Annotated in this window: 213 protein-coding genes, 3 tRNA genes, 2 other RNA genes, 2 pseudogenes and 1 other annotated feature (2 of these 221 cut by a window edge); of the genes and pseudogenes, 119 read left to right on the forward strand and 101 right to left on the reverse strand. The window is 53.6% G+C overall.

Annotation, left to right across the window (positions count from 1 at the left end; translation table 11 throughout):
- Positions 1–1,383: the 3' portion of an aliphatic sulfonate ABC transporter substrate-binding protein gene (locus tag C1N58_RS06175; RefSeq protein ID WP_110267413.1), read on the forward strand. It extends 507 nt beyond the left edge of the window; only the last 1,383 of its 1,890 coding nucleotides appear in the window; the start codon falls outside the window, past its left edge; its stop codon occupies positions 1,381–1,383.
- Positions 1,384–1,477: 94 nt separating this feature from the next.
- A complete protein-coding gene (locus C1N58_RS06180; protein WP_394564702.1) occupies positions 1,478–2,425 on the forward strand; it encodes a sulfonate ABC transporter substrate-binding protein in 948 nt (315 codons plus the stop codon).
- 537 nt (positions 2,426–2,962) lie between these two features.
- Here C1N58_RS06180 and C1N58_RS06185 read toward each other — a convergent pair.
- Entirely contained in the window at positions 2,963–3,958 is a 996-nt protein-coding gene (locus C1N58_RS06185) for a WavE lipopolysaccharide synthesis family protein (RefSeq protein WP_394564703.1), read from the reverse strand.
- 356 nt (positions 3,959–4,314) lie between these two features.
- Between C1N58_RS06185 and C1N58_RS06190 the strand changes: the two genes are divergently transcribed.
- Positions 4,315–4,494, forward strand: coding sequence for a hypothetical protein (locus tag C1N58_RS06190; RefSeq protein WP_394564704.1), 180 nt, complete (start codon positions 4,315–4,317; stop codon positions 4,492–4,494).
- A gap of 455 nt (positions 4,495–4,949) precedes the next feature.
- Here C1N58_RS06190 and C1N58_RS06195 read toward each other — a convergent pair.
- From C1N58_RS06195 to pmrA, 4 genes are all read right to left on the reverse strand, one after another.
- Positions 4,950–5,037 (reverse strand) — tRNA-Ser (locus C1N58_RS06195).
- Positions 5,038–5,234: 197 nt separating this feature from the next.
- Positions 5,235–5,774, reverse strand: coding sequence for a peptide-methionine (S)-S-oxide reductase MsrA (gene msrA, locus C1N58_RS06200; protein WP_006120229.1), 540 nt, complete (start codon positions 5,772–5,774; stop codon positions 5,235–5,237).
- Positions 5,775–6,162: 388 nt separating this feature from the next.
- A complete protein-coding gene (pmrB, locus tag C1N58_RS06205) occupies positions 6,163–7,230 on the reverse strand; it encodes a two-component system sensor histidine kinase PmrB (protein WP_054633629.1) in 1,068 nt (355 codons plus the stop codon).
- Entirely contained in the window at positions 7,227–7,913 is a 687-nt protein-coding gene (gene pmrA, locus C1N58_RS06210; protein ID WP_054633630.1) for a two-component system response regulator PmrA, read from the reverse strand. Before pmrA ends, pmrB begins: the two co-directional genes overlap by 4 nt.
- Before the next feature lie 845 nt (positions 7,914–8,758).
- Between pmrA and otsB the strand changes: the two genes are divergently transcribed.
- The 17 genes from otsB to C1N58_RS06295 all read left to right on the forward strand — a co-directional run bounded on the left by otsB (position 8,759) and on the right by C1N58_RS06295 (position 28,191).
- A complete protein-coding gene (gene otsB, locus C1N58_RS06215) occupies positions 8,759–9,547 on the forward strand; it encodes a trehalose-phosphatase (protein WP_054633632.1) in 789 nt (262 codons plus the stop codon).
- On the forward strand, positions 9,544–10,980 hold the full coding sequence (gene otsA, locus C1N58_RS06220; protein ID WP_054633633.1) for an alpha,alpha-trehalose-phosphate synthase: 1,437 nt from the start codon (positions 9,544–9,546) through the stop codon (positions 10,978–10,980). Before otsB ends, otsA begins: the two co-directional genes overlap by 4 nt.
- 978 nt (positions 10,981–11,958) lie before the next feature.
- Positions 11,959–12,309, forward strand: a complete 351-nt coding sequence (flhD, locus tag C1N58_RS06225; protein WP_006120236.1) for a flagellar transcriptional regulator FlhD — start codon at positions 11,959–11,961, stop codon at positions 12,307–12,309.
- Complete coding sequence (gene flhC, locus C1N58_RS06230; RefSeq protein ID WP_033742000.1) at positions 12,309–12,887, forward strand: flagellar transcriptional regulator FlhC; 579 nt, start codon at positions 12,309–12,311, stop codon at positions 12,885–12,887. Before flhD ends, flhC begins: the two co-directional genes overlap by 1 nt.
- Before the next feature lie 131 nt (positions 12,888–13,018).
- Entirely contained in the window at positions 13,019–13,906 is an 888-nt protein-coding gene (gene motA, locus C1N58_RS06235) for a flagellar motor stator protein MotA (RefSeq protein WP_006120238.1), read from the forward strand.
- Entirely contained in the window at positions 13,903–15,162 is a 1,260-nt protein-coding gene (gene motB, locus C1N58_RS06240) for a flagellar motor protein MotB (RefSeq protein WP_054633635.1), read from the forward strand. The genes motA and motB overlap by 4 nt, the downstream gene beginning before the upstream one ends.
- Positions 15,163–15,173: 11 nt before the next feature.
- On the forward strand, positions 15,174–17,165 hold the full coding sequence (gene cheA / locus C1N58_RS06245) for a chemotaxis protein CheA (RefSeq protein WP_394550807.1): 1,992 nt from the start codon (positions 15,174–15,176) through the stop codon (positions 17,163–17,165).
- 23 nt (positions 17,166–17,188) lie between these two features.
- Complete coding sequence (gene cheW, locus C1N58_RS06250) at positions 17,189–17,686, forward strand: chemotaxis protein CheW (RefSeq protein WP_006120241.1); 498 nt, start codon at positions 17,189–17,191, stop codon at positions 17,684–17,686.
- Positions 17,687–17,941: 255 nt separating this feature from the next.
- On the forward strand, positions 17,942–19,504 hold the full coding sequence (locus C1N58_RS06255) for a methyl-accepting chemotaxis protein (protein ID WP_033741998.1): 1,563 nt from the start codon (positions 17,942–17,944) through the stop codon (positions 19,502–19,504).
- Positions 19,505–19,613: 109 nt separating this feature from the next.
- Positions 19,614–21,290 (forward strand): methyl-accepting chemotaxis protein, encoded by a 1,677-nt coding sequence (locus tag C1N58_RS06260; RefSeq protein ID WP_033742224.1) that lies wholly within the window; start codon positions 19,614–19,616, stop codon positions 21,288–21,290.
- 82 nt (positions 21,291–21,372) lie between these two features.
- Positions 21,373–22,245 carry a protein-glutamate O-methyltransferase CheR gene (cheR, locus tag C1N58_RS06265; RefSeq protein ID WP_006120244.1) on the forward strand — a complete coding sequence of 291 codons (873 nt, stop codon included), beginning with the start codon at positions 21,373–21,375 and terminating at the stop codon, positions 22,243–22,245.
- Positions 22,245–23,294 (forward strand): protein-glutamate methylesterase/protein-glutamine glutaminase, encoded by a 1,050-nt coding sequence (locus C1N58_RS06270; RefSeq protein ID WP_006120245.1) that lies wholly within the window; start codon positions 22,245–22,247, stop codon positions 23,292–23,294. The genes cheR and C1N58_RS06270 overlap by 1 nt, the downstream gene beginning before the upstream one ends.
- A gap of 39 nt (positions 23,295–23,333) precedes the next feature.
- Complete coding sequence (gene cheY, locus C1N58_RS06275; RefSeq protein ID WP_006120246.1) at positions 23,334–23,723, forward strand: chemotaxis response regulator CheY; 390 nt, start codon at positions 23,334–23,336, stop codon at positions 23,721–23,723.
- Positions 23,724–23,732: 9 nt separating this feature from the next.
- On the forward strand, positions 23,733–24,374 hold the full coding sequence (gene cheZ, locus C1N58_RS06280) for a protein phosphatase CheZ (protein ID WP_006120247.1): 642 nt from the start codon (positions 23,733–23,735) through the stop codon (positions 24,372–24,374).
- 190 nt (positions 24,375–24,564) lie between these two features.
- Entirely contained in the window at positions 24,565–25,716 is a 1,152-nt protein-coding gene (gene flhB, locus C1N58_RS06285) for a flagellar biosynthesis protein FlhB (RefSeq protein WP_162285809.1), read from the forward strand.
- Positions 25,709–27,802, forward strand: a complete 2,094-nt coding sequence (gene flhA / locus C1N58_RS06290; protein ID WP_033741997.1) for a flagellar biosynthesis protein FlhA — start codon at positions 25,709–25,711, stop codon at positions 27,800–27,802. Before flhB ends, flhA begins: the two co-directional genes overlap by 8 nt.
- On the forward strand, positions 27,799–28,191 hold the full coding sequence (locus tag C1N58_RS06295; protein ID WP_033741996.1) for a flagellar protein FlhE: 393 nt from the start codon (positions 27,799–27,801) through the stop codon (positions 28,189–28,191). Before flhA ends, C1N58_RS06295 begins: the two co-directional genes overlap by 4 nt.
- A 98-nt stretch (positions 28,192–28,289) precedes the next feature.
- Here C1N58_RS06295 and aqpZ read toward each other — a convergent pair whose 3' ends face one another.
- Both aqpZ and argS read right to left on the reverse strand, forming a co-directional pair.
- Positions 28,290–28,985, reverse strand: a complete 696-nt coding sequence (aqpZ, locus tag C1N58_RS06300) for an aquaporin Z (protein ID WP_394564869.1) — start codon at positions 28,983–28,985, stop codon at positions 28,290–28,292.
- A 322-nt stretch (positions 28,986–29,307) separates the two neighbouring features.
- Positions 29,308–31,038, reverse strand: coding sequence for an arginine--tRNA ligase (gene argS, locus C1N58_RS06305; RefSeq protein WP_006120253.1), 1,731 nt, complete (start codon positions 31,036–31,038; stop codon positions 29,308–29,310).
- Between the two features lie 630 nt (positions 31,039–31,668).
- On the opposite strand from argS, the gene C1N58_RS06310 reads away from it, so the two are divergent.
- A complete protein-coding gene (locus C1N58_RS06310) occupies positions 31,669–32,229 on the forward strand; it encodes a VOC family protein (protein ID WP_006120255.1) in 561 nt (186 codons plus the stop codon).
- Here the strand turns inward: C1N58_RS06310 and C1N58_RS06315 are convergent.
- Positions 32,226–33,368, reverse strand: a complete 1,143-nt coding sequence (locus tag C1N58_RS06315; protein WP_394564705.1) for a MalY/PatB family protein — start codon at positions 33,366–33,368, stop codon at positions 32,226–32,228. The genes C1N58_RS06310 and C1N58_RS06315 overlap by 4 nt on opposite strands.
- A gap of 86 nt (positions 33,369–33,454) precedes the next feature.
- On the opposite strand from C1N58_RS06315, the gene cutC reads away from it, so the two are divergent.
- Both cutC and C1N58_RS06325 read left to right on the forward strand, forming a co-directional pair.
- Complete coding sequence (gene cutC / locus C1N58_RS06320) at positions 33,455–34,207, forward strand: copper homeostasis protein CutC (RefSeq protein WP_033741990.1); 753 nt, start codon at positions 33,455–33,457, stop codon at positions 34,205–34,207.
- A gap of 243 nt (positions 34,208–34,450) precedes the next feature.
- Positions 34,451–35,296, forward strand: coding sequence for a hypothetical protein (locus tag C1N58_RS06325; protein ID WP_394564706.1), 846 nt, complete (start codon positions 34,451–34,453; stop codon positions 35,294–35,296).
- A gap of 3 nt (positions 35,297–35,299) precedes the next feature.
- On the opposite strand, the gene C1N58_RS06330 is transcribed toward C1N58_RS06325, so the two are convergent.
- A complete protein-coding gene (locus tag C1N58_RS06330) occupies positions 35,300–36,397 on the reverse strand; it encodes a glycerol dehydrogenase (protein WP_033741989.1) in 1,098 nt (365 codons plus the stop codon).
- Between the two features lie 146 nt (positions 36,398–36,543).
- On the opposite strand from C1N58_RS06330, the gene C1N58_RS06335 reads away from it, so the two are divergent.
- Positions 36,544–37,167 carry a LysE family translocator gene (locus tag C1N58_RS06335; protein WP_375096348.1) on the forward strand — a complete coding sequence of 208 codons (624 nt, stop codon included), beginning with the start codon at positions 36,544–36,546 and terminating at the stop codon, positions 37,165–37,167.
- Between the two features lie 3 nt (positions 37,168–37,170).
- Here C1N58_RS06335 and cmoB read toward each other — a convergent pair whose 3' ends face one another.
- The 4 genes from cmoB to C1N58_RS06355 form a co-directional block, all read right to left on the reverse strand.
- Positions 37,171–38,139: a tRNA 5-methoxyuridine(34)/uridine 5-oxyacetic acid(34) synthase CmoB gene (gene cmoB, locus C1N58_RS06340; protein WP_394564707.1), complete on the reverse strand. Its 969-nt coding sequence runs from the start codon at positions 38,137–38,139 to the stop codon at positions 37,171–37,173.
- Positions 38,136–38,864 (reverse strand): carboxy-S-adenosyl-L-methionine synthase CmoA, encoded by a 729-nt coding sequence (cmoA, locus tag C1N58_RS06345; RefSeq protein ID WP_006120262.1) that lies wholly within the window; start codon positions 38,862–38,864, stop codon positions 38,136–38,138. The genes cmoB and cmoA overlap by 4 nt, the downstream gene beginning before the upstream one ends.
- Positions 38,865–38,944: 80 nt before the next feature.
- A complete protein-coding gene (locus tag C1N58_RS06350) occupies positions 38,945–39,340 on the reverse strand; it encodes an MAPEG family protein (RefSeq protein ID WP_394564708.1) in 396 nt (131 codons plus the stop codon).
- Positions 39,341–39,392: 52 nt separating this feature from the next.
- Positions 39,393–40,214: a DUF72 domain-containing protein gene (locus C1N58_RS06355; protein WP_006120264.1), complete on the reverse strand. Its 822-nt coding sequence runs from the start codon at positions 40,212–40,214 to the stop codon at positions 39,393–39,395.
- Between the two features lie 220 nt (positions 40,215–40,434).
- Here C1N58_RS06355 and aspS point away from each other — a divergent pair, with 220 nt between their 5' ends.
- The 6 genes from aspS to ruvB all read left to right on the forward strand — a co-directional run bounded on the left by aspS (position 40,435) and on the right by ruvB (position 45,929).
- A complete protein-coding gene (gene aspS / locus C1N58_RS06360; RefSeq protein ID WP_394564709.1) occupies positions 40,435–42,216 on the forward strand; it encodes an aspartate--tRNA ligase in 1,782 nt (593 codons plus the stop codon).
- Positions 42,216–42,647, forward strand: a complete 432-nt coding sequence (gene nudB / locus C1N58_RS06365; protein ID WP_162285805.1) for a dihydroneopterin triphosphate diphosphatase — start codon at positions 42,216–42,218, stop codon at positions 42,645–42,647. The genes aspS and nudB overlap by 1 nt, the downstream gene beginning before the upstream one ends.
- A gap of 250 nt (positions 42,648–42,897) precedes the next feature.
- Positions 42,898–43,641, forward strand: coding sequence for a YebC/PmpR family DNA-binding transcriptional regulator (locus tag C1N58_RS06370; RefSeq protein ID WP_006120268.1), 744 nt, complete (start codon positions 42,898–42,900; stop codon positions 43,639–43,641).
- A gap of 36 nt (positions 43,642–43,677) precedes the next feature.
- Positions 43,678–44,205, forward strand: a complete 528-nt coding sequence (gene ruvC, locus C1N58_RS06375; RefSeq protein WP_033741979.1) for a crossover junction endodeoxyribonuclease RuvC — start codon at positions 43,678–43,680, stop codon at positions 44,203–44,205.
- A 96-nt stretch (positions 44,206–44,301) separates the two neighbouring features.
- Complete coding sequence (gene ruvA, locus C1N58_RS06380; protein WP_006120270.1) at positions 44,302–44,916, forward strand: Holliday junction branch migration protein RuvA; 615 nt, start codon at positions 44,302–44,304, stop codon at positions 44,914–44,916.
- A gap of 8 nt (positions 44,917–44,924) precedes the next feature.
- A complete protein-coding gene (gene ruvB, locus C1N58_RS06385; RefSeq protein ID WP_006120271.1) occupies positions 44,925–45,929 on the forward strand; it encodes a Holliday junction branch migration DNA helicase RuvB in 1,005 nt (334 codons plus the stop codon).
- On the opposite strand, the gene znuB is transcribed toward ruvB, so the two are convergent.
- Positions 45,930–46,715, reverse strand: a complete 786-nt coding sequence (gene znuB / locus C1N58_RS06390) for a zinc ABC transporter permease subunit ZnuB (RefSeq protein ID WP_394564710.1) — start codon at positions 46,713–46,715, stop codon at positions 45,930–45,932. It abuts the gene before it with no gap.
- Positions 46,712–47,467 carry a zinc ABC transporter ATP-binding protein ZnuC gene (gene znuC, locus C1N58_RS06395; RefSeq protein ID WP_033741975.1) on the reverse strand — a complete coding sequence of 252 codons (756 nt, stop codon included), beginning with the start codon at positions 47,465–47,467 and terminating at the stop codon, positions 46,712–46,714. Before znuC ends, znuB begins: the two co-directional genes overlap by 4 nt.
- A gap of 77 nt (positions 47,468–47,544) precedes the next feature.
- Between znuC and znuA the strand changes: the two genes are divergently transcribed.
- From znuA to lpxM, 3 genes are all read left to right on the forward strand, one after another.
- Positions 47,545–48,492: a zinc ABC transporter substrate-binding protein ZnuA gene (gene znuA, locus C1N58_RS06400; protein WP_054633644.1), complete on the forward strand. Its 948-nt coding sequence runs from the start codon at positions 47,545–47,547 to the stop codon at positions 48,490–48,492.
- A gap of 14 nt (positions 48,493–48,506) precedes the next feature.
- The gene (gene mepM / locus C1N58_RS06405; protein WP_033741971.1) at positions 48,507–49,838 is read left to right on the forward strand and encodes a murein DD-endopeptidase MepM; all 1,332 of its coding nucleotides are present in this window, start codon (positions 48,507–48,509) and stop codon (positions 49,836–49,838) included.
- A 113-nt stretch (positions 49,839–49,951) separates the two neighbouring features.
- The gene (gene lpxM / locus C1N58_RS06410; RefSeq protein ID WP_054633645.1) at positions 49,952–50,926 is read left to right on the forward strand and encodes a lauroyl-Kdo(2)-lipid IV(A) myristoyltransferase; all 975 of its coding nucleotides are present in this window, start codon (positions 49,952–49,954) and stop codon (positions 50,924–50,926) included.
- A 28-nt stretch (positions 50,927–50,954) separates the two neighbouring features.
- On the opposite strand, the gene C1N58_RS06415 is transcribed toward lpxM, so the two are convergent.
- Complete coding sequence (locus C1N58_RS06415; RefSeq protein ID WP_054633646.1) at positions 50,955–52,187, reverse strand: MFS transporter; 1,233 nt, start codon at positions 52,185–52,187, stop codon at positions 50,955–50,957.
- 84 nt (positions 52,188–52,271) lie between these two features.
- On the reverse strand, positions 52,272–53,714 hold the full coding sequence (gene pyk, locus C1N58_RS06420; RefSeq protein ID WP_394564711.1) for a pyruvate kinase: 1,443 nt from the start codon (positions 53,712–53,714) through the stop codon (positions 52,272–52,274).
- An 803-nt stretch (positions 53,715–54,517) separates the two neighbouring features.
- Here pyk and zwf point away from each other — a divergent pair.
- Together zwf and C1N58_RS06430 are read left to right on the forward strand one after the other, a co-directional pair.
- The gene (gene zwf / locus C1N58_RS06425; protein WP_006120280.1) at positions 54,518–55,993 is read left to right on the forward strand and encodes a glucose-6-phosphate dehydrogenase; all 1,476 of its coding nucleotides are present in this window, start codon (positions 54,518–54,520) and stop codon (positions 55,991–55,993) included.
- Between the two features lie 189 nt (positions 55,994–56,182).
- Positions 56,183–56,821, forward strand: a complete 639-nt coding sequence (locus C1N58_RS06430; RefSeq protein WP_033741962.1) for a bifunctional 4-hydroxy-2-oxoglutarate aldolase/2-dehydro-3-deoxy-phosphogluconate aldolase — start codon at positions 56,183–56,185, stop codon at positions 56,819–56,821.
- 37 nt (positions 56,822–56,858) lie between these two features.
- Here the strand turns inward: C1N58_RS06430 and purT are convergent, their stop codons facing one another.
- On the reverse strand, positions 56,859–58,037 hold the full coding sequence (gene purT, locus C1N58_RS06435; protein ID WP_394550810.1) for a formate-dependent phosphoribosylglycinamide formyltransferase: 1,179 nt from the start codon (positions 58,035–58,037) through the stop codon (positions 56,859–56,861).
- 172 nt (positions 58,038–58,209) lie between these two features.
- Between purT and C1N58_RS06440 the strand changes: the two genes are divergently transcribed.
- Together C1N58_RS06440 and C1N58_RS06445 are read left to right on the forward strand one after the other, a co-directional pair.
- Complete coding sequence (locus C1N58_RS06440) at positions 58,210–58,854, forward strand: tellurite resistance TerB family protein (protein WP_205951952.1); 645 nt, start codon at positions 58,210–58,212, stop codon at positions 58,852–58,854.
- 117 nt (positions 58,855–58,971) lie between these two features.
- Positions 58,972–61,044, forward strand: a complete 2,073-nt coding sequence (locus C1N58_RS06445; RefSeq protein WP_394550604.1) for a prolyl oligopeptidase family serine peptidase — start codon at positions 58,972–58,974, stop codon at positions 61,042–61,044.
- Here C1N58_RS06445 and exoX read toward each other — a convergent pair.
- Together exoX and C1N58_RS06455 are read right to left on the reverse strand one after the other, a co-directional pair.
- Positions 61,028–61,696: an exodeoxyribonuclease X gene (gene exoX, locus C1N58_RS06450; protein ID WP_394550606.1), complete on the reverse strand. Its 669-nt coding sequence runs from the start codon at positions 61,694–61,696 to the stop codon at positions 61,028–61,030. The two genes, C1N58_RS06445 and exoX, sit on opposite strands and share 17 nt — an antisense overlap.
- Positions 61,696–61,926 carry a DNA polymerase III subunit theta gene (locus C1N58_RS06455; RefSeq protein ID WP_006120290.1) on the reverse strand — a complete coding sequence of 77 codons (231 nt, stop codon included), beginning with the start codon at positions 61,924–61,926 and terminating at the stop codon, positions 61,696–61,698. Before C1N58_RS06455 ends, exoX begins: the two co-directional genes overlap by 1 nt.
- Positions 61,927–62,076: 150 nt before the next feature.
- Between C1N58_RS06455 and copC the strand changes: the two genes are divergently transcribed.
- The 4 genes from copC (at position 62,077) to C1N58_RS06475 (ending at position 64,523) form a co-directional block, all read left to right on the forward strand.
- Complete coding sequence (gene copC, locus C1N58_RS06460) at positions 62,077–62,451, forward strand: copper homeostasis periplasmic binding protein CopC (RefSeq protein WP_394550608.1); 375 nt, start codon at positions 62,077–62,079, stop codon at positions 62,449–62,451.
- A 4-nt stretch (positions 62,452–62,455) separates the two neighbouring features.
- Complete coding sequence (copD, locus tag C1N58_RS06465; RefSeq protein WP_394550610.1) at positions 62,456–63,331, forward strand: copper homeostasis membrane protein CopD; 876 nt, start codon at positions 62,456–62,458, stop codon at positions 63,329–63,331.
- A gap of 28 nt (positions 63,332–63,359) precedes the next feature.
- Positions 63,360–63,707: a YebY family protein gene (locus C1N58_RS06470; protein WP_394550612.1), complete on the forward strand. Its 348-nt coding sequence runs from the start codon at positions 63,360–63,362 to the stop codon at positions 63,705–63,707.
- 357 nt (positions 63,708–64,064) lie between these two features.
- Entirely contained in the window at positions 64,065–64,523 is a 459-nt protein-coding gene (locus C1N58_RS06475) for an MEKHLA domain-containing protein (protein ID WP_054687688.1), read from the forward strand.
- A 56-nt stretch (positions 64,524–64,579) separates the two neighbouring features.
- Here the strand turns inward: C1N58_RS06475 and C1N58_RS06480 are convergent, their stop codons facing one another.
- On the reverse strand, positions 64,580–66,124 hold the full coding sequence (locus C1N58_RS06480) for a methyl-accepting chemotaxis protein (protein WP_033741952.1): 1,545 nt from the start codon (positions 66,122–66,124) through the stop codon (positions 64,580–64,582).
- 548 nt (positions 66,125–66,672) lie between these two features.
- Between C1N58_RS06480 and C1N58_RS06485 the strand changes: the two genes are divergently transcribed.
- Positions 66,673–66,867 (forward strand): hypothetical protein, encoded by a 195-nt coding sequence (locus tag C1N58_RS06485; protein WP_394564712.1) that lies wholly within the window; start codon positions 66,673–66,675, stop codon positions 66,865–66,867.
- Positions 66,868–66,909: 42 nt separating this feature from the next.
- Here the strand turns inward: C1N58_RS06485 and C1N58_RS06490 are convergent, their stop codons facing one another.
- From C1N58_RS06490 to betI, 6 genes are all read right to left on the reverse strand, one after another.
- Complete coding sequence (locus C1N58_RS06490; protein WP_263757919.1) at positions 66,910–68,043, reverse strand: acyltransferase family protein; 1,134 nt, start codon at positions 68,041–68,043, stop codon at positions 66,910–66,912.
- Between the two features lie 309 nt (positions 68,044–68,352).
- Positions 68,353–68,682, reverse strand: a complete 330-nt coding sequence (mdtI, locus tag C1N58_RS06495; protein WP_033741950.1) for a multidrug/spermidine efflux SMR transporter subunit MdtI — start codon at positions 68,680–68,682, stop codon at positions 68,353–68,355.
- Positions 68,669–69,013, reverse strand: a complete 345-nt coding sequence (gene mdtJ, locus C1N58_RS06500) for a multidrug/spermidine efflux SMR transporter subunit MdtJ (protein ID WP_006120299.1) — start codon at positions 69,011–69,013, stop codon at positions 68,669–68,671. Before mdtJ ends, mdtI begins: the two co-directional genes overlap by 14 nt.
- Positions 69,014–69,418: 405 nt before the next feature.
- Complete coding sequence (betA, locus tag C1N58_RS06505) at positions 69,419–71,101, reverse strand: choline dehydrogenase (RefSeq protein ID WP_054633655.1); 1,683 nt, start codon at positions 71,099–71,101, stop codon at positions 69,419–69,421.
- A 23-nt stretch (positions 71,102–71,124) separates the two neighbouring features.
- Positions 71,125–72,597, reverse strand: a complete 1,473-nt coding sequence (gene betB, locus C1N58_RS06510) for a betaine-aldehyde dehydrogenase (RefSeq protein ID WP_394564713.1) — start codon at positions 72,595–72,597, stop codon at positions 71,125–71,127.
- Positions 72,598–72,614: 17 nt separating this feature from the next.
- Positions 72,615–73,208, reverse strand: a complete 594-nt coding sequence (gene betI, locus C1N58_RS06515) for a transcriptional regulator BetI (protein ID WP_006120302.1) — start codon at positions 73,206–73,208, stop codon at positions 72,615–72,617.
- 258 nt (positions 73,209–73,466) lie between these two features.
- Here betI and C1N58_RS06520 point away from each other — a divergent pair, with 258 nt between their 5' ends.
- The 3 genes from C1N58_RS06520 (at position 73,467) to C1N58_RS06530 (ending at position 77,430) form a co-directional block, all read left to right on the forward strand.
- Positions 73,467–75,497 carry a choline transporter gene (locus tag C1N58_RS06520; RefSeq protein WP_054633657.1) on the forward strand — a complete coding sequence of 677 codons (2,031 nt, stop codon included), beginning with the start codon at positions 73,467–73,469 and terminating at the stop codon, positions 75,495–75,497.
- 255 nt (positions 75,498–75,752) lie between these two features.
- On the forward strand, positions 75,753–77,132 hold the full coding sequence (locus C1N58_RS06525) for an MFS transporter (protein WP_054633658.1): 1,380 nt from the start codon (positions 75,753–75,755) through the stop codon (positions 77,130–77,132).
- 79 nt (positions 77,133–77,211) lie between these two features.
- Entirely contained in the window at positions 77,212–77,430 is a 219-nt protein-coding gene (locus tag C1N58_RS06530) for a DUF1272 domain-containing protein (protein ID WP_054633659.1), read from the forward strand.
- A gap of 144 nt (positions 77,431–77,574) precedes the next feature.
- On the opposite strand, the gene rsmF is transcribed toward C1N58_RS06530, so the two are convergent.
- The 3 genes from rsmF to yebS all read right to left on the reverse strand — a co-directional run bounded on the left by rsmF (position 77,575) and on the right by yebS (position 82,936).
- Entirely contained in the window at positions 77,575–79,002 is a 1,428-nt protein-coding gene (gene rsmF / locus C1N58_RS06535) for a 16S rRNA (cytosine(1407)-C(5))-methyltransferase RsmF (protein WP_039343108.1), read from the reverse strand.
- Positions 79,003–79,083: 81 nt separating this feature from the next.
- Complete coding sequence (locus tag C1N58_RS06540; RefSeq protein WP_394564714.1) at positions 79,084–81,723, reverse strand: PqiB family protein; 2,640 nt, start codon at positions 81,721–81,723, stop codon at positions 79,084–79,086.
- Entirely contained in the window at positions 81,692–82,936 is a 1,245-nt protein-coding gene (gene yebS / locus C1N58_RS06545; protein ID WP_033741942.1) for a membrane integrity lipid transport subunit YebS, read from the reverse strand. The genes C1N58_RS06540 and yebS overlap by 32 nt, the downstream gene beginning before the upstream one ends.
- 209 nt (positions 82,937–83,145) lie before the next feature.
- Here yebS and C1N58_RS06550 point away from each other — a divergent pair, with 209 nt between their 5' ends.
- From C1N58_RS06550 to htpX, 4 genes are all read left to right on the forward strand, one after another.
- The gene (locus tag C1N58_RS06550; RefSeq protein WP_033741940.1) at positions 83,146–83,646 is read left to right on the forward strand and encodes a GAF domain-containing protein; all 501 of its coding nucleotides are present in this window, start codon (positions 83,146–83,148) and stop codon (positions 83,644–83,646) included.
- A 96-nt stretch (positions 83,647–83,742) separates the two neighbouring features.
- A complete protein-coding gene (proQ, locus tag C1N58_RS06555) occupies positions 83,743–84,447 on the forward strand; it encodes an RNA chaperone ProQ (RefSeq protein WP_054633662.1) in 705 nt (234 codons plus the stop codon).
- 19 nt (positions 84,448–84,466) lie between these two features.
- On the forward strand, positions 84,467–86,512 hold the full coding sequence (prc, locus tag C1N58_RS06560; protein ID WP_054633663.1) for a carboxy terminal-processing peptidase: 2,046 nt from the start codon (positions 84,467–84,469) through the stop codon (positions 86,510–86,512).
- A gap of 245 nt (positions 86,513–86,757) precedes the next feature.
- Positions 86,758–87,639 (forward strand): protease HtpX, encoded by an 882-nt coding sequence (htpX, locus tag C1N58_RS06565; protein ID WP_394564715.1) that lies wholly within the window; start codon positions 86,758–86,760, stop codon positions 87,637–87,639.
- 37 nt (positions 87,640–87,676) lie between these two features.
- On the opposite strand, the gene C1N58_RS06570 is transcribed toward htpX, so the two are convergent.
- Positions 87,677–89,050, reverse strand: coding sequence for an MFS transporter (locus C1N58_RS06570; protein WP_054633664.1), 1,374 nt, complete (start codon positions 89,048–89,050; stop codon positions 87,677–87,679).
- A gap of 184 nt (positions 89,051–89,234) precedes the next feature.
- Here C1N58_RS06570 and kdgR point away from each other — a divergent pair, with 184 nt between their 5' ends.
- The gene (gene kdgR, locus C1N58_RS06575; RefSeq protein ID WP_394564716.1) at positions 89,235–90,029 is read left to right on the forward strand and encodes a DNA-binding transcriptional regulator KdgR; all 795 of its coding nucleotides are present in this window, start codon (positions 89,235–89,237) and stop codon (positions 90,027–90,029) included.
- Between the two features lie 31 nt (positions 90,030–90,060).
- On the opposite strand, the gene C1N58_RS06580 is transcribed toward kdgR, so the two are convergent.
- Entirely contained in the window at positions 90,061–90,300 is a 240-nt protein-coding gene (locus C1N58_RS06580) for a YobH family protein (RefSeq protein ID WP_033741931.1), read from the reverse strand.
- A gap of 218 nt (positions 90,301–90,518) precedes the next feature.
- On the opposite strand from C1N58_RS06580, the gene C1N58_RS06585 reads away from it, so the two are divergent.
- From C1N58_RS06585 to rlmA, 5 genes and pseudogenes are all read left to right on the forward strand, one after another.
- Positions 90,519–90,791, forward strand: coding sequence for a YebO family protein (locus C1N58_RS06585; protein WP_006119471.1), 273 nt, complete (start codon positions 90,519–90,521; stop codon positions 90,789–90,791).
- A gap of 17 nt (positions 90,792–90,808) precedes the next feature.
- On the forward strand, positions 90,809–91,813 hold the full coding sequence (locus C1N58_RS06590; protein ID WP_394564717.1) for an MBL fold metallo-hydrolase: 1,005 nt from the start codon (positions 90,809–90,811) through the stop codon (positions 91,811–91,813).
- A gap of 529 nt (positions 91,814–92,342) precedes the next feature.
- Positions 92,343–92,461 (forward strand): annotated as a pseudogene (locus tag C1N58_RS06595) (DUF2627 domain-containing protein).
- A 36-nt stretch (positions 92,462–92,497) separates the two neighbouring features.
- Complete coding sequence (gene cspE / locus C1N58_RS06600; protein ID WP_001062678.1) at positions 92,498–92,707, forward strand: transcription antiterminator/RNA stability regulator CspE; 210 nt, start codon at positions 92,498–92,500, stop codon at positions 92,705–92,707.
- 136 nt (positions 92,708–92,843) lie between these two features.
- A complete protein-coding gene (rlmA, locus tag C1N58_RS06605) occupies positions 92,844–93,653 on the forward strand; it encodes a 23S rRNA (guanine(745)-N(1))-methyltransferase (protein ID WP_054633669.1) in 810 nt (269 codons plus the stop codon).
- On the opposite strand, the gene C1N58_RS06610 is transcribed toward rlmA, so the two are convergent.
- The 4 genes from C1N58_RS06610 to manX all read right to left on the reverse strand — a co-directional run bounded on the left by C1N58_RS06610 (position 93,650) and on the right by manX (position 96,858).
- A complete protein-coding gene (locus C1N58_RS06610; RefSeq protein WP_039343081.1) occupies positions 93,650–94,108 on the reverse strand; it encodes a DUF986 family protein in 459 nt (152 codons plus the stop codon). The genes rlmA and C1N58_RS06610 overlap by 4 nt on opposite strands.
- A gap of 73 nt (positions 94,109–94,181) precedes the next feature.
- Complete coding sequence (locus tag C1N58_RS06615) at positions 94,182–95,027, reverse strand: PTS mannose transporter subunit IID (protein ID WP_006119465.1); 846 nt, start codon at positions 95,025–95,027, stop codon at positions 94,182–94,184.
- A gap of 15 nt (positions 95,028–95,042) precedes the next feature.
- Positions 95,043–95,843 (reverse strand): PTS mannose/fructose/sorbose transporter subunit IIC, encoded by an 801-nt coding sequence (locus C1N58_RS06620; RefSeq protein WP_033742216.1) that lies wholly within the window; start codon positions 95,841–95,843, stop codon positions 95,043–95,045.
- Positions 95,844–95,886: 43 nt separating this feature from the next.
- Positions 95,887–96,858 (reverse strand): PTS mannose transporter subunit IIAB, encoded by a 972-nt coding sequence (gene manX / locus C1N58_RS06625; protein WP_394564718.1) that lies wholly within the window; start codon positions 96,856–96,858, stop codon positions 95,887–95,889.
- A gap of 501 nt (positions 96,859–97,359) precedes the next feature.
- Between manX and C1N58_RS06630 the strand changes: the two genes are divergently transcribed.
- Positions 97,360–98,928: a TerC family protein gene (locus C1N58_RS06630; RefSeq protein ID WP_039343074.1), complete on the forward strand. Its 1,569-nt coding sequence runs from the start codon at positions 97,360–97,362 to the stop codon at positions 98,926–98,928.
- A gap of 62 nt (positions 98,929–98,990) precedes the next feature.
- Here C1N58_RS06630 and C1N58_RS06635 read toward each other — a convergent pair whose 3' ends face one another.
- The 4 genes from C1N58_RS06635 to pabB form a co-directional block, all read right to left on the reverse strand.
- Positions 98,991–100,553, reverse strand: a complete 1,563-nt coding sequence (locus C1N58_RS06635) for an EAL domain-containing protein (protein WP_033741915.1) — start codon at positions 100,551–100,553, stop codon at positions 98,991–98,993.
- A gap of 216 nt (positions 100,554–100,769) precedes the next feature.
- Positions 100,770–102,134, reverse strand: coding sequence for an L-serine ammonia-lyase (locus C1N58_RS06640; protein ID WP_033741913.1), 1,365 nt, complete (start codon positions 102,132–102,134; stop codon positions 100,770–100,772).
- A 185-nt stretch (positions 102,135–102,319) separates the two neighbouring features.
- Positions 102,320–102,883 (reverse strand): CoA pyrophosphatase, encoded by a 564-nt coding sequence (locus tag C1N58_RS06645; RefSeq protein ID WP_006119458.1) that lies wholly within the window; start codon positions 102,881–102,883, stop codon positions 102,320–102,322.
- Positions 102,884–104,242, reverse strand: coding sequence for an aminodeoxychorismate synthase component 1 (gene pabB / locus C1N58_RS06650; RefSeq protein ID WP_033741911.1), 1,359 nt, complete (start codon positions 104,240–104,242; stop codon positions 102,884–102,886).
- A gap of 108 nt (positions 104,243–104,350) precedes the next feature.
- Between pabB and C1N58_RS06655 the strand changes: the two genes are divergently transcribed.
- Complete coding sequence (locus tag C1N58_RS06655; RefSeq protein WP_006119456.1) at positions 104,351–104,533, forward strand: YoaH family protein; 183 nt, start codon at positions 104,351–104,353, stop codon at positions 104,531–104,533.
- Positions 104,534–104,549: 16 nt separating this feature from the next.
- On the opposite strand, the gene C1N58_RS06660 is transcribed toward C1N58_RS06655, so the two are convergent.
- Positions 104,550–104,894: a RidA family protein gene (locus C1N58_RS06660; protein WP_006119454.1), complete on the reverse strand. Its 345-nt coding sequence runs from the start codon at positions 104,892–104,894 to the stop codon at positions 104,550–104,552.
- 151 nt (positions 104,895–105,045) lie between these two features.
- On the opposite strand from C1N58_RS06660, the gene C1N58_RS06665 reads away from it, so the two are divergent.
- From C1N58_RS06665 to rnd, 6 genes are all read left to right on the forward strand, one after another.
- Positions 105,046–105,213 carry a hypothetical protein gene (locus C1N58_RS06665; RefSeq protein ID WP_006119453.1) on the forward strand — a complete coding sequence of 56 codons (168 nt, stop codon included), beginning with the start codon at positions 105,046–105,048 and terminating at the stop codon, positions 105,211–105,213.
- A gap of 143 nt (positions 105,214–105,356) precedes the next feature.
- Positions 105,357–107,267, forward strand: a complete 1,911-nt coding sequence (locus tag C1N58_RS06670) for an ATP-dependent DNA helicase (RefSeq protein ID WP_394550640.1) — start codon at positions 105,357–105,359, stop codon at positions 107,265–107,267.
- Positions 107,268–107,311: 44 nt separating this feature from the next.
- Positions 107,312–108,010 carry a tRNA (adenosine(37)-N6)-threonylcarbamoyltransferase complex dimerization subunit type 1 TsaB gene (gene tsaB, locus C1N58_RS06675; RefSeq protein ID WP_006119451.1) on the forward strand — a complete coding sequence of 233 codons (699 nt, stop codon included), beginning with the start codon at positions 107,312–107,314 and terminating at the stop codon, positions 108,008–108,010.
- Between the two features lie 60 nt (positions 108,011–108,070).
- Positions 108,071–108,664 (forward strand): Slp family lipoprotein, encoded by a 594-nt coding sequence (locus tag C1N58_RS06680; RefSeq protein ID WP_394564719.1) that lies wholly within the window; start codon positions 108,071–108,073, stop codon positions 108,662–108,664.
- A gap of 206 nt (positions 108,665–108,870) precedes the next feature.
- Positions 108,871–110,547, forward strand: a complete 1,677-nt coding sequence (fadD, locus tag C1N58_RS06685; protein WP_152999658.1) for a long-chain-fatty-acid--CoA ligase FadD — start codon at positions 108,871–108,873, stop codon at positions 110,545–110,547.
- A 99-nt stretch (positions 110,548–110,646) separates the two neighbouring features.
- Positions 110,647–111,768, forward strand: a complete 1,122-nt coding sequence (rnd, locus tag C1N58_RS06690) for a ribonuclease D (protein ID WP_033741901.1) — start codon at positions 110,647–110,649, stop codon at positions 111,766–111,768.
- 48 nt (positions 111,769–111,816) lie between these two features.
- Here rnd and minE read toward each other — a convergent pair whose 3' ends face one another.
- The 3 genes from minE to minC are packed head-to-tail and all read right to left on the reverse strand — an operon-like array spanning position 111,817 to position 113,634.
- Positions 111,817–112,086 carry a cell division topological specificity factor MinE gene (gene minE / locus C1N58_RS06695; RefSeq protein ID WP_006119446.1) on the reverse strand — a complete coding sequence of 90 codons (270 nt, stop codon included), beginning with the start codon at positions 112,084–112,086 and terminating at the stop codon, positions 111,817–111,819.
- A 3-nt stretch (positions 112,087–112,089) separates the two neighbouring features.
- Complete coding sequence (minD, locus tag C1N58_RS06700) at positions 112,090–112,902, reverse strand: septum site-determining protein MinD (RefSeq protein WP_006119445.1); 813 nt, start codon at positions 112,900–112,902, stop codon at positions 112,090–112,092.
- Between the two features lie 33 nt (positions 112,903–112,935).
- Positions 112,936–113,634, reverse strand: coding sequence for a septum site-determining protein MinC (gene minC, locus C1N58_RS06705; RefSeq protein ID WP_394564720.1), 699 nt, complete (start codon positions 113,632–113,634; stop codon positions 112,936–112,938).
- Between the two features lie 154 nt (positions 113,635–113,788).
- Between minC and C1N58_RS06710 the strand changes: the two genes are divergently transcribed.
- From C1N58_RS06710 to C1N58_RS06720, 3 genes are all read left to right on the forward strand, one after another.
- Positions 113,789–114,064 carry a YcgL domain-containing protein gene (locus C1N58_RS06710; RefSeq protein ID WP_006119443.1) on the forward strand — a complete coding sequence of 92 codons (276 nt, stop codon included), beginning with the start codon at positions 113,789–113,791 and terminating at the stop codon, positions 114,062–114,064.
- Positions 114,065–114,359: 295 nt separating this feature from the next.
- The gene (locus C1N58_RS06715; protein ID WP_394564721.1) at positions 114,360–115,019 is read left to right on the forward strand and encodes a fumarylacetoacetate hydrolase family protein; all 660 of its coding nucleotides are present in this window, start codon (positions 114,360–114,362) and stop codon (positions 115,017–115,019) included.
- Between the two features lie 63 nt (positions 115,020–115,082).
- Complete coding sequence (locus C1N58_RS06720) at positions 115,083–115,529, forward strand: YcgN family cysteine cluster protein (RefSeq protein WP_033741898.1); 447 nt, start codon at positions 115,083–115,085, stop codon at positions 115,527–115,529.
- Between the two features lie 41 nt (positions 115,530–115,570).
- Here C1N58_RS06720 and dsbB read toward each other — a convergent pair whose 3' ends face one another.
- Complete coding sequence (gene dsbB / locus C1N58_RS06725) at positions 115,571–116,101, reverse strand: disulfide bond formation protein DsbB (RefSeq protein WP_039343052.1); 531 nt, start codon at positions 116,099–116,101, stop codon at positions 115,571–115,573.
- A gap of 365 nt (positions 116,102–116,466) precedes the next feature.
- On the opposite strand from dsbB, the gene fadR reads away from it, so the two are divergent.
- Positions 116,467–117,186 (forward strand): fatty acid metabolism transcriptional regulator FadR, encoded by a 720-nt coding sequence (gene fadR / locus C1N58_RS06730; protein ID WP_033741897.1) that lies wholly within the window; start codon positions 116,467–116,469, stop codon positions 117,184–117,186.
- A 39-nt stretch (positions 117,187–117,225) separates the two neighbouring features.
- Here the strand turns inward: fadR and C1N58_RS06735 are convergent, their stop codons facing one another.
- Positions 117,226–118,761 (reverse strand): SpoVR family protein, encoded by a 1,536-nt coding sequence (locus tag C1N58_RS06735; RefSeq protein ID WP_033741895.1) that lies wholly within the window; start codon positions 118,759–118,761, stop codon positions 117,226–117,228.
- 502 nt (positions 118,762–119,263) lie between these two features.
- On the opposite strand from C1N58_RS06735, the gene C1N58_RS06740 reads away from it, so the two are divergent.
- The gene (locus C1N58_RS06740) at positions 119,264–120,565 is read left to right on the forward strand and encodes a D-amino acid dehydrogenase (RefSeq protein WP_324030544.1); all 1,302 of its coding nucleotides are present in this window, start codon (positions 119,264–119,266) and stop codon (positions 120,563–120,565) included.
- Positions 120,566–120,584: 19 nt separating this feature from the next.
- Positions 120,585–121,655: a catabolic alanine racemase DadX gene (dadX, locus tag C1N58_RS06745; RefSeq protein WP_006119432.1), complete on the forward strand. Its 1,071-nt coding sequence runs from the start codon at positions 120,585–120,587 to the stop codon at positions 121,653–121,655.
- On the opposite strand, the gene C1N58_RS06750 is transcribed toward dadX, so the two are convergent.
- The 6 genes from C1N58_RS06750 to yeaG form a co-directional block, all read right to left on the reverse strand.
- Entirely contained in the window at positions 121,648–122,841 is a 1,194-nt protein-coding gene (locus C1N58_RS06750; RefSeq protein WP_394564722.1) for a multidrug effflux MFS transporter, read from the reverse strand. The two genes, dadX and C1N58_RS06750, sit on opposite strands and share 8 nt — an antisense overlap.
- 121 nt (positions 122,842–122,962) lie before the next feature.
- Entirely contained in the window at positions 122,963–124,429 is a 1,467-nt protein-coding gene (gene wbaP / locus C1N58_RS06755) for an undecaprenyl-phosphate galactose phosphotransferase WbaP (protein WP_033741889.1), read from the reverse strand.
- Between the two features lie 379 nt (positions 124,430–124,808).
- Positions 124,809–125,042, reverse strand: coding sequence for a DUF1480 family protein (locus C1N58_RS06760; protein ID WP_033741887.1), 234 nt, complete (start codon positions 125,040–125,042; stop codon positions 124,809–124,811).
- A 77-nt stretch (positions 125,043–125,119) separates the two neighbouring features.
- Positions 125,120–126,847 (reverse strand): potassium/proton antiporter, encoded by a 1,728-nt coding sequence (locus C1N58_RS06765; RefSeq protein ID WP_033741886.1) that lies wholly within the window; start codon positions 126,845–126,847, stop codon positions 125,120–125,122.
- A 248-nt stretch (positions 126,848–127,095) separates the two neighbouring features.
- Positions 127,096–128,370: a YeaH/YhbH family protein gene (locus C1N58_RS06770; RefSeq protein ID WP_006119424.1), complete on the reverse strand. Its 1,275-nt coding sequence runs from the start codon at positions 128,368–128,370 to the stop codon at positions 127,096–127,098.
- 93 nt (positions 128,371–128,463) lie between these two features.
- Positions 128,464–130,398 (reverse strand): protein kinase YeaG, encoded by a 1,935-nt coding sequence (gene yeaG, locus C1N58_RS06775; RefSeq protein WP_006119423.1) that lies wholly within the window; start codon positions 130,396–130,398, stop codon positions 128,464–128,466.
- 422 nt (positions 130,399–130,820) lie between these two features.
- Here yeaG and C1N58_RS06780 point away from each other — a divergent pair, with 422 nt between their 5' ends.
- Both C1N58_RS06780 and C1N58_RS06785 read left to right on the forward strand, forming a co-directional pair.
- Positions 130,821–131,570: a MipA/OmpV family protein gene (locus C1N58_RS06780; protein WP_006119421.1), complete on the forward strand. Its 750-nt coding sequence runs from the start codon at positions 130,821–130,823 to the stop codon at positions 131,568–131,570.
- 73 nt (positions 131,571–131,643) lie between these two features.
- Positions 131,644–132,495 (forward strand): aldo/keto reductase, encoded by an 852-nt coding sequence (locus C1N58_RS06785; protein ID WP_172912566.1) that lies wholly within the window; start codon positions 131,644–131,646, stop codon positions 132,493–132,495.
- A 7-nt stretch (positions 132,496–132,502) separates the two neighbouring features.
- On the opposite strand, the gene C1N58_RS06790 is transcribed toward C1N58_RS06785, so the two are convergent.
- Both C1N58_RS06790 and gapA read right to left on the reverse strand, forming a co-directional pair.
- Entirely contained in the window at positions 132,503–133,378 is an 876-nt protein-coding gene (locus tag C1N58_RS06790) for a D-hexose-6-phosphate mutarotase (RefSeq protein ID WP_039343042.1), read from the reverse strand.
- 72 nt (positions 133,379–133,450) lie between these two features.
- Positions 133,451–134,449 (reverse strand): glyceraldehyde-3-phosphate dehydrogenase, encoded by a 999-nt coding sequence (gapA, locus tag C1N58_RS06795; RefSeq protein WP_006119418.1) that lies wholly within the window; start codon positions 134,447–134,449, stop codon positions 133,451–133,453.
- 340 nt (positions 134,450–134,789) lie between these two features.
- On the opposite strand from gapA, the gene msrB reads away from it, so the two are divergent.
- Together msrB and C1N58_RS06805 are read left to right on the forward strand one after the other, a co-directional pair.
- Positions 134,790–135,200, forward strand: a complete 411-nt coding sequence (gene msrB / locus C1N58_RS06800; RefSeq protein ID WP_006119417.1) for a peptide-methionine (R)-S-oxide reductase MsrB — start codon at positions 134,790–134,792, stop codon at positions 135,198–135,200.
- A gap of 2 nt (positions 135,201–135,202) precedes the next feature.
- Positions 135,203–135,484: a YeaC family protein gene (locus C1N58_RS06805; RefSeq protein ID WP_006119416.1), complete on the forward strand. Its 282-nt coding sequence runs from the start codon at positions 135,203–135,205 to the stop codon at positions 135,482–135,484.
- Positions 135,485–135,568: 84 nt separating this feature from the next.
- Here C1N58_RS06805 and pncA read toward each other — a convergent pair whose 3' ends face one another.
- The 3 genes from pncA to sppA form a co-directional block, all read right to left on the reverse strand.
- The gene (gene pncA, locus C1N58_RS06810) at positions 135,569–136,177 is read right to left on the reverse strand and encodes a bifunctional nicotinamidase/pyrazinamidase (RefSeq protein ID WP_394564723.1); all 609 of its coding nucleotides are present in this window, start codon (positions 136,175–136,177) and stop codon (positions 135,569–135,571) included.
- A gap of 16 nt (positions 136,178–136,193) precedes the next feature.
- Positions 136,194–137,207 (reverse strand): asparaginase, encoded by a 1,014-nt coding sequence (gene ansA / locus C1N58_RS06815; protein WP_033741878.1) that lies wholly within the window; start codon positions 137,205–137,207, stop codon positions 136,194–136,196.
- Positions 137,208–137,292: 85 nt separating this feature from the next.
- Entirely contained in the window at positions 137,293–139,158 is a 1,866-nt protein-coding gene (gene sppA, locus C1N58_RS06820) for a signal peptide peptidase SppA (RefSeq protein WP_039343039.1), read from the reverse strand.
- A 172-nt stretch (positions 139,159–139,330) separates the two neighbouring features.
- Here sppA and C1N58_RS06825 point away from each other — a divergent pair, with 172 nt between their 5' ends.
- The 3 genes from C1N58_RS06825 to C1N58_RS06835 all read left to right on the forward strand — a co-directional run bounded on the left by C1N58_RS06825 (position 139,331) and on the right by C1N58_RS06835 (position 142,346).
- Entirely contained in the window at positions 139,331–139,882 is a 552-nt protein-coding gene (locus C1N58_RS06825; protein ID WP_006119410.1) for an NAD(P)H nitroreductase, read from the forward strand.
- A 257-nt stretch (positions 139,883–140,139) separates the two neighbouring features.
- Positions 140,140–142,056 (forward strand): DNA topoisomerase III, encoded by a 1,917-nt coding sequence (locus C1N58_RS06830; protein ID WP_394564724.1) that lies wholly within the window; start codon positions 140,140–140,142, stop codon positions 142,054–142,056.
- Positions 142,056–142,346 (forward strand): YnjH family protein, encoded by a 291-nt coding sequence (locus tag C1N58_RS06835; RefSeq protein ID WP_394564725.1) that lies wholly within the window; start codon positions 142,056–142,058, stop codon positions 142,344–142,346. Before C1N58_RS06830 ends, C1N58_RS06835 begins: the two co-directional genes overlap by 1 nt.
- 39 nt (positions 142,347–142,385) lie before the next feature.
- Here C1N58_RS06835 and xthA read toward each other — a convergent pair whose 3' ends face one another.
- The 7 genes from xthA to C1N58_RS06870 form a co-directional block, all read right to left on the reverse strand.
- Positions 142,386–143,192, reverse strand: coding sequence for an exodeoxyribonuclease III (xthA, locus tag C1N58_RS06840; RefSeq protein WP_054633684.1), 807 nt, complete (start codon positions 143,190–143,192; stop codon positions 142,386–142,388).
- Between the two features lie 254 nt (positions 143,193–143,446).
- A non-coding RNA gene (locus tag C1N58_RS06845) (RtT sRNA) lies at positions 143,447–143,573 on the reverse strand.
- 41 nt (positions 143,574–143,614) lie between these two features.
- Positions 143,615–143,741, reverse strand: a non-coding RNA gene (locus C1N58_RS06850) — RtT sRNA.
- 41 nt (positions 143,742–143,782) lie between these two features.
- Positions 143,783–143,867, reverse strand: a tRNA-Tyr gene (locus C1N58_RS06855).
- A 35-nt stretch (positions 143,868–143,902) separates the two neighbouring features.
- Positions 143,903–143,987 (reverse strand) — tRNA-Tyr (locus C1N58_RS06860).
- A gap of 144 nt (positions 143,988–144,131) precedes the next feature.
- A complete protein-coding gene (gene purU, locus C1N58_RS06865) occupies positions 144,132–144,980 on the reverse strand; it encodes a formyltetrahydrofolate deformylase (RefSeq protein WP_006119405.1) in 849 nt (282 codons plus the stop codon).
- Between the two features lie 56 nt (positions 144,981–145,036).
- Positions 145,037–145,492: a YchJ family protein gene (locus tag C1N58_RS06870; RefSeq protein ID WP_006119404.1), complete on the reverse strand. Its 456-nt coding sequence runs from the start codon at positions 145,490–145,492 to the stop codon at positions 145,037–145,039.
- 97 nt (positions 145,493–145,589) lie between these two features.
- Here C1N58_RS06870 and rssA point away from each other — a divergent pair, with 97 nt between their 5' ends.
- The 5 genes from rssA to C1N58_RS06895 all read left to right on the forward strand — a co-directional run bounded on the left by rssA (position 145,590) and on the right by C1N58_RS06895 (position 151,102).
- Positions 145,590–146,501, forward strand: coding sequence for a patatin-like phospholipase RssA (gene rssA, locus C1N58_RS06875; protein WP_039343037.1), 912 nt, complete (start codon positions 145,590–145,592; stop codon positions 146,499–146,501).
- A 99-nt stretch (positions 146,502–146,600) separates the two neighbouring features.
- Positions 146,601–147,617 carry a two-component system response regulator RssB gene (rssB, locus tag C1N58_RS06880; RefSeq protein WP_006119402.1) on the forward strand — a complete coding sequence of 339 codons (1,017 nt, stop codon included), beginning with the start codon at positions 146,601–146,603 and terminating at the stop codon, positions 147,615–147,617.
- 195 nt (positions 147,618–147,812) lie between these two features.
- Positions 147,813–148,715 carry a UTP--glucose-1-phosphate uridylyltransferase GalU gene (gene galU, locus C1N58_RS06885; RefSeq protein WP_006119401.1) on the forward strand — a complete coding sequence of 301 codons (903 nt, stop codon included), beginning with the start codon at positions 147,813–147,815 and terminating at the stop codon, positions 148,713–148,715.
- Between the two features lie 24 nt (positions 148,716–148,739).
- Complete coding sequence (locus C1N58_RS06890; RefSeq protein WP_006119399.1) at positions 148,740–150,080, forward strand: UDP-glucose dehydrogenase family protein; 1,341 nt, start codon at positions 148,740–148,742, stop codon at positions 150,078–150,080.
- Between the two features lie 14 nt (positions 150,081–150,094).
- Positions 150,095–151,102, forward strand: coding sequence for an NAD-dependent epimerase (locus C1N58_RS06895; protein WP_054687697.1), 1,008 nt, complete (start codon positions 150,095–150,097; stop codon positions 151,100–151,102).
- A gap of 92 nt (positions 151,103–151,194) precedes the next feature.
- Here C1N58_RS06895 and hns read toward each other — a convergent pair whose 3' ends face one another.
- The gene (hns, locus tag C1N58_RS06900; protein WP_033741865.1) at positions 151,195–151,602 is read right to left on the reverse strand and encodes a histone-like nucleoid-structuring protein H-NS; all 408 of its coding nucleotides are present in this window, start codon (positions 151,600–151,602) and stop codon (positions 151,195–151,197) included.
- A 404-nt stretch (positions 151,603–152,006) separates the two neighbouring features.
- Between hns and tdk the strand changes: the two genes are divergently transcribed.
- Complete coding sequence (gene tdk / locus C1N58_RS06905) at positions 152,007–152,627, forward strand: thymidine kinase (RefSeq protein ID WP_006119396.1); 621 nt, start codon at positions 152,007–152,009, stop codon at positions 152,625–152,627.
- 244 nt (positions 152,628–152,871) lie between these two features.
- Here tdk and adhE read toward each other — a convergent pair whose 3' ends face one another.
- Positions 152,872–155,556, reverse strand: coding sequence for a bifunctional acetaldehyde-CoA/alcohol dehydrogenase (adhE, locus tag C1N58_RS06910; RefSeq protein WP_054633688.1), 2,685 nt, complete (start codon positions 155,554–155,556; stop codon positions 152,872–152,874).
- A 425-nt stretch (positions 155,557–155,981) separates the two neighbouring features.
- Here adhE and C1N58_RS06915 point away from each other — a divergent pair, with 425 nt between their 5' ends.
- The 7 genes from C1N58_RS06915 to oppF all read left to right on the forward strand — a co-directional run bounded on the left by C1N58_RS06915 (position 155,982) and on the right by oppF (position 164,579).
- Positions 155,982–156,629 (forward strand): YchE family NAAT transporter, encoded by a 648-nt coding sequence (locus tag C1N58_RS06915; RefSeq protein WP_006119393.1) that lies wholly within the window; start codon positions 155,982–155,984, stop codon positions 156,627–156,629.
- A 585-nt stretch (positions 156,630–157,214) separates the two neighbouring features.
- Positions 157,215–158,834: an ABC transporter substrate-binding protein gene (locus tag C1N58_RS06920; protein ID WP_039343018.1), complete on the forward strand. Its 1,620-nt coding sequence runs from the start codon at positions 157,215–157,217 to the stop codon at positions 158,832–158,834.
- A 155-nt stretch (positions 158,835–158,989) separates the two neighbouring features.
- A complete protein-coding gene (gene oppA, locus C1N58_RS06925) occupies positions 158,990–160,630 on the forward strand; it encodes an oligopeptide ABC transporter substrate-binding protein OppA (protein WP_058701821.1) in 1,641 nt (546 codons plus the stop codon).
- An 85-nt stretch (positions 160,631–160,715) separates the two neighbouring features.
- Entirely contained in the window at positions 160,716–161,636 is a 921-nt protein-coding gene (gene oppB / locus C1N58_RS06930) for an oligopeptide ABC transporter permease OppB (protein WP_006119378.1), read from the forward strand.
- A 14-nt stretch (positions 161,637–161,650) separates the two neighbouring features.
- Entirely contained in the window at positions 161,651–162,559 is a 909-nt protein-coding gene (oppC, locus tag C1N58_RS06935; RefSeq protein ID WP_006119376.1) for an oligopeptide ABC transporter permease OppC, read from the forward strand.
- An 11-nt stretch (positions 162,560–162,570) separates the two neighbouring features.
- Positions 162,571–163,584 (forward strand): ABC transporter ATP-binding protein, encoded by a 1,014-nt coding sequence (locus C1N58_RS06940; RefSeq protein WP_006119374.1) that lies wholly within the window; start codon positions 162,571–162,573, stop codon positions 163,582–163,584.
- Positions 163,581–164,579 (forward strand): murein tripeptide/oligopeptide ABC transporter ATP binding protein OppF, encoded by a 999-nt coding sequence (gene oppF / locus C1N58_RS06945; protein WP_039343011.1) that lies wholly within the window; start codon positions 163,581–163,583, stop codon positions 164,577–164,579. The genes C1N58_RS06940 and oppF overlap by 4 nt, the downstream gene beginning before the upstream one ends.
- A 47-nt stretch (positions 164,580–164,626) precedes the next feature.
- Here the strand turns inward: oppF and C1N58_RS06950 are convergent, their stop codons facing one another.
- The gene (locus C1N58_RS06950) at positions 164,627–164,950 is read right to left on the reverse strand and encodes an HI1450 family dsDNA-mimic protein (protein WP_006119371.1); all 324 of its coding nucleotides are present in this window, start codon (positions 164,948–164,950) and stop codon (positions 164,627–164,629) included.
- Positions 164,951–164,994: 44 nt separating this feature from the next.
- Entirely contained in the window at positions 164,995–166,455 is a 1,461-nt protein-coding gene (gene cls / locus C1N58_RS06955) for a cardiolipin synthase (RefSeq protein ID WP_033741857.1), read from the reverse strand.
- A 162-nt stretch (positions 166,456–166,617) separates the two neighbouring features.
- Between cls and C1N58_RS06960 the strand changes: the two genes are divergently transcribed.
- Positions 166,618–166,791, forward strand: a complete 174-nt coding sequence (locus tag C1N58_RS06960; RefSeq protein WP_006119368.1) for a YciY family protein — start codon at positions 166,618–166,620, stop codon at positions 166,789–166,791.
- A 29-nt stretch (positions 166,792–166,820) separates the two neighbouring features.
- On the opposite strand, the gene C1N58_RS06965 is transcribed toward C1N58_RS06960, so the two are convergent.
- Together C1N58_RS06965 and C1N58_RS06970 are read right to left on the reverse strand one after the other, a co-directional pair.
- Positions 166,821–166,994, reverse strand: coding sequence for a hypothetical protein (locus tag C1N58_RS06965; RefSeq protein ID WP_006119367.1), 174 nt, complete (start codon positions 166,992–166,994; stop codon positions 166,821–166,823).
- A gap of 40 nt (positions 166,995–167,034) precedes the next feature.
- The gene (locus C1N58_RS06970; protein ID WP_006119366.1) at positions 167,035–167,331 is read right to left on the reverse strand and encodes a YciI family protein; all 297 of its coding nucleotides are present in this window, start codon (positions 167,329–167,331) and stop codon (positions 167,035–167,037) included.
- Positions 167,332–167,528: 197 nt separating this feature from the next.
- Between C1N58_RS06970 and tonB the strand changes: the two genes are divergently transcribed.
- Positions 167,529–168,311, forward strand: a complete 783-nt coding sequence (tonB, locus tag C1N58_RS06975; protein WP_394564726.1) for a TonB system transport protein TonB — start codon at positions 167,529–167,531, stop codon at positions 168,309–168,311.
- A 103-nt stretch (positions 168,312–168,414) separates the two neighbouring features.
- Here the strand turns inward: tonB and yciA are convergent, their stop codons facing one another.
- The 4 genes from yciA to C1N58_RS06995 are packed head-to-tail and all read right to left on the reverse strand — an operon-like array spanning position 168,415 to position 170,668.
- Entirely contained in the window at positions 168,415–168,837 is a 423-nt protein-coding gene (yciA, locus tag C1N58_RS06980; protein WP_033741850.1) for an acyl-CoA thioester hydrolase YciA, read from the reverse strand.
- 56 nt (positions 168,838–168,893) lie between these two features.
- Positions 168,894–169,433 carry a septation protein A gene (locus tag C1N58_RS06985; protein WP_394550664.1) on the reverse strand — a complete coding sequence of 180 codons (540 nt, stop codon included), beginning with the start codon at positions 169,431–169,433 and terminating at the stop codon, positions 168,894–168,896.
- Between the two features lie 56 nt (positions 169,434–169,489).
- Positions 169,490–170,224 (reverse strand): YciC family protein, encoded by a 735-nt coding sequence (locus C1N58_RS06990; RefSeq protein WP_058708082.1) that lies wholly within the window; start codon positions 170,222–170,224, stop codon positions 169,490–169,492.
- Between the two features lie 27 nt (positions 170,225–170,251).
- Positions 170,252–170,668: a YkgJ family cysteine cluster protein gene (locus C1N58_RS06995; protein ID WP_033741845.1), complete on the reverse strand. Its 417-nt coding sequence runs from the start codon at positions 170,666–170,668 to the stop codon at positions 170,252–170,254.
- A 252-nt stretch (positions 170,669–170,920) separates the two neighbouring features.
- Here C1N58_RS06995 and ompW point away from each other — a divergent pair, with 252 nt between their 5' ends.
- Positions 170,921–171,553 carry an outer membrane protein OmpW gene (ompW, locus tag C1N58_RS07000; RefSeq protein WP_033741844.1) on the forward strand — a complete coding sequence of 211 codons (633 nt, stop codon included), beginning with the start codon at positions 170,921–170,923 and terminating at the stop codon, positions 171,551–171,553.
- A gap of 48 nt (positions 171,554–171,601) precedes the next feature.
- Here ompW and C1N58_RS07005 read toward each other — a convergent pair whose 3' ends face one another.
- The 6 genes and pseudogenes from C1N58_RS07005 to C1N58_RS07030 form a co-directional block, all read right to left on the reverse strand.
- A complete protein-coding gene (locus C1N58_RS07005; RefSeq protein WP_006119359.1) occupies positions 171,602–171,916 on the reverse strand; it encodes a BON domain-containing protein in 315 nt (104 codons plus the stop codon).
- Positions 171,917–172,065: 149 nt separating this feature from the next.
- Positions 172,066–172,869, reverse strand: coding sequence for a tryptophan synthase subunit alpha (gene trpA, locus C1N58_RS07010; RefSeq protein WP_033741843.1), 804 nt, complete (start codon positions 172,867–172,869; stop codon positions 172,066–172,068).
- Positions 172,869–174,059, reverse strand: coding sequence for a tryptophan synthase subunit beta (gene trpB, locus C1N58_RS07015; RefSeq protein ID WP_033741842.1), 1,191 nt, complete (start codon positions 174,057–174,059; stop codon positions 172,869–172,871). The genes trpA and trpB overlap by 1 nt, the downstream gene beginning before the upstream one ends.
- A gap of 44 nt (positions 174,060–174,103) precedes the next feature.
- Positions 174,104–175,465, reverse strand: a complete 1,362-nt coding sequence (gene trpCF, locus C1N58_RS07020; protein ID WP_039342988.1) for a bifunctional indole-3-glycerol-phosphate synthase TrpC/phosphoribosylanthranilate isomerase TrpF — start codon at positions 175,463–175,465, stop codon at positions 174,104–174,106.
- A gap of 2 nt (positions 175,466–175,467) precedes the next feature.
- Positions 175,468–177,061, reverse strand: a pseudogene (gene trpD, locus C1N58_RS07025) (bifunctional anthranilate synthase glutamate amidotransferase component TrpG/anthranilate phosphoribosyltransferase TrpD).
- Positions 177,061–178,623: an anthranilate synthase component 1 gene (locus C1N58_RS07030; RefSeq protein ID WP_054633693.1), complete on the reverse strand. Its 1,563-nt coding sequence runs from the start codon at positions 178,621–178,623 to the stop codon at positions 177,061–177,063. The pseudogene trpD and the gene C1N58_RS07030 overlap by 1 nt, the downstream one beginning before the upstream one ends.
- Before the next feature lie 23 nt (positions 178,624–178,646).
- Positions 178,647–178,749: a sequence feature (Trp leader region), on the reverse strand.
- A 154-nt stretch (positions 178,750–178,903) separates the two neighbouring features.
- Between C1N58_RS07030 and C1N58_RS07035 the strand changes: the two genes are divergently transcribed.
- Positions 178,904–179,788: an RNase RNM gene (locus C1N58_RS07035; RefSeq protein ID WP_006119350.1), complete on the forward strand. Its 885-nt coding sequence runs from the start codon at positions 178,904–178,906 to the stop codon at positions 179,786–179,788.
- Positions 179,789–179,800: 12 nt separating this feature from the next.
- On the forward strand, positions 179,801–180,421 hold the full coding sequence (locus C1N58_RS07040; protein WP_039340183.1) for an L-threonylcarbamoyladenylate synthase: 621 nt from the start codon (positions 179,801–179,803) through the stop codon (positions 180,419–180,421).
- Between the two features lie 5 nt (positions 180,422–180,426).
- On the opposite strand, the gene C1N58_RS07045 is transcribed toward C1N58_RS07040, so the two are convergent.
- The gene (locus C1N58_RS07045; RefSeq protein ID WP_006119348.1) at positions 180,427–181,068 is read right to left on the reverse strand and encodes a hypothetical protein; all 642 of its coding nucleotides are present in this window, start codon (positions 181,066–181,068) and stop codon (positions 180,427–180,429) included.
- A gap of 1,079 nt (positions 181,069–182,147) precedes the next feature.
- Between C1N58_RS07045 and rluB the strand changes: the two genes are divergently transcribed.
- Positions 182,148–183,032, forward strand: coding sequence for a 23S rRNA pseudouridine(2605) synthase RluB (rluB, locus tag C1N58_RS07050; protein WP_006119347.1), 885 nt, complete (start codon positions 182,148–182,150; stop codon positions 183,030–183,032).
- Between the two features lie 88 nt (positions 183,033–183,120).
- Here the strand turns inward: rluB and C1N58_RS07055 are convergent, their stop codons facing one another.
- The 3 genes from C1N58_RS07055 to C1N58_RS07065 all read right to left on the reverse strand — a co-directional run bounded on the left by C1N58_RS07055 (position 183,121) and on the right by C1N58_RS07065 (position 186,250).
- Positions 183,121–184,434 carry a CitMHS family transporter gene (locus C1N58_RS07055; RefSeq protein ID WP_039340186.1) on the reverse strand — a complete coding sequence of 438 codons (1,314 nt, stop codon included), beginning with the start codon at positions 184,432–184,434 and terminating at the stop codon, positions 183,121–183,123.
- 464 nt (positions 184,435–184,898) lie between these two features.
- The gene (gene cobO / locus C1N58_RS07060) at positions 184,899–185,489 is read right to left on the reverse strand and encodes a cob(I)yrinic acid a,c-diamide adenosyltransferase (protein ID WP_039340187.1); all 591 of its coding nucleotides are present in this window, start codon (positions 185,487–185,489) and stop codon (positions 184,899–184,901) included.
- Complete coding sequence (locus C1N58_RS07065) at positions 185,489–186,250, reverse strand: YciK family oxidoreductase (RefSeq protein WP_006119341.1); 762 nt, start codon at positions 186,248–186,250, stop codon at positions 185,489–185,491. Before C1N58_RS07065 ends, cobO begins: the two co-directional genes overlap by 1 nt.
- A 173-nt stretch (positions 186,251–186,423) precedes the next feature.
- Here C1N58_RS07065 and sohB point away from each other — a divergent pair, with 173 nt between their 5' ends.
- Positions 186,424–187,470, forward strand: coding sequence for a protease SohB (gene sohB / locus C1N58_RS07070; protein WP_205950396.1), 1,047 nt, complete (start codon positions 186,424–186,426; stop codon positions 187,468–187,470).
- A 28-nt stretch (positions 187,471–187,498) separates the two neighbouring features.
- Here the strand turns inward: sohB and C1N58_RS07075 are convergent, their stop codons facing one another.
- Positions 187,499–187,747, reverse strand: coding sequence for a DUF2498 family protein (locus tag C1N58_RS07075; RefSeq protein ID WP_033741829.1), 249 nt, complete (start codon positions 187,745–187,747; stop codon positions 187,499–187,501).
- A gap of 371 nt (positions 187,748–188,118) precedes the next feature.
- On the opposite strand from C1N58_RS07075, the gene topA reads away from it, so the two are divergent.
- From topA to acnA, 5 genes are all read left to right on the forward strand, one after another.
- Positions 188,119–190,716: a type I DNA topoisomerase gene (topA, locus tag C1N58_RS07080; protein ID WP_185199391.1), complete on the forward strand. Its 2,598-nt coding sequence runs from the start codon at positions 188,119–188,121 to the stop codon at positions 190,714–190,716.
- Between the two features lie 189 nt (positions 190,717–190,905).
- A complete protein-coding gene (gene cysB / locus C1N58_RS07085; RefSeq protein WP_033741825.1) occupies positions 190,906–191,880 on the forward strand; it encodes an HTH-type transcriptional regulator CysB in 975 nt (324 codons plus the stop codon).
- A 495-nt stretch (positions 191,881–192,375) separates the two neighbouring features.
- A complete protein-coding gene (locus C1N58_RS07090; protein ID WP_006119333.1) occupies positions 192,376–192,534 on the forward strand; it encodes a YmiA family putative membrane protein in 159 nt (52 codons plus the stop codon).
- Between the two features lie 3 nt (positions 192,535–192,537).
- Positions 192,538–192,717 (forward strand): hypothetical protein, encoded by a 180-nt coding sequence (locus C1N58_RS07095; RefSeq protein WP_033741823.1) that lies wholly within the window; start codon positions 192,538–192,540, stop codon positions 192,715–192,717.
- Positions 192,718–193,119: 402 nt separating this feature from the next.
- On the forward strand, positions 193,120–195,801 hold the full coding sequence (gene acnA, locus C1N58_RS07100; protein ID WP_283786525.1) for an aconitate hydratase AcnA: 2,682 nt from the start codon (positions 193,120–193,122) through the stop codon (positions 195,799–195,801).
- A gap of 33 nt (positions 195,802–195,834) precedes the next feature.
- Here acnA and ribA read toward each other — a convergent pair whose 3' ends face one another.
- Positions 195,835–196,428: a GTP cyclohydrolase II gene (ribA, locus tag C1N58_RS07105; protein ID WP_006119329.1), complete on the reverse strand. Its 594-nt coding sequence runs from the start codon at positions 196,426–196,428 to the stop codon at positions 195,835–195,837.
- Between the two features lie 229 nt (positions 196,429–196,657).
- Here ribA and pgpB point away from each other — a divergent pair, with 229 nt between their 5' ends.
- From pgpB to yciH, 5 genes are all read left to right on the forward strand, one after another.
- Positions 196,658–197,422, forward strand: coding sequence for a phosphatidylglycerophosphatase B (gene pgpB / locus C1N58_RS07110; protein ID WP_054687706.1), 765 nt, complete (start codon positions 196,658–196,660; stop codon positions 197,420–197,422).
- 128 nt (positions 197,423–197,550) lie between these two features.
- Entirely contained in the window at positions 197,551–197,862 is a 312-nt protein-coding gene (locus C1N58_RS07115; RefSeq protein WP_033741817.1) for a LapA family protein, read from the forward strand.
- A 6-nt stretch (positions 197,863–197,868) separates the two neighbouring features.
- Positions 197,869–199,038, forward strand: coding sequence for a lipopolysaccharide assembly protein LapB (lapB, locus tag C1N58_RS07120; RefSeq protein ID WP_006119326.1), 1,170 nt, complete (start codon positions 197,869–197,871; stop codon positions 199,036–199,038).
- A 206-nt stretch (positions 199,039–199,244) separates the two neighbouring features.
- Positions 199,245–199,958 carry an orotidine-5'-phosphate decarboxylase gene (gene pyrF, locus C1N58_RS07125; protein WP_394550672.1) on the forward strand — a complete coding sequence of 238 codons (714 nt, stop codon included), beginning with the start codon at positions 199,245–199,247 and terminating at the stop codon, positions 199,956–199,958.
- The gene (gene yciH, locus C1N58_RS07130) at positions 199,955–200,278 is read left to right on the forward strand and encodes a stress response translation initiation inhibitor YciH (RefSeq protein WP_054687708.1); all 324 of its coding nucleotides are present in this window, start codon (positions 199,955–199,957) and stop codon (positions 200,276–200,278) included. The genes pyrF and yciH overlap by 4 nt, the downstream gene beginning before the upstream one ends.
- Before the next feature lie 80 nt (positions 200,279–200,358).
- Here the strand turns inward: yciH and osmB are convergent, their stop codons facing one another.
- Positions 200,359–200,574 (reverse strand): osmotically-inducible lipoprotein OsmB, encoded by a 216-nt coding sequence (osmB, locus tag C1N58_RS07135; RefSeq protein WP_006119323.1) that lies wholly within the window; start codon positions 200,572–200,574, stop codon positions 200,359–200,361.
- A gap of 344 nt (positions 200,575–200,918) precedes the next feature.
- Between osmB and araD the strand changes: the two genes are divergently transcribed.
- Together araD and C1N58_RS07145 are read left to right on the forward strand one after the other, a co-directional pair.
- Positions 200,919–201,617, forward strand: coding sequence for an L-ribulose-5-phosphate 4-epimerase (gene araD / locus C1N58_RS07140; protein WP_054687709.1), 699 nt, complete (start codon positions 200,919–200,921; stop codon positions 201,615–201,617).
- A 269-nt stretch (positions 201,618–201,886) separates the two neighbouring features.
- The gene (locus C1N58_RS07145) at positions 201,887–202,753 is read left to right on the forward strand and encodes a crotonase/enoyl-CoA hydratase family protein (protein WP_033741810.1); all 867 of its coding nucleotides are present in this window, start codon (positions 201,887–201,889) and stop codon (positions 202,751–202,753) included.
- A gap of 12 nt (positions 202,754–202,765) precedes the next feature.
- Here C1N58_RS07145 and pdeR read toward each other — a convergent pair whose 3' ends face one another.
- The 5 genes from pdeR to C1N58_RS07170 all read right to left on the reverse strand — a co-directional run bounded on the left by pdeR (position 202,766) and on the right by C1N58_RS07170 (position 211,786).
- Positions 202,766–204,751: a cyclic di-GMP phosphodiesterase gene (pdeR, locus tag C1N58_RS07150; RefSeq protein ID WP_039340199.1), complete on the reverse strand. Its 1,986-nt coding sequence runs from the start codon at positions 204,749–204,751 to the stop codon at positions 202,766–202,768.
- A 156-nt stretch (positions 204,752–204,907) separates the two neighbouring features.
- Positions 204,908–205,198, reverse strand: coding sequence for a YbdD/YjiX family protein (locus C1N58_RS07155; protein ID WP_039340200.1), 291 nt, complete (start codon positions 205,196–205,198; stop codon positions 204,908–204,910).
- On the reverse strand, positions 205,191–207,257 hold the full coding sequence (locus C1N58_RS07160; RefSeq protein ID WP_394564727.1) for a carbon starvation CstA family protein: 2,067 nt from the start codon (positions 207,255–207,257) through the stop codon (positions 205,191–205,193). The genes C1N58_RS07155 and C1N58_RS07160 overlap by 8 nt, the downstream gene beginning before the upstream one ends.
- Before the next feature lie 182 nt (positions 207,258–207,439).
- Positions 207,440–209,371: an exoribonuclease II gene (locus C1N58_RS07165; protein WP_033741804.1), complete on the reverse strand. Its 1,932-nt coding sequence runs from the start codon at positions 209,369–209,371 to the stop codon at positions 207,440–207,442.
- Between the two features lie 111 nt (positions 209,372–209,482).
- Positions 209,483–211,786 (reverse strand): FdhF/YdeP family oxidoreductase, encoded by a 2,304-nt coding sequence (locus C1N58_RS07170; protein ID WP_039341548.1) that lies wholly within the window; start codon positions 211,784–211,786, stop codon positions 209,483–209,485.
- A 251-nt stretch (positions 211,787–212,037) separates the two neighbouring features.
- Here C1N58_RS07170 and C1N58_RS07175 point away from each other — a divergent pair, with 251 nt between their 5' ends.
- From C1N58_RS07175 to C1N58_RS07185, 3 genes are all read left to right on the forward strand, one after another.
- Positions 212,038–213,624 (forward strand): PTS transporter subunit EIIC, encoded by a 1,587-nt coding sequence (locus tag C1N58_RS07175; protein ID WP_394564728.1) that lies wholly within the window; start codon positions 212,038–212,040, stop codon positions 213,622–213,624.
- A 227-nt stretch (positions 213,625–213,851) separates the two neighbouring features.
- Positions 213,852–213,989, forward strand: a complete 138-nt coding sequence (locus tag C1N58_RS07180; protein ID WP_394550677.1) for a hypothetical protein — start codon at positions 213,852–213,854, stop codon at positions 213,987–213,989.
- 253 nt (positions 213,990–214,242) lie between these two features.
- On the forward strand, positions 214,243–215,139 hold the full coding sequence (locus C1N58_RS07185) for a LysR family transcriptional regulator (RefSeq protein WP_033741802.1): 897 nt from the start codon (positions 214,243–214,245) through the stop codon (positions 215,137–215,139).
- Here C1N58_RS07185 and C1N58_RS07190 read toward each other — a convergent pair.
- From C1N58_RS07190 to pspF, 8 genes are all read right to left on the reverse strand, one after another.
- A complete protein-coding gene (locus tag C1N58_RS07190; protein WP_394564870.1) occupies positions 215,136–216,245 on the reverse strand; it encodes a carboxymuconolactone decarboxylase family protein in 1,110 nt (369 codons plus the stop codon). The genes C1N58_RS07185 and C1N58_RS07190 overlap by 4 nt on opposite strands.
- Before the next feature lie 198 nt (positions 216,246–216,443).
- The gene (gene fabI / locus C1N58_RS07195) at positions 216,444–217,232 is read right to left on the reverse strand and encodes an enoyl-ACP reductase FabI (RefSeq protein ID WP_006119311.1); all 789 of its coding nucleotides are present in this window, start codon (positions 217,230–217,232) and stop codon (positions 216,444–216,446) included.
- A 141-nt stretch (positions 217,233–217,373) separates the two neighbouring features.
- Positions 217,374–218,177: a putrescine export ABC transporter ATP-binding protein SapF gene (gene sapF, locus C1N58_RS07200; RefSeq protein WP_039340210.1), complete on the reverse strand. Its 804-nt coding sequence runs from the start codon at positions 218,175–218,177 to the stop codon at positions 217,374–217,376.
- 1 nt (position 218,178) lies between these two features.
- Positions 218,179–219,174: a putrescine export ABC transporter ATP-binding protein SapD gene (sapD, locus tag C1N58_RS07205; RefSeq protein ID WP_006119309.1), complete on the reverse strand. Its 996-nt coding sequence runs from the start codon at positions 219,172–219,174 to the stop codon at positions 218,179–218,181.
- A complete protein-coding gene (gene sapC, locus C1N58_RS07210; RefSeq protein ID WP_164481992.1) occupies positions 219,174–220,064 on the reverse strand; it encodes a putrescine export ABC transporter permease SapC in 891 nt (296 codons plus the stop codon). Before sapC ends, sapD begins: the two co-directional genes overlap by 1 nt.
- Entirely contained in the window at positions 220,051–221,016 is a 966-nt protein-coding gene (sapB, locus tag C1N58_RS07215; protein ID WP_039340214.1) for a putrescine export ABC transporter permease SapB, read from the reverse strand. Before sapB ends, sapC begins: the two co-directional genes overlap by 14 nt.
- Positions 221,017–222,645 (reverse strand): ABC transporter substrate-binding protein SapA, encoded by a 1,629-nt coding sequence (sapA, locus tag C1N58_RS07220; protein WP_394564729.1) that lies wholly within the window; start codon positions 222,643–222,645, stop codon positions 221,017–221,019.
- Between the two features lie 345 nt (positions 222,646–222,990).
- Positions 222,991–224,004, reverse strand: a complete 1,014-nt coding sequence (gene pspF, locus C1N58_RS07225; RefSeq protein ID WP_033741793.1) for a phage shock protein operon transcriptional activator — start codon at positions 224,002–224,004, stop codon at positions 222,991–222,993.
- 163 nt (positions 224,005–224,167) lie between these two features.
- On the opposite strand from pspF, the gene pspA reads away from it, so the two are divergent.
- The 7 genes from pspA to tyrR all read left to right on the forward strand — a co-directional run bounded on the left by pspA (position 224,168) and on the right by tyrR (position 229,981).
- The gene (pspA, locus tag C1N58_RS07230; RefSeq protein WP_006119300.1) at positions 224,168–224,833 is read left to right on the forward strand and encodes a phage shock protein PspA; all 666 of its coding nucleotides are present in this window, start codon (positions 224,168–224,170) and stop codon (positions 224,831–224,833) included.
- Positions 224,834–224,870: 37 nt separating this feature from the next.
- Positions 224,871–225,098, forward strand: coding sequence for an envelope stress response membrane protein PspB (gene pspB, locus C1N58_RS07235; RefSeq protein ID WP_006119299.1), 228 nt, complete (start codon positions 224,871–224,873; stop codon positions 225,096–225,098).
- Entirely contained in the window at positions 225,095–225,445 is a 351-nt protein-coding gene (gene pspC, locus C1N58_RS07240) for an envelope stress response membrane protein PspC (RefSeq protein WP_394564730.1), read from the forward strand. The genes pspB and pspC overlap by 4 nt, the downstream gene beginning before the upstream one ends.
- 54 nt (positions 225,446–225,499) lie before the next feature.
- On the forward strand, positions 225,500–225,748 hold the full coding sequence (pspD, locus tag C1N58_RS07245) for a phage shock protein PspD (protein WP_394550687.1): 249 nt from the start codon (positions 225,500–225,502) through the stop codon (positions 225,746–225,748).
- Positions 225,729–227,126: a YcjX family GTP-binding protein gene (locus C1N58_RS07250; RefSeq protein ID WP_033741790.1), complete on the forward strand. Its 1,398-nt coding sequence runs from the start codon at positions 225,729–225,731 to the stop codon at positions 227,124–227,126. Before pspD ends, C1N58_RS07250 begins: the two co-directional genes overlap by 20 nt.
- Positions 227,123–228,184: a YcjF family protein gene (locus C1N58_RS07255; RefSeq protein ID WP_262959108.1), complete on the forward strand. Its 1,062-nt coding sequence runs from the start codon at positions 227,123–227,125 to the stop codon at positions 228,182–228,184. Before C1N58_RS07250 ends, C1N58_RS07255 begins: the two co-directional genes overlap by 4 nt.
- Positions 228,185–228,409: 225 nt before the next feature.
- A complete protein-coding gene (gene tyrR / locus C1N58_RS07260) occupies positions 228,410–229,981 on the forward strand; it encodes a transcriptional regulator TyrR (RefSeq protein WP_394564731.1) in 1,572 nt (523 codons plus the stop codon).
- 42 nt (positions 229,982–230,023) lie between these two features.
- Here tyrR and tpx read toward each other — a convergent pair whose 3' ends face one another.
- Positions 230,024–230,527, reverse strand: a complete 504-nt coding sequence (gene tpx, locus C1N58_RS07265) for a thiol peroxidase (RefSeq protein WP_006119290.1) — start codon at positions 230,525–230,527, stop codon at positions 230,024–230,026.
- A gap of 152 nt (positions 230,528–230,679) precedes the next feature.
- Here tpx and ycjG point away from each other — a divergent pair, with 152 nt between their 5' ends.
- Positions 230,680–230,686 carry the 5' portion of an L-Ala-D/L-Glu epimerase gene (gene ycjG, locus C1N58_RS07270; protein WP_033741785.1) on the forward strand. The gene runs 977 nt beyond the window's last position, so 7 of the gene's 984 nt are visible here — the first part of the coding sequence; the start codon lies at positions 230,680–230,682; its stop codon lies off the right edge, out of view.

The following is a 230,686-nucleotide window of genomic DNA, read 5'->3' on the forward strand; positions in this document are numbered from 1 at the left end:
GCCAGCGTGGCGCTGCCGCCTCTGCGCGAGCGCCGTGAGGATATACCGGTGCTGGCCGCGTATTTTCTGCAACACTATGCGCGCCGACTGGGCCGACCTCAGCTGCGTCTGAGTGAGGAGGCGATCGCGACGTTAAGCCGGTACGCCTGGCCGGGCAATATTCGGGAGCTGGAAAACACATTACATAATGCTGTTCTGCTCAGCCAGGAAACACTCATTGGCCCCGGGCATCTGCGTCTGGGCCGCGTGACTGAGGCTGCACCGGTGCCTGAACAGGATGTGATTGATCAGTTTATCCGGCAGCAACTGCAGCACAGTGAAACGCCCCTGTATCCCAGAATTATTGAATCCTTAGTGCGGAATGCCTATGCGCTGAGTCAGGGAAATCAGCTCCAGGCGGCAGCGCTGTTGGGGATCAGCCGTCACAGCCTGCGCACCCATCTGGGCCACTGCGGCATCATTAAGCCGCGCCGCAGCAGCGTCATCGCGCCATCGCGTGCTTTGACAGACTCTGTGGTGCAGGAGCGTGAGTTGCGTATTGGTTACCAGAAGTTCGGCAATCTTGGCATTCTCAAAGCCCGTCAGCATCTTGAGCAGCAGCTGGTGGGCCAGAATGTCCGCGTGTTGTGGAGTGAATTTCCTGCGGGGCCACAGTTGCTGCACGCCCTGCGCGATCAGGAAATTGACTTTGGTACGACAGGCGAAGTTCCGCCACTGTTTGCCCAGGCCGATCAGGGCACCATGGTCTATGTGGCCTGGGAACCGCCTGCGCCGCAAAGTGTTGCCCTGATGGTCGCCAGACACAGTGCCATCACGACGATTGCCGATCTCAAAGGCAAGCGCATTGCGGTGAATAAAGGTTCTAACGTCCATTTTTTGCTGCTGCAGATCCTCGATGAAGCAGGACTGACGCTGGACGACGTGCGTATCGTGTATGCCCCACCGAAATACCCGTTAACCGCCAGCGACCTGAATGCGGTCGATGCCTGGATGATGTGGGACCCTTTACTGAGTGAGGCCGAACGTGGCGATCAACTGCGCGTTATTGCCGATGGCGTGGGCCGGGTCAGCAACCATCAGTTCTATCTGGCGGATCGCCAGTTTGCTACGCATTCACCCGATTTACTGCGCCTGTTGATGACCGCGCTGGAGCAGACTGGCCAGTATATCGATGCCCATCCGGCCGAGGCTGCCGGGTTACTGGCAAAGGAGTTGGGCATGTCCGACAGCGCATTACGTCAGGCGCTGGCGCGGCGTAGTCATCGAACTCAGGCGATGAACTTAGCGATTATTCGCGAGCAGCAGAGAATCGCCGATCGTTTCTATGCGCTCGGTCTGTTTCCCCGCGCCATCAACGTCCGGGACAGAGTCTGGCCGCAATGACGTTTTATGACTAAGGACAGAACTTATACGCATTAAGCCCTCAGGCACGGATTTGTTATGTTGCGCTGACAACACCTTCGTTCAGGACAGAAAAATGAGAAAAATAGTGATAAGCGCACTGATTGCGCTCGCTCAACTTGGCACCTTCGTGACAGCACAGGCGGAAGACAAACCCCAAGTCGTGAATATTGGTTTTCAGAAAGCGAATATTTTTGCGCTGCTGAAATACCGTGGCACGCTCGACAGCGAATTTAAAAAGCAGGGCATTGATGTGCGCTGGGTGGAGTTCCCGGCAGGCCCGCAGATGCAGGAAGGGCTTAACGTAGGCAGTATCGATTTGGCGGCCACCGGCGATGCGCCTCCTGTTTTCGCGCAGGCGGCACAGGCCGATCTGGTCTACCTTGGCCACTCGCCGGCCAACCCGCAGACCGAGGCCATTGTGGTGCCGGCCGATTCCACGATCAAAAGTGTCAAGGATCTGAAAGGCAAGCGCGTGGCGCTGAACAAAGGATCGGATGTTAATTATCTGCTGGTGACTGCGCTGGAGCAGGCGGGGCTGACGTATAAAGATATTACGCCGGTTTATCTTCCGCCTGCCGATGCCCGGGCCGCCTTCCAGCGCGGTGCTGTCGACGCCTGGGTTATCTGGGACCCGTATCTGGCCGAAGTCGAAACCACGGCCCATGCGCGCCTGCTGAAAAATGCCGAAGGCTTAGTGCCGCATTACACTTTTTTCCTGGCCAGCCGCAAATTTGCTGATGGTCATCCCGAGACGGCGAAACAGGTGCTGAACGCGCTGAGTCAGCTGAGCACCTGGGCAAACAGTCATCAGGCTGACGCCGCAAAAATCCTTTCCGGCTCCACGGGGTTGCCTGTACCCATCTGGCAGCGCGCGCTGGCCCGCATGCCGTTTGGGGCGGAACGTATGACGCCCAACGTGTTTAACGAACAGCAGGCGCTGGCCGATAAATTTACCCAGATTGGTCTGTTGCCGGTGAAGGTGAATGTTAGCAGCGCGACGTGGGCACGGGATAATAAGTAAGGTATGAAATCACTTCAGAGCAAGTATTTGAACCTGCGAACTTATTACCCTTAATTAACAATCAACTAAAGCATAGAAATAAAGTTGCAGATGTAAAGTAGTTGCTGAACAAAAAAAGTTAATGTTGAAAACAGGCAGGTTCTATTTTTTTTAAAATGAATAGAGAACTGCCTTTTTTCTTAGCTAAAAGTATGTGAGGGGATGAAAATTTCGTAGATGTAAAGGGGGCTAATGACTAAAATACGTGTTAAACATGCTTCCTGCTAACAATGGTTTTGCCATATTACCATAAGAGTCATATGCTTTCATACATTTCTCGATTGGTTAACACTTCAATCCCAATGAATGATATGAAAAAATCATGAGCATTTATATTCAGCTATCCAGATGCAACCCAGCACGCCTTATCGGCCGTTTTGGAAGGCCGCAAAATCACACTTCCAGGCCAGGTTATAAATAACAATATACTCCATAGGGTGCTGCTTATTTACTTAGATTTGGATAAATTTAATAGTCCACCCTTGGGTGGACTATAGGTTATATTTTTGTAAGAATCGATTTGACGAACTTGACTCTGGATTTTAATTTTTTTAATTTCGTGAGTGTCGTTCCAATCAGCCCTATGAAAAAACCATAAATATCAGTTCGTATCCAGCTGTTGTTGTTTTTGCAAAGATTGTAGATTAAGTTATAACGAGATTCGCTTATACACGCAGCTTTGTAGAAGAGTGAGTTATTAAAATATCTGTATTTATCATTGATTAATCTTAAGCTCCTCATGTCTTTTATTATATAATTACTTGTTAGAAAAGAGTAAAAATCTTTGATGTTCCCGTTTTTGTAGTCGTTGTGATATCTAATGCCTATTTTTTTTCCAAAATTTTTTGCAAATTCAATCGTTAAGTATTGTTCAACTGCAAATTTTGATTGAAACTGTTTTTCAAGGTAATTGCTGTTTTTAGCGAATTTATTAAAATTATAGTGCAAGGCATCTGTCCTTTGATATAGAGGGATGTTCCACATTCTCTTTATATCCTCAGCTTCTCCGATCTGGATCCAGTCACCAATGTGATAGGGCATTCGTTCAACAAAAACAGGATCCAGCGTGAATAAATTTGAACATATAACTTTATTTCCGAAAGTGTCAGGTGAAATAGAAGAATACTTATCAATTTCAGAACGATAGAAATTCACGATGTCATTTAAAAAAAACTTTAGATCGCTTCGTAGCTTTACAATTATCTTACCTTTTGCTGCAGTGACTCCTGCTTGACTTGATACGATTAAACGATTCACATTGTTTAGTTTATCATCAAATTTAAGGCCTGGTAATGTACCGGGATCTTTACTCATGATAATTTTGTCAACAATGCTTTTTAAATATGATGTTTTTTCTCCTTCCCATGTTGATATCAAAATTTCACACTGAGGGTTATTTTTTTTTAAATGTAAAATGTTGTCTACTAGTTCAGATTGCTGCTCCCGGGTCTTTAAATGAGATAATGACCCTTGGAAAATGATGCTTAATTCCATCTTATTTTTCTCTTTGGTTTATAATGTAAGCTAGGAATGCTTTTTTGAGTATTCTAACCTTCAGTATTAAATTACTGTTTGTTATTATTTCTTGCTGTAATTAAATTATTTTTTTTATTAAAGTGAAATTAGTTGTTTGATGCTTTTTTTAATTTAAATGCTTATCATTTATAGTTGTTAATAGCTGTTTTTTTTAAGCTTTTTTCTGGATAAGCTAAAAAAATGTTAAGCTGAAAATCAATTTTTTTTTGTAACTGGCTGTAATTGCTGAATTTAATTTATTTTTCTAAGGCTTTACCAAAACAAGCAACACATGATAGTTTCATTTCATTAAGTAATATTGGCAGGAATGGTTAATGATTTTATTTAATTCGGGGTGGGGGTTAAGCGGTTTTTGTGATTTATCGTTTCAATCAGACATGATTGGAAAGGAGTGGCAATATTTTATTTTGACCGAGGGTGTTAAACCAAAAGTGGCTTTTTATCTTCTGGGTATCAAGTTTCAATTTAAAGCAAACGATAAGCAACTGATTTAAATTGAGATTTTTTCTTCTGGCGAAAAACGCCGTCATCTTACATACTATTATGCTTCTTTTACAACGCTTCAGCCTTTGGAGAGCCTCAGAAGACAGGCTAATCAGGGCATTATTCCTGCAATGTCCTACTGTATGTAGCAGTAAGGACTTATTCACTCACTGCGCTCGCCCCGCGCTCATGCAAAACGGCGTTGCCGTTTTGTCGCCCCCCGGGCGGGGGTTCTCATCCCCTCTCAGGAGAACAGACAAAAAAAAGTCCAGAGGTGAGTCTGGACGCTTCTTCAAATCTGGCGGTGAGAGGGGGATTCACTCGCTGCGCTCGCCCTTCGGGTGGCCTGGCGGCCATGCAAAACGGCGGGGCCGTTTTGTCGCCCCCCGGTCGGGGGTTCTCATCCCCCTCTCAGGAGAACAGGCAAAAAAAAGTCCAGAGGTTAGTCTGGACTCTTCTTTGAATGTGGCGGTGAGAGGGGGATTCGAACCCCCGATACGTTGCCGTATACACACTTTCCAGGCGTGCTCCTTCAGCCACTCGGACACCTCACCGTAAATTGTTGCTGACCGCGCTGGGTCAACGGGGCGCTACTATAGGGAGTCGACCTGAAACGGTCAAGCACTATTTTTTTCTTTTTTTCTATTCGCTTAAGCTCTGAACGAATCGCGTTAAGGCTGCGCAAAATCGGGTTTTTTAATCACAAAACGCCCTTTTTTACGCAGTGTAAAGTCCGCTCAGCGGCAGGCGGTTACTGGGCGGTTTTAACCCGACTGGCAAAACTCTTGCGCAGCTTTTGCAGTTTAGGGGGAATCACCGCCATGCAATAGCCGTTTCGCTGGCCGGCACCTTCCCAGTAGTCCTGATGATAACCTTCTGCCGGATACCAGGCCTTTAATGGCTCGATGGTCGTGACAATCGGTTTATCATGATCCTGCTGAGCGCGTGCAATCGCGGCACGGGCTTCAGCTTCCTGCTCGGGTGTTTCGGGGAAAATGGCGGAGCGATACTGAGTGCCGATGTCGTTGCCCTGGCGATTAAGCTGTGTTGGATCATGCGTGGCAAAGCTGATGTCCAGCAAATCGCCATAGCTGACCTTCTCAGGATCAAAGCCAATGCGAATGGCCTCTGCATGACCGGTGGCGCCACTGCAGACCTGCTCATAGGTCGGATTAGGGCGCTCGCCGCCGGTGTAACCGCTTTCGACTGACTCAACGCCAATCACGTCTTTAAAAACCGCTTCTGTACACCAGAAACAGCCGCCTGCGATTACTGCATATTCGATTGCCATAAATGTTACTCCTGTCTGGTCTGAAGGAAAGAGGTGGGGATGACGTCAGGCATTTTCAACATCTCTGAAGACGTCAGCGTAAAGAGAGCCGCGTTAAACGCCGTCTGATGTGGGGCCTTTTTGTCAGACGATGCGTTTAGCGTAGCAGGGAATGGGGCAAGCGGTGGGCACCCTGTCGGGAAGGTTTAAGCAGCGACAGGGAATGTAGCGCTTAATGTTTCCTTAACACAGGGCAGCGATACTGAGGTGGATTCTACAGGAGACGCTATGAAAACCACGACTGTTACCGCCACCTCTTTCGTATCACGCCCATTCAGCGAGTACGTTGCCGTTATTCTTGCCGTCAGCGCTGTCATCAGCTTTCTGGCCTGCTGGTTTGTGAACTGAATCAGTCCACCGCGAAAAGGACCCTGGCCAGGCAACCTGAACGGTCAGGGCGATTTTCCAGCAGAAACTGTCCATGATGTAACTGCACAATCCGACTGACGATACTCAGGCCCAGCCCAATGCCACCATAGCGCGTGTCCATGCGGACAAAGGCTTTGCTTAACTCGCCGCGCCTGCTTTCATCAATGCCGTCACCTTCGTCTTCCACGATCAGCGCCGGGCCTGGTGTGTTTTCAAGCCGCACGGTGATATTACTTTCAGATGGGCTGTAACGGTGGGCGTTTTCCACCAGATTGCGCAGAAGCATTCGTAACAGGATCGCATCGCCTTTCACCCTGAAGCTGTGCTCAACATCAAGGGTTAACGTTTGATGACGCACGGCAAGCATCGCACTCAACTCCGCTTCCATAGGCACAATCACTTCATTGATGAGGGCAACCTGCTGGTAGCTGCCTGAGGTAAACTGCTGGCCGGCACGGGTCAGTTGCAGCAACTGGGCGACATTTCCTGTCATCTGATCCAGACGATGTAATAAAGGTTGCGTATCGACGGCCTGATTTCGTTGTAGCAACTCAAGATGTAAGCGTAAACCTGCCAGCGGCGTTCGCAGCTCATGGGCCACATCGGCCGTAAACAGGCGTTCACGTTCCAGACTGTCTGTCAGACGTGCGACAAGGCGATTCACAGAGTGCGTAACAGCGTCAATCTCCTGCACCGATCCGGAAAAGGTGATAGGTTCCAGGTTTACCTCGCTCCGGTTCTCCAGTTCACGCTGCAACTGATAGAGCGGGCGGGTAATCCAGCGTACCGCCTGATAGCACAGGAGCAGCGTCAGCGTAATCATCACCAGACTGGGCAGGGCAAGACTCATCACGGCTTCGCGGACTTCTTTATGGACATGCCGGTCCATGTTGCGGTTCTGCAGATGCGCCTCAACTAAAAATTGCACCTGTTCCTGACTTTCATGCCAGAGCCAGGCCACGCTGATGAGCTGGAAAAACAGCATAATGAGGCCAATCGTGAGAAGCAGCCGAAAACGCATGGTCGTCCCGGTGCGGTCAGTATTCATGTCTCGGGCATCTCGTTATCGGTTTGGGAGGGGGACAGGGCATAGCCGAAGCCGCGAACCGTTCTGATCATGCTTTTGCCGATCTTGTCACGCAGGTTGTGGATATGCACTTCCAGCGTATTGGTCGAAGGCTCGTTATCAAAATTATAGATATCCTGATACAGCAATTCGCGGTGCACCGGATGGCCCGCTTTGAGCATCAGGCGAGACAGAATCGAAAACTCTTTAGGGGTGAGATCAAGCAAGGCGTGATCCAGATGGATCTGGCGATGTGTCATATCCAGCGACAGGTTGCCCACCTCCACGCGCGTATCCCCCTGGTTAACATGACGTCTGATAAGGGCACGAATCCTTGCCAGCAGTTCATCCAGCGCGAAAGGCTTGATCAGATAGTCATCGGCACCTGCATCCAGCCCGGCGATGCGCTCATCAATCGTGTCACGCGCGGTAAGAATCAATACAGGCTGCATCTGCTTCTGACGGCGAAGACGCTGCAGAAAGTGCAGTCCATCCTCATCCGGCAGGCCGACATCCAGTACGATCAAACTGTAAAGCCCGCTGGCAAGATGAGCTTCCGCGGAACGGACCGTTGAAACCGCATCGCAGACATAGCCCGTGCCTTCCAGCGCCAGAACAAGACCTTGCAGCAGCAGAGCATCGTCTTCAACAATTAATATTTTCATAAGCGCTTAACAGGATACCTCTTTTGTATCAGTACCGATGACCGGACACAGCAATAGCGGGTCGCTCTTGCGCGAACTCACCTTGACAACCTTGTCCGGCAAGCGGATAAGGCAGGCCGTCCCGGTTTCGTCGGCTGTGCCTGCTTTGGGCAAACATGCCGGGATTGTTGCTGACATGACGAATGTTGTCACTCAACTTAGCTCAGCGGAAACGTTAATTAAAGATGAGATAAAGGGGGCTGCAAATCAGCCCCTTTTCGTCTCGCCCGGCATGATGCCTTAACCCGTAATAAGACGTTTTATCAAATGCGAAAGGGCAACATGACGGGCGGACTATTAATATAAAGGCGGAATAATAAAAAATGTTACTTTATCCGGGTTGAATCATTAGTGAATGTCTCCATTATTATTGGCTAATACATTCGCATTAACGCGCAACAATGAAAGTCAGACGGTAATAAGTGAACAGTATGGATAAGAAAGATTAGGAAAACCTTAAACAGGACCATTTATTACATTTTTGTTTCTTTTTTGCGGGCGCAAAATAAGTCGGCGTGAGCAGGCCGGTAATCGCCGTTATTGCCAGCAGCAGAATTAAGCGTGACGGCTGGCACAGGAAATGCATATTTCTGGCAGAATGCAGGATTGCGTCTACACTTTATGGGGCGACAACGACAGTCAGTGAGTTTTTCAGCACTTAACGCGTATGTTTTTGGAGAAAGAGTTACCGAATTGCAGGGTTTTACCGCGCAGTCTCCTTACTTCATTCGGCCTTGCGCCGACCTCTTGCTGAACGCTCTCTGCTGCGATGTCCTGATGATGAACCCGTTTACAGGAGAAGACACGTGACCCAGACGGCAGAAAGTAATGCCTCGTTTCCGTCATTGAGCGGCGGTCTGTATGCCTTCTTTTTTGATGTTGATGGCACGCTGGCAGCGATACAGCCCCAGCCGGATGCCGCTTTCATTCCAGAACAGGTTGTAGCAGAGCTGCAACGCCTCTCTTCTTTATGCCACGGCGCGCTGGCGCTGGTATCAGGTCGTCCTGTTGAGCAACTGGATGCGCTTGCGGCACCGTTGCACGCGCCGGCTGCCGGCGTGCATGGCGCTGAGCGTCGAGACGCGGAGGGCAGGGTACACCGCGTGTCACTGCCCGAAGAGACTGAACGTCAGCTGAAACAGATGCTGGAAGCCGAAATGGCCCACTGGCCAGATACGCAGCTTGAAGCGAAAGGGATGGCGTTTGCCCTCCATTATCGTCGGGCGATGGCACATGAGCAGGACATATTGCACCTTGCGCAGGCCGCCGTCGAACGTTTCTCGGGTCTGACGTTGCAGCCCGGAAAGTGTGTGGTTGAAATTAAACCGACCGGCATTGATAAAGGCGCGGCTGTGCAGGCATTTATGCAGGAAGCCCCGTTCGCGGGACGTATTCCGGTGTTCATCGGTGACGATCTGACCGATGAGAAAGGCTTTGCCGCCGTCAATGCCATGCACGGGATTTCCGTGAAAGTGGGAGAAGGCGAAAGCCAGGCACGTTATCGTTTACATGACGTTACGGATGTCTATGCCTGGCTGGAAAGAACACGATTACAATTAGAGCAAGATAACGTTGGTAAGGAGTTTAGGTTATGAGTCGTTTAGTTGTTGTATCTAACCGTATCGCCATGCCAAATGGGAACAAAACCAGCGCGGGCGGCCTTGCCGTTGGCATCCTGGATGCGCTGAAAAGCACGGGTGGACTGTGGTTTGGCTGGAACGGTGAGATAAGTGAATTTTCGGGTGAGGAAGAAAACCCGGTATCGGTAACGGAGCATGATGGTATTGAATATGCTTCCTTCCCGCTGAGCCAGAACGAGTACGATCTCTATTATTGTCAGTTTTCTAATACCGTTATCTGGCCTGCTTTCCATTACCGTTTAGATCTGGTGCAGTTCCAGCGTGAAGCCTGGGAAGGATACTGCGAAGTTAATGATGCCGTCGCGCAGCGACTGAAACCGCTGATCAAGCCTGACGACATTCTGTGGATTCATGACTACCACTTCCTGCCGTTTGCCGCCGCGCTGCGCCGGGCAGGCATCAACAACCGCATCGGTTTCTTCCTGCATATTCCTTTCCCGACGCCCGAAATTTTCAATGCGCTGCCGCCGCACAGAGAACTGCTGGAAATGTTGTGCGAATACGATCTGTTAGGATTCCAGACGGAATCTGATCGCGTCGCCTTCCTCGACAGTGTGAGCCAGCTGACGCAGTTGCAGAATAAAGGTGACAAAAAACATCGCGCCTATGGCAATACCTTTATGACGGAGGTGTACCCGATAGGGATTGAACCTGACAGCATTAAGGAGATGGCTGAAGGGCCATTGCCACCCAAAATGGCGGCGATGAAGAAGGAGCTGGGCGATGTGCGCAATATCATTGCCTGCGAACGTCTGGATTACTCGAAAGGCTTGCCGGAACGCTTCCTGGCGTATGAAGCGCTGCTGGAAAATTATCCGCAGCATCACGGCAAGATTCGTTACTCGCAGATTGCGCCAACGTCTCGTGGCGATGTGCAGGCCTATCAGGATATTCGTCATCAGTTAGAAACCGAGGCAGGGCGCATCAACGGGAAATACGGCACCCTGGGCTGGACGCCACTCTATTATCTTAACCAGCACTTTGACCGTCGTTTATTGATGAAAATTTTCCGTTTAACGGATGTCGGCTTAGTGACGCCGTTGCGTGACGGGATGAACCTGGTGGCGAAGGAGTACGTGGCGGCGCAGGACCCGGACGATCCGGGTGTGCTGGTACTTTCCCGTTTTGCCGGTGCGGCTAACGAGCTGACGTCCGCGCTCATCGTGAACCCTTATGACCGCGATGAAGTGGCCGCGGCGCTGGATAAAGCGATCACCATGCCCCGTACGGAGCGTATCTCACGTTATAACGATATGATGACGGTGCTGCGTAAAAACGATATTACCGCATGGCGCGAAAACTTCCTGCGTGATCTTGAAAAGATTGCCCCGCGCAGTGCCGATCACGGCATGGCGAATAAGGTCGCAACCTTCCCGAAACTCGCCTGACAGTAGAGCAAGCCAGGGACGGCTTGCTGTGCGTTACATTCCTCACTGTTTGCACACACTGTGCAGCTAATGATTTCTCCCTAACTCAAAAGTGTTCCCCTTCCGGCAGGCTAGCGTCTGAGGGTGAAGTGCTGCAAAAATGCGCACTTAATTCGTCCCGCCACTTTCTTTACCTGGTTAAGCTAAAGTTATCCTGATTCCTGCCGATAGTTAAAATGCATAAAACTCACCTGCCTGCAATTCATTCATATCCTTAATGTAACTCCTTGTTACATCGACTGTCGCTCTCTAAACAGGTCGCTTTCACCCTTTACGAACGATTGTCGGAAAGCGCGTAATCTGGATTGTCGGTCTTTTTCTCCTGTTTTCCCTTCTTTTTGTTTCCTCACCTAACTGACTAATTTGAATACGATTAATTCCTTTACCGGGCAGCATATTCCACTGCCTTTATGGTTTTGATTAGTTCTAAATAGGGTGCAAATTCCTTTCCCAGGGATAAACGGGGATTCTACGCGCCTGACAGAATCTTCCCTGATTTTTGTAGCCAATTAAGTCCAGCTCAGGACAAATCCCTGTAAAAAAAATGCCAAATCGTGCAAAAAGTAGACAGAAGAAATGTGATCATAAAGCGTTACTGAAGAAAATAACCCAAAAAGTGTGATGTGTGTCACACTTTATCTAAAATTTCACCGAACTGTCGTTGTATGTGAGGATCATCCGATATAGATTTGCCTTGTTTTCGGATTAGTCTTAAAAAATGTAAGAAAGCCTCAGGGAAGAAGGTTATTGACTTAAGAATAAGGTGGACTGAAAAAATGACTTCTGACCGGTCAGACAGGGTCGCAAAAAGAAGCAGAACTCAGAACCATTTGCTTTTTATGTTTAATTATTTTGCCATCTTTAGATTTACCAACCAGCAGCTCGATACGCAGAGATGTCATCTGCGGTAAGTTACGTCGCGTCTCTCAGGATGGAAAAATGGGTACATCTGAATTACTAAAACATATTTACGATATCAACTTGTCATATTTACTGCTTGCGCAGCGATTAATTAACCAGGAAAAAGCTTCTGCGATGTTTCGCCTCGGGATTGATGAAAAGATGGCTGATGCATTGTCTGAATTAACCTTACCTGAAATGGTGAAATTAGCTGAGACCAATCAACTTGTGTGTCAGTTTCGTTTTACCGATAGCACCGTTATTAATCGCCTGACGCAGGAATCACGTGTGGATGATTTACAACAAATCCACACCGGGATTCTGTTATCCAGCCGTTTATTACGCAGCGCGTCGAAAGACGCCGCGCCTACTAAAAAGAGGGCGGTATGATGGGTGAGAAAAGTATTGTTCAGGAAGCGCGTGATATTCAGCTCGCTATGGAGCTGATCACACTGGGCGCGCGCTTGCAAATGCTGGAGAGCGAAACGCAGCTGAGTCGTGGTCGCTTAATCAAACTTTATAAAGAGTTGCGTGGCAGTCCGCCACCTAAAGGCATGTTGCCTTTCTCGACTGACTGGTTCATGACCTGGGAACAGAACATTCATGCCTCGATGTTCTGCAATGCCTGGACGTTTCTACTCAAAACCGGTTTGAGCAAAGGGATTGATGCGGTGATTAAAGCCTACCGCCTTTATCTCGAGCAGTGCCCGCAATCGGACGAGGGCCCGCTGTTGGCGCTAACACGCGCCTGGACCCTGGTGCGATTCGTTGAAAGCGGTATGCTGGAATTATCAGATTGTAAATGCTGCAGCGGCAGCTTTATTAATCATGCACATCAGCCTGTTGGCAGCTTTGTCTGCAGCCTGTGCCAGCCACCATCACGTGCCGTAAAAAGACGTAAACTTTCTGCAGATACTGCCGATATCTTTCCACAACTGCTGGATGAACAGGTTAAACACGCCGTTTAAATTTGTTCGCAATGTGGAAGTCATCCAGCAGCGGTTAATCCCGCTGCTTTTTTTTTGCCTCCACACGGTGAACATCTCCGGTTTCTCTGGCTTAACGTCGACCAACACGTTACGGACGTAAGGATTTTTCTGTGCTGATAATTTTAGGTTACATCGTTGTATTAGGTTCCGTGTTGGGCGGATACGCTTTAGTGGGCGGCCATCTTGGCGCGCTTTACCAGCCTGCAGAACTGCTGATGATCGCCGGGGCGGGCGTCGGCGCGTTTCTGGTGGGCAACAACGGTAAATCGATCAAGAAGACCCTCAAAGCTCTGCCGCTCCTGTTCCGCGGCTCGAAATACAACAAAGCGGTGTACATGGATCTCATGGCACTGCTTTACCGGCTGATGGCGAAATCTCGCCAGCAAGGCATGTTATCGCTTGAGCGTGATATTGAAGATCCCGCCCAGAGTGAAATTTTTGCTAATTATCCCCGCATCTTAGCCGATAAACAGTTAGTCGACTTCATCACCGATTATTTACGCCTGATGGTGAGCGGCAACATGAATGCTTTCGAAATCGAAGCATTGATGGATGAAGAGATTGAAACCTATGAACACGAGTGTGAAGTGCCGGCACAAAGTATCGCTGCCGTCGGCGATGGCCTGCCCGCTTTCGGTATCGTTGCGGCGGTAATGGGCGTGGTTCATGCCCTGGCGTCAGCTGACCGTCCAGCCGCCGAGCTGGGCGCACTGGTGGCACATGCCATGGTGGGAACGTTCCTCGGGATTTTACTGGCATACGGTTTTATTTCGCCTCTGGCGTCGGTATTACGTCAGAAGTGTGCTGAAACGACCAAGATGATGCAGTGCGTGAAAGTGACCTTACTTTCCAGCCTGAACGGTTATGCACCGCAGATCGCCGTCGAGTTTGGTCGTAAAACGCTTTATTCAGCTGAGCGTCCATCGTTCAGCGAACTGGAAGAACACGTTCGCAACGCGAAGAACCCGGCTAAACAGACTTCGGATCAGACCTCATGAAACATGGCAATCGCCCAATTGTGCTGATTAGAAAGCGCAAACATAAAAAACATGAAGGAGGACATGGCTCATGGAAAATCGCCTATGCCGACTTTATGACGGCGATGATGGCATTTTTTATGGTGATGTGGCTGCTGTCGATCGCCAGCCCACAACAGCTTATCCAGATAGCAGAGTATTTTCAGACGCCCTTAAAAGTGGCGCTGACGGGTGGACAGAGAAGTAGCGACAGTAGCAGCCCGATCCCAGGCGGAGGAGACGATGCTACGAAGAAAGAAGGTGAAGTCAAAAAGGTTGTGGATATGGATGCGCAGAAACGCAAGCTGGATGAAATTCGCCTCAACCGCCTGCGTGAAAAGCTCGACCAGTTAATCGAAGCTGATCCGCGCCTGAAAGCGCTGCGTCCGCACCTGATTATCAATATGGTGGAAGAAGGGCTGCGTATTCAGATCATCGACAGCCAGAACCGCCCGATGTTCAAGACCGGCAGTGCAGAAGTTGAACCTTATATGCGTGATATTTTGCGCGCGATTGCCCCGATTTTGAATGACATCCCTAACCGTATCAGTATCGCGGGCCATACGGATGACATTCAGTATGCGACCGGTGATAAAGGGTACAGCAACTGGGAATTGTCAGCGGACCGTGCCAATGCGTCACGTCGTGAACTGGTGATTGGTGGGCTGGATGGTGGAAAGATTCTGCGTATCGTCGGCATGGCGGATACCATGAAACTGAAAAATCGCGGCGGCGATGATGCCGTTAACCGTCGTATCAGTTTGCTGGTGTTGAACCATGATACCGAAGCCGCGATTGAGAAAGAGAACGCAGAAAGTGACGCGGTTCAGATTAGCGATCCCTCTGCCTTAGAAAAAGTGACCGCGCCGTCAGCACCCGGCAGTAATGCGGCTGATAAAACATCTTCCAAACCTGCAACTGCCACGTCGGCGGATGCAGTGAAAACAGCGAACTCCGCACCGTCAGCCGCATCGACGAGCGCAGAGAAAGCCGCGACCGCCGCCTCGTCAGCGTCATCGACGAGCGCGGTGAAAACAGCAGCCTCCGCATCGTCAGCCTCACCGGCGGTCGCGGCGAAAACAGCGACCTCCGCGACGTCAACCTCTTCGGTTCGTGCGGTAACAACAATAACGCCTGCACCGTCAGCCCTACCGGCGGATGCAACGAAAACAACCTCCGCACCGCCAGCGTCTTCGGCGGGTGCGGTGAATACAGCAGCCCCCTCACAGCCGAGGTGATTCCCGTGAGCATGGACATCAGCGATTTTTACCAGACGTTTTTTGATGAAGCCGATGAGCTGTTAGCGGATATGGAGCAACACCTGTTGGGACTTGATCCCCAGGAGCCAGACTCTGAACAGCTTAACGCCATCTTCCGCGCCGCCCACTCGATTAAAGGCGGAGCCGGAACCTTTGGTTTTACGGTTTTACAGGAAACAACCCACATCCTGGAAAACATTCTGGATGGTGCTCGTCGCGGCGAGATGCAGCTCAGCACCGACATCATCAATCTGTTTTTGGAAACTAAAGATATTATGCAGGAACAGCTAGATGCTTATAAAACCGCGCAAGAGCCTAACGCGGAAAGCTTCAAGTATATCTGTGAAGCATTACGCCAACTGGCGTTAGAGGCGAAAGGTCAGCCGGTTGAAGCACCGGTTGTGGTTGCGCTTGAAGCACCAGCCAGTCAGGCCGAATCTGCGCCATCTGATGCTGACGGTGTTCACCTGCAGTTGGTGGATCTGAAAGAAAAAGATATCGACCTGATGCTGGAAGAGCTGGGAAATCTCGGCACGCTCAGCAACGTGAAGAAAGGCAGCAGTACGCTTGAGTGTCACATCACTGGCGTAGGTAAAGACGACATTATTGCCGTGCTGTGTTTCGTCATTGATGAAGCGCAGATCCGCTTCCCGGGCGCTGACGCCGCCGCCGCCGTTGCGGAAAGCGTGGATGCTCCTGAAGTGGCAGAAGTGCAGACCGCTACCGTGACCGAATTGCCGGTAGCTGCGGTCAAACGCGAAAGCAAACGCGCTGCCGCACCTGCGAAGAGCAGCGAATCAAGCAGCATCCGTGTTGCGGTTGAGAAGGTCGATCAACTGATTAACCTGGTGGGCGAACTGGTGATTACCCAGTCAATGCTGGCGCAGCGTTCAGGTGAACTGGACCCGGTTGCCCATGGCGAACTGTTGAACAGCATGGGTCAGCTTGAGCGTAACGCACGTGATCTGCAAGAGTCCGTGATGTCAATTCGTATGATGCCTATGGAGTACGTCTTCAGCCGCTTCCCACGTCTGGTGCGTGATTTGGCCAGCAAGCTGGGCAAAGAGGTTGAACTGACGTTACTGGGTAGCTCGACGGAACTCGATAAGAGCCTGATCGAACGTATCATCGATCCGTTAACGCACCTGGTGCGTAACAGTCTTGACCACGGCATCGAAACCCCGGAGAAACGTATTGCGGCAGGTAAGGTTGCCACCGGTAATCTGACGCTGTCAGCGGAACACCAGGGCGGCAACATCTGTATCGAAGTGTCAGATGACGGTGCGGGCCTTAACCGCGAACGTATCCTGGCAAAAGCTCTGTCATCGGGCCTGCCGGTGCATGAAAACATGAGCGATGAAGAAGTCGGCATGTTGATTTTCGCGCCAGGTTTCTCAACGGCAGAGCAGGTCACCGACGTATCTGGCCGCGGTGTGGGCATGGATGTGGTGAAACGTAACATTCAGGAAATGGGTGGCCATGTTGAAATTGCCTCAAAACAAGGCAAAGGCACCACCATCCGTATTCTGCTGCCGCTGACGCTGGCGATTCTGGACGGCATGTCAGTGCGCGTAGCGAACGAAGTCTTTATTCTGCCACTGAATGCGGTGATGGAATCGTTACAGCCGCGTGCTGAAGAGCTGAAACCCCTAGCGGGCGGCGAATGTGTTCTGGAAGTGCGCGGCGAATACCTGCCACTGGTTGAACTGTGGAACGTCTTTGACGTGAAAGAGGCGAAAACCGAAGCGACGCAGGGCATTGTGGTGATTCTGCAGAGCGCGGGCAAGCGTTACGCTTTGCTGGTGGACCAGTTAATCGGTCAGCACCAGGTTGTGGTCAAAAACCTGGAAAGCAACTATCGCAAAGTTCCAGGTATTTCAGCCGCCACCATCCTCGGCGATGGCAGCGTGGCGCTGATTGTGGACGTTTCGGCGTTGCAGTCACTTAACCGTGAAAAACGTGTGGCCGGCGCTGCCGCCTGATTGATAACGAAAGGGTAAATAACATGAGTGGAATGGCAACCGTGACAAAAATTGCTGGCGAAACCGTTGGACAGGAGTTCCTGGTCTTCACGCTGGGTGATGAAGAGTACGGCATCGATATTCTGAAGGTTCAGGAAATTCGTGGTTACGATCAGGTAACCCGCATTGCCAACACGCCTGATTTTATTCGCGGCGTGACAAACCTGCGCGGCGTTATCGTGCCAATCATCGATTTGCGCGTGAAGTTTTCACAGCCAGACGTTGAGTACAACGAAAATACCGTGGTGATCGTGCTGAATCTCGAAAACCGCGTCGTCGGTATCGTGGTTGACGGTGTGTCGGATGTCCTGTCGCTGACACAGGAACAGATCCGTCCTTCACCTGAGTTCGCTGTGACTATGTCAACCGAGTACCTGACAGGTCTGGGTGCACTGGGCGAGCGCATGTTGATTCTGGTCGACATCGAAAAGCTGCTGAGCAGCGAAGAGATGGCGCTGGTCGACAACCTGCGTACCGCGTAATCGTTAAACACGGGCCAGCCAACGCTGGCCCGTGTTGTTATCCTGCACGCCGAACCCGTCATCACCGCGTTTCATTCACCTGTCGACCTTTCAAAAAACACGCTGTCTGTGATCCTGCTCCAGGATTAGCATATTGCTCTGGTTTCAATAATTACAAAAGACATTTGAACCCCTTTTTAAAAGCGAAATGGCTAAAACATCCTGCGTTGCCGCCGATACAGCCCCTGCACGTTACTTATTTAGTCGGGGAAAAAGATGTTAAAACGGATAAAAGTGGTGACCAGTCTGATTACGGTACTGATGCTTTTCGGTGCCCTGCAACTGCTGTCAGGCAGCCTGTTTTGGTCAGCGCTCAATAATGATAAAGCGGCGTTTGCCTTGTCGCAGATTTCAACACGCAACGTGGCGGCCATGACGGATGCCTATATGGCTCTGAACCAGTCACGTACTACGCTCAACCGCGCCATGTTGCGGTTACAAACCAGTCTGGCATCGCAAATGAACGGCGGTCAGCTGGACAGCCTGACGGACAAAGCCATTAGCGAAGCCAATAAAGGTGAGCAGTATCTTGCCGAGTTTAATGCCATTCCGGAAACGCCAGGCGCAGATACCGAAATGCGCGATCAGTTACAAAACCATTTTGCCGCCTATCTGACCGGTCTGCGCGGGATGATCGCCAGCCTGAAAGCCAAAGATCTGGAAGGCATGTTCAAACAGAACATTGAACAGAAGCAGCAGGCCATGCAGGCCACCTATACGGCCTGGCGTCTTAAGCAGAGCGAGCTGTCTTCCCATGGTGCAGAACAAAACCAGCAAGCCTTTACTCAGATGATGTGGTTGCTGGGCATGGTCGGTACTCTGGTGGTCGTGGTGATCATCGGTTGCTGGTTTGGCCTGCGCCAGGTGCTGATTTATCCTCTGCAACGTTTGCTGGTGGATATCCGCACGATTGCCTCGGGTGATCTGACGCAGCCAGTGAAGGTAGAAGGCCGTAATGAGATGAGCCAACTGGCCGCCGGTATCCGTGAGATGCAACAGTCTCTGGTGACTACGGTGGGTGAAGTCCGCAGTGGTTGCGATGCGATCTTTACGGGTGCCAGCGAAATCGCCGCGGGCAATAACGATTTGTCCGCGCGTACGGAAGAGCAGGCGGCCTCGCTTGAGCAGACCGCCGCCAGCATGGAGCAACTGACCGCCACGGTGAAACAAAATGCGGATAATGCGCGTCAGGCTTCACAACTCGCCCATACTGCATCTGAAACCGCCTTGCAGGGTGGCAAGGTTGTGGATGGTGTCGTCAGCACAATGAAAGAAATTGCCGACAGTTCCAGGAAAATCGCTGACATTATCAGTGTGATCGATGGTATTGCTTTCCAGACGAATATCCTGGCGTTGAACGCCGCCGTCGAAGCCGCGCGTGCAGGCGAGCAGGGCCGTGGCTTCGCGGTTGTCGCCGGCGAAGTACGTAGCCTGGCGCAGCGCAGCGCGCAGGCCGCCAAAGAGATTAAAGGGCTGATTGAGGATTCTGTTGCCCGCGTTGACAGTGGTTCGCAGCAGGTCGAGAGCGCGGGCAGCACCATGAATAATATTGTGGGTGCCGTCACCCGCGTGACCGACATTATGGGTGAAATTGCCTCGGCATCGGATGAACAAAGCCGCGGTATCGATCAGGTGGGGCAGGCGGTGACAGAAATGGATCGTGTGACGCAACAGAACGCCTCGCTGGTGGAAGAATCTGCCGCCGCTGCCGCCGCGCTGGAGCAACAGGCGAGCTCGCTGTCCCAGGCCGTTTCCGTCTTCAAAATCTCCCGTACTTAAGCGTTCTGACAGTTTTTACTGCCAGCGTGATGATCAATTCACGCTGTCAGTAAAGTTCCGCCTGCGCGGGCCGATAAACAGAATCGAATTGCTAATGAATGAGGTTTCTATGTTTAGTCGAGTACGCGTTGTCACCGGCCTCCTGTGTGTACTGGGGCTTTTTGCCTTGCTGCAGGTTTTCTCGGGTGGGGTATTTTTCAAAACGGTTACGGAAGATAAAGAAAACTTTGCTTATAACCAGCGTCTTAGCACCTTGCAACGCGCCATGGGAACGTCATGGGTTGCGCTTGTCCAGGCACGTAATACCTTAAACCGTGCGGGCATTCGTTATTTGCAGGATGGGCAGATGGCAGGTTCGGGAGCCACCGTAAAAGAGCTGGTGGCGCTGGCTGACAGTGAGCTGAAACAGGCTGAAAAGGGCTATGAATTATTCAATGCCAACCTGTCAGAGAAAGGAAAAAGTGCGGCTAACGTGCTGACGCTACAGGCCAATTACAAACGATTCCACGATGGTCTGGCGGAACTGATTGTGTTTCTGGGCAACGGCAACTTCAAAGGGTTTGTTGATCAGCCGACACAAAGTTATCAGGACAAATTCCAAAAGGATTATGACGACTGGCTTAACTACAACCTGGTACTGAGCCAGAAAGGCATCGATGCCAATAATGCCGCTTATCAGCGCATGATTATGCTGGTTGCGGGGACGCTGGTCTTTACGCTGCTGGTGATCGTGCTGGTGTGGAATCTTATGCGCAGCCTGCTGATTCGCCCGTTAAAACAGAGCATCGATCATATCCAGCATATCGCACGGGGTGACCTGACGCAGCCTATCGCCATTACCGTACGTAATGAAATTGGCGATTTGCTGACGTCTCTGCAGGAGATGCAACGTGAACTGGTCCGTACGGTCAGCACCGTCCGTGATGGGGCCGATGCGATCTATACCGGCGCCAGCGAAATTGCCGTAGGGAATAACGATCTGTCGTCGCGAACAGAGCAGCAGGCGGCTTCGCTGGAGCAAACCGCTGCCAGCATGGAACAGCTTACTGCGACCGTGAAGCAAAATGCTGAAAACGCCCGTCAGGCGTCGACGCTGGCGCTGAATGCCTCTGAAACCGCACAGCAGGGCGGCAAAGTGGTGGACGGTGTCGTGACCACGATGAAAGAAATTGCGGGCAGTTCCAGAAAAATTGCCGATATCACCAGCGTGATTGATGGTATTGCTTTCCAGACCAATATCCTGGCACTGAATGCGGCCGTGGAAGCGGCACGCGCGGGTGAGCAGGGCCGTGGCTTTGCGGTGGTTGCCGGTGAGGTGCGCAATCTGGCACAGCGCAGTGCACAGGCGGCGAAAGAGATTAAAGGGCTGATTGAGGACTCCGTCAGTCGCGTGAATACCGGTTCAGTCCTGGTTGAAAGCGCAGGCGATACCATGAACGAAATCGTCAGCGCCGTCACGCGCGTCACCGACATCATGGGAGAGATTGCCTCTGCTTCAGACGAACAGAGCCGTGGCATCGACCAGGTTGGCCTGGCCGTGACCGAGATGGATCGCGTGACACAGCAGAACGCCTCGCTGGTTGAAGAGTCGGCCGCCGCCGCTGCGGCACTGGAAGATCAGGCCAGCAACTTAAAACAAGCGGTTTCTGTCTTCAATATTGGTAAAGAAATTGTCACGCAGGCCGTTAACAAGACAACGGCGGCAAAAAGTTTACGTTTAGAAAGTCCGTCAGAGGGCATTCGCCAACCCTCATCACGCAGTGATGAGAACTGGGAAACCTTCTAATTGCCTGGATGGCCCAACCGCTGATGTGCGGTTGGGCATAGCAGCAGACGTTTAACAGGTGTAGTTCAGGCCAGGTGCAAAGATGAAGAAATCGACGTTATTAGATCAACCAGAGGCGACAACGCTGCTCTCACAGATGGTGCAGCGGCTGCCCCTCTCCGATACCCATTTTCGCCGTATCAGCCAGCTCATCTATCAGCGCGCGGGTATCGTGCTGGCCGATCATAAGCGCGAGATGGTTTACAACCGTCTGGTACGTCGTCTGCGCACGCTGAATATTGATGATTTTGGTCGCTACCTGGCCCTGCTGGAGAACGATCCTAACAGTGCTGAGTGGCAGGCGTTTATCAACGCTCTGACCACTAACCTGACCGCTTTTTTCCGCGAGGCGCACCATTTTCCTATCCTGGCGGAACATGCGCGTAAACGTCAGGGCAATTTCAGCGTCTGGAGCACGGCCGCCTCAACGGGCGAAGAACCTTACTCTATCGCGATTACCCTGGCCGAAACGCTGGGAACCGGACCCGGTAAATTCCAGGTCCATGCCAGTGATATCGATACCCAGGTTCTGGAAAAAGCCGTGGCGGGCGTTTACCGCCAGGAAGAATTACGGACGCTGTCGCCTGCACAGCTACAACGTTTCTTTTTACGAGGTACGGGCCCGCATGCTGGCATGGTGCGTGTGCGCCCCGAACTGGCGAATATGGTGAATTTCAGTCAGCTGAATTTGCTGGCCAACGACTGGAACCTGCCGGGTCCGTTCGATGCCATTTTCTGCCGTAACGTAATGATCTATTTCGATAAAGAAACACAAGAAAAAATTCTACGTCGTTTTGTTCCACTGCTTAAGCCTGGCGGCATCCTGTTCGCCGGACACTCAGAAAACTTTAGCCAGATTAGTAAAGAGTTCTGGCTGCGTGGGCAAACCGTTTATGGACTGACGAAGGAAAGATGATGAGCAAAATTACCGTGATGTGCGTAGATGACTCTGCGCTGATGCGGCAACTGATGACAGAAATCATCAACAGTCATCCTGATATGGAAATGGTGGCGACGGCCCCGGATCCATTAGTAGCCCGCGATTTAATTAAACAGTTTAATCCGCAGGTGTTGACGCTGGATGTTGAAATGCCGCGCATGGATGGACTGGATTTTCTTGAAAAACTGATGCGTCTTCGCCCGATGCCGGTCGTGATGGTGTCATCACTAACGGGACAGGGTTCAGAAATCACGCTGCGCGCGCTTGAGCTCGGTGCGGTGGATTTCGTGACCAAACCACAGTTAGGCATTCGTGAAGGTATGCTGGCTTATAGCCAGATGATTGGCGATAAAATTCGCGCAGCTGCCCGGGCACGTCTGCATGTGCGCACCACCATGCCTGCCCCGGTCACGCTGAAAGCCGGTCCGCTGCTGAGTAGTGAAAAGCTGATTGCGATTGGTTCATCGACGGGCGGTACAGAAGCCATTCGCCACGTATTGCAGCCGCTACCGGCCACCAGCCCTGCGCTGCTGATTACGCAACATATGCCACCGGGATTTACCCGTTCGTTTGCCGAGCGGCTAAACAAGCTCTGCCAGATTACGGTGAAAGAGGCCGAAGATGGTGAGCGTATTCTTCCTGGCCATGCTTATATCGCGCCCGGCGCGATGCACATGGAGCTGGGGCGCAGTGGTGCGAACTATGTCGTGAAGCTGAACGACGGTCCGCCAGTTAACCGTCATAAACCGTCAGTCGATGTGTTGTTTAAATCGGTGGCGATCAACGCCGGGCGAAATGCCGTTGGCGTGATCCTGACCGGTATGGGTAACGATGGGGCAGCAGGCATGCTGGAAATGCATCGTGCCGGCGCCTGGACCATCGCGCAAAATGAAGCAAGTTGTGTCGTTTTTGGCATGCCACGCGAGGCGATAGCCAGCGGCGGTGTGAGCGAAGTAGTGGATTTAAGCAACATCAGCCAGCACATGCTGGCGAAAATTAGCGCCGGACAGGCATTGCGTATTTAACAGGCCCGTCCTGCCGGGCGAGATAACACAGGAGTAGATATGGCTGACAAAAATATGCGCTTTTTAGTGGTGGACGACTTCAATACGATGCGTCGTATTGTCCGTAACCTGCTGAAAGAGCTGGGCTTCAATAACGTAGAAGAAGCGGAAGACGGCGTCGATGCGTTAACTAAACTCAAGGCAGGTGGTTTCGATTTCGTTATCTCCGACTGGAACATGCCTAACATGGATGGCCTGCAACTGCTGCAGACCATTCGCGCAGATGCGGCCATGGCCAGTCTGCCTGTGTTGATGGTGACGGCTGAAGCGAAAAAAGAAAACATCATTGCTGCCGCTCAGGCGGGTGCAAGCGGCTATGTCGTTAAGCCGTTTACGGCCGCCACGCTTGAAGAGAAGCTGGGCAAAATTTTTGAAAAACTGGGTATGTAAGGAGATGTGATGAGCGACCTTCCGAAATCAGCTGAGCAAGCCGCGGCACAAGATATCATTTCCCGCATCGGTTCACTGACACGCATGCTGCGTGATAGTTTGCGTGAGCTGGGGCTGGATCAGGCCATTGCAGAAGCTGCTGAAGCCATTCCTGACGCCCGTGATCGTCTGGACTATGTAGTGCAAAAGACCGCTCAGGCGGCCGACCGGGCGCTGAACAGCGTCGAAGCAGCGCAACCGCACCAGGACAAAATGGAAGCGGGAGCGATTGCGCTTAAAGGACGCTGGGATGCATGGTTTGAGAATCCTATTGAACTTGCCGATGCGCGCGAGCTGGTGACGGATACGCGTCAGTATTTAGGGGAAGTGCCTGAGCACACCTCTTTTACTAACAAGCAGTTGCTCGACATCATGATGGCGCAGGATTTCCAGGACCTCACCGGTCAGGTGATCAAACGCATGATGGATGTGATTCAGGAGATCGAGCGCCAGCTGTTGATGGTGCTGCTGGAAAACATGCCAGAAGTGAGCGCCGAAAAACGTCAGGTTGGCACTACGCTGCTTAACGGTCCTCAGGTTAACGCTGCCGCCCCTGGGATTGTTGCGAACCAGGATCAGGTGGATGACCTGCTGGACAGCCTCGGTTTCTAATCACCTGGCTGTCTCGCCATCGCGACGTTGCGATGGTCCCTTCTGAAAAGTGGCCTGCTCACCGCGGGCCACTCCGCTTTTCTCTTTTGCTATCCGTGAAAGAGCATGTGTTTTTCACGTTTTATCCACGCTTTAACCAAACTCAAATTTGGCATTCTATGCTCAGAATTCCTGCCAACCGAGGTTTGTGGTGTCAGAAAACAGTGATGAGGACAAAACAGAATCGCCCACGGCCCACCGACTTGAAAAAGCGCGTGAAGAGGGCCAGATTCCGCGTTCGCGCGAGTTAACCTCACTATTGATGCTGTTGGCAGGCATCATGATTTTATGGGTTGGCGGGACGGCAATGGCCCATCGACTGGCGGCAATGGTGTCAACCGGACTCAGTTTCGACCATGGCATGGTGACCGACGACAAAATTATCATCGCCCACGTCGGTAATCTGATCATGCAGGCCATTGCCGCGCTTCTGCCGCTTCTGGGCGGGCTGGTTCTGGTGGCCATTGCCTCACCGATGCTGCTGGGCGGCGTGGTCATCAGCGGCAAATCCATCAAAGTGGATTTTAGCAAGCTGAACCCGTTGCCAGGCTTCAAACGCATGTTCGCCGCGCAGGCCTGGACGGAGCTGTTTAAAGGCATTCTGAAAACCATTCTGGTGGGCTGCGTGGCAGGCTGGTACATCTGGACGCACTGGCCCGATATGCTTCGGCTGATTGCCGAGTCGCCGACCACAGCCCTGATCCATGGCATGGACATGATCGCTATCTGTTGTGCGCTGGTCATGCTCGGCCTGATCCCCATGGTGGGATACGACGTTTTCTGGCAGCTTTACAGCCACTTTAAAAAATTGCGGATGTCACGTCAGGAAATTCGCGATGAGCACAAGCAGCAGGAAGGTGACCCGCACGTGAAAGGGCGCATTCGTCAGCAGATGCGCGCGGCAGCCCGTCGTCGCATGATGGCCGATGTGCCCAGGGCCGACGTGATCGTTACCAACCCAACACACTATTCGGTTGCGCTGCAATATAACGAGAAGAAAATGAGTGCGCCCAAGGTTATTGCCAAAGGCGCTGGCGAGATCGCCTTACGCATCCGTGAACTGGGCGCAGAACACCGCATTCCGGTTCTGGAAGCACCGCCGCTGGCGCGTGCGTTATACCGTCATACCGAAATCGGACAACACATTCCTGGCGCCCTTTATGCGGCCGTCGCGGAAGTGTTGGCCTGGGTCTGGCAGCTTCGCCGCTGGAAGCGCGAAGGTGGCCTGGTGCCCGTAAAACCTAAAGACCTGCCGGTCCCGGCAGAGATGGACTTTGCAGGAGAGAGCAAAAACGATGGCTAATCTGGCCGCTAAACTACGCCTTCCAGGCAACTTCAAAGACATGCAATGGCAGGTCCTTGCGGGTCCGGTGCTGATCATCATGATTTTGTCGATGATGGTTCTGCCCTTACCGCCGTTTATCCTTGATCTGCTGTTTACCTTTAACATTGCCTTGTCGATTATGGTGCTGCTGGTCGCCATGTTTACCCAGCGCACGCTGGAGTTTGCGGCCTTTCCCACCATTCTGCTGTTTTCGACCCTGCTGCGCCTGTCGCTGAACGTAGCCTCTACGCGTATTATTTTGCTGGAAGGGCATACCGGTGCCGCGGCGGCGGGACGGGTGGTGGAAGCCTTTGGCCACTTCCTGGTTGGCGGAAACTTCGCCATCGGGATCGTGGTGTTTATCATCCTGGTGATCATCAACTTTATGGTTATCACCAAAGGTGCGGGCCGTATCGCCGAAGTGGGTGCGCGCTTTGTGCTTGACGGGATGCCGGGTAAGCAGATGGCTATCGACGCCGACCTGAATGCGGGTCTGATTGGCGAAGATGAAGCGAAGCGTCGTCGCGCCGAAGTGACTCAGGAAGCGGACTTTTACGGTTCGATGGACGGTGCCAGTAAGTTTGTACGCGGGGATGCCATCGCCGGTATTTTGATCATGGTCATCAACGTGATCGGTGGTTTACTGGTGGGGATCGTTCAGCATGGTATGGATGCGGGCCACGCGGCAGAAACCTATACGCTGTTAACCATCGGTGACGGTCTGGTCGCACAGATCCCTGCGCTGGTCATCTCTACCGCGGCGGGTGTTATCGTGACGCGCGTGGCAACCGACCAGGACGTCGGCGAGCAGATGGTCGGGCAACTGTTCAAAGATCCGCGCGTCCTCATGCTGAGTGCCGGCGTAATCGGTTTGCTGGGGCTTGTGCCGGGCATGCCTAACTTTGTGTTCCTGCTGTTTACGGCGGCCTTACTGGGGCTGGCGTGGTGGTTACGTGGCCGCGAGATGCAGCCGAAGAAGAATGTCGAATCGCCGAGCAGCATCGCAAAATCCATGGAAACGCCTGCCTCTGCCGAAGCCTCCTGGACTGATGTGCAGCTTGAAGACACGCTGGGCATGGAAGTGGGTTACCGCCTGATTCCGATGGTCGATCACAACCAGAACGGTGAGTTGCTTGGTCGTATCCGCAGTATCCGTAAAAAAGTGGCGCAGGATGTCGGCTTTCTGCCGCCGGTGGTGCATATCCGTGACAACATGGAATTGCCACCCGCGCGCTACCGCATTTTAATGAAAGGCGTGGAGATCGGCAGCGGTGATGCCTATCCCGGACGCTGGATGGCGATTAACCCCGGCACAGCCGCGGGTACCTTGCCGGGTGAAGCAACCGTCGATCCTGCCTTTGGCCTGGCGGCGGTGTGGATTGACGGTGCGCTCAAAGAGCAGGCCCAGATTCAGGGCTTTACCGTAGTAGAAGCCAGTACCGTTGTGGCGACGCACCTTAATCATCTGATTGGCCAGTACGCCAGTGAGTTGTTTGGCCGTCAGGAAGCGCAGCAACTGCTGGACCGCGTCTCCTCAGAGATGCCGAAACTGACCGAAGATTTAGTGCCTGGCGTGATTACGCTGACAACGCTGCACAAAGTCCTGCAGAACCTGCTGGTTGAGCGCGTTTCGATTCGTGATATGCGCACCATTATTGAAACCCTGGCAGAGCATGCGCCGGTTCAAAGCGATCCGCAGGAACTCACCAGCGTGGTGCGCGTGGCGCTGGGCAGAGCGATTACGCAGCAGTGGTTCCCGGGCACGGGTGAAGTGCAGGTGATTGGCCTGGATGCGACACTGGAGCGCCTGCTGCTGCAGGCCTTGCAGGGCGGTGGCGGACTTGAGCCAGGCCTGGCCGATCGGCTGTTAGCCCAGACGCAGGAGGCCCTGCAACGGCAGGAAATGATGGGCGCGCCGCCTGTCCTGCTGGTCAATCATCCGTTACGCGCCTTACTGGCACGCTTCCTGCGCCGTAACATGCCGCAGCTGGTGGTGCTGTCCAATATGGAATTAAGCGATAACCGTCAGATTCGCATGACCGCAACCATCGGTGGCAAACAATGAGATCGCTAATGCTGTTTTCGCTGCTGCTTCCGCTGTTTGCTCAGGCCGCTGACGGTGCCTGGAGCGCCAGCGCGGCGGGTCCACTGATGGCGAATCGGGGAAGCTGGCAGTCGTCGCAGCCGCTGACCCCGCCAGGTCAGGTCAGTGGGGCGATCACCGTGGTGAACTGGCGTTATCAGTTTACCCAACCGGTGCCTTCCGGTTTACAGGTCCGGCTCTGTGCAGAACAGCGTTGTACCGAACTGGACGGTGCCAGCGGCAGCACACGCGGTCTGGCTGAGGTCGCCGCCGGTGAAACGTTACATATGGTGTTTGGCTTCGCCGGTGGCGGAAGTTTGCCGCCGGGGCTGAAGGTCGTCAGCACAGCGGTGACGGTTAACTACCACTAAGCCTTTTTCGCCCTGTTCATGGCAGACTGACAAGCATCATCAAGAGACTGATGCTGTCGGTCTGCCCGATCACTCCCGATGTCATAACGCGGTTCAGGCTACGCGTCTTTTTGCAGCAGAAAGCGGTAAAGCCATCCCCCCGCAACGCCACCCGCTATCGGTACCAGCCAGAAAACCCACAGCTGCTGTAACGCCCAGCCTCCCTGAAAAACAGCCATCGCGGTACTGCGTGCCGGATTCACCGAGGTATTGGTTACCGGGATACTGATTAAGTGAATGAGCGTTAATGCCAGACCAATCGCAATGGGAGCTAAACCCGCCGGCGCGCGTTTATCCGTCGCACCCTGAATAACCATCAGGAAGAACGCGCTGAGTACGAGTTCAGTGATGACGGCCGCACAGAGGGAATAGCCGCCTGGCGAGTGCGCCGCAAAGCCGTTGGCAGCGAAACCCTTATCTGCCATCGTAAAGTCAGCCTGACCACTGACGATCAGATACAGCACGCCCGCCGCCGCAATACCGCCAGCCATCTGTGCCACGATGTAGGGCAAGATGGTCTTGCTGTCGATGCGGCCACCGGCCCATAAGCCCAGGGTGACGGCGGGATTAAAGTGACCGCCCGAAATGTGGCCTACCGCAAAGGCCATTGTCAGTACGGCGAGGCCAAATGCCAGAGACACGCCCACAAACCCAATCCCGGTTTGGGGAAAATTCGCGGCGAGCAGGGCGCTGCCGCAGCCTCCGAATACCAGCCAGAAGGTGCCGAACAGCTCGGCAAACGCTTTTCTTAACATCAACGTATTCTTCCTTTCTCGTTAACACGTTAAACCTGATAAAACGCGGGCTTATAGTAGAGCGCGGGAATAAGAAAAGAATCTTGTCCCGACAGGACCTTGATATACGCGACATCAGGGTTGCCTGAGCGGGTTTGCACGGCGCGTGCTGCGATCATCTCTGGTGCTGAAATACGAATTAACGCCTTTGTATCGTGGAGTCAGGGAGGGCAATGGCAAAGATGACGCTACACGAAGGAAAATTGTGCGGGTGACGGGCAGAGCGGGAAGGGCGAGGTTGAGGCAGGCGCTGAGAACAGTCAGCTCTCAGCGCCTTAACAGATTACATGCGATCGACCGTTTTGATCCCCAGCGTATCCAGACCCAGTTTCAGGGTTTTTGCGGTCAGTGCCGCAATCTGTAAACGGCTCAGGCGCGTCACGTCGTCCTCTGCGGCCAGAATCGGACAGTGCTCGTAGAAACCGGAGAACAGGCCCGCCAGATCGTACAAATAGGCACACATCACATGCGGTGTGCCATCGCGTGCCACCTGGGTAATGACCTCTTCAAACTGCAGCAAACGCGTTGCCAGCAGGGCTTCACGGTCATCCGTCAGCACGATTTCTGCCTGAATCGCATCGGCGTCGATACCGGCTTTACGGAACACGGACAGCACGCGCGTATAAGCATATTGCATGTAAGGCGCCGTATTGCCCTCAAACGCCAGCATATTATCCCAGTCAAAAATGTAATCAGTGGTGCGGCTTTTTGACAGATCGGCATATTTCACGGCGCTGATGCCGACGACTTCCGCGAGCGTGCTGACTTCCTCTTCCGTCATGTCCGGGTTTTTCTCGCGTACCAGTGTGTACGCGCGTTCATAGGCTTCATCCAGCAAATCTGACAGCTTAATGGTGCCGCCGCTGCGGGTTTTAAACGGACGGCCATCTTTACCCAACATCATACCGAACGCATGATGTTCAAGTGGAACGGACGCAGGCACATAGCCGGCTTTACGGACAATGGTCCACGCCTGCTGTAAATGCTGATGCTGACGTGAGTCGATGTAGTAAATTACGCGGTCCGCATGCAAAGTTTCATAGCGATACCTGGCACAGGCAATATCGGTGGTGGTGTAAAGATAGCCGCCATCCTTTTTCTGGATGATCACGCCCATCGGCTCACCTTCTTTGTTCTGGAATTCTTCCAGGAATACCACGGTGGCGCCTTCACTCTCGACGGCCAGACCTTTGGCTTTCAGATCGGCCACAATTTCCGGCAGCATGTCGTTATAGAGGCTCTCACCCATCACATCATCACGCGTCAGGGTGACGTTCAGACGGTTGTAGATATGCTGGTTTTGCGTCATGGTGATATCAACCAGCTTTTTCCACATCTGACGGCAGTAGTCGTCACCGCCTTGCAACTTCACGACATAGCCGCGCGCACGCTCTGCAAACTCAGGATCTTCATCGTAAGTGCGCTTGGCTTCACGATAAAAACCTTCTAAATCCGCCAGCGCCATCTCCGCGTGGTTTTCATTTTGCTGTTTTTCAAGAAACGCAATCAGCATGCCGAATTGCGTGCCCCAGTCGCCCACATGGTTCGCGCGGATCACGTTGTGACCCAGAAACTCGAGGGTGCGCACCGCGGCGTCGCCAATGATAGTGGAACGCACATGGCCGACGTGCATCTCTTTCGCCACGTTGGGGGCAGAGTAGTCCACGACGATTGTCTGTGGTTCGACCGGGTTCACGCCAAGGCGCGGATGATTCAGCGCCTGCCGGGCATGGTCGGCCAGCCACTGACGATCCAGGAAAATGTTGATAAAGCCCGGCCCCGCGATCTCCACTTTGCTGGCAATGCCAGTGAGGTCCAGATGTTGAATCACGGTTTCAGCTAATTGTCGTGGCGCCTGGCCCAGTTTTTTCGCCACGGCCATGATGCCGTTAGCCTGATAATCACCAAACTGAACTTTAGCCGACTGACGAACCTGAGGTTCACAATCGGAGGGAGCACCAGCCAGCACCATTGCCTGACTGACTTTTGCGGAAAGAAGCGCCTGAATATTCACCGGGTTACCTTACATATGCAGAGAAAAGCACGCTATTTGGGCAGCGGGCTGTCTTCATGATTCTGCCGGGTGCAATGACCACAGGTCCTGGCCCGGCAAAAGGAAAAAATGAGGGAAAAAGTATACGTGAATTGTCAGCGTGAGTCAGTAGCGGGATAAAGGCAGGGAAACAGAGCCGAAGATGTTTCCCGCAGAGATTAGCGACGACGCGCGCGGCGCGCGTTTTTAACACTTTTGTCTGCACGTACCTTCCAGTGGCGCGCAACGGCAAACCCCATCAGTGCAATTAAGATGGCAACTACGATGAGCATCGTCATAAAAACTTTCCTTATAATAGTGTTAATGCAAATTTAATAGAAAGCTATGCAGGCTGCAATCATGCCACTGTTAAGTAAGACTTATCTTATTGTGTTAATGATAACCAAACAAAACAGTAACTTAAGTTACTTTTGTCAACGAAAAGGTGGATCTAACCAGAAGATTAATCTGAATTAAAAGCGTTAATTTTTTGCTTTTCTCGTAAAACGCCCGCCAAATAAGATGAATCTTACCCTTTTGTTCATTACGATAGTTCAGTAACAATGAGTTACGGCATTCCCTGGTCATAAAAAAGTGAGGAGACAGCTTACGGTGAGCATGATATTTCCACCCGAACTGGACGATTTACAGGCCGATTTAGCGGCTTTCGAAGAACGGTTACAAAATTTTTCACAGCGTCTGGGATTAAACCCCACAGACCTCGACGTCGATCATGTGGCCGTGCGGTGTCATCAGAATGCGACGGCCGAACGCTGGCAAAAAGGGTTTTTGCAACTCGGGGAGCAGTTCTCGGCGGCGATGATTAACGGACGACCGGTATGTTTATTTAAGCTGCACCAACCGTTAATGATTGCCGGCTGGGCGATAGACGTCGTTGAGCTGCCCTGGCCGGGTGAAAAACGTTACCGCCACGAGCGCTGGGAACATATTGAGGTGGTATTACGAGGCGAGCCTGAAACACTGGGCATGCGTGCCATGGCGCTGCTGTCCGATCAGGCACTCACACAGCCGGGTATTTCATTCAAAACCAGCTCACCGAAAGGGGAAAACGAGCGTCTGCCGAATCCTACGCTGGCAGTGACCGATGGGGAAACCACGATTAAGTTTCACCCATGGCGACTGGACGAAATTGTGGCCAGTGAACAGCGTTAGCCCCGGGCTTCAACCGCGCGTCTGAGCCGTCTGACGGCTTCTTCCAGCAAGGCGCGGGGACAGCCGAAATTGATCCGTACAAAGCCGTTATCACCAAAGTCGCGCCCCGGCGAGAAGCCAAGCCCGTGTTTTTCAAAGTACAGCGCCGGGCTGGCAACCTGGAGTTCGCGCGCATCGATCCAGCCCAGATAACTGCCTTCCGGAGAGGTCATCTTGAGGCCGGGCAGCGCATTGACTTCGGACACCAGCCAGTCCCGGTTGCCGCGCAGATAATCAAGCTGGGCCTCAAGCCAGTCGTCACATCCCCGCCAGGCGACCTCTGCCGCTACCAGGGCCAGAATATCGACTGAGGGCACAATGCCCTGGCGTACGGCGGTGAATCGCGCCCGTAGTTCAGGATCCGGGATCACAGCGACGGAAGCGCCCAGCCCGGCAATATTGAAGGTTTTGGATGGCGAAAGCAGCGTAATGCTCCGTTGGGCCGCATCATCACTCAGGGAGGCAAAGGGGATATGTTGCAGCCCCGGCGTTAACAGTAAATCGCAATGAATTTCGTCAGAGCAGACGATTAAATCATGGTGCTGCGCAAAGGCCAGCTGCGCTTCAAGTTCTTCCCGGCGGTAAACCGTGCCGCCAGGATTCTGCGGATTGCAAAGCATCAGCAAGGTTTTGTCCTGCATGTGGCCGTCTGCTGCAGTGAGATCCATGACCCAGCGGCCTTCCTGCAACGTCAGAGGCAGATTCAACTGATCACGTTCAGCCAGCTTCGCGGCTGAACGGAAAGGGGGATAAATGGGATGCGGCGCGACGGTACCCTGGTGCGGCGCGGTAAACGCCCGCACGGCCAGATTTAACCCGCAGACTACGCCGGGCAACACGACCACCCATTCCGGTTTAACTTCCCAGTGATAGCGTGATTTACAGCGGGCAATCAGCGCATCGATAAATCCCTGAGGCTTATCGCCATAGCCGAAAACACCATGATCAACGCGGGCTTTAATGGCCTCAATGATGAGGGCAGGCGATCGGAAATCCGTATCCGCTACCCACAACGGCAGAATATCCTGGCCCGCATATTTGTGCCATTTAAGGCTATCACTGTGACGGCGGTCTATCCGTTGGTCAAAATTGAATGTCATAGTTAGTTTTCCACGTAAACTGTTCTAAGGGATAAGCATACCTGACGAATTTGGCGTGAACAGGACGTCATGTAAAGGAGAAGAGAATGACCACACTGGAAATTTGTTGCTATGGGGTGGATTGTGCCTTAACCGCTCAACAGGCGGGGGCCGATCGAATTGAACTCTGTGCGGCACCGCGTGAAGGCGGCCTGACACCTTCTGCTGGCATGCTGGAAGTCGCCCGTCGTGACATTTCTGTTCCGGTGCATCCTATTGTCCGCCCGCGCGGCGGAGATTTTTGCTATTCCAGCCGGGAGTTCGAGGCAATGAAATCGGATGTCGCGCGGATTCGCGAACTGGGCTTTCCGGGCGTAGTGTTAGGGATGCTGGATGAAGATGCCCATATTCATGTGGGGCAGATGCGGCAGATCATGGCGCTGTGCGACGGCATGGCGGTGACCTTCCATCGCGCCTTCGATCTCTGCCACCGGCCAAAACGTTCGCTCGATGTTTTAACCGATTTTGGCGTGAAACGTATCCTCACTTCCGGGCAGCAGCAGAGCGCAGAAAACGGAATTGCATTATTGAGGGAACTTAATGAATACAGCAGCGGTCCTATCATTATGGCAGGTGCTGGCGTTCGTTTAAGTAACCTGCAAAAGTTTCTTGATGCAGATATTCGTGAGGTACACAGCTCGGCAAGCCACCTGGTGGCATCACCGATGCGTTACCGCAAAGCGGGTGTTTCCATGTGTTCCGAAGCCGAAATTGATGAGTTCAGCCGTTACTGCGTCGATGGTGATGTTGTAGAGGCAATGAAAAGTGTCATGCAAATGAATACCGCCCGGGTGGCCTGACTCATAACCAGTTTTGCCGCGCAGCACGCCGATTGATGACGTGATGTTTGCAAGTACCAAACCCCAGCACATTTGCTGGGGTATTTTTTGTCCGGTATTCCGCTATAGTGGATGATGAAACAACGCATTGCGTGCATTCTGTGTCGCCGTTTGCCGTCAACGCGGCTTTGCTTTCCCTGTTCTGTTCCCCGGTTGCGGGTCATCAGCTTAACCCTAATCGACATTGATGTCAGAGGCCCTGCCATGCGATGCATTCTGCTTTCCGCTGTTCTCACCGTGATGGGATGCCATGCGCCCTTAACCTTTGCCGCGTGCAAATCAAACAGTAAAGCGGTCTCTGACAGTAATAACTGGATTCTGTTGGGCGGCAGTGCGAAAGGGGCGGTACGTCAGGTTGTCGCAGGGGAGTTTGGCAAAGACGTCAATTCGCAAAAGCGAGTGCTGGGGCAGTTTGATCCCTGTGGCGACCTGCTGGTGGCGGATATCAGTTATGAAAAAAATGAGCGTAACGTCATTCTGAGCATGGAACAACATCTGGTGCGTGTGCAGGAAGGTTGGGTGGCCGAATATGCGTATCTGGTAAAAGTGCTGAAACAGGGAAAGGAAGTGGTGGTGGATAACCGACAAGGCACCATCAACTGGCACAAGGGAAAAAACGGCAATATTATCAGCGCTTCAGACAAATTCATCAGCATGGGCAAATCGGGATTCACGGACACCACGTACCGCTACGATAAACACTATCGTTTGCTGAAAAGCATTGCGCGCGGAACCGATCCCGTCAGCAACGGGGAATACCGTTACGCGTGGAGTCCGCAGGGCCTCGTCACCCGCACCACCTCTGCCCGGCGAAAAGACACCTATACCTATGACGATAAAGGGCGGGAGCTGCGCCTGAACGGCACGGCATCAACCGACGTCAGCACTCTGCGCACCGTGGATGAATGCCAGTTCTGGGATGACAAGGGCAACTGCACCCTGAGTTACCTGAATGAAACCGAAGTTTTTGAGAAAGGCACGGTGCAGCGTCACCTCAGTGCGGTTTATAAGTATCAGTACTGGGACAAACCCAGTGAGGCGACGGAATAGCCCCTATTTTACCGTTTTACTGAACGCATCCAGGCCCAGCAGCGCATGGGCGATCTGTTCCGGTGCCAGGTTAGGATTGAGGTTTTTCAACGTATCGCCTTCGCTGTTCGCCAGCGCGCCGATTTTTACCAGATCTTCCCAGCTCACCCCGTCCAGATGCATCTCTTTTAACGTGGTCGGCATATTGATCGAACGGTAGAAGCGGATGTAGCGGGCAATTTCTTCATCGGGACGCTGCTCAAGCACCATCTGAGTTAACGTACCGTAGGCCACTTTTTCACCGTGAGTAAGATGGTGGATATCGCCGTCAATTGCGGTGAATCCGTTATGAATCGCGTGCGCACCAGCCAGACCGGCGTTTTCAAAGCCTAAACCGGACAGCAATGTATTGGCTTCCACTACCGCTTCTACCGCTGGCGTGACGCGTTTTTCCGAGACGGCGATATAGGCACTGTAGCCCCACGTCAGCAGCGTCTCTTCACAGGCCCGGGCAATGGCAAGACCGGCAATAGTCGGATCGCCATTGACCATCGATTTCGCATGGCTACGGGCCACCGCCTGGGCTTCCACCCAGGTCGCCAGACCATCGGCGATGCCGGACGCGAACAGGCGGGCGGGCGCGGCGGCGCACACGGCGGTATCAATTAACACCAGATCGGGATTTTTACTGTAGAAACGGTAGCTTTCAAAAACGCCACTGTCGGAATAGATAACAGACAGCGCGCTACAGGGCGCATCGGTTGAGGCAATGGTGGGCACAATCACTACCGGCTGTTTGAGTTCATCGGCCACGGCTTTTACCGTATCCAGCGTTTTGCCGCCACCCAAACCAATCACCACGTTACAGCCCTGCTGCTGCGCATGCTGACTTAACCGGGTAATTTCATTACTGGAGGCTTCGCCATTGAACTGCTGACGGCTGAGGGTAATGCCTGCTTTTTCCAGCGTAGACTGCGCCCGCTCACCAATCAGCCCCCAGACGACATCGTCAGCCACCACGAAAGCGTGATTGCCCAATTCCGTGACATACTCTCCCAGTTCATCGAGCACGCCCGCACCCTGTACATATTTGCGAGGCGAAGAGAAAATAAATTTACTCATGATCGTAGCTCCTGGTTTTTCAATTGAGACCGTTACCGGCCCGCTAATAACGCCACTAAAAAGCGTAGCAGTTAATCACGCCTGGCTGTCTGTACAGCGTGAAAAACGCTTGTTATTGTTAAGCACTTCTAATCAGGAGTACGCCTGTGACGACTTCATTCCTCGCTTTTCTGTTTGCGATCATCATTTTGACCCTGACGCCGGGGTTCGATACGGCATTAATTTTGCGATCGGCGGCGGCACAGGGCTGGCGACGAGCCAGTGCGGCCGCGCTGGGCGTGGCGACGGGCTGTCTGTCGTGGGGCATTGCGGTCGGGCTGGGGCTGGGGGCGCTGCTGCTGGCATCGGAAACGGCGTATAACCTGCTGAAGTGGGCTGGCGCAGCCTATCTGCTCTGTCTGGGCGTCAGGTTACTGTGGCATCCGCGTCGCCAGAATGCAGCGCTGCCCGCCGAAACGCCGTCGCAGCAAACGCATCTGGCCTGCTTTCTGCGTGGGTTACTGGGGAATCTGTTGAATCCTAAAGTGGGCGTTTTCTACGTAACATTTTTACCGCAGTTTATCCCTCAGGGCGGCTCGGTCCCGGTCTGGTGCACCCTGATGGCCCTGACACATATGGTGACTGGATTGATCTGGAGCAGCGTGCTGATTGGCAGCAGTCACTATTTTGCGGCACAGCTCAGGAAGCCACGCGTGTTGACAATCATGGATCGTTTGACGGGCTGCGTCTTTATTGGCTTCGCGGCGAAACTGGCGCTGTCTCGCCGCTGAGCATTACGGCTTGGTGGCGACCAGCACCGCACGCAGCGGTGCGGGATAACCTTCAACGGTTTTGCTGCTGTCCGCAGGATCAAGGAATTCCGCCAGCGATTCGCTGGTCATCCAGTCGGTCCGGCGCTGTTCATCTGTGGTCGTTACGGCAAAGTCCACAATGCGCACATCGATAAAGCCGCATTTCTCCAGCCAGCTTTTCAGCGCCTCGGCGGAGGGGATAAAGTAGACGTTGCGCATCTGAGCATAGCGTTCGCCCGGCACCAGCACCTGATTCACATCGCCTTCAATCACCAGCGTTTCCAGGACCAGTTCGCCGCCGCTCACTAACTGATTTTTCAGCTGCATCAGATGATCCAGCGGCGAACGGCGATGATAAAGCACGCCCATGGAAAACACGGTATCGAACGCCTGAAGTACCGGCAGCTGTTCGATGCCGAGCGGCAGCAGGTGGGCGCGGAGGTCGTCATTTAACAGCTTGCGGACGGCTTCGAACTGGCACAGAAACAGCTGCATGGGATCGATACCGACCACAAGGTGCGCGCCTGCCCCGATCATGCGCCACATATGGTAGCCACTGCCACAGCCCACATCCAGTACAGTGCGTCCGGCTAACGAGGAGATGTGTGGCAGCACGCGATCCCATTTCCAGTCTGAGCGCCATTCCGTATTAATTTCGGTGCCGTAAAGCGAATAGGGGCCTTTGCGCCAGGGCATCAGATTACGCAGCAGTTTCTCAATGCCCTGACGGTGCCGATCGCTGATATCGTCCCGATCGGCGCTGACGCTGTGCAGCAGGTCCAGCCGCTGAGGTTCCAGCTGGGGTAAATATTCCAGCGACTTGTACCAGTCACGGAAGTGCCCGTGCAGATTTTCACGCTGCCACTCGCTGATTTGCGCAGGCAGCACCTCCAGCCATTTTGCCAGGGGACCCACGGCGATTTGCTGATAAAAACGGCCAAAGTCGATCATTTTAATGCCACCAACGAACCAAAATTAAAACACTGAAACCACAGCTCAGCATGAGAAAAACCGGCCTGTTTAAGGCGCGCCTTGTGCGTTTCTACGCTATCGGTGAGCATCACATTTTCCAGCATGCTGCGTTTCTGGCTGATTTCCAGTTCGCTGTAGCCGTTGGCGCGCTTAAAGTCATGATGCATGTTGAACAACAGTTCACCGACGTCACGATCTTCAAAGCTGAACTTCTCAGAGAGCACCAACGCGCCGCCGGGATTCAGCCCCTGCCAGATTTTGGTCAGCAACGTCAGGCGGGCTGGCGGTTCAAGAAACTGCAGGGTGAAATTGAGCACCACCAGTGACGCGTTCTCAATGGCGATATCGCAGATATCCGCTTCGACGACCGTAACCGGCGTATCCGCCCGAAACGCATCGATATGACGGCGGCAGCGCTCCACCATGGCCGGCGAATTATCCACAGCAATAATCTGACAGCCGGGCACGTGAATATTGCGGCGCACCGAGAGCGTGGCAGCGCCTAGTGAACAGCCCAGGTCAAATACCTGGCTGTTGGGCTGGACGAAACGTTCTGCCAGCATGCCAATCATCGAAATGATGTTGGAATAGCCCGGCACTGAGCGCTGAATCATGTCGGGAAACACTTCAGCCACGCGCTCGTCAAACGTCCAGTCGCCCAGTTTTTCAATGGGCGCAGAAAAGAGTTGATCGCGATCAGACATAACGAAAATCCGAAGAGACGGCGGAAAGGGCGCTATTCTGGCAGAAACTGCCGCGGCCTGCACCCTTTACGCCGTTAACATTAACGCAAGCTGAGCAAGAGTGGCCAGGGCAGGTAAATCAGGTTAAAAATTACCATACCGGACAGCGAGAATAACGTCAGCATCATGCCATATTTGCGTTTGCTCATGACATCGTTGCGCAGGCCCTGTGCATGCAACACCCGGCCAATGAAAAACAGGATGCCGGTCAGGTGCACCATCCAGATATTCGCGCCGTTCATCTCCAGCACAATCAGCAATAATAACCCCAGCGGGATCGTTTCAATGGCATTGCCGTGAATCCGGATGGCCATATGTAAATCGTGATGACCGCCATCGCCATAAGCCACATGATGCTGTCGCCGTAAGCGCACAACATCCAGGGTAAATTTCATGATCAGTAAGGCCCCGATCACCACATATAACGCGCTTATCATTATTGATTCCTTATTTTTACTTTTGCCAGAGGTGTGATGCTGCCGGTCGCTATCAGAATAGCGAATCCTGTTGCGGCCAGTCCGGCCCGGGACCGATGCTGGCATCAATTTTTTGCAGTTCAGGCCACAAGGCCTGCACCAGCGGAAAGACCTGGCCCATGTCGGGCGTGTGAATGAAAACCAGCGGTTCACTTTGCGTATGCCATTCAGCCAGTTTCGTCAGCCAGATGCGAAACAGCGGCAGGCTTTCTTCAAGACTATCGCTGCCGACAAAGCGGATCATCGGGCGCGGTCCTGTTAACAGCGCATGCGGCGGGACGCGCGGTTTTTGCTGGCGGGCGTGCAGCGCCGCCGCGCTTTGTGACGTTGAGGCGTGAACCGGACGGCTGTCCAGCACCACACGATTGACGCCGCGCTGGAGCAGGCCACGATTCAGCGCGCGCTCAGCCTCACCTTTCGCGAAAAAAGCGGCATGCCGCACTTCCACGCCATAGGAAAAAGAGGCAGGCAGACTATCCAGAAAACGCCACAGATCGCTGAGTTGGGCGGGAGAAAAGCTGGCAGGCAACTGGAGCCAGTACTGACCGATGCGATCGGCAAGCGGATGCATCAGGCGAAAAAAGTCGGTCAGTAAGTCATCGGTGTTTTGCAGTGCTGCCTGATGGCTGATGGTGCTGGGGAATTTAAAACAGAAGCGAAACTGATCGTGCGTCATATCCCGCCAGCGCAACACGGTTTCGGGATCCGGCAGTGCATACAGCGTGGTATTGCCCTCAACGGTCTGGAAATAACGCGCGTAGTCCGCCAGGGTTTCAATTCCCCAGCGTTTCCAGTGTGCGTGGTGCCATTGCGGCAAACCGATACGAAGTGTCACGCCTGACTCCTGTCGTTGAGTGTGATGGTAATTATCCTGTAAGGCAGTATATTGACGCAACCCGGTGAAAAGGGAACAGGAAATGCCGTGCTTTAGCGTGGCTCCACTTATCCTGTCAGCCTTTTTCCATTATAATAGCGGCCTTTTTTGCGACAGCACCTGATAAGGTTACGCGGCCTGGTGCTGTCTGCTGCAGCGGCGAAGTTAAAAGGATAGTGTTATGCGTACAGAGTATTGTGGACAGCTCAATCTGTCTCATGTGGGTCAGCAAGTTACGCTTTGCGGCTGGGTCAATCGCCGTCGCGATCTGGGAAGCCTGATCTTTATCGATATGCGCGACCGTGAAGGCATCGCCCAGGTGTTTTTCGATGCCGATCATCAAGAGGCGTTCCAGCTGGCATCTGAACTGCGTAACGAATTCTGTATCCAGATCACCGGTACCGTCCGTGCCCGTGACGAAAAGAACCGAAACAGCGACATGGCGACCGGCGACGTGGAAGTGTTCGCCCACGCGCTGACCATCATCAACCGTGCTGACCCTCTTCCGCTGGATTCTAACCAGACCAACAGCGAAGAAGCGCGTCTGACGTATCGCTATCTGGACCTGCGTCGTCCGGAGATGGCGCAGCGTTTGAAAACCCGTGCGAAAATCACCAGCTTTGTGCGTCGCTTTATGGATAACGAAGGCTTTCTTGATATTGAAACGCCGATGCTGACTAAAGCAACGCCAGAAGGCGCGCGCGACTATCTGGTGCCCAGCCGTGTGCACAAAGGGAAGTTCTATGCGCTGCCGCAGTCACCGCAGTTGTTCAAGCAGCTGCTGATGATGTCCGGCTTCGACCGCTATTATCAGATCGTTAAGTGCTTCCGTGATGAAGACCTGCGTGCTGATCGTCAGCCAGAGTTTACCCAGATCGACGTTGAAACCTCCTTCATGACCGCCGAACAGGTGCGTGAGAAGATGGAGCGTCTGATTTGTGAACTGTGGATGGACATCAAAGGGGTGGATCTGGGGGCGTTTCCACAGATGACCTTTGCCGAAGCCATGCATCGCTTTGGTTCGGACAAGCCTGACCTGCGCAACCCGATGGAGCTGGTGGACGTAGGCGATCTGCTGAAAAGCGTCGAATTCCAGGTCTTTGCGGGTCCCGCAAATGACCCGAAAGGCCGCGTAGCTGCGCTGCGCGTGCCCGGCGGTGCGGCGCTGACGCGTAAGCAAATCGACGAATACGGCAAGTTTGTTGAAATCTACGGGGCCAAAGGGCTGGCGTGGATGAAGATTAACGAACGTGCCAACGGCTTCGAGGGCGTGCAGAGTCCGGTGGCCAAGTTCCTCAGTGCCGACATCGTGGAAGCGATACTGAACCGCACGGGCGCACAGGATGGCGACCTGATCTTCTTCGGTGCCGATCGCGCGAAAGTCGTGGCGGATGCGCTGGGTGCGCTGCGCCTGAAAGTCGGCCGCGATTTGCGGATCACCGACGAAAACGCCTGGGCACCGCTGTGGGTAATCGACTTCCCGATGTTTGAGGAAGATGAAGAGGGCGGTCTGGCTGCGATGCACCATCCGTTCACCTCACCGAAAGACATGACCGCAGAGGCGCTGGCCAGCGATCCGGTTCAGGCGGTGGCAAATGCCTACGACATGGTGATTAACGGCTACGAAGTGGGCGGCGGTTCCGTGCGTATTCACAACAGCAAAATGCAGCAGACGGTGTTCAGTATCCTCGGGATCACCGAAGAGGAGCAGCGCCTGAAGTTTGGCTTCCTGCTTGACGCGCTGAAATACGGTACACCACCGCACGCGGGCCTGGCGTTTGGTCTGGATCGTCTGACGATGCTGCTGACCGGCACCGATAACATTCGCGATGTTATCGCATTCCCGAAAACCACCGCCGCCGCGTGCATGATGACCGAAGCACCGAGCGAAGCCAATCCTGCCGCGTTGCTGGATCTGGGCATTCTGGTGGCGCCGAAGAAAGAAAAGTCAGAGAACAAGTAATGGGCAATAAACATCCGGTATCGGTGCTGGTGGTGATTTTTGCGCAAGATACTGGCCGGGTGTTAATGCTGCAGCGACGTGATGATGCCAGCTTCTGGCAGTCGGTCACAGGCAGCCTGGAAGTCGGGGAAACCCCGCGCCAGGCGGCCGAGCGTGAGGTGTCAGAGGAGCTGTCCATCAACATTGCGGACGAAAAGTTAGTGCTGGAAGACTGTCACAAACAGATCGAGTTTGAAATTTTCCCGCACTATCGCCACCGTTACGCACCGGGCATCACGCATAACCGTGAACACTGGTTCAGGCTGGCGTTACCCGCAGAGCGCGACCTGGTGCTTACCGAGCATCTTGCCGCGCGCTGGCTTGAGCCCGCCGCTGCTGCTGCCCTGACCAAGTCCTGGAGTAACCGCCAGGCGATTGAGGAATTTATCTGAATGCCTGCCGTAACGCGTTTTTCAGGCGGCAGTGACGTTAAATTTCGCGAATTCGACGAAGCTCATCCTTCGTTCCCTAAACCGGCGCCGTTAAAATTGAAGAGTCGGGCATCATCGGTATCGCGAAGCCGCGACCGTCAGTGCAGTGCAACCGGAACGTTTATAACGACGTGAGGATGGCAGGCACTGTCGGGAGGCGGATCGTAAGTCAGATAGCCCGTGCGATTGTTAAGATCGGAGAATATGCAAGATGGCTGGACATAGTAAATGGGCGAATACCAAGCACCGCAAGGCTGCTCAGGATGCCAAGCGCGGTAAAATCTTTACCAAAATCATTCGCGAGCTGGTGACCGCCGCGAAACTGGGTGGGGGCGATCCCGGTTCTAACCCACGTTTACGTGCTGCCATGGACAAAGCGCTGTCTAATAACATGACACGCGATACCATGAACCGTGCGATTGCACGCGGTGTGGGCGGCGAAGATGATTCCAACATGGAAACCATCATCTATGAAGGTTACGGTCCGGGGGGATCTGCCATCATGATCGAGTGCCTGAGTGATAACCGAAACCGTACGGTGGGTGAAGTGCGTCATGCGTTCACCAAAACCGGCGGCAACCTGGGAACCGATGGCTCCGTGTCTTACCTGTTCAGCAAAAAAGGCGTGATTTCTTACGCGCCAGGCCAGGATGAAGATGCGGTGATGGAAGCCGCGCTGGAAGCCGGTGCAGAGGACGTGGTGGCGTATGATGATGGCGCTATCGATGTCTTCACCGCCTGGGAAGAGATGGGCACCGTGCGCGATGCGCTGGAAGCCGCCGGTCTGAAAGCGGATACGGCGGAAGTTGCGATGATTCCGTCAACCAAAGCGGAAATGGATGCGGAAACCGCACCGAAACTGCTGCGTCTGATCGATATGCTGGAAGACTGCGACGACGTGCAGGAGGTTTATCACAACGGTGAGATCTCCGATGAGGTGGCGGAAACGCTGTAATGCTGTACCGCTTTCATCGCTGGCTGGAGACGCGTCATGTCTATCATCCTGGGGATTGACCCCGGTTCACGCGTCACCGGTTACGGGGTGATTCGTCAGACCGGCCGCCAGCTCACCTATCTGGGCAGCGGCTGTATCCGCACCAATACGACAGAATTGCCGGCGCGCCTGAAACTGATCTATGCTGGCGTTTGCGAAATTATCACGCAGTTTTCGCCTGATTTTTTCGCCATCGAGCAGGTGTTTATGGCGAAGAACGCCGACTCGGCGCTGAAGCTTGGCCAGGCGCGCGGTGCCGCCATCGTCGCGGCGGTAAACCATGACCTGCCGGTGTTCGAATATGCCGCACGTCAGGTGAAGCAGACGGTTGTCGGAACCGGCGGTGCAGAAAAAAGTCAGGTTCAGCATATGGTCAAATCTTTACTGAAGCTTGCAGCCAGTCCGCAGGCTGATGCCGCCGATGCGCTGGCTATCGCGATTACGCACTGCCATGTTGCACAGAATGCCGCGCGCATGAGTGAGAACACGCTGGTGCTGACCCGCGGCCGGCTGCGGCAGCGCTAACGGCAATCCCCGCAATATGCCCGTCAGGCTGGATATTCATCCAGCCTTTTTTATGGTATAAATTCCGCCACATACGTTGAATAAGGAAGGCATCAGGTGATAGGTCGTTTACGGGGAACCATTCTGGAAAAGCAGCCACCGCTGGTCCTGCTGGAGGCGCATGGCGTTGGTTATGAAGTCCATATGCCAATGACCTGTTTTTATGAACTGCCTGAGCTTAATCACGAAGCGATAATCTTTACGCAATTTGTGGTTCGTGAAGACGCGCAACTGCTGTTCGGCTTTAACAGCAAACAGGAACGTGCCCTGTTTCGTGAACTGATAAAAGTCAACGGCGTTGGGCCGAAACTGGCGCTCGCTATTCTGTCGGGCATGTCCGCTCAGCAGTTTGTCACGGCGGTGGAAAAAGAAGAGATTGCCGCGCTGGTCAAACTGCCGGGTGTGGGCAAGAAAACCGCCGAGCGTCTGGTTGTCGAGATGAAGGATCGCTTTAAAGGGATGCATGGCGATCTGTTTGGCGGTGACTCGGCCTTTACGCTGACCACGCCGGGCCCGGAACCCGAAACCAACGACGCCGAAGCGGAAGCGGTTGCAGCGCTGGTGTCCCTGGGTTATAAACCGCAGGAAGCGAGCCGCATGATCAGCAAAGTGGGTCGCCCTGACGCGGATTGTGAAACATTAATTCGCGAAGCGCTCCGCGCCGCTATTTGAGGTAATTCATGATTGAAGCCGATCGCCTGATCTCCGCCGCCAGCGTTAGCGAAGAAGAGAGCCTCGACCGCGCCATCCGGCCTAAGATGCTGACCGAGTATGTCGGCCAGCCGCAGGTGCGGGAGCAAATGGAAATTTTTATCAAAGCGGCCCAACTGCGTGGCGATGCGCTGGACCATTTGCTGATTTTTGGCCCACCCGGGCTGGGAAAAACCACCCTGGCGAACATTGTGGCTAATGAGATGGGCGTCAATCTGCGCACCACCTCCGGTCCGGTGCTGGAGAAAGCGGGCGATTTGGCGGCGATGCTGACCAACCTTGAGCCGCATGATGTGCTGTTTATTGATGAGATTCACCGCCTGTCACCGGTCGTTGAAGAAGTGCTGTATCCGGCGATGGAAGACTATCAGCTGGATATCATGATTGGCGAAGGTCCGGCAGCGCGATCGATTAAGCTTGATCTGCCGCCGTTTACGCTGATTGGTGCCACTACGCGCGCGGGCTCACTGACGTCGCCCCTGCGCGATCGTTTTGGTATCGTGCAGCGGCTGGAATTCTATCAGGTAAAAGATTTGCAGCATATCGTCGGGCGCAGTGCCGCCTGTCTGGGCCTGGCGCTGAGCGAGGAGGGAGCCCTTGAAATCGCCCGTCGCTCTCGCGGCACGCCGCGTATTGCTAACCGACTGTTACGCCGGGTGCGTGATTTTGCAGAAGTGCGGGCAAACGGTAACTTAAGCGGCGAAGTCTCAGTGACCGCGCTGGACATGCTTAACGTTGACAGCGAAGGTTTCGACTATATGGATCGTAAACTGCTGCTGGCGATTATTGATAAATTCACCGGCGGGCCGGTGGGTCTGGATAACCTTGCGGCGGCGATTGGTGAAGAGCGGGAAACGATTGAAGATGTCATCGAGCCCTTCCTGATTCAGCAGGGCTTTATCCAACGCACACCGCGCGGCCGGATGGCCACGCAGCATGCTTACCGTCATTTCGGTATCACCAAAGAGGCGTAATCACAGCGCCGGTTTGCGCACCATACTGACGATAAACAGTATGGCTGCGCACAGCACCACAGACGGCCCCGCAGGCGTGTCATAGAACGCCGAGAAGGTTAACCCGCCGGTCACTGCCATTACCCCGATCAGCACCGCAATCGCGGCCATCATTTCCGGTGAACGTGCAAAGCGTCGCGCCGTCGCAGCCGGGATAATCAGCAGCGAGGTGATGATAAGCGCCCCGACAAATTTCATCGCCACGCCAATAGTCAGCGCGGTCACCAGCATCAGGATTAACCGGGTGCGTTGAATATTCATGCCATCGACCTGCGCCAGTTCGGGGCTGATGGTCATCGACAGCAACGGGCGCCACTGCCAGGCCATGACCGCTAAAACACAACTTACGCCTGCAGCCATTGCCCCGAGATCGGCAGGGGTGACCGCCAGCAAATCGCCGAACAGGTAGGCCATCAAATCGACCCGCACATTCGACATCAGGCTGACGACCACCAGTCCCAGTGAAAGCGCACTGTGCGCCATAATGCCCAGCAAGGTATCAATGGCCAGATGCGGTCGGCGTTCCAGCCAGACCAGCCCCAGCGCCAGACAAACCGTGACCAGAATCACGGCATAATAAGGATTTACATCCAGCATTAAACCAAACGCAACGCCCAGCAGTGAGGCATGCGCCAGTGTGTCGCCAAAGTAAGACATCTTGCGCCAGACGACAAACGAACCCAGAGGACCGGCGGCCAGCGCCAGCATGACGCCGCCCAGCCAGCCCGGTAGCAATAATTCAATCATAGTGGACCCGGTCCCTTGCGAAGTACGATACGTCCCTTTAAGTCGTGACGATGATTATGGTGATGACGATAGATAGCCAGTTCCTGCGCGCCGCGTGGCCCAAACATGGCAATAAATTCCGGATGCTGAGAGACAGCCTCGGGCGTGCCGGAACAGCAGATATGATGATTGAGGCACAGCACTTCGTCTGTCTTGGCCATGACCAGATGCAAATCATGAGAGACCATCAATACCGCACAGTTCAGCTCATGACGAAGCTGGTTAATCAAATCATAGAGCGCGACCTGACCATTGACGTCCACGCCCTGTGTCGGCTCATCCAGCACCAGCAACTGTGGCTGATTAAGCAGCGCACGCGCAAGCAGGACGCGCTGCATTTCGCCACCGGACAGTTTCTGCAGGGGAGAGGTCAGCAGGTGACCGGCCTGAACGCGTTTGAGCGCAGGCAGAATGTCCTGATGACGTGCGCCACGTGACAAACGCATAAAACGCTCGACGGTAACCGGTAACGTCGGATCGATGTGCAGTTTCTGAGGCACATAACCAATACGCAGGTTCGCACTGCGATGCACCTGACCGGATGAGGGCGCGAGCAGGCCGAGTACCACGCGCACCAGCGTCGATTTACCCGCGCCATTGGGACCCAGCAGCGTCAAAATTTTACCAGGATGAAGCGCCAGGCTCACGCCAGACAGGACGGTGCGTTGAGCAAACTGGATGGAGACATTTTCAAGTGTGACAAGTGATGGCATAAGATTTACAGGTTGCGCAGAATTTCGAATGTTATAATATCACATCCAATCTGTTGATGACGAAGGAATGACGCATTATGTTACATAATAAAAAAGGGGTGGGTTTTACCCTGGCTGCGCTTGCTTTTGCTACCGCCGTTGCTTTGCCCGCTCATGCCAATGTAGTGGCCTCCATTAAGCCTGTTGGCTTCATTGCCTCTGCGATTGCGGACGGGGTAACACCGGTGGAGGTCTTGCTGCCTGATGGCGCATCCGAACATGATTATGCCCTGCGCCCGTCTGATGTAAAACGCTTACAAAACGCGGACTTAGTGGTCTGGGTGGGACCAGAAATGGAAGCGTTTATGACCAAATCAGCCGCCGCCCTGCCAGAAAAAAAGAATCTTGAGATAGTACAAATTCCCGGCGTAAAAACGATGTTGCTGCGGGGCGGTGAAGACGATGATCACGATGACCATGAGGCAGCAGAGCACGATCAGGATGCAGAGCATCATCATCATCACGGTGAGTTTAATATGCACTTGTGGATGTCACCCGAAATCGCGCAAAAAACCGCGGTTGCAATCCATGAAAAATTATTGGAACTTATGCCGCAGGATAAAGCCAAACTTGACGCCAACCTGCAGCATTTTGAGGCAGAATTAGCGGACACAGATAAGCGCATTATCTCACAGCTTGCCCCCGTTAAAGATAAAGGGTATTTCGTTTTTCACGACGCTTACACGTACTTTGAAAAACACTACGGTCTCTCGCCCACCGGGCATTTTACCGTTAACCCAGAAATTCAACCGGGTGCACAGCGCTTACATCAAATTCGAACACAGTTGGTTGAGAAAAAGGCCGTTTGCGTCTTTGCTGAGCCACAATTCAGGCCGGCGGTCATCGATGCTGTTGCCCGTGGAACGCAGGTGCGTAAAGGCACGCTCGATCCACTGGGCACAGACATCAGCTTAGGAAAAGACAGCTATGTGAAATTCCTCTCACAGCTGTCGAGCCAGTATGAGACCTGCCTGAAAGGAGCATAGAGGAATAGTTTAACGTGCAGCAGATAGCCCGCTCTGTCGCCCTCGCATTTAATAATTTGCCGCGCCCCCACCGCGTTATGCTGGGATCGTTAACCGTTGTTACTCTGGCCGTCGCAGTCTGGCGGCCTTATGTTTACCATCCGAATGATGATGTTACGCCCATCGTCAAAGCCATTGAGTTAGACAAAAACGAGTTTCGCACACTGCTTCCTGAAGCCAGTGAACCTATCGATCAAACCACGCCCGAACCAGATGAAGAACTGCCTTCAGACGACGTCGATCAGGATGTCGCCGATACGGCAGGCACGCACGATTACACCGTCTCCTCAGGCGACACGCTCAGCAGCGCACTGAACCAGTATGGCATCGACATGAGCGACATTAATGCGCTGGTGGCCAGCGATAAAGATCTGCGTAATTTGCAGGTCGGTCAGCAGCTCAGCTGGACGCTCAATGATGCCGGCGCATTGGATACCTTTACCTGGGAAATCTCGCGTCGTGAAACCCGCACCTATACGCGCACCGATAAAGGTGGCTTTAGCATGCAGTCGCAGATGCAAAAGGGTGAATGGCGCAACAGTGTGATTCAGGGCGAAGTCCGCGGCAGCTTCGCCGCCAGCGCTATGCGTGCCGGTTTAAGCAGTGCAGAGGCCAGCAGCGTGATCAAAGCCATGCAGTGGCAGATGGATTTTCGTAAGTTACGCGCGGGCGATAAATTTAGCGTGCTGATGTCGCGCGAAATGCTGGAAGGCAAGAGCGCGCAAAGCCAGCTACTGGGTGTGCGTTTGCGCAGCGGCGGTAAAGATTATTACGCGTTCCGGGCCGAAGACGGCAAATATTACGACCGCAGCGGTGCGGGCCTGGCGCGGGGCTTTATGCGTTTCCCCACCGTGAAACAGTACCGTGTCTCGTCGAACTTTAATCCGCGCCGTCTTAATCCGGTGACGGGCCGAATTGCACCACACAAAGGTGTCGATTTCGCGCTGCCGGTTGGTACGCCTGTGCTGGCTGTGGGCGATGGCGAAGTCGTGGTGGCCAAAAACGGCGGTGCCGCCGGTAACTATGTGGCTATCCGTCACGGCCGTCAGTATATGACGCGTTACATGCACCTTAAAAAAGTGCTGGTGAAACCGGGGCAAAAGGTAAAGCGTGGCGATCGTATTGCGCTCTCCGGCAATACCGGCCGTTCAACCGGACCGCATCTGCATTTTGAGATCTGGATAAATAATCAGGCTGTTAATCCCCTGACGGCCAAGCTGCCGCGCATGGAAGGTCTGACGGGCAAAGATCGTTCGCAGTATCTTGCTCAGGTCAAAGGCTGGTTACCGCAGTTGGGGATGAAGTAAATACTTTGATAACGTCGACGGCATGGCCGTCGACTTTTTTATCTCTGGCGCAGGATGATTGCAAATTTACTCGTCGCCACTATCATTAGCCCGTCATTGATTGAGGCGAGTGCATGGAAACCCGTAAAAAAAATAACATTGAATTTATTCCCGTTTTTGAACGTTCTTTTTTAAAGCCAAAATACTGGGGCAGCTGGCTGGCCATTGGCGCGCTGGCGGGTATTGCATTGATGCCGCCTCGCGTGCGCGATCCGCTTCTGGGAGGGCTCGGCAAGTTTGCTGGTAAGCTGGCGAAGGGCGCGCGTCGCCGTGCGCTCATCAATCTCTATTACTGCCTGCCTGAATTAAGCGAATCTCAGCGTGACGCGATCGTCGATCAGATGTTTGCCACCGCACCGCAAGCCATGGCCATGATGGCCGAGCTGGGTATGCGCGATCCGACACAGATCCGACAGCGGGTTGAGTGGCACGGTCGGGAAATCATTGATCAACTGCAGGCCGACAAGCAGAACGTGATTTTTCTGGTGCCGCATGGCTGGGCTGTGGACATTCCGGCCATGCTGCTGGCCTCAGAGGGACAGATGATGGCCGCGATGTTCCATAACCAGAGCGATCCGCTGGTGGACTATGTCTGGAACCGTGTCCGCCGTCGTTTTGGTGGTCGTATGCATGCGCGCAACGATGGCATTAAGCCGTTTATCAGTTCGGTCCGTCAGGGCTACTGGGGCTATTATCTGCCTGACCAGGATCACGGGCCGGAACACAGTGAGTTTGTCGACTTCTTTGCCACTTACAAAGCTACCTTACCCGCCGTTGGCCGGTTGATGAAAGTCTGTCGCGCCCGCGTCGTGCCGCTGTTTCCGGTGTATAACGGAGAAAGGCATAAGCTGGAAATTTACGTTCGTCCGCCGATGGATGACTTACTCGAAGCGGATGACCGTCAACTGGCGCGGCGGATGAATGAAGAGGTAGAAGTGTTTGTGCGTCCGCATCCGGAACAATATACCTGGATACTGAAACTGCTTAAAACCCGAAAAGCGGGTGATGTCGAACCCTACTCGCGAGACGAGCTTTATCCTCGTAAATAAAGAAAGGCCGCATGGCGGCCTTTATAATTTAGACGGGCGTTACTTTGGCGTGACGCCTGCGTTCCCGCAGAAACATCAGCACCAGGCCAAACCACAGGACACCACTGATAAAGTTGATCAGGCTAAACCAGATCACCCCACCGCTAAAATAGAAGTGCTTCGCCAGCTCAATGCCGGCAGCCAGCGTCAAAATGCTGATCATGCCCAGCATGGCCGCGACGCTGCCTTTACCTTCATCGCTGGCATAGAGCGTCAGCCGGTAAAGTCCGGCATTCACCATCCCGCCGCCGAACGCGTACAGGCTTAATCCTGCGGTAATCAACAAATAGCTGTGTGTGTTTATCAGCGTGGCAAATAAAGCAAGGCTTAACCCGAGTAATATGGGCCAGGCGGCAAATTTCACGGGTTGCTCAATCGGCATCCGGCCAACCAGTTTACTCAGGGTCAGGTTACCGGCAATCATTGCCATAAATACCGGCAGCTGGAGCAGGGCGTACTCCATTCGTGAAAGTCCTTCATCACGCATCAGAATGACCGGGGACAGGGCCACCCAGGTCAGAATAGGAATGAAAACCAGTCCGATGGCAAAGGACCCAAACATCACCTGACGATCTTTTATCAGTCGGCCATAATTGCGCGCCAGCACCGGCAGCGCAATGGACTGGTGACGATCGCCGGCGGTTTCAGGCATGACCCGCCAGAGTACGATAAACGCCACGGCGCTGCAGGCGGCAAACAGCCAGAACATACTGCGCCAGCTTCCGACCGTGAGCCAGGCGGCGCCCGCCAGAGGCCCGGCGAGCGGTGCCAGCAGGGCGACATTCGCCATCAGTGCCATAATGCGCACGGCCAGTGCTTCCTCGAACGCTTCCTGAATGGCTGCATAGCCGACCGCACCAATAAAACACAGGCTAATTCCCTGCAGGAAACGCAGACTGACGAACTGCTCAATGTCACTGACCCAGGTGGTCAGAATACAGGCGGCAGCAAAAAACAGAATGCCGGACAGCAGCACGGGCCTGCGGCCATATTTATCGGACAACGGGCCAAGCAGCCATTGTAAAACCACGCCACCCAGCAAATAGGCCGTCAGAGAGGTGGAAACCCACTGATCGCCTACGTCGAATTCGGCGGTGACCAGCAACATGCCGGGTTGGATCATATCGTGAGCAATATAGGTGGCGAACTCATAAAGCACCATCGCCAGCGGAAACAGCATCACGCGTCCGGTCAACTGGCGGATGGGTTGATAACGGGCCATCTGGCCTCCTTATGAAAAAACAAAAAACGCGACTGCAAGGCAGCCGCGTTTAAATGGTAATACAGATGTGTATGAAAAGCGGTATTAATCGACGCGCAGCACCCGGCCGGTGTTAGTCGTGCCGGTTGCCCCCATCACATCCCCTTGCGTGACGACTACTAAATCACCGGAGACGAGGAAGCCTTTGTCACGCAGCAGATTAACGGCGTCATGGGCGGTGGCCACGCCTTCGTTATCGCTGTCGAAAAACACGGGCGTCACGCCGCGATACAGCGCGGTGATATTCAGCGTACGTTCGTGGCGCGACATGGCAAAGATCGGCAAACCTGATGTGATACGTGAGGTCATCAATGGCGTACGACCGGATTCCGTCATGGTAATAATGGCGGTCACGCCCTGCAGGTGGTTCGCCGTGTACATGGCTGACATGGCGATCGCTTCTTCGATATTATCGAACTGCACATCCAGACGGTGTTTAGAGACATTTACGCTTGGGATTTTCTCGGCACCCAGACAGACTTTTGCCATGGCGGCAACGGTCTCCGCCGGATACTGACCGGCAGCAGTTTCGGCTGACAGCATTACCGCATCGGTGCCGTCCAGCACGGCGTTGGCGACGTCCATGACTTCAGCGCGCGTCGGCATAGGATTGGTGATCATTGATTCCATCATCTGTGTCGCGGTGATGATGGTACGGTTCAACTGGCGCGCACGGCGTATAAGGGCTTTCTGAATCCCGACCAGTTCCGGATCGCCAATTTCCACGCCCAGGTCGCCACGGGCAACCATCACCACGTCAGAGGCCAGAATGATGTCATCCATGGCTTCCTGCGAGGCGACCGCTTCGGCACGTTCTACTTTCGCGACCATTAACGCGTCACAGCCCGCATCGCGCGCCAGACGGCGGGCATAGTGCATGTCTTCACCACAACGCGGAAAGGATACCGCCAGATAGTCCACGTTGATTTTGGCGGCCGTGATAATATCGGCTTTGTCTTTCTCCGTCAGGGCTTCAGCCGACAGGCCTCCGCCCAGTTTGTTGATGCCTTTATTGTTAGAAAGTGGGCCACCTACTGTTACTTCGGTAAACACTTTGACGCCCTGAACCTCCAGCACCTTCAGCTGTACGCGACCATCATCCAGCAGCAGGATATCGCCGGGTACCACATCCTTGGGCAGACCTTTATAGTCAATGCCGACGCGTTCTTTATCGCCTTCGCCTTTGCCCAGCGCCGCATCAAGCAGGAACCGGTCGCCCACGTTCAGGAAGACTTTACCTTCTTTAAAGGTGGAGACACGAATTTTAGGGCCTTGCAAATCGCCCAGAATGGCCACATGTCGACCGAGTTTTGCCGCAATCTGACGCACTTTATCGGCACGCATCTGGTGATCTTCGGGCGTACCGTGTGAAAAGTTAAGACGCACAACGTTGGCACCAGCAGCAATGATTTTTTCGAGATTGTTGTCGCGGTCAGTGGCTGGGCCGAGAGTGGTTACGATCTTGGTTCTTCTTAAACGTCGGGACATAGAGATTCCTTTGAATTTTGGAACTGAGCTGAATCGTTACTTTTTAAGGTATTAGCCCGTCAGATACTGATTACCACACAGAGGTATTATTATACATTTGAGTGTGTCAGAACTGTGGCACTGCGCCCGGAAGACGTCCAGTAAAGGCGCTTTTGTCAGATACAATACTGAGACTCACCGAGGAAGTCATCCCCCCTTCGACGCTAGCGCCAGCTTAATTGACCAGACGCAAGTGACGCAGCCATTCTGCGTGTCACAACGCGGCAGGCTGAACAGCCCGTTCATCTGTATCGTAGTTACAGCCGGGCCGCGCTTAACAGACCAGGCTGTTGCGGTCGTTCGTTTGCCGGTGGGGAAGGCATCGTCTGTTGTTTGGCCCACGAAGCCGGTGTAAACAGCGAAAAGCGTAAAGCGGCAAGTGTTGCACCGGCGCATTATCCCGACCGGATAGGGAGTAAATATCTGTTAGAATGGATAAATGCTGAGATGAAAGGCAATGCTGCCGGGGTGACCCTGTAGAATCAGCCGCGGGGCAAGGTCTGATAAGTCGGCTGGCCCTTTTTTTGCCATAATCAGCGTCGCACTGGCTGCAGCCAGACAATTTTTGACACAGAAAAATAAGCGAAAGCGCACGGGGCAACCTACCACAGACGCAAATTACGCGCAGAGTAAGTAGGGTGACGCCGCGGGCTGGTTTACCTGGCCTGGGGAAAAAAGTACATTGTGCTGAAAGTAAATAACAACATGGACCCGGTGCTCAGGATGCATCGCCACCGGGACTATCCTGCAACGAGGAGAGGAAAATGGCGGTAACACAAATAGCCCAGGCATGCGATCTGGTAATTTTCGGCGCCAAAGGCGATCTCGCCCGTCGTAAACTGTTGCCCTCGCTGTATCAGTTAGAGAAAGCGGGTCAGATTCATGAAGAAACCCGGATTATCGGCGTTGGCCGTGCAGAGTGGGATAAAGCTGAATACACCAAAGTGGTGCGTGAGGCGTTAGAAACCTTCATGAAGGAAAAGATTGACGAAGCGCTCTGGGATAAGCTCAGTAACCGTCTCGATTTCTGTAACCTTGATGTTAACGATACCTCGCATTTCCCAAGACTGGGTAAGATGCTGGATCAGAAAAACCGCACCACGATTAACTATTTCGCCATGCCGCCCAGCACCTTCGGGGCCATTTGTCAGGGCCTCGGCATGGCCAAGCTCAATGCGAAACCGGCGCGCGTGGTGATGGAAAAACCGCTCGGCACGTCGCTGGAAACGTCAAAAGAAATCAACGACAGCGTAGGCGAGTATTTCGATGAGAGTCAGGTGTTCCGTATTGACCACTATCTGGGGAAAGAAACGGTTCTGAACCTGCTTGCGCTGCGTTTCGCAAACTCCATCTTCGTGAACAACTGGGATAACCGCACCATCGATCACGTGCAGATTACCGTGGCTGAAGAGGTGGGCATTGAAGGCCGTTGGGGTTACTTCGATAAAGCCGGACAGATGCGCGATATGATCCAGAACCACCTGTTACAGGTGCTGACCATGATTGCAATGTCTCCGCCTTCCGATCTCAGTGCCGACAGCATTCGCGATGAGAAAGTGAAAGTGCTGCGTTCGCTGCGTCCTATCGATCAGACGAACGTCCGTGAGAAAACGGTGCGGGGTCAGTACACCGCCGGCTTTGTGCAGGGCAAAAAAGTCCCCGGCTACCTGGAAGAAGAGGGTGCCAACAAAACCAGCTCTACGGAAACCTTTGTGGCCATTCGCGTCGATATCGACAACTGGCGCTGGGCGGGCGTGCCCTTCTATCTGCGCACCGGTAAGCGTTTGCCGACCAAGTGTTCTGAAGTCGTGGTGTACTTCAAAAACCCGGAGATGAACCTGTTTAAAGACTCTTACTCCGAGTTACCGCAGAACAAACTGACCATCCGTCTGCAGCCGGATGAAGGGGTGGACATTGAGATCCTGAACAAGGTGCCGGGTCTGGATCACAAACACAAACTGCAGACGACCAAGCTGGATCTGAGCTACTCAGAAACCTTTAACCAGTCTCATCTGGCGGATGCGTACGAGCGTTTACTGCTGGAATCGATGCGCGGCATTCAGGCACTGTTCGTGCGCCGTGACGAGGTGGAAGCCGCCTGGACTTACGTTGACTCCATCATCAACGCCTGGGCCGCAGATGGTGATTCCTCCAAACCTTATCAGGCCGGCACCTGGGGACCGGTGGCGTCCGTCGCGATGATCACGCGAGACGGTCGTTCCTGGAATGAATTCGAATAATCCCTTCCCAGCCCGCATAATGCGGGCTTTTTTTTGCACCACCTCTCAAAAATGAACTACTGTTTTAAAAATTTTATTCGTTGATGGACGGTGAAACGGAGAATCCTGTATGGTAGTCGTGCTGTTAACCGGACTGGCGCTGTAAAGGCTTCGGCGCAGTGATCACAATGTTATTTACCAGGGGAAGTGATGAAAAACTGGAAAACGAGTGCAGAACAGATTCTGAAAACCGGACCGGTCGTGCCGGTAATCGTGGTTAACAAGCTGGAACATGCGGTTCCCATGGCTCAGGCGCTGGTCGCCGGCGGCGTCAGGGTGCTGGAAGTGACCTTACGCACGCCCGTGGCGATGGATGCCTTACGCGCCATTATCAAACAGGTGCCAGAGGCTATTGTCGGTGCGGGAACGGTGCTGAACACACAGCAGCTCCAGGAAGTGACGGAAGCGGGCGCACAGTTTGTAATCAGTCCCGGTATCACCGAGTCCTTACTCAAGGCCGCCGTTGAAGGGCCAGTTCCGCTTATTCCCGGCATCAGCACGGTGTCAGAATTAATGACCGGCATGGATTACGGTCTGCGAGAGTTTAAATTTTTCCCGGCCGAAGCCAACGGCGGGGTAAAAGCGCTACAGGCCATCGGTGGGCCTTTCCCTCAGGTGCGTTTCTGTCCGACGGGCGGTATCTCACCAGCGAATTACCGTGATTATCTGGCGCTGAAAAGCGTACTTTGTATCGGCGGCTCCTGGCTGGTGCCGAACGAGGCGCTGGAAGCAGGGGACTGGCAGCGTATTACGCAGCTGGCCAGCGAGGCCGTCGCGGGGGCCCGCTAACGGGCAGACGGTGAGCCCGCAGGCTCACCGCACTCACTTAACCCTGAACGCTGACGGCAGCCGCACTGGCTACCGCGCGCGCAACAGCCTCTTCCGTTGTCTCGGCGCAGGCCAGAGCAACACCTAAACGACGATGACCTTCAATTTCGGGCTTGCCAAACAGGCGCAACTGCAAACCCGCCCCCAGTGCTGCTTCTACATTCGCAAAGCGGACATTCTGGCTGGTTAACTGTGGCAGAATAACGGCTGAAGCAGAAGGGCCGTACTGGCGAATGGCCCCTACAGGCAGCCCCAGGAACGCGCGGACATGCAGGGCGAATTCTGACAGATCCTGCGAGATCAGCGTCACCATGCCGGTGTCGTGCGGACGCGGAGAGACTTCACTGAATACCACTTCGTCGCCGCATACAAACAGCTCCACACCAAATAATCCATAGCCACCCAGTGCGTTGACCACGGTTTCCGCGATATGCTGGGCACGCTGTAGCGCCAGGTCGCTCATCTGCTGCGGCTGCCATGACTCACGGTAATCGCCGTCTTCCTGGCGATGACCGATAGGGGCGCAGAAATGAATGCCGTCAACGGCCCTGATGGTCAGCAGGGTGATTTCAAAATCAAACTTCACCACGCCTTCAACGATAACGCGTCCCGCCCCGGCGCGACCGCCTTGTTGCGCATAATCCCAGGCCTTATCCAGCTGGCTGGCATCGCGAATAAAACTCTGGCCTTTGCCGGATGAACTCATAACGGGTTTGACGATGCAGGGAAAACCAATCCCGGCGGCGGCAGCGACAAAATTTTCTTTGCTGTCGGCAAAGCGGTAGGTTGAAGTGGGCAGTGCCAGCTCCTCTGCGGCCAGACGACGAATGCCTTCGCGGTTCATGGTGAGGCGGGCAGCGCGGGCAGTGGGCACGACGCGCTGACCTTGCTGCTCCAGCTCCAGCAGTTTCTCTGTTGCGATGGCTTCAATCTCAGGCACCACGAAGTCTGGTTTCTCCTGGGCAATAACGGCGGCCAGTGCGTCGCCGTCCAGCATATTTATCACATGGATACGGTGCGCTACATGCATCGCAGGCGCATTGGCGTAGCGGTCAACCGCAATCACTTCCACACCCAGACGCTGACATTCCAGCGCGACTTCTTTGCCCAGTTCTCCTGAGCCTAACAGCATGACGCGCGTGGCAGCAGGGCGTAGCGCAGTTCCGAGAGTCGTCATCATTTCACCTAAGCAGTCAACCAGTCAAAATTCGCGCGCAGTATAAACGAAAACGTTTGCTTTCTCACCTCTTGCGCACATTTCATCTCGTTTGCGCTACTTTTCCTGCTCTGACGTTTCCTGACATCTTTTTGGTAATGATGATGTTTCTGGATGGTAAGGGGAGTAAATAATGAATAACTGGCTGCAACAGATTCAATCAGTACTGGCAAAAAAGAGCGGTGACGGCAAATCCGGCGGCGGGCTGAGTGAGATGCTGGCCCCCGGTGCGCTGGGTGGCCTGGCGGGATTGCTGGTGGCCAGTAAATCATCACGCAAGCTGTTAACTAAATATGGCGGCAAAGCCTTAATCATCGGCGGCGGGGCAGCAGCGGGCGCGGTGTTGTGGAACAAATACAAACAGCGGGTGCGTGAAACCCATCAGGACGAACCGGGTTTTGGTGAGTTACAGACGCCGGTTGATCAGCGCGCAGAACGACTGGTCACGGCCTTAGTGTTTGCCGCCAAAAGCGACGGGCATATTGATGACCGTGAACGTGCGGCGATTGAGCAGAACATTCATCAGGCAGGCTATGGTCAGGATGCGGAGAAACTGATCCAGCAGGCCATGCAGCGGCCGCTGGACCCCGAATGGCTGGCGGCGGATGTTAAAAATGAAGAAGAAGCACTGGAACTCTATTTTCTCAGCTGTGCCGCCATTGATGTTGATCATTTTATGGAGCGCAGCTACCTGTCGGCACTGGGCGACGCGCTAAAAATTCCGCAGGATGTCCGAAAAGGTATCCAGCAGGATATTGATCAGCAGAAGGCCAGTTAACTCATGTCCGGGCCCGTAACAGGGCCCTGAACACGCTCATACTCACTATCCCTGACTTGGCATCTGAAGACATTAGTGCCACCCTTAATGTTGATGATGTTCAGCAGGATGGATGATATGAAAGCACCTGACGCGAAAAAAATACCTTACGAGATGTCGCTGCATGGCGAGACGCGGGTCGATAACTACTACTGGTTGCGCGATGACAAACGCGAAAACAGCGATGTGCTGGACTACCTGCGTGCTGAGAACAACTATGGTCAGAAAATCATGGCGTCACAGGAGCCATTACAAAACCGTATTCTCCACGAGATCATTGACCGACTGCCGCCTCAGGACCATTCCGTTCCCTACGTAAAAAATGGCTACCGCTACCAAAGCCGTTATGAAAGTGGTAATGAATATGCCGCCTATTACCGGCAGCCTGCCAGTTATCAGGAAACTGATGAATGGACGTTGCTGCTGGATGCCAATCAGCGGGCTTCACACAGTGATTTTTATACCATGGGCGCGCTGCATATCAGCCCGGACAATCAGGTCATGGCCCTGGCAGAAGATTTCCTTTCCCGCCGCCAGTACGGCATTCGCTTTCGCAATCTGGAAAACGGGAGCTGGTATCCTGAGGTGCTGAATGATGCCTCTTCCAGCTTTGCCTGGGCGAATGATTCACGCACGCTCTACTATGTGCGCAAGCATCCGCAAACGTTGCTGTCTTACCAGCTCTGGCGGCATGAACTGGGCACGCCACAAAGCGATGACCAGCTGGTTTATGAAGAAAAGGATGATACCTTTCACCTCAGCATTCATAAAACCACCTCAAAACAGTTCATCCTGATCGTACTGGACAGTACCAATACCAGTGAAATTCAGCTGCTGGACGCCGATTTGCCGGACGCCCTCCCACAGGTCTTTCTGCCACGGCGACGCGATCACGACTACAGCCTCGACCACTATGACTTTACGTTTTTTATACGCTCAAACCGTGAAGGCAAAAACTTTGGCCTGTACCGCACGCGTTACCTCGACGAATCGCGTTGGGAAACCGTGATCCCCGCGCGTGACCATGTGGTGATGGAAGACTTTCAGCTCTTCCGTGACTGGCTGGTTGTCGAGGAACGCCAGCGCGGCCTTACCAGCCTGCGGCAAATGAACTGGCACACGGGCGAAACCAGCGGTATCGCATTTGACGATCCTACGTACGTAACCTGGCTGGCTTACAACCCCACGCCACGCACCAGTAAACTGCGCTATGGCTACTCCTCCATGACCACGCCTGCCACGCTGTTCGAACTGGATATGGACACGGGTGAACGCCGTATTTTAAAGCAGAGCAGCGTCAAAGACTTCAATCCGGATGAGTACAAAAGCGAACATCACTGGATTACCGTGACTGACGGCACCGAAGTGCCGGTCTCGCTGGTCTATAACCGCAAGTACTATCAGAAGGGACAGAACCCGATGCTGGTTTACGGTTATGGTGCCTATGGCAGCAGCATGGATGCGGACTTTAGCGTCAGCCGGCTGAGTTTGCTGGATCGCGGTTTTGTCTATGCACTTGTGCATGTGCGTGGCGGCGGTGAGCTGGGGCAACAATGGTATGACGGCGGTCGCCTGCTTAACAAGATGAACAGTTTTACCGATTTTATTGACGTAACCCATGAACTGGTGGCAAGGGGGTTCGGGCACCCGGACCGGCTTTATGCCATGGGCGGCAGTGCGGGCGGACTGCTGATGGGGGCGGTCATCAATCTTGCACCGACGCTGTATCACGGTGTCGTTGCGCAGGTGCCGTTTGTCGATGTGTTAACCACCATGCTTGATGAATCAATTCCGCTGACCACGGGGGAGTATGACGAATGGGGCAACCCAAATGAGGCGAAGTATTACCACGCTATTCGTCAGTACAGCCCGTACGACAATATTGACGCCCGGCCCTGTCCCCATCTGCTGGTTACCACAGGCCTGCACGATTCACAGGTGCAGTACTGGGAACCGGCGAAATGGGTCGCAAAACTGCGTGAACATAAAACGGATGACACACTGCTCCTGCTCTGTACCGATATGGACTCGGGGCACGGGGGCAAGTCAGGGCGTTATAAAGCCTACGAAGGCGTCGCGCTGGAGCTGACCTTTATCATTGCACTGGCCCAGGGGAGTCTGCCCCCGCCTGACCTCAGGGAAGCTGACTGAGATATTTACGCAGCGCCTGTCGCAATGGCGGGCGCAAATCTTTAACGTTCTCCAGCATCCATTTCAGATAACCCGGATCTTTGCGGGCAATGGCGGCCAGCGCCTGGCCGCGATACTTACCAAACGGCAGTACGTCATCGCGCTGAGCGGCAGGCTGAGAGCGCTGGCTCATTTCAGCGGCGCTCCAGCCAGACAGGTCCATAATGCGGATCAACAGGGCCGCCGTAACATAGCAGTCGTAAAGTGCGCGGTGAGCATGTAAATCTGCGGGCGGCGTCACTTCCAGCTTCAGACTGTGCCGCAGCGCCTGATTCCCGTATTTGATACCTGGCCACAGCTGGCGTGCCAGCGTCATGGTGCAGATCCAGTCGCCGGCCATCTCAGGCAACATCCGGCGGTCAAAGCTGGCATTGTGCGCGACATAATATGCACTGCCGTGGTAACGCGTAATGGCATCTTCAATCGGCGGCTTACCCATCACCATCGCTTCAGTGATGCGATGAACGGCCATCGCCTGGCGGCTGATAGGGCGGTCGGGTGAAACCAAATCGCTCATAGGATTGACGATCTGGCCGTCAATCACATCCACGGATGCCACTTCGACAACGCCGCCTTGCAGCCCGCAGGTTTCTGTATCAATGACACGTAACATTATTTCTGTTTAGGCTCGTAGGGCAGGCGGGACAGATTCAGAGAGGCCTGGCGATAGTGCATTAAGCGCTGACGAAACCAGTCGCGCAGGGCTTCGGGTTGTTCACTGGCCACCATTTCAGCCACCACAGGCATGTTATAGCGTTCTTTAAATGCAACGCCTGCCGCCGCCAGATCAACGTTGACTTTGTCTTTCTCTTCCTGCGACAGCAAGGCAAGGTTATGACTCATGATATTCTCCTGATATGCGTGCGCAAAAGTAATGTTTTCCTCCGCCATACGCAAGGTAAAGGATAGCATTGCTGGCCTCGACAGTTAAATTGCAGCGGCGTATTCTTGCGCCACGTTTATGGCCTTACCAGGCGTTAACAGGATGATGTTATGAAGAAAACATTACTTTCGCATGGCGCAATGATCGCGTTTGCGACCTCGACACTGGCTTTTAGTCCGTTGGCGCTGGCGCACGCGCATCTTACGTCCTCTGTCCCCGCCGCAAAAGCCGAAATATCGCCCGCGCCGCAGCAGATAACCCTGAATTTTACGGAAGATGTTGAGCCCGCGTTCAGCGGCGTTAAGGTGGTGGATGCTCAGCATAAAACGATTGCGGGCAAGATCAGCCGCGATAAAGCCCGGCATAACCAGTTACGGGTTAACTTCGCTCAGCCGCTGACTCAGGGCACGTATCAGGTAAACTGGCATGTGCTGTCCGTGGACGGGCATAAAACAAACGGAAATTATACGTTTACCGTGAAGTAATCCTGTGACGACACTGTGGGTGGTGCTGCGGGCACTGCATTTTACGGCGATTATAGTACTGGTCGGCAGCCATTTCTGTACGACGCTGCTGGCGCCCGTTTCGTTACGGGCGGCGCTGATATCGCGCCTGTCACGCCTGATGACAGGCAGTGCAATCCTGGCACTCCTGACTGCGCTGTGTATGCTGGCCGCGCAGACGGCATTGATGAGTGGCGACTGGCACAACCTGGCCGTGCCGGACGTATGGATGGCGGTGCTGTCTACACACTGGGGCGCGGTGTGGCAATGGCAACTCCTCTTTTCGTTGTGCAGCGTAGCCGCTATCCTGATGCGTGACCCGCAGCGGCAGTGGATCGGGTGGCTGACCAGTCTGCTACAGTGTGGTTGTCTGGCGCTCATCGGCCATGCCGCGATGCGGGAGGGGTTAGCTGGCATCGCGCAACAAGGTAATCACGTTGTACATCTGATCGCCGCATCTTTTTGGACGGGTGGCCTGGTGCCGTTACTGGTGTTGATGCAGATGGCTCGGAACATTGCCTTCCGAACCACCGCAATCCGCACGATGATGCGTTTTTCCCGCTACGGGCATCTGGCTGTGGCCCTGACGCTGGTCACCGGACTGGTAAACAGCCTGCTGATTGCAGGCTGGCCGGGTGACTGGTCGCTTAACCGTTATGTTGTACTGTTGCTCTGTAAAGTCGCGCTGGTGGGCCTTATGGTGATGATTGCGCTCTGGAACCGCTACCGATTAGTTCCGCGTTTTCATGTCGCTGGCCTGGGCGCACTGCAGCAGTTTATTCGCATGACTCAGCTGGAAATTGTGCTGGCATGCGGCGTAGTGGGGTTGGTGAGTGTGTTTGCTACGCTGTCGCCAACCTGAAATGACCGACATTCAAGAAAGGAACGTTATGTTGCTGAGAAAAGCGATCCCTGCATTGCTGTTATTCACACTGGCTGGCCAGGCGCTGGCGGCACAAATTATCACCGTCAGCCGCTTCGAAATTGGCAAAGAGAAGTGGCCCTTTAACCGGGAAGAGGTGATGTTAACCTGCGAGAAAGACGGCGCGCTGTTTGCGATTAACCCCAGCACGCTGATGCAGTATCCCCTCAACGACAAAGCGGATGCGCAGTTCAAGGCCGGTCAGGTTAAAGCGCAGCCGATCAGCGTGATTCAGGCCCCGGATAAAGCCCATCCGGATCAGATGATGAGTCTGCAGCCCATCGTCGATCGTGCGCAGGCGCTGTGCGCGAAATAACACGCGATACGGCAGGGTTGTCAGCAAAATTGTTTAGCCGATCACAAACCTGTCGGTTTTTTGCACAGCACCGCTGCACTGGCTGGAAAATCTCCTGTCTTGGCCTACGCTTTACAGGCAAGGCGAAAGCCTGAACGAATGCCAACTTTTAGCGCACGGCTCCTTGAGAGCCCTTTCCCTGGACCGAATACCTGGAATAGTGTTCGGTCTTTTTTTATACCCGACGCGTCTTAATATCCATCCCGGTCGCCAATAAGCCGGAACGCACCAGGCACTGTCATCTTCCCGTCCTTGATCTCCCCGTGTAATCCCGCCACATTAGCGCTTCGCATTCTGATTTTCGTTACGGAGAGAAGCATGTCGTCTGAACAGCAAATCGCCTTACTGAAACGCATTGATGACCGCTACCGGATGCTGACTGGCAACGGATTATACTGTCCTGAGCACATAGCCGATCGTTACCGCTGGCTCCACGAGGATGCGCCGTACAGTATTCTCGCGCATAACCGTGAGGCCGATCCGGTTTTTGTCTATGCCAACCGCTGTGCGCTGGATTGTTTTCACTACAGCCTGGCGGAGATGCTGCAACTGCCCTCACGGCTTAGCGCCGGGCCTGCCGACAGGGCGGAGCGGCAGCGTTTGCTGGACAGCGTGAGGCGCAATGGCATCGCCACAGGTTATAGTGGCCCGCGCGTCAATAAACAGGGTGAGACCTTCACCATCTACGAGGGTGAAGTCTGGCAGTCAGAAGAACACGAAGCGGACTGGGGGCAGGCCGCCTTGTTCTGGCCTCGTCCCCGTCAGTCCAGAAAGTAAAACAACGTTGTGCCACGTCATACCTTACCTGCGATGACGTGGCGCAATGGCGTGCGTTACACGCGGAAGGCTTCTACCATGCCGCGCAGCGCATGGGCCTGCTCGGACAGAGATTGTGAAGCCGAAGACGATTCTTCCACCAGTGCCGCGTTATTCTGCGTTACGCTGTCCATCTGACTCACCGCGACGCTGACCTGTGAAATGCCCTGCATCTGTTCGGCAGAGGCAAGGGAAATTTCATCCATCGCACTCGCGAGGTCGCCCACCATGCTGACAATTTTCAGGATACTTTCACCCGTGCCGTTGGCCACTTTGACGCCGCTTCCCACTTGCTCCACCGCCTGCTCAATCAGAGATTTTATCTCTTTTGCGGCAGTGGCGCTGCGCTGGGCCAGCGTGCGGACTTCGCCTGCCACGACCGCAAACCCGCGTCCCTGTTCACCCGCCCGCGCGGCTTCAACGGCGGCATTCAGCGCAAGAATATTGGTCTGAAAAGCAATGCCTTCTATCACGCCGGTGATATCGCGAATTTTGGCGGCGCTCAGGGAAATATCGTTCATGGTTTCTGACATCCGGTGGACATCACTCTCACCGCTGCGGGCCAGCTCTGCAGTTTCACGCGCCGTTGAGGCCGTAGTTTGAGCACCGGCGGTATTACTTTTTACCGTCGCAGTTAACTGCTCCATGCTGGCCGCCGTTTCCTGCAAGGCAGCAGCCTGCTGTTCAGTACGCGAGGAGAGTTCGGTATTTCCCTGGGCGATTTCCTCTGCCGCCAGGGCAACATTGCCCGACGTTTGTTTAATTTCTGAGACCAGCCCGCGCAGCTTCGCCTGCATACCATCCAGGGACGCAAGCAGGCTGGTGGTGTCATGGCGACGCAGCGAAACGCTGGATGTCAGGTCACCTGCCGCAATTGCAGCGGCCAGCGCCTGCGCCTGGGCGGGCTCACCGCCCAGTTGACGCATCAGCACACGTGTAATCACATAGCCAGTTGCTACCGAGAACAGGACAGAAAGCACGGCTAGCAGCACCAGCGTTACCGACGCCCGGCTGGTGGACTGGCTGTTAACTTCTACGGCGTTACGGCTGCTATACATCAGAATATCGGTGGCTTTATTAAGCGCATCCAGCATATTGCGTTGCAGTGGACGCAGGGTCGTCATGAGATAGCGCGTCGCTTCTGTTTGCTCATTTTTTAGTCCCAATTGCCCGGCCGTCACGAAGGACGCCATCATCGGTGCTTCAAGTTCCCTGATATGATTCAGGGCAGCCTGTTCTTCCGCTGTAGACTGAGTCTGCATCATGGTTTCAAGTGTCTCGCGGTTTTGAATGAACAATGCTTTCTGCGTATTAAGGCGTTGTAACTCTGGCTGCATTTCTTTGTCGTCGGTGAGCAGGGCCAGATTTCGCACGGCTATCGCCAGATCGCGCAGTCCGCCACGCATATCCAGAATAAGTTGGTATTTTCTCATTTTGCTGTTCACGACATCGTCCATGCCCGTTTTGGCATGATGCAGGGAGGTCAGAGAAACGGCAGTACAGAGGATCAAAAGGAGAATGAGCAGGCCGAAACCCGTCGCAAGCCGTGTAGAGATTTTCATAATAAGATTCCTGATAAGGAGCGGTTTCGTTCTCTATCGGCATCAGAGGCATAAATAATTAATGGAAAATGCAAAATTTACATAAATATCGTTAATATTTAATTTCGCACTATTGAAAATGATCTTAATCAATAAATGGTCAGATAAAAGGATTTCATTGCGAAGAAGGGGGTAAATGATGAAAAAACAAAGAATTTATTTATGTATTACATCGGGAAAACATGTGTTTTTGAGGTGATGGATAAATATAAGTGGTGATTCCTCCCTAACCCTGATGCGCCGCACAGCCTGGGCCGAATCCGGACCCGAAAAACGTTAAGCTCAGCACGTTTTTGCGATGCGTAAGGGGGACACGCTTGTCTTTTTGCTGAAGTGTGAGGGGCGATTATCCCGAGCCCGCACAGGGCCGCGACCGTCATGCGTGTCAATGGATCACTGAAAATATGTGAGGCAGGTAACAATATTGACGAAAATTTTAAGTTTATCAGACACTCCCTTACCCTGATTTCTTCACCATAGCGACTCCATTCACAGCATGGGATAGCACAATGCGGAAATCATTAGCAGTGGCCTGGATGTTTTTGATTGTCTCGTTTGGTTCTGCCGCACAAAGCCTGGTACACAGCAGGCACGATCCGACGCATCTCGTCGGACTGAAAACGTACAATAGCCTTGCCGATACGCCGGAATCACCGGATGAGCATGTGAGGGAAAAGCAGCATGATGTAGGCAATGCATTATGATGTGAGGATAAAAATGGCTCGCCCCGGCGAGCCATATTGGTATTACAGGGCAGGTTTGGGAGCCAGCACTTTTTTGCCCAGTCTGATGCCCGGTTTCTCAACATACTGGTACAGTAAAGAGGCCAGGCCATATGTCAGCGGCAGAGATACGGCACAGACAATCAGGAAACGCGTGACATCACTCTGGTAAGCAATATCCGTTTGTTTCAGCAACAGCGCGATAGCCGGAATCACAATCAGCAGATGCAGCAAATACACGGAAAAAGAGACATCGCCCAGCCATGTACTCAGGCGGTTGTTTAACACCTTACGTGGAAGCTGAATGAGCCGCGCCATCAGACTGTTTTCCTGATACTGCCACAGCACCGCCGCCATGCCGATAATCATCAAGGCTTCCATCACCACCTGAAGTTTGATCGCGCCTAACCCGATAAACACACTGACCACCGGGCCAGCAAGGGCAAAGACCACATAGAGCAGGGACTTGCGCCGTACGGCCTCCGCCAGCAGCATGCCCGAAATAAACATATTGAGTTTAATCAGAATCATGGACGGCATTTCAAAGGCTTCGTAATAGTCAGGCAGCAGATAACGGCCGGCACAGCTCAGCGCCATGATGCACAGCAATGCCGGGGCATAACCGAAGCGCATAACCGCCAGCATGATAAAGGGAAACAGCAGATAAAACTGCATTTCCAGCCCGATACTCCAGTCGGGCAGCGTGGTGTTAAAGCCATAGGCGGGCAGGACGCCAAACAGGAAAGAGAAATGCGTCACGACATTCATGAGTGACTGATCGGCATAGCGTGAGGCATCGGTCGCTGTGCCCGAATAAACATGTGCGATCGTGTCGCGCATCTCGCCAAACCAGGGGCCAGAGATGAGCGCGACCGCCAGCAGCAGATAGTAAAGCGGGGCGATGCGAAAAAAACGCCGTAGCCAGAATTTCTTGATGGTTTCCGGGCTTTGCCACGGCTCTTTTTCCTGTCGTTCGACATAGTTTTTTGCCATCAGGTAGCCCGAAAGCAGGATAAACAGATCCACACCAATCCCCGGAGAAGAGAGTAAAGTGATATGGCAATGGATAAGCAAGCTTATGTGTCCCAGCAGTACCCAAAGAGAAGCAATCCCCCGTAACCCTTCCAGTTCCGTGGACCATCCTCGCGTTGCAGACATGGTAAAACCTCGTTAATCAATTATTTATACTGGATCCAAAGGCATCACTAAGCCCTAACAGTCGGATCAAGTCCACCTGCAATGATAAAAGTAAGAGGATTCTGACATTATGATGAATAATCGATCTGCGTGATAATACACACACCTTTGAGTGGCTCAGAAGTGACTGTCGATGACAAAGGTCAACCCCTTTCTCTGACGGGCCTGCCACTGGGGATAAGAGGGACGTATTTTCATAAACAGCAGGGCAGGACGGCATTGCAGACGTACGGGTAAAGGGCGGAAAGGGGACGTCTGCGTCCCCTGTTCTCAGGCCAGTTTCAGCATAACCATGCCCAGCAACAGCAGAGCCAGGCCCGCCCAGCCTTTGCGGTTCAGGCGCTGACCAAAGAGAATGCCGCCTGCAGCAACGGTGGCGACGAGACCAAACCCGCCCCAGAGCGCGTAAGCCACGGAAAGATCGATACCTTTCACGGCCTGCGACAGCGCACTGAATGCCAGCAGCACACAGCCCAACGACGCGATGCCGGGCAGGGGCTTTTTAAAACCGTTGCTGTACTTGAGCATGATATTGGCGGCAATTTCCAGCAGGACAGCCAGTGCCAGCCAGGCAAAATGAATCAGATCAGGCAGGGTCATGATCGGCCTCCTTCTTGCTGCCGGTTTTCATCAGCAGAATGCCGACAATCAAGGTGACCAGACCGCAGATTTTCAGCGGCGATACGGTTTCATCAAACAGATGCACGCTAAACAGCGTGATCAGCATAATGCCGATACCTTCCCAGAGGGCATAAGCGACCCCCAGTGCGATACGTTTGATGGCAAAACTCAGGAAGATATACGAACAGGCAATCATGCCCAGCATAATCAGATAGCCGCTCTGGCTTTGATTCAGGCTGGACCATTTCATGGTCAGGGTACCCATGATTTCCGCAACAATAGCGAGTGCTAATAATCCCCATGCGCGCATGGTTTTTTCTCCACAACTAGCGTCGTAATTAACCCACCGTGATGCCACGGCAGAAAGGAATAAACGAGCGGAAAGGGGACTAAAGCGCGCTGCGCCAGTGCTGATCGAGGGCGTTAACGCTGAGTAATGCGAGGAACGAAAGGGCGGTAAAACGGGGAATGAACATCCTGCTCATAATTTCACAATGCATCCACGTTATTGCTTCTCTTCAGTGGACGGGTAAAGCCTCCGGTAATAAACACCCACACTTTATACCACCACCGGCGTTAAAAGCACAGCGAGATATTGTAAGTTGAATTGACATAAATCAGAGCAATCATGCTTATTATTCTGATTAATGTAGGTGATAAGTGCAGAAAAAAGAAATAAGCCGGACAGTTGTCCGGCTTAAGGTCAGGGAGGCGATCAGGCTGACCGCTCAGGTGCCTTACGCACTGGGGCATCGCCTGCAACATAGTAGTCTGCGGTACTGCGCGGCAGCGGTTGACGACCACGGATGCAGTCGGCGATTTTTTCACCGATCATGATGGTGGTCGCATTCAGGTTGCCCGTAATAATTAAGGGCATTATGGATGCATCGACCACGCGCAAACCTTCCAGTCCATGTACGCGGCCTTCGCCATCAACCACCGCCATCTCGTCATTACCCATCTTACAGGTTCCGCAAGGATGGTAAGCCGTTTCGCCATGGTTACGCACGAATTCATCCAGCTCCTCGTCCGTCTGGCATTCAATGCCCGGGCTGATCTCACGGCCACGGTATTTATCCAGCGCGGGCTGATTGATGATTTCACGTGTGATACGAATCGCATCACGGAACTCATGCCAGTCCTGTTCATGCGACATATAGTTGAACAGAATTGCGGGATGGCGACGCGGATCGCGGGACTTCAGGCGCACATGTCCGCGGCTGGGTGAACGCATTGAGCCCACGTGACACTGAAAACCGTGCGCATCGACCGCATTCGAGCCGTTGTAGTTAATCGCTACCGGCAGGAAGTGGTACTGAATATTCGGCCAGGTAAACTCTTCACGGCTGCGAATAAAGCCACCCGCTTCGAACTGGTTACTGGCACCCACGCCCGTGCCGTTAAACAGCCACTCTGCGCCGATCTTCGGCTGATTCCACCACTTCAGTGCGGGATACAGAGAGACGGGCTCCTTGCATTCATACTGCAGGTACATTTCAAGGTGATCCTGCAGGTTCTCACCTACGCCCGGCAGGTCATGGACGACCGGGATGTCAAACTGCTGTAACAGTTCGGACGATCCCACACCCGATCGCTGTAAAATTTGTGGCGAAGCAATGGCACCCGCACACAGCAGCACTTCGCGTCGCGCATGAACGGTGTGCAGCGTATTACTGTCACCGATCATATATTCCACGCCAATTGCACGCTTGCCTTCAAACAAAATACGGTCAGTGGTGGCATGGGTCACGATTTTCAGGTTCGGACGGCGTTTCGCCTGGTCAAGATAACCGCGCGCGGTGCTGGAACGTCGGCCTTCTGGCGTGACGAAGCGGTCCATAGGCCCAAAGCCTTCCTGCTGATAACCATTCAGGTCATCTGTGCGCGGATAGCCGGCCTGAACGCCTGCCTGAATCATTGCTTCAAACAGCACGTTGTTGCCTTTCTTCGGCGTGGTCACGCTGACCGGACCATCGCCGCCGTGGTAGTCATTGGCACCGGTATCGCGCGTTTCTGACTTGCGATAGTAGGGCAGACAGTCCAGATAGCTCCAGTTTTCCAGGCCGGGCATGCTTGCCCAGTTGTCCAGATCCATCGCGTTACCCCGGATATAACACATGCCGTTGATCAGCGAAGAACCGCCCAGGCCTTTACCCCGACCACACTCCATGCGGCGGTTGTTCATATACGGCTCAGGCTCAGTTTCATACGCCCAGTTATACCGTTTTCCCTGTAAAGGGTACGCCAGGGCCGCGGGCATCTGCGTCCGAAAATCGAAACGATAATCAGGCCCACCCGCTTCCAGCAGCAGAACATTCACGCTACTGTCTTCAGTCAGTCGGGTGGCCAACACATTCCCTGCGGATCCGGCTCCAATGATAATGTAATCAAATTCCATTCGTCGCTCCTCAGGTAAGGGGATTAAAAGACAGACTGAAAGCGCGTCAGCTCAACCTGAACCGACTTCACCTGGGTGTAATTCTGCAACGTCATCAAGCCGTTTTCACGACCGACGCCAGAATGCTTGTAACCGCCGACAGGCATTTCAGCGGCAGATTCACCCCAGGTGTTAATCCAGCAGATGCCCGCTTCAATCTGATGAATGACGCGGTGCGCACGATTCAGATCCCGGGTCACCAGACCCGCGGCCAGACCATATTCGGTATCGTTAGCGCGACGTATCACTTCCTCTTCCGAGATGTAACTCAGGATCGACATCACCGGCCCGAAAATTTCCTCACGGACAATTTTCATGTCGTCGCGGCAGTCGCTGAATACGGTTGGTGCCACCCACGCGCCCTGATCAAACCCGTCACCGGTTAAGCGTTTACCGCCACACAGCAGACGGGCACCTTCTGCAATACCGGACTCAATAAAGCGCATCACGTTGTCACGGTGGCTAAAGCTGACCAGCGGACCAAAGTTCGTCTCGGGATCGCGCAGATCGCCCGCTTTGATACGGGCAACACGTTCTACGATTTTGGCTTCGAACGCAGACTGCAATGCGGCCGGGACAAAAACGCGGGTACCGTTGGTACATACCTGGCCGGAACTGTAGAAGTTAGCCATCATGGCGATGTCGGCGGCCAAATCGAGATCGGCGTCATCAAAGATGATCAGCGGGGATTTGCCGCCCAGCTCCATGGTGACGTCCTTCAGGGTCGATCCTGCCGCATTTGCCATGACTTTTTTGCCGCTGACGACACCGCCGGTAAATGACACTTTATCGATACCCGGATGCTCGGTAAGCAGTTGACCGGTAACCGCGCCGGTACCGGGCAGCACGTTGAAAACGCCGTCCGGCACACCGGCTTCGGTGTAAATCTCAGCCAGTTTCAGGGCCGTCAGCGGTGTGACCTCGCTGGGTTTGAAAATCATGGCATTGCCTGCGGCGAGGGCCGGGGCAGATTTCCACAGGGCAATCTGAATCGGGTAATTCCACGCGCCAATACCGGCGACCACGCCTAAGGGTTCACGGCGGGTATACACAAACGCGGTATCACGCAGAGGAATTTGCTGGCCTTCCAGCGCAGGGATCAGCCCAGCGTAATACTCCAGCACATCGGCACCGGTAACGATGTCGACGCTGGCGGTTTCACTGAACGGCTTACCGGTATCAAGCATTTCCAGTTCAGCCAGCTCATCATTGCGCTCGCGCAGAATATCTACGGCCCGACGCAGAATGCGTGAGCGTTCCATGGCGGTCATGGCTGCCCAGATTTTTTGCCCTTTTCTGGCCGCCGCCACAGCGCGATCGACATCCTCGCGCCCGGCAATCTGGACATCAGCCAGTACTTCGCCGTTGACCGGATTAATCGTCTGGAAGGTTTCTCCAGACGTCGCGGCAACATAAGTACCATTGATGTAGAGGTGTTGTTCGGTGAATCGGGACATAATTTCTCCTGGTTCCGTTACGCGTGTTCGCCGGCTAACTGCTGGCGAATAAATTGAGTGGTCAGTGTCCGTGCTGTCGTCGGGTCAAAGGGCTTGCCGCTTAATGCTGCGCGTAGCCACAGGCCATCAATCATGGCGGCCAGCCCGTGAGCGGCAAGCCTGGCCCTGTCCCTGGGCAACTGGCGGCGGAACTCCACGGCCAGCGATGAAAAAAGACGGCGATGACTGACCCGTTCCAGACGTTGAAGCTGAGGCTGGTGCATACTGCTTGACCAAAAGTCCAGCCAGGCTTTCATCACTGCGCGTTCGACCTGACTTTCGTCGAAGTTTCCCTCAACGATTGCGCGCAGTCGTTCTTCGGCGGGAGCGTTGGCTAACGGCTGCAGGCGACGGGCAACTGCCTCACGTAGTTGCCGGGTGACGTCGCGCATCGTGGCTTCCAGCAATCCGTTCTTGTCCTTGAAATAGTGGCTGATGATGCCGGTTGACACGCCCGCGCGTCGGGCAATCTGAGCAATGGTGGCATCATTAATACCTACGTCATTTATCGTTGCCAGCGTCGCATCGATCAGCTGTCGACGTCGTATTGGCTGCATCCCTACCTTTGGCATTGCGTTCGCTCCCACCCAAAATCAGTCCCCTATTTAATCTTTTTTTGATTGGATATTCAATATAAATAGAAACCTTGTTAGGATGCTGTGTCTTAAAAGTTGAGTAAGTGAAGCGGTAAGTGTGGCAGATTCGTTAGTTTTGACCAGAATGTAACGGCAGGAAACGAAGCGTAAAAAACACTTACCCCTCGGGACACCGGATGTTTTTACCGGTTTGAACTCTTGCAAAATTGATAAGCCAACAACCAGAGGTAAACGATGATGAGTCCACCAGCAAGTGAAAAAGACAGAATCAACCCCGTGGTGTTCTACACCTCCGCAGGATTGATTCTGACCTTTTCACTCATCACTATTTTATTCAGCAGCGAAGCCGCCAACTGGATACTGAGGGCGGTAAACTGGGTGTCCGAAGCGTTTGGCTGGTATTACATGTTGGCCGCCACGCTTTATATCGTGTTCGTGGTATATATCGCCTGTTCCCGTTTTGGCTCAATCAAACTCGGGCCTGAGCAGTCGAAACCGGAATTCAGCATACTGAGCTGGTCGGCAATGCTGTTTGCCGCCGGTATCGGGATAGACCTGATGTTTTTCTCGGTGGCGGAACCGGTTTCGCAGTATATGCAGCCGCCGGAAGGGGCAGGGCAAACGCTTGAAGCGGCCCGTCAGGCGATGGTCTGGACTCTGTTCCACTATGGCTTAACCGGCTGGTCAATGTACGCCCTGATGGGGATTGCCCTTGGCTATTTCAGCTACCGCTACAATCTGCCCTTAACCATCCGTTCCGCCCTGTATCCCATTTTTGGTAAACGTATTAACGGTCCCATCGGCCACAGCGTAGACATTGCCGCGGTAATAGGGACGATCTTTGGTATCGCTACCACGCTGGGAATTGGTGTGGTGCAGTTAAACTATGGGCTGAAGGTCCTGTTCGATATTCCGGAAGGATTAACGGCGCAGACGGCATTGATTATTCTGTCGGTGATCATTGCCACCATTTCCGTGACGTCGGGCGTTGACAAAGGCATTCGTATTTTATCGGAACTGAATGTGGCGCTGGCTCTCGGCCTGATTCTGTTCGTCCTGTTCGCTGGCAATACCGGCTTCCTGCTTAACGCACTGGTGCTCAACGTAGGGGATTACATCAATCGCTTTATGGGCATGACGCTGAATACGTTTGCCTTTGACCGGCCAACAGAGTGGATGAACAGCTGGACCCTGTTTTTCTGGGCCTGGTGGGTGGCCTGGTCGCCGTTCGTGGGCCTGTTTCTGGCACGTATCTCCCGTGGCCGTACCATTCGTGAGTTTGTGCTCGGTACGCTGGTGATTCCTTTTACCTTTACGCTGCTGTGGCTGTCGGTCTTTGGTAACGCGGCCCTGTATGAAATCCTTCATGGCGATGCAGGTTTTGCACAGGAAGTGATGGGCCATGCGGAACGCGGTTTCTACAGTCTTTTGGCGCAGTACCCGGCCTTCAAGCTGAGTGCTTCCGTCGCGACCATTACCGGTATGTTGTTCTATGTGACCTCGGCGGATTCCGGTTCGCTGGTGCTGGGTAATTTCACCTCCAAACTGAAAGACATCAACAGTGATGCGCCGAACTGGCTGCGTATATTCTGGTCGGTCGCCATCGGCGTCCTGACGCTGAGTATGCTGATGACCAACGGCATTACGGCGCTGCAAAATACCACGGTCATCATGGGGCTGCCGTTCAGTTTCGTTATCTTCTTCGTGATGGCAGGGCTGTATAAATCGCTCAAGGTGGAAGATTATCGCCGCGTGAGTGCGACGCGGGATACGGCACCTTATCTGGCACATGCTACTGACCGTCTGACCTGGAAAAAACGGCTGTCGCGCCTGATGAACTATCCTGGCTCGCGCTACACCCTGAAAATGATGGATGACACGATCTTTCCCGCCATGGAGGACGTGGCAAAAGAGCTGGAGCTGCGTGGCGCGCGCGTCACGCTGGACCGCGTGGCCGCCGACGGGGAGCATCCTCTGGGTTATCTGGACCTGCGCGTACAGCTGGGCGAGGAGCAGGATTTCCTCTATCAGGTCTGGCCACAGCAGTATTCCATTCCGGGCTTTACCTACCGCGCGCGCAGCGGGAAATCTACCTATTACCGGCTGGAGACGTTCCTGCTGGAGGGCAGTCAGGGTAATGACCTGATGGATTACAGCAAAGAGCAGGTGATCATCGATATACTCGATCAGTATGAGCGCCACTTGAACTTTATTCATCTGCATCGAGAGGCACCGGGCAGCAACATTACGTTCCCCAGCGCCTGATCCCACAGCCCGTTAGCCGCCAGGTTAACGGGTTTTTTATGGCTGACGGAAAACCCGGCCGCGTAAACATGGTCCACAGCCAGTCAGGTTTTGCCGGAGGCCTACGATACATCCGGGGACAGGGAAATGTGTCATCACTGCCGTCCACGTGACAACGGGAGTTTACTGTCGGAATTGTCCCGACCTAAAGCGGGGCAAATTCAACTATCTTTAAACTTTACAGGACACCAATGACTGTTGTGGACAGGGAGTCGTATGCGAAAAATTCTCAGAACATTTCTGCCGCTTTACACCACCACGTTGTTGATGCTGTTGGGCTCAGGGTTACTCACTACCTACGTGTCACTGCGTCTGGCCCATGATCAGGTTAATGGTGCGCTGATTGGGGCCATCATTGCGGCAAACTATATTGGCCTGGTGATCGGTGGCAAGGTGGGTCACAACCTGATTGCGCGCGTCGGTCATATTCGTGCCTATGTAGCCTGTGCCGGCATTATCACGGCGTCAGTGATCGGACACGGGCTGACAGATTTTATCCCCCTCTGGGTTTTCCTGCGCCTGATCATCGGGCTGTGCATGATGTGCCAGTACATGGTGCTGGAAAGCTGGCTTAACGACCAGGCGGAATCGTCACAGCGTGGGCTAATCTTTGGCTTCTATATGGTGGCGACCTACCTTGGCTTAAGTAGCGGTCAGGTGGTGCTGACCTTACAAAGTGACTTTGGTCTTCAGACGTTGTTAATCGTGGCGCTCTGTTTTGCCCTCTGTCTGGTGCCGATTGCGCTGACGACGCGCACGCATGTTCGCGCGATGTCACCTGCGCCGATGGAACTGGGCTACTTTCTTCGCACCATCCCTAAATTACTCAGCACCACCTTATTAACCGGTATGGTCGTCGGCGCCTTTTATGGCCTGGCGCCGGTGTATGCCAGCAGCAAGGGATTCAGCGATGCGCAGACCGGTATTTTTATGAGTCTGACGATCTTTGCCGGGCTGGTATCGCAGTTTCCTTTAAGCTGGCTGTCCGACCGTTACGATCGTCAGCGGCTGCTGTTTTATATTGCAGCGCTGCTGGCGCTGGCCTGTTTGCCGCTGGTGTTGCTGCCCAGGCTGTCATTTCACTGGGTGCTCGGCATCGCCTTTCTTGCCAGCATGGTGCAGTTTGCCCTCTATCCTTTGCAGGTGGCGCTGGCAAACGATCAGGTGGCGGCGGAGCAGCGCGTTTCACTGACGGCCTGTCTGCTGATGGCGTTTGGTATCGGAGCCAGTATCGGCCCGTTGCTGGTGGGCTCGCTGATGCAGCCTTTCGGCAGTAACATGCTTTATCTGTTCTTCACGGTGTGCACCCTGTTGATTGCTGTGCTGAGCTATGTGAAGAAAGCGCCGCTTCCGTTACCGACTACCGAGGTACCTTTGCCCCACGTGGTGTTACCGGACAGCCTGGCTACCTCGCCTTTAGGCGCGGCGCTTAATCCGGTGCTGGAAGACGAGGCGATTCAGGCGGCGATGGTCACCAGTGATGAGGAGGGCGCAGAGGACGAGGGTGAGAATGAGGACGAAGGCGACGTGACCCAGGCGCGCGACGATGAAAGCCGCAGCAGGGCCACGTCGGGTTCCACATCTCCTGACGGATAAGCGTTACGGGCGATGAAAATCCTCGACACGCTGCATGGGTTTTGCCACGCTGAAAGCCGTTACCGCAAGGGGGAATGTCATGTTAGAACTGCGCCCAAACTGTGAACGTTGTGATATCGATCTGCCTGCGGCATCGCGTGATGCGCGCATCTGTTCGTTCGAATGTACCTTCTGCGCGACCTGCGCTGAGCAGCATCTGCAGGGGCATTGTCCCAACTGCGGGGGAGAATTAGTGCGACGTCCCATCCGGCCCGCCGCCAAATTGCTGACCCATCCGGCGAAAGCGCGCACCGCCTGAGTTATCAGCATGCATCGCGCCAGAATGCACAGGCGCGATGCCTGCCGCTTGTGCAGGTCCGTCCGCGCTGAGCCACGTTTCTGGCGCTGCTATCAGTAAAACAGCGCCGAATATGTGACAGTGTCACTTTCGGGGTGTGACGGCTTAACGGAACAGCCGACCGTCGCGCACCAGTTCGCGCGGATAGCTGTTTTTAATCCGGCTGCCAACCCGTTTTGCCAGCCCCAGCGGCTGAGCCTGATAGGTCACAATCATCTCATCAACGGTGGGCGGGTTTTCAGGGTAGATATCGCGACCGCGAAACCACGCTTCCGCTTCCGCCTCATTCAGTTCCACTGTCTGCGCTGGACGCGGTGACGCCAGCGCGACAACGGCCTCATGTTGCCAGCGATAACCCTTCGCAAAGGTTTCAGCCAGTTTCAGGCCAATCCGCGAGAAACGGACCTGTCCTAACAGCGGGACGATGTCGGCGGGAAACAGCCAAATCTCTTTATCGCGTTGCCACAGTTGCAGGCGCTCATCCCACTGAAGCGCCACCTTCGCGGCCGCCTGAACAATATCGTTTTCCAGTTTGCGGTTTACGGGGGTAAACGGAAGCTTGCCGACTTTGTATGTCGGCGCAGGCAGCCGCTCAACAGAGGCGATTTTGCGTAACCGCGCGACAAAGAAGCCTTCACTGTCAAACAGCTGAGGAAAGACGTGCAGGTAACCTTCGGGCGTGGCTGCCTGTTCTGCGCCTGGAAACAGCGTCGTCAGCGGCGCAACCTCGACGGCTGCGGGGTAGCGCGCCAGCAGCCAGGCCACAACCTGTTGGTTTTCGATCGGATTGAGTGTGCAGGTGGAATACACCAGCGTACCGCCAGGCTTCAGGGCATGAAACGCGCTGTCAATCAGATCGCGTTGGGTCTGGGCGATATCGTGGGTGCTGGCAAGCGACCAGTTTTTCAGCGCATCCGCATCTTTACGTATCACGCCTTCGCCAGAGCAGGGCGCATCCAGCAGGATCGCATCGAACTGTTCCGGCAGCGCAGGCCCAAAGACGCGGGCGTCAAAGTGAGTCAGCGCGGTATTGGTCACGCCACAGCGGGTAATGTTCGCGTGCAGCACTTTTACCCGGCTGGAAGAGAACTCATTAGCAAGGACAATTCCCTGGTTGTGCATTCGGGCAGCAATCTGTGTTGTTTTCGAGCCGGGGGCGGCCGCCATATCCATGACATGCTGCGCATCGGGACAGGCATCAAACAGCGCCGTCACCGGCAGCATCGAGCTGGCTTCCTGAATATAAAACAGGCCACTCAGATGCTCTGCCACGCTACCCAACGGTAAACTTTCATCCTCCCGGCTGATCCAGAAGCCGTCTTCACACCACGGCACCGGCGTAAGCTGCCAGCCGTAGTGAGCCGTTTGGGCCAGAAACGCGCTGACGCTGATTTTTAACGTATTGACTCGCAGGCTGCGGCGTAACGGCTGCTGGCTGATGTCGATAAACTGCTGCAGGCTGGCCTCATCGGGCAGGCTCTGGCGCATAAGGTCAAGGAAATCGGCTGGAAAACGTGAAGCGGCGTCGGACACGGATAAGTTCTCTTTGAGGCAAAGGCGGGAGTGTAACACGCGGAAAGAAAACGGGCAGCCTGGCTGCCCGTTTTGGGAGGATTAAGGTTGGTTCGGGTCAGGAATGGCCGTACCCCAGTTACGCCACTCTTTCGGCGGTTCGTCCTGCAGCAGGAAGTGCTTGTTCGCATTCGCCTGCGGGGCCAGCGGGACCGTCGGTGGCGTAGCAAACTGAATGCCGCCGCGGATAAATTGCTGGAAGGTACCGGTTTTCACCACACCGCCAATCAGCCCAAAGTCCAGGTTATAGCCGGAGGCGAGCCAGAACACCGAGTTATTACGTACCAGATGCTGATATTTCTTACTGATGCGCAGGGCGATTTGCACGCGATCCGCCATATTACCCAACGAGGTGCCGGTCACGGTACCGACTTCGACGCCACGGAACAGGACCGGCGTCCCTAATGACAGAGAACCCGCTTCGGTGGCATCCACATAGATGTTCAGGCCGTTGAGGTAACGCGAGTCGGTGATGGTGCTTTCCTGCAGCTCAAAGGTCCGCGCGCCGCGTCCTTTACCCGGGTCAACGTTAACGTAAGGCTGCAGGATCGTCTCCAGATGATTCACCCCGGCGGCCGAAATCTCGGGCGACACCACGGAGAAACGACTGTCAACGCGCGCGAAGTTCTGCACGTATTCCGGGTAAAGTACGGCTTTGGCCACCACCTGATTATTGTCATCACTCAGCGACAGCGATTCGATCTGACCCACGTTAATGCCCAGATAGCGAATCGGCATGCCCGCAGACAGTTTGCTGGCATCATAGGTGTGCAGGGTAATCTGGCTGCCCACCGCGCGAGCGGCCGTTTCGGACGGATAAAGCACGCGTTTTACGCCTTTATCCACTTTCGCCCCGGTCAGGTTGTCAAAGCTGATCGCGCCTTTTAAAGCCCGGTTCAGCGGGGAGGCCTGCACCGTTAATCCGCTGCCGTTAAGCTGCACGCGTGCGCCGCCTTCCGCCCAGAAGACACTTTCGTTGGTGAGGAGCTTACGGTATTCCGGTTTGATATGAACGGCAATATCAAACGCATCCGCGCGCGGTGTGACTTTCGTGATTTCGCCCACCTGGAACTTGCGGTACAGCACGACAGATCCCGCCTGAACATCCGGCAGACTTTTCGCGGTCAGCATCAGCGTGGTCGACGGACCGTCACCCACAATACCTTCCTCCGCACGTTCCGCATCCGCAAACAGCGGATAGGCGGCTTCTGGCGCGCCGCGCTTGCCGGGATCCAGACGAATACCGCCATCGACCCATTCACGTGCGCTGGCTCCCAGCACCTGCATGCCGTCCAGACCGAATTTCACATCAAGACGACTGTTCACGATGAATTTACTGTCGCTGTGCACCAGTTGCCGGTGGTCAGGATTGATTGCCACAACAAAATTCACCCCATTTTCATCCAGATCGCGCGAGATGACCTGGCCGATTTTCATACCGTATAACATCAGCGGTTGCCCCGCATCGATGCCATAGCTCTCCGGCGCGCTGAGTTTTACGGTGAGCACATTGGGTTGCTGCAGCAGCGTTTTGTCAGGCGCAACCACGGTAAAATGCTGTACGGGTGGACCGTCGCCGGGCACCAGTTCAAAGGTATTGCCGGTCAGCAGACTGCTCAGGCTGGTGTCAGTCAGGCTGAGTTTCGGACTGTGCATTTCAATGCGTGTGCCTTCGCGCATCAGGCCGACCACAGACGGATCAACCGTCATCTCGCCGGTGACTTTGCCGCCGTCCTGCAGATTCAGTTTGGTGAGCGTACCGACTTCCAGACCCTGGTACATCAGCGGCGTTCGGTTAGCCGACAGGTTATCGCCGTTGGGCAGATCGAGGTTAATCAGCACACCGCGCTGGCTGTGAGCCAGATCAGGATAGAGGGTGTAATTCTGGTCGCTCTTTGCGGCTTCCGCGCCTTCGGGCGAGTCAAAGGCAATCGCGCCATTAACCAGCGCCGCCAGGCTTTCCAGCTGCACTTTGGCACCGCTCAGGCTGACATCGGCGTTCAGGCCGGACACGTTCCAGAAACGGCTGTTGGTTTTCACCAGGTTGACGAAGCGACGTTCGATAAGCACGTCAATTGACACGCCGTTGTTTTGACCGTTGATACTGTAGTCGTACACGCGGCCTACCGGAATTTTGCGGTAATAGACCAGTGAGCCGGTATTCAGCGAGCCCAGATCCGGTGCATGAAGGTGGATCATCAGCTCGCCGGTATTAACACGGTATTTCGGTTGCGTATCCAGGGCGGTGAAGGTGTCGCTCTCTTTACCATCGCCCGGCATCATGCCGATGTAGTTACCGCCGACCAGCGCATCAAGGCCGGAAACCCCGGCCAGCGAGGCTTTCGGTGTCACCAGCCAGAATTGCGTATTCTCACGCAGTGCATCACGCATATCACTTTTGATACTGGCTTTGATCTGGATCTTGCGATAGTCGTCGCTCAGGTTGATGCCCTGCACGGTACCGACTTCCACGCCCTGATAGCGCACAGGCGTGCGCCCGGGCACAATCCCATCTGCCGTCTGGAAATTAATGGTGATTGTAGTGCCGCGCTCCTGAAAATTCGTCCATAGCAGCCAGCCCGCAATCAGCATGGCGATAACGGGCAGCAGCCAAAAAGGGGAAATTTTACGCTTATTACGCAGCGTAGCATTAGTCGGTGTAGTCGGCGTTTCCTGTTGCATGTGCATCCCAGAGCAGGCGGCTATCCAGCCACTCAACGGCCATAATGGTCAGGATCACAGCCGCGCCAAAGTAAAACGCGGCAGGTCCCATGGTAAAAGCCAGTAACTGGTCACGATTGACCAGTGACATGGTTAACGAAATGACAAACAGATCCAGCATAGACCAGCGACCGACCCAGGTTACAAAACGCAGGAGACGGATGCGGGTTTTCAGGCCTTGCTCGCAGCGAAAATGAATGCTGAGAAGCAGCGCCAGCATGACCAGAACCTTGGTAAAGGGCACTAAGATACTGGCGATAAAGACGATGGCGGCGACCGGAATATTACCGGATGCCAGGGAAAGAATGCCGGAGAAGATCGTATCTTCCCGCCGCGAGCCATTGAGGTACACCACCGAAATGGGCAGCAGATTGGCCGGGATCAGCAGCACAATGGAAGCGATGAGCGCAGCCCAGGATTTTTGCAGGCTGTGACGGCGACGGAAGTCGAGCGGTGTATGGCAGCGGGGGCAACGGCCTCGTGCGTCGGGAACATCGGTATAATGGCAGTTGAGACAAACCTGCAGATCCTCCCGTCGCGTCACCTGAGGCTGTTGCGGATAAAAGTGTTCCCATAGCTGCTCAATATTGAGATGAATCAGCGTCATCACGCTCAGGACGGTCAGGGCAATGTAAGCCACCAGACCGTAGCCCATTTCGAGATCGGCGTATTCCTGAACTTTAATCGACGCCACCGCGATGCCAATCAGGAAAATGTCCAGCATGACCCACTCTTTCAGCTTCTCCAGCATCAGCAGAACCGGGCGCAGATTCATGCCCAAACGCTGGCCCAGCGCCAGGTAGCCAATGCCAGCCACAAGCGTGACGGGCGCACCGATAGTGCAGAACGCCACCATGGAGGCCGTTAACACGTTGCCCTGCAGCGTCATCTGCACAATGCCTTCCAGCAGGCTGGCGTTAATGCGCATACCCAGCAGCCGGATATCAATCAACGGCATGCTGAAGGCGAACGGCATCAGGACCAGCATGGTGGCCGCCATCGCCAGCAGACGCGTCATCGACCAGTCATAGCCGCTGACAATTTGTGCATTACAACGGGGGCAATGTGCCGACTGATGCGATTTCACATCTGGTAAGGAAAAAAGGGTATCGCATTGCGGACAACGCTGATAACGTGCGTGGGGCAATGTCTCGCTAATCGCGTGAATTTTCATAAAGAGTGCAGGGTTCGCTTATTGTTATCTACGCAAAGGGTTGTTAAGACATTGCTGTGTACCTGTTTCGGGTATCACGCTTCGATCCACAGAATGTTAAGGTTATAGTAACTAACGCTATGATTCACCTTATGGCTATGGATTTTTAGTGCTTATTTTTAACTGGCGGAGTGGTTAGCCGCCCGGATGTCACTGGTAACGGTTGAATAATGAACAAAACTGCCTTTTACGCCGATTTAGATCGCGATATGCGCGCCTTACTGGCGGGAGAAACGGCGTTCCTCGCCGCGATGGGTAACTTTAGCGCGCTGTTGTATGAACGTCTCGAAGGCGTGAACTGGGCAGGCTTCTACCTGCTGACGGAAGCAGACACACTGGTGCTTGGCCCGTTCCAGGGTAAAATTGCCTGTGTGCGCATCCCCGTGGGTAAAGGTGTCTGTGGTACAGCGCTGGCGCAAAATCAGGTCCAGCGTGTAGATGATGTGCATGCGTTTCCGGGGCACATCGCCTGCGATGCGGCCAGTAATGCTGAAATTGTGATTCCTCTGAAAGTAAACGGTCACGTTGTGGGCGTGCTGGATATCGACAGTGTGGAATACAATCGCTTTGATAGTGATGATGAAAAAGGGCTGGTAGCCTTGACTGACGGGCTTTGCGACGTGCTCGCGAACACGGACTTAGAAAAATATTTGCAGCTGACGCGTAGCTAATCGACTGGATTGCATGGCATTTAGCGATGTTGTCATTATAATGTCGCCTGTTCATGCCTGCTCTGGTCGGCAAACCCGTAGTAATCAGGAAATTTCATGGAAAATCAACCTAAGTTGAATAGCAGTAAAGAAGTCATTAGCTTTCTGGCGGAGCGCTTTCCGCACTGCTTTAGCGCTGAAGGTGAAGCGCGTCCGCTCAAAATCGGTATCTTTCAGGATCTGGTCGAGCGCGTTCAGGGCGAAATGAACCTGAGCAAGACACAGTTACGTTCAGCATTACGTCTTTATACCTCCAGCTGGCGCTATCTGTACGGTATTAAAGCGGGTGCGACCCGCGTGGATCTCGACGGCAATCCGTGCGGTGTTCTCGATGAGCAGCACGTTGAGCATGCCCGCAAGCAACTGGAAGACGCGAAAGCGCGTGTTCAGGCGCAACGCGATCAGCAGCGGGCCGCGCGTCGTGAAGCCGGTGAGGGCGAAGAAGGGGCCAGCGCGCCACGTCGTCCACGCAAACCTGCTCCGCGTAAAGCCGCAGAGGGTGACGCCGCGCGTAAGCCGCGTCCGCAGTCTGCTGAGCGTCCTACTGCATCGCAGCATCGCAAACCGGCACCCCGTCCGGAGCTGCAGCAGGCTAAACCCATCACTGATACCTCAACTTTGCAACCCGGCCAGAGTATTAAAGTTAAAGCAGGCAAAAGTGCAATGGACGCAACCGTTCTGGAAGTTTCTAAAGACGGCGTCCGGGTACAGCTCGCTTCCGGCATGGCAATGATTGTGCGCGCAGAACACCTGCAGTTCTGAAACGGAGGCTGACCCCGGCATGAACACCTTGTTAAAAGTTGGATTGATCGCGGGCCTGCTGTTGTCAGGCCCTTCCTTTGCCGCCGAGAACATCACTCGTGCCGATCAAATTCCTCAGTTGCATGAAGATCCCCAGGATCCTACCGTCAGCGAGCGCGTCACCTCACGGTTCACGCGTTCTCACTATCGCCAGTTCGATCTGGACGGGGCGTTTTCCGCCAAAATTTTTGACCGCTACCTCAACATGCTCGACTACAGCCACAACGTGCTGCTGGCGTCGGATGTAGCACAGTTTGCCAGCAAGAAAACACAGCTGGGTGACGAACTGCGTAGCGGTAAGCTGGATATTTTTTACGATCTTTATAATCTGGCCCAGAAACGCCGCTTCGAACGCTATCAGTACGCGCTCACGGTCCTGGCTCGCCCGATGAACTTTACCGGTAATGACACCATCGATATTGACCGTTCCAAAGCGCCCTGGCCGAAAGACCAGAACGAATTAAATGCGCTGTGGGATGCCAAGGTGAAATACGATGAGTTGAGCCTGAAGCTGGCCGGTAAAGACGAAAAAGAAATTCGTGACGTGCTGACCAAACGCTATAACTTCGCCATCCGTCGCCTGGCACAGAGCAACAGCGAAGATGTGTTCCAGCTGGCAATGAATGCATTTGCCCACGAAATCGATCCGCACACCAACTATCTGTCGCCGCGCAATACCGAGCAGTTCAATACTGAAATGAGCCTGTCGCTCGAAGGGATTGGCGCCGTACTGCAGATGGATGACGATTATACCGTGATCAATTCTATGGTCGCGGGTGGCCCGGCGGCGAAAAGTAAAGCCATCACCGTTGGCGATCGTATTGTCGGCGTCGGTGAGCCAGGCAAGCCAATGGAAGATGTGATTGGCTGGCGTCTGGATGATGTCGTCGCCAAAATTAAAGGACCGAAAGGCAGTAAGGTTCGCCTTGAAATCCTGCCTGCCGGTAAAGGTACTAAAACCCGCATTGTGACACTGACGCGTGAGAAAATCCGTCTGGAAGATCGCGCCGTTAAAATGAGTATTCACAATGTGGGCAAGCAGAAAGTCGGCGTACTGGATATTCCGGGCTTCTACGTGGGCCTGACCGATGATGTCAAAGTGCAGTTGCAGAAACTGCAAAAGCAGAATGTCGACAGCATCGTGATTGATCTGCGGACCAACGGCGGTGGCGCACTGACCGAGGCGGTCTCACTGTCTGGCCTGTTTATCCCAAGTGGCCCCGTGGTGCAGGTGCGCGACAATAATGGTCGCATCCGTCAGGACAGCGATAACGACGGCATTGTGTACTATAAAGGGCCGCTGGTGGTGCTGGTTGACCGCTTCAGTGCGTCTGCCTCTGAAATCTTTGCGGCGGCGATGCAGGACTATGGGCGTGCGCTGATTGTTGGCGAGCCGACTTTTGGTAAAGGCACCGTTCAGCAGTATCGCTCGCTGAACCGCATTTACGATCAGATGCTGCGTCCGGAATGGCCTGCGCTGGGATCGGTTCAGTACACGATTCAGAAGTTCTACCGTATTAACGGTGGCAGTACACAGCGTAAAGGCGTCACCCCCGATCTGCTGATGCCTACCGGCGTTGAAGCGGCGGAGACAGGCGAGAAGTTTGAAGATAACGCCTTACCGTGGGACAGCATCACGGCTGCCACCTACGCGAAAACCGGAGATGTGAAAGCGCTGGTGCCGCAGTTGACGAAAGAACATGATGAACGTATCGCGAAAGATCGTGAGTTCCAGTACATCATGAAGGACATTGCCCGCTTTAATGCCATGAAGGACAAGCACAATATCGTGTCGCTCAATCTTGCTCAACGCGAGAAAGAGAACCACGAAGACGATGCGCTGCGTCTGGAACGCATTAATGCGCGCTATCAGGCCGAAGGCAAAAAGCCGCTGAAGAGCCTGGATGACCTGCCTAAGGATTACAAAGAACCCGATCCTTATCTGGATGAAACCGTCAAGATTGCCAACGATCTGGCGCAGCTGGAAAAGACGCTTCCCGACGCGTCCGCAGCGAAAAGCAACTGATACGTTCTGGTTTAATAAAAAGCACCGCACTGCGGTGCTTTTTTTATGATAAGTCCGGCAAGGATGCGTTACGTTAATGTGTTGTACTGCGCGCATTCAGTAGGGTTGCGGTAAAGGTTATGTCATATTGTAAAGTTATGTCTTTTTAGGCACTTAAACGTTAAGGTCGCTTGAAAACCCGCACAATGCTCATAGGATATGTATCCGCGCATGAGCGCATGAACTACTGAGGATGATTAACCGTTATGATGCGTATTGCTCTTTTCCTGCTGACCAACCTGGCAGTGATGTTGGTATTCGGGCTGATTCTCAGCCTGACAGGAATTCAGTCAAGCAGTGTTCAGGGCCTGATGATTATGGCAGGTCTGTTTGGCTTCGGCGGTGCGTTTGTCTCACTGCTGATGTCGAAGTGGATGGCGTTGCGTTCGGTCGGCGGTGAAGTGATTGAACAACCACGCAACGAAACCGAGCGCTGGTTGTTAGAGACCATTAGCCAGCAGGCCCGGCAGGTTGGTATTGCGATGCCGCAGGTCGCGATTTACCACGCGCCTGACATCAACGCCTTTGCAACCGGTGCCCGCCGTAATGCGTCACTGGTGGCTGTATCGACCGGGCTGCTGCAAAACATGAGCCGCGACGAGGCTGAAGCGGTGCTGGCGCACGAAGTCGCGCATATTGCCAACGGCGATATGATCACCATGACCCTGATTCAGGGTGTCGTGAACACCTTTGTGATTTTCGTTTCGCGTATTCTGGCGCAGATTGCGGCAGGCTTCATGTCTGGTAACCGCGATGGGGAAGAAAGCAGCAACGGTAATCCGCTGGTGTACTTTGCCGTTTCTATGGTGCTGGAACTGGTGTTTGGTATCCTTGCCAGCATCATTACCATGTGGTTCTCTCGTCACCGTGAGTTCCATGCGGATGCCGGTTCAGCGAAACTGGTGGGCCGTGAGAAGATGATTGCGGCACTGCAGCGCCTGAAAACCAGCTACGAGCCGCAGGAGCCCAGCAGCATGATGGCGTTTTGTATCAACGGTAAAGGGAAGTCATTCAGCGAGCTGTTTATGTCGCATCCCCCGTTAGATAAACGTATTGAAGCGCTGCGTAGCTGCGAATACCTGAAGTAACCCGGCAAAAAGGCGACTGAGAAGTCGCCTTTTTTTATCACTGTACGCGCGGTGTTTTTATGCGCGACAGACTGAGCAGGGCCGCTGCGGTTGAGAATCCAGCCGCCAGTAACAGCGCCGCATGGGTGCCGTCATTGCCCAGCCAGTTGAACATCAGCGCTACCAGTGCGGCACCGCTGCTCTGACCCAGTAACCGTGCCGTGCCCAGCATACCGCTGGCACCACCGCTGCGTTGACGCGGAGCGGAGGTAATAATGGTGTGGTTATTCGGGGACTGAAACAGGCCAAAGCCCGCCCCGCACAGCATCATGCGCCAGATAATGTCCATGTCGTCTGGCTTCGCAGGTAAGTGAGCCAGCAGAAAAAGCCCGATGGCAAACAGGGCCAGCCCTAATCCCCCGAGTAAGCCCGCATGCACTCGTTCAATTAAACGTCCCGCGACCGGTGAGAGCAGCATGGTGGCCAGCGGCCACGGCGTAAGCAATAAACCGGTTTCGACCTCTGTACGCCCCAGCACGCTTTGCAGGTAGAAGGGCAGTGATACCATCGCCAGCATCTGCGCGCAGAAAGAGCAGACGGAGGTGCACATCGACAGGGCAAAAATAGGGGTGCGCAGCAAATCAACCGGCAGCAACGGCACGGCCATCGTCAGCTGGCGTCGGATAAAAAAGTAGCCCACCACAAGCAGCGTGATAAGTTCTCCTGCGATAAGCCAGATCGATTGTCCCTGGGCAAAGCCACCCAGCGCCGAAATAAGCAGGCCGAAAAAGAGCGCATTCATTACCGCACTGGTGACATCAAACTTCTGTGTTTTGGCCCGTTGCGGGTTATCCGGCAGATAACGTAACGCCAGCCAGAGCGTGACAACGCCCAGTGGCAGGTTGATCAGGAACAACCAGCGCCAGCTGGCAAATGAGAGGATGGCTGCCGCAACCGTGGGGCCGGCCGCCGTCGAGATCGCCACCAGCAGGGCGTTGATCGCGATGCCGCGGCCCAGATAATGTGGGGGATAAATGATACGAATCAGGGCGGTGTTAACGCTCATAATCGCCGCACCCCCCAGGCCCTGAAGCACCCGGCCCAGCGTAAGCAGGGGAAGGGAGGGCGAAAGGGCGCAAAACACCGACGTGATGGCAAACACCACCAGCCCTGCCTGGTACACGCGGCGGTAGCCGACGATATCGCCTAAAAAGGACAACGACAGTAGCGAGGCGACAATGGCAATCTGATAAGCATTAATCACCCAGACTGACTGGGCCGGACTGGCCTGTAGCTCACGTGAGATGGTTGGCAGCGCGACATTGGCAATCGATCCATCCAGTACCGCCATGATAAGGCCGATGGCGATCGTCAGAATAGCCCAGTAGCGTTGGGGTACTGCGAGTCCGCCGTCAGAAGAGGAAAGTGACATAGAGGCTAATATTAAAGAGTGTGAATATCATCATGCTAATCAATTGGCCGCCAAATTGCATCGTACCCACGGAAAAAATATATTTTAGAGATGTTTCAAACCCGGAAGATTGCCGGGATCGGCGCTGTCACTCTATACTGCAACTCTGTTCCAGTTTTTTTGAAACACGTATTCAGGGTGACAAATGGCCGCTGACGAAAAGAATAAACAGCCGGATGCCGTCTCTTCGGTGCAAAAAGTATTCGGGATTTTGCAGGCGTTAAGCGAAGAGCGCGATCACGGTATTACCGAGCTGGCACAACGGCTGATGATGTCCAAAAGTACGGTCTACCGATTCCTGCAAACTATGAAAGCATTGGGTTATGTCGCGCAGGAAGGGGAAAGTGAAAAATATTCGCTGACCTTGAAACTGTTTGAGGTGGGATCCAACGCGTTGCAGCATAGCGATCTTATCCGCAGCGCCGATGTACACATGCGCGAGTTATCGCGTCTGACCAAAGAGACAATCCATCTGGGCGCGCTGGATGATGACAGTGTGGTCTATGTGCATAAAATTGACTCGCTGTATAACCTGCGTATGGCCTCACGTATTGGTCACCGCAATCCACTGCACTCCACCGCACTGGGAAAAGTGTTGTTGGCCTGGCGCAGTCGGGAGGAGGTGAATGCCATTCTGGAGCGCATGACGTTCACTATTAACACCGCCAACACCTTACCGGACGCAGGCGCGTTACGCGAAGCACTGGGTCAGGTCAGGGCACAGGGTTATGGTGAGGATAACGAAGAACAGGAAGTGGGCGTGCGCTGCATCGCCGTGCCCATTTTTGATCGCTTTGGTGTCGCCGTCGCCGGACTGAGCCTGTCCTTTCCCACGCTGCGCTTTTCTGCCGCGAACAAGCAACAGTATGTGACGCTGTTACGTGAAGCGGGCCAACGTCTTTCGTCAGAGCTGGGCTATACCGGCAATGACGTGGGTTAAAAAAAAGCGGGCCAGTTGGCCCGCTCCTCCGTTATCCGTTGTCGACCACTTCGCTACTTTTCTTTAGCAGCGGGCAATCCGTCACGCCCACCACGCCGCTGTCTGTATGCAGATATTGCGCGGTCACCATCCCTCTTGCGGTCAGATAGTTACATTTCAGCCCCAGTCCCGCGGCATTCTTGTTGCTGCCCGCCAGCACGCCGTAACCTGTGAACAGCATAGCCAGCCAGAGGATGCCGATAACGATAATCGCCCGAATGAAGAGTTTCATTGTATCTCCTTATGATACCCACGCAGCGTTCCAGTGACTGCTGCTTAACATGATGTACAGGATTAGCATGCCTCGCTTTCAGGCAGGATGCGATCAGAGATAACTGAAAGCGCAGAAAGCGCTATATCGCTGACGTCACCATTATCTTTTGCGGCGGCGCGGAGTAGAATAGACGGTCGTTCTTTTTTTGTGATTTCATCAGGTATCTTGAGGCAGTTATGAATGAGTTAGCCGCGAATGCGGGACCGGTAATCAGTTACGGCGTTTTTCTGCTGGCGCTGATTGTGGCATTAATGCTGTGGTTTTACGTTAATCGCGCCAGCGTTCGGGCGAACGAACAGGTTGCGTTATTGACGTCATTGTTAGAAGAGCAAAAGAAACAGAATGCACTGCTGCGGCGGATGATTGAGGCGCAGAATGGTGCAGATGAGCCGTCCCCCGAAGCGCCGTCGGAAAACGACGGACTGATTCGTTTAATCCCGGAACGTTAACCCTGCATGGAGGCCGGATGGCCTGGAAAAATCCCTGGTATGACAGCAGTAAACCCCATCACACCGCTGAGGGGTTTCGTAACCCTGAGCCCGACAGCCGCCAGCAAGGTGACCTGCAGCGCTGGCGACGTGAACGCAAAGCCCAGGGATTACCCCATCCGCCTCGTCAGGGCTATGACCAGTTTATTACGCAGTGGTGGCAACCTGCCGATCTGAACGGGGAGGATGACCGTCTCTGGTGGCTGGGCCATGCGGCGCTGCTGATGCGCATAAACCAACACTATATTCTGGTTGATCCCGCGCTGTCCCGGCGGGCTTCCCCTTTGCCGTTTATCGGACCTGAACGTAAAACGCCGTCTCCGCTGGCCATTGACCAGTTACCGCGGCTGGATTACGTCCTGATATCCCATAATCATTACGATCATCTGGATAAGCCTACCATCAAACAGATTGTGCGCCGCTTTCCGGACACTATTTTTCTGGTGCCGCTGGGGCTGGCGGAGTGGTGTAAGCGTCATGGGGTCAAACAGGTGCATGAGCTTGACTGGTGGCAACAGAAAGTGTTTGCGGGAATACAGTTTGATGCGGTCCCTGCGCGCCACTGGAGCATGCGCACCGTTACTAATCGCAACCGAACCCTGTGGTGCGGTTGGGTGATCAGGACCGCTTCGCTGCGGTTTTGGTTTTCCGGTGACAGCGGCTACAGCGACAGTCTTCTGGCGATTGCGCAGCATTATGGCCGCTTTAATCTGGCCGCTTTGCCGATAGGCGCTTATGCTCCGCGCTGGTTTATGGGGGCACAACACATGGATCCCCAGCAGGCGGTGGCGTTGTGGCGCGCGATAGGTCAGCCACTGACCCTTCCCATTCACTGGGGGGTTTTCGAACTGGCGGATGAGTCACTGGATGCGCCCCCGGCTGAACTCCAGCGAGCACTCGCGCAGAGCGGCGAGGGTCAGCAAAATTTTGCGCCCTGGAAAATTGGGGCGAGCCACAGTCTGAGCGATCTCAATCCGACCTAATCCGAAATACGGGGCCCTGTGTTTGTGAAACGGCAAGGCTCCGGCGTATTCGCTTTTTATTTCTTTTACGCGCTCGGGGTAATTCAAACGTCAGCTGTCAAGAAAATGATTAGTGCGGAGGGGAAGTCTCAACTTTTGATTTTACTAATAATAATTTTTATATTTGTACGAAATAATAAAAGCTGTACAAGCTGAAGCCGTCCGGGTTTACCGTTCCCCTTATCCATTCCTTTATTTGGTGCATTATTGCCATATTAGTGCAATGTAATTTATTTATTGTCATACATCATGATAAAAGCAGGAAAAGTAGTACGTTATCCCATCCGGGATGCAGGAAGCCTTTATTTTATCGTGAAGTTATGACGGTCGCTGGGTTTCGGTTCGCAGCATTTTGTACCATAAAGTACATTCTCTGGGAGCTACCCTGCAATTATGCAAAAACTAACGATCGACATATTAAAAATGGCTTGCCATTATTTAGCGGATATGTGATAACAATTCGTGGGTTAAACGAGGTACAGTTCTGTTTATGTATGGCATCTTCAGTAAAGAAGTTACGAGTAAAGACGTTGACGTTGAATACCGCTTCCTTGCCGAACTTTAATCAGTGCCTCATTCAGTAATGTCTCTGTTTTATCTGTAGGTTAGCCTCCGGGCAAATAAACACTTTAAGGAATTAGTAAAATGGCAAAGATTAAAGGTCAGGTTAAGTGGTTCAACGAGTCTAAAGGCTTCGGTTTTATCACTCCAGCTGACGGTAGCAAAGACGTGTTCGTACACTTCTCTGCTATTCAGGGCAACGGCTTCAAAACGCTGGCCGAAGGCCAAAACGTTGAGTTCGAAATTCAGGACGGCCAGAAAGGCCCGGCAGCTGTTAACGTTACTGCTATCTGATTTCGCCTCAGACGGGTGCCCTGCGCCCGGTCTCAGATATTAAAGCCTTGGCCTTCTGGCCGAGGCTTTTTTTACGCTTTCGCTCGGGTTCCCTGTCGAGTACACTGCTGCGCGTCGATAGATGCCGGAGCGCCATATGTCCTTGATCTGCCCACTTTGTCACTCTTCCCTGAACCTGACCGAACGCAGCTGGTGTTGCGAAAATCGCCATCAGTTCGATCAGGCGAAAGAGGGCTATGTCAATTTGCTGCCCGTTCAACATAAAGGCTCCCGCGAGCCGGGCGACAGCGCGGAGATGATGCAGGCGCGACGTGACTTTTTGCAGGCCGGTTACTATCAGCCCCTGCGGGACAAGGTGGTTGACGTGCTGAATCAGCATCTGCAGGTACCGGCCGCTCAGATCCTGGATACAGGCTGTGGGGAAGGGTACTACACCGGTGCGCTGGCGGATAACTTTGCGCCAGCGGGCAAGGTCTTTGGCCTGGACGTGGCCAAAATGGCCATTCGGCTCGCGGCGAAGCGCTATCCGCAGGTCCTGTTCTGTGTCGCCTCCAGTCAGCGTCTGCCGTTTGCGGACCATTCCCTTGATGCAGTGGTTCGCATCTATGCGCCCTGTAATGAAGCGGAGCTTAATCGCGTCATCAAACCCGGTGGATACCTGTTAACGGTTACGCCGGGCCCGCACCATCTGGCGCAGTTCAAAGCGCTAATCTATCGCGATGTTCAGCTGCACGCACCGGAAGGGAAAGTGTATCAGGGCTTTCAGCAACGTGCCCGGCATGCGTTGACCTATCCGATGGCCCTTACCGGACAGGCCGCCACCACGTTATTGCAGATGACGCCCTTTGCCTGGCGCGCGCGGCCAGACGTCTGGCAGACGTTAGCCGAAAGCGCGCAGTTTCAGTGCGAAGCGGATTTTGTGATAACCCTGTGGCAACGCGACTAACGCGCTTCGACCAGGGTTTGATAAATCCGCTCAAGATCGTCAAGCTGATGCACGGCGATCAGTAAGCGCCGCTGTTCAAGTTGGATGACTAAAATGCCGTCTTCAGACAGATTCATGCTCTGGATACGGGAATAGGCGATCCAGATACCCGCGAAGAACAATCCCTCCCGTTTCATGACCAGCGTGGGGCGGCGGAGCCAGAACAGCCAGAAGGACAAAAAGCACAGCATCATCAAGAGCGTGGTGGTCAGCACGGGTCCCTGATGCGTGACGTTGTTCCAGAGCAGGATGACCAGTAAACCAATAAAAATCAGGCTGTCGGCTTTATGACGGCGCTGCAGCGGCACACGTAACAACGTCGGGCCTTTACGTCGTGGCAGAATCGCCTCGTCGTAGATCGCAAACACCAGCAGAGCAGCGATGCAGAGGGCGATGATGATGTCCGTCAATGACATGGGGCTTCCTTTCGAGCTTCAGTGGATGTTACCGCCAAAAAAATCGGGAGCCTTGCTCCCGATTGCGTCAGGATTACAGCCCAAGCAGGCCGATCCAGTAGCCGAAGATACCGATAGCAAAGAAACCAACGATGATCCACAGGGCATTGACCTTACGCCGCAGCAGCCACATACAGGCAAAGGTCAACAGGAGCGGGACGATGCCGGGCATTAACTGATCCAGAATCGACTGGACGGTAGTGACTGTGGTCTTGCCGGTCTGGTCGGTAATGCGTGACACCACCAGCGGAATATTGACGTGCGTCCACTTATTGACCAGCGCGCCCATGACAAACAGCCCAAGGATAGAGGCACCTTCGGTCAGTTTTTGCAGGAAGCCACCGCCCATATCGCTGACGATATCAATCCCTTTCCGGTAACCGTAGGCGACACCGTAATAACGGGTGAGCAGGCGGGCCAGGTTAAACAGAATGAAGAACAGCAATGGACCAAGCAAACTGCCGCTCATTGCGATGCCCGCACCCAGGGCGGCAAACACCGGACGAACCGTTCCCCAGAAAATCGGGTCACCTACGCCAGCCAGCGGCCCCATCAGGCCCACTTTGATGCCGTTTATTGCACCATCATCAATTGCGGCACCATTGGCGCGCTGCTCTTCCATCGCCATGGTCACGCCCAGGACCGGGGCCGCAACATAAGGATGTGTGTTAAAGAACTCAAGGTGACGTTTTATCGCCTGCTTGCGGTCATCGTTGTTTTCAGGATAGAGACGGCGAATCACCGGCACCATAGAAAAACAGAATCCCAGCGCCTGCATACGTTCGAAGTTCCAGGAACCCTGAAACAGGTTTGAGCGTACAAAAACAGCGCGGACATCGCCTGGCGTCAGTTTCTTTTCGACTTTTGTTATATCAACCATGTTGTCACCTGTTCCTTAATCGAGTTCGTTGTCAAGATCGTTAGCTGACGGCGAGGCCGCAGGCGCACCGGCGGTACGGTTATATTTCGGACTGAGCTGGATATAAAGCACGGCCATCACCACGCCAATCACCCCCAGCGCCACCAGGTTGAAACTGGTGAAAGCCGCCGTCACGAAACCGAGATAGAAGAACGGCATCAGGTAACCGGCCCGCATCATATTGATGACCATGGCGTAACCCACTACCACAATCATGCCGCCCGCAATGTTGAGTCCGTTCGTCACGACTTCAGGAATCGAACTGAGCAGAGAGTGCACCGCGTCCGTGCCAACCGAAATCGCAACGATCAACGCCGGAATGGCGATGCGCATGGCCTGAAGCAGCAGGGCGGAGACATGGATCCACGAAATGGCCGTAAGATTGCCTTTCTCTGCGGCTTTGTCCGCCGCATGCTGGAATGCCACGGTCAACGTGCGCACGATAATGGTCAGCACCTGGCCGGCGGCGGCGAGGGGAATAGCCAGCGCGATACCGGCGCCGACGCTTTGCCCACCTGCAATGACCAGAATGGTGGAGATAATGGACGCCAGCGCTGCATCAGGGGCGACCGCCGCACCAATGTTCATCCAGCCCAGTGCAATCATCTCCAGCGTTCCGCCGATGATGATGCCTGTCTTCATGTCCCCCAGTACGATCCCAATCAGGGTACAGGCCACCAGAGGGCGGTGAAACTGGAACTCATCCAGGATGGATCCCATACCGGCAATACAGGCGATAATAAAGATCAAAATAATTTGAAGTGTGGTTATTTCCATCATACTTCGTGTCCTCTACAGGATAGAAAAGAGTGCTGGCCCGTTAAGCGCCTACTTTGGCTATCAGATCCATCATTTTCAGTTTGGGATCACCTGAAACCTTGCGTACCTCAAGCTCGATATTGCGCTCATTGAGCTTTTGGAACGCGGCGATATCTTTCTCATCAACGGACACGGCATTGTTGACCTGCGTTTTGCCCTGCCGGAAGGCCATGCCGCCAATGTTGACGCTTTTGATATCGACGCCCTGTTCCACAACCCGCAAGACATCGGTGGGATTGGTGAACAGCAGCATGACGCGCTCACGGGCATATTTGGGGTTATTCCAGACGCGCACCATTTTATCGACGCCAACCACGTGCGCGGTCACGCCCGGCGGCGCGACCTGGGTTAAGAGTGTCTTGCGCACATTGTCGTTTGCCACCTCATCACTGACGACAATGATGCGGCTGACATTGGTCTCTTTGGTCCAGCGTGTGGCGACCTGGCCATGAATCAGGCGGTCATCAATACGGGCCAGGCAGATAATCATGTGTTCGTCAGGCGAGAGGGGTCTGACAGCGGCAGGGGTGGGAGGTGGAGTCGGTGCGGCAGCAACGGGCGCGGGTTTGACTTCAGGTTGGGCTTTCAGCGCTTTGACGCCTTCACGGCCAGTTTCAACCGCAATCGCCACCAGCTCATCGAAGGTTGGATTGTCATCCCGCGCCATCAGGGTTTCCACTAACATGGGAATATTCACCCCGGCCACGACCTCATAGCTGTCGTGATCAATGACCAGCCGACTTGCCGCATTAAAAGGACTTCCGCCCCAGGTATCTACCAGAAAAAGCACCCCCTTTGAGGTATCCAGTTCGGCCAGCTTTGCCTGATATTTTTCAATCAGCGTTTCTGCATTTTCGCCCGGTACAAAATCAATCCATTTGACGTTTTCCTGTTCGCCTAAAAGCATCTCTGCCGTTTTAAGCAGCTGTTCTGCTGCCCAGCCGTGTGTACCAATGATCAGAGCAATGGTCACGTGCTACCTCCGTTCGCTTGTTGATTCCATAAGGTGAGGAACCGTTAAGAATTATCGCGTTAACAATGCTGACTTCTTTATTGAGCCTGCCGGCCCGATATCCACATTGCAGGGATAACCAACTCACTACGTGCATGCCGGATTTATTTTAGTGACCGAAAAAATAAATTTTGTGATGTCGGTTGGCTATTTACAGCATAAAAGCGTGAAATTACGTTTTTATGGCGCATAAACGAAGTGATGACAGAATGTAAAAATAAGAAAATTTTTTGACCTTGTTGACCGAACTGATACATTAGCGATCTGTTAATTATTCAGGAGTAATGGGCTTCAGCCCACCCTTATGGACCGTCACCGACGTTGCTTAACCTTGTCTTTGCGCTCCTCAGCGCGTCAATTTACGCCAGACCGCGTTTTCTTTGCTTTTACACCTTGCTCACCGTCACGTCGTCAGACGCTGGTACGTTTTAGCGTAATCACATCCTTTTTCAGGAGTCACTAATGGAATTTCTGTTCGACCCCTCAATCTGGGCGGGATTGCTCACGCTCATCGTGCTCGAGATTGTGCTCGGCATTGATAACCTGGTATTTATTGCCATCCTGGCCGATAAGTTACCGCCGAAGCAGCGCGATAAAGCGCGTTTGATTGGCCTCTCGCTGGCGCTGATTATGCGTCTGGGCCTGCTGTCGCTGATCTCCTGGATGGTCACACTGACGCGGCCGCTGTTTAGCGTGGGCGGGTTTAGTTTCGCCGGACGCGATCTTATTTTGCTGGCGGGCGGTATCTTCCTGCTCTTTAAAGCCACGATGGAACTGCATGAGCGGCTGGAAAACCGTCAGCTGGAAAACAGCGGCAACCGCAGCTATGCCAGCTTCTGGGCCGTTGTGGCACAGATCGTCATACTTGATGCGGTCTTCTCACTGGATGCGGTGATTACGGCCGTGGGGATGGTGAATAACCTGCCGGTCATGATGACGGCGGTGGTGATCGCCATGATTGTGATGTTGCTGGCCTCTAAACCGTTAACAAAATTTGTTAACGCCCATCCTACGGTCGTTGTCCTGTGTCTCAGTTTCCTGCTAATGATCGGTCTGTCGCTGGTGGCGGAAGGGTTTGGCTTCCATATTCCTAAAGGCTATCTGTATGCGGCGATTGGTTTCTCGATCCTGATCGAGCTGTTTAACCAGATTGCGCGTCGCAACTTTCTTCGCCATCAGTCGCATCGTCCTATGCGTGAGCGTACCGCTGAGGCCATTTTGCGCCTGATGGGGGGCCGCAACCGCGTACAGACGGCCCCGGCCAGCACTGAAGAGCAGGCGATAGCCGTCGCGATCCCACAGGAAGCCTTTAAGGATGAAGAGCGCTATATGATTAACGGCGTACTGACGCTGGCTTCCCGTTCAATTCGCAGCATCATGACGCCGCGTGGCGATATCTCCTGGGTGGATGCCAGTCGTCCGGTAGACGAGATTCGTATCCAGTTGCTGGACACACCGCACAGCCTGTTCCCGGTCTGTCGGGGAGAACTGGACGAGATTATCGGCGTTGTCAGGGCCAAAGAGCTGCTGGTCGCACTGGATCATGGTGTGGATGTTGCCACCTTTGCGGCAAACACGCCGATTATCGTGGTGCCGGAAACGCTCGATCCGATTAACCTGCTGGGCGTACTGCGTCGTGCCAAAGGGAGCTTTGTGATCGTCACCAACGAGTTTGGTGTGGTACAGGGCCTGATTACCCCGCTGGATGTGCTGGAAGCGATAGCAGGTGAATTCCCGGATGAAGACGAAACGCCGGATATCATCATGGACGGCGACGGCTGGTTAGTGAAGGGGGGAACCGATCTCCACTCGCTCCAGCAGCTGCTTGATTTTCATGAGCTGGTGAAACCGGACGACGATCATGCGTCACTGGCAGGGTTGCTGATTGCTCAGAAAGGACAATTACCGAAGCCGGGTGACGTCATTGATATCGCGCCGCTTCACTTCCAAATTATTGAAGCGACAGAATACCGCATTGATCTGGTTCGTGTGACGCGCGATCCGCAGCATGACGAGGACGAAGAAGGTTAACCTCCCCGGAAAACGCAAAACGCATCACACTGTGATGCGTTTTTTTTACCCCAGGCATGGCACTACAGGTCGCTGGTCAGTTGATGTTGCCGTAGCCACGCGGGGAAATCCTCCAGCGGCATGGGGCGGGCAAAATAGTAGCCCTGCAGGTGATCCACGCCGCGGTCGCGCAGATAGTCAGCCTGCTCCGGGGTTTCCACGCCTTCCGCCACCAGGCTGATATTCAGCCGTTGCGCCAGTGAGATCACCATATCCGTTACGGTCGCGTTAATCGCATCCGTGCCAATCGAGGCGGTGAAGATTTTATCCAGCTTCAGCACGTCCGGTTGCAGGTCCTTCAGGTAAGACAGTGAACTGTGGCCTGTGCCAAAATCATCAATTGCCAGCCGTACGCCAATCTCATGCAGTTGTGAAATGACCGTTTGATCGACCACCGGCAGCGCATCACGTTCGGTAAGCTCGACGACCAGCTTTGGCACCGGATTGGCAGGCCACCAGATAGTTTGCAGATCTTCCAGAATGGCGCGGTCACGAAAATGACTGGCGGCGACGTTCACAGCAATGTGAAAATCCGGGCTGTGAGGCAGATCCGGCAAGGCTTCGACAACGCGATTTAACACGAAACGGGTTAAAGGTTTAATCAGATTCTGGCGCTCAGTCAGCGGAATAAACACATCGGGCGGGATCCAGCCCTGGCGCGGGTTATGCCAGCGCAGCAGGATTTCAATGCCGTCACACTGACCGTTTCGGGCATTGATGAGCGGCTGGCAGTAAACAATAAACTCCCTGGCGGTGATGCCATAGCTGATTTGCCAGCTCAGACTCATGCGGTTGGCGGTTGCCAGCCACATGACATAGCCTATTAACAAACTCAGCATTAGCGCCAGCGGCAACTGAGAAGGCAACGAGGCCAGTGCCAGACGGGATGGGGAAGGGCCATAAAGCGTTACCGTGTAGGGATAACGCAGTGACGCTTCATTATAGGTGACTTCATCTTCCGAAGGGACCGCCGACTCAATAAGCGGATTGCCGTATTCCAGGCTCTTGCCGTTAACGTTAAAGATGGCGCGTTCCACCCAGGGCGACTGCGGTTCCAGCAGATAACTGCTCATCAGTTCAATGTTGATGGCCTGCAGGATGCCTGAGCGGTTATCCAGCGTTGTTGGCGTCCAGAGTAATAAGACCGGCGAACCTTTAAGCAGATAGTCATCTGTAGACAGGATCATGCGCTTATCGTTAAGCGCCAGTTCAGGGTAGGTCTGACTAAAGGTGATATCCCGTGAGCCGAAAATACTGGAGCAGTACAGTAAGTCATCGTTCACCAGCAGAATCGCCCGCACGGTTTGTAAGGACGCAATCTTTTCGATTAAGGGAAAACGCGCGTCCTCACAGGGCATGCCCACTAAACCCAGCGTGTTATTGGCTGCCACATCCAGCGGAGAAAACATGCGATCAAAACGCGTAATCGCGTTATCGGCAAAGCTAATTGCACGCTGCTGAATCCGTGATTTTTCTTCGAAATAGCGCAAAGCCAGCGTTAACGTAAGAACAATAGAAGCAATCACCACAGCAATAAGCAAACGCTTACGTCTGTACTGTCCAACATATTGCTGGGCCATAAACATCAAGAATCACCTTCCCAAAACCAGAAAAATAGATATAGCTGGGTTGTTATCGGCACGGCCTGGAGCAAATTTAGGACCGGTGCGTAAAATGAAAGGCTGTGAAGAACGCGCTAAAGCGACTGTCGGGTCGCTTTAGCGTTGTTAATATTTATATCAGGCAGGACTTGCTAATGCACTGTTTAACGGGCGTAATTTAAAAATAAACAGACTGAATGATTAGTCACATTGAACTTTTATCGCCAGTCCGCCCCGGGATGTCTCGCGGTATTTCGCGTTCATGTCTTTGCCGGTCTCGTACATGGTTTCAATGACCTTATCCAGTGAGACGCGCGGTTCGCTGGTACGGCGCAGGGCCATACGTGCCGCGTTGATCGCTTTCACCGAGGCGATTGCGTTACGTTCAATACAGGGCACCTGAACCTGGCCGGCAACCGGATCGCAGGTCAAACCCAGATTATGTTCCATCCCGATTTCGGCGGCCACGCACACCTGCTCAGGGCTGGCGCCCAGCAGTTCGGCCAGACCTGCCGCAGCCATTGAGCAGGCAACGCCGACTTCCCCCTGACAACCGACCTCCGCGCCGGAAATAGAGGCATTCATTTTATACAAAATGCCAATGGCACCGGAGGCGAGGAAATAGCGAATAAAAATGTCGGGCGTGACGGGTTCAATGAAGTGATCATAGTAAGCCAGGACGGCGGGGACGATACCGCAGGCTCCGTTGGTCGGTGCGGTCACCACCCGACCGCCCGCCGCGTTCTCTTCATTAACCGCCAACGCAAACATGTTGATCCAGTCAATCACCACCATCGGATCGTTAGAGTGTTTGGCTGAGGAGATCAGCAAACGCCGCAGTGACGCCGCCCGGCGCGGTACCCGTAACGGCCCGGGCAGCACACCTTCGGTATTCAGACCACGGTCAATACAGGCCTGCATGGTTTGCCAGATGGTCGCAAAATATGCATTGATCTCTTCACGTGAGTGCAGTGCCAGCTCGTTTTTCATCACCAGCCCGGACAGGGAAAGTCCGGTCTCGCGACAGTGGGCCAGCAGTTCTTTGGCCGAGTGGAAGGGCCAGGGTACCGTGACTTCGTCCAGGGCCGACTGACCAAAATGCTCTTCATCGACAATAAAGCCGCCGCCGACAGAGTAATAGGTTTTAGACAGCACCAGCAGGTCGCCGGAGAACGCCAGCAGGCGCAGGCCATTTTCGTGCAGGGAGAGATTTTCGCTGCGGAACACCATACCGCCTTCACGCGGAAAATCGACTTCATGCGCGCCTTTGGCAAGGGGCAGGCGTTCACGTTGTTGCACATCCTTAATAAACGCGGGGATGGCGTCGATATCGACGCTGTCAGGCGATTCGCCGGCTAAGCCCATAATAATCGCTATATCCGTATGGTGACCTTTACCGGTCAGCGACAGGGAACCATAGACATCGACCGCAATGCGTGTCACCTCATGCAGCTTGCCTTGTTCAGACAACAACTCCACAAACTGTTTACCCGCTTTCATCGGACCGACCGTATGAGAGCTGGATGGGCCGATGCCCACTTTAAACATGTCAAAAACCGAAATCATGGGTGACACTCCTCACAAAAACTTGCAGACTGCCGTGGCAGTTAATGGCGCTAATAGTAAACGGCGAGGCAGGGTAAACGTGCTGCTTTTCGCATGAAATAAACTAATTAACTCCACCAGAAAAAATTATAGTGTGACATGGCGCAAAAGGCTGAATTCAGGCGCAGAAATGGGCTCGCCCTCAACTAAAATGCAATTTGCTGGCTCAGGGCACGAATAATGCCTGCTGTCATTCCCCACACCAGATAGCCCTGATAATGGGAAAGCCACACCGGGTGGCGAATGCCGGCACGATAATAGTCAAGTTCGGCGTAGCGGCTAAGACGAAGCGCTTCGGTCAGGGGCATTTCGAAGGCGCTCTGAACCTCGTCAGGATTAAGGCGCAATTCGAGGGTTGCAGGCACAATGCCGACCACCGGTGTGACCTGAAAACCTGTGCTGCTGGTCACCGGAGGCAGGCAGCCGAGCACCTCAACCCGATCGGGTGCGATGCCCACTTCCTCCTGCGCTTCTCGCAGCGCTGTCGCCACCAGTGAGCTGTCGTCGTGATCCTGCATCCCGCCGGGAAAGGCCACCTGACCGGCATGTTTACGTAAGGCGTGCGAACGTTGCGTCAGCAGCAAGCCGGGCTGTTGACGGGCAACGACGGGGATTAACACAGCGGCATGTCGCCCCGACAGCGGCTGGGCGTTATGCAGCGGCTGCTGCAGGAGAAAACGGGTGCGAAAATCAGCCAGCGTCAGCGCCATTCAGGCTCCTTTTTCCAGTGCAGGCAGAATGCGACTGACCTTATCCAGCGTTTCCTGATATTCCGAGGCCATATCACTGTCGGCGACCAGGCCGCCGCCCGCAGCGCAGTAAAGATGCTGACGCTCAGCAATCAGCGTACGAATGGTGATGCTGGTATCCATTCTGCCGCAGACACTGAGATAACCAATGCTGCCGCACCAGGCATTGCGGCGGTGAGGCTCCAGTTCATCAATGATCGCCATGGCGCGAATTTTAGGCGCACCGGTAATCGAGCCGCCGGGAAAACAGGCACGCAGCAGATCGCAGGCATGAAGATGATCCGGCAACGTGGCCTGAATAGTGCTGACCAGATGATGGACTGCCGGGAACGGCTCGACCACAAACAGTTCGGGCACGTGCACGGAGCCCGCGACGGCGACCCGACCGATATCGTTGCGCAGCAGGTCGACTATCATCAGGTTTTCTGCGCGGTCCTTCGCCGCCGTGCGCAGACTTTCAGCCTGGGCCGCATCCGCCTCAGGATCGGCCGCACGCGGACGCGTACCCTTGATGGGACGGGTGGTGATAACCTGCTGATCCAGTGCCAGGAAGCGCTCGGGAGACAGGCTCAGAATGGCGCTGTCGGGCAGGCGCAAAAATGCACTGAACGGGGCGCGATTGGCCTGGTTGAGCATACAAAATGCCCGCCATTCATCCCCCTGATAGCTGGCGCTGAAGCGCTGTGCCAGATTGACCTGATAGCAGTCACCGGCCTGAATATAGGCCTGTACCTTATTAAAACGTTCCGCGTAGTCGTCTATGCTGAGGTTTGACCGCCAGTCACTGGTAAGGGAAAACGCCGCCGCGTCACGTTCGGGCCAGTTTTCCAGCCAGGCAAGGCGCGAGGCGATATCGTCCAGGGCGACCAGGGTGAGTTTACCGAGGTGATGGTCGGCAATCAGTGCCCAGTTATAGATGCCCACGGCCATGTCTGCCGTAGTCAGATCGTGAAGGGCGGTATCGGGCAGCGTTTCAAAGCGTCGCCCCAGATCATAGCCAAACAGTCCCAGCGCTCCGCCCTGAAAGGGCAAATCGGGATGACGCGGTGGCTTAGCGCCCAGCGCATCACACTGCTGTTGTAATAAGGAGAGCGGATCGTCAGTATGCGTTTCAACGCGATCGCCCTGCTGAATTTCTGTTATGCTGCCACGGGTTGTCAGGGTGGTAAGCGGGTCCGCCGTCAAAATATCAAAACGGTTATCACTGTGACTGGCCTGGCCGGACGAAAGCAGCATCGCCCAGGGTAAATGCGCAATGCGCGAAAAATAGTGGGTGATGGCGTCGGGCGAATAACACAGGTTATGAGTTTGAACGATCATTGAGCACGAAATTTGACATCAGTAAGGCCGTTAGACTGACATATTTTTCCCTGACTGGCACCTGTTTGTTCCCCATGAAATAATGACAGCCCTTAACAGGAGAAAATGATGATGACAGGATTACCCGCACTCTCACACGATCAGCAGCAGCGCGCCGTAGAGCGCATTCAACAGTTAATGGCCGAAGGGATGTCCAGCGGTGAAGCGATTACCGTTGTGGCACAGGAGATACGTGAAAGCCATACAGGTGAAATGATCCGGGCGCGCTTCGAAGAGGACGATGAAGGCTGACGCCCGGGGCTCGGGATCAGCGGGCCGCGATAATTTTTATTTCAACTTTATACTTCGGATTCATCAACCCGGCCTGGACCGTACAGCGAACCGGGGCGTTATCGGGGGAAACCCACGCATCCCAGGCGCGATTCATCGCGGCGAAATCCGCCTTGTCGACCAGAAAAATGGTAGCGTCAAGGATTTTGCTTTTGTCGCTGCCTACGCGCGTCAGCAGGGCATCGATCACCGCTAACGCATTAGCCGTTTGCGCCTCGGCATCAGCGTCGAGGTTTTCGGGCACACTGGTGTAATAAATGGTGTCGTTATGAATAACGGCTTCGGACATACGGTGTTCGGGATCAACGCGCGTAATGCTCATTTTCTTCTCCTGATTTTCTGAACGCCTAGCCTGACATATTCCCGGTACGATTGTCATCCCTTGCAGAAGACGGTCGCCGTCAGTCGCGCAACCGTCAGCGAAAAGTGGTATAAAGCGTCGCTTACTTGTTCAGAACAATCAGGATTAACGCATGGCCAATACGCACTATCTCTTTTGGGTAATGTTCGGGGCACTGACGCTGCTGTTTATTGTGATCGCCACGTTTGTCGGTATGTCGCGTACCGCAAAACACGGTTTTTTTACGCTTGTCGTCCTGATGGCGATACTGGTTGCGGGTGCGCTCTACATCAGCCCGTGACGATAACGGGCGGCCTGGCCCGTCAGACTGACTGAACGCATCCGGTCAGCAGACTTCATGCAGAATGCTGCCGTTTGTGATTTCCTTCAGGGCTGCAATGCTGACATAATATACAGTGTTTTCGGCCGTAATTGAGAGGGTACGTGGCAGACGATTTTGCAATTGATGGCGCGCTGGCAAAAGGCATTGCGGGCTTTAAACCGCGTGAGGCCCAGCGTGAAATGGCGCAGGCGGTCACCGAGGCGGTACAGAATCAAGGTGAGCTGGTCGTCGAAGCGGGGACCGGCACCGGTAAAACCTATGCTTATCTTGCCCCGGCGCTGCGGGCGAAGAAAAAGGTGATCGTGTCAACGGGCTCAAAAGCCCTGCAGGATCAGCTCTACGCGCGCGATCTTCCCACCATTGCGAAAGCGCTTACGTTTACCGGTAAAACTGCGCTGCTTAAAGGCCGGTCCAACTATCTGTGCCTGGAGCGTATGGAGCAGCAGTCCGCGACCGGGGGCGATATGAGCGTTCAGGCTCTCACGGATTTTGTCACGCTCCGCAGCTGGGCCTCGCAAACCCCGGATGGCGATATCAGCACTTGTGCCGGCGTCACCGAAGACAGTCCGCTCTGGCCGCTGGTTACCAGCACCAACGACAACTGTCTGGGCAGCGACTGCCCCCTTTATAAAGACTGTTTCGTCGTTAAAGCACGTAAAAAAGCGATGGACGCCGATGTCGTCGTGGTCAACCACCATCTTTTCCTGGCCGATCTGGTGGTAAAAGAGGGCGGATTCGGGGAACTGATCCCTGAAGCGGACGTCATGATTTTTGATGAAGCGCACCAACTGCCGGATATCGCCAGTCAGTATTTTGGTCAGCAACTGTCGAGTCGTCAGTTAGCCGATCTCGCCAAAGACATCATTATCGCCTACCGCACGGAAGTGCGGGACGTTCATCAGTTGCAAAAATCCGCTGACCGTCTGGCCCAGTGTGCCCAGGACTTTCGCCTGACGCTGGGAGAACCGGGCTACCGCGGCAACCTGCGCGACCTCCTCAGCGATAACAACATCATGCGCATGTTTACGCTGCTGGATGATGCGCTGGAACTCTGTTACGACGTGATCAAACTTTCGCTTGGACGTTCTGCCCTGCTGGATGCGGCCTTTGAGCGCGCGGCGCTCTATCGCACGCGACTGAAACGGATTCGTGCCATCAGCGAACCGGGCTTTAGCTACTGGTATGAATGTACATCGCGTCACTTTGTGCTGGCGCTGACGCCTTTATCGGTTGCCGAACGTTTCCGCGAGGTCATGGATAACCGTAAAGCGGCCTGGATTTTTACCTCTGCCACCCTGGCTGTAGATGAAAAGATGGATCACTTTGCCGAGCGACTGGGCGTCAGTCAGGCAAAAAACCTGATTCTCAACAGCCCGTTTGACTATGCGCGGCAGGCGCTGCTGTGTGTGCCACGCAATCTGCCTGAGCCCAATCGCCCCGGTGGCGCGCGTCAGCTGGCAAAAATGATGAAGCCGCTGATCGAGGCGAACAAAGGCCGCTGCTTCTTTTTATGCACTTCTCATCTGATGATGCGTGAGCTGGCCGCCGAGTTCCGGGCCTCCATGACATTGCCGGTGCTGGTGCAGGGCGAAACCAGCAAAGGACAGTTGCTCAAAGAGTTTATCGATAAAGGGAATGCTTTGCTGGTGGCGACCAGCAGCTTCTGGGAAGGCGTGGATGTGCGGGGAGATGCGCTGTCGCTGGTCATTATCGATAAGCTGCCGTTTACGTCGCCAGAGGACCCGCTGCTTAAGGCCCGGATGGAAGATTGCCGCATCCGCGGCGGCGATCCCTTCAGCGATGTGCAACTGCCGGATGCCGTGATTACGCTAAAACAGGGCGTGGGCCGGTTGATTCGTGATACGGACGACCGCGGCGTTCTGGTCATCTGCGACCAGCGGCTGGTGTCACGGCCCTACGGTGCACTTTTTCTGAGCAGTCTGCCGCCCACACCACGCACGCGTGATCTTGCGCAAGCTATTGCCTTTATTCATCAGCAACCTGGCGCGTAATTGTGTGCTAAGATGCGCGCCGTTTTGAATCTTCAGAGGTTGATATGTCGGTCCGAATTTTAGCGCTGGATACAGCGACAGAAGCCTGTTCTGCGGCATTGCTTAACGGGCAAGAGAGTGACGCACGTTTTGAAATTGCGCCGCGCGATCACACACAGCGCATTTTGCCGCTGGTCGCCGAGCTGCTGCAGGCTCAGCAACTGGAACTCACCGAACTCGATGTGCTGGCCTTTGGTCGCGGGCCCGGCAGTTTTACGGGTGTGCGTATCGGGATTGGTATTGCCCAGGGGCTGGCACTCGGCGCGGCGTTACCGATGGCGGGTATTTCCACCCTGGCCACGCTGGCGCAGGGCGCCTGGCGTCAGCACGGTGCCTGTCGGGTACTCACCGCGATTGATGCGCGCATGGGTGAAGTGTACTGGGCAGAATATCAGCGCGATGAGGACGGTATCTGGCAAGGTGAAGCAACGGAAAGCGTGCTTACGCCCGAGGCCGCGTTGGAGCGCATGCAGGCGCTGAGCGGGGAGTGGTATACCGCCGGTACCGGATGGCAGGCCTGGCCGGTACTGCAGCAGGGCCATGCACTCCAGCTCAAAGACAGCGGCGTTTTGCTGCCAGCGGCTGAGGACATGTTGCCCCTGGCGGCGCGCGCCTTAGCACAGGGGCAAACCGTGTTGCCCGAACAGGCTGAGCCAACCTATCTGCGTAATGAAGTGGCATGGAAAAAACTGCCGGGCCGCTGACAGGCAACGCAACTTATTGTTATCGGGGCACTCTAAACATCAACCTTCAGGAGAATGTCTATGTCAATGTGTCGTAGAGGCGTTGCCGGTGTGATGTTGGTCTGCGCCCTGATGTTAAGTGGTTGTGTTTCCGTACCGGATACGATTAAAGGTCACTCAGCGTTGCCCCAGCAGGATTTACTGCGGGTGATGAGCAATCCGGCCCTCTATGTCGGCCAGGAGTCGCGTTTTGGCGGTAAAGTGGTCAACGTAATTAACCGCAATGGCAAAACCCGGCTGGAAATTGCGACCCAGCCGCTGGATGACGGTGCGCGCCCGGTGCTGGGGGCCAGCTCGGTAGGGCGTATCTATGCCGACATTCCCGGTTTTGTTGACCCGACGGATGTCAAAGACCAGTACGTCACCGTTCTCGGCACGATTAAGGGAACGGAGCCCGGTAAAATCGGCGAAGCAAACTACTCGTTTGTGGTCGTTGACGTTCGGGGTTACCAGCGCTGGCATTTGACCCGTCAGGTCGTGTCACCGCCAGAGCCTCTCGATCCCTGGATCTGGTATGGCCCCACGCGCCATCGTGGTGGTTACTGGGGTCCGAATCCTTACTGGGGCATGTACAACCCCGGTCCGGCTCAGGTCGAGACCATCCTCACGCAATAGTGTGACATCCGTTTTGAACAGGCCCGGTCGCGGTGCTCGCAACCGGGCTTTTTATTTGCATCATTAACCAACACGAAATTTAGTGATGGGCTTCGCAACCTCAACATGCCAATAAGAGCAAACTGGTACAATCAGTTAAAATATTGTTAACAAATACGATTGTTGAGGCGGCGATGAGTACACAACAAGATTATCGGGGTGAATCCTTGAATAAGGTTTGGCTGAAACGCTACCCGGCAGACGTCCCTGCCGAAATTAATGCTGATCGTTATACGTCTCTGGTCGATTTATTTGAGCAGGCTGTCGTGCGTTATGCCGGACAGCCCGCATTTTACAACATGGGTCAAAAAATGACCTACCGCCAACTGGACGAGAAAAGCCGGGCGTTTGCGGCATATTTGCAACACGAACTCAGGTTACAACCGGGCGCGCGCGTCGCACTCATGATGCCGAACCTGCTGCAATATCCGGTCGCGCTGTTTGGTGTGCTCCGGGCCGGCATGGTCGTGGTTAACGTCAATCCGCTTTATACCCCGCGTGAACTGAAGCATCAGCTAAATGACAGCGGTGCCAGTGCGATCGTCATCGTGTCGAACTTTGCACATACGCTGGAAAAAGTCGTCGCTGAGACGGCGGTCAAACATGTGGTGCTGACCCGGATGGGGGATCAACTGGCACCGGTAAAAGCCACGCTGGTGAATTTTGTGGTGAAGTATGTGAAGCGGCTGGTGCCCAAGTATCATTTGCCGGGGGCGATATCGTTTCGCCATGTGCTGGAAACGGGCGCGTCAATGCCGTATCGACGTCCACAGGTCAGTAATGATGATTTGGCATTCCTGCAATACACGGGCGGGACGACCGGCGTCGCGAAAGGTGCGATGCTGACGCACCGAAACATGCAGGCAAACCTTGAGCAGACCAAGGCGACGTATGGCAAGTTACTCCGCGACGGCAAAGAGTGCGTCGTGACGGCCTTGCCGCTCTACCATATCTTTGCGCTGACCGTGAACGGCTTGCTGTTCGTGGAACTGGGTGGGCAAAACGTATTGATCACCAATCCGCGCGACATTCCCGCTTTTGTGAAAGAAATGGCGAAGTATCCTTTCACGGCGATAACCGGCGTGAACACGCTGTTCAATGCCTTACTCAACGACGATAATTTTAACAAACTTGACTTCTCGACGTTACGTCTGTCCGCGGGCGGGGGGATGGCGGTGCAAAAAGCAGTGGCGGAACGTTGGGAAAAACTGACCGGGCACTATCTGCTGGAAGGCTATGGGCTGACAGAATGTTCCCCACTGGTGTCGGTTAATCCCTACGACATTAACTGCCACACCGGCAGTATTGGTTTGCCGGTTCCCTCAACGGATGTCATTATTCTGGATGAAAACGGTAATGAAGTCCCCACTGGTGAGCCCGGCGAATTATGCATTCGTGGGCCGCAGGTAATGTTGGGTTACTGGCAGCATCCGGAGGCCACGGCAGAGGTCCTGAAAAATGGCTGGCTCCACAGCGGCGATATTGTTACCGTTGATCACGAAGGATTTATCCGCATCGTTGACCGCAAAAAGGATATGATTCTGGTTTCGGGCTTCAACGTCTATCCTAATGAGATAGAAGATGTCCTGATGCAGCATCCGAAAGTGCGTGAAGCGGCAGCCATTGGTGTGCCGAGTGAGTTGTCCGGTGAAGCGGTGAAGGTTTGTGTGGTCAAGAAAGATCAGTCGCTGACCAAAGAAGAGCTGCTGGACCATTGTCGCCGTCAACTGACAGGCTACAAAGTGCCCAGGATTGTTGAGTTTCGTGATGAACTGCCTAAAACGAATGTAGGAAAAATTCTGCGTCGTGAACTGCGCGACGAGGTGAAAACCAGCGCAAGCTGATTCGCCGTCAGGATTCAGGTTGAACGCCGGCACTGTCCGGCGTTTTTATTGCTTTTAACATGGAGCACCGCACGTTGTCAGCTGCGGTGGAAACTGAACGTGAACTATTCTCTGATCGATAACGATGATCACCTGGCCGAGGTGTGTCAAAAAGCACGCCAGCATACGGCTGTCGCCCTGGATACCGAATTTGTCCGTACCCGGACCTACTATCCTCAGCTGGGGTTAATCCAGCTGTTTGATGGCGAGCAGTTAGTCCTGATCGATCCGTTACCTGTCCGTGACTGGTCACCGTTTATTGCGCTCTTAACGGATACCCGCGTGACCAAATTTTTGCACGCCGGGGGGGAAGATCTGGAAGTGTTCCTGCACCGCTTTGGGGTACTGCCACAGCCCATGATCGATACACAGATTCTGGCGGCGTTCAGCGGTCAGCCACTTTCCTGGGGTTTTGCCTCAATGGTGGCGCATTTCACTCAGGTGGAATTAGACAAAAGTGAAGCCCGGACCGACTGGCTGGCCCGTCCGCTGACTGAGCGGCAGTGTCAGTACGCCGCAGCGGATGTGCATTACCTGCTGCCCATTGCGCATCAGCTGATGGCGCAGGTGGAGCAGGTGGGGAACGTGACGGCGGCACTGAGCGAATGTGAAAACCTGTGTCAGCGCCGTTTAGATGTGCTTGATCCCGAGGACGCATGGCGGGACATCACCAACGCCTGGCAACTGCGTCCGCGTCAACTGGCCGCGCTGCAGCGCCTGGCGGCATGGCGGCTTAACGTTGCCCGCGAAAAAGACATGGCGGTCAATTTTGTGGTGCGTGAAGAAAACCTGTGGAAAGTGGCGCGCTTTATGCCGGGCTCGCAAGGGGAGTTAGACCATCTGGGCCTGTCCGGCCACGAGATCCGTTTCCACGGCAGGGCAATGCTGGCGCGGGTTGCTGAAGCCGCCGCGCTGGAGGACAGTGCGTTACCGCCGCCGTTAGCGAATCTGGTGGATCACGTGCATTACAAACGGGCTTTTAAAGCGATTAAAGCACTGGTACAGCAGGTCAGTGAACAGAGCGGATTAAGCCAGGAACTGCTGGCATCACGTCGACAGATTAATCAGGTGTTGAGTCAGCACTGGGGATTAAAGCCACAGAACCGTGAGCCCGAACTGCTGGCAGGCTGGCGCGGTGCGCTTCTGAAACCCGGCATTAGCGAGATACTTGCCGAGATATAAAAAAATTCCCCTGCTACTGCGCAGGGGAATCTCAGGAAACCAGACGCGTCATTTCGTTACGTCTTCCGTTTCAGGTAAGGTGACGTTCAGTTCCAGAATCGAGATATCATCTCCTTTCTGATCAAGCTGAACCGTCACCATGTCCGGATCAATCTTCACGTACTTGCAAATCACGTCCAGAATGTCGCGCTTGAGTTGCGGAAGATAGTGGGGCTCACTGTCGCCCCTTCTCCGTTCTGCCACAATAATCTGCAGCCGTTCCTTGGCTATGTTGGCAGTGTTCTTCTTCCGGGATAAAAAGAAATCGAGTAATGCCATGGTTTATCCCCCGAACAGGCGTTTCAGGAAACCCTTCTTCTCTTCTTCAATAAAGCGGAAGGGGCGAACTTCACCGAGCAACCGTTCAACGGTATCGGCATAGGCTTTACCCGCATCGGACTCCGCGTCCAGAATCACGGGTTCACCCTGGTTTGAGGCACGCAGCACAGACTGGTCTTCCGGGATGACGCCGACCAGCGGTATGCGCAGAATTTCCAGCACATCTTCCATGCTCAGCATATCGCCACGGTTAACACGACCCGGGTTATAGCGGGTCAGCAGCAGATGCTCTTTAACCGGCTCCTGGCTGGTTTCCGCACGGCGTGATTTGGACGAAATGATACCGAGAATACGGTCAGAGTCGCGAACCGAAGAGACTTCCGGGTTAGTGGTGATGATGGCTTCATCGGCAAAATAGAGCGCCATTAACGCACCGGTTTCAATGCCCGCAGGGGAGTCACAAACAATGAAATCGAACTCCATCTCCGCAAGGTCATTCAGGACTTTCTCTACGCCTTCGCGGGTCAGCGCGTCTTTGTCACGGGTTTGTGAGGCAGGCAAAATATACAGCTGCTCAGTGCGCTTGTCGCGGATCAGGGCCTGATTCAGCGTGGCATCACCCTGAATAACATTCACGAAATCATAAACAACCCGGCGCTCGCAGCCCATGATCAAATCAAGGTTACGCAGGCCGATATCAAAGTCGATGACAACCGTTTTCTTGCCTTTCTGCGCTAAACCGGTGGCGATGGCCGCGCTTGACGTGGTCTTACCAACGCCCCCTTTACCGGATGTAACTACTATAATGCGTGCCATAAATATTGATTTCCTTAACGAAAGAAAAGGGGCCTAATTAAGTGTCTGGATAGTCAGCGCGCCATCCTGAAGGCAAAGCCGCGCTGCTTTAGCAAAATATTCTTCGGGGATCTGATCCATAATCCAGTACTCTCCGGCGATAGAAACCAACTCTGCGGACAGGTTGGTACAAAAAATCTGGCATTCTCTGTCGCCGCTGGCGCCTGCCAGCGCCCGACCACGCATCATGCCGTAAATATGGATATTGCCGTCAGCGACCAGTTCTGCACCGGCACTGACGCTACTGGTCACAATCAAATCCGCATTACGGGAATAGATTTGCTGGCCTGAACGGACCGGTGTATTGACGATGCGTGTCTTCGCGGCCAGAGGTTCCGCAGCAACCAGTTTGAGTTCAGGTTTTGGCTCCTCACGTTTCTGGCTCTCTTTCCCCTCTGCCAGCACCGGCAGACCGGCGCGGGCGATCAGCTTTTTCAACGCCTCGTCTTTGCAGCCACTGACACCGACAATACGCAGTCCCGTAGCGCTTACCGCCTGCAGCATCTGTTTCCAGTTTACGGCGGCATTGAGTGCCGCAACATTCAGCACCACTGGTGCGTTTTTCAGGAAATCGGGTGCCTGGTCAATTTTGTCCTGAAGCGCTTTGCGGATCACCTCTGGCTCATGGTGATGCAAATGAACAACAGACAAGGTAAAACTGCTTCCCTTAAATTCGATTGGCGATTGCGGCATCTGTCCCGACTCAGTCCTGTTTTACTACCCTGTGCTAAGCGATGATAAAAGCATCGTTAAAGCGCGATCGGCGAATATTCGAAGTACTGCAAGCATGTTATAGTTAGCGCTATATTCAAACAAGCCTCAGCGCGGGTTAATTCGAGTAAAAAATATGTTTTGTGTGATCTACAGAAGTCCCGTCCGTGACCAGACTTATCTTTATGTTGAAAAAAAAGACGATTTTTCGCGCGTGCCTGACGCGCTGTTGAAAGGCTTTGGTAAACCGCAATTGGCCATGGTGATTAACCTTGCCCAACGCGACAAGCTGGCCAACGCCGACATCAATAAAGTTAAGCAGGGGTTAAGCGAGCAGGGATATTATTTGCAAATTCCTCCGCCGATTGAAAGTTTGTTAAAAACCCATCTTGAGGCGGACAAAAAAGATTAACTCGGATTGTTCCGTTAATATTATTGATGTGCGGCAGTGAACGGCAAATTTATATTTTGCACCCGCGCTGAATATTAATTGTGCAGCGCCGCTGTTTTCCCCTTCCTGGTAACCTGCCGCACCGCGTTTTCCTGTACTGACGCACAAATAGCCTGGCGGGCAGGTTGACAATTCCTGCGCATCTGTCAGGTTAAATCATCGCAATGGCTACGCAGGGGAGCGCTGTGCGGTGCTGCCCTGTATGCTTTTAACCGTCGAAGACTGACCGTCCGGCATCATGAAACAGGGGATTAGCATGTATCAGCATCGTAACTGGCAAGGCGCTTTGTTAGATTATCCCGTCAGCAAAGTGGTTTGCGTGGGCAGCAACTATGCGAAACACATTAAAGAAATGGGCAGTGCGACGCCGACCGAACCGGTTATCTTTATTAAACCGGCTACGGCCTTGTGCGATCTGCGGCAGCCTTTATCCATTCCTGATGCCTTTGGTGAAGTGCATCATGAAGTCGAGCTGGCGGTGTTGATCGGCACCACGCTAAAACAGGCCAGCGAAGCGCACGTGGCGAAAGCCATTGCCGGTTATGGTGTGGCGCTGGATTTGACGCTGCGCGATCTGCAGGCGGGCTTAAAAAAAGCCGGACAACCCTGGGAAAAAGCAAAAGCGTTTGATAACGCCTGTCCGCTGTCAGGTTTCATACCGGTCGCGGAGTTTGCGGGCGATCCCCAGAATACCGATCTGAAGCTGGTGGTAAACGGGGAAGTCCGTCAGGATGGCAATACGTCAGATATGATTCACAAAATCCTGCCGCTGATTGCCCATATGAGTCAGTATTTTACGCTACATGCTGGCGACGTCATTTTGACCGGTACGCCAGAAGGGGTGGGCCCAATGCGGTCAGGCGACACGCTGGAAGTCTCCTTTGCCGGTCACGGAATCAGTACGCGCGTGCTGTAAAACTTGCATCAGCGTGCTGATCGCTTTATAAGGTGCGGTTTACGCTAAATCTGGACAATCATCATGACTGAAACCCCTTTCTGGCAACACAAACGCCTGGCACAAATGAGCGATGAGGAATGGGAATCCTTGTGTGATGGTTGTGGTCAGTGTTGTCTGAACAAACTTCAGGACGCGGACACGGATGAAATTTATTTCACCAATGTCGCCTGTAATCAGCTCAACATCAAAACCTGCCAGTGCCGTAACTATGCGCGTCGCTTTGAATATGAAGAAGACTGTATCAAGCTGACGCGCGAAAATCTGACCACCTTTGACTGGTTACCGCGCACCTGTGCCTACCGTTTACTGGGCGAGGGGAAGCCGCTGCCTGCCTGGCATCCGCTGCTGACGGGCTCAAAAAATGCGATGCATGCGCAGCGAATTTCTGTACGTTACATTGCAGTGCGGGAAAGTGAAGTGCGCGACTGGGAAGATCATATTATCGATCGCCCTGACCGGAATGGCTAAGTCCTGATGATAAAGGCTGCCCCTGGCAGCCTTTTAACGGATTAACGACCGAATAAGTCGCGGCGTTTAGGTTTAAACGGCTGAGCAAGCAATACCAGCACACCCACCAGCAGATAAGCCGCGAAGATGCCGATCATCCACTGTGGCATGGCGAGTGATAAGAAGCGCCAGGCCTGTTCCGAACAATCGCCGCTGGCGACAAATACCGATGGCAACCATTTATCCAGCGGCAACCAGGCGGGGAAGCGGGCGGCAAAGTCACAGGTTACAAAGGGATTCGGATGCAGCAGGATCATGGTGTGTTCGTAAGAAAGTCTCAGGCCTTCCCATGCGCTGTATATCCATAACACAATCGCCACCAGTCGAACCGGCGAACGTGGCATCAGGAAGCCAAGGATGCCTGCGCCCATCACGCCAAAAAGCGCGCAACGCACGTAAATACACATGACGCAGGGTTTATAGCCCAGACCATGCTGAAACCATAATGCTGTCAGTTCCAACGCCAGAGCGGAAAGGGCCAATAATAACCAGGCACCGCGACCCCGCGAACATTGGTTTAAATATCGCAACATAGTGCATTCCCCGTAAACGTTAATGCCCCGCAGTGTAAACCAAAAGACGCGGCGCGCCATCCTGTGGTAAGAAAAAATCGTGTGCAAACCTAACCTGGCCCTGATCCAGATTAATTCTTTGTTTGTTTGCGAATGCGGCTGACACCTTCTGCCTCATTCGGCGGATTATTCATCAACGCGCTGCTGCCCGAGGCGGTTTTCAGGGCGTAACCTAAGGCATCCTCGCACGTATGGCGCAGCACGGTAATCTGTCTTATTTTTGTGCTGAACCGCATTTTTAATCGTTGACAAGGCTATATCCGCTATAGGCGCTCTGGTATGATGAGTGCCCATTACGATCCAGAAAGCAATGAGAACACACAGTTATGGTTATTAAGGCGCAGAGTCCAGCCGGATTTGCTGAAGAGTATATTATTGAAAGCATCTGGAACAGCCGTTTTCCACCCGGATCGATCCTTCCTGCCGAACGTGAGCTTTCTGAACTGATTGGCGTAACGCGTACAACGTTACGTGAAGTGTTACAACGCCTGGCGCGAGACGGCTGGTTAACCATTCAGCATGGCAAGCCCACGCGCGTTAACGATTTCTGGGAAACGTCGGGTCTGAACATTCTGGAAACCCTGGCGCGTCTGGACCACGATAGTGTACCGGCTTTGATCGATAACCTGTTGTCGGTGCGCACCAATATTTCTTCTATTTTTATCAGCCGCGCGCTGCGCCACTATCCTGAGAAGGCGCGTGAGGTGCTGCAGGCCGTCGCGCAAACCGACGATCAGGTGGACAGTTACACGGAACTCGATTATCGGGTGTTTCGCGGCCTGGCGTTCGCCTCGGGCAATCCGATTTATGGCCTGATCCTGAATGGGTTGAAAGGACTGTATACGCGCGTTGGGCGGCACTATTTCTCCAATCCGGAAGCCCGTAAAGTCGCCCGCGAGTTTTATCTGACACTGCTCGACCTGTGTGACAAACAGCCCACTCAGGATGAAATCGTGGAGTGTGTCCGGCATTACGGACGCCAGAGTGGAGATATCTGGCATTCGATGCAAAAGAGTATGCCGAACGACTTAGGCGCTAAGCGCTAAAAAAAACCGGACTGCGCGTCCAGTTTTTTTATGCCTGTTTTAGAGGGGAACATTGCGCGGCGGATTGCGATCCAGCAGTTCGACGCTGCCATCTTCATTCTGCTGTTCCAGAATCACATCAAAGCCCCACAGGCGGTGCACGTGCTTAAGCACCTCCCGACGGCTCTTATCGAGTGGTGCGCGGCTTTGTGGCACGTAGCGCAGCGTCAGGGAACGATCACCCCGTAAGTCCACATTGTAGACCTGAATATTGGGCTCCAGATTACTCAGGTTGTACTGTGCCGAAAGCTGCTGCCGAATGGCCCGATAGCCGGACTCGTCGTGGATCGCGGCGATTTCCAGATAATTGTTGCGGTCGTCGTCCAGCACAGTGAACAGCCGGAAGTCACGCATGACCTTAGGCGACAGGAACTGACTGATAAAGCTTTCATCTTTAAATTCACGCATCGCGAAATGCAGGGTTTTCAGCCAGTCAGAACCGGCAATATCCGGGAACCAGTAGCGATCCTCTTCCGTCGGCGACTGACAAATACGTTTAATATCCTGGAACATGGCAAAGCCCAGTGCATACGGATTGATACCGCTGTACCACTGGCTGTTGTAGGGCGGTTGATAGATTACGTTGGTATGGCTGTGCAGGAACTCCATCATAAAGCGTTCTGACACTTTGCCTTCATCATAGAGGTGATTCAGGATGGTGTAATGCCAGAAGGTCGCCCAGCCTTCATTCATCACCTGAGTTTGTTTCTGCGGATAAAAATACTGGCTCACCTTACGCACAATGCGCAGAATTTCACGCTGCCACGGCTCCAGCAGCGGCGCGTTCTTTTCCATAAAGTAGAGCAGGTTTTCCTGTGGTTCAGAAGGGTAGCGCGCCGCTTCAAAATGCGCGGCTTCTTTTTCACGCCGCGGTAAGGTGCGCCATAAGGTATTGACCTGGCTTTGCAGATACTCTTCGCGGCTTTTTTGCCTGGCCTTCTCTTCCTGCAGGGAAATTTTTTGCGGGCGCTTATAGCGGTCCACACCGTAATTCATCAGGGCGTGACATGAATCGAGCAGGCGCTCCACTTCTTCAACGCCATAGCGCTCTTCGCAGTCAGCAATGTAATTTCTGGCAAATAACAGGTAATCCACAATCGAACTGGCATCGGTCCAGCTGCGGAAGAGGTAGTTATTTTTGAAAAAGGAATTATGCCCATAGCAGGCGTGCGCCATAACCAGCGCCTGCATGGTCATGGTGTTCTCCTCCATCAGATAGGCGATGCAGGGATTAGAGTTAATCACGATCTCATAAGCCAGGCCCTGCTGCCCATGCTTGTAACGTTGCTCAGTCTCAATAAATTTTTTGCCAAAAGACCAGTGCGAATAGTTGATGGGCATACCGACGCTGGAGTAGGCGTCCATCATCTGCTCGGAGGTAATCACTTCAATTTGGTGCGGGTAGGTATCCAGACCGTAGTGTTTCGCTACGCGGTCGATTTCAGCGAGATAGACATCCAGTAACTCGAATGTCCAGTCGGGCCCGTCGCTGAGTCGTTTGCTGTCCATGATGGAATCGTCAAAGATTGTTGTCATAGCGCACCTCTGTTTTGGCGAACGGACTCACCCTGACGCGTTGCCCGTTACGATTTATTTAAGGCTCTTCCTGAGAAAGGAACCCAAAAAAACTGAGTGAACAGATCAATGATAGTTCACTGTCGCTTATCCGATCCGGGAACTCAAACGAATTCTTTGGCAGAAAAATCATTTCAGGTTTACCGCGCTGGGATTAAATAGCTCTACACACTGAATAGCTGTTACTTTTCAGCATTAAATGCTGGCTTTTTGCAGGGAGGGGGATTATGAAGGATTCTCCTGTGAAAGGCATAATTAACCAGAACTGGTGTCATTTATGCCTGATTTTTTAATAAAGGACGCATAATTCTCTGAATTTGAGGGCGTGAAATGATTTTAGTTACCTGTAGGCGCAAAAAGAGGTGAAATGGATGGATTGTGTAAAGGATGTTTCCACTTTGTGATCACTCTGAATGTTAACCGGTGAATAGTGGATTATGCTTTTTATTTTCGCGGGGGACTTATGCACGTAGTTATTCTTGGTAGTGGGGTTGTGGGCGTAACCAGCGCGTGGTATCTGGCGCGCGCCGGCCATCAGGTCACCGTGATCGATCGTCAGCCTCAACCCGCCATGGAAACCAGCGCGGCAAATGCCGGGCAGATCTCGCCAGGCTATGCGGCGCCCTGGGCTGCACCCGGTGTGCCGCTTAAGGCGATGAAATGGATGTTTCAGCGTCATGCGCCTCTGGCCATCCGGCTGGATGGCAGCCGCTTTCAGCTTGAGTGGATGTGGCATATGCTGCGTAACTGTGACATACAGCACTACCAGCAGAATAAAAGTCGCATGGTCCGGCTTGCTGAATACAGCCGCGATTGCCTGAAGGCCCTCCGCGCCGAAACGGGCATTGCCTATGAAGGCCGACAGGGCGGCACGCTCCAGTTATTCCGTACGCAACAGCAATTCGAGAGCGCAAGCAAAGACATTGCCGTTCTGCGCGAGGCCGGCGTGCCCTATGAATTACTGGAGTCGCATCAGCTGGCCAGCGTTGAGCCTGCCCTTGCGGCGACGCAGCATAAACTTACCGGCGGTCTGCGGTTACCAAATGATGAAACCGGCGACTGCCAGCTTTTTACCCAGCGTCTGGCCAAAATGGCCGAGGAAGCCGGTGTGGTCTTCCGCTTCAATACACCCATCGATCAGCTGCTGCGCGACGGTAACCGGATTTACGGTGTGAAGTGCGGCGATGAGGTGATTAAAGCCGACAGCTACGTCGTTGCGCTGGGCTCCTGGTCCACCGCGTTGATGAAAAATATTGTGGATATCCCGGTCTACCCTCTGAAAGGCTATTCCTTAACGATTCCGGTGACGAATGCCGATGCGGCACCCGTCTCCACCATCCTGGACGAAACCTACAAAGTGGCCGTCACACGTTTTGATAACCGTATTCGAGTCGGCGGTATGGCAGAAATTGTGGGTTTTAACACCAAACTGCCTGAAGCGCGTCGCGAAACGCTGGAGATGGTGGTTACAGATCTTTATCCTGAAGGGGGTGATGTCAGCCAGGCCAGTTTCTGGACAGGCCTGCGTCCTATGACGCCAGACGGTACGCCGGTTGTCGGGGCGACGCCGCTGTCCAATCTTTATCTGAATACCGGACACGGCACACTGGGCTGGACAATGGCCTGTGGCTCCGGTCAGTTACTGGCTGACGTCATTTCCGGCACGTCGCCAGCGATTGCATCGGACGATCTCACGGTCTTCCGTTATTTGCCTGGTTTTGCGGCCAGCCGATCACCGCTTCGTAACGTTAACGCTACACGTTAAGCCTTCAGGGAGAGGAAGTATGTCACGTCCAATTGTCGCAACCATCAATCAACAGGCGTTGCGACATAACCTGGCCATTGTGCGTCGTGCGGCCCCCGCATCACGTGTCTGGTCTGTGGTGAAAGCCAATGCCTACGGCCATGGCATTGCCCGCGTGTGGGAAAGTCTGTCCAGCACCGATGGCTTCGCGTTACTGAATATGGAAGAAGCCATTCTGCTGCGGGAGCAGGGGTGGAAGAAACCCATCCTGCTGCTTGAAGGCTTTTTTCACCCTGACGATCTGACCTTAATCGATCGTTACCGTCTGACGACCAGCGTGCACAGCAACTGGCAGATTCATGCCCTGGCCAATGCGACGCTCTCGGCGCCTGTCGATATTTACCTGAAGATAAACAGCGGTATGAACCGACTGGGCTTTCGCCCTGAACAGGTAAATGGCATCTGGCATAAACTGCGTGCGCTGGAAAACGTCGGGGATATTACGTTGATGGCGCATTTCGCTGATGCCGAGAATCCCGACGGCATTGTGGCGCCGCTACAGCGAATCGCCGACGCCACCGAAGGGCTGGACAGCCCGGTCTCGCTGTCCAATTCGGCCTGTACGTTGTGGCATCCTGAGGCGCACCGGGACTGGGTGCGACCGGGGATCATTTTGTATGGTGCGTCACCCAGCGGTGACTGGCAGGACGTGGCCAGCAGTGGACTTCAACCGGTGATGACCCTGTCCAGTGAAATCATTGGTGTGCAGCAGCTTCAGGCCGGAGATGGCGTGGGTTATGGCTATCGCTACCGGGCATCCCAGCCGCAGCGAATAGGTGTTGTCGCCTGTGGCTATGCCGATGGTTATCCTCGCCATGCGCCCAACGGGACGCCGGTTTTTGTTGATGGCGTGCTGACGCAGGTCGTGGGTGCGGTGTCGATGGATATGATTACCGTTGATTTAACACCCTGCCCACAGGCGGGCATTGGTTCACCTGTCGAGCTGTGGGGAAACAATGTCAAAATCGATCAGGTAGCAAAAGCGGCCGGAACGGTAGGTTATGAGCTGATGTGTGCCCTGGCCCCACGCGTTCCGGTGAACGTTATTTAATCGCTGTAATCCGGCTGTGCATGTTTTTACTGCAGCGCCAGGCGAGGAACGCCAGCGCTGCACCCAGCAGCATCATCAACGCCAGCGACATTTTCTCTGCCAGTGGCAGGGCGACAATAAGCAAACTCCCCGCTGCACCGCCTGCCATCTGAATAAAACCCTGTAACGCCGAGGCGACACCAGCCTGCTGTTGGTAAGGTTCCAGCGCATAGCTGGTGGCCGGGCCAACGGTGAAGGCCAGTCCGGCCACGGCTACGGCGACCGGGAACATATACAGCGCCCAGTGTGACTGCAGGCTGTCAGGCAGCAGTGTCATACCGGCCAGCAGCAGGCCAGCACCCAGTAGCATGGTCAGGCAACCCATCGCCAGGCAAAATGGCCTGCCCGCCTTACGAATCGTCTTGTTTACCACCACGCTCACCAGCATGATCCAAAAGCCATTCGCGCCAAAGGCAAAAGAGAATGCCAGAGGCGACAGGCCGCCCTCGGTCATCAGAATGTGGGGTGCCAGCGAAACATACGTCAGCACCATGCCCAGTGCGCCCGCATTCGCGAAGGCAAAGGCCAGAAAGCGCGGCTGACGTAAAATGGCGGCATACTGATTAACGGGAAGCCCTTTTACACGCAGTGTATCGGCCGGACGGGTTTCCGGCAGCCAGATAATGACCATCAGCATCACGACGGCGGCATAAGTACACAGGAACCAGAAGGGCGCGCGCCAGTCAAAGGCGCTGGCCAGCAGTCCACCCAGCAACGGTGCCAGTGCGGGCACGATATTCAGTGCGCCATTCAGAAAGCCATAAGCCCGGGCGGCGGCATCACCACTTAACCGGTCGCGTACGCCGCTGAACGCAACGACGGCACTACAACATACCGCACAGCCCTGTACGACGCGGGCCAGCAGGAACAGCGGGAAGGAGCTGGCGGTGGCCGCAATGGCGCTGCCCGCTATGTAGAGCGTCAGGCCCAGCAGCGCAATAGGTTTACGCCCATAGTTATCGACCAGCGGGCCGCTCACCAGCTGACCCAGTCCCATTATCAGCAGGAAAAGGGGGATCGTTGTTTGTATCAGCGTCACCGGTGTTGACAGACCGTCTGCGATCTGCGGCAGCGTGGGTAAATAGAGATCGATGCCTAAAGGCGCCAGGAGCACCAGGCTTAACAGCAACAGGGTATATTTTTGCATAGCAACCAGAGGGTAAACGTACGATAAAGCGAGGGAAGAGGGTAATGATTAATAAAGCAAAAGGAAAGCGAATTACCAGCGAAATGGCGATGCCTGTCTGAAACAGGCATCGCAGGCTAAATCAGTACGCGCCGTCGCGGCGTAATACCACACCGGCTGTTTTAAACAGGATGGCAATATCCGTCCACAGCGCCCAGTTTTTGACATACCAGGAATCAAAGTAGACACGGGTATCGTAGTCAATGTCGTTACGTCCGCTCACCTGCCACAGGCCGGTCATCCCGGGCTTCGCCATCAGATAGTAATCCACGTCGCCGGCATAACGTTCCAGTTCCGCTTCGATAACCGGACGTGGGCCGACCAGGCTCATTTCACCCCGAATCACGTTCCAGAGCTGAGGTAACTCATCCAGGCTGGTTTTGCGCAGGAAGCCCCCGATGCGGGTAATGCGCGGATCATTTTTCAGCTTGAAGTCTTTGTCCCATTCGCGACGCGCTTCTTCGCTGGTCGCCAGCAGGTTTTCCAGCACCTCTTTGGAATTGGTGACCATCGAACGGAACTTCAGACATTTAAATTTCTTGCCATCCTGACCCACGCGCTCGTGACCATAAATGGCATTACCGCCATCACGCTTCACCATATAGCAAAGTAAGGCAAAAACCGGTGCCAGGAAGAGCAGCAGCAGCGAAGCTACCACAATATCAAATCCCCGTTTCAGGAAGCGTGACGAATGCTTCGCCAGGTTATTGCTGACGCGCAGAATCATCACTTCATGGCTGAAGATAAAGGACATGTCTGTGCCGTAAAGCGGTACACCGCGTAATGTTGGGATAACCGACACGGAACGGCAGTTCATTTTAGACAAGAATTTCAGCCAGCGGTCGCGCTCAGGCTGCTGTTCGTATTCCATTGCCACAATGAACTGCACATTGTCACGGTCGATGGTCTGCCAGTTAATATCGTTGGCGGAGATAACAGGCACACCATTAACGCTCTGCTGCAGCGGTGCGTCTTCAACGGAAATAAACGCCTGAACGTTATACCCGAGAATCTCCTCGCTTTGTAATGCGGCGTAAGCTTCGGTAGCGTTACGGCCCGAGCCAATGATGATGGTTTCTTTTTGCCATTGTCCGGCCCGGTTAATCGCGCTTTTCACGCCTGCACGCATTAACGGCAGCAACAGCAGGGCATAGCTCCAGCTGAACACCCAGACCATGCGGGAGAAGTCCCATTTGGAGAAGGCGATTAACGCCAGATCCAGCAGAGAGAACACGACGAGGGTTTTAACAATCTCTTTCAGTTCAAACCAAAAAGGTTTGCGGTAGGTATAGTGACGCAGGCGCATCCAGAACCAACCGGTGCAAAGCACCGACATAATAAACTGCGCAATAAAACGGTTCTCAATTTGATGGGGTGGAATAAAGGCATCAAGGTCGCCCCAAATTCCCTGCACGGTCGCGGCAGAGAGAAACAGCGCTAAATTCAGCGCAATGAGATCTGAAAAACTTAACGCAAGCTTTACAAGAATATTTTTACGAAGACCGCTCCACGAGCGAGTCGCATTGTTCATTACAATTGTACTTGCCATAAAACCTGCTCTCTTTAATGAAGTAAAAGATGGCCTGACCAGAATCAAGTACGCGTTCAGGGGTTAACGACTGAAAACCCGAAACCGGGACGTTTTCAGTTTGTTACAGTCATTAGAGCCATTAACGCTGCAAAAAACAGATTCTCTAAACGTGAGACAAGTCACGTAAAAATGCAGCACTGGAGAAGAGTATGCAGGAGATGTTTGACAGAGTTAATACGGAATAATTCTTAAAAAGTCAGGGGATAATCGCGCGGGTTTTGTTTAAGTTATTGATATGCAGAATATTGTATCAGAGATAAGCGTGATGCACGGAGATATTCAGGTCCATTTTTAGGAATTACCGCCAAACGGGCTGACTGGCGGTAATCCTCCGGGCTTACGCAGGTTTTTTTAATACCCAGCGGTCTTGTTGTTTATCGTAATGACCGATCGCTAATATCACTTCTTTACCGTCGATCCAGGCCGGTACGCTGGTTTCCTGATCCCAGCCGTCAAGCTGATAACTCAGGCCGGGATTGGTGTGGCAGGGAATACTCACCGTCACCGGGTCTTCGCTGCTGAATTCCGCATCAACAATTTCATAGCGACCAATTTTAACCACGTGACTCATGGATAACTCCCGTTTTAACTGAATGTTATAAAAGCGTAGTGCAATTCAGCTAATTAAACCGCGCTATTTAAATAAGATTATTCTTTGTCTTCATTGGGGCGCACGCCAATTTTAACAATATGATTATCTTCTTTCTCCGCTACCGTCCATGTCAGTTGATTCCATTCTATCTGGTCACCGACCACAGGTGCCCCGCCTAACATACTCATCATCAACTGACCCAGCGACTGTTGCGCGTTCGTATCTTCGTCGAGTTCAAGGCCATAAATCTGCGCGACATCATGAAGTCGCGCGTCGGCATCCAGAATAAAGTCGCCGAAGAAACGTTGATCCAGCGAGACAGGCGGCGACTGACTGAACATTTTGCCCAGCGCAGGCAGATCGCGCTCACGGCCAATCACACAAATCACGTCATTCTCTTTTAAACGCGTTGCGCCGTTGGGGTGCATTAACACGTTATCCCGAAACAGTGCGGCGATACGGGTTTCGCGTGGCATCTGTAAATCCCGCAGCGCCGCGCCCACGCACCATTTGTCGGCGCTGAGCTGGTAGACGAACTGCTCCCACGGATTCTCCGGATGAATATCCAGCCCGATACGGCTAATCGGAGAGGCGGTAGGCGGAACCACCACTTTGGCTTTCTTCGCCGCAAAGCCCAGCGAGGTGCCCTGTAGCATCAGGGACACCAGCACCACGAAAAACGCAATATTAAAATAGAGCGAGGCATTCTCCAGACCGGCCATCATCGGGAAGACGGCCAGGATAATCGGCACTGCTCCGCGCAGACCGACCCAGCTGATAAAGATACGCTCCCGCGCCGTGAAGCCACGGAACGGTAACAGGCCGATAAACACCGACAGCGGACGTGCCACCAGAATTAACCACAGGGACAGAATCATCGCCGGAACAGCGATATGCCAGAGGTCGGAGGGCGTGACTAACAATCCCAGTACGATAAACATGCCGATCTGGCTGAGCCAGGCCATACCGTCAAAGGTCTGCAAAATGCCGAAACGGTTGCGGATAGGGCTGTTACCCAGTAAGAAGCCGCACAGATAGACGGCGAGGATGCCGCTGCCTTCCAGCACGGTGGTCAGCGCAAAGACCAGAATGCCGCCGCTCAGTGCCAGTAAGGGATACAGGCCGGGAGCCAGATTCATGCGGTTAATCAGTTGCTGCAGGGCCCAGCCACCGCCCAGACCGAGGACAATCCCCAGACCGAACTGCTGAATCAGATGCACCACGAACATCCAGTCCAGACCGGTTCGTCCCTGCTCAATCATTTCGATCAGCGTAATGGTCAGAAAAACCGCCATCGGGTCGTTGCTGCCGGACTCAATTTCCAGCGTGGCACTGACACGTTCATTCAGACCTTTGTCACCGAGCAGGGAAAATACCGCTGCCGCGTCGGTGGAGCCGATAATCGCACCAATCAGGAAGCCCTGCATCATATCGAGCCTGAACAGCCAGGCCGCGACCATGCCAGTCAGGCCTGCCGTAATGATCACGCCTACGGTTGCCAGTGATAAGGCCGGTCCGAGCGCCACCTTAAAGGAGCTGGCTTTGGTGCGCATGCCGCCGTCCAGCAGGATGATTGCCAGGGCAAGGTTAGAGATCAGGTAGGCCGCCGGATAGTTATCAAATGCGATGCCGCCAATACCGTCAATGCCGGCCAGCATGCCCAGCGCCAGAAAAATCACCAGGATAGGAATGCCCAATCGGGACGAAAAGGAACTGAGCAAGATACTCGACGCAACCAGCACGGATCCAATAATGAAAAGACTATAAACAATAGTGTGGTTCAAACGCGGTCTCCTGAGATACGGCAGACAATGTTAACTAAGGTGTAGAAACATCCATGCTATGTCTGCAAGATAATGTTTTATCAATGAGTTGTCATTGTCATTTTGCAATTTATCTTAATTGCTAATGCACTGGATAATCCCAGTTAACAAGGCTAATAGGGGAGTTAGATAGCTTGCAGCAGGCAAGACCGCATTTTAAGAGGTTATAAATACAATAAAAAAAGCCGACTGGGCGTCGGCTTAGTGTCTCAGGCTTCCATTGCCTGTTTGTGAAACAGCTCACGAAACACAGGATAAATATCTTCGGGCTCCCGGATGTGCTGGATCGCAAAGTTGTCGAACATTGACTGCAGATGTTCGTATTCGCGCCATAAGGTCTGATGCGCGCGACGTGTTATCTCGATGTAGGTGTAGTAACGCACCACCGGCAACAGGTTTTTTGCCAGAATCTCGTGGCAGAGCGGTGAATCATCTGCCCAGTTGTCGCCATCCGACGCCTGCGCGGCGTAGATATTCCATTGCGCCGGATCGTAGCGCTCCTTCACAACCTCATCCATCAGTTTCAGTGCGCTGGAGACGATGGTGCCGCCGGTTTCCTGCGAATAGAAGAACTCCTGCTCATCAACCTCTTTGGCCTGAGTATGATGGCGGATGTAGACCACCTCGACGTTTTTATAAGTCCGGCTGAGGAACAGATAGAGCAAAATATAAAAGCGTTTTGCCATATCTTTCGTCGCCTGATCCATTGAGCCGGAGACATCCATCAGGCAAAACATGACCGCCTGGCTGGAAGGCTCGGGCCGCTTCTCGAAGTTTTTATAGCGCAGGTCAAAGGTGTCAATAAAGGGCACTCTGTCAATGCGCGCGCGCAGTTCGGCAATCTCCTTGCGCAGGCGTTCCTCTTCGAGTAACTGAGCGGGCTCTGACTTTTCTACTTCGCTGAGGGCATCCTCAAGCTCATGGAGCTGGCGGCGCTTACCTGCCGTCATCGCAGTACGTCGGGCCAGGGAATTTTGTAAAGAACGGACCACGCTGATGTTGGCGGGAACGCCATTCGAGGTAAATCCGGCACGGTGCGTTTTGTACTCATTCAACTGGCGGTGCTGATTTTTCCGCAGATTGGGCAGCGCCAGATCCTCAAACAGCAGATCCAGATATTCATCTTTGGAAATTTGAAAAACAAATTCATCCTCACCTTCACCATCCTGACTGGCATTTCCCTGACCTGAACCGCTACCGCCCCCGCCTTGTGGGCGTTCAACACGGTCATTTTGCACGAAGTGATCATTGCCTGGATGAACGCGATGGCGTTGTCCACCCCGCCCCTGATGAAAAATGGGTTCATTGATATCATCTACGGGAATAGAGACGGATTCGCCACTGCTGACGTCGGTTACCGAGCGTTTGTTAATGGCCTCGGAAATCGACTGCTTAATCTGCGACTTGTAACGACGTAAGAAGCGCTGGCGATTAACCGCACTCTTGTTTTTACCGTTCAGTCGGCGATCGATAAAATAGGCCATGATGTTCCCCCAAACTACATTGCAAGCAGGCCGGGCTGACCCGACCTTAATATGACCGGTGCTGTCCCGCACCGGTTTGCTTACAGACTTTGATCAGGACGATTTACGCACGCGCAGATACCATTCACACAGCAGGCGAACCTGTTTGCGGGTATAGCCTTTTTCCATCATGCGATCGACAAAATCGTCGTGTTTCTTCTGCTCATCCGTAGAGGTTTTGGTGTTGAACGAGATAACCGGCAACAGCTCTTCGGTATTGGAGAACATCTTTTTCTCAATGACCGTACGGAGTTTTTCATAGCTGGTCCAGTTGGGATTTCTGCCATTATTATGCGCTCTTGCACGCAGCACAAAATTGACAATTTCATTACGGAAATCTTTAGGGTTACTAATCCCGGCAGGCTTCTCAATTTTCTCCAGCTCGGCATTCAGCGATTCACGGTCAAATAATTGTCCGGTATCCGGATCGCGATACTCCTGATCCTGAATCCAGAAATCCGCATAGGTTACATAACGGTCGAAAATATTCTGACCATATTCGGAATAGGATTCCAGATAAGCCGTTTGAATCTCTTTGCCAATGAACTCCGCATATTTAGGAATTAAATAGCCTTTGAGATGCTCAAGGTATTTTTCCGCCTGATCCTGTGGGAATTGCTCACGTTCAATCTGCTGTTCCAGCACATAGAACAGGTGCACCGGGTTGGCGGCAACTTCAGCATGGTCAAAGTTAAATACGCGTGACAGGATTTTAAAGGCGAAACGCGTTGACAGGCCATTCATGCCTTCGTCCACGCCCGCATAATCGTGGTACTCCTGCCAGGATTTCGCTTTCGGGTCGGTATCCTTCAGGCTTTCACCATCGTACACGCGCATTTTCGAGTAGATGCTCGAGTTATCGGGATCTTTCAGACGCGACAGAATAGAGAAGCGCGCCAGCGTCTCAAGCGTGCCAGGTGCACATGGCGCAGTGGACAGCTCACTGTGATTCAGCAGCTTTTCATAAATCTTAATTTCCTCTGACACGCGCAGGCAGTAAGGCACTTTAACGATGTAAACACGGTCGAGGAAAGCCTCGTTGTTTTTATTGTTGCGGAAGGTCACCCATTCGGATTCGTTTGAGTGCGCCAGGATGATGCCGTTAAACGGCAGGGCTGAAATCCCTTCCGTACCGTTGTAGTTTCCTTCCTGCGTGGCGGTGAGGAGGGGATGCAGAACCTTAATCGGCGCTTTAAACATCTCAACGAATTCCATGATGCCCTGGTTGGCCCGGCACAGTGCGCCAGAGTAACCGTAGGCATCAGGATCGTTTTGCGCGTGGTTTTCAAGTTTGCGAATGTCGACCTTACCGACCAACGCAGAGATATCCTGGTTGTTCTCATCGCCCGGCTCTGTCTTGGCGATGGCTAACTGCTCAAGAATCGATGGCCAGACTTTAACGACTTTAAAGCGTGTAATATCCCCGCCAAAGTCATGCAGACGTTTGGCGGCCCAGGGCGACATAATGGTGCCAAGGTAGCGACGCGGTACGCCGTACTCTTTTTCCAGAATGTTAGCGTCTTCCTGCGGGTTGAACAGGCACAGCGGATGATCGTTGACCGGACTGCGCTCGCCGTCGGCGCTGAGCACGTAGATAGGGACGCGTTGCATCAGGGATTTCAGGCGCTCAGCCAGGGAGGACTTACCGCCACCCACCGGACCCAGTAAATAGAGAATCTGCTTCTTCTCTTCAAGGCCTTGCGCTGCGTGTTTCAAATAGGAAACGATCTGCTCAATCGCTTCCTCCATACCGTAAAACTCTTCGAACGCTGGGTAACGTCCCATAACCCGGTTAGAAAAGATTCTGGAAAGGCGTGGCTCCTGGGCAGTGTCGACCATTACTGGCTCACCAATAGCCATTAAGAGTCGCTCTGCTGCGTTGGCGTATGCACTGCGATCCTGTTTACAGATAGTCAGAAATTCCTGCAGTGTGAACTCTTCGTCCTTGGCAGCTTCATAACGCTGACGATAGTGATCGAATATATTCATAGCGATGCCCGTCCTTTCGTTTTTAGCACAGGTAAAGGAGCAATAATCAGTGCTCGTACAGCTCCCGGAAGATATTAATCTGTTTACTACAGCAACCCTTATGCCAACCTGATCGTTCTTATCGGGATGCACAACTTTTATGGTTACTTTGTAAGTACAAAAACTCGGGTATTAAGTTTAACTGTAGAAGGCATTCAGGAAATTTCATCATAGATTTTTGATTAGTGAGCCACATATCAATAACAAAATCATTTTGTTGCGAAACGTTTTTCCTCAGTTAACCCCCGTTCTGTGATGCCTTCAACCCGGTTATGCCACATTCTGCGGCAAACGCGGTAGATGATTTTGATATAAGGTTAATTCAGTCTGTAAAAAGCGTTAGACTCTATGTGTGATTGTTATATTTATGGAATGAATAAATTGTGAACCAATTCAAACTTAACGTGCTTATTGCACTTATCCCTTGTTATTTTCTGGGCCAGTCAGTACAAGCCGCACCCTTATCGCTCGGTGCATCAGTGATTTATGCGCAGTCACCTTATCGTGGTGGACAGGACCGCTATTTGCCTGTTCCCATCATCAATTACGAAGGGGAAAAATTCTGGTTTAACACCCTGCAGGGTGGCTATTACGTGTGGAAAGACCCACAGGATCAGCTCTCTCTGTCGCTGTTGGGTTCGCCGCAGCAATACGACCCGGATGACAATGATCTGGGGGATATGAAGGGGCTGGATAAGCGCCGAATGACGTTGATGGGCGGGGTGACTTACCGGCACACGGATGACTGGGGCATCATACGGACCTCATTGTTAGGCGATGTGCTTAACAACAGCAACGGTATCGTCTGGGATTTGACCTATCTTTACCGTTTCAGCTTTGGCGACTTTACCTTTACGCCGGGAATTGGTGCATTGTGGAACAGCGCGAATCAAAACCGCTACTACTATGGCGTATCGGGTAACGAAAGCGATCGGACCGGAATTCGTCGTTATCATCCGGATGACAGCTGGTCGCCTTATGTGGAAATGAACGCCAGCTACAGCATTACCCCGCAGTGGAATGCCAGTCTTTCAGGGCGTTACACCCGCTTTGCCAGCGAAATCAAAGACAGTCCGATGGTTGATAAAAGCGGACAGTTTACGGTCTGGACAGGCGTCAGCTATACCTTCTGATGCGGCGCACCCCGCGAGTGCAGGCTGTGCGCTCTAAGGGTGCATATGCCCCCATTTAGTGCAGGAGAACCCGATGACAAAATATATCGATATTGCAGGTCAGCGTCAGATTCCGGCAATCGGTCTTGGCACCTGGTATATGGGGGAAGATCCCGCCAGCCGGCAACAGGAAATCAGTGCGCTTCAGGCAGGGCTGGATGCCGGTTTGCGGCTGGTGGATACCGCTGAAATGTATGCAGAGGGTGGCGCCGAAGAAGTGGTAGGCGATGCCCTGAAGGGACGGCGCGATGAGGCCCTGCTGGTATCGAAAGTTTATCCATGGAATGCCGGAAAACAGGATGCCATCGCCGCCTGCGAGGCCAGCCTGCGTCGTCTGCAAACGGATCGAATTGATTTGTATCTTTTGCACTGGCGCGGCAGTGTGCCACTCGACGAAACCATCAGCGCGATGCAGACCTTGCAGCAGCAGGGCAAAATTCGTGCGTGGGGTGTTTCAAACTTCGACAGCGAGGACATGGACGCCCTGTGGGCCGAAACGGGTGGCGAAAATTGTGCCACCAATCAGGTGCTTTATCATCTGGGTTCCCGCGGTATTGAATACGATTTGCTACCGCTCTGTCGCCAGCGCGCGATGCCCGTCATGGCGTATTGTCCCCTGGCACAGGCCGGTCGGTTACGCAGTCAGCTGTTTACCGACCCCGCTCTGAACGCAATTGCCCGCCAAAAAGGCATCACCGTGGCACAGCTTCTGCTGGCCTGGGCGATTCGGGATGGCGATGTCCTTGCCATCCCTAAAGCCAGTTCACTGGTACATGTTCGTGAAAATGCGGCTGCGCTGGACATTACCCTGAGCGAGGAGGACTGTCTCAGACTCGACAGGGCTTTTCCGCCGCCACAACACAAACTGCCGCTGGATGTGGTCTGAACGCGCCTCAGGCCTTATTTTTCAAACGTATTGTCGTCGCCAGTCGGGCAGGCTTGTCGCCTGCACTGCGCAACGGTTTGCTGATGCGCGCGGTTTCAACACACACCATCGTTTTATAACCCTCATTTGGCATGTCCGCCATGCTACACGACAGCGCCACACCGGGATTCCACGTGACAACGTCACTATGGTGATGGTGGTACACTTCAATTTGCCGTTTTCCAGCCAGATCGTTGATAACTGAACAGTCTTTTGGCGCAGTGAAGATACGATCCACGCGCTCGGTAAAGCGCTGTTTACCCTCGCTCTGACCCGGCTGGTTATCTTTGACCTTGTCGATGTAATGTTCACCCAGTCCGGTGACCTCAACGCTCGCACTGTCCGCCACGTTAAAATAGCTGTGTAGGGCGGCTGTCGATTCATAATCACCGTAGGCTTCCAGCTCAATTTCGCAATGCTGGCCCAGACGGAAGCGGGCGATAAGGGTAAAGTCATGCGGCCACAGCTTCAGCGTTTGTGGGGTACTTTCCAGCACAAATGTCAGCAGCACGCCGTCTTCGTTTTCATCATGCGCAGAGAGCGTCCATGACTGATTTCGGGCAAAGCCATGGGCAGGCTCTCCTGCCGGTCCAAACCAGGGCCAGCAAATCGGTACACCGCCGCGAATCGCCTTACCAGGCAGGAAAGGGCTCTTGTCGCTCAGCCAGATGACGGGCTTCTCACCGCTCGGTTGCCAGGCAATCAGATGCGCGCCCTGTAAGGTCACGGCCGCCCGTACACGCGGATGGCTGACAATGATAACCGGGAGTTCACCCACCTGACGTTGCGACAGATAAGGCGTGATTTGTTTAACCACGGGAAGGGAAAAGAGTTTGTCTTGCATGCCTGACTCCATAGTGAAGGGATCAAAAAAAGGGTGACCGAAGTCACCCTTATTGTCTCGTGTCTGGCTGCCTTATTTAGCAGCAACCAGCGCAATCAGGTCGAGAACTTTGTTTGAATAACCGGTTTCGTTATCGTACCAGGAAACCAGTTTAACAAAGTTGTCATTCAGCGCGATACCGGCTTTGGCATCGAATACTGAGGTCAGGACTTCGCCGTTGAAGTCGGTAGAAACAACGTCATCTTCAACGTAGCCCAGCACGTCTTTCATCTCGCCTTCAGCCGCGGCTTTGATAGCGGCACAAATTTCTTTGTAAGACGCAGCTTTTTCCAGACGAACGGTCAGGTCAACAACAGAAACGTTAGGCGTAGGTACGCGGAATGCCATACCGGTCAGTTTGCCGTTCAGTTCTGGCAGCACTTTACCTACCGCTTTAGCGGCGCCGGTAGAAGACGGGATGATGTTCTGTGATGCACCACGACCACCGCGCCAGTCTTTGTGAGACGGGCCATCAACGGTTTTCTGCGTTGCGGTAGTGGCGTGTACGGTGGTCATCAGGCCTTCAACGATACCAAATTTATCGTTGATGACTTTTGCCAGCGGGGCCAGGCAGTTAGTGGTACAAGAGGCGTTAGAAACGATGTCCTGGCCCTGGTATTTGTCGAAGTTAGCACCACGAACAAACATTGGGGTGTCATCTTTAGATGGACCGGTCAGAACCACTTTTTTCGCGCCAGCAGTGATGTGCTTACGTGCGGTTTCGTCGGTCAGGAAGATACCGGTTGCTTCAGCAACGACGTCAACGCCCACTTCGCCCCACTTCAGGTTAGCCGGATCTTTCTCAGCGGTAACACGGATTTTCTTACCGTTAACAACCAGAGCGCCGTCCTGTACTTCAACGGTGCCGTCAAAACGGCCGTGAGTAGAGTCGTACTTCAGCATGTACGCCATGTAGTCAGCGTCCAGCAGGTCGTTGATAGCAACGATTTCGATGTCAGAGCGCTGTTGAGCAGCACGGAAAACGATGCGACCGATACGGCCAAAACCGTTGATACCTACTTTGATAGTCATATATTCCACCAGCTAGTTGTTAGTGAATAAAAGGTTGGCTGTAAAATTACAAAAACCTTACCAGGCGTCAAGCGGAATCGTGTCAATTGTTGCGACAGGTCAATCCACCGAACAGGAATTATTTGACGCGCAACCGCTTGCGCGCTTCCGCGAACATCGTGCTCTGTTGAAACCTTCGCCGAATATATAGGGATATGCCAGAGAAAAGGTGATCAAAATCACAAATCCACCTTGTAAGATACGGACCGAAGGGCAGAGCACAAAAAAAGACCCGACTAATGTTGATCATTTGTTAGAATACTAGTCGATTTTTTCAGAATGACATCCCGGAATTGCTCAAATGCCTAAAGAAACCGCACCCGACGCAAAAATCGCCCAGTTAACTGAGATGCAGCGCTATGTCACGCAACAGCGTGGCACGGAGCCGCCGTACAGCGGTGCGCTGCTGCATAACAAGCAGGAAGGGATTTATCACTGCCTGGTGTGCAATGCGCCCCTGTTTCTTTCAGAGACGAAATACGATTCAGGCTGTGGCTGGCCGAGTTTTTATGAGCCCGTCAGCGATGAGGCTATTCGTTATCTGGAAGATAACTCGCACGGTATGCAGCGTATTGAAATCCGTTGCGGCAACTGTGATTCTCATCTCGGCCATGTTTTCCCTGATGGGCCGCAGCCGACCGGTGAGCGTTACTGTGTGAACTCAGCCTCGCTGAACTTCACCAGTCCACAAGGCGACGAGATTAAGGGCTAACAATGAAACAGCAACTTGAAGCCATGCTTGATGCTATGACACCCGAAATTTATGAACGCCTGATGACGGCCGTTGAAACCGGAAAATGGCCGGATGGAGTGGCGCTGACGCAGCAACAGCGTGATAACAGCCTGCAGTTGGTTATGATGTGGCAGGCGCGCAATAATGATGCGCCACAGCATATGACCATCGGCAAAAATGGCGAAATGGTGACCAAATCGAAAAAGCAGTTAAAAGAAGAGTTTGGTATCGAACCGGACGTCACGCGCATTCATCTGCATTAATGGCGCGGTAAGTCGCCAGTCAGCCACGCGCAGGCGGGCATGGTATGGAAGAGCAAAAAGGGCTGGCGTATAGCCAGCCCTTTTTCAGATAATGACGGCGCCCTGAGCCGCCATCTGTGCCAGCGCGATGTCGCTGTCTTCTGGGTTGAGATTAACGCCACGGCAGCCTGCCGCCACGACCTCGACCTGATAACCCAGTTCAAGTGCATCCAGCACGCTGTACTTCACGCAGTAATCCGTCGCCAGGCCCAGCATGACCAGATGCGTGATATCGCGTGCGCGTAACCAACTGTCCAGTTCTGTCTTGCGTCGGTGTCCGTTGTCAAAAAAGGCGCTGTAGCTGTCTACGTCCTGATCTTGCCCTTTATGGAAAACCGCGTCGAACAGGCTGCGATCAAGTCCAGGATGAAAATCAGCCCCCGCAGAATGCTGCACGCCATGATTCGGCCACCAGATCTGTGGCAGGCCGTTGAGTTCACCGAGGGTATAGACAGGTTCGCCGGATACGGAAGCAAAACTACCGTGATCGGCTGGATGCCAGTCCTGCAGGGCTACGACGCACTCACCATTCTCATGAAAAGCACGGGCGTAGCGGTTAGCAACCTCGACCGTATGATCGCCTTCTTTGACGGCCATTGGGCCGCCGGGGCAGAAGTCGTTCTGGATGTCGATAATGATTAATGCCCGTTTCATTGCCGTTGACTCCATCTTAGTCGTCTGTCAGTTCGCCACGCAGGTTCTGCTGCATTTTGGCGCGGATCTGATCGCTGGACAGATCCTGGCTCAACAGATAGTGAAGTTTCGTCAGCGCCGCTTCAACCGTCAGATCAAAGCCGCTGATGACGCCAGCGTGCTCCAGAGCATTCCCGGTGGCATAGCCACCCATATTGACCTTGCCAGAAATACACTGTGTCAGGTTGACGACCACAATGCCGCGTTCGCTGGCCTGCTGAAGTTCAGACAGAAACTCGGCGTTTTGCGGCGCATTACCGACACCGTACGAGCGTAAAATCAGCGCCTTAACCGGCTGACGTAAAAAGTTACGCACGACATCTGCAGAGATGCCCGGATAAATTGTCACCACGCCAATAGGTTGCGGGGTAATGGTATGAACAATCAGCTCGCCTTTGCCCTGAGGTGCAGGCGGCGTATTAAGACGACGGATATGAATCCCGGCTTCCAGCAAGGCTGACAGGTTGGGGGACGCAAAGGCGTTGAAACCGTCCGCGTGCGCTTTAGTGGTACGGTTACCGCGATAGAGTGTGTTGTTGAAAAACAGCGTCACCTCGTTGATGGGATAATTCGCAGCGACGTAAAGGGAATTAAGCAGGTTTTGTTGGCCATCGGAACGCAGTTCGGCTAACGGAATCTGTGAGCCCGTAACGATGACCGGCTTAGCCAGATTTTCGAGCATAAACGACAGGGCAGAGGCGGTAAATGCCATGGTATCCGTGCCATGCAGAATGACAAAACCATCATAGCGATCATAGTTCAGCCGGATATCTTCGGCGATCGACTGCCAGTCCTGCGGGGTCATGTCAGAAGAGTCAATCAGAGGCTGATACTCATGAATCGTGAAGTCAGGCATTTCCGGGCGATGGAACTCAGGCATCTTCGCCAGTTCCTGCTGCAGATGACCAGAAACCGGAATATAACCTTGAGCAGAACGTTGCATACCGATGGTACCGCCCGTGTAGGCAACGTAAATATTTTTCTTTTGCATAGGTAAACTCAGACTTGCCGTAAAACGGGCAGTATAAGGGGAACAGCAGGGAAAAGCAGCCCGACAAGCAGTCGGGCTGAGAGGTTTATCGCACTTCGCCGCAGTTCAGGCAGAAGGCATAGCGGTTTTGCGGATCGTTCAGATGGTCAAACAGGCCGGGCTGATTCTTCATCGCGCTCATCACATCGTACATGGGCGCAGGCAGCCAGGCTTTCATCGTGTCAGGCAGCACGGCCTGAACAGACGCGTTCATCTGATTCAGCATCACGTCAAGGAAGCCGGGATCTTCCTGATACCAGTCAAGCTCTGGCTGGGAAACCTTCGCCAGCTCAGCCGCTTTTTTCACCGCATCGTCAAAATCGCCCAGCGCATCGACCAGACCATTGGCTTTGGCATCGCTGCCCGTCCAGACGTGCCCTTGCGCGATGGCATCGATCTGTTCCGGTGTTTTATGGCGCGATGTCGCCACCAGTCCCACGAAGTTGTGGTAGCCGTTTTCAATGGTCAACTGCATCAGTTGCTGCACTTCCTCAGGCAGTGCTTTAGTGCTTGCGACGTCTGCCAGGGGTGAGGTCGCGACGCCATCGGTATGCACACCAATCGAGGCCAGGCTGTTCTCCAGCGTGTTAATCACGCCAAAGATGCCGATAGAGCCGGTCAGCGTGCTGGGGCTGGCAATAATGTAGCTGGCTGGCGTCGAGATCCAGTAGCCGCCCGAGGCTGCCATACCGCCCATGGAGACCACAATCGGTTTGCCTGCCGCTTTCGCTGCGGCCAGTTCCGAACGAATCGCTTCGGACGCCGTAACGCTGCCGCCCGGGCTGTTCACCCGCAAAATAATGGCCTTGATTTTGGGATCCAGTCGGGCATCGCGAATCTGCGCCGCTGTCGTATCGCCGCCCACATTACCCGGCGTTTCATCACCATCAATAATGGCACCGCTGGCAAGAATCACGGCAATGTTGCCTTTTTGCTGGCTGGCATCCTGTTTAACGTTGTAATCATAAATGCTGACGTTACGGTAATCGTTGTTTTGCTTATCGAAGCCAAATGCCTGGATAAGCGCCTGGTCCGCGTCAGCGCGTGAGCCCAGCACATCGACCAGTTTGTTATCCAGTGCATATTTTCCGGTATCGCCCTTAACGGCCTGCAGACCTGCGATAATAGCGGCAGCGCCAGGGAACAACTGCTCAGGCGTAATCTGGCGGTTAGCAGACACGGTATTCAGGTAATTTTGCCAGAGCTGGCCAATCCAGCGGCTATCTGCGTCACGCGCCGCTGGCGACATATCGTCACGCAGGAAGGGCTCAACGGCTGATTTATAGGTGCCCACGCGGAAAACGTGTGAATTGACTTTCAGCTTGTCGAGTAACGTTTTGTAGTAGAGACCGTTGGTGGCAAAGCCGTGCAAATCAACGGTGCCCTGTGGCGACAGATAGATTTTCGTCGCATAGCTGGCAAGGTAGTACTGCGCCTGGCTATAGCTGTCGCCTAAGGCGTAAACAGGCTTACCGCTGTCGCGGAACTCGCGTAACGCTTTACCTACATATTGCAGAGAAGGCTGATCGCCCCCAGCAAAATCACGCAGGTCTAAAACCAGACCTTTAATATTGCTGTCACCTTTGGCCTGACGAATAGCATCCACTACATCAAACAGGGAATTTTCCTGCAGACGATCGCTACTGGTGCCTAATAACTGACGACCAATTTTGCTCAGACGGTTGCTGACGGAGGGTTTGTCGACCAGCACACCGGTCAAATCCACTTTTAGCGCACCTTGCTGTACCGGGGCGGAGGAACGGCTGCCTGAGCCGCTGATCTGAAGCCAGATCCCCACACAGACAATAATTAAGAAAACCAGAAACAGGTTGAGAATACATTCCCTGATAAAATTCAACACTCGCCAGGTCCAGCGGAACAGACCCGCAATTATTCGCCACAGTGTGCGCATCACATTCTCCATTTTGATATAGCCGGAAATAGCCACCAGGCGGGCCAGGTCTCCGTTAACGACCTCATCCTAAAGAGCAGCGAAACAAAAGTCAGCAGGAAATCACCCTGGACTGTTACAAAAAATCCACTTGTGCCAGGATTACCCGTGCTTTTACTGTCAGGAGAAAAACATGGACGCACTAGAATTACTGGTTAATCGTCGTTCGGCCTCGCGTCTGGCGGAACCGGCCCCCAGCGGTGAAGCGCTGGACAACATTCTGCGCGCGGGCATGCGCGCACCCGATCACGGCGGCCTGCAACCCTGGCGATTTATTATTGTTGAAAATGAAGGCCGCGATCGCCTGAGTCAGCTACTGGAAAAAGCGGCGCGGGACAACCAGATGGATGAGAAAGCCATCAATAAAGCCAGTCAGGCGCCGTTCCGTGCGCCCATGATCATCACCGTCGTGGCGCACTGCGAGATCAATCACAAGGTGCCGCGCTGGGAACAAATCGCCTCTGCCAGCTGTGCCGTGATGGCGATGCAGATGGCTGCTGTCGCTCAGGGCTTTAATGGCATCTGGCGGAGCGGCGTCTGGACCGACGATCCGCAGGTGCGTGAGGCGTTCGGCTGCCGTGAGCAGGACGCGATTGTGGGCTTTCTCTATCTGGGCACGCCGCAGCTTAAGTCCAGCACCACCGTGGTTCATCCCGACACGGCACCCTTCGTCCGCTATTTCTGAACCTGTCTGAACCACGCGATGCGCGGTAAACTGCGCACGTAATGAGCGAAGCGTTTCCTCGCAAATCCGGCACGCTTATCAGCAGCGTGCCGCCAGGCTACTATAGCGCTGTCTTCACTGGCAGCGCCGCGTGCTGTGTCCGGGGAAACCGGCTGCCTGCATCCGATGGCGCCAGGCCGTGATCCTGCACTGTCGTCGTGCACGGGGCAGGCGCTGCCATCATTGTTGTTCGCTGACGTTAAGGATTACCCGATTTAATGCGTTTGTTTATAGCAGAGAAACCCAGCCTCGGACGGGCCATTGCCGATGTGTTACCTGAACCACACCGCCGCGGTGACGGATTCATTGCCTGTGGCAATGATCAGGTCGTCACCTGGTGCGTAGGGCATTTACTTGAGCAGGCGCAGCCCGATGCTTATGACGGCCGTTATGCACGCTGGTCACTGGCCGATCTGCCCATTATTCCTGAAAAGTGGCGCCTGCAGCCGCGGCCCTCTGTCGCTAAGCAGCTTAAAGTGGTTGAGGGGTTGCTGGCGCAGGCGGACGAAGTGGTTCACGCCGGTGACCCGGATCGGGAAGGCCAACTGTTAGTGGACGAAGTGCTGGATTACCTGCAACTGCCCGCCGAGAAACGCAGTAAGGTGCAGCGCTGCCTGATCAACGATCTCAATCCTCAGGCGGTCGAACGCGCAGTCAGTCGCCTGCGTGAAAACCGTGAGTTTATCCCCCTGTGTGTTTCCGCCCTGGCTCGCGCCCGGGCGGACTGGCTGTATGGCATCAACATGACCCGCGCCTGGACGTTAATGGGCCGTAATGCCGGTTACGATGGCGTATTGTCGGTGGGGCGGGTGCAAACACCCGTGCTGGGGCTGGTGGTGCGCCGCGACGAAGAGATCGAAAACTTTGTGCCGAAAGACTATTTTGAAGTTAAAGCGCATATCGTGACGCCAGATGACATCCGCTTTGTTGCCAACTGGGTCCCCAGTGAAGCCTGTGAGCCCTGGCAGGATGAAGAAGGGCGCTTACTCAAGCGGAGTCTGGCAGAGCATGTGGTTGCCCGCATTACCGGTCAGCCTGCGCGTGTCACCGCATACAGTGATAAGCGCGAAAGCGACACTGCGCCACTCCCGTTTTCGCTCTCAGCACTGCAGATTGAGGCGGCAAAACGCTTTGGCCTCAGCGCGCAGGCGGTGCTGGATATCTGTCAGCGGTTGTATGAGACCCACAAACTGATTACCTATCCCCGTTCCGACAGTCGCTATTTGCCCGATGAGCATTTTGCTGGTCGTCACGCAGTGCTGAATGCCATTCAGGTTCACCAGCCCGATCTGACGTCGCCTGCGGAGTTTGATGCCGATCGTAAAAACCGCTGTTGGGACGACAAAAAAGTGGATGCGCACCATGCCATTATTCCCACAGCACGCGCCAGCGCTGTGAGGCTGAATGACAATGAACAGCAGGTTTATGGCCTGATCGCGCGTCAGTATCTGATGCAGTACTGCCCGGATGCGATGTTTCGTAAATGCACTATTGAACTGGATATTGCGGGCGGTAAATTCGTGGCGAAGGCCCGCTTTCTGGCTGAGGCGGGCTGGCGTGCTTTGCTGGGCAGTAAAGAGCGTGATGAAGAAAATGACGGCATGCCGCTGCCGGTCGTGGCGGAAGGGGACGTCATGCTGTGTGAGCACGGCGAGGTGCTGGCCAAGCAAACGCAGCCACCTCGGCATTTTACGGATGCCACGCTTCTGTCAGCCATGACCGGTATCGCGCGTTTTGTTCAGGATAAAGAATTAAAGAAAGTGCTTCGTGCGACCGATGGTTTAGGAACGGAAGCCACGCGCGCGGGGATCATAGAATTATTGTTCCGCCGGTCATTTTTACAGAAGAAAGGGCGCTATATTCATTCTACCGACACGGGTAAGGCGTTGATCCATTCGTTACCGGATCTGGCAGCCCGGCCGGACATGACCGCCCAGTGGGAATCGACACTGACACGGATTAGTGAAAAGGCCTGCCGTTATGATGAGTTTATGCAACCGCTGGTGCACACGCTGAGTGGGCTTATTCATCAGGCACGGCAGCAACCGTCGGGACAGGCGTTTCGTGGGTTACCGTCCACCGGACAAAAACGTCCGCAGCGCAAAGCACGGCGTAAAACTAAGGAAACCGAATAATGCGTAAAACTGCACTGCTCATGCTGGCCGCACTGATTGTCTGTGGGCCGGCCCAGGCGAATTATTATCCGTCTACAGGCGGAACTAATACGGATGTGATTGTTGATATGCCGCGGGAAGCCTGGACTCAGGGACAAAATAATCAGCAGAACTGTATGCAGTGCTGTATTTTCGAAAACCGCAATTATACCGAGGGCGCAGTCGTGAAATCAGAAGGCGTCCTGTTACAGTGCGCGCGTGACGAAAAATCGCTGGGGACGAACAACCTGATCTGGAAAATAGTGAAATAGAAAACGCGTGGTGGGCGGGCGCACCACGCGTCAGCGCTATCAGAAGCGGAAGGTTGACCAGACCGGGGCATGGTCAGAGGGTTTTTCCATGCCACGAATATCGTAGTCAATACCGCTCTCAATGCAGTGCGAGGCCAGCCCGGTGCTGGCCAGCAGCAGGTCAATGCGCAGACCGCGATTGTCATCAAACCCTTTAGAACGGTAATCGAACCAGGAAAAACGGTCACAGGTATCGGGATTATGCGCACGCCAGGTATCGACCAACCCCCAGCTTAACAGCCTGTCCATCCATTCCCGCTCTTCGGGCAGGAAAGAACACTTACCGGTACGCAGCCAGCGTTTACGGCTGTCTTCGCCAATCCCAATATCCAGGTCGGTGCTGCTGATATTCATATCGCCCATGATCAGTACGGGCTTATCCGCCGTAAGACTCTCGCTCAGATAGCTTTGCAGATCGCGGTAAAATTTTTCTTTTGCCGGAAACTTTGTCGGGTGATCGCGGCTCTCGCCCTGCGGAAAATAGCCATTTATCACGGTAATATCGCCAATCGGGCTGGGGATTTCAGCCATGATCAGGCGACGCTGCGCATCCTCGCCATCGCCCGGAAACCCCCGACGCACGGAGACCGGCTGAACCTTGGTCAACAGTGCCACACCGTAATGGCCTTTCTGACCGTGATAAAACACGTTGTAGCCCAGCTTAGCCACATCCTCGAGCGGGAACATATCATCATGGACTTTCGTTTCCTGCAGACCAATGACGTCAGGCTGATGCTTCTCGACCAGTGCTTCGAGTTGATGGGGACGTGCCCGCAAGCCGTTAATATTGAATGAAATAAATTTCATGAGATAACCTTCAGCGAATGATAGGCAGGATGGTAGCGATTTTTGCCGGAAATGTCATGGCAGAGCAGGGCAATTTCAGCGAGTGGTGGACAGCACGGGCGAGAGAGCACGACCCATGGTCAGCGGGAACAGAAAACCAGAGTGGTTTCCAGAGGCGTTTACTCAGGCGATGCCCGGCACGAACGCTGAACAAAGGCTCTTATCTTTCTCCGCGCAGAACAGTTTTATAACGGCATGACGTGCTAAAGGGAAGAGAGTGGTGGGAGAAGGATGATTCGGCGCGTTGCGCCTCACCCTACTGGCCGCGCTAATGCGCGTTGTCTCGCGGTGCCCGACGCGAACGCTGAACAAAGGTCTTATCCCTTTCCTCGCAGAACAGGTTGACTGAGTTGCATGTCGGAATGAAGTTGCTAAATACGAGATGGTGGTGGGAGAAGGATGATTCGGCGCGTTGCGCCTCACCCTACGGGCCGCGCTAATGCGCGTTGTCTCGCGGTGCCCGACGCGAACGCTGAACAAAGGTCTTATCCCTTTCCTCGCAGAACAGGCTGACTGAGTTGCATGTCGGAATGAAGTTGCTAAATGCGAGATGGTGGTGGGAGAAGGATTCGAACCTTCGAAGTCTGTGACGGCAGATTTACAGTCTGCTCCCTTTGGCCGCTCGGGAATCCCACCGGGGATGATTTGTAGGCTCAGGCAGCAGATTCAGATGGTGGTGGGAGAAGGATTCGAACCTTCGAAGTCTGTGACGGCAGATTTACAGTCTGCTCCCTTTGGCCGCTCGGGAATCCCACCAGGGACTGAATTGTTGTGCTCTGAAGCGGGGCGCATCATACCAAATGGATTCAGACTGTAAAGCGGACTCAGGCAAATCACGAACCGTTTGCCCACTTTTTACGCGTAGCGCTGGAATGTCAGCCAGTCCAGCGCCCGTGGCGGTTAAAGAATAATCGTGCGGTTGCCGTAAACAAACACACGCTGACCCAGCACTTTATCTAACGCGCGGCTCAGCACATTCTTTTCTACATCACGTCCGGCACGCATCATCTCTTCTGCTGTATAGCTGTGATCGACGTTGATGACGTCCTGCATAATGATCGGACCTTCATCCAGGTTGTCATTAACGTAGTGCGCCGTCGCACCAATGATTTTAACGCCGCGTTCATAAGCCTGGTGATAAGGGCGTGCGCCGATAAAGGCTGGCAGGAACGAGTGATGAATATTGATGATCTGATTCGGGTAGCGCTGGACGAAGCCCGGCGTCAGCACGCGCATATATTTGGCAAGCACGACATAATCTGGCTGGTAACGATCAATTTCGTCCGCCATCTTATTATCATGCTCTTCCCGCGAAAGCCCTTCATGACTGACCAACACAAACGGAATATCAAAACGCTCGACCAGCGAGCGCAGCGTTTCATGGTTACCGATGACGGCGGCTATTTCCATATCCAGCCCGCCAAACGCGCTCTTCATCAGCAGGTCGCCCAGGCAGTGGGCTTCTTTGGTGACCAGAATAACGACGCGGCGACGGCCTGCGCTGTGCAGTTCACGTACCGAGCCCTGAGGAAGGGCGCTGTCAAGATCGGCCAGTAAAGTATTGTCGTTAAAAATCCCTTCCAGCTCTGTGCGCATGAAAAAACGCCCGGTGCGATGATCAACAAACTCATTGTTTTGCACGATATTCAGTTCGTGCTTGTAACAAATATTGGTGATTTTGGCGATCAGACCTTTTGCATCGGGACAAATGGTTCGTAAAACTTTTCTTTGCATGGTTTGCGCTTGCATCTCAATCAGAGTCCTGTCAAAGCATTAAGGGTAAAACCGTTACGCAGGCAACTGCCTTAACCGCAACATTTTTTGTATTTTTTGTCGGCGCCACATGGACAGCGATCGTTGCGCCCGATGGCGGGCGTCATTCCGTCGACATAGTACCAGCGACTGTCCTCGCGAAGAAAGCGTGAACGCTCGTACATCGCCCGATTAACACCGTTTTCAGCAAAACGTGCAAAAAAAGTGACGAAAGATTCGTCTTTGTGGCGCCCCTCATCACAACGTGTGATGTTCAGGCTGAGCCATTCAGTACCCGCGAAACTTTCAGTCACTAAGTCAGCCAGCGCCGGAACGCGGCTGGTGGGATGCCAGGTGGCGACGAGGTAATCGACGTCTTGTTTGACATAAGCGCAGTAGCGGGAGCGCATAAGTTGTTCAGCTGATAAGGGAATTTCTGTTCCTTTAACAAAGGGCTGACAACATAGGCTATACTGCTTGCCGCTACAGCATGGGCAAGATTCGGACACACATTCTCCTGTTAATAACAGTGATTGTTAATGATATCGTTTACTTTATCCGACCCACGCGTGTGATGCCATGTATTGACGCCAGGACCCGAGTAAGATGAGAAAGCAAAAAATTGGATTGGCTCTGGGTTCCGGTGCCGCCAAAGGATGGGCGCATATTGGCGTTATCGAAGCGTTGGAGAGCGCAGGTATCAACATTGATGTCGTGGCAGGCTGTTCCATCGGTGCACTGGTGGGCGCAGCTTACGTCAATCATCGTCTCCCGCACATGAAAAAGTGGGTGAGTGCGTTTAGCTACTGGGATGTCATCCGTCTGATGGATCTGTCCTGGCAGCGAGGCGGACTGTTACGCGGAGAACGGGTATTCAACCATGTCCGGCAACTCATAACGCACGACGCGATTGAATCGTGCGGAAAGCCGTTTGGTGTGGTGGCAACCAATTTAAGTACCGGTCGCGAGCTGTGGCTGACCGAGGGTGAATTACATCAGGCGGTACGTGCGTCCTGCAGTATGCCAGGTTTATTACCGCCCGTCGGCTACAATGGATATTGGCTGGTGGATGGTGCGGTGGTGAATCCGGTACCGATCTCCCTGACGCGCGCGCTAGGGGCGGATGTCGTAATTGCTGTCGATCTTCAGCACGACGCGCATCTGATGCCGCAGAATGCGATGGCGCTGACGCCCCAGAGTTCAGAAGAACATGCGGCGGCTGTGGCGCTCAATCTCGACTGGCGTGGGAAACTGCGACAGCGTCTGGTCAATTTTACGCAGCGCCGGGCCTCGCAAATGCCGGGCGCCATGGAGATCATGGCCACGTCCATCCAGGTGCTGGAAAATCGCCTGAAGCGAAACCGGATGGCAGGCGATCCGCCTGATGTGCTTATCCAGCCATTTTGTCCACAGATATCCACGTTGGATTTTCATCGTGCAGAAGAAGCAATTGCGGCTGGGAAGGTTGCCGTTGAGAAACAAATGGATGAATTATTACCGCTGGTCCGTAGAAGATAATCTGGTTGTTCACGCACAGATGTTACTTCGGTCTATTCTGAAAGGCGCAACTGCGTTTTATGAACCACTATTGATTTATCGGGTACGCAGGGGGATGGAATGGAAAAACCACTGATCGGCAAAAAGATACTCATTGTCGAAGATGAGGCCGTTTTCCGTTCGCTTTTAAACCAGTTTTTAACATCAATGGGGGCCGTCACTGTTGAGGCTGAAGATGGTCTGGAAGCTATTGCGCAACTGGATAAACATGCCGTCGAACTGGTGATTTGTGACCTGGAAATGCCGCGCATGAACGGAATTCAGTTTGTTGAACATCTGCGCAGCCACGGCAATACCCTGCCCATTCTGATAATTTCCGCGACCGAAAATATGTCCGACATCGCGCAGGTTTTACGTCTGGGCGTACAGGATGTGTTGCTAAAACCCCTGAAGAATTTTGAACGTTTCCGTGAAGCGGTATACGAATGCCTCTATCCGTCGATGTTTACCTCGAAAGTCGAGGAAGATGAACAGCTGTTTCAGGACTGGGATGCATTGGTGCGCGATCCTTCCGCTGCGGCAAAATTACTGAAAGAACTGCAGCCCCCGGTCCAGCAGCGCATTGCCCATTGTCGGGTAAATTATCGCCAGTTAACCATGGCGGAGCAGCCCGGGCTGGTGCTGGATATTGCGGCGTTATCTGACAAAGATTTGGCTTTTTATTGTCTCGATGTCACCCGTGCGGGCGACAACGGCGTGCTGGCGGCTTTATTATTGCGCGCCCTGTTTAACGGATTATTACAAGAACAGTTATCAGGACAGAAACAGCGATTACCTGAGTTAAGCAGTTTACTCAGACAGGTTAATCTGCTGCTACGGCAGGCGAATTTAACCGGACAGTTCCCTCTGTTAGTTGGATACTACCATCGCGGATTAAAAAACCTGGTGCTGGTTTCTGCTGGCCTGAATGCCACCTTACATGTTCAGGCCCATCAAATTCAACTCAGTAATGGCGTTCCGCTTGGCACTATGGGCAGTACGCATATTAACCAGATTAGCCAGCGTGCGGACGACTGGCAGTGCCATATTTGGGGCGCCGGGGGCCGTATACGACTGATGTTATCGTCTGAGCAATAAACACCGAAGGGTAATTTATACTTACCCGCAAGACAGTGCCAGAAGTTAGCTTTACACTTGGGTAATAGTCTTAAATTCTACGGATAGATGCCTTCCAGGATAAATCCGTTCGCGAGTAACTGATATACTCATTTCCGAATTTAAACCGACATATCAAGCATTAAAACTTGAACGGCCTATAAGAGAGGTATTTTGATGTCTGCCTATAAGACCAAAGTTAAAAAAGCGGTAATCCCGGTAGCAGGTTTGGGTACGCGTATGCTTCCTGCGACGAAAGCGATTCCAAAAGAAATGTTACCGCTGGTTGATAAGCCGTTAATTCAGTATGTCGTTAACGAGTGTATTGCTGCGGGTATCAATGAAATTGTGCTGGTAACCCACTCGTCTAAGAACGCCATTGAAAACCATTTTGATACCAGTTTCGAACTGGAGTCGATGCTGGAAAAACGCGTTAAGCGTCAGCTGCTGGATGAAATTCAGTCCATCTGTCCTCCACACGTGACCATCATGCAGGTCCGTCAGGGCATCGCTAAAGGCCTGGGCCACGCGGTAATGTGCGCGCACCCGCTGGTCGGCGATGAGCCTGTTGCCGTCATCCTGCCTGATGTGATCATCGACGAATATGAGTCAAACCCAACCAAAGATAACCTGGCAGAAATGCTGAGCCGTTATGAAGAGTCTGGCCGCAGCCAGATCATGGTTGAGCCTGTCAGCGATGTAACCGCTTATGGTGTTGTTGACTGCAAGGGCGCAGAACTGAACCCGGGCGACAGCGCACCGATGGTCGGTGTGGTTGAGAAACCAAAAGCGTCTGAAGCGCCTTCTAATCTGGCTGTGGTGGGCCGTTATGTTCTGTCCGCAGATATCTGGCCACTGCTGGCAAAAACGCCTCCAGGTGCAGGCGGTGAAGTACAGCTCACGGATTCTATCGCCATGCTGATGGAAAAAGAGACCGTTGAAGCTTACCACCTGAAAGGGGTCAGCCATGACTGCGGTAACAAACTGGGATACATGCAGGCTTTCGTCGAATATGGTGTTCGCCATCCGGTGCTGGGCAAAGAGTTCTCTGAGTGGCTCAATAAAACCGTTAGCGATTAAAAATTTAAAACACAGGATAGCGTAATGAAAGTCACTGTATTTGGTATCGGCTATGTCGGTCTGGTTCAGGCTGCGGTGTTGGCCGAAGTCGGACATGACGTTCTCTGTATTGATGTCGATGAAAAAAAGGTTGAGAACCTCAAAAAGGGTCAGATTCCTATTTTTGAACCGGGCCTGACGCCGCTGGTTAAGTCTAACTATGAATCCGGTCGCCTGAAGTTCAGCACCGATGCTGCACTGGGCGTTAACCATGGCGTGATGCAGTTTATCGCCGTAGGCACACCGCCCGATGAAGATGGTTCGGCCGATCTGAAATATGTTACTGCCGTGGCACGCACCATTGCTCAGCATATGACCGATCATAAAGTGGTCATCGATAAATCTACCGTACCGGTTGGAACGGCTGACAGAGTCCGTGCAGTCATGACGGAAACCCTGCAGGCGCGTGATGCCAATATCAGCTTTGATGTGGTATCCAACCCCGAGTTCCTGAAAGAAGGGGCGGCGGTTGCTGACTGTATGCGTCCCGAGCGCATCGTTGTCGGCACGGATAATGATGCTGTCGTGGAACTGTTGCGTGAGCTCTATGAGCCCTTCAACCGTAACCACGATCGTATGATCCTGATGGATATTCGCAGTGCAGAGCTGACGAAGTACGCTGCCAACTGTATGCTGGCGACCAAAATCAGCTTTATGAATGAAATTTCCAATCTCGCGGAACGTTTAGGTGCGGATATCGAAAAAGTGCGCCAGGGGATTGGTTCTGACTCACGTATCGGCTATCACTTTATCTATCCTGGCTGCGGTTATGGCGGTTCCTGTTTCCCGAAAGATGTGCAGGCGCTCATTCGTACGGCGGAATCCATTGGCTATACACCACGTCTGTTAAAAGCGGTGGAAGACGTCAATGACAGCCAGAAAACTAAGCTGCCCGCCTTTATCAAACGTCATTTTGGTGACGATCTGAAAGGGAAGACGTTTGCGCTGTGGGGACTGTCGTTCAAACCGAATACCGACGATATGCGTGAAGCATCGAGCCGTGTATTGATGGAAGCGCTGTGGGAAGCAGGTGCGTCTGTACAGGCTTTCGATCCGGAAGCGATGGATGAAGCACAGCGCATCTACGGTCACCGCGACGATTTGAAGCTGATGGGCACCAAAGAATCAGCGTTACAGGGCGCAGATGGCCTGGTAATTTGCACTGAGTGGCAAAATTTCCGTGCCCCTGACTTCGACGTGATCAAAAATGCACTGAAACAACCCGTGATTTTTGATGGACGTAACCTGTATGATCCAGAGCGTCTCAGCAAGCGCGGCTTCGTTTATTACGCTATTGGCCGCGGAGCGTCCATCCAGGCTGTGTGATTAATGAGGGATTTATGAATTTTCTGGTAACCGGCGCAGCAGGCTTTATTGGCTTCCATGTGAGCCAACGCCTGTTGGCCGCCGGTCACCAGGTTGTCGGTATTGACAACCTGAATGACTATTATGATGTCAGCCTCAAACAAGCCCGTCTTGATTTGATCGGCGACAACCCATCTTTTACGTTTGTTAAAACCGATTTGGCCGACCGTCAGGCCATTGCAGCACTTTTCGAACAGCACAAATTTCAGCGCGTTATTCACCTGGCCGCTCAGGCTGGTGTGCGCTATTCCCTTGAAAACCCGCATGCGTATGTGGATGCCAATGTTATTGGGCATCTGAATATTCTTGAAGGGTGCCGTCATCATCGTGTTGAACATCTGCTCTATGCGTCGTCCAGCTCCGTTTATGGATTGAACAGTAAGCTGCCGTTCTCTACGGAAGACAGTGTCGATCATCCGGTGTCATTGTATGCCGCGACCAAAAAAGCCAATGAGCTGATGTCGCACACCTATTCGCATCTGTATCAGTTACCCACCACCGGTTTACGTTTCTTCACTGTATACGGTCCCTGGGGACGCCCCGATATGGCCTTGTTTAAATTTACCCGGGCTATGATTGCGGGTGAGGCAATTGATGTCTATAACCAGGGTAAAATGCAACGCGATTTCACCTATATCGATGATGTTGTCGAGGCCATTATTCGTCTGCAGGATTGTATTCCGCAGCCGGATGAAAATTGGACGGTAGAGAGCGGGTCTGCTGCGTCGAGTTCAGCGCCGTATCGTATTTACAATTTAGGCAATAGCCAGCCGATGAGCCTGATTCGCTATATTGAAGCGATTGAAAAAGCATTAGGTGTAACGGCAAATAAAAATCTGATGCCAATGCAACCCGGTGACGTGTTAGCTACCAGCGCAGATACCAGCGATTTATTTAACGCTGTCGGCTTTAAACCGCAAACAGGCGTGGATGAGGGTGTCAGACGTTTTGTTGACTGGTACCGAAACTTTTATTCGGTATAAAAACAAAAAGGAAGCGACCGCTTCCTTTTTTTTCTGGTATTGGTAATCAGGTCGCTAAAATGAAGCCAGCAAAGCCTAAAGCACGCCAGGATTTACAGCAAAAAGTCGTCTAACTGCTTACCATGTTGTTCCATGGCTTTTTTGATTGCTGCTGGTGTACGTCCCTGACCGGTCCAGGTTTTGGTCTCCCCGTTTTCATCAACAAACTGATATTTGGCAGGGCGGGCAGCACGTTTGGCTTTGCCAGACGTTTTGGACTCTGACAATGCGTTGAATAACTCATTGGGATCGATTCCATCCGCTAAAAGCATATCGCGATATTGCTCAAGTTTACGCGCACGCTCTTCCGTTTCTGCTTTAGAATGTGACGCTTCATCGCGGCGTTCATTTACTACGACTTCAAACTTTTCCAGCATTTCTTCCAGTGTTTCCAAAGAACACTCTCTGGCCTGGGCACGCAGCGTGCGGATATTATTAAGATTTTTTAGTGCTTCGCTCATTGTCCTGATCTCTGAATAATGAATAGGAGAGTTGTTCTGCCCGCTAATAGTAGTGGTGGGGGGAAATAACTTCAACATTAAATTAATTTTTAGCTTTAAAAGTTCAAAGATGAATTTATTAAATTATAAATTCCGCCAGATAAAGCGCGATGTAAGGACCAATGAAACGTTGATGTTTAACCGGCAACCTATAAAGCCCTGACACGGTTCAATGAAAATAAAGCTTAACGCTATACTGTCTTTAATATTCATATAGTCAAAAATAATGCGCTGCCGTTGCAGGACAGGCAATACCCGACGCTGGCTCTCGTCTGAACGTAACGGGCTGAAAATCAACACGGCATTGCCGGTCAGATATGGTAAAATCGCACTTATTTTGTTTCATCCACACCGGGATACCGCCAATGGCTCAACTCTATTTCTACTATTCGGCAATGAACGCGGGTAAATCAACCGCGCTTTTGCAGTCTTCCTATAATTATCAGGAGCGCGGTATGCGGACCCTGGTTTATACCGCTGAGATTGATAATCGCTTTGGTACCGGTAAAGTCAGTTCACGCATTGGCTTGTCATCACCGGCCGTTCTTTATAATGCCGAAAGCCAGCTGGATGTGGAAATTGCACAAGAGCATGCGCGCCAGCCCGTACACTGTGTGTTAGTGGATGAAAGTCAGTTTCTGACACGGGAACAGGTGAAGGCCTTGTCTGACGTGGTGGATAACCTGGATATTCCGGTGCTGTGTTATGGGTTAAGAACCGACTTTCTGGGAGAATTGTTTACCGGTAGCCAGTATCTGCTGGCCTGGGCCGATAAACTGGTGGAGCTTAAAACCGTATGTCACTGCGGACGTAAAGCGGGCATGGTGCTACGTCTCGACAGCGAAGGCAAACCCTTCCGGGAAGGGGAGCAGGTGGTGATTGGCGGCAATGAGCGCTATATCTCGGTGTGCCGTAAGCACTATAAAAAAGCGATTGAGCAGGGCTGTTTGCAGGCTATCCACGGCGCGCAAACGCCAGTCGCGTAATCCTGTTCCTCACCTCAGGTTCACGTGGTCGCAAAAATCTTTCCTGGTGAACCTCATTCGTCTCTTTATCTTTATGGCGACCTGGGAGTCGGTCTGTTCGTGTGTGATAGCGATTGCACTATTGCACATTCACTGACAGCGGGCAAACAGCCTGCTTATCCTCAACAGCCATAAAAAACCCCCTTGTGACCGAGCCACAAGGGGGAGGGGGATGGCGCACCCGCGCTAACGGGCTTGTTCCTGATTAGGCTTTTTTGACCTTTTTAGCGGCTTTGATATCGCTGACGGGTTGAGTCAGCGGCTGTTCAACCTGGGCACAAGGCTCAACAAATTTGCGGCCGTAGTAACTGTCCAGCATGATCTGTTTCAGTTCAGCAATTAACGGATAACGTGGGTTAGCACCGGTACACTGATCGTCGAACGCATCCTCAGCCAGTTTGTCCACTTTCGCCAGAAAATCCGCTTCCTGCACGCCAGCTTCACGAATCGAGGCGGGAATACCCAGTTCCGTTTTAATTTCATCCAGCCAGACCAGCAGTTTCTCAATTTTCTGAGCAGTACGATCGCCTGTGGCGGTCAAACCAAGATGATCGGCGATTTCCGCATAGCGACGACGCGCCTGTGGACGATCATACTGACTGAATGCAGTCTGTTTGGTCGGGTTGTCATTTGCGTTATAACGAATGACGTTGGAAATCAGCAGCGAGTTAGCCAGTCCGTGGGGAATATGGAACTCGGAACCCAGTTTATGGGCCATCGAGTGACATACGCCGAGGAAGGCGTTGGCAAAGGCAATACCGGCGATGGTGGCGGCATTGTGCACACGTTCACGCGCAACCGGATTTTTGGCGCCTTCGGCATAACTGGCGGGCAGGTTCTCTTTCAGCAACTTAAGCGCCTGCAGTGCCTGACCATCAGAATACTCATTCGCCAGAACGGAAACATAGGCTTCCAGTGCATGGGTAACCGCATCCAGACCGCCAAAGGCGCAGAGTGAACGCGGCATATCCATTACGAGGTTCGCATCCACAATGGCCATATCCGGGGTCAGTGCATAATCTGCCAGCGGATATTTTTGACCGGTGGCATCATCCGTGACCACCGCAAACGGGGTCACTTCTGAACCGGTGCCGGAGGTAGTGGTGATGGCTACCATGCGGGCTTTGACGCCCATTTTCGGGAACTTATAGATACGTTTACGAATATCCATAAAGCGTAATGCCAGCTCTTCGAAGTGGGTTTCGGGATGCTCATACATCACCCACATGATTTTCGCCGCATCCATTGGCGAGCCGCCGCCCAGCGCAATGATCACATCGGGTTTAAAGCTGTGCATTTGCTCTGCGCCTTTGCGAACAATGCTCAGTGTTGGGTCTGCTTCGACCTCGAAGAACACTTCCGTTTCAATACCGTGGGATTTCAGGACGCGGGTAACCTGGTCGGCATAGCCGTTATTGAACAGGAAGCGGTCAGTCACAACAAATGCACGTTTCGCGCCGTCGGTGGCGACCTCTTCTAAGGCGACAGGCAATGACCCACGACGGAAATAGATAGATTTCGGAAGTTTATGCCACAACATATTTTCAGCTCGCTTGGCGACAGTTTTCTTATTGATCAGATGTTTAGGACCGACGTTTTCGGAAATTGAGTTACCTCCCCAGGAGCCACAACCCAGCGTCAACGAAGGCGCGAGTTTGAAGTTATATAAATCGCCAATCCCACCCTGAGAAGCGGGGGTATTAATCAGGATACGGGCCGTTTTCATTTTGTCGCCAAAATAGTGGACGCGTGCGGACTGGTTATCCTGATCCGTGTACAGGCAGGAGGTGTGGCCAATGCCGCCCATGGCGACCAGTTTTTCCGCTTTACTGACGGCGTCTTCGTAATCTTTAGCCCGGTACATCGCCAGCGTTGGCGACAGTTTTTCATGGGCAAAAGGTTCGGATTCGTCGACCCGTTCAACTTCACCAATCAGAATTTTGGTATCGGTTGGTACCGTAATGCCCGCCATCTCAGCAATTTTTACTGCAGGCTGGCCCACAATCGCGGCGTTGAGGCCGCCATTTTTCAGGATAATATTCTGAACCGCCTGAAGTTCGTGGCCCTGCAGCAGGTAGCCACCATGACTGGCGAAACGTGCCCGAACGGCATCGTAGATTGCATCGACAACAATAACGGACTGCTCTGAGGCACAAATCACGCCGTTATCAAACGTTTTCGACATCAGGATGGACGCCACCGCGCGTTTAACATCTGCCGTTTCATCAATCACGACAGGTGTATTCCCGGCACCGACACCAATAGCCGGTTTGCCGGAACTGTAAGCGGCTTTCACCATGCCCGGTCCACCTGTGGCAAGAATCAGATTGATGTCCGGGTGGTGCATCAGCTGATTCGACAGCTCAACAGAGGGCGCATCTATCCAGCCGATAATGTCTTTAGGGGCGCCAGCAGCAATCGCGGCCTGCAGCACAATATCGGCGGCTTTATTGGTGGCATCTTTGGCGCGAGGATGCGGCGAGAAGATAATACCGTTGCGGGTTTTAAGGCTGATCAGGGCTTTGAAGATGGCGGTAGAGGTGGGGTTGGTGGTCGGGACGATCCCACAAATCAGGCCGATGGGTTCGGCAATCGTAATGGTGCCAAAGGTATCATCGGTTTCCAGTACGCCGCAGGTTTTATCATCCTTATAGGCGTTATAAATATATTCGGACGCAAAATGATTTTTGATGACTTTGTCTTCGACAATGCCCATGCCCGATTCTGCGACCGCCATCTTCGCTAAGGGAATACGGGCATCGGCAGCGGCCAGTGCGGCTGCGCGGAAAATAGCATCGACTTGTTGTTGAGAAAAACTGGCGAACGCTTGCTGGGCTTTTTTTACCCGTTCAACCAGTGCATTGAGTTCAGCGACATTAGTAACGGCCATTGTGATCTCCTGAGGAAGTTAAACTTTTTTAGGAAACAAGCCTGAACGGAAAGTATAGCCAGGGTAAAAACCGCTCAATCACGGGGCGTGAAAGTGCGGTTTTTCAGTTGTTTACTAAAAGAATTCTTTTTCTCCGGTGGTATCGTGGCTGACAACAAAAGAGTATCGGGTTTAGGGGACAGCAATAATGATCCAAATCAATTTAAACCGCAGCTGACACCTTTCAGCCTGCGGTTCATGAGGGGGAGGGCGATGAGGTTAAAAGCGGTAACAAAAGTAACATCTGCCAGCCATTGTGGAATGGCTGGTTTAACGCCCTAAAGTGTAAGTAAATTAACAGAATAAATAACTCTCGCTTCAACTGGCGTGCGCGGCGTTTTTACCTTACATTAGGCGCGTTTTTCATCTGGGATGTGGAGTGAACCGTGAATCCTGCGCTGTTAGATCTATCTGGCTATATCAAGTTTTTCGTAGGCCTGTTTGCACTGGTGAATCCCATTGGCATCATTCCGGTGTTTATTAGCATGACGCGTTATCAGGGCGTGGCAGAACGTAATAAAACGAATCTCACCGCAAACCTTGCTGTGGCCATTATTCTCTGGACGTCGCTGTTTTTAGGGGATGCCATTCTGCATGTGTTTGGCATCTCAATTGATTCTTTCCGTATTGCCGGGGGCATTCTGGTTGTCACGATAGCGATGTCGATGATCAGCGGAAAGCTGGGCGAAGATAAACAAAACAAGCAGGAAAAAACAGAAACCGCGATTCGCGAAAGTATTGGCGTTGTTCCGCTGGCTTTACCGCTGATGGCCGGGCCCGGGGCAATCAGCTCAACCATCGTCTGGAGTACGCGCTATCACAGTTGGTTAAATCTGCTGGGATTTACCGTGGCAGTGGCCATTTTTGCCTTCAGTTGTTGGTTACTGTTTCGTGCCGCCCCTATTATGGTCAGAGTACTGGGGCAAACGGGCATCAACGTCATCACCCGTATCATGGGGCTGCTGTTAATGGCGCTGGGCATCGAATTTGTGGTAACAGGCATTAAAGCGATTTTTCCAGGGCTGGTAAGCTGAATACCCACTTATTTTAACAAACATAAAAAGACAGGCATCAAAAGAGTGCAATACGACACAATATTGCACTCTAAACGGGCAATTATTTGCACCGCTGTATATCCCCTCCGGGTTATCACTTTCCCTAATACTCAGTGCGCGTCCCGATAGTACGCGCCTGGCCTTCCTGTCATCAATGTCACCTTATATTCTGCTTTGACGATGCATGTTGGCATGATTAATGCTGGTAAAGGCCCATTAATGCCTTTTTAAATGGCACATCGGGAAAGAATGACGCTACAACAACGCAGTCAAAATCGGTGAATGTAATATTCTGGTTAGAATAGCATCAAATCTATGAATGTTTTTATAATTCAGTAGGTTAATGTATTTTTAGGCTAAAAATTAACACTTCCACTGGGAAAAATCTCATGATAAAAGAGAAACAGATAACATTTTAACTATTTAGTTTTGGCGCCGTCATTCAGCTTCTGCTAATTTTCGGCGCATTGAGCATGTTTTCCCGAAGGTCGAAATAGCAAGATTTTTTTCTTGATGCAGACGGGATTGCAGAATAAAAACGGGCAGGTCAACAAGGTGTGGTAAATGAACGCTCAGCAATATTGGTCTTGTCTGGCACTAGGTGTGATGACTGCTTTACCCGTCTGTGCGGCCAGCGTACCCGCCGGCGTGACCTTATCGCCACAGCAGCAAATTGTCATTAATAATGGCTCCGAAGTGGCCTCGCTTGACCCGCATAAGACGGAAGGTGTGCCGGAATCCAATATTATCCTGAATCTGCTGGACGGGCTGGTTAATACAGATAATAACGGTAAGGTTGTCCCCGGTGTGGCTGAGAGCTGGGAAAATCAGCAAGGAAAAATCTGGACCTTCACGCTGCGCAACGATGCAAAATGGAGCAACGGCGAACCGGTAACGGCTAACGATTTTGTTTACAGCTGGCGACGCCTGGCCGATCCGAAAACTGCATCTCCTTACACCAGTTATCTGCAGGCGGCGCATATTGCCAATGCCGACGAGATTATTGCGGGTAAAGCGGCACCAGACCAACTGGGCGTAAAAGCGATTGACGATCACCATTTACAGGTCACTTTAACAGAGCCCGTTCCCTATCTGATTGCCATGCTGGCGCATACGGCCATGAAACCCGTGTATGCGCCCGCTATCCAGAAATGGGGCGAGGCGTGGACTCAACCCGGGCATTATGTTGGTAATGGTGCTTATACCTTAAGTGACTGGGTCGTCAACGAAAAAATTGTCCTGAAGCGCAATCCGCTTTACTGGAACAACGCGCAAACCGTGATTGAGCAGGGGACGTTTCTGCCGATCAGTTCTGAGAACAGCGACATTAACCGCTATCGCAGCGGTGGCCTGGATATGACCAACAGCGCCATCCCGCCCAATATGTTCGCGAAGCTGCGTAAGGACATCGGCGACGAAGTCAAAGTCAGCCCCTTGTTGTGTACGTTTTATTATGAAATCAACAACAAAAAGCCGCCTTTTACTGATGCGCGCGTGCGCGCGGCTATAAAGATGACGCTGGACCGCGACATTATCGCCAAAAAGATTATGGGACAGGGCCAGATTCCGGCTTACAGTTTTACACCGCCCTATACCAATGGGGCCGCGTTAGCCACACCGGAATGGATGACCTGGTCCCAGTCGCAGCGCAATGAGGCGGCAAAGAAACTGCTGGCAGAAGCGGGTTTCGACAGTAAAAATCCTTTGCGTTTTACGCTGCTCTATAACACCTCCGATCAAAATAAAACCCAGGCGATTGCTGCAGCGTCAATGTGGCAGCGCAACCTCGGGGCGCAGGTCACCTTACAAAATCAGGAATGGAAAACGCTGCTGGAAACACGTCATCAGGCACAGTATGACGTGGTGCGGGCCACATGGTGCGCGGATTATAACGAGCCCTCTACTTTCCTGAATATGTTCCTGAGTCAGTCGTCGACCAATACCGCGTTTTATCGTAGTGCGGCCTTTGATCGGCTGATGGCAGACACGCTAAGCGTCACAAAGGATGCTGACCGCGCGGCATTGTATCAGCAGGCTGAAACACAACTCGACAAAGACTCGGCAATTGTGCCAGTTTACTACCGCGTCAGCGTGAGGCTGGTTAAACCCTGGGTTGGCGGGTTTACCGGCCACGATCCGCAGGACATGACAGATCTGAAATATTATTTCATTAAACAACACTGATAACGCGCTTATCCGGCGGCACAGCCGGGAAGGGCGTTACCGTGCTGACCACGCTACAGGGTCAATGCTCCCCAGGTGAAAACACCGGGGCCCGAATACGGGGAACACTGAGGTCGCAAACACCCTCGGTGAAAATAAAAAAACTGGAGTTAAGAATGAACAACATCACGAAGAAAACCCTGATTGCTGCCAGCGTCTTTGCAGCGATGAGTGCGCTCACAGCCAACAGCGTTATCGCCGCCACGGTCCCTGCCGGGGTTGAACTGGCCGCGAAGCAGGAGCTGGTAAAAGGAAACGGTAGCGAGGTTCAGTCGCTGGATCCGCACAAAATTGAAGGCGTACCGGAATCGAACGTCAGCCGTGACCTGTTTGAAGGACTGGTGATCAGCGATACCAACGGCCATCCGATTCCTGGCGTGGCAGAGAGCTGGGATAATAAAGACTTTAAAGTCTGGACCTTCCATCTGCGCAAAAATGCCAAATGGTCAAACGGTGAGCCGGTGACTGCTCAGGATTTCGTTTACAGCTGGCAGCGTCTGGCCGATCCGAAAACCGCGTCTCCTTATGCCAGCTATCTGCAATACGGTCACCTGGCCAACGTTGACGATATTATCGCCGGTAAGAAACCGCCAACAGATTTGGGTGTGAAGGCGCTTGACGATCATACGCTGCAAGTGACCCTGAGCGAGCCGGTTCCGTATTTCTATAAATTACTGATTCACTCCTCAATGTCGCCGGTAAACAAAGCGGTTATTGAGAAATTCGGTGATAAGTGGACCCAGCCTGAAAATATCGTCAGCAACGGTGCCTTTAAGCTGGAATCTCACGTCATTAACGAACGTATTACCGTTGTGCGCAACCCTGATTACTGGGATAACGCGCATACCGTTCTGAACAAAGTCACCTTCCTGCCCATTTCGTCAGAAGTCAGTGATGTTAACCGTTACTTCTCTGATAACGGCAGTGACATGACCTATAACAATCTGCCGATTGAGCTGTTCAAAAAATTACAGCGTGACAACGGTAAAGAGCTGCATGTTGACCCTTATCTGTGCACCTACTATTACGAAATTAATAACCAGAAAGCGCCTTTCACCGATCCGCGCGTACGTGCCGCATTGAAACTGGGTATCGACCGCGACATTATCGTGGATAAAGTGCTGGCGCAGGGCCAGAAGCCAGCCTACAGCTACACGCCACCTGCAACAGATGGTATGGAGCTGGTGAAGCCAGAGTGGTTTACCTGGTCACAGGAAAAACGTAATGCTGAAGCCAAAAAGCTGCTGGCTGAAGCCGGTTACACGGCAGAAAAACCGTTAACGTTTACGCTCCTGTACAACACCTCCGATCTGCATAAAAAACTGGCCATTGCCGCCTCGTCGATTTGGGCCAAAAATCTGGGTGTGAAAGTGAAGCTGGAGAACCAGGAGTGGAAAACCTTCCTGGATACGCGTCATCAGGGCAACTTCGACGTTGCACGTGCAGGCTGGTGTGCAGACTATAACGAACCGACGTCGTTCCTGAATACCATGCTGTCTGACAGCAGTAACAACACCGCGCACTACAAGAGCCCGGCCTTCGACAAGCTGATGAAAGATGCCCTGGCCACAACCGATGATAAAGCCCGGTCGGCTGACTATGAAAAAGCTGAGCAGCAGCTGGATAAAGACTCTGCCATCGTGCCATTGTACTACTACGTGAACACCCGTCTGGTGAAACCGTATGTCGGTGGTTATACCGGTAAAGATCCGCTGGATAACGTCGCAGACAGAAACCTGTACATCATTAAGCACTAACAGAACACCAAGAACAGCGGCGGCGCCATGAGCGCCGCCTGTATTTTTTAATGCAATGTGAAGCACCAGCCTGGTAGGTACGGCAATGTTAAAATTCATTTTGCGTCGGTTACTTGAAGCCATCCCGACGCTTTTCGTCCTTATTACTATCTCCTTCTTTATGATGCGACTGGCCCCCGGCAGTCCATTCACGGGTGAGCGTACGCTGTCGCCAGAGGTGATGGCGAATATCGAGGCGAAATATCACCTCAACGATCCCATTGGCAAGCAATATGTTGATTACCTGATTCAACTGGCCCATGGCGACTTTGGCCCCTCGTTTAAATATAAAGACTATTCGGTGAACTACCTGGTTGGTCATGCCTTTCCGGTGTCGGCCAAACTGGGCCTGGCTGCCTTTATCCTGGCCGTGGTACTGGGCGTGACGGCAGGGGTTATCGCCGCGCTGAAGCAAAACACCCTGTGGGATTACGTCGTCATGGGGGTGGCAATGACCGGCGTGGTCATACCGAGTTTTGTGGTTGCCCCGCTGTTAGTCCTGATTTTCGCCATTACGCTGAAATGGCTGCCGGGTGGCGGCTGGAACGGTGGACAGTGGAACTATATGCTGCTGCCGATGGTGGCGTTATCCCTGGCTTACATTGCCAGTATCGCGCGTATCACTCGTGGCTCAATGATTGAGGTGATGCATTCCAACTTTATCCGTACCGCGCGAGCCAAAGGGTTGCCGTTACGTCGTATCGTTTTACGTCACGCGCTCAAGCCAGCACTGTTGCCGGTTATTTCCTATATGGGACCGGCATTTGTGGGCATTATTACTGGCTCTATGGTGATTGAATCTATTTACGGACTGCCCGGTATCGGTCAGCTGTTTGTCAACGGCGCGCTTAACCGTGACTACTCGCTGGTACTGAGCCTGACGATTCTGGTGGGGCTGTTGACCATTCTGTTTAACGCGATCGTCGATGTGCTCTATGCCGTTATCGACCCGAAAATTCGCTACTGATTCTGGAGTTCGCCATGATGTTAAGTAAGAAAAATAGCGAAGCTCTTGATGCATTCAGTGAAAAACTGGAAGTCGAAGGGCGTAGCCTGTGGCAGGATGCCCGTCGCCGTTTTATTCATAACCGGGCCGCGTTAATCAGCCTGATGGTGCTGATGTTAATCACGCTGTTTGTAATTTTCGCGCCCATGTTGTCACCGTTCTCCTATTTCGATACCGACTGGGGAATGATGTCATCCCCGCCAGATACCACGTCCGGACACTGGTTTGGCACCGACTCATCGGGGCGTGATCTGCTGGTGCGCGTCGCCATTGGCGGTCGTATTTCGTTAATGGTGGGCATTGCCGCCGCGTTGATCGCCGTGGTGGTGGGAACGCTCTACGGTTCCATTGCCGGTTACCTTGGTGGAAAAATCGACTCCGTGATGATGCGTATTCTGGAAATCCTTAACTCCTTCCCGTTTATGTTTTTCGTCATTCTGTTGGTCACCTTCTTTGGCCGTAACATCCTGCTGATTTTTGCTGCTATCGGTATGGTGTCGTGGCTGGACATGGCGCGTATCGTGCGTGGACAAACTCTGAGCCTGAAGCGCAAAGAGTTTATTGAAGCGGCGCATGTCGGCGGCGTTTCGACCTGGAAAATCGTGACGCGCCATATCGTGCCTAACGTACTGGGCGTGGTGGTGGTTTACGCCTCGCTGCTGGTGCCCAGCATGATTCTGTTCGAATCATTCCTGAGCTTTCTCGGCCTGGGCACCCAGGAGCCGCTGAGTAGCTGGGGCGCGCTGTTGAGCGATGGGGCTAACTCCATGGAAGTTTCGCCGTGGCTGTTGCTGTTCCCGGCCATTTTCCTGGTGGTCACGCTGTTCTGTTTTAACTTTATTGGCGATGGCCTGCGTGATGCCCTCGACCCCAAAGATCGTTAAGGAGTTTCCCGATGACTATTCATGAATTTCAGCCTGCTCAGGCTGCACGCGCGGGAAGCGACCTGTTGCTTGAAGTGAAAGACTTACGTGTTACGTTCGGCACCCATGACGGTGATGTCACCGCCGTGAACGATCTCAATTTCTCACTGCGTGCCGGGGAAACCCTGGGCATTGTCGGTGAGTCAGGCTCGGGTAAATCGCAAACCGCGTTTGCGCTGATGGGCCTGCTGGCCAGCAATGGCCGCATTGGCGGCTCTGCGTTGTTCAACGGTAAAGAGATTCTTAATCTGCCGGAAAAACAGTTAAACCGGCTGCGCGCTGAACAAATCGCGATGATTTTTCAGGATCCCATGACATCACTGAATCCGTATATGCGGGTCGGCGAACAGTTAATGGAAGTGCTGAAACTGCACAAAGGCATGAGCAGCGCTCAGGCCTTTGAAGAGTCGGTGAAAATGCTGGACGCGGTAAAAATGCCTGAAGCCCGCAAACGCATGAAGATGTACCCACATGAGTTTTCGGGCGGGATGCGTCAGCGCGTGATGATCGCGATGGCGCTCCTGTGCCGGCCTAAGCTGCTGATTGCGGATGAACCGACGACCGCGCTGGATGTTACGGTGCAGGCGCAGATTATGACGCTGCTGAATGAGCTGAAGCGCGAGTTCAATACGGCGATCATCATGATTACCCACGATCTGGGCGTTGTGGCCGGGATCTGCGATAAAGTGCTGGTGATGTATGCAGGCCGCACCATGGAATACGGTCGCGCGCGCGATGTGTTTTATCAGCCGGCTCACCCCTACTCTATTGGTCTCCTGAATGCGGTGCCAAGACTGGATGCAGAAGGTGAAAGCCTGACCACCATTCCGGGTAATCCACCAAACCTGCTGCGTCTGCCGCAGGGTTGTCCGTTCCAGCCGCGCTGTCCGCATGCCATGGATATCTGTTCCAAAGCACCGCCGCTGTTACCGTTTGCAGAAGGGCGCTTACGCGCCTGCTTTAAGCCGGTGGAGGAACTCGTATGAGCCTGGCAGAAAAAAAAGTCCTACTCGAAATTGCCGATCTGAAAGTTCATTTCGACATCAAGGATGACAAGCAGTGGTTCTGGCAGCCGCCAAAAACGCTGAAGGCCGTGGATGGCGTCAGTCTGCGTCTGTACGAAGGAGAAACGCTGGGTGTGGTGGGCGAATCCGGCTGCGGTAAATCCACGCTGGCACGTGCGATTATCGGGTTAGTGAAAGCCACGGAAGGCCGTGTCACCTGGCTTGGCCGTAACCTGCTGGGGCAGAGTGAGGAAGAGTGGCGTAAGGCGCGTAGCGATATCCAGATGATATTTCAGGATCCGCTGGCCTCGCTTAACCCACGCATGACCATCGGCGATATTATCGCCGAGCCCTTACGTACCTATCACCCTGAGCTTTCTCGCCAGGACATCAAAGATCGCGTCAAAACGATGATGATGAAAGTGGGCTTGTTGCCTAACCTGATTAACCGGTATCCGCACGAGTTTTCAGGCGGTCAGTGTCAGCGTATCGGCATTGCGCGTGCATTGATTCTTGAGCCTAAACTGATCATCTGTGATGAACCGGTTTCTGCACTGGATGTGTCCATTCAGGCGCAGGTGGTCAACCTGCTACAGCAACTGCAGCGAGAAATGGGGCTGTCGCTGATCTTTATCGCCCACGACCTGGCGGTGGTGAAGCATATCTCGGATCGCGTACTGGTGATGTATCTGGGCCACGCGGTGGAGCTGGGCACCTACGATGAGGTGTATACCCATCCGCAGCATCCTTATACCAAAGCGCTGATGTCAGCCGTACCGATTCCCGATCCGGATCTGGAAAAAAATAAGCAGATTCAGTTGCTGGAAGGGGAGTTACCGTCGCCGATCAATCCGCCATCCGGGTGCGTTTTCCGCACCCGCTGCCCGATTGCCGGACCGGAATGCGCCAAAACGCGGCCGCTGCTCGAAGGCAGCTTCCGCCATGCGGTGTCCTGCCTGAAGGTGGATCCGCTTTAAACCAAAACGCCGGGCTGTTGCCCGGCGTTTTCGTTACGAGGTGAGGACTATTCACGCCACAAAATATGGCACAGCTTGTGATCTTTTTCCCGACACAGCAGTACGCGCGCAAACACATCGGTAATAGGTTCGCCGTCTGCTTCGCCCAGACCAATGACCACTTCAGAGAAAAAGTCGGGGTTCAAATCGAAGTCCACGTGCTCCTGCCAGTCTTCACCCGGATCAAACAGTTCTGCGCCGCCACGCTCTTCAAACTGCAGATTGAAAAGAATAATGTCAGCAGGGTCAAGGTTGTCACCTGCCAGTTCAAGAAAAATGTCGTAGGCCTGTTCCAGCGTTTCGTCTTCTGTCAGGCGGTTGTTCAGATCCATTTTCGGTCCCGTTTATCTGAGGGCGGTTCGTAATTTCGCTCGTTTTACAGTAAAGGACTAAAGAAGTAAAACAGTCGTTCGACAATCCGCTTCCACCAGGCACGTTTTGCCCACCGTCTGGCGTCAAGCAGACGCGAACGGGCAATATAGTCGTCCTGGACGCAGGCCAAATCGCTGCCAAATCCGGCATCATCGACGGCGAGTGTAATTTCGAAATTCAGCCATAAGCTGCGCATATCGAGATTCACGGTCCCCACTAAACTCAACTGACCATCGACCAGCACGCTTTTGGTATGCAGCAGGCCATCTTCAAACTGGTAGATCTTAACGCCGGCCTCAAGCAGCTCACTAAAAAACGAGCGGCTGGCCCAGCTTACCAGCAAAGAGTCGTTGTGCCGGGGAACCACCAGACTCACATTGACGCCACGTAGCGCAGCCGTGCAGATGGCATGCAGCAGATCGTCACTGGGCACCAGATAAGGCGTGGTCATGATCAGCTGTTCGCGGGCAGAGTAGACCGCCGTAAGCAACGCCTGATGAATTAAATCCTCGGGAAAACCGGGACCGGAAGCGATCACCTGAACGGTATGACCACTTTCCTGTTCGAACGGCATAATATTGCGGTCGGGCGGTGGGGGCAGAATACGCTTGCCGGTCTCAATTTCCCAGTCACAGCTGTAAACGATCCCCATGGCGGTTGATACCGGCCCTTCCATACGCGCCATCAGATCGACCCACTGACCCACGCCCGCGTCCTGCTTAAAAAAGCGCGGGTCCACCAGATTCATGCTGCCGGTATAGGCAATATAATTATCAATCAGCACCATTTTGCGATGCTGACGTAAATCCATACGACGCAGAAAGACACGCAGCAGGCTGACCTGTAGCGCCTCAACCACATCAATACCCGCATTACGCATCATCCCGACCCACGGGCTGCGGAAGAAGGCGACGCTGCCTGCGGAATCCAGCATAAGCCGGCAGTGAACACCGCGCCGCGACGCGGCCATCAGGGATTCGGCGACTTCATCCGCCAGTCCGCCCGGATTCCAGATATAAAACACCATCTCAATATTGTGCCGGGCCAGCTGAATATCCCTGATAAGGGCTTTCATTACATCGTCCGAACTGGTCAACAGCTGTAACTGATTCCCTTTTACCCCTGCGATGCCCTGACGGTTGTTGCACAACTGAAATAACGCCTGCGCGACATCGCTGTAATCGGTGGCAAAGATTTCGGTACGCTTTTTAAGATCATTCAGCCAGCGGGCGGTAGAGGGCCACATCGTTCGCGCGCGTTCAGCCCGGCGTTTACCCAGATGCAATTCACCAAACGACAGATAAGCAATAATGCCAACCAGTGGCAGAATAAAAATAATCAGCAGCCATGCCATTGCCGAGGTTACGGCTCGTCGCTTCATCAGAATGCGCAGGGTAATACCCGCAATCAATAACCAGTAACCAAATACCAATAACCAACTGATAAGCGTATAAAACGTCGTCATTAAGTGGACATCCTGTTCGCGCTTGAATCTGAGAAGTTTACGTGGAGATGGTAGGGAGTGAAACCCTTAATCATCGTGGTATGTCAATGCGAGATCCGATTTGGCATTAGCGCAGAGATCTCTATAATGCGTGCGCGTGAGTCAGATGTCAGAGAGGAAGTTATGAGACGAAGCAGAAACGAAGTGGCCCGCTGGAGAATGTTGCGTCAGGTGCAGCGTCGACGTTCGCGCTGGCTGGAAGGGCAGTCACGCCGCTATAAACGCATCCACGGGATTCGCCATCAACTGGCGCAACAGCAACGTCGTTCCATTCTGTTTATCACACAAAATCTCTGATGACGCAGCCGCGCGAAGCGGCTGTTAAATTACTGTCCGGTCATCAATAAGTTGACGTTAACCAACTGGACGGCTGCCGCCAGTACAATCAGCATGACGATCAGGTGCTTTTTGTTTCGCCAGCCGTGCTTTCGCCACAGATACAACGCGCCACCCACAAGCAGGGTGATGACCAGCAGCAGGGCCATGATAATGGCATGCATTCAGACTATCTCTGTAGAAGCGTCAGTGTTGTCGGCGGGCTCAGAAAACCCGCTTAAACGGCTTGACGCTGACGTGTTTGTAAACACCCGCCGCAATATAGGGATCGTCCGCTGCCCAGGCCTGGGCCGTTTCCAGTGACGGGAACTCTGCAATCACCGTGGAGCCGGTGAAACCGGCTACGCCAGGATCGTTACTGTCAACCGCAGGCATGGGGCCTGCAACGATCAAACGGCCTTCTTCATGCAGCAGCTTCAGACGCGCAAGGTGAGCGGGGCGCACCGCGTTGCGTTTTTCCAGAGAATCGGCGTTATCTTCAGCATAAATGACGTAAAGCACTAGGGCGCTCCCATTGACTCTATAAATTTGCAACACGGTAAGGGATAGTTAAGTAGAGTGCAAACGAAACCTTGCGTCAATAACGTGCTGAGCATATTAGGCTAAAGGGGCTTTTTTCGCCCGGCACTAAGGTCATTATTGAAACTGATTGCTATTTGCATTTAAAATCAGGGCCTCATTTGATAACTGCGATTGTTATGACCACGCTGACTATGCCTTTACCGAAACGCACGCCTGTCGCCATGATGTTGTCCGTTGTGCTCCATGGTGCAGTCATTGCCGGTATTCTCTATGCGTCTTTTCATCAAACCCGAGAACTACCCAAAGCATCCCAGCCAATCAGTGTGACAATGGTCGCGCCCGAGGTTCAGCCTGAACCCGCAATCACACAACCGACACCGCAACCGCAACCGCAACCGCAACCGGAAACGGAACCCCAGCCAGCCCCCGAGTCTGTGGCCGAGCCGAAACCCGCCCCGAAACCGCCTAAAGCTGAGCCAGTGCCGATTCCCAAACCGGAACCCAAACCTGAGCCAAAACCCAGACCGCGGCACCAGCCCAAACATACACAGCCAAAACGCGAAGTAAAACCGCGTGAGGAAGCGAAGCCCCAGGCCAACCCCTTTAAGCAGGATGCGCCTGCAACACAGACTAAGCCTGCGACAGCGCCGAAAGCGACACCGTCAGCAACACCTGCGCAGACGGCCTCAACCGGCCCAAAAGCGCTGAATATCAGCAAGCCAGCCTATCCGCCACGCGCGGCGGCCCTGCGAGTAGAAGGCCGTGTCAGAGTGAAATTTGATGTGGACAGTGACGGACGGGTCGACAACATTGATATTCTGTCGGCGGAACCGCGCAACATGTTTGAGCGCAGCGTCAAACAGGCCATGCGTTCGTGGCGCTATCAAAGCGGTAAGCCTGGTACCGGTCTGACGATGAATATTGTGTTTAAAATTAACGGCGGGGCCAGCCTTGAATAAGGCTTGTGAGGCGTTTCAGCAACGTGAAGTCGGCTAAGCGGGCCCGGACCCGCCCGGGTCCGGTTCAGATTCAGCCTGGCTGCGATGTCAGGCTGAACCGCACTCAGGCAGGGGCTGACTGATTATCCCGTCCCGCAGGCAGCTGACGGGGATGGCCTTCATTGTCCACCGCAACATAAATAAAGACCGCTTCGGTTGCGCAATAGGTCTGACCAATAGGCTCAGACGACACTTTCTTAATCCATACCTGCACATTGATCGTCATTGAGCTGTTGCCCGTGCGAATGCACTGTGCGTAGCAACTGACAACATCGCCGACCGCGACGGGTTTTAAAAAGGTCATACCATCCACTCTGACGGTGACGACACGGCCCTCGGCGATTTCTTTTGCCAGAATGGCACCGCCCATATCCATTTGCGACATCAACCAGCCACCGAAGATGTCGCCGTTTGCGTTAGTATCCGCAGGCATCGCGAGCGTCCGCATGACCATTTCGCCCTGGGGCAATTTATGTTTTTCGTCCATTGCGTTGTTTTCTTATGTAATGAAAGAAAGGCTGCCCGCACAGACGGGCAGCAGGTTTATTTTTGCTGTTGTTGCGGCATCTTACGCCAGATATAGAGCCCACTCAGTAAGGTAAAGAGTAGCGTCAGGCCGGTCAGCCCAAACACTTTAAAGTTAACCCAGACTGACTGAGGTAACCAAAATGCCACATAGATATTCGCCAGACCACACAATAAAAAGAAGAGGGCCCAGGCAATATTCAGATTGCGCCATACGGTGTTGGTTAACTCCAGCTCTTTTCCCAACATGGTCTGAATTAACGGCTGTTTCATAAACCACTGGCTGAACAGTAACGCCAGCGCAAACAGGCTGTAGATCACCGTGACTTTCCATTTAATAAATTCATCATTATGGAAAACCAGGGTGAGCGTGCCAAACACCGCCACCAGCACAAACGTAAAAATGGTCATTTTTTCAAGCTTGCGATAGAGCACCCAGCTTGCCACCAGCGCCAGGCCGGTCGCGACAACCAGGGCTCCTGAGGCGACGAAGATGTCGTACAACTTATAAAAAATAAAGAAAACCACAAGGGGAAGAAAGTCGAGTAACTGCTTCATAGTCATTCCAGTTAAGGCGGTATTCCCGGCCAGTGCGCCCCAAGGCGCACGGACAATCAACGTAACAGCATATAAAGCCGGTACAGGTAAATTACTAACAGGGTTGAAATCAGATTCCCGATAGCGGTGAAAATCACCGTCGACACGTTCATCGGCAGCACCACTAACGAGGTAAAGAAAAACATCACTGCCAGTTTTGCCAGCAGCCACAGAATAATGGCTGGCGCAATCAGTCTGACGTTTTTCCAGGCCATGCGCATGCTGGCGCGCATGGCGGCGATAACGCCCAGTTTTTCATTTGCCAGAATGATTGGCGACAACGAGAGCACGATGGTAAGCAGCACGCCAGGCACTACCAGAACCATAAAACCCAGTTGGGCGACCAGGGTGATCAAAAAGGTCAGCAGCAGCAGTTTCGGTAATAAAGGCGCGGCTGTACCAATGGCACGCAGCGCGCTCACGCGCTGGCCAGACGATACCAGCGGAATCAGGCACAGCATACCGCCCAACAGCAGCGTATTGCCGACAAGGCCTGCAAAAGTACCCGCAGCAGACGCACGCAGCAGAACCTGCTGCTGTTCGGGTGACATGCTCTGCACCATTTCAAACAGCGAGGCACTGCTGATATCGCCTTGCTGCAGGATCGCCATTTGATCGTCACCCGGTGTGAAGGCATGTAGAAGCATCACTGTGACAAACGCGGTCAACAGTGACATCAGCACCAGGGTAATCAGTTGATGACGAAAAAAATTTCCTGTGTCACGGTATAACGAGCTTGCCGTGATAGACATGTACACTCCTTGAAAGAACCGGGTTAATTAACCCGTCGATTGTACATGTTCTGGCGGCTCGCTGGCACCCGCAACCGGATAACTTTCTGTCATAACAGGTAAAGATGGGTGAAACAGTGCGGGAAGGCCATAGCGTGCCCGGGCCCGATCGCAGCCTTCATTCCCGATCCCGTTTTCGCCGGACATAGCAAACTCCCGGCAGGGCGAGGGGCGGTTCTCATAAATACTGCACGACACGCAGTGGCCGATTTCCCCTTCAAGCGCAATACAGCGCGGCGAACGATCGTTCGTCCCACGCATATTTCGCATCATCAGACTTAAAGGTTCCGTTAATTCTGTGGGAACGGGGCCGCCCGCATCGTCGGCTTCAGCCCAGTAAAACGAGACGCGGAAGTGGGCACAGCAGGCACCACAGCTAATACAGGGGTTTGTAGTTTCACTCATTTGATCGCCCGCCACCTCTAAGGCATCGAACCAAAATCACAGGGGGAGATGAGCAAAGTAATGCCGCTCCATTTTTTCGGCAAGCACTATTTGTGTCCGGGATACGGGCATAAAATTGATCTGAGTCAATCCATTGTTTTTTAAATCATTTTCCCGTCTTGATTTAGATGCATTTATAAAAAAATCGCGCTAAACCTGTGCGCACAAAAAAATGATTCAGTGCAGGCACCTTACTTTCTCACAGGAGTGACTATGAAACTGGCTAAATGCGCCATGCTGCTGGCGCTTGCGTTACCTCAACTGGCACTGGCCCACCAGGCAGGTGATTTTTTTATTCGCGCAGGTAGCGCCACCGTTCGACCTAACGAAGGCTCGGATAACGTACTGGGTATGGGCGGATTCAGTGCCAGTAATGATACCCAACTGGGTTTAACGTTCACCTATATGGCGACAGACAATATTGGCGTCGAGCTACTGGCCGCCACACCGTTCCGCCATAAAGTTGGCCTTGGCCCAACGGGCACGCTGGCGACGGTCCGGCAATTGCCGCCAACGCTGATGGCACAGTACTACTTCTTTGACAGCCAAAGCAAAGCGCGACCCTATGTCGGCGTCGGCATTAACTACACGACGTTTTACGATGCAAAGTTTAATCAGACCGGTCGTGATGCGGGATTAAGTGATCTCAGTGTGAAAGACTCGTGGGGCATTGCCGGCCAGGTAGGGCTGGATTATCAGATTAACCGTGACTGGCTGCTGAATGCATCATTGTGGTACATGGATATTGATACGAACGTGAAATTTAAATCGGGCGATCAGCAGCAAAATATTCATATGCGTGTTGACCCCTGGGTATTCTTCTTTGGCGCAGGTTATCGCTTCTGAAGAAAAAAGGGCCACGCAATGCGTGGCCCTTTTGGGTTTAAAACGGCGTTATTTAATTTGCATGTTATTTACGACGGATCTTACCCCAGCAACGCTTCGGGTCACCTGAACGGCACGGTTAGCCATTTGTGGTGAGCTGACAAAGCCGCTGAGCTGCACTTTACCTTTAAAGGTTTCAACGTTGATTTCGGTTGATTTCAGCGACTCATCTTTTAACAATTCGGCTTTCACTTTGGTGGTAATCACGGTGTCATCAATGTAACCGCCGGTGCCTTCTTTCGTTGGCGTTGGCGCACAGGCGCTGAGTGTTAATGCAACAACAGCCGCGACCATGGCACTTGCCAGCACTTTAAACCATTTCATTGCTTCTCTCCCTGTCACAAATAGGATACGTCGTTACCATAACGGCGCCTGTTAATTGTGGTGCAGAAAATCCGAAATGGGCAAACGGACAGCGAAAAAAAACAGCGAAATCATGCCTTACCGGGCGGTAAGGCATAAGGTGAAGGCTGTTAGCGGGTGGCGGCTTTGAGATCGTGGATAAATGTTCTCAATGCGTCCAGCATGACCTCTGGCTCGGCGTGATGCTTTTCAATAATTTTCACAACAGCGGAACCTGAAATTGCACCGGCTGTGCCTGCCGCGAGAGAGTCTTTTACCTGGGAAGGTTCGGAAATGCCAAAGCCCTGTAGCGGCGGGGCTGCATGGTATTCCTTCAGGCGGGTTATCAGATGATCAAGTGGCAGGCTGGCCCGCTTTTCAGTACCCGTCACGCCCGCTCGTGATAACAGATAGGTGTAACCGCGACCGTGAGAAGCGATTTCGCGCAGAAGTTCATCGCTGGCGTTCGGTGGGCAGATGAAAATGGGCGCAATACCGTGACGCATAGCCGCCTGACGGAAAGGTGCCGATTCCTCTACGGGCACATCAGCCACGAGGACAGAGTCGACCCCCGCTTTGGCACAACGCGCATAAAAGTCATCAATACCATTGCTGAACACCAGATTGGCATACATCAGTAAACCTATCGGGAGTTCGGGATATTTTTGACGAATCGCCGCGAGCATTTCAAAACACTGTGCCGTCGTCGTTCCACCAGCGAAGGCACGCAGTGTTGCACTTTGAATAGTAGGACCATCTGCTAAAGGATCAGAAAAGGGAATTCCCAGTTCAAGTGCGTCAGCCCCGCCTTCTACCAGCGCATCGATAATGCGTAATGACAGGGCAGGTGACGGGTCACCCAGAGTTACGAAGGGAACCAGCGCACCTTCTTTCTTCGCCGCCAGACGCGTAAACAGTCGATCATAACGTTCCATCAAATTTCTCCCTGCGCAGTCAGAATATCGTGAACGGTGAAGATATCTTTATCACCCCGCCCAGAAAGGTTCACCACAATCAGTTGCTCTTTCTCCGGCTCCGCCTTCGCCATTTTTAACGCATGGGCCAGCGCATGGGCGGATTCAAGCGCAGGGATAATGCCTTCCGCACGACACAGCGTTTTAAAGGCTGCCAGCGCTTCATTGTCGGTGACGGAAACATAGTCCGCGCGGCCGATGCTGTTCAGATGGGCGTGCTGAGGGCCGACTGACGGGAAATCGAGGCCGGCAGAAATCGAGTAGGACTCTTCGATTTGCCCTTCGCTGGTCTGCATCATCGGGGCTTTCATCCCAAAGTAGATGCCGACCCGGCCGTGTTTCAGCGGTGCGCCGTGCTCACCGGTTTCGATACCGTGGCCCGCTGGCTCAACGCCAATCAGTTTGACGCTCTCTTCCTCGATGAAATCGGCAAACATGCCAATCGCATTGGAGCCGCCGCCGACGCAGGCGATGACGGCGTCGGGCAGACGTCCTTCTTTTTCCAGAATCTGTTTTTTCGTCTCTTCACCGATCATGCGCTGGAACTCACGCACGATGGTCGGGAAGGGGTGCGGGCCGGCCGCGGTGCCCAGCATATAGTGGGCGGTTTCATAGCTGCCCGACCAGTCACGCAGCGCCTCGTTACAGGCATCTTTAAGGGTGGCGGAACCGCTATGAACCGGAATCACTTCGGCACCCATCAGGCGCATACGAAAGACGTTAGGTGACTGACGCTCAACATCCTTGGCGCCCATGTAGATGCGGCATTTCATGCCCAGCAGCGCACAGGCCAGGGCTGAAGCCACACCATGCTGACCGGCTCCGGTTTCCGCTATAATCTCGTTTTTGCCCATCCGTTTAGCCAGCAACGCTTGTCCCAGTACCTGGTTCGTTTTGTGCGCGCCGCCGTGCAGCAGATCTTCACGTTTCAGGTAAAGGCGGGTTTGAGTGCCTTTGGTCAGGTTACCGCACAGGGTTAAGGCTGTCGGGCGGCCGGCATAGTTTTTCAACAGGTCGGTAAATTCAGCCTGAAACTCAGGGTCTTTTTGGGCGCTGACAAAGGCTTCTTCAAGCTGCTTCAGCGCAGGCATCAGAATTTGTGGCACGTACATGCCGCCAAACTCGCCGAAATAGGGATTAAGTAAAGTCATGGATCTATCCTTTTGTGTGCCCGCCTTCAGGCGGGCCAGTCCAGTCAGTAGGCGCGAAGCGTTCGGAACACCGCCGCAATTTTGCTGGCATCTTTGATGCCTGGCGCGCTTTCTACACCGGAATTAAAATCGAGTCCTGCACAACCCAACTGTGCGGCTTCCACACAGTTATCCGCGCTCAGCCCACCGGCCAGCAGAACATTCTTCAGGTCCTGCCCGTGTAGCAGCGACCAGTCAAAGGTCTGGCCCGAACCGCCCTGACCATTATCGAAAACGTAACGGTCAATATGCGGCCAGTTACGTTCTGGCAACGCGTCGCTGATGCTGAGCGCTTTCCAGATTTGTACCTGTTCAGGCAGTGCCTGATAAAGCGCAGCCACATAAGCGTGGTCTTCATCGCCATGCAACTGCACAGCAGCCAGCTGCAATGATTCCACTTTAGTGACAATGTCACTTATTGCCGCATTGCGGAACACACCCACATAGTTAAGCGGGGCACCGGCTATCACGGCACGTGCTTTCTCGGTATCCACCTGACGCGGCGAGCCCTCGGCAAAAATAATTCCGCCGTAAATAGCGCCGGCATCACAGGCCGCGCAGGCATCTTCAGGGCGCGTCAGTCCGCATACCTTGTTGCTGCCCAGGGTGACACGTCGCACCGCAGCATGAAGATCCTCTTCTTCCATCAATGCCGAACCAATCAGGAAGCCATTTGCAAAATGACTCAGTTCACGCACATCGCGGTAATTGTTGATGCCCGATTCGCTGATAACGGTCACACCTTGCCCCAGGCGCGGCGCAAGCTGACGCGTCCGGTTGAGATCAATCGACAGATCGCGCAGGTCGCGGTTATTAATGCCGACCACTTTGGCTTCCAGCGCAATCGCGCGTTCCAGCTCCTGCTCATTGCTGACTTCAGTCAAAACGCCCATCTGCAGGCTGTGTGCGATGGCGGAAAGCTGACGATACTGCTCATCATCCACGACCGACAGCATCAGCAGGATGGCGTCAGCCTGATAAAAACGCGCCAGATAAATTTGATAAGGGTCGATGATAAAGTCTTTACACAGCACCGGCTGCGTAATCGCAGCACTGACGACGGGCAAAAAGGCAAAGTCGCCCTGGAAATATTTTTCGTCGGTTAATACCGAAACGGCAGAAGCATAATGGCGATACACCCCGGCGATCATTTCGGGATCGAAATCATCGCGGATCAGCCCTTTTGAAGGCGAAGCCTTTTTGCATTCCAGAATAAAGGCAGTGCGGGTGCCCTGCAGTGCGTCATAAAAGCTACGGCTGGAAGGAACAATGCGCGGCTGGAAGCTTTCCAGCGGTTGCTGCTGCTTACGCGCTTCAACCCAGACGGCTTTGTCTTTCACGATTTTATCTAACACTGTACCCTGCATGATTATCCTCTTGATGCCAGAGCCACCACGCGCTCATAAGCCTGACCGCTACGGATGGCGTTAAGCGCACGCTGTGCATTTTCACGGAGATCTTCATTACCAAATACTTTCAGGAGCATGGCCACATTCACGGCAACCGCCTCCTCATGGGCCTGCTCGCCATTACCCTGGAGTAAACGTGTCAGAATGTCACGGTTTTCTTCGGGCGTGCCGCCTGCCAGCGCGTCTTTAGGATGGAATCCGAAACCAAAATCCTCCGGACTTAACTGATAGCGGGTGATTTCCCCTTCGCGCAGCTCGGCCACCTGTGTCACATCGTGCAGGGCAACCTCATCCATGCCGCCGCCATGTACCACGGCTGCACGCTGGTAGCCTAATACTTTCAGCGTCTGAGCAATCGGCAAGACCAGCTCAGGGCTGTACACGCCAATAACGGCTAACGGTGGACGCGCAGGGTTGATCAGTGGCCCCAGAACGTTAAACAACGTGCGGGTCTTCAACTGCTGACGCACCGGCATAGCATGGCGAAAGCCCGTGTGGTACTGCGGTGCGAACAGGAAGCAGACATTCAGATCGTCCAGTGCGCGCCGCGCCAGCTCAGCGGGCATATCCAGGTTAATCCCGAAAGCGGCCAGCAGGTCGGATGACCCCGATTTGCTGGATACGCTGCGATTGCCATGTTTTGCCACCTTCAGACCACAGGTAGCGGCGACAAAGGCACTGGCGGTTGAAATATTAATGCTGTTACTGCCATCCCCGCCGGTGCCCACAATATCGGCGAACGCATAATCCGGACGCGGAAACGGTTTAGCATCTTCAAGTAAGGCACAGGCTGCCCCGGCGATTTCCTCCGGGTTCTCGCCCCGGACTTTCATCGCAACCAACGCCGCCGCCAGTTGGGTAGGTTCAAGCTGGCCGGTAATAATGGCGCTGAACAGCTGGTGGCTTTCTGCCTGCGTCAGACTATGCGACTGGTAAAGTTTTTCCAGAATCGGTTGCATTGCGTTCTCCCTGTTACTTCGCCAGCGCCCAGGCAAGTGTCTGTTCAAGCAGACGTGCGCCCTGAGTGGTTAAAATGGATTCAGGATGGAACTGGAATCCGCAAACCCGATCGTGTTCATGACGGACGGCCATCACCATGCCGTTGTAGCTGGCATTGACCGTTAATTCGTCTGGTGTATTGCTGCCCACCAGTGAGTGGTAACGGGCAACGGGAAGAGGATTACTCAGTCCGGCAAACATCGCCTCGCCGTCATGATTAATGGATGACGCTTTGCCATGCAAAATTTCACCGGCCTGACCGACATGGCCGCCATACGCTTCCACAATCGCCTGATGGCCCAGGCAGATCCCGATAATCGGTAACTTTCCGCGTAGCGCACGCAGCAGTTCGGGCATACAGCCCGCGTCTTTCGGCGCGCCAGGGCCGGGTGACAGCATCAGGACAGGATTGTCCATGCTCTGCAAACGTTCAGTCAGCAAAGCGGCCGGTACGTTGTTGCGGTAAATCACCACGTTGTGCCCAAAGGTGCGCAGTTGATCGACAAGGTTGTAGGTAAATGAGTCGATGTTATCCAGCAGCAGGATGTCAGCCATCAGAAGATCTCCTTGCAGTGATGAGCAGTGGCGATAGCGCGCAGCACGGCGCGGGCTTTATTGCGGCTTTCATCGGCCTCGGCCTGTGGGTTAGAATCGAGCACCACGCCCGCGCCGGCCTGTACAGTGGCCACGCCGTCTTCCACGTAGGCTGAGCGGATCACAATACAGGTATCCAAATCACCGTTGGCGGTGAAATAGCCGACAGCGCCGCCGTAAATACCGCGTCGGGTGCCTTCGGCTTCAGCGATCAGTTGCATGGCGCGAACTTTAGGTGCGCCGCTCAGCGTGCCCATATTCATGCAGGCGCGGTAGGCATGTAGCACATCCAGATCCTCACGCAATGTCCCCACCACGCGGGAGACCAGGTGCATAACAAAGGAATAACGATCAACCTTGGTCAGATCCGCGACGTAGCGGCTTCCGGGACGACAAATGCGCGCCAGGTCATTGCGTGCGAGATCGACCAGCATCAGGTGCTCGGCCAGCTCTTTATGATCGGTGCGCATTTCAAGTTCGATACGGCTGTCCAGATCGCGGTCCAGCGAGCCATCCGCATGTCGACCGCGTGGACGCGTTCCGGCAATCGGGTAAATTTCGATCTGTCGTGAGGCGGCGTCGTACTTGAGCGAGCTTTCCGGCGAGGCGCCAAAGAGCGAAAAATCCTGATCCTGCATAAAGAACATATACGGGCTGGGATTACTGCGTTTTAACGTATCGTAAGCGGCCAGCGGCGACGGGCAGGGCAGTGAGAAGCGACGTGATGGCACGACCTGGAAGATCTCACCAATACGAATAGCATCCTGCATCTTCCTCACCACATTACAGTATTCCTCATCGCTCTGGCTGGTGGTCAGCGTCATCGTTTCGACCGGCTTGACGGGCAACGCAGGTGCAGGTTGCAGCATTTGTCCGTGTAACTGCTCAATACGGCTTTGCAGACGCTGGAATTCATGGGTGGACGGACAGAACAGGCTGGCCTGCAGGCGGGCACTGTGTGCCTGGTGATCGAGCACCAGCAGGGTTTCCGCCAGATAGAAACAGTAGTCAGGGCAGCGCTGCTCACTGCTGAGCGTCGGCAGGTCCTCAAAACCGGCGACCAGATCATAGGCAAACAGGCCGCCAACGAACACGGCTTCGCGCTCATCGGCAGGCGAGTTTACTAACTGCGGAATCACACGCAGGGCATCAAACACCGACAGGGCGCGTAAGCGAGAGTCTTCATCTTGCTGATCGTGGGTCGTCGTAAATGTTAACACCCGGCCATCAGGGCGCGATTCATTTTTGATTTCGGCGGGAAGCGCCTCGTCCAGCAGCGGCAGCAGCGCCCGACCATTATCAGACAGGGCCTGCACAGTGACGCAGTTACCCAGCGCGCTGATACGTAGGGCACTGTCGATGATCATCAGACTTTTTAAATTTTCCTTGCTGTCGATATCCGCAGATTCAAGCAGCAGCGTTGACGGGCGTGCGCCGCATAACTGATGAAAAACCGCGGCGGGATCTTCCCGATAAGGGGCGTTACCGGTAATTAACTTCACTGTAGGTTTTGCATTGAGCATGATGATTTCTCTGAATGTCGTCCAAAAAAAAGCCCGCTTGTTGGCGGGCTCAGGTATCTGCACAGGTTTACGCTAAGTGTGCACGACAACGCCGCCCGACCGGGAAACATTGCGCCACCAACCAGTGAAAAGCGTAATAACCATTTTCATAAACACATACCCGTCTGCGGTGAACTTGTGTACTAGTTAACTGGTTCGTGACAAAAATGTCAATACACTTTTTCAGTGACCCATAAAATCGTTATCATGCTGACCTGTTCCATCGCCAGCAGGAGTTGTTTTGAGCGATATCGCCCGTTTTCCGCTTTACGATCTACATAGTCATACACGGGCTTCCGATGGATTGCTATCCCCGCAGGCGCTGGTCGAGCGTGCGGTTGAAATGCGCGTAGGTGTGCTGGCCATTACCGATCACGATACCGTGGCGGGCGTCGCCGAGGCACAGCAGGCCGCATTACGTGCTTCGTTGCCAGTCAATGTCATAGCCGGCGTCGAGATTTCCACGCTGTGGGAAAATCATGAGATCCATATTGTTGGATTAAATATCGATATTCATCATCCCGTCATGACGCAGTTCCTCGCTGGTCAGTATACGACGCGACTGGAACGCGCCCAACGCATTGCTGAGCGGCTTGAAAAAGCCCAGATTCCCGATGCACTGGCGGGCGCCCTGCGTTTAGCCGAAGGGGGAATGATCACGCGGGGACATTTTGCCCGCTATCTGGTTGAGGTTGGCAAAGCGAGCACTATGGCGCAGGTATTCAAAAATTATCTGGCCCGAGGCAAAACCGGCTACGTGCCGCCGCAATGGTGTACAATTAATCAAGCCATTGATGCCATTCACCATTCTGGTGGCTGTGCGGTGCTGGCTCATCCGGGACGCTACGGATTGTCGGCAAAATGGCTGAAACGCCTGATCGCGTATTTTCGCGCTGCGGGGGGTGATGCTATCGAGGTGGCACAATGTCAGCAGGCACCCGATGAGCGTACCACGTTAGCCGGGTACGCCCGTGATAACGATCTGGCCGCATCGCAAGGTTCTGATTTTCATCAACCCTGCCCGTGGATTGAGTTAGGCCGCAAACTGTGGTTACCCGCAGCCGTAGAACCCGTCTGGGAACGCTTTCCCGCACTGGCTCCGGCTGCTGAATGCACGGAAAGGTGACAAGAGGTTTTTATGAGTCAACTGTTTCATATTCATCCGGATAATCCGCAACCGCGTCTGATTAACCAGGCTGTGGAGTACCTGAACAAAGGTGGCGTGATTGTTTACCCGACCGATTCAGGCTATGCCCTGGGATGTCGTCTGGAAGAAAAAGGCGCGATGGAGCGCATTTGCCGTATACGGCAACTGGATGGCCATCATAATTTCACACTGATGTGCCGCGATTTGTCTGAGTTGTCGGTGTATTCGCAGGTGGGCAACAGCGCGTTCCGCCTGATTAAAAATAACACGCCGGGCAATTACACGTTTATTCTGAAGGCGACGAAAGAAGTCCCGCGCCGTCTGATGAACGAGAAACGTAAAACCATTGGTTTACGTGTCCCGTCGAATCCAGTGGCCCTGGCGTTACTGGAAGCGCTTAATGAACCGATGATGTCGACATCCTTGATTCTGCCAGGCAATGATTTCACTGAATCTGATCCGGAAGACATTCAGCACAGTATTGGTAAGCTGGTGGACTTAATCATTGACGGCGGCACGCTGGGACAGCAGCCTACCACCGTGATTGATTTGACCAGTGATGCCCCTGAAATTGTCCGTGAAGGCGCTGGCGACACAACGCCTTTTATGTAAGCCAGTCAGGTTTTACGGGTGTCAGGAATCGTCGCCTGTAACCAGTTTTTAAACTGGCCGTAAGGGATATAGAGTGACACATCTTTCAGTATCACTTTCCCGCTACGGCCATTTTTAATTGAATCGGAATACCCGACGATCACGCCGCCGATGGTATCGTCACTATTGAAGACCCCACCGCCAGACATCCCCTGAACCACGCCAGCATTGGAAGCCATCGCGATGCACGGACTTTTATTCCAGAGGTTACGAATGGCGGTGCGTGCGAGATTCACACCTTTTGATTCAACAGGTAGCGCCGAAATATAGCTGTAACCGTACATCTTTACGTGATCGCCAATATCGGTGCTGCGGAAGTGAGCCAGCGTATCCGGCGGATTCTTGTGATAAATAATCGCAAGGTCGCAGTAAGGGTGATAAGACTTCACGCGCTGCACGGCAAATTTTGCCACATGCGCGGCAGTCAGGCTGTATTCAGGCGTCAACGGAATAGTGGTGCCCAGCGTGCCTAAACCCAGAATCGTCGGAATTCCTGTCACGCTCATATCCACGTGCTGCATTGCCGTTCGGCTGTACTCGGTATGGCCCACGGAACAACCGCTCAGCGCCAACGCAATCAACGCTGAACTTACAAAACGTTTTTTCATGGTGGTGTCTTCGCTTAAGCATGCCAGTAAAATCCCTGGTGAAGATTAAGGACATGCAAATTAAAGCTCATCGTGAGCCGTATTAACGCAGCGTTTCCCGATGCGCCAGTATTAAGATTAATAACAAACCTTTAGCGTGCTGCAATTTAATGCCTGGGTCAGAAATAACTGACACCGTACGGATTAAAATCTGCTCACTGTCCGGTCGCATAATGTGTTATCGGCAATAGATTGCAATAGTCCAATTTTTTTTAACTTTACGAGGGTAGAAAAAAAAGTCATTGCGGACTTAATGATAAAAAACAGGGTGATGACCACCTTATTATTCTTTCATTATCGGCTGATGAATAAAATTGTACAGTGATTTTTATGTTGTATAGCTTTTCCCGACGCAACCTGTTGATAATAGAGTAAACAGGATGCATTAAAGATGCGAGGCGGGCTAACAGAGGGCTGCCGGGGCCCACAATGATTTTATTTGACTTAAGTAGCGGTATTTTGTTTTTATTTTTTGTAAACAGCCACAAAAATAAAACTGTTTAGCGCGCCGACTGAGTGTGAGCCGTTAATGAAAAGTGTCAGGCCAGATACCTGGAGACTTAATCATTAATGCACTACCGGTTTTGGCAGGAAATGATTTATAAGAGCGAGTAAAGACGGAAATAAAGCCAATAGCTGCGATAAGTAACATTAATTAAAATGAAGTAACCAGGTGTGTCATTCAGATGATATCCTCCCCCTGTTACGGTTGTGTCATTTGACTTAATTACCCTAAATAGACGTGTGTGCTTATAATGATCTTCTCGCGCGATCACCAGGACGCAACTCAGCCATTTAATTCGACCAGATCTTAACCGGACCAGGCGTGAGCGCGTAGGGATCGTCACGCCTGGGACAGGTGTCGTAAGGCACGGGTCAGCAGCCAGGCCCCGTACGCCGCTTCCGGGCGGCACATTACGGGTTACAATGCCTCAGACATGCTGTATAATGGGGCCAACAGGAAAATATAACCTATTGATTTTAAAGGTTTAATTACCTAATCCATCCGACGCCTGGGAAGGCGACAATGAGGTAGCTCCATGAGCGAGAAGTTACAAAAAGTCTTAGCGCGTGCCGGTCACGGTTCGCGTCGTGAAATTGAAGCGATGATTGCGGCCGGACGCGTGAGCGTTGACGGTAAGCTTGCCACACTCGGCGATCGCATCGAAAACAATAAAGCCCTGAAAATCCGTATTGATGGCCATCTGGTATCGATTGCTGAATCTGCAACAGAAGTGTGCCGTGTGCTGGCGTATTATAAACCTGAAGGTGAACTCTGCACACGCAGCGATCCTGAAGGGCGGCCTACGGTCTTCGATCGTCTGCCGCGCCTGCGCGGTTCACGCTGGATTGCCGTTGGCCGCCTTGACGTGAATACCTGTGGACTCATGCTTTTTACAACGGATGGTGAACTGGCTAACCGCCTGATGCATCCCAGCCGGGAAGTGGAACGTGAATACGCGGTGCGCGTGTTTGGCCAGGTTGACGATGACAAAATTCGTCAGCTCAGTAAAGGTGTGCAACTGGAAGATGGTCCGGCAGCGTTCAAAACATTGCGTTTTGCGGGTGGAGAAGGCATCAACCAGTGGTACAACGTCACCCTGACTGAAGGACGCAACCGTGAAGTTCGCCGTTTATGGGAAGCCGTGGGTGTACAGGTCAGCCGCCTGATGCGTGTCCGCTATGGCGACATCACCTTGCCAAAAGGTGTACCACGCGGTGGCTGGATGGAACTGGATCTGCCAGCGGTCAATTATCTGCGCAATCTGGTAGGAATGGATGACGAAACCGTCACCAAACTGGCGGTTGAGAAAGATCGCCGTCGTACAAAAGCCAATCAGATTCGTCGGGCCGTGAAACGCCACAGTCAGGCCAGTGGCAGACCCGCTCGTCGTAATGCCAGTAGCAAACGCAACGCAACCTGAGTGCCTGCCGGGTTGATATAAGGCTATAAAAAAGCCGCAACATCGTCTGTTGCGGCTTTTTACTTTCTGGCTGACGCTCCCGGACATCTTACCGGTGGAAGAGGGGAAACGCGCCGGTTACTAAGCCGCCCGCCATCAGCACCAGGCTAATCAAAATCCCCCATTTTATGGCAAAACGTTGATGGTCACCGATATCCACTTTGGCCAGACCGACTAACAAATAGACCGACGGCACCAGTGGACTCAGCAGATGGAAGGGTTGGCCCACAATAGAGGCTCGGGCAATTTCTTCTGCTGAAATACCATAGCTGGCGGCCGTCTGCGCGATGACAGGCAGAATGCCAAAGTAGAAAGCATCGTTGGACATAAAAAAGGTAAACGGCAGACTGATCAGGGCGGTAAATAGCGCAAGATAAGGTCCGAAACTGTGCGGAATAAACGCCAGCAGACTTTTCGCCATGGCGTCCACCATGCCGGTACCTGACAGTATGCCGGTAAAAATACCTGCCGCAAAAATCAAGGCAGTCACCGCCAGCACATTACTGGCGTGTGAACCGATACGGGCTTTTTGCTCCTCAAGCGAGGGGTAATTAAGCATGACGGCAATTGCAAAAGCCAGCATAAACAGAATCTGAATGGGCATGGCTCCCACCACCAGAAGCACCAGCAGTACCGTGGTCAGAATAAAGTTTGGCCAGAACATTTTGGGCCGGCGATTTGCTGCGCATTCGTCTGCATCACCCAGGCCCAGTTCGATATTATTCAGATGGTCGTCGCTAATGCGCATGACGCCCAGACGTTTACGTTCCTGTAGCCCAAACATGAAGGCCAGACCGACAAGAGCAACACAGGCGATAAGGATGGCCGGTAGCATGGGAATGAAAATATCCAGCGCATCAATGCGCAGCGCGGCCGCCGCGCGGGCAGTGGGGCCTCCCCACGGCGACAGGTTCATGATGCCGCTGGCCAGGTTAACCAGGCAGGTCATTGCCAGCACATTCATGCCCAGTTTCCGGTAGAGGGGAAGAAACGCGGCAATAGCAATCATGTAGGTGGTGGAACTGTCGCCATCCAGCGAGACCAGCAAGGTTAATACAGCGGTACCGACCAGCACTTTAAGCGGGTCGCCACGCACAATTTTCAGGATGAAACGCACCAGCGGATCAAACAGTCCGGCATCGATCATCAGGCCGAAATAGAGAATAGAAAACGTCAGCATCACACCCGTTGGAGCCAGCGTTTTGACCCCGTTCAGCATCATTTCCCCAAGTCCGTGATAAAACCCGCCGATAAGCGCAAAAAGCGTCGGGATAAGAATGAGCGCGATTAGCGCTGACATGCGTTTGGTCATGATCAGATACATGAAACAAACCACCATCGTAAAGCCCAGTATGGTCAGCAAAATAAGAGCCCTCTTATTGGCAAAAGTTATTCAATTGTTATCAGAAAGAACATTTAATTATGGAATCGATTAGCACGGTAATGATTAACCTGTTGATTTGATTAACCACGCGCAATGGGATGATATTAAAGCTAAATATTTTTTTATCATTTATTTAACATTGAAGAGTGATCCCGATCGGTTTTACGTCTCTCAACGGTAAAAATATGTGATTGAGATCAATCATGGCGGCGGCGGATGACGCCGGTTTTCAGGCAGGGTTTCTGGAAAAGGCGCGTAAAACGTTTCGCAAAATTAACATGAATGGAAAATAAAAGCGGGAAAAGCCCTGAGGACCAGCTGCGCCAGGCTGCAATGACAATAAGCGGGCATGCAGGCCGATAAACAGGGAAAAGGAAGTACAGAGGGGCACAGCGTAAGATAAGCAGGCCGGATGCATAAGGGCAGCCAGCCTGCGGTAAAGGCTACCAGTCTATTCCCTGCTGTGCCTGGATACCGGCGTCAAAGGCATGTTTCACCGGACGCATTTCCGTCACGGTGTCAGCCATATCCAGTAAGGTGCGATGGCAACCCCGACCCGTAAGGATGACGCTCTGATGGGCAGGACGGCCTTGCAGAGCGGTTACCAGCTCGTCGAGTGGCAGATAATCCATACTGATCATGTAGGTGATTTCATCCAGAATCACTAAATCAAGCGTATCATCCGACAGCATGCGTCTGGCATGATCCCAGACGGCCAGGCAGGCCGCTGTGTCGGTCTGGCGATTTTGCGTTTCCCAGGTAAAACCCGTTGCCATTACCTGAAACTCCACCCCGTGCCGGGCCAGAAGGTTGCGTTCGCCGTTGGGCCATTCTCCCTTAATGAACTGAATGGCCGCGGCACGTTTGCCATGCCCGCAGGCGCGTAGAGCCGTGCCAAACGCAGCGGTGGTTTTACCTTTACCGTTTCCGGTAAACACCATCAAAATGCCTCTGACTTGCTGAGCGGCAGCAATGCGGGCATCCACCTGTTCTTTCAGACGCTGTTGCCGCTGTTGATGACGATCGCTGGTCATTACTCTGCGGCCCCGGGTTTTCTGCCTGGCTGCGCATCGAAGCTCATACCGGTTTTACGGCGGCTGTCATCGCCCATTAAATAGAGGTAAAGAGGCATGATATCGGCAGGCGTTTTGAGTTTACCGGCGTCTTCCTGAGGAAACGCACTGGCGCGCATTTTCGTACGCGTACCACCAGGATTAATACAGTTAACCCGCAATGCCTGATTTTTATACTCGTCGGCCAGCACCTGCATCATGCCTTCTGTGGCGAACTTTGATACCGCGTAGGCACCCCAACCCGCGCGCCCGGTACGGCCCACACTTGACGTCGTGAATACCAGCGAGCCGCTTTCGGATTTGAGCAGCAACGGCAATAGCGCCTGGGTGAGGTAAAACGTGGCATCAACATTAATTTTCATGACCTGTTGCCAGATTTGCGGATCCAGGTCGGCCAGCGGAACAATCTCACCTAAGATACTGGCGTTATGTAACACACCATCCAGACGGGAGAATGTTTGCGCCAGTTCCTGCGCTAGCTGCGCACAGCGTGCCGGCGTGGCGTCTGAAAGATCCAATACCACCGAATGGGCAGGGCGCTTGTTCAGTTGGTTTATCAACGCTTCTGTCTGCTGCAGCTTTTCAGCGCTGCGCCCCAGTAAAATCACCTCCGCGCCGAAGCGGGCGTAGGTCAGGGCCGCTTCGCGTCCAATGCCGTCAGAGGCACCCGTCACCAGGATAATGCGATGGGCAAGTAGATCATCTTTCGGTTGATAATGCATGTTGGGAACCTCCCGCAACGTCTGGGTTTTTCGCTTTATGCCCTAATTCAGGGCACGACGCAATTAGCAATAGGGACAATCTGTGCCAGATGCTGGCATTTCAGGCGACGCAGTAGCATAAACCCGTTAAACTAGGCGTTTGTCAGTAATCCTCTGTTTAATAAGGCGACACGATGGATCTTCTTTTGAGTTATGGATTGTTTTTAGCAAAAGCGGTGACGGTGGTCGTTGCCATTGCTGCCATCGTCATGATTGTTGTACATGCCGCTCAGCGTAAACGTCACCCGGGCGGACAACTGCGATTAACGCGGTTAGATGACGATTACAACAAGATGAAAGAGGCGTTGCAGCTTGAGAAAATGAAACCGCAGGCGCAAAAACTGTGGTTAAAAAACCATAAAAAGGCCGAAAAACAGAAGGCGAAAGCAGAGAAGCGCGACGCGAAGCAGGGCAATGTCGACACCGTTAAACCCACGTTGTACGTGCTTAATTTCAATGGCAGCATCGATGCCAGTGAAGTGAAATCGCTACGCGAAGAAATTTCAGCCATTCTGGCGGTTGCCCAGCCGGGCGATGAAGTATTACTGCGTCTGGAAAGCCCGGGCGGCATGGTTCACGGTTATGGCCTGGCGGCGTCACAATTGCAGCGCCTGCGTGATGCCGGGTTGAAGCTGACAGCGGCCGTGGACAAAGTGGCGGCGAGCGGCGGCTATATGATGGCCTGTGTGGCCAATACCATCGTGGCCGCGCCTTTTGCCGTCATCGGTTCCATCGGGGTTGTCGCGCAAATCCCTAACTTCAACCGTCTGTTGAAACGTAATGACATTGACGTTGAGTTACACACGGCGGGTCAGTACAAACGTACGCTGACGCTGTTTGGTGAAAACACCGAAGAAGGACGTGAAAAATTCCAGCAGGATTTGAACGAAACCCACCTGTTGTTTAAACAGTTTGTTCATGAAATGCGTCCTTCCCTCGACATTGACCGGGTGGCAACCGGCGAACACTGGTATGGCCGGCAGGCGCTTGGACTGGGCCTGATCGATCGTATTTCGACCAGTGACGATCTCATTATCGCGAATATGGCGAAATTCACGGTACTGGGCGTGACGTATGTACGACGTCGTTCAAAAATCGATCGCCTGACGCAAAGCGCAGGGCAGGTGCTTGAGCGCATTATGCTCAAATGGTGGCAGCGCAGCGACAAACGGTTTTTGTGATGCATCGACCCGGCTCAGGCCGGGTTTTTTATACCAGGTGATAACGGGGTGACAGCAGAACGGCCAGGTGTTTGAACAGGTTGAACACCGCCGTGGTTTTTGCGGTCGGCAGGCCTTCCGCGTCCAAAAAGTACGGCCCTTTAAACACCAGCACATCGCCCTGCTGGCTGACGGCAGTAGCTTCAATACCGGCGATAAAATCATCATGTTCCCTGAGCATCGCGTTAGCGATATCTAACAGTGCCTGGGACGACACTCCCTCAGTCAGATTCTGCATATGTCTGTGCCTTTTTGACAGTCTGATAATTCTTTCTATATTACTTCCGTACTGCACTGTTCGACAAATCGTGGGCAGGGGTAAAAAAAGGGCTTTCCTCACACCAGATGCTAATTAAGTTGCGTAACAGATTTTATCAGGTACAGTGTGGGCGTTTCAGATTCCAGGGATATTGCACCGGGAAGTGCGATTAAGTCAGGCAGAAAAAGCGATTTTTATCATAAAGTTGCACTGTAAAGAATCGACTGACCAGAGATTGAGCCCCACGTCTTGAAATACCAAACAGGCGTAGCAATATTGAACCCGATGGGTTTTCAGGGCGTCCAATCCTCTCCCGTTGAGCAGGATGTATTCATTAGGTAAAGGTAAATATGGGTAAAGCACTCGTTATTGTTGAGTCCCCGGCAAAGGCTAAAACAATCAATAAATACCTCGGCAGTGGCTACGTGGTGAAATCCAGCGTGGGCCATATCCGGGATCTGCCGACCAGTGGTTCAACCGCCAAAAAAAGTGCTGAAACCCCGACAGATAAGAAAGCCAAAAAAGTTAAGAAGGATGAGAAAGCCGCGCTGGTCAGTCGTATGGGCGTTGATCCCTATCACGGCTGGGAAGCGGATTATCAAATCCTGCCCAATAAAGAGAAAGTGGTAGCGGAACTCAAAGCTTTAGCCGAGAACGCCGACCATATCTATCTCGCAACCGACCTTGACCGCGAAGGGGAAGCCATTGCGTGGCACCTGCGGGAAGTGATCGGGGGTGACGATAAGCGCTTTAGCCGTGTGGTGTTCAATGAGATCACCAAAAATGCGATTCGCCAGGCGTTTGAAACGCCGGGCGAACTCAACATTGACCGCGTCAATGCACAGCAGGCACGCCGCTTTATGGACCGTGTCGTGGGATACATGGTATCCCCGTTATTATGGAAAAAAATCGCGCGAGGCCTGTCTGCCGGCCGCGTGCAGTCTGTTGCTGTCCGGTTAGTGGTTGAGCGTGAGCGTGAAATCAAAGCTTTTGTGCCCGAAGAGTACTGGGAACTGAGCGCTAACCTGACCACGCCGAAGGGCGATGAGCTGACGATGGACGTCACTCATGCGGGCGATAAACCGTTCCGTCCGGTCAATCACGACCAGACGCACGCCGCGCTGGCTCTGCTGGAGAAAGCGCGCTTTGCGGTCACGGACCGTGAAGACAAGCCAACCAGCAGCAAACCCGGCGCGCCGTTTATTACCTCCACGTTGCAGCAGGCGGCGAGTACCCGGCTGGGCTTTGGCGTGAAAAAGACCATGATGATGGCGCAGCGCCTGTATGAAGCGGGCCATATCACCTATATGCGTACCGATTCCACGAACCTGAGCCAGGATGCGGTTTCGATGGTGCGCGGCTACATTGAAGGCCATTTTGGTAAAAAGTACCTGCCCGATGCGGCGAATACCTTCGCCAGCAAAGAGAATTCGCAGGAAGCGCATGAAGCCATCCGTCCATCAGATGTGGAAGTGCTGGCCGAGCAGCTCAAAGATATGGAAGCGGATGCGCAGAAACTGTATCAGCTTATCTGGCGTCAGTTTGTCGCCTGTCAGATGACACCGGCACAGTACGATTCGACCACGCTGACAGTCACGGCAGGGGATTACAAACTGAAGGCCAAAGGGCGTACGCTGCGCTTTGACGGCTGGACCAAAGTCATGCCTGCGCTGCGTAAGAATGATGAGGATCGTACTTTACCGCCGGTTAACGTTGGCGATGAGCTGAGCCTGCAGGACCTGTTACCCAGCCAGCACTTTACCAAGCCACCGGCCCGCTTTAGTGAAGCTTCACTGGTCCGTGAGCTGGAAAAACGCGGTATCGGCCGTCCTTCGACCTATGCGGCCATCATTTCCACTATCCAGGATCGTGGCTACGTCAGGGTGGAAAACCGCCGCTTTTACGCTGAAAAAATGGGCGAAATTGTCACCGATCGTCTGGAAGAGAACTTCCGCGAGCTGATGAATTACGACTTTACCGCTCACATGGAAAACAGCCTCGACCAGGTCGCCAACAATCAGGCGGAGTGGAAGACGGTTCTGGATCGCTTCTTCTCCGATTTCAGCCAGCAGCTGGAACAGGCTGAGAAAGATCCGGAAGAAGGCGGAATGCAGCCGAATCAGATGGTCCTGACCTCCATCGACTGCCCAACCTGCGGCCGTAAAATGGGGATTCGGACAGCCAGCACCGGTGTTTTCCTGGGGTGTTCAGGCTATGCGTTACCGCCGAAAGAGCGTTGCAAGCAAACCATCAACCTGATTCCGGAAAATGAAGTTCTGAATATTCTGGAAGGGGACGATGCCGAAACCAACGCGCTGCGTGCCCGTCGTCGTTGCCAGAAATGTGGCACAGCGATGGACAGCTATCTGATTGATAACGGACGCAAGCTGCACGTTTGCGGTAACAACCCTGAGTGCGATGGTTATGAAATCGAAGAAGGGGAGTTTCGTATCAAGGGCTACGATGGTCCGGTCGTCGAGTGCGAAAAATGTGGTTCTGAAATGCACCTGAAAATGGGGCGTTTCGGTAAGTACATGGCCTGTACCAATGATGACTGTAAGAACACCCGTAAGATTTTGCGTAATGGCGATGTCGCCCCGCCGAAAGAAGATCCCGTGCCGCTGCCCGAACTGCCGTGTGAAAAATCGGATGCGTATTTTGTGTTGCGTGACGGTGCTGCCGGTGTGTTCCTGGCCGCCAATACCTTCCCCAAATCGCGTGAAACCCGCGCACCGTTGGTGGAAGAGCTGCAGCGTTTCCACGACCGTTTACCTGAGAAGTTGAAATATCTGGCCGAAGCGCCAGCAACCGATCCGGAAGGCAACAAGACGCTGGTGCGCTTTAGCCGTAAAACGAAACAGCAGTATGTGGCGTCTGAAAAAGACGGCAAAGCGACAGGCTGGTCAGCGTTTTACATTGACGGCAAGTGGCAGGAAGCGAAAAAGTAACCCTGTAAGGCCAGCATTGCTGGCCTTTTTTCCCCGCCTTATATCATTCCGTTCTACATTGATACTTAAAATGCTATAGTGGTTATAGCATTTCCGATCCCTTCTTTCTGCTCAGCACCTTTCACCCGCCTGGGCGACAGTACGCCACCCGGGGATGCGACTCTGTAACCGACCAGGATAACAACAGATATGAAATTACAGCAGTTGCGCTATATCGTAGAAGTCGTGAACCACAACCTGAATGTTTCATCGACAGCAGAAGGGCTTTACACCTCGCAGCCGGGCATCAGTAAGCAGGTCCGTATGCTGGAGGATGAGCTTGGGGTGCAGATTTTCGCCCGCAGCGGTAAGCACCTGACGCAGGTTACGCCCGCCGGTGAAGAAATCATTCGCATTGCGCGCGAAGTGCTCTCCAAAGTAGATGCCATAAAATCTGTCGCAGGTGAACATACCTGGCCGGATAAAGGCTCGTTATATGTTGCCACTACGCACACTCAGGCGCGCTATGCGCTGCCCGGCGTGATTAAGGGCTTTATCGAACGTTATCCACGTGTCTCGCTGCATATGCATCAGGGTTCACCAACGCAGATTGCCGAGGCGGTTTCTAAAGGCAACGCAGACTTTGCAATTGCCACGGAAGCGCTCCACCTCTACGACGATCTCATTATGCTACCGTGCTATCACTGGAACCGCGCTATCGTGGTCACGCCAGACCATCCGCTGGCGGGAAAAGGGCAGGTCACGATAGAGGAGCTGGCCGATTTTCCGCTGGTAACCTATACCTTCGGCTTCACCGGACGCTCCGAGCTGGATACCGCCTTTATGCGCGCGGGGTTGACGCCACGTATCGTCTTTACCGCAACGGATGCCGACGTCATTAAAACGTATGTTCGCCTGGGGCTGGGCGTAGGGGTGATTGCGAGTATGGCGGTTGATCCCGTTGCTGATCCTGACCTCGTCAGAATTGAAGCCTCTGAAATCTTCACCAACAGTACGACGAAGATTGGTTTCCGCCGCAGCACCTTCCTGCGCAGTTATATGTATGACTTCATCCAGCGCTTCGCTCCTCATCTGACGCGCGATGTCGTGGATACGGCTGTAGCGTTGCGTTCCAACGAGGACATTGAGGCCATGTTTAAAGATATCAAGCTGCCGTTTAAGTAACGGTTATCTGTCGTCGCGTATTCTCAGGCTGCTTAGTGCAGCCTTTTTTATGCAAGAATGTTAGCGCCATGTTTATATTGAGAAGTTTCATTATCTTTTTGTAAATGTAACGTCGATCACATGTTTAAAGCTTGCTGTATCTTAAATGCGAAATACGACACATTTTTGACGCGATTTCTTTGCGGGCTGCCAGGATTATTCCCATACTCCAGTTAACGCTTGATGGAGAAGCTTTTATTTAGGGGTTAGTTAACACGGTCTTTAGTAATGACTGGATCTGAAGTTAAATTAACTCAAATTTTTGTCAGGCGGATTTTAATAGTATGGGTAATAAGTCATTAATCGTTACTTAAGTAATTTTACAGTTTTGATAAATTGCGTTAATCGTTTTGTGCAATAAAAATGACTGGATTTTTGGCCTTAACGGGTTTAGGATTCCTCCTAAATCTTAATCGATGTTATCAATCGTTTTATTGAGAGTGATTATCAAAAACTATGGCTACGAGACTGACTGTTGATCCGGGCTTCCCGGCTAAAAGCACCAAGGTTAAGCGTACAGGTAACACTCGTCGCAATGCCTGGTTAACTGTGTTCGCTGCCTCAGCGCTGTTCTGGGTGGTTGTAGCATTAATGATTTGGCGCATCTGGGGTTAAGCCATGTGGGCAAACGCACTCTGCCATAAGCACACCATGACGACTCGTCAGCATCGTCTCTCTGGCTATAAAGCGAAAGAGCCGGTTGCAAAGGCGGAAAAAGTGACTATCCCCGAAAGTTGGGATCTCAACGAGCATCAGCGTAATTTCATCGAGTCCTTTCTGGACCCGAAAACAAAATAATTTTACATCACGTTTTTCTTTCGACATTTCTTCTGTCTTTCAGGCTTACTTAATTAAGCGCTCTTCACACGTTGCATAAATGATGTCATCCCTTATCAGGATGCGAGTACGGCTTTTATTGCCCTTTCTACGCAGGAGTATTGCTATGAATATGATTAAAATGACCTGGTTTAGTGCTTATGCGTTCTCATTTACCGTGTGGATGGCAGCGCTCTGGGCAGCGCTATAATTTAAACGTGTCTCTTTCTCAATAATGCCTCGCAACATTGCGGGGCATTTTTGTTTGCGTCCGATTGTAGCAATCTGTGTTGTAATCAAAACGTTAACAAAAAAGTGGTCTATCTTTATACTAAACCTTGTTGTCTCTGAGGTTTAAAGACCATGTATTATAAAGGAGGAGCTATGTCGTCATCCCTACGCGAGCAGAGTCAGGAAACACTGCAGGTAGATAATCACAACTATCACATCTTCAGTCTACCTCGCGCTTCACAACATCTCGGTAACATTGATCGGTTGCCTAAATCCCTCAAAGTGCTGTTAGAAAACCTGTTGCGCTGGCAGGATGGCGATTCAGTCACTGAGGAAGATATCCAGGCGCTGGTTGACTGGCAAAAAACCGGCCACGCCGACAGGGAAATTGCTTACCGCCCGGCCCGTGTTTTAATGCAGGATTTCACCGGCGTACCCGCCGTTGTTGATTTAGCCGCGATGCGCGAAGCGGTGAACCGACTGGGCGGAGACGTGAATAAAGTCAACCCACTGTCCCCGGTCGATCTGGTCATTGACCACTCCGTCACCGTTGACCATTTTGGCGACGACGATGCCTTTGAAGAGAACGTGCGGCTGGAGATGGAACGCAACCATGAGCGTTACGTCTTCCTGCGCTGGGGCCAGAAAGCCTTTGACCAGTTCCGGGTGGTGCCACCGGGGACCGGGATCTGTCACCAGGTAAACCTTGAATACCTGGGGAAAGCAATCTGGCAGCAGCAGATAAACGGCGAAACCTATGCCTGGCCGGACACCTTAGTCGGGACGGATTCTCATACCACGATGATCAATGCGCTTGGCGTGCTGGGATGGGGCGTCGGCGGGATTGAAGCCGAAGCGGCGATGCTGGGGCAACCGGTGTCTATGCTGATCCCGGATGTCGTGGGCTTCAAACTCACTGGCAAACTGCGGCCGGGCATTACCGCGACCGATCTGGTGCTAACGGTGACGCAAATGTTGCGTAAGCACGGCGTGGTGGGCAAATTTGTGGAATTCTATGGTGATGGCCTGGCCGATCTGCCGCTGGCGGATCGCGCAACCATCGCCAATATGGCACCGGAATACGGCGCCACCTGCGGTTTCTTCCCTGTCGATGAAGTGACACTGAGCTATATGACCTTAACCGGACGCGATGCCGAACAGGTTGCGCTGGTAGAACATTATGCTAAACGCCAGGGAATGTGGCGTAATGCGGGCGATGAACCTGTCTTCACCAGCAGCCTTGCGCTGGACATGAATGATGTTGAATCAAGTCTGGCCGGACCAAAACGCCCACAGGATCGCGTTTCCCTGGGCGATGTCCCGGCGGCGTTCGACGCCAGCAATGAACTGGAAGTCAACCACGCGCAGAAACCTCATAAAGAAGTCACCTACACGGACAGCGATACCGGACTTTCCCATACCCTGACCGACGGCGCGGTGGCCATTGCGGCGATTACCTCGTGTACAAACACCTCAAACCCAAGTGTCCTGATGGCCGCAGGCTTACTGGCGAAAAAGGCGGTAGAGCGGGGCCTGAAACGCCAGCCGTGGGTCAAGGCATCGCTTGCTCCGGGCTCTAAAGTGGTTTCCGACTATCTGGCCGTCGCACAACTGACGCCGTTCCTCGATAAACTGGGCTTTAATCTGGTCGGCTATGGCTGTACAACCTGTATCGGTAACTCCGGCCCGCTGCCGGATACGATCGAATCGGCGATTAAAGAGGGCGACCTCACTGTGGGGGCCGTGCTGTCGGGTAACCGTAATTTCGAAGGCCGTATTCATCCGCTGATTAAAACCAACTGGCTGGCTTCACCGCCGCTGGTGGTGGCCTATGCGCTCGCGGGGAATATGAAGATCAACCTGCAAACTGATCCGCTCGGACAGGATCGGGATGGCAAGCCGGTCTTTTTGAAAGATATCTGGCCTTCGCCTGAAGAAATCGCGACAGCGGTACAGCAGGTTACCAGCGATATGTACCACAAAGAGTATGCGGAAGTCTTTGACGGTACGCCCGAATGGCAGGCCATCAAAGTCAGCGAAGCCGCGACCTATGACTGGGACGAAGGATCAACCTATATCCGTCTGTCACCGTTCTTTGATGACATGGAAAAAACGCCCAAACCGGTCGAAGACATTCGTGGCGCGCGTTTGCTGGCTATTCTGGGGGATTCGGTCACAACAGACCATATTTCACCGGCAGGTAGCATCAAAGCAGAAAGCCCGGCAGGGCGCTATCTGTTGGCGCATGGTGTCGAGCGCAATGACTTCAACTCCTATGGCTCGCGTCGTGGTAACCACGAAGTCATGATGCGCGGAACCTTTGCCAACATTCGTATACGCAATGAAATGGTGCCGGGCGTTGAGGGTGGCTATACCAAACATTATCCGAGTGGTGAACAACTGGCCATTTACGATGCCGCGATGAAATATCAGGCCGAAGGCGTGCCGCTGGCCGTCATTGCCGGTAAAGAGTACGGGTCAGGTTCGAGTCGTGACTGGGCAGCGAAGGGACCGCGTCTGCAGGGCGTTCGCGTGGTGATCGCCGAATCGTTCGAACGTATCCACCGCTCTAACCTGATCGGTATGGGGATCTTACCGCTGGAATTCCCGCAGGGCGTAACGCGTAAAACATTAGGACTGAAAGGGGATGAGTCGGTTGACGTTGAGAACCTGTCACAACTCACGCCGGGCTGCACCGTGCCAGTGACAATCACGCGTGCCGATGGCAGCAAAGAGAAGCTGGATACCCGCTGTCGCATTGATACCGGTAATGAGCTGACCTATTACCGCAACGACGGTATTCTGCATTATGTGATTCGAAATATGCTCAACTGATACGAAAAAGCCGGGGAAACCCGGCTTTTTTATTCACTGCTTCGGCAACAGATGGCCCATTTTTTCGGCTTTGGTATCGAGATAGTGCGCATTTTTGGGATTCCGTCCCACCACCAACGGCACACGTTCAACGATGTTAATACCGGCTTCGCTCAGGATTTCAACCTTCCGCGGATTATTTGTAAGCAGGCGAACCTCGTTCACCCCAAGGAGCTTAAACATATCTGCGCAGAGCGTGAAGTCACGCTCATCAGCGGCAAAACCGAGCTGATGGTTAGCTTCAACCGTGTCATACCCTTTGTCCTGCAAAGCGTAAGCGCGAATTTTATTCAGCAGACCGATATTGCGGCCTTCCTGGCGGTGATAAAGCAATACACCACGTCCTTCTTCGGCAATGGCATTCAGCGCAGCTTCAAGTTGAAAGCCGCAATCGCAACGCAGGCTGAACAGCGCATCACCGGTAAGACATTCCGAATGAACGCGCGCCAGGACCGGTTCGTTATCATTGATATCGCCAAAGACCAGAGCAACGTGGTCGTGACCGGTTGCCAGTTCTTCAAAACCTACCATCAGGAAATCTCCCCATGGCGTTGGCAGTTTGGCTTCTGCCACCCGTTTAAGCTGCATGTGACTCTCCAGAACCATCAGAGGATGCACTATCATCATGATAGTGCACAGGCCGATGTGGCCCGACAAACGTGCAATATTGTGCCACAACCGCGAGGTTGGCTGTTAATCTGTGTAAACGATTGTTGTGATAAAGCACGATTATCTAATCCGTAAAGGTTATGTTATTCTTTTTTAAGCTAAAGTTTTACCGGTATGACGGCTTTTCATCAGCAAAAAGGGAAAAGGGATGGTTAAAATTTTGCAACGTACCACAGCAGGGATGGTGTTACTGCTGATGATGCCATTAGCCGTGTGGCTGTCCGGCTGGCAATGGCGACCCGAGGAAAGTAACACGTTTCTGAGAGTCCTGTTCTGGATGACAGAAACGGTGACCCGGCCATGGGGCATACTGACCAGCCTGGTGTTAAGTGCCTGGGTATTATGGTGTCTTCGCTTTCGGCTTAAACCGGCATTGCTGCTGTTGCTGATCATGAATGTCACGATTCTGGCAGGCCAGTATACCAAATCATTCATTAAAGAGCGGGTGCAGGAACCCCGACCTTATGTGGTATGGCTGGAGAAAACGCATGGTCTGGATGACAAAACCTTCTATCAGTTAAACCGCACCCAGCGTGGTGAACGCGTTACCGCACTGATTGCGGATGAATCGCATATTCCGGGCTGGCTGAAAAAGCACTGGGCGTTTGAAACAGGGTTCGCCTTCCCGTCAGGTCATACTTTGTTCGCGGCGAGCTGGGCATTACTGGTCATTGGCCTGCTATGGCCGCGCCGGCATTATAAAACGATAGTGCTGGTCGGCGTTTGGGCGGTGGGCGTTATGGGAAGCCGCTTGTTACTGGGTATGCACTGGCCGCGCGATCTTGCCGTTGCCACCGTGCTGTCCTGGTTTTTGGTGGTCATCGCCACCTGGCTTGCCCAGCGCTTTTGTGGACCGCTGACGTTGCCCCCCGACGAGCAAAAGGAAGTGGCAGAACGTGACCAGGGATTGTAATTGCGCCGTTCAGCCTCATATCTTGCGACTGAACCGCGCAAAAGTGCTTCGCCTGATGCTGCAAGGAGCAGTATTTCTGCCGTAATTTTGGCATACTTTGATTCGACAACCTCACAACAGGATGCACTGTGAAATATTTGCTGATTTTTTTAGTGGTTTTGGTCATTTTTATCATTTCTGTGACCCTTGGCGCACACAACGACCAGGTTATCACCTTTAACTATCTGCTGGCGCAGGGCGATTTCCGTATCTCCACTTTACTGGCAACGTTGTTCGGCGTGGGCTTCCTGCTGGGCTGGGTCATTTGTGGGCTGTTCTGGCTGCGTGTTCGCGTCTCGCTGGCGAACGCCCAACGTAAAATTAAACGTCTGCAGGCTCAGGTTGATCAGAATGCGCCTGGCACAGGTGGTAAACCGTTGCCGCCAACCGTGCAGGAATAAGATTCCATGTTAGAACTGCTGTTTCTGTTACTGCCTGTTGCGGCGGCCTATGGCTGGTACATGGGACGCCGTAGTGCGCAGCAGGACAAGCAACAGGAATCCAACCGCTTGTCACGCGAATACGTGGCCGGCGTTAACTTTCTGCTGTCCAACCAACAGGATAAAGCGGTCGATCTGTTCCTTGATATGCTGAAGGAAGACAGCGGCACCGTTGAGGCGCATCTTACGCTGGGAAACCTGTTCCGCTCCCGCGGTGAAGTTGACCGTGCGATTCGAATCCATCAGTCGTTAATGGAAAGTGCCTCTCTGAGCTATGAGCAGCGTTTATTAGCTATCCAGCAACTGGGGCGCGATTACATGGCCGCGGGGCTTTATGACCGCGCAGAAGACATGTTTAAACAGCTCACCGATGAAACGGATTTCCGCATTGGTGCCCTGCAGCAGTTATTGCTTATTCATCAGGCGACCAGCGACTGGCTTCAGGCGATTGAGGTCGCTGAGCGCCTGGTGAAATTAGGCAAAGACAAGCAGAAGGGCGAGATCGCGCATTTCTACTGTGAACTGGCTTTGCAGGCGATGAGCAGCGACGATCTTGACCGCGCAATGACGCTGTTGAAAAAGGGCGAGGCGGCAGATCGCCAGAGCGCGCGAGTCTCCATTATGATGGGACGCATTCTGATGGAGAAAGGGGAGTACGGCAAAGCGGTTGAGCATCTGCAACGTGTACTGGATCAGGACAAAGAACTGGTCAGTGAAACGCTGCCGATGCTGGAGACCTGTTTTCAGCGACTTAATCAGCCCGACGCCTGGGCCGCCTTTCTCAAACGCTGCGTGGAAGAAAATACCGGCGCCGCCGCAGAACTTTATCTTTCCGCGATTCTGGAGCAAGAGCAGGGCGCGGAAGCCGCACAAAATTACATTAATCATCAGTTACAGCGTCATCCCAATATGCGCGTGTTTCATCGCCTGATGGAGTTTCACCTGCATGAGGCGGAAGACGGTCGCGCCAAAGAGAGTTTGATGGTCCTGCGCGACCTGGTCGGCGAACAAATCCGGACCAAGCCGCGCTACCGTTGCCAGAAATGTGGGTTTACTGCCCATGCGCTCTACTGGCATTGTCCTTCCTGCCGCACCTGGTCATCGGTCAAACCGATTCGGGGACTCGACGGGCAATAACTGCGCACGTGATGCGCACTGTTGCCAGTCTTTCTGGTGTCTAATTTAGTTACAACATACTATAAAGAACCTGTTCACCAGCCTGCATCAGCACCGTGCGAATATCGCCTCGCAGGATAACAGGGATTGTGATGGGAAATGCGGGCAGGTAGAATGCGTGCCGTTTGTCTAACGCGCCAGCAGGTGCCTACCGCAGAGGAAATAGCATGGCCTTATCCCCGACTTCACCCGTGTTAGTGGCGCTTGATTACCACGATTTAAACAGCGCGCTGCATTTTGTTGATCAGATAGAGCCAGGTAGCTGTCGCCTGAAAGTGGGCAAAGAAATGTTCACCTTATGTGGCCCTCAGTTGGTCAAAACGCTGCAACAACGCGGCTTTGAAATCTTCCTCGACCTGAAATTCCATGATATTCCCAATACAACGGCCCATGCTGTCGCCGCCGCCGCCGATCTTGGTGTCTGGATGGTGAATGTGCACGCCAGCGGCGGTGCGCGTATGATGAACGCCGCCCGGGAAGCGTTAGTGCCTTTTGGGCAGCAAGCGCCGTTACTGATTGCCGTCACCGTCCTGACCAGTATGAATGCAGATGACTTGCTGGGTCTGGGTATCACGCTTTCGCCGGCAGAGCAGGCCGAGCGCCTGGCAAAGCTGACCCACGAATGTGGCCTGGATGGTGTGGTTTGTTCCGCCCACGAAGCCGCCCGATTTAAACAGGTCATTGGCAGGGACTTCACGCTGGTCACGCCAGGCATCCGGCCAGCAGGCAGCGACGCCGGCGATCAGCGTCGCGTAATGACGCCGCAGCAGGCGAAGCTCGCCGGGGTGGATTATATGGTCATTGGCCGCCCGGTTACACAGTCTGCTAACCCGGCGGCGACGCTGAAAGCCATAATCAATGATCTGGAGGCGGTAAAATGAATCGTGACAACCCACTTGTATATTCCACAGATTCAGGCCGCATTGTGCAACCCGAACAGAAAGTGGAACGTCCTAAAGGGGACGGCATTGTTCGTATCCAGCGCCAGACCAGCGGCCGGAAAGGCAAGGGCGTTTGCCTGATAACTGGCGTGGACATGGATGACGGTGCACTGAATCTTCTGGCTGCCGAGCTAAAAAAGAAATGCGGTTGTGGCGGATCGGTGAAAGACGGTGTAATTGAAATTCAGGGCGACAAACGTGATTTACTTAAAAGCCTGCTGGAAGCCAAAGGTATGAAAGTAAAACTGGCGGGCGGTTAAATAAAAAACCGGGCGACTTGTGTAGCCCGGCTTATGGTGTAGATGCGCTGCGTAGCCGTTAATTATTTTAATTGCGGTTCTTAGTGAATCTGATGACCGATAATGCCACCTACTGCGGCGCCGCCGACTGTACCCAGCGCGCTGCCGTTGGTCAGTACTGAACCACCAATGGCACCCGCACCTGCACCAATCGCAGTATTGCGGTCACGCTTAGACCAGTTAGAACAGCCGCTTAACGCCACAACCAGGGTGGTCGCTAAGACCGCAACGGTCAATTTTTTCATTGTAATTGTCATAAACTTCTCCTTTATTGTGTTTGCAGAGGCAACACACTAAGTATAGCTTTGAAATTTTTTCAGGCCGCCTGTGCCGCATTATTACCGCATCCTTTTAGTATAAAAACGCGGACACCATGGACGATCTGTTTGTAGCGGCTGAAAAGCACCAGTAGCAGGTGGACCTGCCCGACGCCTGACAGAATTCTATTCATTTTGAAGGTTTTCCGAAGAGGGATAATTCTTAATTCTCAGCACAATTTTCCATTCACAGCTATTTTCCGCTGCTTTTTAGCCATTTGCTCCATAACGTTTTTTCTGCCTGCTCCGCAAAATGTTAAGACCTTATTCAGCAGGAGAAAAAAATGCTGGAACATCTGAAACAACAGGTTCTGGAAGCCAATCTCGATCTTCCTAAACATAACCTTGTTACCTTCACCTGGGGCAATGTCAGCGCCCTCGATCGTGAGCAGGGTTTGCTGGTGATTAAGCCTTCCGGCGTCAGTTACGATGTAATGAAAGTGGATGACATGGTAGTGGTGGATCTGACGAACGGAGAGGTTATCGAAGGCACAAAACGTCCTTCCTCTGACACGGCTACGCACCGGGCGCTTTATCTGGCCTGGCCCGAAGTAGGTGGAATTGTCCATACGCACTCCCGCCACGCCACCATCTGGGCGCAGGCCGGTCGTGCCATTCCGGCCTGGGGAACCACACACGCGGACGACTTCTACGGTGAAATTCCCTGTACCCGCGCCATGCGTGACGAGGAGATTCAACAGCAATACGAGTGGAATACGGGTGAAGTGATTATTGAAACCTTTGCGCAGCGTGGGCTTTCTCCCACTGCGATTCCCGCCGTGCTGGTGAATTCACATGGCCCCTTCGCGTGGGGCAAAGATGCCCATGCGGCGGTGCACAGCGCGGTGGTGCTGGAAGAGGTGGCGTATATGGGATTGTTCAGTCAGCAGCTGACGGCCGGTCTTCCCCCCATCCAGCAAACCCTGCTCGATCTGCATTACTTGCGCAAGCATGGTGAAAATGCCTGGTACGGCCAGAAATAAGTTTGAGGGCGCAGCCTGGTCTGCGTCCTGATTTGCGCGTTACGCACGCCTTACGTGGCGTGAAAGTCTCTTCAGTGCCCGTTATCGGTTGGCGCTGTTCTGCCAGCGAGTCGCGTGCTATCAAGAAATCATACTAATCAATAAAATGTCGTGCATCAGGGATCACTCTGGAATTTATCTTGTAAATCAATCTCTCATTTGGTCTGGCCTCACTCTGGATTAGGCTGATGTGGCGCAATTAGCGCATCAAAATAACAGAGGATGAGACAATGACCGTGATTAACCAACCCACATGCAGACTGTTTTCCGAAGCCGGACAAACCACGCAGTTAGTGGCTTATTACGAAGAAGGGAGACGTACCATGTGGATGATGTTACGCGCCCAACCGCGCCCCAGCTTTAATCATGAACTGATTGAAGAAATCATGAATCTCAGTTACGCGGCCCAGCGTTCTGGCTTGCCCATCGACTTCTGGGTCACCGGCTCGTTAGTGCCACAAATGTTTAATGCCGGTGGTGATTTGCGCTTCTTTGTGGAGTGTATCCGCAATAATCGCCGGGAAGCGTTGCGTGCCTATGCACGCGCCTGTGTTGACTGCATTCATTCTGCCGCGCGTGGCTTTGACACCGGAGCCGTGACGCTGGCAATGATTGAGGGCAGTGCACTGGGCGGCGGTTTTGAGGCAGCGCTGGCGCATCACTTTATCCTGGCGCAAAACAACGCCCGTATGGGTTTTCCGGAGATTGCGTTTAACCTGTTTCCGGGTATGGGCGGCTATTCATTAGTCGCCCGGCGTTCGGGCATGAAGCTGGCGGAGGAGCTGATCATCGAAGGCGAATCCCACAGCGCAGAGTGGTACGAAACGCGGGGACTGGTTGACAAAGTGTTTCAGCCAGGCGACAGCTACCGTGCCACCCGGACGTTCATTGATACCTTGCGGCCCAAACTCAATGGAGTGCGCGCTATGCTGAAGGCGCGCCAGCGCGTATTGCAGCTTTCCCGCGCCGAGTTAATGGACATCACGGAAGACTGGGTCGATTACGCCTTTTCGCTTGAAGCAAAAGATATCGCCTATATGGAGCGTTTAGTCCAGTTACAAAACCGCCACACCGCATCACTGCGTAAAGCGGGTTAGGGACTTAAGCGTTTACTTGCGGGCAGGATGCTGAGCCAGCCAATGCCCAAACTGTTCGGCGGGCATTGGTTTTGCGTAGAAATAGCCTTGTCGACCATCGACGCCATTCTTCAGCACGAAGGCCTCTTCATCGGCGGTTTCTATGCCTTCGGCAATAACCTGTAAATCCAGCGCCTTGGCAACCGCAACAATCGCGCGCACCAGCGACTGGGAGACAGGGCGTTTATTCACATTGCGGATAAAACTTTGATCCAGCTTAATGGCGTTAATAGGCACTCGTGCCAGCTGTGATAACGAGGAATAACCGGTACCAAAATCATCCAGATGGACCTGGGCACCCAGCTCCTGGAACTTGTGCATTAACTTCAGCGCTTCCGCTTCGTTCTCAATCAGACAACTCTCCGTGAGTTCGATATCGATCGGGCTTTCCGTTAAACCGGCGTCAGTCAGCGCCTGCTTCAGATCGCTGTAGATCGACTGATCCATCAACTGGCGCGCGGAGACGTTGACGGCCACGCGCAGATGAATATCCTGCTGGCGCCACGCGATAATCTGTTTCAACACATTGAGCATTACCCAGCGCCCCAGCGGCACAATCAGTCCTGAATCTTCAGCATAGGGAATAAAGTCAGCAGGCGAGACCAGTCCGCGCTCGGGTGAATGCCAGCGCACCAACGCTTCGGCACTGCGTACTTTTCCGTCCGTGTCCACTTTGGGTTGGTAGTGCACCAGTAAATGGTCCTGCTCCAGCGCTTTGCGAAGATTGGTATCAAGCCACAGATATTCAAATACCCGCCGGTTCATCTCTTCAGCAAAAACGCAATATTTACCGCGATTGTTCTCTTTGGCGTGATACATCGCCGTATCGGCATTGCGGATCAGGCATTCACGATCTTCCCCGTGCAGCGGCGCGATGGCAATGCCGATGGAGCAGCCGCTGTAAACTTCGATAAGGCCAATGCGGAAGGGCTGACGTAACCGATCCAGAATGCGCGTCGCCATCGCTTCCAGCGCCGCCTGGCTGGTCTGTTCGGCCAGCACCACAAACTCATCACCGCCAAGGCGTCCCAGCGTCTGGTTCTTACTCAGACAACTCAGAATAGCCAGCGACACCGCCTGCAGCAGTTGATCGCCAAACATATGGCCATAAGCGTCATTCACTTTTTTGAAATTATCCAGGTCCAGATAGACCACACCGGTTTCACTGCCTTCCGCCCGCTCCAGCGCCTGACTGATTTGCTGATGTATCGCGTGACGGTTGGGCAGGCCGGTAATACCATCCGTATTGGCCATGACACGCAGTCGCTCCTGAGCGCGACGTTCTTCGGTAATATCCGTTCCGGAACAGATGAGGAAAATTTCATTTTTTCCGCTGCCGCTGTGAACAAACTTATTACGAAACAGAAAGAGTCGCTGTCCCTTCATCGTTTTGATCCAGCGTTCGACTTCATAAGAGTTACCATCACGGAAGAAGCCCGCAATGTTGCGACGTGACGCTGCCGCCTCCTGCTTGGTCATAAACAGCTGAAAAACATTCCGGCCAATCACATCCTGCTCATACAGGCCGGTGTACTCTTCGCTGAGTCGGTTAAAGCGCTGAATATTGCCCCGCTGGTCAAGAATGACGATAACGGAATTGGCCTCTGAAACTACCTGTTCCGCAAAGGACAGCCCCAGCGTCAGATCGCGTGCGACCGCCGATGTATCGCCCCAGGCGGATGCGGTACCGGCCCAGACAGACTGATTGATGCGCCGTCCGACAAAATGCATGGCCACCTGCTCACCATGGATTGTTAACGTCAGGTTGATACTGGAAGTAATCACTGGCATAGCTCGCAGTAAACTGCACTGGCCAGGCGTCAGCGGCACAGCAACACTCGTATTCGATGATTCATCTAAGGCAAAAAGCAGCGCATCGCTGTCCGCGCTTAACCGCCAATGAGGGCTGGTTGTACCAAACAAGGTATACAACAATGATTGCCCTTGTTCATCGGTCATGATCACTCCCTCCGGGAAGTCCATAGCTGACGTTATCTCATTATTTTAGCAACAGTATTCATCTACTGATGTCAGCACAAGATGAAAGTGTATTTATTTTACTTTCCAGAAAAAACAGGAACAAAAAACCCCGCCGAAGCGGGGCCGGCAGGCGGTTCAGCACGGACATTTACCCAGTTTTCCAGCCTGACTGGGAAAGCGGGCGTCCAGACAATAACGATGAAAGTCACGCTCGCTCATCGGCGGCAGGTCTGGATGATGCTGCCGCATGTGCTGCAGGTATTTTTGGTAGTCCTGAACGCCCACCATCAGACGAAAGCTTTGCTGTAGCCCCTGCCAGAATGCCCGCCAGCGAAAGCCAGGGCGGACGGGAGCATAGCGTAATTCGCAGCGCACAATTTGCCACGTCCCTGTTGGCCGTGTTACACGATGAATGCTGTCAGACATGGCGAATCTCCTTCCGCAACGTGGTCGCGGACTCATGCGTGGTAGGTACCTCACTGCGCAGGGCACGACGAATCACAAAAAAAGCCGCAATGAGCATGGTGACGGCGACCAGCATAAAGAACCCGCACAGGGCCGCGTTAATCTGGTTACTGAAAACGATGGTGTGCATATCGGCGACGGTTTTCGCCGGTGCGATAATCACGCCTTCATCCAGACCTTTACGGAATTTATTGGCCTGCGCCAGAAAGCCGATGGACGGTTTTTCGTGGAAAATCTTCTGCCATCCCGCGGTCATTGAGGTAATAAACAGCCAGATCGTTGGCAGAATGGTCACCCACGCATAACGCTGCTTCTTCATTTTAAACAGCACCACGGTGCCCAGAATCAGCGCCATGGAGGCCAGCATCTGGTTACCGATGCCAAACAATGGCCATAGCGTATTGATGCCGCCCAGCGGATCAATCACGCCCTGATACACAAAGAATCCCCAGCCAGCCACCGCAACGGTTGTGCCCGCAAGGTTACCCAGCCAGGAGCGGTTATTGGCCATCGACGGCACCACGGTGCCCACCAGGTCCTGCACCATAAACCGACAGGCACGCGTACCGGCATCGACGGCAGTCAGAATAAACAGGGCTTCAAACAGAATGGCAAAGTGATACCAGAAGGCCATCATGGCGCGACTGTTAACCACCTCGGTAATGATATGGGCCATACCGACGGCGAACGTCGGTGCGCCGCCAGCACGGGACAGAATGGAGGCTTCACCTACATCCCGTGCAATTCCACTTAACATCTCCGGTGTAACGACAAAGCCCCAGCCGTTGATCACCTGGGCGGCATTTTCAACGGTGGTGCCAATCAGCGCCGCCGGGGCATTCATCGCAAAATATACGCCGGGGTCCAGCACTGAGGCGCAAATCAGCGCCATTATGGCGACAAACGACTCCATCAACATCGCGCCGTAGCCAATAAAGCGAATGTGGCTTTCCCGCTCCACGAGTTTTGGCGTGGTTCCGCTGGAAACCAGCGCATGAAAGCCGGAAATCGCCCCGCAGGCAATAGTGATAAACAGGAACGGGAACAGAGCCCCTGAGAAGACCGGGCCGGTGCCGTCAATGAAGCGGGTCACGGCGGGCATCTTCATCTCTGGCATGGCGAACACGATACCTACAGCCAGACCAACGATGACGCCAATTTTCAGAAAGGTCGAGAGGTAGTCCCTCGGTGCTAACAGCAGCCACACCGGTAATACCGATGCGATAAAACCATAAATGACCAGCACCCAGGTCAGTGACGTGCCTTTCAGGGTAAAGAACGGCCTCCAGTAGGGATGTTGTGCGACATCGCCACCGTAAATAATGGCCGCCATCATCAGCACAAAACCAATCAGTGAGACTTCAGCAATTTTACCGGGGCGCAGAAAGCGCATGTAGATGCCCATAAACAGCGCGATAGGGATCGTTGCGGCAATGGTAAACAGGCCCCAGGGGCTGTTCGCCAGTGCCTTCACCACCACCAGCGCCAGCGCGGAAAGGATAATAATCATCACGCCCAGCGCACCCAGCATAGTGATGACGCCAGCGAAGGCCCCCAGCTCCTGACGGGCCATTTCACCCAGTGAACGGCCATCGCGTCGGGTCGAGATAAACAGCACCAGGAAATCCTGAACCGCACCGGCCAGCATCACGCCGACCAGAATCCAGATCGTGCCAGGTAAAAAGCCCATCTGCGCGGCCAGAATCGGACCGACCAACGGGCCCGCACCGGCGATAGCGGCAAAATGGTGACCAAACAGCACCCATTTGTTGGTGGGGACGTAGTCCAGACCGTCGCTGAGACGTTCAGCAGGCGTCAGGCGACGATCGTCGAGTTCGAAAATGTTGCGGGCGATAAAGAGGCTGTAAAAACGATAGGCAATGCTGTAACAGGCGACTGCGGCAACCACCAGCCAGACTGCGTTGACGTGTTCGCCGCGATTAAGCGCCAGCATCGCGAACGCGCCCGCGCCAGTTAACGCCACCGCTAACCAGATCACGCCGGTTTTGACGTTCTTCATAACTCACTCCTTGTAGAGACCGAATGGAAGGCGATCGAATACAACGAGCTAACGTTAATGTAATGGAATGTAAGTGAAAGTTAATAAGGAGAGAACTGTGAAGCGCAGTGCAAATTTAGCGTGTGCGGAAGCGGTACGTCAGGAATGAGCGGGACAGGCTATCCTGTCCCGCTGGATAATACTCAGGCTGCGGGGCGAGCGACGACGCTGCGGGTTTCCATACGCACTTCGGCGATGGTCACGTCGATCACATCGGTCACGCGGTAAACCACTTCACCTTTAATCTGCACTGTGCCGCTTTCCTGGCTGCACACCAGTTCGTCACGAACGGAGTGCAGGAACGGAGCAGGGATAAACGCCACTGCGCCATTCTCCAGCAAACGCACGCGCATGCCACCACGGGAAATATCGATAATTTCCGCGCTGAATTTACGATCTGTCGCCGCAAAAGGTGACAGGTAACGGGCATAAAGCCAGTCGCCCACGTCACGCTCGGCCATGCGGTTAAGACGGCGGCGCTCGCTCATGGTGACCGTGACAGCGTCATCGGGCCGGGCGATCGACTCACCACGCACGATGGCTTTCAGCAGGCGATGGTTGATCATGTCGCCAAATTTACGAATCGGTGAGGTCCAGGTCGCATAGGCTTCCAGGCCCAGACCGAAGTGCGGGCCAGGTTCGGTGGTGATTTCCGCATACGTCTGGAAACGACGAATACGGCTGTCCAGGAACTGGGTCGGCTGGGCATCCAGCTCCCGGCGCAGCACACGGAAACCGTCCAGCGTGGTAATCGCTGAAGGATCTGCCGTAATCCCATGTGTCGCCAGCACGGCGGCGGCCTGCTCGGCGTTGGCAGTATCGAAGCCTGCATGGACGTTATAGATCCCAAAGCCCAGCTTATCGCGCAGCACCTCGGCCGCACAGATGTTGGCCAGAATCATGGCTTCTTCAACGATTCGGTTGGCAATGCGACGCGGTTCAGCGACGATATCCAGCACTTCGCCTTTCTCGCCCAACAGGAAGCGGTAATCCGGGCGATCTTTAAACACCAGCGCGTGGGCCTGGCGCCATTCGCCGCGAGACAGGCACAATTGATGCAGCAGGCGGATCTGATTCGCAATCGCGTCATTCTGCGGCTGCCACTCGCCGCTGTTCTCCAGCCAGTCAGAAACCTCGTCGTAAACCAGTTTGGCTTTCGATTCGATCCAGGCCGCGAAGAAGTGCACATCAGACAGGCTGCCATCCTGCGCCACGGTGACGCGACAGGCCAGTACCGGGCGACGCACATCAGGGCGCAGGGAGCAGACATCATCGGAAAGCTCGCGCGGCAGCATCGGGATATTAAAGCCCGGCAGGTAGTTGGTGAACGCACGTTGCGCGGCAAGCTTATCCAGCTCGCTGCCTTCAGCCACGTAAGCGGTCGGATCGGCAATGGCGACCGTCAGGCGCAGGGCATTGTCTTCCAGCGCCTCAACATAGAGCGCATCGTCCATATCTTCTGTGCTGGCGCTGTCGATGGTCACGAAATCCAGCGCGGTCAGGTCTTCACGCTGCAGGTTTTCGTCCAGCATCTCGCCAAAACCCATTTCAGGGGCCTGGCGCTCCAGATTGTGACGTGACAGTGTCACCCACCACGGCGCAAGATGGTCGTCTGCGCTGACAATAAATTCGGTCAGTTCGGCATAAAAGCCGCGGTCACCCTTTAATGGATGACGTCGCATTTCCGCGACGGCCCAGTCGCCCTGTTGGAAATCGTGGGTCAGCCCACGTACCGGACGGCACTGAATGGCCTCTTTCAGCAGGGGATGATCGGGCACGATAGAAAGACGATCGTCTTTTTTCTGCACACGGCCTACAAAACGGCTCAGGAAAGGCTCGACCAGCGTTTCTGGCTCTGCGCTTTCACGATCTTTATCGGTGTGGATGACGGCAATAATACGGTCGCCGTGCATCACTTTCTTCATCTGCGGGGGCGGGATGAAATAACTTTTTTGTGCATCGACTTCCAGAAAGCCGAATCCCTTTTCGGTGCCTTTTACAACGCCTTCTGCACGCGGCGTTTGTGAATGGAGCTTCTCTTTAAGCTGCGCAAGCAGCGGATTATCCTGGAACATGATTTTTACGTTTCGTGGCCTAATAGCGGCTGACAGTTTTACGCGAATCGCGGTCCCGCGGCAAGGCAAAAAGCCGGACGAACCGGCTTTTTGCCTGGAGCAAAGCCTGAATCAGGCAATGCGTTGGGTGACCGTTGCCTGCGACAATTCCAGCTTAACCGGCACCGATTTCGAGGTTGGCGTACCGCTAATATCACCATAGCTGTTCAGCGGAACCAGCGGGTTGGTTTCTGGATAATAGGCCGCCAGGTTGCCACGCGGGATGTTGTAAGGCACCAGCTTAAAGCCGCTCACGCGACGTGTTACGCCGTCATTCCACAGGGTTTCAATGTCAACGTTCTGGCCTTCGCTGAAGCCTAATGCCGCCATATCGTCCGGGTTGATAAAGACGACTTCACGCTGACCGTAAACGCCGCGATAGCGGTCATCAAGGCCGTAAATCGTCGTGTTGTACTGATCGTGCGAACGCAGGGTTTGCAGCGTGAAGGGCACCTCCTGATCCAACTGCGGAAACAGCGAGTCAGGCAGCGCGGCAGGGCTGAACTCGGCCTTACCGGTCGGCGTGTTGAAGCGCAGTTCGGCGGCGGCATTACCCAGATAGAACCCACCAGGCTGATCGCATTTGCTGTTAAAGTCGGCAAAGCCAGGAATCGTGGCTGCGATGTGATCGCGAATCAGGTTGTAGTCCGCCGCCAGATCCAGCCACTTCACCTTTTCATCGCCCAGTACCGCATGCGCAATGCTGGCGACAATCGACGTTTCTGAACGTTGTGTATCCGCCAGCGGAATACCCACGCCTTCAGACGCGTGCACCATGCTGAAGGAATCTTCCACGGTAATATACTGATTGCCCGTCGCCTGCAAATCGCGCTCGGTGCGGCCCAGCGTAGGCAGAATCAGGCCCTCATGACCGGGAACCAGATGGCTGCGGTTCAGTTTGGTACTGATATGTACGGTCAGGCCACAACGTGACAGCGCTTCTTCGGTGCGCGGTGAATCCGGTGCCGCCGCCGCCAGGTTGCCACCCAGCGCGATAAGCACTTTGATTTCGTCACGCAGCATGGCATTCAGTGCTTCAACGGTGTTATGACCTGCCGCACGCGGTGGCTCAAAATTGAAGTGCTGACCCAGCGCATCCAGGAACGGTTTTGCCGGTTTCTCATCAATGCCCATGGTGCGGTTACCCTGCACATTACTGTGACCACGAACAGGGCACAGACCCGCACCTTTTTTACCTAACTGGCCAAACAGCAGCTGCAGGTTAGTAATTTCGCGCACGGTATCGACGGAATGTTTGTGCTGAGTGATACCCATCGCCCAGGTACAGATGACCCGATCGGCGCTCTGGTAAATCGCGGCCGCTTCACGGATCTGCGCTTCAGTCAGGCCGGACTGCGCCACAATCTGCATCCAGTCGGTGTTATCCACGGCGTCAAAGTAGGCTTCAACGCCGTGCGTTTTGGCATTCAGGAACGCCTGATCGAACAGGCCGCTTTCGCCTGCCGCAATGCGCGCGCGATGCGTTTCCAGCAGGGCTTTAACCATGCCGCGAACCGCGGCCATATCGCCACCCAGGTGCGGCTGATAATAGGCCGAGCTGATGGTACCGGCTTTCGAGGTCACAATTTCCAGCGGCTTCTGCGGATCGGCGAACCGTTCCAGACCGCGTTCGCGCAGCGTATTGAAGGTCACAATTTTTGCACCGTGATCGGCAGCGTGACGCAGGCTGTGCAACATGCGTGGATGGTTAGTGCCCGGGTTCTGTCCAAAAACAAAAATCGCATCCGCGTGGTCAAAATCATCCAGACGAATCGTGCCTTTACCCACGCCAATGCTGCGCTTCAGTCCCGCACCGCTGGCTTCGTGACACATGTTCGAGCAGTCAGGGAAGTTATTGGTGCCCAGCATGCGGCCAAACAGCTGATAAAGCCATGACGCTTCATTACTGGCGCGACCTGAGGTGTAAAGCTCCATCTGGTCTGGATTGTCCATCGCTTTGATGTGCTGCGCGATAAGCGCATAGGCGTCATCCCAACTGATGGGCTCGTAGTGATCGGTTTCACGGTTGTAGCGCAGGGGATGCGTCAGGCGGCCCTGATACTCCAGAAAGTAATCGCTTTGAGCATAGAGCGTGGTCACGCTGTGTTTCGCAAAGAAGTCGGCATCCACAACGCGGCGTGTCGCTTCCCAGGTTACCGCTTTCGCTCCGTTTTCACAAAAGCTGAAAGTACTTTTATTGTCATCGCCCCAGGCGCAGCCCGGGCAGTCAAAGCCACGCGCCTTGTTCATACGCATGAGATTGCGCAGGTTTTTCAGGGCAGCTTTACTGTCGAAAACAAAACGTGTCGTGGCTTCCAGTGAACCCCAGCCACCCGCGGCGGCGCGGTATGGTTTAATTTGGCGCTTAAATTTCATCATAGGTGCAGGCTTATTTTTTTGTTGGACGAATGTTGCAAGGATATATCCTGATAGTGAAGATTAGTGTGCGTTCGACGACATAGCTTGTCTAATTGATTGACTTAATGGTGCGATAGGTCGCGTTTATCGTGACGGCACAACAACTGTGATGCTGTTCATATTTTACCCTTTCATAACTTCTCCGTATCAGGTGTTATCGGCACATCGCGCTAATACTTGCTGTTTATGACACAAAAAGGCGCGAAACCATGAAACACCTGACCAGCCAGATTCATGCATTTGGCAAGGCGTTGATGATGCCCATTTCGGTGATCGCGGCAGCCGGTATTTTTCTGGGGCTGGCCGCGGCCATGCAGAACCCCGCAGTGACGGGGGAAGCCTTTGCGCAAATGCAGGTGGCCCAGCTCATTATCGGTTTTATTCGCAAAGTCGCAGGAGCGCTGTTTGCCAATCTGCCCCTGTTCTTTGCCGTCGCCAGTGCGATTGGTCTGGCAAAAGCCGAGAAACCGACCGCCGCCTTTGCGGCGGTGATTGGCTATATCGCCATGAACGTGGGGATTAATGCGACGCTGGCCGCAAAAGGCATAACGGCGGCCACCACGACGCCTCAGGCGCTGCAACAGGCGGGACTGGATCAAACGACCGCCATGATGACCTCGGCGGAATATATCCAGATGCTGGGGATTTTTACCTACAACATGAGCGTGCTGGGCGGCGTGGTGGCCGGCCTGCTCACCGTAATGTTGCACAATCGTTTTTATACGCAGCAACTTCCTACAGCGATCAGCTTCTTTGGCGGCCGACGTTTTGTGCCCATTGTCACCGTCGTGGTTCTGCCGCTGGTGGGTGTATTGCTGGCGCTGATCTGGCCAACCCTCGGAGAGGGCATCGCCTGGGTGGGACAGATGATTGGCCACAGTGGTCAGTACGGTGCATTTCTGCTGGGGGCGGCTGAACGCCTGCTGATTCCCACCGGGCTGCACCATATTCTCAATGAAACGGTCCGCTTTACGCCGATTGGCGGTATGGCGGTTGTGGACGGACAGACCCTTGTCGGCGCATTGAATATTTTCAATGCCTCGCTGACACATCCTGGCCTCATCCCAGATGCCACGCTGCGAACGGCTACCCAGTTCCTGGCGCAGGGAAAAATACCGGTGATGATGTTCGGGCTGCCTGCTGCAGCACTGGCGATCTATCACACCGCACGTCCGGAGCATAAACAACGCGTGAAAGCGCTGGTGCTGGCCGGCGCGCTGACCTCCTTTACCACCGGGATCACCGAACCCCTGGAGTTCTGCTTTATTTTTGTGTCGCCCGTGCTTTATGTGTTGCATGCGTTTTTGACCGGCCTTTCATTTATGTTGATGTCAATGCTGCATCTGATGATTGGCAACGTGCAGGGCGGCATTATCGACCTGGTGGTCTTCGGTGTGCTGGGTGGCAGTAAAACCCACTGGTGGTGGACGCTGGTGCTTGGCGTGATCTACGCACCGATCTATTACTACGGGTTCCGTTTTGTCATTACCCGCATGAATGTTGAAACACCGGGACGGGAAACCGAGGAGGAAAAACCGCAGGTCGTTGATGGCAGTGAACGCACTCAGGTCATTATCAGTGGATTGGGTGGGGCTGCCAATATAGAGGACATCGATTGCTGCTTTACGCGCTTACGGGTGCGGGTAAAAGATATGAAACAGGTGGTGGATCACACCCTGATAAGTACGGGCGCGAATGGCGTGAATCGCGTCAGTGAGCAGGATGTTCAGGTGATTTACGGTCCTCAGGTCGAAAAGATTGCGCAGGAAGTGAAGTCGGCGCTTGGCGTCGGCTGACGGCGGCCTCACTGGGCGCAGCAGGTGCGCCCTCCCTGTCTGACATGTTACGGCATTCCGTTCCATTCTAAGCTCCGTTTTTATCCGTTCCCTTCACGTTCACGATTAACACAAAAATATAAGCAATGCTTTATGTTTCATTTTGTGATCTGTGCTTGAATTTTACCGGTAACACTCTATGGTAAGAGGCGGAAAGTGCAATACACGCAATTAACAGGGGGTTATTTATGGCGAAAAACAGGTTAGTTAAAGTCGTTGAAATATCGGCAATTGTTTTTTTCACACTTGTCGTGATCTATTTACTGGCGACGGGCGTACTGTCGTCAACGGGCATTGATCACGCCTGGCCTTATCCAACGAAGTAACAACGGGCAACACCAGGGAAAACACCATAAAAAATAATAATTCTGCCAGCCTGACCTGAAAGAGTCCGGCCTGTTGCGCGCCCATTACGCCTTTCGTCTCGCCCCCAAAAGTATCTCCTGTCAGCCGGACACTCGGGCTGTATTACTGCACTCTGCCTGTAGCGGAATCCTGAACGCACACTGACTGGCATTCTGTTGCGCCCTCGGCACATAATAGGCGTTCAACTGAGCGACGTTATGGCGGGCACAAAAAATCGACATTAAGCAACTCATCTACCTCTGCAACCTCGAACGCGAACGCCATTTTGGCCGTGCCGCTGAGGCGAGTTTTGTCAGCCAGCCTACCTTATCAATGCGGTTAAAAAATCTGGAACGCGAACTGGGGTTATCCCTGATCAACCGCAGCAATAACTTTGCCGGATTCACGCCAGAAGGGGATCGGGTGCTGGCCTGGGCGCGGGAAATCGTCTCCGTTTATCAGGGGCTGAAGCTGGAAGTCGAGTCACTGAAACACGGCGTTAACGGCACATTGCGGCTGGGTGTGGTACCGCAGTGCAGCGTGTCGCTGGCCCAGCTGCTCAAAGCGGTTCAGGTGCGCTATCCACAACTCGATTACCGTATTGCCGTCCTGAGCGCCGACCAGCTGCTGGAGGCGCTGAACAGTCATACGGTCGATGTCGGGATTGGTTTTTTTGAAATGGCGACGCTGCGTGAACTGCATTTTCAGGCCGCGTTGCTGGCGGACCGTGGCGTTGAAGCGGTGTTTCATCCCGGACATTTTCAGCACTTAGGCGAGGTTGAAAGCCTGGATCTGCCAACGCTGGCCCGTCAGCCGCTGTGTCTGGCTGAACCCACGCGCTATTTTCGTCGCTATCTGGATATGGCGCTGCGGGAGATGTCGCTGATGCCGCGCGTGGTGGTAGAAAGCGCCTCCATTATGCAACTGCTGCAGTGTACGCAGGTCGGGTTGGGCGTACTGGTTTCGCCACGCGGTCATCTGCTGCCCGCGTCTTTACACGGACTGGAACAGCGACCTGTCATAATGCCAAAGATGGCGCGCCAGGCGGCCCTGGTGGTCGCTGAACCGGGTCGGGCAACGCCGCTGGCACAGCACTTCTATGACGAAGCGCGCAGTCATCTGGATCTTTAGCGCGCCTCACCACAGGCATAAAATAAACGGCTGTTCCAGTTTGCCCGCGCGATGGCCTGGATAAGCGCGAACTGATCGGCAACGGACCAGCCGGATTCTTGCAATGGCTGGAGATCGGCGGCGCAAAAACGTTCTGGCTGGCGGGTCAGCAGGGCGGTTAACGCGCTGACCGCCCGGTCAGCGTCGGTCAGGTTAGCATTATCAACAGTGCCAGACTGGCCGCTACAGGGCGTTAACGACGGTGGACGCCAGCGATTTCCCAGCAGGCTGGCCGCTGTAGCCTCAACCCGGGCGGTGAAGACCGTCTCCTCCTGATGATTCAACCTGTACCAATGCTCTAATAACGCCGGTGCGTGCGCCAGCAACCAGAGGGCGTCCTCTGGCGCAGACGATGTCTGGCATTGCGCCACGGCCTTATGCTGCGCCTCGCTGGCATAGCGGGGCTCAAGCGGTTTCAGGACTGGCTGCCAGACGCCGGGGGCATCGGTGGCTGGCGCATCCGGTGCAGGTGACATGCCGGGGAGCCAGCGTACCGGCATGTTCAGCAGAGCATGAATACCGGCGATCACGCGTGCCTGGTAACAGACAAAGCCGATCAACTGATTAAGCGTGACAATATCGGCTTCGCTCAGACCTGCGGCGTGAAGGGCGCGCACACTGTCGGCAGTAATCAGAGTGGGTTGCATGGCCAGCAGTCGGGCGTACTGGGTAATTTGTGTCAGGCGGTTATTGCTCTCGCGCGACGAGTCAGGGCCAGGCAGAGGATTGAGTCTTGCAGAGTAGTGATTGCAGAGCCGCTGAATGCCCGTAACCTGCGCCACGGTCAGCGCGCTGCTTAACCGATCGTAAAGCGTCAGCGTATGGGTCAGCGTAACGTCAACCTGGTCGGGAAACAGCAGGTCAACAATCTCATGAGCAATCTGAATGGCGGGTTGTCCGGCCTGCAACAACGGCTGAACAGAAGAGGTTTCCTGCGCTAACCCCAACAAGAACCGATCGTCGATATGCGCTGCTTCAGGAAAAAGCGGGGCAGCCGGAACGGTACGCGGACAGGTCTGGCTCTCGTAAAACCAGTGATCCTGGCCAGTATAGCGGCGTTGTTGCATCATCAGTCCTTTTGCAAAATCTGATGCGGCACATGCGGGACAGAGTCAGTGAACCGGTCGCAGGCCGCAGGGCTGACTTATCCTCGCCCACGGGCAGGGTACGGCAAAAGACCGATCGGTGATAATTAATAGCAATAAGGAATAACGAGGGCGCGGGCGGGGAAGGACAGGGCGAGCAGCGCTCGCCCATGAGGAAACTTATTTCAGTTCCAGTTCGTTCATCGCGGCGATGCTGAAACCGCCGTCGACGTGAACGATCTCGCCGGTGATACCACCCGCCAGATCGGAACACAGGAAGGCCGCAGAGTTACCCACGTCTTCGATGGTCACGGTACGGCGAATCGGGGTTACCGCTTCACAGTGAGCCAGCATCTTACGGAAATCTTTGATGCCTGAAGCCGCCAGCGTACGGATTGGACCGGCAGAAACGGCGTTCACACGCACACCTTCTGGTCCCATGGCATTGGCCATGTAACGTACGTTTGCTTCCAGAGACGCTTTTGCCAGGCCCATTACGTTGTAGTTAGGGATAGCGCGCTCTGCACCCAGGTAGGACAGCGTCAGCAGCGCTGAGTTGGGGTTCAGCATCGCACGGCACTCTTTTGCCATGGCAACAAAGCTGTAGGCACTGATGTCGTGCGCAATTTTGAAACCTTCGCGGGTTACGGCATTCACGTAATCGCCATCCAGCTGGTCGCCTGGGGCAAAACCAATTGAGTGAACGAAACCGTCAAATTTCGGCCAGGTTTTTGCCAGCTCAGCGAACAGGGACTGGATGCTTTCATCTTCTGCAACATCACATGGCAGTACGATGTCAGAACCCAAATCTTTGGCGAACTCTTCCACACGACCTTTCAGTTTGTCGTTTTGGTAGGTGAAAGCCAGTTCTGCGCCCTGTTTGTGCATCGCCTGTGCAATACCGTAGGCGATGGAAAGTTTACTGGCAACACCAGTAATCAGAATGCGCTTACCGGAAAGAAAACCCATAGCTGTAATCCTTATGGTCATGGTAGTTGGCGGTCGCGTTGTTTAAATAATAGACGACCGACGTTAATCGACGTGCGGATTCTAGCACGTCTGCCTTAAATCAGGAAAACTGTGCACAGTTTTCCACAAAACCCCGAAAAATCAACGCTCGCGTCGCCACGCTTCGGCCGTTAACGCTTCGCCGAAATGGCTGTTGATCAGACGTTTGGTCAGATCATGCAGCGGAGAAGCCAGCACGTCGGCCGTCCCGCCGCGTTCCACGACTTCGCCCTGATGCATGACCAACACTTTGTCGCTGATATGCTTCATCATCCCTAAATGTTGCGTCACGTAGATGTAGGCGATGCCGTGTTTTTCCTGCAGCTCCAGCATCAGGTTGACCAACTGTGAGCGCATGGTCATATCCAGTGAGGCTAGCGCTTCATCAGCAATAATCACTTTGGGTTGCAGAATTAATGCCCGCGCCAGGCCCAGACGCTGTTTTTGGCCTGGTGCCAGCATATGCGGATAATAACCGGCATGGTCGCGCAGTAATCCCACCTGACGCAGCGTGCCAATGATCCGTTTCTCGCGCGCCTCGGCGTCAAGATCGGTATTCAGGCGCAGCGGCAGCTCCAGAATCTGACTGACGCGCTGCCGGGGATTAAGCGACGTAGAAGGATCCTGGAAAATCATACGGATGCGCTGGCTACGGTAGCCATAATCCCCAAAGCTCAGCGCATGATCGTCAATAATGATTTCCCCCTCCGTTGGGGCAACGGTGCCGCTGAGCATTTTTGCCAGCGTTGATTTGCCGGAGCCATTTTCGCCGATGATCGCCAGCGTCTGCTTCTCCCGCAGCGTGAAGCTCACGGACTTCACCGCCTCGACATGCTGACGGCGAAACAGACCGGTGCGATAACGAAACGTTTTGCTCAGATTGCGCACTTCCAGTAGCGTTTCCATGCTATTGGCCCTCCACGTTGAGCGGAAAATGGCAGGCATAGAGATGCGAACGGGAGCCCGTCAGCCGTGGCGTTTCCACACATTTACGCTGTGCATACGGGCAGCGCGGTCCAAGACGGCAGCCAATGGGCAGGCTTTCGAGCGATGGAATCGCGCCGGATAAGGTATTCAGGCGGCTCTTGTGAGGAAGCGGTCGGCCAAAGTCTGGCATCGCACGAATCAGCGCCTGGGTATACGGATGGTGCGGCGTGGTCATCAGGTCTTCACTCTGCGCCGTTTCCACTGTTTGTCCGCAGTACATAACGTTGATCCTGTCAGCCCAGTGACTCAGGGTACGCAGGTCATGGCTGATCAGCAGAATCGTGGTGTTGTTGTTCTGATTCAGACGGCTCAACAGGCGAAAGATCTGCGCCTGCGTTGTCGGCTCCATGGCGTTGGTCGGCTCGTCGGCAATCAGCAGGCGCGGCTGATTCGCCAGTGCGATGGCAATCATTACTTTCTGACACTCGCCCTCGGTGAGTTCGTAGGGAAAGCTGCGCATGATGTCTTTGTGATCTTTAATACCGACGCGGTGCAGCAGCTCGATGGCGCGGTTTTTTCGCCAGAACCAAAAGCGCTTCATCCACGGTCCTTTGTACGTCCAGCGCGGAATCGCCTGCATCAACTGACGGCCGACACTTTCCGAGGGATCAAGACAGGACTGCGGTTCCTGGAAAATCATCGACACATTGTGACCTACGATGCGGCGACGCTCACGCGGCGACAAACGCAGCAAATCCACGTCATCAAAGACCATACGGTCTGCGGTGACGCGCCAGTTGTCGTTGGTCACGCCACAAATCGCCTTGGCAACCAGACTTTTGCCCGAGCCCGACTCACCCACCAGACCGCGAATTTCGCCTTCAGTCAGTGATAAATTGATGCGGTCTACCGCTTTGACCGGCCCGTCAGCGGTCATAAATTCAATCGTCAGATTACGAATATCCAGTAACGGCATTATTCCACTCCTGCCTCGACGGCCCGACGAATGCCGTCACCGAGCAGATTAACCATTAACACGCTGACCATCAGCGCGGCACCGGGAAGCATGACAGTCCAGGGCGCAACATACACCAGCTCCAGCGAATCACCCAGCATCGCGCCCCACTCAGGCGAGGGCAACTGCGCGCCGAGGTCAAGAAAACCCAGTGCGGCGATATCGAGAATAGCCATCGACAGCGCGCGCGTAATTTCACTGATCAGCATAGGCAAAACGTTAGGCAAAATGGCGTGCCACAAAATATTGATGCTGGTGGCACCATCCAGGCGAGCCGCAATCACATACTCTTTTTCCAGTTCGTCATGAACGGCGCTGTAGATTTCGCGCACCAGGCGCGGCATCAGCGCCAGCCACACGGCCAGTAATGCGTGCTCCAGGCGCGGCCCCAGAAACGCCACTACGATAATGGCCAGCAAGAGTGAGGGAATGGACAGCAGCGTATCCAGGACATGATTCAGCACCGCAGAACGCACACCGTGCGTCATGCCCGCCACAATCCCCAGTACCAGCGCCCAGAAGGTGGCAAACAGCGTGACGAGAATGGCCGATCCAACCGTGGGGGCCACGCCGTTCAGCAGGCGGCTCAGTAAATCACGCCCCAGATCGTCCGTCCCGAGAAAAAAGGAAACCTCACCGTAGCGCGACCAGGAGGGCGGTAGCAGTTGATAACCCAGAAATTGCTGGTCGATGTTGTAAGGGGCCAGAAAATGGCCGAACAGACACAGTAGCAGCAGCGCGCCAAAGCCGTACAGGCCAATCATCGCCGGCATATCGCCATAAAAATGGTGCCAGCTCTGGCGAAACGCACTGGGCAGGCGTTTTTCGGCGTAGATGTTATCGGACGGCATACCATTCCTTATGTTTCAGCGGATTCAGCGCCGCGCCAACGATGTCAGCGAGCACATTCACCACAATCACCAGTCCACCGGTCACCATTACGCCTGCTGAGATGGCCGCATAGTCCTGCTGACGGATGGCGTTAATCAGCCAGCGCCCCAGACCAGGCCAGTTAAAAACCATCTCCGTAATCATCGCCAGCGTTAACATGCTGGAGAACTGTAAACCCAGGCGCGGAATGACAGGCGGAAGGGCGTTATGCAGCACATGACGGCGAATAACGGTAAAGCGCGAGAGCCCGCGGGTCGCCGCAGCTTTAACATAGTTTTTATCGACGACATCGCTGGTGCTGATGCGCAGTAAACGCACAATCTCAGTGGTCGGGGCCATCGCCAGCACGGTCACCGGTAAAATCAGGTGCATCAGCACGCTGATCATCATTTCATGCCGCCACGGTGAGGGGCTGAGCCAGGCATCGATTAAAGCAAAACCGGTTATGTTCTGGACCGGATAGAGCAGATCATAGCGACCGGAAACCGGCAACCAGCCCAGCGTTAACGAGAAAAACAGGGTAAACAGCAGGGCGAGCCAGAAGACCGGGATCGAAAATCCCAGCAAGGCAAACGCGCTGATAACTTTGTCCTGCCATTTATGACGCAGGGCACCCGCACAAATCCCCAGCGGAATGCCGACGATCAAGGCAAGCGTAAAGGCCATCAGGCACAGCTCCATGGTGGCCGGAAAGACCTCGCGCAGTTGCAGGCCAATTTCCTGACCATTGGTGCTGGATACGCCAAAATCCAGTTGCAGCATACCTTTAAACCAAAACCACCAGGCATCGAACAGTGAGGCGCCTTCGAGCGGGGCATTCGGTGTGAAATAGCTCAGGCTGAAACTCACCAGCGAGAGAAAAAACAGCGTAATCACCAGTAACACCAGCCGACGCAAAATATAGATGATCACTTATCGATCCTCCCGCTCATCACGATAAACACCAGCAAAAGAAGCGTTACCAAACGGACTCAGTACCAGGCCTTTAATATCATGCCGGTAGGCTTGCAGGCGCAAGGATGAAGCCAGCGGCAGGACGGGCAGTTCCTGAGCTAAAATTTGCTGAGCTTTATCATAGTTCTCAATGCGTCCGGACAGCTGTTGCGACAGCAGAGCATTTTTCAGCGTGCTGTCAAACGCAGGCGAGCACCAGTGCGCATAGTTGGTCTGTGAGGCAATCGCCGCGCAGCTCAGCAGGGGACGAAAGAAACTGTCAGGATCGTTACTGTCGGTTGCCCAGCCTGCCAGGGTCAGGTCGTGGTTCATCGCCATCAACTGTGCTTCCTGAAAACGGCCTTCAACCGGCACGATAGTGACGTTAACGCCAATTTGTGCCAGATCGGCCTGAATCAGTTCTGCCGTTTTCAGCGGCGCAGGGTTCCAGGACTGCGAGGCGGCAGGCACCACCAGACGCAGGTGAAGATCGGTCACGCCCGCCGCTTCCAGCGCAGCCCTGGCCTTTTTCGGATCGTAGGCGGTGATGCTGGCATCCGTATCGTAAGCCCAGGAGGCACGCGGCAAAATCGAGGCCGCAGTTTCTGCCGTGCCGTAATAAATCGACTCCATCAGGCGTTCATTATTAATGGCCAGCGCCAGCGCGTGACGCACTTCCGGTCTGTCGAGCGGGGGTTTTCGCGTGTTGAAGGCCAGATAGGCGATGTTCATACCGGGCCGCAACGTCATACGTAGCCGGGGATCGTCGCGCAGAATGGAAATCTGGCTGGCGGCAGGATAGGCCAGCACATCGCACTCACCGGTCAGCAGTTTCGATAACCGGCCGGTGCCGCCCGCGCCAAGATCAATCACCACCTGTTGCAGGCGCGGTACGCCTTTCCAGTAGTAGGGATTGCGGGCCAGGCGAATATATTGCCCACTGCGGTATTCACTCAGCTGAAACGGGCCGGTGCCCACAGGTAACCGATCCAGCGTTTCCTGATGACCTGTTTTGTCCAGGCTGTCTGCGTATTCCTTCGAGAGGATGGGCGCATAGTGGGTTGCCATGTGCCAGAGAAACGACGCATCAGGGCTGTTCAGGCGAATTTCGACCGTATAGTTATCGATCTTTTTCACGCTCTGCACGGCGTCAGCGAACTGCAGGCTGTCGAAATAGGGATAATAGCCGCCATTAACGTCATGCCAGGGATGTTTACGGTCAAACATGCGCGCAAAGCTAAAGACCACATCGTCAGCATTCATCGTGCGGGTAGGCCTAAAGTTTGAGGTGTGCTGAAACTGCACACCGTGACGCAAGTGAAAGCGATAGGTCGCGCCGTTATCACGTACATCCCAGCTGTCGGCCAGGTCAGCCTGTAAACGATAGGTATAAGGATCGACATCAAGCAGGCGGTCATAGAGCTGCGCCGCCAGTGTGTCCACCGTTAAACCACTACTGGCCATCTGCGGGTTAAACGTGTTTAGCGTCCCGTTGACGCAATAGACAAAGCCGCTTTGACGAATATCCGTGGCAGGTGCGGGCGCGGACCACACAGGTGCGCTCAACACTCTGAGACTCAGCAACAGCGAAGGCATTAGTTTTAACATAGAACTCAACGATTCTCGGGCATTGGGCAAAGTGTATCGCAAAGCGCGCGTGGTCCCAACTCTGCGTCATCGATTGCCGACGATTCGTACAGCAGGTGTAAACGATCCGCGCAAAAAGGCGCAGCGTTGGTGTGGAGATGAGAAAAATTCTCAATAACACTTTACAGATGCAAACAGGAATGATTATTATTCAGTTGCACTTCGACGGGGCTCTACCGAAGAAGAGCACGACATTGCTCACATTGCTTCCAGTTGCCCGCTTCGGCGGGCCCTTTTTTTACCCGCCTGAATGCATTACAGCATGCCCCGGCACGTTGTCAGCTTCTGTACGTATATAAAAGCCCGCTAATGTTGTCCGTCGCGCGCCTGAATACCGTGTTTTTTCATGATGGCACGGAGTTGATGATAGGTGACGCCCAGTAAGCTGGCCGCGCGGCGCTGATTATACTTTGCCTGTTGCAGGCTGATTTCCACCACGTCACGTTCCTGCTGGTTCTGCCACTGGCGCAGATCAAGCGGAAGTGAAGGCAGGGCGGTTGGCGACTCGGTAGCAGGCAAGGGGGCGGCCCTGTCTGCGGCTTCACTGCGGCGGGCAAACGGGTTAATGATGATTTCATCCAGCGCGGTATCGCTGGTGTTATGGCGATAGACGGATCGTTCGACCACGTTTTTCAGCTCGCGCACGTTGCCCGGCCAGTGATGCTCAAGCAAGGTTTGCTGTGCGCGGGGCGTAAAGCCGGGAAACAACGGCAGTTTGAGCTCCCGACACATCTGTATGGCAAAATGGTCAGCCATGACCAGAATGTCGCTGCGGCGCTCCCGAAGCGGCGGCAACTGCACCACATCAAAGGCCAGGCGATCCAGCAGATCGGCCCGAAACTTACCGGCTTCGGCCAGCGCGGGTAAATCTTCATTGGTGGCGCAGATCAGACGCACATTAACCTGAAAAACATGGTTTCCGCCCACGCGTTCCAGTTGGCCGTATTCAATTACCCGCAACAGTTTTTCCTGAACCAGCATGGGGGCTGTCGCCAGTTCATCAAGAAACAAGGTGCCGCCATCCGCGCGCTCAAAGCGGCCCAGATGACGTTTTTGCGCACCGGTAAAGGCACCTGCCTCATGGCCAAAAAGCTCAGAATCAAGCAGATTCTCGTTCAGCGCCGCACAGTTAAGAGAGACAAAAGGGCCCTGCCAGCGGTCAGAAAGGTAGTGCAGACGGCTGGCAATCAGCTCCTTACCTGTCCCGCGTTCGCCTACCACCAGCACAGGCTTCTCCAGCGGCGCGAGCTTAGACACCTGCTCCAGCACTTCCAGAAAGTTATTTGATTCGCCCAGCAAATTGTCGTTGTTCACAGACATGATGAATTTCGCCACTGATTAATCAATTTAACTATATTAGGTCAGGCAAAAAAAACTGCCAGCTTATTATCGTAATTAAAATCAATAAGATAAAAATTGGCACGCATCTTGAATTAGTTCTCACCAGCAAGCTAAAACTATGACCATCAAGAGGAGCATCATTATGGGTATTTTTTCTCGTTTCGCTGACATCGTTAATGCCAACATCAATTCACTGCTGGAACGCGCAGAGGATCCGCAGAAACTGGTGCGCCTGATGATTCAGGAGATGGAAGATACGCTGGTCGAGGTGCGTTCGACGTCAGCCCGCGCGCTGGCCGAAAAGAAACAGCTGTCACGCCGTATCGAGCAGGCTGAGCTGCAGCAGGCTGAATGGCAGGAAAAAGCAGAACTGGCGATTCGCAAAGATAAAGAAGATCTCGCCCGTTCTGCGCTTATCGAAAAACAGAAGCTGACCGATCTGATCGCCTCGCTCAAACGCGAAGTCGAACAGGTTGACGAAACGCTGACGCGCATGAAAGGTGAGATTGCTGAGCTGGAGAAAAAACTGAGCGAAACCCGCGCGCGCCAGCAGGCGTTGACGCTGCGCCATCAGGCCGCCTCGTCATCCCGTGATGTCCGCCGTCAGCTGGACAGTGGTAAAATTGATGAAGCCATGGCGCGTTTCGAATCGTTTGAACGCCGAATCGATCATATGGAAGCGGAAGCGGAGAGCCACGGTTTTGGTAAACCTAAAACCCTGGATCAGCAGTTTACTGAGCTGAAAGCCGATGACGAAATCAGTCAGCAACTGAATGCGCTGAAAGCCAAAATGAACCGCAGCGAATAAACCGCCGCTGACAGTAGGAAAGGATTAAGGAGAGTCAATGAGCGCACTATTTTTGGCGATACCTCTTACAATATTTGTGCTGTTCGTGGCCCCCGTCTGGCTGTGGTTACACTACAGTAACAAGCGCAGCGGCGGAGCGGAGCTGTCACAGAGTCAGATGCAGCGTCTGCAACAGGTGACCCGGGATGCTCAGCGCATGCGCGAACGCATTGATGCGTTAGAAGCGATCCTGGATGCAGAACATCCTAACTGGAGGCAGCCATGATAAGAGGCCGTAAATTATGGCGTAAGCCTGACGAAGGAAAGCTGATGGGCGTCTGTGCCGGGCTGGCTGAGTATCTGGATGTGCCGGTGCGGCTGCTGCGTATCATTGTGGTGTTATCGCTGTTCTTTGGGCTGTTTGTGTTTACCGTGATTGCCTACTTTGCGCTGGGTTTTGTACTGGACGTAAAACCTGCTGGCGTCGACAACGGTGAAGCTCAGCCCACAGCCAGCGAACTGCTTAACCAACTGGAAACCGCGCTGCAACAGGATGAGCGTAATGTTCGCGACATAGAACGTTACGTCACCTCTGAAACGTTTAGTGTGCGCAGTCGTTTCCGTCAGATTTAATTATCGTCTGCTACGGGCCAGACCGGCCCGTCTGCTGATGACCGGGAGGTATTCATGACCGTTTCGCGCGCAGCAACGTTTCGCCATCGTGCCACACCTGCATTGAAGTCAGCCGCCAGATTCATCATTATCAATGCTGTTACTTACGGGCCTGCCGGTGTGGCCGGCTGGGCCGTCAAATCGGTCGCGCGCCGTCCACTGCGCATTTTGCTTGGCCTGGCGCTTGAGCCGCTATTGAAACGCGTGATGAACCGGGTAGCGTCGCGCTTCATCAGGGAAAACGATGAAAAGACTGCAAACTGAACTGATAGCATTAATGAATCGCGGCGTCGACCGCCACCTTCGCCTGGCGGTCACCGGCCTCAGCCGCAGTGGTAAAACAGCTTTTATTACCTCGCTGGTCAACCAACTTCTTTCTGTACACAGCGGCGCCCGTTTGCCGCTGTTTTCCGTTGTGCGTGATGAACGCCTGTTAGGGGTGAAACGCGTGCCGCAACGTGACATGGGCACGGCCCGTTTCACCTATGATGAAGGGCTGGCGCAGCTTTACGGTTCACCACCTGCCTGGCCCACGCCCACGCGTGGCGTCAGCGAAATGCGCCTGGCGTTACGTTACCGTCCGCATGACTCGCTGCTGCGTCATCTGAAAGAGACCGCCACGCTCTATCTTGAAATCGTTGATTACCCCGGCGAATGGTTGCTTGATCTGCCAATGCTGGCACAGGATTACCTGACCTGGTCACGCCAGATGAACGGCTTGTTGCAGGGCGATCGCGCCCTGTGGGCGCAACCCTGGCGCGACCTGTGTCAGCGCCTCGATCCGCTGGCACCGGCTGACGAGAACCGTTTAGCCGACATTGCCGAGGCCTGGACTGACTACCTGCATCGCTGCAAAGCCGAAGGATTACACTTTATCCAGCCAGGCCGCTTCGTGCTGCCCGGCGATATGGCGGGCGCGCCCGCACTACAGTTTTTTCCGTGGCCTACTGCTGACGATGCCCAGGCGGCGAAACTGGCGCAGGCGGACAAAGGCAGCAATTTCGCCATGCTGCAACAGCGGTTTCATTACTACTGCCAGCATGTTGTTAAAGGATTCTATAAAAACCATTTCGTACGCTTTGACCGCCAGATTGTGCTGGTGGACTGCCTGCAACCGCTTAACAGCGGCCCGCAGGCCTTTAACGATATGCGGTTAGCCCTTACGCAGCTTATGCAGAGTTTTCACTACGGTCAGCGCACACTGTTTCGCCGTCTCTTTTCGCCGGTGATCGATAAGCTGCTGTTCGCCGCCACCAAAGCCGATCACATTACTCACGACCAGCACGGCAATATGGTGTCCCTGTTACAGCAACTGGTGCAGGATGCCTGGCAAAATGCCGCGTTTGAAGGTATCAGCATGGACTGTACTGGTCTGGCTTCGGTACAGGCGACACAGAGTGGACAGGTTGATCATCAGGGTGAAAAAATCCCCGCGTTGCGCGGGCACCGCTTAGCGGATGGCGAGGCACTGACGGTCTATCCGGGTGAAGTTCCCCCGCGCCTGCCGGGGGCGGCGTTCTGGCAACAACAGGGTTTTCAGTTTGAGCAGTTTCGCCCACAGCAACTGGATATCGATCGTCCTCTGCCGCACATCCGCATGGATGCGGCACTGGAGTTTTTACTGGGAGATAAATTGCGATGAGCGATCCGTTAAAGCCGCGTATTGATTTTGCCACGCCGCTGAACGACAAGCCTAATGACGTGTTGCGTCCGGCGCAAACCTTCGACGCGGAAGCCCGGGACGCGTTTTTAGCCGTTGCAGAAAGCGAGACGGTGGTGGAAGAGGAAAGTGCAGGGGAGCGCGCCGTCGAAGCGGCTCTGAAACCCAAACGCAGTTTGTGGCGCAACATGGTCGGTGCCGGGCTGGGCCTGTTTGGGATCAGCATCGTGGCGCAGGGCGTGCAGTGGAGCCACAACGCCTGGCTGGCGCATGACTGGTTTGCGCTGGGCAGCGGGATGGCCGGGGGACTGATCGTGGCCGCGGGTGTCGGCGCGTTAACCCGCGAGTGGCGACGACTGTATCAGCTGCGTCAGCGTGCAGAAGAGCGCGATCTGGGTCGGGAACTGCTTAACAGCCACAGCGTGGGTAAAGGGCGGGATTTTTGCGAAAAACTGGCTCGCCAGGCCGAACTCGATCAGGCGCATCCTGCGTTACAACGCTGGCATGCTTCGCTCCATGAAACCCATAATGACGGTGAAACCGTGCGGTTGTATGCCCAACTGGTGCAGCCGGTGCTCGATCGCCAGGCCCGGCGGGAAATCAGTCGTCATGCCGCAGAATCCGCCCTGATGATTGCGGTGAGTCCGCTGGCGCTGGTCGATATGGCCTTTATTGCCTGGCGCAATATCAGGCTGGTCAACCGTATTGCCGCTATTTACGGTATTGAACTGGGCTACTTTAGCCGACTGCGCCTGTTCCGGCTGGTGCTGCTGAATATGGCATTTGCCGGCGCGTCTGAGCTGGTGCGTGAAGTGGGCATGGACTGGATGTCGCAGGATATCGCGGCGCGCCTGTCCGCCCGTGCCGCGCAGGGCATTGGCGCAGGCCTGCTGACCGCGCGTCTTGGCATTAAAGCCATGGAGCTGTGTCGGCCGTTACCCTGGCTGGAAAACGACAAACCCCGCCTGGGCGACTACCGTCGTGAATTGATCGGCCAGATAAAAGAAGCGCTGCAGAGGGGCGGAGAGAAACGCCAGTAACGGTTGTGCACTGAAACGTGAGTGCAGATGCTGTGCCTTCTGTGCTTTATCTCCTGACAACGTTGAGCGAATGTCACCGTCAGGGCTCTCCCGCCATCGCCGCAGCCTGCCGTTTAAAAAAAACGCGCTTGCATAAAGGCTGTCAACTTTTCCTGACAGCCCCCTTTCTGCGGCGTAGGGGTTTAGCGTATTATCGCCGGATAATAAACGGATAAGGCCCACGCAATGCGTTTAGAAGTGTTTTGTCAGGACCGAATCGGCCTGGCGCGCGAATTACTGGATCTTTTGGTGGCGCGCGGAATCGATCTTCGCGGCATCGAAGTGGCCTCATCAGGCCGCATCTATCTTAATTTCTCCACGCTTGAGTTTGAGCAGTTCAGTAACCTGATGGCAGAAATCCGTCGCACGCCGGGCGTAACGGATGTTCGCACGGTGCCCTATATGCCTTCAGAGCGGGAGCATCGGGTACTGAGCGCCTTGCTGGTTGCCATGCCCGAGCCGGTTTTTTCTGTTGATCTCAGAAGCAAGGTAGAACTGGCCAACCCGGCCGCGCAAAACCTGTTTAATCTGGATGAGAACAAGATCCGCAATGTGAATGCCGACCACCTGATCAACGGTTTTAATTTTGGCCGCTGGCTGGAAAACGAACGTGTCCAGGCGCAGGCGCAGCATGTGGTCATTGAAGGGCGCGATTTTCTGATGGAAGCCCATCCCATCTATCTGTCTGCCGACAGCGAACAGCAGGATCAGCTGGTAGGTGCGATGGTAATGCTGAAGTCCACCGCCAGGATGGGGCGTCAGTTACAAAACCTCGTGGTGACGGACGAAACGGAGTTCGATCATATCGTCGCCGTGACGCCCAAAATGCGTCAGGTGGTGGAGCAGGCACGTAAACTGGCGATGCATGATGCGCCATTACTGATTATTGGTGATACCGGCACCGGTAAAGATATGCTGGCCCGTGCCTGCCATTTACGCAGTGCGCGTGGAAAAATGCCGTTTCTGGCACTTAACTGCGCTTCACTTCCCGATGATGTGGCGGAAAGTGAGCTGTTTGGTCACGCGGCGGGCGCGTATCCCAATGCGCTGGAAGGCAAAAAGGGCTTTTTCGAACAGGCCAATGGCGGCTCGGTGCTGCTGGATGAAATTGGCGAAATGTCGCCCACGATGCAGACCAAGCTGCTGCGCTTCCTGAATGACGGCACCTTCCGTCGCGTCGGGGAAGAGCATGAAGTGCATGTCAACGTGCGCGTCATTTGCGCCACGCAGAAGAATTTATTCGAACTGGTGCAGCGTGGCGAGTTCCGGGAAGACTTGTTCTATCGCCTTAACGTCCTGACGCTTAACCTGCCGCCGCTGCGCGAGCGTGTGCAGGACATCATGCCGCTGACGGAAATGTTTGTGGCGCGTTTTGCCGATGAACAGGGGATTCCCCGACCACGCCTTTCTTCGCAGCTCAACGCGTTTCTGGTGCGTTACAACTGGCCGGGCAATGTGCGTCAGTTGAAAAACGCGCTGTATCGGGCGCTGACCCAGCTCGAAGGCCACGAATTGCGCCCTCAGGACATCGTACTGCCGGAACAGGCGCTCGATGTGTCGCTGGGAGAAGAGGCGATGGAAGGGACGCTGGATCAGATTACCCGTCGCTTTGAACGCTCCATCCTCACGCGTTTGTATCTTTCTTATCCCAGTACGCGAAAACTGGCAAAACGGCTTGGCGTTTCGCACACGGCGATTGCCAATAAGTTGCGGGAATACGGGTTAGGGCAGAAACGCGGGGACAGCGACGGCGAATAACAACACAGCGGATAAGCGGGCGCTTATCCGCTGTGTCCCGTCTTATTTCAGTGCGGCAAGCGCAGCATCATAATCCGGCTCGGTGGTGATCTCATTCACCAGCTGGCTGTACAGCACGTTGTCATGCTCATCCAGCACGATGACGGCACGCGCGGTCAGGCCCTGCAGGGCACCGTCAGCAATTTCCACCCCGTAATCCTGTTTGAACTCGCCACCGCGCAGCGTGGACAGCGTGACCACGTTATTCAGGTTATCTGCGCCGCAAAAGCGCGACTGAGCAAACGGCAGATCGGCTGAAATGCATAACACCACGGTATTATTCAGTTCGCCCGCCAGTTGGTTAAATTTACGTACCGAAGACGCACACACGCCAGTATCGACGCTGGGAAAAATATTCAGAATCTTGCGTTTTCCTGCATACTCAGAGAGTGAGACATTCGCGAGGTTTTTGGCCACCAGCGTAAAAGGTTTAGCGCTATCGCCGGGCTGCGGAAACTGGCCAGCAACCGCTACCGGGTTGCCCTGAAAGTGAACAGTCTGAGACATACGAATTCCTTCTAATGATGTTATCTGACAAAAAAATAGGGCATCAGTACAGATATAGCCTTTGTTTATGACATAAATTTTAAGGGTTTACGAGTGTAATTGTTGCCTGAATTTAAATGACAGTGATGAATCGCTGACAACAAGGAGCGCTAATGAGGA

The organism is Pantoea sp. SGAir0180, from assembly GCF_043546245.1.

Coding starts and splice junctions, on each gene's coding strand:
- pncA (WP_394564723.1), bottom strand. CDS start 136,177: ATGAAACGGGCATTAATCATTATCGACATCCAGAACGACTTCTGCCCC.
- topA (WP_185199391.1), top strand. CDS start 188,119: ATGGGTAAAGCACTCGTTATTGTTGAGTCCCCGGCAAAGGCTAAAACA.
- oppF (WP_039343011.1), top strand. CDS start 163,581: ATGAGCCTGGCAGAAAAAAAAGTCCTACTCGAAATTGCCGATCTGAAA.
- pspD (WP_394550687.1), top strand. CDS start 225,500: ATGACCGTTTCGCGCGCAGCAACGTTTCGCCATCGTGCCACACCTGCA.
- htpX (WP_394564715.1), top strand. CDS start 86,758: ATGATGCGTATTGCTCTTTTCCTGCTGACCAACCTGGCAGTGATGTTG.
- C1N58_RS06270 (WP_006120245.1), top strand. CDS start 22,245: ATGAGCAAAATTACCGTGATGTGCGTAGATGACTCTGCGCTGATGCGG.
- tdk (WP_006119396.1), top strand. CDS start 152,007: ATGGCTCAACTCTATTTCTACTATTCGGCAATGAACGCGGGTAAATCA.
- C1N58_RS06990 (WP_058708082.1), bottom strand. CDS start 170,224: ATGTCTATCACGGCAAGCTCGTTATACCGTGACACAGGAAATTTTTTT.
- pspC (WP_394564730.1), top strand. CDS start 225,095: ATGATAAGAGGCCGTAAATTATGGCGTAAGCCTGACGAAGGAAAGCTG.
- rssA (WP_039343037.1), top strand. CDS start 145,590: ATGAGAAAGCAAAAAATTGGATTGGCTCTGGGTTCCGGTGCCGCCAAA.
- pyrF (WP_394550672.1), top strand. CDS start 199,245: ATGGCCTTATCCCCGACTTCACCCGTGTTAGTGGCGCTTGATTACCAC.
- minC (WP_394564720.1), bottom strand. CDS start 113,634: ATGCCGCAATCGCCAATCGAATTTAAGGGAAGCAGTTTTACCTTGTCT.
- araD (WP_054687709.1), top strand. CDS start 200,919: ATGCTGGAACATCTGAAACAACAGGTTCTGGAAGCCAATCTCGATCTT.
- mdtJ (WP_006120299.1), bottom strand. CDS start 69,013: ATGCGCGCATGGGGATTATTAGCACTCGCTATTGTTGCGGAAATCATG.
- C1N58_RS06735 (WP_033741895.1), bottom strand. CDS start 118,761: ATGACAACAATCTTTGACGATTCCATCATGGACAGCAAACGACTCAGC.
- oppB (WP_006119378.1), top strand. CDS start 160,716: ATGTTAAAATTCATTTTGCGTCGGTTACTTGAAGCCATCCCGACGCTT.
- C1N58_RS06475 (WP_054687688.1), top strand. CDS start 64,065: ATGTCGTCTGAACAGCAAATCGCCTTACTGAAACGCATTGATGACCGC.
- trpA (WP_033741843.1), bottom strand. CDS start 172,869: ATGGAACGTTATGATCGACTGTTTACGCGTCTGGCGGCGAAGAAAGAA.
- C1N58_RS06485 (WP_394564712.1), top strand. CDS start 66,673: ATGCGGAAATCATTAGCAGTGGCCTGGATGTTTTTGATTGTCTCGTTT.
- msrB (WP_006119417.1), top strand. CDS start 134,790: ATGCCTAAAGAAACCGCACCCGACGCAAAAATCGCCCAGTTAACTGAG.
- ruvC (WP_033741979.1), top strand. CDS start 43,678: ATGTCTATCATCCTGGGGATTGACCCCGGTTCACGCGTCACCGGTTAC.
- C1N58_RS06790 (WP_039343042.1), bottom strand. CDS start 133,378: ATGCAAGACAAACTCTTTTCCCTTCCCGTGGTTAAACAAATCACGCCT.
- osmB (WP_006119323.1), bottom strand. CDS start 200,574: ATGACAATTACAATGAAAAAATTGACCGTTGCGGTCTTAGCGACCACC.
- C1N58_RS06370 (WP_006120268.1), top strand. CDS start 42,898: ATGGCTGGACATAGTAAATGGGCGAATACCAAGCACCGCAAGGCTGCT.
- ompW (WP_033741844.1), top strand. CDS start 170,921: ATGAAACTGGCTAAATGCGCCATGCTGCTGGCGCTTGCGTTACCTCAA.
- pabB (WP_033741911.1), bottom strand. CDS start 104,242: ATGATCGTTCAAACTCATAACCTGTGTTATTCGCCCGACGCCATCACC.
- C1N58_RS06940 (WP_006119374.1), top strand. CDS start 162,571: ATGACTATTCATGAATTTCAGCCTGCTCAGGCTGCACGCGCGGGAAGC.
- C1N58_RS07090 (WP_006119333.1), top strand. CDS start 192,376: ATGGCTACGAGACTGACTGTTGATCCGGGCTTCCCGGCTAAAAGCACC.
- C1N58_RS07005 (WP_006119359.1), bottom strand. CDS start 171,916: ATGAAATGGTTTAAAGTGCTGGCAAGTGCCATGGTCGCGGCTGTTGTT.
- adhE (WP_054633688.1), bottom strand. CDS start 155,556: ATGGCCGTTACTAATGTCGCTGAACTCAATGCACTGGTTGAACGGGTA.
- sapC (WP_164481992.1), bottom strand. CDS start 220,064: ATGCCGTCCGATAACATCTACGCCGAAAAACGCCTGCCCAGTGCGTTT.
- aspS (WP_394564709.1), top strand. CDS start 40,435: ATGCGTACAGAGTATTGTGGACAGCTCAATCTGTCTCATGTGGGTCAG.
- flhA (WP_033741997.1), top strand. CDS start 25,709: ATGGCTAATCTGGCCGCTAAACTACGCCTTCCAGGCAACTTCAAAGAC.
- aqpZ (WP_394564869.1), bottom strand. CDS start 28,985: ATGTTAAGAAAAGCGTTTGCCGAGCTGTTCGGCACCTTCTGGCTGGTA.
- C1N58_RS06620 (WP_033742216.1), bottom strand. CDS start 95,843: ATGGAAATAACCACACTTCAAATTATTTTGATCTTTATTATCGCCTGT.
- fadR (WP_033741897.1), top strand. CDS start 116,467: ATGGTTATTAAGGCGCAGAGTCCAGCCGGATTTGCTGAAGAGTATATT.
- C1N58_RS06890 (WP_006119399.1), top strand. CDS start 148,740: ATGAAAGTCACTGTATTTGGTATCGGCTATGTCGGTCTGGTTCAGGCT.
- C1N58_RS07065 (WP_006119341.1), bottom strand. CDS start 186,250: ATGCATTATCAACCGAAAGATGATCTACTTGCCCATCGCATTATCCTG.
- C1N58_RS06540 (WP_394564714.1), bottom strand. CDS start 81,723: ATGCAACAGGAAACGCCGACTACACCGACTAATGCTACGCTGCGTAAT.
- cmoA (WP_006120262.1), bottom strand. CDS start 38,864: ATGTCTGATCGCGATCAACTCTTTTCTGCGCCCATTGAAAAACTGGGC.
- prc (WP_054633663.1), top strand. CDS start 84,467: ATGAACACCTTGTTAAAAGTTGGATTGATCGCGGGCCTGCTGTTGTCA.
- C1N58_RS06330 (WP_033741989.1), bottom strand. CDS start 36,397: ATGAGTAAATTTATTTTCTCTTCGCCTCGCAAATATGTACAGGGTGCG.
- zwf (WP_006120280.1), top strand. CDS start 54,518: ATGGCGGTAACACAAATAGCCCAGGCATGCGATCTGGTAATTTTCGGC.
- pgpB (WP_054687706.1), top strand. CDS start 196,658: ATGGTTAAAATTTTGCAACGTACCACAGCAGGGATGGTGTTACTGCTG.
- C1N58_RS06255 (WP_033741998.1), top strand. CDS start 17,942: ATGTTAAAACGGATAAAAGTGGTGACCAGTCTGATTACGGTACTGATG.
- yeaG (WP_006119423.1), bottom strand. CDS start 130,398: ATGAATATATTCGATCACTATCGTCAGCGTTATGAAGCTGCCAAGGAC.
- C1N58_RS07170 (WP_039341548.1), bottom strand. CDS start 211,786: ATGAAATTTAAGCGCCAAATTAAACCATACCGCGCCGCCGCGGGTGGC.
- pmrA (WP_054633630.1), bottom strand. CDS start 7,913: ATGAAAATATTAATTGTTGAAGACGATGCTCTGCTGCTGCAAGGTCTT.
- flhD (WP_006120236.1), top strand. CDS start 11,959: ATGGGTACATCTGAATTACTAAAACATATTTACGATATCAACTTGTCA.
- C1N58_RS07045 (WP_006119348.1), bottom strand. CDS start 181,068: ATGAAAAAACGTTTTGTAAGTTCAGCGTTGATTGCGTTGGCGCTGAGC.
- dadX (WP_006119432.1), top strand. CDS start 120,585: ATGTCACGTCCAATTGTCGCAACCATCAATCAACAGGCGTTGCGACAT.
- oppA (WP_058701821.1), top strand. CDS start 158,990: ATGAACAACATCACGAAGAAAACCCTGATTGCTGCCAGCGTCTTTGCA.
- nudB (WP_162285805.1), top strand. CDS start 42,216: ATGGGCAATAAACATCCGGTATCGGTGCTGGTGGTGATTTTTGCGCAA.
- fabI (WP_006119311.1), bottom strand. CDS start 217,232: ATGGGTTTTCTTTCCGGTAAGCGCATTCTGATTACTGGTGTTGCCAGT.
- pspA (WP_006119300.1), top strand. CDS start 224,168: ATGGGTATTTTTTCTCGTTTCGCTGACATCGTTAATGCCAACATCAAT.
- C1N58_RS06960 (WP_006119368.1), top strand. CDS start 166,618: ATGAGACGAAGCAGAAACGAAGTGGCCCGCTGGAGAATGTTGCGTCAG.
- yebS (WP_033741942.1), bottom strand. CDS start 82,936: ATGAAAATTCACGCGATTAGCGAGACATTGCCCCACGCACGTTATCAG.
- C1N58_RS06570 (WP_054633664.1), bottom strand. CDS start 89,050: ATGTCACTTTCCTCTTCTGACGGCGGACTCGCAGTACCCCAACGCTAC.
- C1N58_RS07175 (WP_394564728.1), top strand. CDS start 212,038: ATGAAACACCTGACCAGCCAGATTCATGCATTTGGCAAGGCGTTGATG.
- C1N58_RS06185 (WP_394564703.1), bottom strand. CDS start 3,958: ATGGAATTAAGCATCATTTTCCAAGGGTCATTATCTCATTTAAAGACC.
- C1N58_RS06530 (WP_054633659.1), top strand. CDS start 77,212: ATGTTAGAACTGCGCCCAAACTGTGAACGTTGTGATATCGATCTGCCT.
- znuB (WP_394564710.1), bottom strand. CDS start 46,715: ATGATTGAATTATTGCTACCGGGCTGGCTGGGCGGCGTCATGCTGGCG.
- C1N58_RS06825 (WP_006119410.1), top strand. CDS start 139,331: ATGGACGCACTAGAATTACTGGTTAATCGTCGTTCGGCCTCGCGTCTG.
- gapA (WP_006119418.1), bottom strand. CDS start 134,449: ATGACTATCAAAGTAGGTATCAACGGTTTTGGCCGTATCGGTCGCATC.
- C1N58_RS06830 (WP_394564724.1), top strand. CDS start 140,140: ATGCGTTTGTTTATAGCAGAGAAACCCAGCCTCGGACGGGCCATTGCC.
- C1N58_RS06665 (WP_006119453.1), top strand. CDS start 105,046: ATGGCCAATACGCACTATCTCTTTTGGGTAATGTTCGGGGCACTGACG.
- purT (WP_394550810.1), bottom strand. CDS start 58,037: ATGACGACTCTCGGAACTGCGCTACGCCCTGCTGCCACGCGCGTCATG.
- sapD (WP_006119309.1), bottom strand. CDS start 219,174: ATGCCGTTACTGGATATTCGTAATCTGACGATTGAATTTATGACCGCT.
- galU (WP_006119401.1), top strand. CDS start 147,813: ATGTCTGCCTATAAGACCAAAGTTAAAAAAGCGGTAATCCCGGTAGCA.
- ruvB (WP_006120271.1), top strand. CDS start 44,925: ATGATTGAAGCCGATCGCCTGATCTCCGCCGCCAGCGTTAGCGAAGAA.
- C1N58_RS06325 (WP_394564706.1), top strand. CDS start 34,451: ATGCGATGCATTCTGCTTTCCGCTGTTCTCACCGTGATGGGATGCCAT.
- ribA (WP_006119329.1), bottom strand. CDS start 196,428: ATGCAGCTTAAACGGGTGGCAGAAGCCAAACTGCCAACGCCATGGGGA.
- tonB (WP_394564726.1), top strand. CDS start 167,529: ATGACCACGCTGACTATGCCTTTACCGAAACGCACGCCTGTCGCCATG.
- betA (WP_054633655.1), bottom strand. CDS start 71,101: ATGGAATTTGATTACATTATCATTGGAGCCGGATCCGCAGGGAATGTG.
- znuA (WP_054633644.1), top strand. CDS start 47,545: ATGTTACATAATAAAAAAGGGGTGGGTTTTACCCTGGCTGCGCTTGCT.
- C1N58_RS07160 (WP_394564727.1), bottom strand. CDS start 207,257: ATGAAGAACGTCAAAACCGGCGTGATCTGGTTAGCGGTGGCGTTAACT.
- otsA (WP_054633633.1), top strand. CDS start 9,544: ATGAGTCGTTTAGTTGTTGTATCTAACCGTATCGCCATGCCAAATGGG.
- lpxM (WP_054633645.1), top strand. CDS start 49,952: ATGGAAACCCGTAAAAAAAATAACATTGAATTTATTCCCGTTTTTGAA.
- sppA (WP_039343039.1), bottom strand. CDS start 139,158: ATGCGCACACTGTGGCGAATAATTGCGGGTCTGTTCCGCTGGACCTGG.
- rluB (WP_006119347.1), top strand. CDS start 182,148: ATGAGCGAGAAGTTACAAAAAGTCTTAGCGCGTGCCGGTCACGGTTCG.
- cutC (WP_033741990.1), top strand. CDS start 33,455: ATGACCACACTGGAAATTTGTTGCTATGGGGTGGATTGTGCCTTAACC.
- C1N58_RS06660 (WP_006119454.1), bottom strand. CDS start 104,894: ATGAGCATTACGCGCGTTGATCCCGAACACCGTATGTCCGAAGCCGTT.
- C1N58_RS06740 (WP_324030544.1), top strand. CDS start 119,264: ATGCACGTAGTTATTCTTGGTAGTGGGGTTGTGGGCGTAACCAGCGCG.
- oppC (WP_006119376.1), top strand. CDS start 161,651: ATGATGTTAAGTAAGAAAAATAGCGAAGCTCTTGATGCATTCAGTGAA.
- C1N58_RS07165 (WP_033741804.1), bottom strand. CDS start 209,371: ATGTTCCAGGATAATCCGCTGCTTGCGCAGCTTAAAGAGAAGCTCCAT.
- C1N58_RS06680 (WP_394564719.1), top strand. CDS start 108,071: ATGTCAATGTGTCGTAGAGGCGTTGCCGGTGTGATGTTGGTCTGCGCC.
- motB (WP_054633635.1), top strand. CDS start 13,903: ATGAAACATGGCAATCGCCCAATTGTGCTGATTAGAAAGCGCAAACAT.
- C1N58_RS06950 (WP_006119371.1), bottom strand. CDS start 164,950: ATGGATCTGAACAACCGCCTGACAGAAGACGAAACGCTGGAACAGGCC.
- C1N58_RS06260 (WP_033742224.1), top strand. CDS start 19,614: ATGTTTAGTCGAGTACGCGTTGTCACCGGCCTCCTGTGTGTACTGGGG.
- C1N58_RS07250 (WP_033741790.1), top strand. CDS start 225,729: ATGAAAAGACTGCAAACTGAACTGATAGCATTAATGAATCGCGGCGTC.
- C1N58_RS06190 (WP_394564704.1), top strand. CDS start 4,315: ATGATTTTATTTAATTCGGGGTGGGGGTTAAGCGGTTTTTGTGATTTA.
- rssB (WP_006119402.1), top strand. CDS start 146,601: ATGGAAAAACCACTGATCGGCAAAAAGATACTCATTGTCGAAGATGAG.
- C1N58_RS07075 (WP_033741829.1), bottom strand. CDS start 187,747: ATGCAGAATCTGACTGAGGGAGTGTCGTCCCAGGCACTGTTAGATATC.
- lapB (WP_006119326.1), top strand. CDS start 197,869: ATGTTAGAACTGCTGTTTCTGTTACTGCCTGTTGCGGCGGCCTATGGC.
- flhC (WP_033742000.1), top strand. CDS start 12,309: ATGGGTGAGAAAAGTATTGTTCAGGAAGCGCGTGATATTCAGCTCGCT.
- C1N58_RS06720 (WP_033741898.1), top strand. CDS start 115,083: ATGACTGAAACCCCTTTCTGGCAACACAAACGCCTGGCACAAATGAGC.
- C1N58_RS06490 (WP_263757919.1), bottom strand. CDS start 68,043: ATGTCTGCAACGCGAGGATGGTCCACGGAACTGGAAGGGTTACGGGGG.
- cobO (WP_039340187.1), bottom strand. CDS start 185,489: ATGACCAGCGATCGTCATCAACAGCGGCAACAGCGTCTGAAAGAACAG.
- exoX (WP_394550606.1), bottom strand. CDS start 61,696: ATGTTACGTGTCATTGATACAGAAACCTGCGGGCTGCAAGGCGGCGTT.
- pdeR (WP_039340199.1), bottom strand. CDS start 204,751: ATGACCGATGAACAAGGGCAATCATTGTTGTATACCTTGTTTGGTACA.
- C1N58_RS06295 (WP_033741996.1), top strand. CDS start 27,799: ATGAGATCGCTAATGCTGTTTTCGCTGCTGCTTCCGCTGTTTGCTCAG.
- rlmA (WP_054633669.1), top strand. CDS start 92,844: ATGTCCTTGATCTGCCCACTTTGTCACTCTTCCCTGAACCTGACCGAA.
- betB (WP_394564713.1), bottom strand. CDS start 72,597: ATGTCCCGATTCACCGAACAACACCTCTACATCAATGGTACTTATGTT.
- C1N58_RS06995 (WP_033741845.1), bottom strand. CDS start 170,668: ATGAGTGAAACTACAAACCCCTGTATTAGCTGTGGTGCCTGCTGTGCC.
- C1N58_RS06805 (WP_006119416.1), top strand. CDS start 135,203: ATGAAACAGCAACTTGAAGCCATGCTTGATGCTATGACACCCGAAATT.
- C1N58_RS07190 (WP_394564870.1), bottom strand. CDS start 216,245: ATGCAACAACGCCGCTATACTGGCCAGGATCACTGGTTTTACGAGAGC.
- C1N58_RS06470 (WP_394550612.1), top strand. CDS start 63,360: ATGTTGCTGAGAAAAGCGATCCCTGCATTGCTGTTATTCACACTGGCT.
- tpx (WP_006119290.1), bottom strand. CDS start 230,527: ATGTCTCAGACTGTTCACTTTCAGGGCAACCCGGTAGCGGTTGCTGGC.
- sohB (WP_205950396.1), top strand. CDS start 186,424: ATGGATCTTCTTTTGAGTTATGGATTGTTTTTAGCAAAAGCGGTGACG.
- cmoB (WP_394564707.1), bottom strand. CDS start 38,139: ATGATCGACTTTGGCCGTTTTTATCAGCAAATCGCCGTGGGTCCCCTG.
- C1N58_RS07155 (WP_039340200.1), bottom strand. CDS start 205,198: ATGTCTGACAGCATTCATCGTGTAACACGGCCAACAGGGACGTGGCAA.
- C1N58_RS06520 (WP_054633657.1), top strand. CDS start 73,467: ATGATGAGTCCACCAGCAAGTGAAAAAGACAGAATCAACCCCGTGGTG.
- betI (WP_006120302.1), bottom strand. CDS start 73,208: ATGCCAAAGGTAGGGATGCAGCCAATACGACGTCGACAGCTGATCGAT.
- pmrB (WP_054633629.1), bottom strand. CDS start 7,230: ATGAATACTGACCGCACCGGGACGACCATGCGTTTTCGGCTGCTTCTC.
- C1N58_RS06440 (WP_205951952.1), top strand. CDS start 58,210: ATGAATAACTGGCTGCAACAGATTCAATCAGTACTGGCAAAAAAGAGC.
- C1N58_RS06965 (WP_006119367.1), bottom strand. CDS start 166,994: ATGCATGCCATTATCATGGCCCTGCTGCTGGTCATCACCCTGCTTGTG.
- cspE (WP_001062678.1), top strand. CDS start 92,498: ATGGCAAAGATTAAAGGTCAGGTTAAGTGGTTCAACGAGTCTAAAGGC.
- copC (WP_394550608.1), top strand. CDS start 62,077: ATGAAGAAAACATTACTTTCGCATGGCGCAATGATCGCGTTTGCGACC.
- trpCF (WP_039342988.1), bottom strand. CDS start 175,465: ATGCAGGGTACAGTGTTAGATAAAATCGTGAAAGACAAAGCCGTCTGG.
- C1N58_RS06550 (WP_033741940.1), top strand. CDS start 83,146: ATGAACAAAACTGCCTTTTACGCCGATTTAGATCGCGATATGCGCGCC.
- C1N58_RS06835 (WP_394564725.1), top strand. CDS start 142,056: ATGCGTAAAACTGCACTGCTCATGCTGGCCGCACTGATTGTCTGTGGG.
- C1N58_RS06585 (WP_006119471.1), top strand. CDS start 90,519: ATGAATGAGTTAGCCGCGAATGCGGGACCGGTAATCAGTTACGGCGTT.
- pyk (WP_394564711.1), bottom strand. CDS start 53,714: ATGTCCCGACGTTTAAGAAGAACCAAGATCGTAACCACTCTCGGCCCA.
- cheZ (WP_006120247.1), top strand. CDS start 23,733: ATGAGCGACCTTCCGAAATCAGCTGAGCAAGCCGCGGCACAAGATATC.
- dsbB (WP_039343052.1), bottom strand. CDS start 116,101: ATGTTGCGATATTTAAACCAATGTTCGCGGGGTCGCGGTGCCTGGTTA.
- msrA (WP_006120229.1), bottom strand. CDS start 5,774: ATGGCAATCGAATATGCAGTAATCGCAGGCGGCTGTTTCTGGTGTACA.
- pspB (WP_006119299.1), top strand. CDS start 224,871: ATGAGCGCACTATTTTTGGCGATACCTCTTACAATATTTGTGCTGTTC.
- C1N58_RS07180 (WP_394550677.1), top strand. CDS start 213,852: ATGGCGAAAAACAGGTTAGTTAAAGTCGTTGAAATATCGGCAATTGTT.
- yciH (WP_054687708.1), top strand. CDS start 199,955: ATGAATCGTGACAACCCACTTGTATATTCCACAGATTCAGGCCGCATT.
- hns (WP_033741865.1), bottom strand. CDS start 151,602: ATGAGCGAAGCACTAAAAAATCTTAATAATATCCGCACGCTGCGTGCC.
- C1N58_RS06920 (WP_039343018.1), top strand. CDS start 157,215: ATGAACGCTCAGCAATATTGGTCTTGTCTGGCACTAGGTGTGATGACT.
- C1N58_RS06525 (WP_054633658.1), top strand. CDS start 75,753: ATGCGAAAAATTCTCAGAACATTTCTGCCGCTTTACACCACCACGTTG.
- C1N58_RS06895 (WP_054687697.1), top strand. CDS start 150,095: ATGAATTTTCTGGTAACCGGCGCAGCAGGCTTTATTGGCTTCCATGTG.
- C1N58_RS06180 (WP_394564702.1), top strand. CDS start 1,478: ATGAGAAAAATAGTGATAAGCGCACTGATTGCGCTCGCTCAACTTGGC.
- sapF (WP_039340210.1), bottom strand. CDS start 218,177: ATGGAAACGCTACTGGAAGTGCGCAATCTGAGCAAAACGTTTCGTTAT.
- C1N58_RS06655 (WP_006119456.1), top strand. CDS start 104,351: ATGATGACAGGATTACCCGCACTCTCACACGATCAGCAGCAGCGCGCC.
- cheY (WP_006120246.1), top strand. CDS start 23,334: ATGGCTGACAAAAATATGCGCTTTTTAGTGGTGGACGACTTCAATACG.
- yciA (WP_033741850.1), bottom strand. CDS start 168,837: ATGGACGAAAAACATAAATTGCCCCAGGGCGAAATGGTCATGCGGACG.
- C1N58_RS06610 (WP_039343081.1), bottom strand. CDS start 94,108: ATGTCATTGACGGACATCATCATCGCCCTCTGCATCGCTGCTCTGCTG.
- C1N58_RS06715 (WP_394564721.1), top strand. CDS start 114,360: ATGTATCAGCATCGTAACTGGCAAGGCGCTTTGTTAGATTATCCCGTC.
- cheA (WP_394550807.1), top strand. CDS start 15,174: ATGGACATCAGCGATTTTTACCAGACGTTTTTTGATGAAGCCGATGAG.
- C1N58_RS06630 (WP_039343074.1), top strand. CDS start 97,360: ATGGAATTTCTGTTCGACCCCTCAATCTGGGCGGGATTGCTCACGCTC.
- C1N58_RS06445 (WP_394550604.1), top strand. CDS start 58,972: ATGAAAGCACCTGACGCGAAAAAAATACCTTACGAGATGTCGCTGCAT.
- C1N58_RS06350 (WP_394564708.1), bottom strand. CDS start 39,340: ATGATAAGCGCGTTATATGTGGTGATCGGGGCCTTACTGATCATGAAA.
- C1N58_RS07145 (WP_033741810.1), top strand. CDS start 201,887: ATGACCGTGATTAACCAACCCACATGCAGACTGTTTTCCGAAGCCGGA.
- kdgR (WP_394564716.1), top strand. CDS start 89,235: ATGGCCGCTGACGAAAAGAATAAACAGCCGGATGCCGTCTCTTCGGTG.
- pspF (WP_033741793.1), bottom strand. CDS start 224,004: ATGTCTGTGAACAACGACAATTTGCTGGGCGAATCAAATAACTTTCTG.
- C1N58_RS06455 (WP_006120290.1), bottom strand. CDS start 61,926: ATGAGTCATAACCTTGCCTTGCTGTCGCAGGAAGAGAAAGACAAAGTC.
- C1N58_RS07030 (WP_054633693.1), bottom strand. CDS start 178,623: ATGCTCAATGCAAAACCTACAGTGAAGTTAATTACCGGTAACGCCCCT.
- ansA (WP_033741878.1), bottom strand. CDS start 137,207: ATGCAAAAGAAAAATATTTACGTTGCCTACACGGGCGGTACCATCGGT.
- C1N58_RS06580 (WP_033741931.1), bottom strand. CDS start 90,300: ATGAAACTCTTCATTCGGGCGATTATCGTTATCGGCATCCTCTGGCTG.
- C1N58_RS06480 (WP_033741952.1), bottom strand. CDS start 66,124: ATGAAAATCTCTACACGGCTTGCGACGGGTTTCGGCCTGCTCATTCTC.
- C1N58_RS07255 (WP_262959108.1), top strand. CDS start 227,123: ATGAGCGATCCGTTAAAGCCGCGTATTGATTTTGCCACGCCGCTGAAC.
- C1N58_RS06785 (WP_172912566.1), top strand. CDS start 131,644: ATGACAAAATATATCGATATTGCAGGTCAGCGTCAGATTCCGGCAATC.
- mdtI (WP_033741950.1), bottom strand. CDS start 68,682: ATGACCCTGCCTGATCTGATTCATTTTGCCTGGCTGGCACTGGCTGTC.
- znuC (WP_033741975.1), bottom strand. CDS start 47,467: ATGCCATCACTTGTCACACTTGAAAATGTCTCCATCCAGTTTGCTCAA.
- minD (WP_006119445.1), bottom strand. CDS start 112,902: ATGGCACGCATTATAGTAGTTACATCCGGTAAAGGGGGCGTTGGTAAG.
- minE (WP_006119446.1), bottom strand. CDS start 112,086: ATGGCATTACTCGATTTCTTTTTATCCCGGAAGAAGAACACTGCCAAC.
- sapA (WP_394564729.1), bottom strand. CDS start 222,645: ATGTTAAAACTAATGCCTTCGCTGTTGCTGAGTCTCAGAGTGTTGAGC.
- C1N58_RS06635 (WP_033741915.1), bottom strand. CDS start 100,553: ATGTTTATGGCCCAGCAATATGTTGGACAGTACAGACGTAAGCGTTTG.
- C1N58_RS06590 (WP_394564717.1), top strand. CDS start 90,809: ATGGCCTGGAAAAATCCCTGGTATGACAGCAGTAAACCCCATCACACC.
- cls (WP_033741857.1), bottom strand. CDS start 166,455: ATGACGACGTTTTATACGCTTATCAGTTGGTTATTGGTATTTGGTTAC.
- C1N58_RS06615 (WP_006119465.1), bottom strand. CDS start 95,027: ATGGTTGATATAACAAAAGTCGAAAAGAAACTGACGCCAGGCGATGTC.
- C1N58_RS06315 (WP_394564705.1), bottom strand. CDS start 33,368: ATGACATTCAATTTTGACCAACGGATAGACCGCCGTCACAGTGATAGC.
- cheR (WP_006120244.1), top strand. CDS start 21,373: ATGAAGAAATCGACGTTATTAGATCAACCAGAGGCGACAACGCTGCTC.
- tsaB (WP_006119451.1), top strand. CDS start 107,312: ATGTCGGTCCGAATTTTAGCGCTGGATACAGCGACAGAAGCCTGTTCT.
- C1N58_RS06750 (WP_394564722.1), bottom strand. CDS start 122,841: ATGCAAAAATATACCCTGTTGCTGTTAAGCCTGGTGCTCCTGGCGCCT.
- cysB (WP_033741825.1), top strand. CDS start 190,906: ATGAAATTACAGCAGTTGCGCTATATCGTAGAAGTCGTGAACCACAAC.
- C1N58_RS07040 (WP_039340183.1), top strand. CDS start 179,801: ATGAGTCAACTGTTTCATATTCATCCGGATAATCCGCAACCGCGTCTG.
- trpB (WP_033741842.1), bottom strand. CDS start 174,059: ATGACTTTACTTAATCCCTATTTCGGCGAGTTTGGCGGCATGTACGTG.
- C1N58_RS07095 (WP_033741823.1), top strand. CDS start 192,538: ATGTGGGCAAACGCACTCTGCCATAAGCACACCATGACGACTCGTCAG.
- purU (WP_006119405.1), bottom strand. CDS start 144,980: ATGCAAGCGCAAACCATGCAAAGAAAAGTTTTACGAACCATTTGTCCC.
- proQ (WP_054633662.1), top strand. CDS start 83,743: ATGGAAAATCAACCTAAGTTGAATAGCAGTAAAGAAGTCATTAGCTTT.
- acnA (WP_283786525.1), top strand. CDS start 193,120: ATGTCGTCATCCCTACGCGAGCAGAGTCAGGAAACACTGCAGGTAGAT.
- xthA (WP_054633684.1), bottom strand. CDS start 143,192: ATGAAATTTATTTCATTCAATATTAACGGCTTGCGGGCACGTCCCCAT.
- C1N58_RS06415 (WP_054633646.1), bottom strand. CDS start 52,187: ATGGCCCGTTATCAACCCATCCGCCAGTTGACCGGACGCGTGATGCTG.
- cheW (WP_006120241.1), top strand. CDS start 17,189: ATGAGTGGAATGGCAACCGTGACAAAAATTGCTGGCGAAACCGTTGGA.
- C1N58_RS06770 (WP_006119424.1), bottom strand. CDS start 128,370: ATGGCCTATTTTATCGATCGCCGACTGAACGGTAAAAACAAGAGTGCG.
- C1N58_RS06710 (WP_006119443.1), top strand. CDS start 113,789: ATGTTTTGTGTGATCTACAGAAGTCCCGTCCGTGACCAGACTTATCTT.
- C1N58_RS06645 (WP_006119458.1), bottom strand. CDS start 102,883: ATGGCGCTGACGCTGGCTGATTTTCGCACCCGTTTTCTCCTGCAGCAG.
- C1N58_RS06760 (WP_033741887.1), bottom strand. CDS start 125,042: ATGAGTCACGTGGTTAAAATTGGTCGCTATGAAATTGTTGATGCGGAA.
- C1N58_RS06640 (WP_033741913.1), bottom strand. CDS start 102,134: ATGATTTCGGTTTTTGACATGTTTAAAGTGGGCATCGGCCCATCCAGC.
- C1N58_RS06430 (WP_033741962.1), top strand. CDS start 56,183: ATGAAAAACTGGAAAACGAGTGCAGAACAGATTCTGAAAACCGGACCG.
- tyrR (WP_394564731.1), top strand. CDS start 228,410: ATGCGTTTAGAAGTGTTTTGTCAGGACCGAATCGGCCTGGCGCGCGAA.
- wbaP (WP_033741889.1), bottom strand. CDS start 124,429: ATGGCAAGTACAATTGTAATGAACAATGCGACTCGCTCGTGGAGCGGT.
- C1N58_RS06985 (WP_394550664.1), bottom strand. CDS start 169,433: ATGAAGCAGTTACTCGACTTTCTTCCCCTTGTGGTTTTCTTTATTTTT.